200 protein-coding genes and 2 pseudogenes (1 of these 202 cut by a window edge) are annotated in these 230,686 nt (G+C 61.5%); 98 read left to right on the top strand and 104 right to left on the bottom strand.

Annotated features, from left to right (window positions below; translation table 11 throughout):
- Together QF015_RS03170 and QF015_RS03165 are read right to left on the bottom strand one after the other, a co-directional pair.
- A protein-coding gene (locus QF015_RS03170) for a LysR family transcriptional regulator (RefSeq protein ID WP_429386919.1) crosses the window boundary here: on the bottom strand, position 1 shows a 1-nt sliver of it. The gene continues 914 nt to the left of window position 1, outside the view; a 1-nt sliver of its 915-nt coding sequence is all that appears in the window; only part of the start codon is in view: it crosses the left edge, with 1 base visible at position 1; its stop codon lies beyond the left edge, outside the window.
- Positions 2 to 13: 12 nt separating this feature from the next.
- A complete protein-coding gene (locus QF015_RS03165; protein ID WP_429386917.1) occupies positions 14 to 919 on the bottom strand; it encodes a LysR family transcriptional regulator in 906 nt (301 codons plus the stop codon).
- A gap of 197 nt (positions 920 to 1,116) precedes the next feature.
- Here QF015_RS03165 and QF015_RS03160 point away from each other — a divergent pair, with 197 nt between their 5' ends.
- Genes QF015_RS03160 through QF015_RS03140 form a run of 5 tightly spaced genes read left to right on the top strand, consistent with a single transcriptional unit; the run spans position 1,117 to position 7,444 of the window.
- A complete protein-coding gene (locus QF015_RS03160) occupies positions 1,117 to 3,543 on the top strand; it encodes a CoA transferase (protein ID WP_429386915.1) in 2,427 nt (808 codons plus the stop codon).
- 26 nt (positions 3,544 to 3,569) lie between these two features.
- On the top strand, positions 3,570 to 4,424 hold the full coding sequence (locus QF015_RS03155) for a crotonase/enoyl-CoA hydratase family protein (RefSeq protein WP_429386913.1): 855 nt from the start codon (positions 3,570 to 3,572) through the stop codon (positions 4,422 to 4,424).
- A gap of 2 nt (positions 4,425 to 4,426) precedes the next feature.
- Positions 4,427 to 5,587, top strand: a complete 1,161-nt coding sequence (locus QF015_RS03150) for a thiolase family protein (RefSeq protein ID WP_429386911.1) — start codon at positions 4,427 to 4,429, stop codon at positions 5,585 to 5,587.
- Positions 5,588 to 5,600: 13 nt separating this feature from the next.
- Positions 5,601 to 5,996 carry a Zn-ribbon domain-containing OB-fold protein gene (locus QF015_RS03145; protein WP_429386909.1) on the top strand — a complete coding sequence of 132 codons (396 nt, stop codon included), beginning with the start codon at positions 5,601 to 5,603 and terminating at the stop codon, positions 5,994 to 5,996.
- Between the two features lie 35 nt (positions 5,997 to 6,031).
- On the top strand, positions 6,032 to 7,444 hold the full coding sequence (locus QF015_RS03140) for an MFS transporter (RefSeq protein ID WP_429386907.1): 1,413 nt from the start codon (positions 6,032 to 6,034) through the stop codon (positions 7,442 to 7,444).
- 69 nt (positions 7,445 to 7,513) lie between these two features.
- Here QF015_RS03140 and QF015_RS03135 read toward each other — a convergent pair whose 3' ends face one another.
- Positions 7,514 to 8,524 (bottom strand): Lrp/AsnC family transcriptional regulator, encoded by a 1,011-nt coding sequence (locus tag QF015_RS03135; RefSeq protein WP_429386905.1) that lies wholly within the window; start codon positions 8,522 to 8,524, stop codon positions 7,514 to 7,516.
- Positions 8,525 to 8,647: 123 nt separating this feature from the next.
- On the opposite strand from QF015_RS03135, the gene QF015_RS03130 reads away from it, so the two are divergent.
- From QF015_RS03130 to QF015_RS03120, 3 genes are all read left to right on the top strand, one after another.
- Positions 8,648 to 10,156 carry an MFS transporter gene (locus tag QF015_RS03130; protein ID WP_429386903.1) on the top strand — a complete coding sequence of 503 codons (1,509 nt, stop codon included), beginning with the start codon at positions 8,648 to 8,650 and terminating at the stop codon, positions 10,154 to 10,156.
- Complete coding sequence (locus tag QF015_RS03125) at positions 10,153 to 11,382, top strand: amidohydrolase (protein WP_429386901.1); 1,230 nt, start codon at positions 10,153 to 10,155, stop codon at positions 11,380 to 11,382. Before QF015_RS03130 ends, QF015_RS03125 begins: the two co-directional genes overlap by 4 nt.
- A gap of 99 nt (positions 11,383 to 11,481) precedes the next feature.
- Complete coding sequence (locus QF015_RS03120) at positions 11,482 to 11,682, top strand: serine dehydratase beta chain (protein WP_429386899.1); 201 nt, start codon at positions 11,482 to 11,484, stop codon at positions 11,680 to 11,682.
- Positions 11,683 to 11,836: 154 nt separating this feature from the next.
- Here the strand turns inward: QF015_RS03120 and QF015_RS03115 are convergent, their stop codons facing one another.
- From QF015_RS03115 to QF015_RS03090, 6 genes are read right to left on the bottom strand one after another with little or no spacing between them, the layout of a single operon-like run.
- Complete coding sequence (locus tag QF015_RS03115) at positions 11,837 to 12,511, bottom strand: SDR family NAD(P)-dependent oxidoreductase (RefSeq protein WP_429386897.1); 675 nt, start codon at positions 12,509 to 12,511, stop codon at positions 11,837 to 11,839.
- Entirely contained in the window at positions 12,508 to 13,545 is a 1,038-nt protein-coding gene (locus tag QF015_RS03110; protein ID WP_429386895.1) for a zinc-dependent alcohol dehydrogenase, read from the bottom strand. Before QF015_RS03110 ends, QF015_RS03115 begins: the two co-directional genes overlap by 4 nt.
- On the bottom strand, positions 13,545 to 14,402 hold the full coding sequence (locus QF015_RS03105; protein WP_429386894.1) for a fumarylacetoacetate hydrolase family protein: 858 nt from the start codon (positions 14,400 to 14,402) through the stop codon (positions 13,545 to 13,547). Before QF015_RS03105 ends, QF015_RS03110 begins: the two co-directional genes overlap by 1 nt.
- Positions 14,399 to 15,304 (bottom strand): SMP-30/gluconolactonase/LRE family protein, encoded by a 906-nt coding sequence (locus QF015_RS03100; protein ID WP_429387039.1) that lies wholly within the window; start codon positions 15,302 to 15,304, stop codon positions 14,399 to 14,401. Before QF015_RS03100 ends, QF015_RS03105 begins: the two co-directional genes overlap by 4 nt.
- A 5-nt stretch (positions 15,305 to 15,309) precedes the next feature.
- Positions 15,310 to 18,186, bottom strand: a complete 2,877-nt coding sequence (locus tag QF015_RS03095; RefSeq protein WP_429386892.1) for an FAD-binding and (Fe-S)-binding domain-containing protein — start codon at positions 18,184 to 18,186, stop codon at positions 15,310 to 15,312.
- Positions 18,173 to 19,906: an IlvD/Edd family dehydratase gene (locus QF015_RS03090; protein WP_429386890.1), complete on the bottom strand. Its 1,734-nt coding sequence runs from the start codon at positions 19,904 to 19,906 to the stop codon at positions 18,173 to 18,175. Before QF015_RS03090 ends, QF015_RS03095 begins: the two co-directional genes overlap by 14 nt.
- 31 nt (positions 19,907 to 19,937) lie before the next feature.
- On the opposite strand from QF015_RS03090, the gene QF015_RS03085 reads away from it, so the two are divergent.
- Positions 19,938 to 20,717, top strand: coding sequence for an IclR family transcriptional regulator (locus QF015_RS03085; protein ID WP_429386887.1), 780 nt, complete (start codon positions 19,938 to 19,940; stop codon positions 20,715 to 20,717).
- 132 nt (positions 20,718 to 20,849) lie between these two features.
- On the opposite strand, the gene QF015_RS03080 is transcribed toward QF015_RS03085, so the two are convergent.
- Positions 20,850 to 21,917: a LacI family DNA-binding transcriptional regulator gene (locus QF015_RS03080; RefSeq protein WP_429386885.1), complete on the bottom strand. Its 1,068-nt coding sequence runs from the start codon at positions 21,915 to 21,917 to the stop codon at positions 20,850 to 20,852.
- 308 nt (positions 21,918 to 22,225) lie between these two features.
- Between QF015_RS03080 and QF015_RS03075 the strand changes: the two genes are divergently transcribed.
- From QF015_RS03075 to QF015_RS03025, 11 genes are all read left to right on the top strand, one after another.
- On the top strand, positions 22,226 to 23,761 hold the full coding sequence (locus QF015_RS03075; protein WP_429386882.1) for an ABC transporter substrate-binding protein: 1,536 nt from the start codon (positions 22,226 to 22,228) through the stop codon (positions 23,759 to 23,761).
- A gap of 30 nt (positions 23,762 to 23,791) precedes the next feature.
- A complete protein-coding gene (locus tag QF015_RS03070) occupies positions 23,792 to 24,730 on the top strand; it encodes an ABC transporter permease (protein WP_429386879.1) in 939 nt (312 codons plus the stop codon).
- On the top strand, positions 24,727 to 26,487 hold the full coding sequence (locus QF015_RS03065; protein WP_429386876.1) for a dipeptide/oligopeptide/nickel ABC transporter permease/ATP-binding protein: 1,761 nt from the start codon (positions 24,727 to 24,729) through the stop codon (positions 26,485 to 26,487). The genes QF015_RS03070 and QF015_RS03065 overlap by 4 nt, the downstream gene beginning before the upstream one ends.
- Before the next feature lie 2 nt (positions 26,488 to 26,489).
- Positions 26,490 to 27,347, top strand: coding sequence for an ATP-binding cassette domain-containing protein (locus QF015_RS03060; protein ID WP_429386873.1), 858 nt, complete (start codon positions 26,490 to 26,492; stop codon positions 27,345 to 27,347).
- 171 nt (positions 27,348 to 27,518) lie between these two features.
- Positions 27,519 to 30,236 carry a family 78 glycoside hydrolase catalytic domain gene (locus QF015_RS03055; protein ID WP_429386870.1) on the top strand — a complete coding sequence of 906 codons (2,718 nt, stop codon included), beginning with the start codon at positions 27,519 to 27,521 and terminating at the stop codon, positions 30,234 to 30,236.
- A complete protein-coding gene (locus tag QF015_RS03050) occupies positions 30,233 to 31,744 on the top strand; it encodes a family 43 glycosylhydrolase (protein ID WP_429386867.1) in 1,512 nt (503 codons plus the stop codon). The genes QF015_RS03055 and QF015_RS03050 overlap by 4 nt, the downstream gene beginning before the upstream one ends.
- Positions 31,745 to 31,753: 9 nt before the next feature.
- Positions 31,754 to 33,514, top strand: a complete 1,761-nt coding sequence (locus tag QF015_RS03045) for a DUF5605 domain-containing protein (protein WP_429386864.1) — start codon at positions 31,754 to 31,756, stop codon at positions 33,512 to 33,514.
- 69 nt (positions 33,515 to 33,583) lie between these two features.
- Complete coding sequence (locus QF015_RS03040; protein WP_429386862.1) at positions 33,584 to 34,861, top strand: MFS transporter; 1,278 nt, start codon at positions 33,584 to 33,586, stop codon at positions 34,859 to 34,861.
- Positions 34,854 to 36,587, top strand: a complete 1,734-nt coding sequence (locus tag QF015_RS03035) for a DUF5060 domain-containing protein (RefSeq protein WP_429386860.1) — start codon at positions 34,854 to 34,856, stop codon at positions 36,585 to 36,587. The genes QF015_RS03040 and QF015_RS03035 overlap by 8 nt, the downstream gene beginning before the upstream one ends.
- Positions 36,584 to 38,332: a hypothetical protein gene (locus QF015_RS03030; RefSeq protein ID WP_429386859.1), complete on the top strand. Its 1,749-nt coding sequence runs from the start codon at positions 36,584 to 36,586 to the stop codon at positions 38,330 to 38,332. Before QF015_RS03035 ends, QF015_RS03030 begins: the two co-directional genes overlap by 4 nt.
- Positions 38,329 to 39,087: an SDR family NAD(P)-dependent oxidoreductase gene (locus QF015_RS03025; RefSeq protein WP_429386858.1), complete on the top strand. Its 759-nt coding sequence runs from the start codon at positions 38,329 to 38,331 to the stop codon at positions 39,085 to 39,087. Before QF015_RS03030 ends, QF015_RS03025 begins: the two co-directional genes overlap by 4 nt.
- 96 nt (positions 39,088 to 39,183) lie before the next feature.
- On the opposite strand, the gene QF015_RS03020 is transcribed toward QF015_RS03025, so the two are convergent.
- The 9 genes from QF015_RS03020 to QF015_RS02980 all read right to left on the bottom strand — a co-directional run bounded on the left by QF015_RS03020 (position 39,184) and on the right by QF015_RS02980 (position 51,112).
- The gene (locus tag QF015_RS03020; RefSeq protein WP_429386856.1) at positions 39,184 to 41,037 is read right to left on the bottom strand and encodes a PKD domain-containing protein; all 1,854 of its coding nucleotides are present in this window, start codon (positions 41,035 to 41,037) and stop codon (positions 39,184 to 39,186) included.
- Positions 41,038 to 41,211: 174 nt separating this feature from the next.
- A complete protein-coding gene (locus tag QF015_RS03015) occupies positions 41,212 to 42,255 on the bottom strand; it encodes a family 43 glycosylhydrolase (protein WP_429386855.1) in 1,044 nt (347 codons plus the stop codon).
- A 52-nt stretch (positions 42,256 to 42,307) separates the two neighbouring features.
- Positions 42,308 to 44,719, bottom strand: coding sequence for a glycoside hydrolase family 3 N-terminal domain-containing protein (locus tag QF015_RS03010; protein WP_429386852.1), 2,412 nt, complete (start codon positions 44,717 to 44,719; stop codon positions 42,308 to 42,310).
- Positions 44,720 to 44,969: 250 nt separating this feature from the next.
- Complete coding sequence (locus tag QF015_RS03005) at positions 44,970 to 45,830, bottom strand: phosphogluconate dehydrogenase C-terminal domain-containing protein (protein ID WP_429386850.1); 861 nt, start codon at positions 45,828 to 45,830, stop codon at positions 44,970 to 44,972.
- A gap of 1 nt (position 45,831) precedes the next feature.
- A complete protein-coding gene (locus QF015_RS03000) occupies positions 45,832 to 46,632 on the bottom strand; it encodes a sugar phosphate isomerase/epimerase family protein (protein WP_429386848.1) in 801 nt (266 codons plus the stop codon).
- Positions 46,629 to 47,453 carry a triose-phosphate isomerase family protein gene (locus QF015_RS02995; protein ID WP_429386847.1) on the bottom strand — a complete coding sequence of 275 codons (825 nt, stop codon included), beginning with the start codon at positions 47,451 to 47,453 and terminating at the stop codon, positions 46,629 to 46,631. Before QF015_RS02995 ends, QF015_RS03000 begins: the two co-directional genes overlap by 4 nt.
- Complete coding sequence (locus QF015_RS02990) at positions 47,437 to 47,907, bottom strand: ribose-5-phosphate isomerase (protein ID WP_014921555.1); 471 nt, start codon at positions 47,905 to 47,907, stop codon at positions 47,437 to 47,439. The genes QF015_RS02995 and QF015_RS02990 overlap by 17 nt, the downstream gene beginning before the upstream one ends.
- Positions 47,904 to 49,661 carry a dihydroxyacetone kinase family protein gene (locus QF015_RS02985; protein ID WP_429386845.1) on the bottom strand — a complete coding sequence of 586 codons (1,758 nt, stop codon included), beginning with the start codon at positions 49,659 to 49,661 and terminating at the stop codon, positions 47,904 to 47,906. The genes QF015_RS02990 and QF015_RS02985 overlap by 4 nt, the downstream gene beginning before the upstream one ends.
- 83 nt (positions 49,662 to 49,744) lie before the next feature.
- Positions 49,745 to 51,112 (bottom strand): MFS transporter, encoded by a 1,368-nt coding sequence (locus QF015_RS02980; RefSeq protein ID WP_429386843.1) that lies wholly within the window; start codon positions 51,110 to 51,112, stop codon positions 49,745 to 49,747.
- A gap of 211 nt (positions 51,113 to 51,323) precedes the next feature.
- On the opposite strand from QF015_RS02980, the gene QF015_RS02975 reads away from it, so the two are divergent.
- On the top strand, positions 51,324 to 52,067 hold the full coding sequence (locus tag QF015_RS02975; protein ID WP_429386840.1) for a FadR/GntR family transcriptional regulator: 744 nt from the start codon (positions 51,324 to 51,326) through the stop codon (positions 52,065 to 52,067).
- 278 nt (positions 52,068 to 52,345) lie between these two features.
- On the opposite strand, the gene QF015_RS02970 is transcribed toward QF015_RS02975, so the two are convergent.
- The 7 genes from QF015_RS02970 to QF015_RS02940 form a co-directional block, all read right to left on the bottom strand.
- Positions 52,346 to 53,119 carry a TatD family hydrolase gene (locus tag QF015_RS02970; protein ID WP_429386838.1) on the bottom strand — a complete coding sequence of 258 codons (774 nt, stop codon included), beginning with the start codon at positions 53,117 to 53,119 and terminating at the stop codon, positions 52,346 to 52,348.
- The gene (locus QF015_RS02965) at positions 53,116 to 54,417 is read right to left on the bottom strand and encodes a hypothetical protein (protein ID WP_429386835.1); all 1,302 of its coding nucleotides are present in this window, start codon (positions 54,415 to 54,417) and stop codon (positions 53,116 to 53,118) included. Before QF015_RS02965 ends, QF015_RS02970 begins: the two co-directional genes overlap by 4 nt.
- Positions 54,414 to 54,923, bottom strand: coding sequence for a hypothetical protein (locus tag QF015_RS02960; protein ID WP_429386832.1), 510 nt, complete (start codon positions 54,921 to 54,923; stop codon positions 54,414 to 54,416). Before QF015_RS02960 ends, QF015_RS02965 begins: the two co-directional genes overlap by 4 nt.
- A gap of 316 nt (positions 54,924 to 55,239) precedes the next feature.
- Positions 55,240 to 57,123 (bottom strand): KAP family P-loop NTPase fold protein, encoded by a 1,884-nt coding sequence (locus QF015_RS02955; RefSeq protein WP_429386829.1) that lies wholly within the window; start codon positions 57,121 to 57,123, stop codon positions 55,240 to 55,242.
- Between the two features lie 453 nt (positions 57,124 to 57,576).
- Positions 57,577 to 58,539 carry an HIRAN domain-containing protein gene (locus QF015_RS02950; RefSeq protein WP_429386826.1) on the bottom strand — a complete coding sequence of 321 codons (963 nt, stop codon included), beginning with the start codon at positions 58,537 to 58,539 and terminating at the stop codon, positions 57,577 to 57,579.
- A 684-nt stretch (positions 58,540 to 59,223) separates the two neighbouring features.
- Complete coding sequence (locus QF015_RS02945) at positions 59,224 to 60,180, bottom strand: hypothetical protein (protein WP_429386823.1); 957 nt, start codon at positions 60,178 to 60,180, stop codon at positions 59,224 to 59,226.
- A 52-nt stretch (positions 60,181 to 60,232) separates the two neighbouring features.
- Positions 60,233 to 61,003: a hypothetical protein gene (locus QF015_RS02940; protein ID WP_429386821.1), complete on the bottom strand. Its 771-nt coding sequence runs from the start codon at positions 61,001 to 61,003 to the stop codon at positions 60,233 to 60,235.
- A gap of 22 nt (positions 61,004 to 61,025) precedes the next feature.
- On the opposite strand from QF015_RS02940, the gene QF015_RS02935 reads away from it, so the two are divergent.
- From QF015_RS02935 to QF015_RS02925, 3 genes and pseudogenes are all read left to right on the top strand, one after another.
- The gene (locus tag QF015_RS02935; RefSeq protein WP_429386818.1) at positions 61,026 to 61,337 is read left to right on the top strand and encodes a PaeR7I family type II restriction endonuclease; all 312 of its coding nucleotides are present in this window, start codon (positions 61,026 to 61,028) and stop codon (positions 61,335 to 61,337) included.
- A 116-nt stretch (positions 61,338 to 61,453) separates the two neighbouring features.
- Positions 61,454 to 61,705 (top strand): annotated as a pseudogene (locus QF015_RS02930) (PaeR7I family type II restriction endonuclease); the annotation flags it as partial.
- Between the two features lie 196 nt (positions 61,706 to 61,901).
- Positions 61,902 to 62,042 (top strand): hypothetical protein, encoded by a 141-nt coding sequence (locus tag QF015_RS02925; RefSeq protein ID WP_429386815.1) that lies wholly within the window; start codon positions 61,902 to 61,904, stop codon positions 62,040 to 62,042.
- A gap of 54 nt (positions 62,043 to 62,096) precedes the next feature.
- Here the strand turns inward: QF015_RS02925 and QF015_RS02920 are convergent, their stop codons facing one another.
- The 8 genes from QF015_RS02920 to QF015_RS02885 form a co-directional block, all read right to left on the bottom strand.
- On the bottom strand, positions 62,097 to 62,735 hold the full coding sequence (locus QF015_RS02920) for a hypothetical protein (protein ID WP_429386812.1): 639 nt from the start codon (positions 62,733 to 62,735) through the stop codon (positions 62,097 to 62,099).
- 205 nt (positions 62,736 to 62,940) lie between these two features.
- Positions 62,941 to 63,678: a hypothetical protein gene (locus QF015_RS02915; RefSeq protein WP_429386809.1), complete on the bottom strand. Its 738-nt coding sequence runs from the start codon at positions 63,676 to 63,678 to the stop codon at positions 62,941 to 62,943.
- Positions 63,679 to 65,630: 1,952 nt separating this feature from the next.
- Positions 65,631 to 67,175, bottom strand: a complete 1,545-nt coding sequence (locus QF015_RS02910) for a PucR family transcriptional regulator (RefSeq protein WP_429386806.1) — start codon at positions 67,173 to 67,175, stop codon at positions 65,631 to 65,633.
- Positions 67,168 to 68,250 (bottom strand): DUF917 domain-containing protein, encoded by a 1,083-nt coding sequence (locus tag QF015_RS02905; RefSeq protein ID WP_429386803.1) that lies wholly within the window; start codon positions 68,248 to 68,250, stop codon positions 67,168 to 67,170. The genes QF015_RS02910 and QF015_RS02905 overlap by 8 nt, the downstream gene beginning before the upstream one ends.
- Positions 68,247 to 69,467, bottom strand: coding sequence for a hydantoinase/oxoprolinase N-terminal domain-containing protein (locus QF015_RS02900; protein WP_429386800.1), 1,221 nt, complete (start codon positions 69,465 to 69,467; stop codon positions 68,247 to 68,249). The genes QF015_RS02905 and QF015_RS02900 overlap by 4 nt, the downstream gene beginning before the upstream one ends.
- Before the next feature lie 663 nt (positions 69,468 to 70,130).
- Complete coding sequence (locus tag QF015_RS02895) at positions 70,131 to 71,129, bottom strand: zinc-dependent alcohol dehydrogenase family protein (RefSeq protein WP_429386790.1); 999 nt, start codon at positions 71,127 to 71,129, stop codon at positions 70,131 to 70,133.
- 366 nt (positions 71,130 to 71,495) lie between these two features.
- On the bottom strand, positions 71,496 to 72,320 hold the full coding sequence (locus tag QF015_RS02890; protein WP_429386777.1) for an aspartate/glutamate racemase family protein: 825 nt from the start codon (positions 72,318 to 72,320) through the stop codon (positions 71,496 to 71,498).
- Positions 72,317 to 73,669, bottom strand: a complete 1,353-nt coding sequence (locus QF015_RS02885) for an MFS transporter (protein ID WP_429386775.1) — start codon at positions 73,667 to 73,669, stop codon at positions 72,317 to 72,319. The genes QF015_RS02890 and QF015_RS02885 overlap by 4 nt, the downstream gene beginning before the upstream one ends.
- 580 nt (positions 73,670 to 74,249) lie before the next feature.
- Here QF015_RS02885 and QF015_RS02880 point away from each other — a divergent pair.
- The 5 genes from QF015_RS02880 to QF015_RS02860 all read left to right on the top strand — a co-directional run bounded on the left by QF015_RS02880 (position 74,250) and on the right by QF015_RS02860 (position 81,129).
- Positions 74,250 to 76,301 (top strand): hydantoinase/oxoprolinase family protein, encoded by a 2,052-nt coding sequence (locus tag QF015_RS02880; protein ID WP_429386772.1) that lies wholly within the window; start codon positions 74,250 to 74,252, stop codon positions 76,299 to 76,301.
- A 10-nt stretch (positions 76,302 to 76,311) separates the two neighbouring features.
- Positions 76,312 to 77,985 carry a hydantoinase B/oxoprolinase family protein gene (locus QF015_RS02875; RefSeq protein WP_429386769.1) on the top strand — a complete coding sequence of 558 codons (1,674 nt, stop codon included), beginning with the start codon at positions 76,312 to 76,314 and terminating at the stop codon, positions 77,983 to 77,985.
- A gap of 44 nt (positions 77,986 to 78,029) precedes the next feature.
- Positions 78,030 to 78,485: a GAF domain-containing protein gene (locus QF015_RS02870; RefSeq protein ID WP_429386766.1), complete on the top strand. Its 456-nt coding sequence runs from the start codon at positions 78,030 to 78,032 to the stop codon at positions 78,483 to 78,485.
- Between the two features lie 61 nt (positions 78,486 to 78,546).
- Positions 78,547 to 79,797 (top strand): amidohydrolase family protein, encoded by a 1,251-nt coding sequence (locus QF015_RS02865; protein WP_429386763.1) that lies wholly within the window; start codon positions 78,547 to 78,549, stop codon positions 79,795 to 79,797.
- Between the two features lie 288 nt (positions 79,798 to 80,085).
- Positions 80,086 to 81,129 (top strand): LLM class flavin-dependent oxidoreductase, encoded by a 1,044-nt coding sequence (locus QF015_RS02860; RefSeq protein WP_429386760.1) that lies wholly within the window; start codon positions 80,086 to 80,088, stop codon positions 81,127 to 81,129.
- Here QF015_RS02860 and QF015_RS02855 read toward each other — a convergent pair.
- Entirely contained in the window at positions 81,124 to 81,636 is a 513-nt protein-coding gene (locus tag QF015_RS02855) for a PadR family transcriptional regulator (RefSeq protein ID WP_429386757.1), read from the bottom strand. The two genes, QF015_RS02860 and QF015_RS02855, sit on opposite strands and share 6 nt — an antisense overlap.
- A gap of 108 nt (positions 81,637 to 81,744) precedes the next feature.
- On the opposite strand from QF015_RS02855, the gene QF015_RS02850 reads away from it, so the two are divergent.
- Genes QF015_RS02850 through QF015_RS02840 form a run of 3 tightly spaced genes read left to right on the top strand, consistent with a single transcriptional unit; the run spans position 81,745 to position 84,737 of the window.
- Positions 81,745 to 83,100 (top strand): MFS transporter, encoded by a 1,356-nt coding sequence (locus QF015_RS02850; protein ID WP_429386754.1) that lies wholly within the window; start codon positions 81,745 to 81,747, stop codon positions 83,098 to 83,100.
- The gene (locus QF015_RS02845) at positions 83,093 to 84,091 is read left to right on the top strand and encodes a zinc-binding alcohol dehydrogenase family protein (protein ID WP_429386751.1); all 999 of its coding nucleotides are present in this window, start codon (positions 83,093 to 83,095) and stop codon (positions 84,089 to 84,091) included. The genes QF015_RS02850 and QF015_RS02845 overlap by 8 nt, the downstream gene beginning before the upstream one ends.
- Positions 84,084 to 84,737 (top strand): hypothetical protein, encoded by a 654-nt coding sequence (locus tag QF015_RS02840; protein ID WP_429386749.1) that lies wholly within the window; start codon positions 84,084 to 84,086, stop codon positions 84,735 to 84,737. Before QF015_RS02845 ends, QF015_RS02840 begins: the two co-directional genes overlap by 8 nt.
- Here the strand turns inward: QF015_RS02840 and QF015_RS02835 are convergent.
- The 3 genes from QF015_RS02835 to QF015_RS02825 all read right to left on the bottom strand — a co-directional run bounded on the left by QF015_RS02835 (position 84,734) and on the right by QF015_RS02825 (position 87,045).
- The gene (locus tag QF015_RS02835) at positions 84,734 to 85,072 is read right to left on the bottom strand and encodes a hypothetical protein (protein WP_429386746.1); all 339 of its coding nucleotides are present in this window, start codon (positions 85,070 to 85,072) and stop codon (positions 84,734 to 84,736) included. The genes QF015_RS02840 and QF015_RS02835 overlap by 4 nt on opposite strands.
- 870 nt (positions 85,073 to 85,942) lie before the next feature.
- Positions 85,943 to 86,338: a hypothetical protein gene (locus tag QF015_RS02830; protein ID WP_310205543.1), complete on the bottom strand. Its 396-nt coding sequence runs from the start codon at positions 86,336 to 86,338 to the stop codon at positions 85,943 to 85,945.
- A 122-nt stretch (positions 86,339 to 86,460) separates the two neighbouring features.
- Positions 86,461 to 87,045, bottom strand: a complete 585-nt coding sequence (locus QF015_RS02825) for an alpha/beta hydrolase (RefSeq protein WP_429386741.1) — start codon at positions 87,043 to 87,045, stop codon at positions 86,461 to 86,463.
- Between the two features lie 113 nt (positions 87,046 to 87,158).
- Here QF015_RS02825 and QF015_RS02820 point away from each other — a divergent pair, with 113 nt between their 5' ends.
- Entirely contained in the window at positions 87,159 to 87,365 is a 207-nt protein-coding gene (locus QF015_RS02820; RefSeq protein ID WP_429386739.1) for a recombinase family protein, read from the top strand.
- 39 nt (positions 87,366 to 87,404) lie between these two features.
- Positions 87,405 to 87,758 carry a DUF3322 domain-containing protein gene (locus tag QF015_RS02815; RefSeq protein WP_429386736.1) on the top strand — a complete coding sequence of 118 codons (354 nt, stop codon included), beginning with the start codon at positions 87,405 to 87,407 and terminating at the stop codon, positions 87,756 to 87,758.
- Positions 87,759 to 87,918: 160 nt separating this feature from the next.
- On the opposite strand, the gene QF015_RS02810 is transcribed toward QF015_RS02815, so the two are convergent.
- The 3 genes from QF015_RS02810 to QF015_RS02800 are packed head-to-tail and all read right to left on the bottom strand — an operon-like array spanning position 87,919 to position 90,553.
- Positions 87,919 to 88,491: a flavin reductase family protein gene (locus QF015_RS02810; RefSeq protein WP_310205534.1), complete on the bottom strand. Its 573-nt coding sequence runs from the start codon at positions 88,489 to 88,491 to the stop codon at positions 87,919 to 87,921.
- A gap of 2 nt (positions 88,492 to 88,493) precedes the next feature.
- Positions 88,494 to 89,540, bottom strand: a complete 1,047-nt coding sequence (locus QF015_RS02805; RefSeq protein ID WP_310205531.1) for a methionine synthase — start codon at positions 89,538 to 89,540, stop codon at positions 88,494 to 88,496.
- A 20-nt stretch (positions 89,541 to 89,560) separates the two neighbouring features.
- Positions 89,561 to 90,553: a DUF1852 domain-containing protein gene (locus tag QF015_RS02800; protein WP_429386732.1), complete on the bottom strand. Its 993-nt coding sequence runs from the start codon at positions 90,551 to 90,553 to the stop codon at positions 89,561 to 89,563.
- Positions 90,554 to 90,673: 120 nt separating this feature from the next.
- On the opposite strand from QF015_RS02800, the gene QF015_RS02795 reads away from it, so the two are divergent.
- Both QF015_RS02795 and QF015_RS02790 read left to right on the top strand, forming a co-directional pair.
- Positions 90,674 to 91,615 (top strand): LysR family transcriptional regulator, encoded by a 942-nt coding sequence (locus QF015_RS02795; RefSeq protein ID WP_310205525.1) that lies wholly within the window; start codon positions 90,674 to 90,676, stop codon positions 91,613 to 91,615.
- Positions 91,616 to 92,478: 863 nt separating this feature from the next.
- The gene (locus tag QF015_RS02790) at positions 92,479 to 92,859 is read left to right on the top strand and encodes an STAS/SEC14 domain-containing protein (protein ID WP_429386729.1); all 381 of its coding nucleotides are present in this window, start codon (positions 92,479 to 92,481) and stop codon (positions 92,857 to 92,859) included.
- Between the two features lie 229 nt (positions 92,860 to 93,088).
- Here QF015_RS02790 and QF015_RS02785 read toward each other — a convergent pair whose 3' ends face one another.
- The 3 genes from QF015_RS02785 to QF015_RS02775 all read right to left on the bottom strand — a co-directional run bounded on the left by QF015_RS02785 (position 93,089) and on the right by QF015_RS02775 (position 94,614).
- Positions 93,089 to 93,514 (bottom strand): hypothetical protein, encoded by a 426-nt coding sequence (locus QF015_RS02785; protein ID WP_310205516.1) that lies wholly within the window; start codon positions 93,512 to 93,514, stop codon positions 93,089 to 93,091.
- A 32-nt stretch (positions 93,515 to 93,546) separates the two neighbouring features.
- The gene (locus QF015_RS02780; protein WP_429386726.1) at positions 93,547 to 93,903 is read right to left on the bottom strand and encodes a hypothetical protein; all 357 of its coding nucleotides are present in this window, start codon (positions 93,901 to 93,903) and stop codon (positions 93,547 to 93,549) included.
- A 126-nt stretch (positions 93,904 to 94,029) separates the two neighbouring features.
- Positions 94,030 to 94,614, bottom strand: coding sequence for a hypothetical protein (locus QF015_RS02775; RefSeq protein ID WP_429386723.1), 585 nt, complete (start codon positions 94,612 to 94,614; stop codon positions 94,030 to 94,032).
- A 328-nt stretch (positions 94,615 to 94,942) separates the two neighbouring features.
- Between QF015_RS02775 and QF015_RS02770 the strand changes: the two genes are divergently transcribed.
- Complete coding sequence (locus tag QF015_RS02770) at positions 94,943 to 95,218, top strand: hypothetical protein (protein ID WP_429386720.1); 276 nt, start codon at positions 94,943 to 94,945, stop codon at positions 95,216 to 95,218.
- Positions 95,219 to 95,486: 268 nt separating this feature from the next.
- Positions 95,487 to 96,392 carry an aldo/keto reductase gene (locus QF015_RS02765; RefSeq protein ID WP_429386717.1) on the top strand — a complete coding sequence of 302 codons (906 nt, stop codon included), beginning with the start codon at positions 95,487 to 95,489 and terminating at the stop codon, positions 96,390 to 96,392.
- A gap of 142 nt (positions 96,393 to 96,534) precedes the next feature.
- On the opposite strand, the gene QF015_RS02760 is transcribed toward QF015_RS02765, so the two are convergent.
- Positions 96,535 to 97,902 carry an MFS transporter gene (locus QF015_RS02760; RefSeq protein WP_310205499.1) on the bottom strand — a complete coding sequence of 456 codons (1,368 nt, stop codon included), beginning with the start codon at positions 97,900 to 97,902 and terminating at the stop codon, positions 96,535 to 96,537.
- Positions 97,903 to 98,020: 118 nt separating this feature from the next.
- Complete coding sequence (locus QF015_RS02755) at positions 98,021 to 99,583, bottom strand: helix-turn-helix domain-containing protein (RefSeq protein WP_429386714.1); 1,563 nt, start codon at positions 99,581 to 99,583, stop codon at positions 98,021 to 98,023.
- A 165-nt stretch (positions 99,584 to 99,748) separates the two neighbouring features.
- Here QF015_RS02755 and QF015_RS02750 point away from each other — a divergent pair, with 165 nt between their 5' ends.
- Positions 99,749 to 100,060: a pyrimidine/purine nucleoside phosphorylase gene (locus QF015_RS02750; protein WP_014921602.1), complete on the top strand. Its 312-nt coding sequence runs from the start codon at positions 99,749 to 99,751 to the stop codon at positions 100,058 to 100,060.
- A gap of 311 nt (positions 100,061 to 100,371) precedes the next feature.
- On the opposite strand, the gene QF015_RS02745 is transcribed toward QF015_RS02750, so the two are convergent.
- The 8 genes from QF015_RS02745 to QF015_RS02710 form a co-directional block, all read right to left on the bottom strand.
- A complete protein-coding gene (locus QF015_RS02745; RefSeq protein ID WP_310205490.1) occupies positions 100,372 to 101,358 on the bottom strand; it encodes a cyclase family protein in 987 nt (328 codons plus the stop codon).
- A complete protein-coding gene (locus QF015_RS02740; protein ID WP_310205487.1) occupies positions 101,355 to 101,597 on the bottom strand; it encodes a hypothetical protein in 243 nt (80 codons plus the stop codon). The genes QF015_RS02745 and QF015_RS02740 overlap by 4 nt, the downstream gene beginning before the upstream one ends.
- A 10-nt stretch (positions 101,598 to 101,607) precedes the next feature.
- Complete coding sequence (locus tag QF015_RS02735) at positions 101,608 to 102,945, bottom strand: TRAP transporter large permease subunit (RefSeq protein ID WP_429386712.1); 1,338 nt, start codon at positions 102,943 to 102,945, stop codon at positions 101,608 to 101,610.
- A 76-nt stretch (positions 102,946 to 103,021) separates the two neighbouring features.
- Positions 103,022 to 103,804, bottom strand: coding sequence for an NAD(P)-dependent oxidoreductase (locus QF015_RS02730; RefSeq protein WP_310205481.1), 783 nt, complete (start codon positions 103,802 to 103,804; stop codon positions 103,022 to 103,024).
- 15 nt (positions 103,805 to 103,819) lie between these two features.
- Complete coding sequence (locus tag QF015_RS02725) at positions 103,820 to 104,452, bottom strand: RraA family protein (protein ID WP_310205478.1); 633 nt, start codon at positions 104,450 to 104,452, stop codon at positions 103,820 to 103,822.
- A gap of 65 nt (positions 104,453 to 104,517) precedes the next feature.
- On the bottom strand, positions 104,518 to 105,519 hold the full coding sequence (locus tag QF015_RS02720; protein WP_310205476.1) for a tripartite tricarboxylate transporter substrate binding protein: 1,002 nt from the start codon (positions 105,517 to 105,519) through the stop codon (positions 104,518 to 104,520).
- Positions 105,520 to 105,559: 40 nt separating this feature from the next.
- Entirely contained in the window at positions 105,560 to 107,062 is a 1,503-nt protein-coding gene (locus QF015_RS02715; protein WP_310205474.1) for a tripartite tricarboxylate transporter permease, read from the bottom strand.
- Between the two features lie 2 nt (positions 107,063 to 107,064).
- Positions 107,065 to 107,565 carry a tripartite tricarboxylate transporter TctB family protein gene (locus QF015_RS02710; protein WP_310205471.1) on the bottom strand — a complete coding sequence of 167 codons (501 nt, stop codon included), beginning with the start codon at positions 107,563 to 107,565 and terminating at the stop codon, positions 107,065 to 107,067.
- 123 nt (positions 107,566 to 107,688) lie between these two features.
- Here QF015_RS02710 and QF015_RS02705 point away from each other — a divergent pair, with 123 nt between their 5' ends.
- The gene (locus QF015_RS02705; protein WP_429386709.1) at positions 107,689 to 108,489 is read left to right on the top strand and encodes an IclR family transcriptional regulator; all 801 of its coding nucleotides are present in this window, start codon (positions 107,689 to 107,691) and stop codon (positions 108,487 to 108,489) included.
- A 206-nt stretch (positions 108,490 to 108,695) separates the two neighbouring features.
- Here QF015_RS02705 and QF015_RS02700 read toward each other — a convergent pair whose 3' ends face one another.
- The 3 genes and pseudogenes from QF015_RS02700 to QF015_RS02690 all read right to left on the bottom strand — a co-directional run bounded on the left by QF015_RS02700 (position 108,696) and on the right by QF015_RS02690 (position 110,982).
- Positions 108,696 to 109,697, bottom strand: a complete 1,002-nt coding sequence (locus QF015_RS02700; RefSeq protein WP_429386708.1) for a TDT family transporter — start codon at positions 109,695 to 109,697, stop codon at positions 108,696 to 108,698.
- Positions 109,694 to 110,224, bottom strand: a pseudogene (locus tag QF015_RS02695) (PaaI family thioesterase); the annotation flags it as partial. The gene QF015_RS02700 and the pseudogene QF015_RS02695, both read right to left, overlap by 4 nt.
- A 41-nt stretch (positions 110,225 to 110,265) precedes the next feature.
- Positions 110,266 to 110,982, bottom strand: a complete 717-nt coding sequence (locus QF015_RS02690) for an SDR family oxidoreductase (protein ID WP_429386705.1) — start codon at positions 110,980 to 110,982, stop codon at positions 110,266 to 110,268.
- Positions 110,983 to 111,133: 151 nt separating this feature from the next.
- On the opposite strand from QF015_RS02690, the gene QF015_RS02685 reads away from it, so the two are divergent.
- From QF015_RS02685 to QF015_RS02650, 8 genes are all read left to right on the top strand, one after another.
- Entirely contained in the window at positions 111,134 to 111,610 is a 477-nt protein-coding gene (locus QF015_RS02685) for a winged helix-turn-helix transcriptional regulator (protein WP_310205457.1), read from the top strand.
- 413 nt (positions 111,611 to 112,023) lie between these two features.
- A complete protein-coding gene (locus tag QF015_RS02680; RefSeq protein ID WP_310205454.1) occupies positions 112,024 to 112,122 on the top strand; it encodes a potassium-transporting ATPase subunit F in 99 nt (32 codons plus the stop codon).
- A 6-nt stretch (positions 112,123 to 112,128) separates the two neighbouring features.
- Positions 112,129 to 113,796: a potassium-transporting ATPase subunit KdpA gene (kdpA, locus tag QF015_RS02675; protein WP_429386702.1), complete on the top strand. Its 1,668-nt coding sequence runs from the start codon at positions 112,129 to 112,131 to the stop codon at positions 113,794 to 113,796.
- Positions 113,793 to 115,919 carry a potassium-transporting ATPase subunit KdpB gene (gene kdpB / locus QF015_RS02670; RefSeq protein WP_429386700.1) on the top strand — a complete coding sequence of 709 codons (2,127 nt, stop codon included), beginning with the start codon at positions 113,793 to 113,795 and terminating at the stop codon, positions 115,917 to 115,919. The genes kdpA and kdpB overlap by 4 nt, the downstream gene beginning before the upstream one ends.
- A gap of 10 nt (positions 115,920 to 115,929) precedes the next feature.
- On the top strand, positions 115,930 to 116,535 hold the full coding sequence (kdpC, locus tag QF015_RS02665; protein ID WP_429386698.1) for a K(+)-transporting ATPase subunit C: 606 nt from the start codon (positions 115,930 to 115,932) through the stop codon (positions 116,533 to 116,535).
- Between the two features lie 46 nt (positions 116,536 to 116,581).
- A complete protein-coding gene (locus tag QF015_RS02660; RefSeq protein WP_429386696.1) occupies positions 116,582 to 119,227 on the top strand; it encodes a DUF4118 domain-containing protein in 2,646 nt (881 codons plus the stop codon).
- Positions 119,224 to 119,901 (top strand): response regulator, encoded by a 678-nt coding sequence (locus QF015_RS02655; protein ID WP_429386694.1) that lies wholly within the window; start codon positions 119,224 to 119,226, stop codon positions 119,899 to 119,901. Before QF015_RS02660 ends, QF015_RS02655 begins: the two co-directional genes overlap by 4 nt.
- 195 nt (positions 119,902 to 120,096) lie before the next feature.
- Positions 120,097 to 122,292, top strand: a complete 2,196-nt coding sequence (locus QF015_RS02650; protein ID WP_429386693.1) for a glycoside hydrolase family 3 C-terminal domain-containing protein — start codon at positions 120,097 to 120,099, stop codon at positions 122,290 to 122,292.
- A 17-nt stretch (positions 122,293 to 122,309) separates the two neighbouring features.
- Here QF015_RS02650 and QF015_RS02645 read toward each other — a convergent pair whose 3' ends face one another.
- The 7 genes from QF015_RS02645 to QF015_RS02615 form a co-directional block, all read right to left on the bottom strand.
- A complete protein-coding gene (locus QF015_RS02645; RefSeq protein ID WP_429386691.1) occupies positions 122,310 to 123,773 on the bottom strand; it encodes an MGDG synthase family glycosyltransferase in 1,464 nt (487 codons plus the stop codon).
- A gap of 54 nt (positions 123,774 to 123,827) precedes the next feature.
- Positions 123,828 to 124,250, bottom strand: coding sequence for a DUF1003 domain-containing protein (locus QF015_RS02640; protein WP_429386690.1), 423 nt, complete (start codon positions 124,248 to 124,250; stop codon positions 123,828 to 123,830).
- Positions 124,251 to 124,872: 622 nt separating this feature from the next.
- Positions 124,873 to 125,664, bottom strand: coding sequence for an SDR family NAD(P)-dependent oxidoreductase (locus QF015_RS02635; protein WP_310205428.1), 792 nt, complete (start codon positions 125,662 to 125,664; stop codon positions 124,873 to 124,875).
- Positions 125,665 to 125,806: 142 nt separating this feature from the next.
- Positions 125,807 to 126,619, bottom strand: a complete 813-nt coding sequence (locus QF015_RS02630; RefSeq protein WP_429387036.1) for a sugar phosphate isomerase/epimerase family protein — start codon at positions 126,617 to 126,619, stop codon at positions 125,807 to 125,809.
- A 176-nt stretch (positions 126,620 to 126,795) separates the two neighbouring features.
- Positions 126,796 to 128,214, bottom strand: coding sequence for an MFS transporter (locus QF015_RS02625; protein ID WP_310205425.1), 1,419 nt, complete (start codon positions 128,212 to 128,214; stop codon positions 126,796 to 126,798).
- A gap of 365 nt (positions 128,215 to 128,579) precedes the next feature.
- Positions 128,580 to 129,122, bottom strand: coding sequence for an AAA family ATPase (locus QF015_RS02620; RefSeq protein ID WP_310205422.1), 543 nt, complete (start codon positions 129,120 to 129,122; stop codon positions 128,580 to 128,582).
- Positions 129,119 to 129,769, bottom strand: coding sequence for a bifunctional 4-hydroxy-2-oxoglutarate aldolase/2-dehydro-3-deoxy-phosphogluconate aldolase (locus QF015_RS02615; protein ID WP_310205419.1), 651 nt, complete (start codon positions 129,767 to 129,769; stop codon positions 129,119 to 129,121). Before QF015_RS02615 ends, QF015_RS02620 begins: the two co-directional genes overlap by 4 nt.
- 224 nt (positions 129,770 to 129,993) lie before the next feature.
- Between QF015_RS02615 and QF015_RS02610 the strand changes: the two genes are divergently transcribed.
- The 9 genes from QF015_RS02610 (at position 129,994) to QF015_RS02570 (ending at position 138,232) form a co-directional block, all read left to right on the top strand.
- Positions 129,994 to 130,896: a Gfo/Idh/MocA family protein gene (locus tag QF015_RS02610; protein WP_310205416.1), complete on the top strand. Its 903-nt coding sequence runs from the start codon at positions 129,994 to 129,996 to the stop codon at positions 130,894 to 130,896.
- Entirely contained in the window at positions 130,889 to 131,884 is a 996-nt protein-coding gene (locus QF015_RS02605) for a LacI family DNA-binding transcriptional regulator (protein ID WP_310205413.1), read from the top strand. Before QF015_RS02610 ends, QF015_RS02605 begins: the two co-directional genes overlap by 8 nt.
- A complete protein-coding gene (locus QF015_RS02600) occupies positions 131,881 to 132,447 on the top strand; it encodes a VOC family protein (RefSeq protein WP_429386686.1) in 567 nt (188 codons plus the stop codon). The genes QF015_RS02605 and QF015_RS02600 overlap by 4 nt, the downstream gene beginning before the upstream one ends.
- A 3-nt stretch (positions 132,448 to 132,450) precedes the next feature.
- Complete coding sequence (locus QF015_RS02595) at positions 132,451 to 133,350, top strand: sugar phosphate isomerase/epimerase family protein (RefSeq protein WP_310205408.1); 900 nt, start codon at positions 132,451 to 132,453, stop codon at positions 133,348 to 133,350.
- Positions 133,350 to 134,342: a Gfo/Idh/MocA family protein gene (locus QF015_RS02590; protein ID WP_429386684.1), complete on the top strand. Its 993-nt coding sequence runs from the start codon at positions 133,350 to 133,352 to the stop codon at positions 134,340 to 134,342. Before QF015_RS02595 ends, QF015_RS02590 begins: the two co-directional genes overlap by 1 nt.
- A 185-nt stretch (positions 134,343 to 134,527) precedes the next feature.
- The gene (locus QF015_RS02585) at positions 134,528 to 135,760 is read left to right on the top strand and encodes a CynX/NimT family MFS transporter (RefSeq protein ID WP_429386682.1); all 1,233 of its coding nucleotides are present in this window, start codon (positions 134,528 to 134,530) and stop codon (positions 135,758 to 135,760) included.
- Between the two features lie 94 nt (positions 135,761 to 135,854).
- Complete coding sequence (locus QF015_RS02580; protein WP_429386680.1) at positions 135,855 to 136,844, top strand: Gfo/Idh/MocA family protein; 990 nt, start codon at positions 135,855 to 135,857, stop codon at positions 136,842 to 136,844.
- Between the two features lie 123 nt (positions 136,845 to 136,967).
- Positions 136,968 to 137,717 (top strand): SDR family NAD(P)-dependent oxidoreductase, encoded by a 750-nt coding sequence (locus tag QF015_RS02575; protein ID WP_310205396.1) that lies wholly within the window; start codon positions 136,968 to 136,970, stop codon positions 137,715 to 137,717.
- Between the two features lie 62 nt (positions 137,718 to 137,779).
- The gene (locus QF015_RS02570; protein WP_429386678.1) at positions 137,780 to 138,232 is read left to right on the top strand and encodes a VOC family protein; all 453 of its coding nucleotides are present in this window, start codon (positions 137,780 to 137,782) and stop codon (positions 138,230 to 138,232) included.
- Positions 138,233 to 138,398: 166 nt separating this feature from the next.
- Here the strand turns inward: QF015_RS02570 and QF015_RS02565 are convergent, their stop codons facing one another.
- From QF015_RS02565 to QF015_RS02550, 4 genes are all read right to left on the bottom strand, one after another.
- Positions 138,399 to 139,259 carry a carbohydrate ABC transporter permease gene (locus tag QF015_RS02565; protein WP_429386676.1) on the bottom strand — a complete coding sequence of 287 codons (861 nt, stop codon included), beginning with the start codon at positions 139,257 to 139,259 and terminating at the stop codon, positions 138,399 to 138,401.
- Positions 139,256 to 140,188, bottom strand: a complete 933-nt coding sequence (locus QF015_RS02560; RefSeq protein WP_429386674.1) for a carbohydrate ABC transporter permease — start codon at positions 140,186 to 140,188, stop codon at positions 139,256 to 139,258. Before QF015_RS02560 ends, QF015_RS02565 begins: the two co-directional genes overlap by 4 nt.
- Positions 140,189 to 140,246: 58 nt before the next feature.
- Positions 140,247 to 141,503: an ABC transporter substrate-binding protein gene (locus QF015_RS02555; RefSeq protein WP_429386673.1), complete on the bottom strand. Its 1,257-nt coding sequence runs from the start codon at positions 141,501 to 141,503 to the stop codon at positions 140,247 to 140,249.
- Between the two features lie 653 nt (positions 141,504 to 142,156).
- Positions 142,157 to 142,474 carry a hypothetical protein gene (locus QF015_RS02550; protein ID WP_429386671.1) on the bottom strand — a complete coding sequence of 106 codons (318 nt, stop codon included), beginning with the start codon at positions 142,472 to 142,474 and terminating at the stop codon, positions 142,157 to 142,159.
- 14 nt (positions 142,475 to 142,488) lie between these two features.
- On the opposite strand from QF015_RS02550, the gene QF015_RS02545 reads away from it, so the two are divergent.
- The gene (locus tag QF015_RS02545; protein ID WP_429386669.1) at positions 142,489 to 142,914 is read left to right on the top strand and encodes a hypothetical protein; all 426 of its coding nucleotides are present in this window, start codon (positions 142,489 to 142,491) and stop codon (positions 142,912 to 142,914) included.
- Positions 142,915 to 143,177: 263 nt separating this feature from the next.
- Here the strand turns inward: QF015_RS02545 and QF015_RS02540 are convergent, their stop codons facing one another.
- The 4 genes from QF015_RS02540 to QF015_RS02525 are packed head-to-tail and all read right to left on the bottom strand — an operon-like array spanning position 143,178 to position 147,894.
- Positions 143,178 to 144,221 (bottom strand): zinc-dependent alcohol dehydrogenase, encoded by a 1,044-nt coding sequence (locus tag QF015_RS02540; RefSeq protein WP_310205375.1) that lies wholly within the window; start codon positions 144,219 to 144,221, stop codon positions 143,178 to 143,180.
- Between the two features lie 56 nt (positions 144,222 to 144,277).
- On the bottom strand, positions 144,278 to 145,576 hold the full coding sequence (locus tag QF015_RS02535; protein WP_429386668.1) for a four-carbon acid sugar kinase family protein: 1,299 nt from the start codon (positions 145,574 to 145,576) through the stop codon (positions 144,278 to 144,280).
- 2 nt (positions 145,577 to 145,578) lie between these two features.
- Complete coding sequence (locus QF015_RS02530) at positions 145,579 to 146,844, bottom strand: RuBisCO large subunit C-terminal-like domain-containing protein (RefSeq protein WP_310205368.1); 1,266 nt, start codon at positions 146,842 to 146,844, stop codon at positions 145,579 to 145,581.
- A 39-nt stretch (positions 146,845 to 146,883) separates the two neighbouring features.
- Positions 146,884 to 147,894 (bottom strand): 2-keto-3-deoxygluconate permease, encoded by a 1,011-nt coding sequence (locus QF015_RS02525; RefSeq protein WP_310205365.1) that lies wholly within the window; start codon positions 147,892 to 147,894, stop codon positions 146,884 to 146,886.
- Between the two features lie 149 nt (positions 147,895 to 148,043).
- On the opposite strand from QF015_RS02525, the gene QF015_RS02520 reads away from it, so the two are divergent.
- Positions 148,044 to 148,904 (top strand): GntR family transcriptional regulator, encoded by an 861-nt coding sequence (locus tag QF015_RS02520; RefSeq protein ID WP_310205362.1) that lies wholly within the window; start codon positions 148,044 to 148,046, stop codon positions 148,902 to 148,904.
- Positions 148,905 to 148,944: 40 nt separating this feature from the next.
- On the opposite strand, the gene mtr is transcribed toward QF015_RS02520, so the two are convergent.
- The 4 genes from mtr to QF015_RS02500 all read right to left on the bottom strand — a co-directional run bounded on the left by mtr (position 148,945) and on the right by QF015_RS02500 (position 153,902).
- Positions 148,945 to 150,387, bottom strand: coding sequence for a mycothione reductase (gene mtr, locus QF015_RS02515; protein ID WP_429386665.1), 1,443 nt, complete (start codon positions 150,385 to 150,387; stop codon positions 148,945 to 148,947).
- A 75-nt stretch (positions 150,388 to 150,462) separates the two neighbouring features.
- Positions 150,463 to 151,833 carry an L-serine ammonia-lyase gene (locus tag QF015_RS02510; RefSeq protein WP_429386663.1) on the bottom strand — a complete coding sequence of 457 codons (1,371 nt, stop codon included), beginning with the start codon at positions 151,831 to 151,833 and terminating at the stop codon, positions 150,463 to 150,465.
- A gap of 110 nt (positions 151,834 to 151,943) precedes the next feature.
- Entirely contained in the window at positions 151,944 to 152,837 is an 894-nt protein-coding gene (locus QF015_RS02505; RefSeq protein ID WP_429386661.1) for a LysR family transcriptional regulator, read from the bottom strand.
- 45 nt (positions 152,838 to 152,882) lie between these two features.
- Positions 152,883 to 153,902: an Lrp/AsnC family transcriptional regulator gene (locus QF015_RS02500; protein WP_429386659.1), complete on the bottom strand. Its 1,020-nt coding sequence runs from the start codon at positions 153,900 to 153,902 to the stop codon at positions 152,883 to 152,885.
- An 84-nt stretch (positions 153,903 to 153,986) separates the two neighbouring features.
- Between QF015_RS02500 and QF015_RS02495 the strand changes: the two genes are divergently transcribed.
- The 5 genes from QF015_RS02495 to QF015_RS02475 all read left to right on the top strand — a co-directional run bounded on the left by QF015_RS02495 (position 153,987) and on the right by QF015_RS02475 (position 161,704).
- A complete protein-coding gene (locus QF015_RS02495; protein ID WP_429386657.1) occupies positions 153,987 to 155,447 on the top strand; it encodes an MFS transporter in 1,461 nt (486 codons plus the stop codon).
- Positions 155,448 to 155,473: 26 nt separating this feature from the next.
- Entirely contained in the window at positions 155,474 to 156,703 is a 1,230-nt protein-coding gene (locus tag QF015_RS02490; RefSeq protein ID WP_429386655.1) for an amidohydrolase, read from the top strand.
- A gap of 282 nt (positions 156,704 to 156,985) precedes the next feature.
- Positions 156,986 to 159,385 carry a phosphoenolpyruvate synthase gene (gene ppsA / locus QF015_RS02485; protein ID WP_429386652.1) on the top strand — a complete coding sequence of 800 codons (2,400 nt, stop codon included), beginning with the start codon at positions 156,986 to 156,988 and terminating at the stop codon, positions 159,383 to 159,385.
- Positions 159,386 to 160,228 carry a pyruvate, water dikinase regulatory protein gene (locus QF015_RS02480; RefSeq protein WP_310205337.1) on the top strand — a complete coding sequence of 281 codons (843 nt, stop codon included), beginning with the start codon at positions 159,386 to 159,388 and terminating at the stop codon, positions 160,226 to 160,228. It abuts the gene before it with no gap.
- Between the two features lie 87 nt (positions 160,229 to 160,315).
- Positions 160,316 to 161,704, top strand: a complete 1,389-nt coding sequence (locus QF015_RS02475) for an APC family permease (protein WP_429386649.1) — start codon at positions 160,316 to 160,318, stop codon at positions 161,702 to 161,704.
- On the opposite strand, the gene QF015_RS02470 is transcribed toward QF015_RS02475, so the two are convergent.
- A complete protein-coding gene (locus tag QF015_RS02470; RefSeq protein WP_429387034.1) occupies positions 161,690 to 161,902 on the bottom strand; it encodes a nitrilase-related carbon-nitrogen hydrolase in 213 nt (70 codons plus the stop codon). The two genes, QF015_RS02475 and QF015_RS02470, sit on opposite strands and share 15 nt — an antisense overlap.
- A 172-nt stretch (positions 161,903 to 162,074) precedes the next feature.
- Positions 162,075 to 163,061, bottom strand: coding sequence for a nitrilase family protein (locus QF015_RS02465; RefSeq protein ID WP_429386646.1), 987 nt, complete (start codon positions 163,059 to 163,061; stop codon positions 162,075 to 162,077).
- A 165-nt stretch (positions 163,062 to 163,226) separates the two neighbouring features.
- Here QF015_RS02465 and QF015_RS02460 point away from each other — a divergent pair, with 165 nt between their 5' ends.
- Positions 163,227 to 164,144: a LysR family transcriptional regulator gene (locus QF015_RS02460; RefSeq protein WP_429386644.1), complete on the top strand. Its 918-nt coding sequence runs from the start codon at positions 163,227 to 163,229 to the stop codon at positions 164,142 to 164,144.
- A 41-nt stretch (positions 164,145 to 164,185) separates the two neighbouring features.
- On the opposite strand, the gene eda is transcribed toward QF015_RS02460, so the two are convergent.
- The 5 genes from eda to QF015_RS02435 form a co-directional block, all read right to left on the bottom strand.
- Entirely contained in the window at positions 164,186 to 164,806 is a 621-nt protein-coding gene (gene eda / locus QF015_RS02455) for a bifunctional 4-hydroxy-2-oxoglutarate aldolase/2-dehydro-3-deoxy-phosphogluconate aldolase (RefSeq protein ID WP_429386642.1), read from the bottom strand.
- Positions 164,799 to 166,268: a mannitol dehydrogenase family protein gene (locus QF015_RS02450; RefSeq protein ID WP_429386640.1), complete on the bottom strand. Its 1,470-nt coding sequence runs from the start codon at positions 166,266 to 166,268 to the stop codon at positions 164,799 to 164,801. The genes eda and QF015_RS02450 overlap by 8 nt, the downstream gene beginning before the upstream one ends.
- Positions 166,256 to 167,182, bottom strand: a complete 927-nt coding sequence (locus tag QF015_RS02445; RefSeq protein ID WP_429387032.1) for a PfkB family carbohydrate kinase — start codon at positions 167,180 to 167,182, stop codon at positions 166,256 to 166,258. The genes QF015_RS02450 and QF015_RS02445 overlap by 13 nt, the downstream gene beginning before the upstream one ends.
- A gap of 62 nt (positions 167,183 to 167,244) precedes the next feature.
- Entirely contained in the window at positions 167,245 to 168,456 is a 1,212-nt protein-coding gene (manD, locus tag QF015_RS02440) for a D-mannonate dehydratase ManD (protein WP_429386638.1), read from the bottom strand.
- A 13-nt stretch (positions 168,457 to 168,469) separates the two neighbouring features.
- Entirely contained in the window at positions 168,470 to 169,852 is a 1,383-nt protein-coding gene (locus tag QF015_RS02435) for an MFS transporter (RefSeq protein WP_429386636.1), read from the bottom strand.
- A gap of 151 nt (positions 169,853 to 170,003) precedes the next feature.
- Here QF015_RS02435 and QF015_RS02430 point away from each other — a divergent pair, with 151 nt between their 5' ends.
- Entirely contained in the window at positions 170,004 to 170,735 is a 732-nt protein-coding gene (locus QF015_RS02430) for a GntR family transcriptional regulator (RefSeq protein WP_429386634.1), read from the top strand.
- A gap of 423 nt (positions 170,736 to 171,158) precedes the next feature.
- On the opposite strand, the gene QF015_RS02425 is transcribed toward QF015_RS02430, so the two are convergent.
- The 3 genes from QF015_RS02425 to QF015_RS02415 form a co-directional block, all read right to left on the bottom strand.
- The gene (locus QF015_RS02425; RefSeq protein ID WP_310205316.1) at positions 171,159 to 172,307 is read right to left on the bottom strand and encodes a glutathione-independent formaldehyde dehydrogenase; all 1,149 of its coding nucleotides are present in this window, start codon (positions 172,305 to 172,307) and stop codon (positions 171,159 to 171,161) included.
- 363 nt (positions 172,308 to 172,670) lie between these two features.
- Positions 172,671 to 173,705 carry a flagellar motor switch protein FliG gene (gene fliG / locus QF015_RS02420; protein WP_310205314.1) on the bottom strand — a complete coding sequence of 345 codons (1,035 nt, stop codon included), beginning with the start codon at positions 173,703 to 173,705 and terminating at the stop codon, positions 172,671 to 172,673.
- Between the two features lie 134 nt (positions 173,706 to 173,839).
- Positions 173,840 to 174,019 (bottom strand): hypothetical protein, encoded by a 180-nt coding sequence (locus QF015_RS02415; protein ID WP_429386629.1) that lies wholly within the window; start codon positions 174,017 to 174,019, stop codon positions 173,840 to 173,842.
- Between the two features lie 386 nt (positions 174,020 to 174,405).
- On the opposite strand from QF015_RS02415, the gene QF015_RS02410 reads away from it, so the two are divergent.
- Positions 174,406 to 174,540 carry a hypothetical protein gene (locus QF015_RS02410; RefSeq protein WP_429386627.1) on the top strand — a complete coding sequence of 45 codons (135 nt, stop codon included), beginning with the start codon at positions 174,406 to 174,408 and terminating at the stop codon, positions 174,538 to 174,540.
- A gap of 191 nt (positions 174,541 to 174,731) precedes the next feature.
- Positions 174,732 to 175,688, top strand: a complete 957-nt coding sequence (locus QF015_RS02405; protein WP_310205674.1) for an EAL domain-containing protein — start codon at positions 174,732 to 174,734, stop codon at positions 175,686 to 175,688.
- A gap of 31 nt (positions 175,689 to 175,719) precedes the next feature.
- On the opposite strand, the gene QF015_RS02400 is transcribed toward QF015_RS02405, so the two are convergent.
- The 5 genes from QF015_RS02400 to QF015_RS02380 form a co-directional block, all read right to left on the bottom strand.
- Positions 175,720 to 176,763: a helix-turn-helix domain-containing protein gene (locus QF015_RS02400; protein ID WP_429386625.1), complete on the bottom strand. Its 1,044-nt coding sequence runs from the start codon at positions 176,761 to 176,763 to the stop codon at positions 175,720 to 175,722.
- Between the two features lie 158 nt (positions 176,764 to 176,921).
- Entirely contained in the window at positions 176,922 to 178,031 is a 1,110-nt protein-coding gene (locus QF015_RS02395; RefSeq protein WP_310205302.1) for a hypothetical protein, read from the bottom strand.
- Between the two features lie 70 nt (positions 178,032 to 178,101).
- Positions 178,102 to 179,727: a PucR family transcriptional regulator gene (locus tag QF015_RS02390; protein ID WP_429386623.1), complete on the bottom strand. Its 1,626-nt coding sequence runs from the start codon at positions 179,725 to 179,727 to the stop codon at positions 178,102 to 178,104.
- A gap of 281 nt (positions 179,728 to 180,008) precedes the next feature.
- On the bottom strand, positions 180,009 to 181,745 hold the full coding sequence (locus tag QF015_RS02385) for an FAD-dependent oxidoreductase (RefSeq protein ID WP_429386621.1): 1,737 nt from the start codon (positions 181,743 to 181,745) through the stop codon (positions 180,009 to 180,011).
- A gap of 23 nt (positions 181,746 to 181,768) precedes the next feature.
- Positions 181,769 to 182,032, bottom strand: a complete 264-nt coding sequence (locus QF015_RS02380) for a UBP-type zinc finger domain-containing protein (RefSeq protein ID WP_310205294.1) — start codon at positions 182,030 to 182,032, stop codon at positions 181,769 to 181,771.
- 463 nt (positions 182,033 to 182,495) lie between these two features.
- Between QF015_RS02380 and dnaK the strand changes: the two genes are divergently transcribed.
- From dnaK to QF015_RS02340, 8 genes are all read left to right on the top strand, one after another.
- A complete protein-coding gene (gene dnaK, locus QF015_RS02375; protein WP_310205291.1) occupies positions 182,496 to 184,394 on the top strand; it encodes a molecular chaperone DnaK in 1,899 nt (632 codons plus the stop codon).
- Between the two features lie 8 nt (positions 184,395 to 184,402).
- Positions 184,403 to 184,945 carry a nucleotide exchange factor GrpE gene (locus QF015_RS02370; protein ID WP_310205290.1) on the top strand — a complete coding sequence of 181 codons (543 nt, stop codon included), beginning with the start codon at positions 184,403 to 184,405 and terminating at the stop codon, positions 184,943 to 184,945.
- Positions 184,938 to 185,879, top strand: a complete 942-nt coding sequence (locus QF015_RS02365) for a J domain-containing protein (RefSeq protein WP_310205287.1) — start codon at positions 184,938 to 184,940, stop codon at positions 185,877 to 185,879. The genes QF015_RS02370 and QF015_RS02365 overlap by 8 nt, the downstream gene beginning before the upstream one ends.
- The gene (locus tag QF015_RS02360) at positions 185,876 to 186,190 is read left to right on the top strand and encodes a chaperone modulator CbpM (RefSeq protein ID WP_429386618.1); all 315 of its coding nucleotides are present in this window, start codon (positions 185,876 to 185,878) and stop codon (positions 186,188 to 186,190) included. The genes QF015_RS02365 and QF015_RS02360 overlap by 4 nt, the downstream gene beginning before the upstream one ends.
- Entirely contained in the window at positions 186,187 to 188,823 is a 2,637-nt protein-coding gene (gene clpB / locus QF015_RS02355; RefSeq protein ID WP_429386616.1) for an ATP-dependent chaperone ClpB, read from the top strand. Before QF015_RS02360 ends, clpB begins: the two co-directional genes overlap by 4 nt.
- Positions 188,820 to 189,248, top strand: a complete 429-nt coding sequence (trxA, locus tag QF015_RS02350) for a thioredoxin (protein WP_429386614.1) — start codon at positions 188,820 to 188,822, stop codon at positions 189,246 to 189,248. The genes clpB and trxA overlap by 4 nt, the downstream gene beginning before the upstream one ends.
- A 336-nt stretch (positions 189,249 to 189,584) precedes the next feature.
- Complete coding sequence (locus QF015_RS02345) at positions 189,585 to 190,163, top strand: WxL domain-containing protein (protein WP_429386612.1); 579 nt, start codon at positions 189,585 to 189,587, stop codon at positions 190,161 to 190,163.
- Between the two features lie 148 nt (positions 190,164 to 190,311).
- A complete protein-coding gene (locus QF015_RS02340) occupies positions 190,312 to 191,298 on the top strand; it encodes a WxL protein peptidoglycan domain-containing protein (RefSeq protein WP_429386610.1) in 987 nt (328 codons plus the stop codon).
- Between the two features lie 185 nt (positions 191,299 to 191,483).
- On the opposite strand, the gene QF015_RS02335 is transcribed toward QF015_RS02340, so the two are convergent.
- Together QF015_RS02335 and QF015_RS02330 are read right to left on the bottom strand one after the other, a co-directional pair.
- Positions 191,484 to 192,512, bottom strand: coding sequence for a helix-turn-helix domain-containing protein (locus QF015_RS02335; RefSeq protein WP_429386608.1), 1,029 nt, complete (start codon positions 192,510 to 192,512; stop codon positions 191,484 to 191,486).
- 284 nt (positions 192,513 to 192,796) lie between these two features.
- On the bottom strand, positions 192,797 to 194,068 hold the full coding sequence (locus QF015_RS02330) for an ROK family protein (protein ID WP_429386606.1): 1,272 nt from the start codon (positions 194,066 to 194,068) through the stop codon (positions 192,797 to 192,799).
- Positions 194,069 to 194,317: 249 nt separating this feature from the next.
- Between QF015_RS02330 and QF015_RS02325 the strand changes: the two genes are divergently transcribed.
- From QF015_RS02325 to QF015_RS02290, 8 genes are all read left to right on the top strand, one after another.
- On the top strand, positions 194,318 to 195,454 hold the full coding sequence (locus tag QF015_RS02325) for a Gfo/Idh/MocA family protein (RefSeq protein ID WP_310205265.1): 1,137 nt from the start codon (positions 194,318 to 194,320) through the stop codon (positions 195,452 to 195,454).
- Positions 195,451 to 196,494 carry a Gfo/Idh/MocA family protein gene (locus QF015_RS02320; protein WP_310205262.1) on the top strand — a complete coding sequence of 348 codons (1,044 nt, stop codon included), beginning with the start codon at positions 195,451 to 195,453 and terminating at the stop codon, positions 196,492 to 196,494. Before QF015_RS02325 ends, QF015_RS02320 begins: the two co-directional genes overlap by 4 nt.
- A 43-nt stretch (positions 196,495 to 196,537) precedes the next feature.
- Positions 196,538 to 197,656: an ABC transporter permease gene (locus QF015_RS02315; protein WP_310205260.1), complete on the top strand. Its 1,119-nt coding sequence runs from the start codon at positions 196,538 to 196,540 to the stop codon at positions 197,654 to 197,656.
- A 73-nt stretch (positions 197,657 to 197,729) separates the two neighbouring features.
- Positions 197,730 to 198,719: a sugar ABC transporter substrate-binding protein gene (locus QF015_RS02310; protein WP_429386603.1), complete on the top strand. Its 990-nt coding sequence runs from the start codon at positions 197,730 to 197,732 to the stop codon at positions 198,717 to 198,719.
- Positions 198,720 to 198,794: 75 nt separating this feature from the next.
- Entirely contained in the window at positions 198,795 to 199,646 is an 852-nt protein-coding gene (locus QF015_RS02305; protein WP_310205254.1) for a sugar phosphate isomerase/epimerase family protein, read from the top strand.
- Entirely contained in the window at positions 199,639 to 200,493 is an 855-nt protein-coding gene (locus tag QF015_RS02300; RefSeq protein WP_429386600.1) for a sugar phosphate isomerase/epimerase family protein, read from the top strand. Before QF015_RS02305 ends, QF015_RS02300 begins: the two co-directional genes overlap by 8 nt.
- Positions 200,490 to 201,986, top strand: a complete 1,497-nt coding sequence (locus tag QF015_RS02295) for a sugar ABC transporter ATP-binding protein (RefSeq protein ID WP_429386599.1) — start codon at positions 200,490 to 200,492, stop codon at positions 201,984 to 201,986. The genes QF015_RS02300 and QF015_RS02295 overlap by 4 nt, the downstream gene beginning before the upstream one ends.
- A 26-nt stretch (positions 201,987 to 202,012) precedes the next feature.
- Entirely contained in the window at positions 202,013 to 203,053 is a 1,041-nt protein-coding gene (locus tag QF015_RS02290; protein ID WP_310205246.1) for a sugar phosphate isomerase/epimerase family protein, read from the top strand.
- A 117-nt stretch (positions 203,054 to 203,170) separates the two neighbouring features.
- Here the strand turns inward: QF015_RS02290 and QF015_RS02285 are convergent, their stop codons facing one another.
- Positions 203,171 to 203,833, bottom strand: a complete 663-nt coding sequence (locus QF015_RS02285) for a TMEM175 family protein (RefSeq protein WP_310205244.1) — start codon at positions 203,831 to 203,833, stop codon at positions 203,171 to 203,173.
- A gap of 57 nt (positions 203,834 to 203,890) precedes the next feature.
- A complete protein-coding gene (locus tag QF015_RS02280; protein ID WP_429386596.1) occupies positions 203,891 to 204,202 on the bottom strand; it encodes a putative quinol monooxygenase in 312 nt (103 codons plus the stop codon).
- Between the two features lie 331 nt (positions 204,203 to 204,533).
- Here QF015_RS02280 and QF015_RS02275 point away from each other — a divergent pair, with 331 nt between their 5' ends.
- Positions 204,534 to 205,568: an AAA family ATPase gene (locus QF015_RS02275; RefSeq protein WP_310205238.1), complete on the top strand. Its 1,035-nt coding sequence runs from the start codon at positions 204,534 to 204,536 to the stop codon at positions 205,566 to 205,568.
- Between the two features lie 95 nt (positions 205,569 to 205,663).
- On the opposite strand, the gene QF015_RS02270 is transcribed toward QF015_RS02275, so the two are convergent.
- Genes QF015_RS02270 through QF015_RS02260 form a run of 3 tightly spaced genes read right to left on the bottom strand, consistent with a single transcriptional unit; the run spans position 205,664 to position 207,705 of the window.
- The gene (locus tag QF015_RS02270) at positions 205,664 to 206,431 is read right to left on the bottom strand and encodes an SCO1664 family protein (protein ID WP_429386594.1); all 768 of its coding nucleotides are present in this window, start codon (positions 206,429 to 206,431) and stop codon (positions 205,664 to 205,666) included.
- A complete protein-coding gene (locus tag QF015_RS02265; protein WP_429386593.1) occupies positions 206,431 to 206,988 on the bottom strand; it encodes a DUF3090 domain-containing protein in 558 nt (185 codons plus the stop codon). The genes QF015_RS02270 and QF015_RS02265 overlap by 1 nt, the downstream gene beginning before the upstream one ends.
- A gap of 24 nt (positions 206,989 to 207,012) precedes the next feature.
- Positions 207,013 to 207,705 carry a histidine phosphatase family protein gene (locus QF015_RS02260; RefSeq protein ID WP_310205230.1) on the bottom strand — a complete coding sequence of 231 codons (693 nt, stop codon included), beginning with the start codon at positions 207,703 to 207,705 and terminating at the stop codon, positions 207,013 to 207,015.
- Between the two features lie 216 nt (positions 207,706 to 207,921).
- Here QF015_RS02260 and QF015_RS02255 point away from each other — a divergent pair, with 216 nt between their 5' ends.
- On the top strand, positions 207,922 to 210,144 hold the full coding sequence (locus QF015_RS02255) for a catalase (RefSeq protein WP_429386592.1): 2,223 nt from the start codon (positions 207,922 to 207,924) through the stop codon (positions 210,142 to 210,144).
- 144 nt (positions 210,145 to 210,288) lie between these two features.
- Here QF015_RS02255 and QF015_RS02250 read toward each other — a convergent pair whose 3' ends face one another.
- Positions 210,289 to 211,323 (bottom strand): DUF808 domain-containing protein, encoded by a 1,035-nt coding sequence (locus QF015_RS02250; RefSeq protein ID WP_429386590.1) that lies wholly within the window; start codon positions 211,321 to 211,323, stop codon positions 210,289 to 210,291.
- 145 nt (positions 211,324 to 211,468) lie between these two features.
- Between QF015_RS02250 and QF015_RS02245 the strand changes: the two genes are divergently transcribed.
- The 10 genes from QF015_RS02245 to QF015_RS02200 all read left to right on the top strand — a co-directional run bounded on the left by QF015_RS02245 (position 211,469) and on the right by QF015_RS02200 (position 222,981).
- On the top strand, positions 211,469 to 211,597 hold the full coding sequence (locus tag QF015_RS02245; RefSeq protein ID WP_310205221.1) for a hypothetical protein: 129 nt from the start codon (positions 211,469 to 211,471) through the stop codon (positions 211,595 to 211,597).
- A gap of 180 nt (positions 211,598 to 211,777) precedes the next feature.
- Positions 211,778 to 212,848, top strand: a complete 1,071-nt coding sequence (locus QF015_RS02240) for a LacI family DNA-binding transcriptional regulator (RefSeq protein WP_310205218.1) — start codon at positions 211,778 to 211,780, stop codon at positions 212,846 to 212,848.
- A gap of 80 nt (positions 212,849 to 212,928) precedes the next feature.
- Positions 212,929 to 214,602, top strand: a complete 1,674-nt coding sequence (locus QF015_RS02235; protein ID WP_310205217.1) for an ABC transporter substrate-binding protein — start codon at positions 212,929 to 212,931, stop codon at positions 214,600 to 214,602.
- Between the two features lie 289 nt (positions 214,603 to 214,891).
- Positions 214,892 to 215,869: an ABC transporter permease gene (locus tag QF015_RS02230; protein WP_429386587.1), complete on the top strand. Its 978-nt coding sequence runs from the start codon at positions 214,892 to 214,894 to the stop codon at positions 215,867 to 215,869.
- A gap of 11 nt (positions 215,870 to 215,880) precedes the next feature.
- Complete coding sequence (locus QF015_RS02225; RefSeq protein WP_429386585.1) at positions 215,881 to 216,816, top strand: ABC transporter permease; 936 nt, start codon at positions 215,881 to 215,883, stop codon at positions 216,814 to 216,816.
- Positions 216,813 to 217,775 carry an ABC transporter ATP-binding protein gene (locus tag QF015_RS02220; protein ID WP_429386583.1) on the top strand — a complete coding sequence of 321 codons (963 nt, stop codon included), beginning with the start codon at positions 216,813 to 216,815 and terminating at the stop codon, positions 217,773 to 217,775. The genes QF015_RS02225 and QF015_RS02220 overlap by 4 nt, the downstream gene beginning before the upstream one ends.
- Positions 217,772 to 218,866, top strand: coding sequence for an ABC transporter ATP-binding protein (locus QF015_RS02215; RefSeq protein ID WP_429386581.1), 1,095 nt, complete (start codon positions 217,772 to 217,774; stop codon positions 218,864 to 218,866). The genes QF015_RS02220 and QF015_RS02215 overlap by 4 nt, the downstream gene beginning before the upstream one ends.
- Positions 218,863 to 220,413 carry a glycoside hydrolase family 32 protein gene (locus QF015_RS02210; RefSeq protein ID WP_429386579.1) on the top strand — a complete coding sequence of 517 codons (1,551 nt, stop codon included), beginning with the start codon at positions 218,863 to 218,865 and terminating at the stop codon, positions 220,411 to 220,413. The genes QF015_RS02215 and QF015_RS02210 overlap by 4 nt, the downstream gene beginning before the upstream one ends.
- Positions 220,414 to 220,559: 146 nt before the next feature.
- Complete coding sequence (locus QF015_RS02205; protein ID WP_429386577.1) at positions 220,560 to 221,984, top strand: glycoside hydrolase family 32 protein; 1,425 nt, start codon at positions 220,560 to 220,562, stop codon at positions 221,982 to 221,984.
- Positions 221,985 to 222,009: 25 nt separating this feature from the next.
- Positions 222,010 to 222,981, top strand: coding sequence for a carbohydrate kinase family protein (locus QF015_RS02200; RefSeq protein WP_429386575.1), 972 nt, complete (start codon positions 222,010 to 222,012; stop codon positions 222,979 to 222,981).
- A 226-nt stretch (positions 222,982 to 223,207) separates the two neighbouring features.
- Here QF015_RS02200 and QF015_RS02195 read toward each other — a convergent pair whose 3' ends face one another.
- Both QF015_RS02195 and QF015_RS02190 read right to left on the bottom strand, forming a co-directional pair.
- Positions 223,208 to 224,656, bottom strand: a complete 1,449-nt coding sequence (locus QF015_RS02195) for an SLC13 family permease (RefSeq protein WP_310205197.1) — start codon at positions 224,654 to 224,656, stop codon at positions 223,208 to 223,210.
- 12 nt (positions 224,657 to 224,668) lie between these two features.
- Complete coding sequence (locus QF015_RS02190; protein WP_310205194.1) at positions 224,669 to 225,787, bottom strand: PrpF domain-containing protein; 1,119 nt, start codon at positions 225,785 to 225,787, stop codon at positions 224,669 to 224,671.
- A gap of 238 nt (positions 225,788 to 226,025) precedes the next feature.
- Between QF015_RS02190 and QF015_RS02185 the strand changes: the two genes are divergently transcribed.
- Positions 226,026 to 226,964, top strand: a complete 939-nt coding sequence (locus tag QF015_RS02185; protein WP_429386573.1) for a LysR substrate-binding domain-containing protein — start codon at positions 226,026 to 226,028, stop codon at positions 226,962 to 226,964.
- 57 nt (positions 226,965 to 227,021) lie between these two features.
- Here QF015_RS02185 and QF015_RS02180 read toward each other — a convergent pair whose 3' ends face one another.
- On the bottom strand, positions 227,022 to 227,801 hold the full coding sequence (locus QF015_RS02180) for a type 1 glutamine amidotransferase domain-containing protein (protein WP_310205188.1): 780 nt from the start codon (positions 227,799 to 227,801) through the stop codon (positions 227,022 to 227,024).
- Between the two features lie 125 nt (positions 227,802 to 227,926).
- Between QF015_RS02180 and QF015_RS02175 the strand changes: the two genes are divergently transcribed.
- Positions 227,927 to 228,352: a ChaB family protein gene (locus tag QF015_RS02175; RefSeq protein WP_310205185.1), complete on the top strand. Its 426-nt coding sequence runs from the start codon at positions 227,927 to 227,929 to the stop codon at positions 228,350 to 228,352.
- A gap of 50 nt (positions 228,353 to 228,402) precedes the next feature.
- On the opposite strand, the gene QF015_RS02170 is transcribed toward QF015_RS02175, so the two are convergent.
- Both QF015_RS02170 and QF015_RS02165 read right to left on the bottom strand, forming a co-directional pair.
- Positions 228,403 to 229,704, bottom strand: coding sequence for an ABC transporter permease (locus QF015_RS02170; protein WP_310205183.1), 1,302 nt, complete (start codon positions 229,702 to 229,704; stop codon positions 228,403 to 228,405).
- A gap of 2 nt (positions 229,705 to 229,706) precedes the next feature.
- Positions 229,707 to 230,639, bottom strand: coding sequence for an ABC transporter ATP-binding protein (locus QF015_RS02165; protein WP_429386571.1), 933 nt, complete (start codon positions 230,637 to 230,639; stop codon positions 229,707 to 229,709).
- Positions 230,640 to 230,686: the final 47 nt, after the last annotated feature.

Below are 230,686 nucleotides of genomic sequence, written 5' to 3'. Positions count from 1 at the left end.
TTCTGGTGTTCCCTCAGTCCAAAAAGGGGAGGTCATCCCCGGACGGGTGCAGGTTCTCCACGATGGACCTGATCGTGTCGCCGTGGACGCTGTCACGTGATCGCCAAGCGAGTCCGACCTCCATTTCCAGTTCGTCATCGGCCAACGGATACAGCTGCATCTGGTCGAGGTCCAGGAACCTTCCCGAAGGCAGGTCTTTGCCCGGGGTGACCAGCATGAGCTCGTCCGTGCGGCCCATGCGTGCCTGCAGTCCTATCAGCTCACGCAGGTCGATCTCGTGGATGGATTCCACGCCGGCGTTCAGGAGGGTATCCCTGAAGGCCTGCATGGGGGCCGGTTGCATGATGAGCGGGAAGGACAGGACGCTGCGCCCGCGGAGGTCTCCAAGACGCAGGGGGCGGTCCGTCGGTAAACCAGGTTCCCCTACGGCAGCGACCGCGTAGCGGTATCTGATCAGCGCGGAGGTCGATATGCCCGGTTCCTCCACGGGAAGATGCACGAGAGCCAGATCAAGGTCGCCGTGCTGCATGGCTCTCAGGAGCACTGACGAAAGATCGGACTGGAACTGGTCTACCACGGTGGCATACGTGTTGGCTGCTTCGGTCAGGCGCCGGGTCAGCATCGAAGATGTCCAGGGCGTTCCGCCCATCCTGAACGGAGCTGCCTCACCGCGGGCAAAACGCTCTGCCTCGTCTGCTTGGGCCAGGATCTCCACGGCCTTGGGCAGGAACTGGGCGCCAAAATCCGTGAGATGAAATTGATGATAGGAGCGCTCGAACAGATCCTGACCCAGCCGGCGTTCGAGTTCCTTGATTGTCCGGCTCAGTGGCGATGGGGTGACGTGCAAGGCATTTGCGGCAGCAGCGATGGTACCCCATCGCGAAACCGCAACGTACGCATTCAGTTGTGAGAGCTCCACCCGGTCACTGTAGTTCCTTCTCTCCCGCGAATCCATGTCCTGAGTGGACCGGTAGACGATGCACAAATGGTCCGGTGTTACCTGCGTCACATGATGACGGCACCGCTCGATAATTGCGCTGGGCCATTGGGAGCCGAAGCGGGAGAGTTCTTGGCAACAGAGGCGTTCGGATCCTCTGAAGCACAAGGGAGTGTCATATGAAGGACTTTGCCGCCTCAGCCAACAGGCCTCTAACCGGCATCCGGGTCATCGATGTTGTTGACGGACCACTGCAGACAGTGGGGCGGATTCTGTCCGACCTCGGCGCCGAGGTCATCCGGGTGGAGCCACCTGGGGGAGCGCAGGCGAGGCGGAGTGGCGTGATGTTTAAGGACGTGAGCCTCACCTTTGAGGTACGAAACGCGGGGAAGCAAAGCCTGGTCGTTGATACCGATACAGATGCCGGGCGCCAGGAATTTCTGGACCTCGCCCAGGGAGCCAGCGTAGTCATCCGTGACGGTTCCGTTCGTCAATGGGCGCAGAAGGGTCTGGATGCGGAAACTTTGAGGATTTCCAACCAACGCCTTGTTGTCATGGAACTCAGTGACTTCGGTTCCTTTGGCGACCGGGCGGCATGGACGGGAACCGCCGACGTCCATGCCGCACTAAGCACGGTCCTGTCCCGTTCGGGGTTGCCCGAGGTGGTGGAGCCGCTGCTGCCGCCGGAGTTCCTCATGTACGAATCGGCGGCTGTCCAGGCTGTGTGGGCCGTCATGCTTGAACTGGCCAACGTGCGGGCAACCGGAAACGGAGACATGGCAGATTTCTCGGTTCAAGAGGCGTTGATCCAAATCCTGGATCCTGTGTTCGGGATCGGAGGCAGCGCCCGCGTGGGTGTCCCTCTGAGGGATCTTCCACGGGGGCGGCCCGATGCCCGGCACCTGTATCCCATCTTCCGTGCCGCCAACGGATGGGTGCGCATCTGCGTCCTTTCCAAGCGGCAATGGCAGGGCATGTTCGAATGGCTCGACCGCCCGGCAGACTTCGCTGATCCGAAATTCGACAGCACGAATGCCCGCTTCGCCGCAGCACCGCAGCTGTACCCGCTGATTGGTCAGCTGTTCGAAACGCTGACCATGGAAGAGGCCGTGGAGCAAGGCCAAAAACTCGGTGTTCCCACAGCAGCCATGGCTGGTCCCCGCGAGGTACTCGCCGAAGACGCTTTCCGTGAAAACGGTTCTTTCCTGTCGACCTCCATAGCAGGACACCTCGCCGCCGTGCACTCCGGCTGGTACGAAATTGATGGCGTCCGGGTTCCCGCCCAAGGCCCCGGACCCCGGCTTGGCCAGGCAACCCCGTCATCGCTCATCACCGGACTGGTTCCACTGCCGGGTGCGCGACCAGGGAAGTTGCCTTTCGAGGGACTGCGCGTGCTGGACCTTGGCGTCATCGTAGTCGGATCTGAGCTGGGTCGGCTCTTCGCCGACTATGGTGCCGACGTCATCAAGGTGGAATCCTCCTCGTTCCCCGACGGATCCCGCCAATCACCCAACGGCGAGCCCATCACCGAAAGCGCCTCGTGGGGGATGCGGAACAAGCGCAGCCTTGGACTGAACCTCCGCAGCGATGAAGGAAAGCAAATCTTCGCCGAACTGGTCAAGGTTTCAGACGTCATCCTTACCAACTTTAAACCCGGAACCCTCGCATCGCTCGGGTTCGACATGGAAACACTGCGACGTCTCAATCCAAGGGTCATTCTTTCCGAATCAAGCGCCTTCGGGAACCACGGATCCTGGAGCCGGCGCCTGGGCTACGGGCCACTTGTCCGTGCAAGCGCAGGGCTCTCCTCACTTTGGTCCTATCCCGACGAGCAGGACGGCTTCAGCGACGCGATCACCATTTTCCCGGACCACGTGGTAGCCCGCCTGAACGCGGCGGCCATTGTTGCGCTGCTCGTACGCAGGGACCGCACGGGATTCGGCGGACAGGTCAGCACCGCTCAGGTAGACGCGATCTTCGGCGGGCTCGCCGACGCGCTGCTGGCTGAATCCTTGGCCCCCGGCAGTGGAGGCCTGCAGACGGCCGGGAACGACCGCCCCTTTGACGCCTTCCGAGGCGTATTCCCTGCCAAGGGTGATGATGAATGGATCGTCATCGATGCCGACACGGATGAGCGTTTCCGGGCCGCAGCTATCACCATCGGCCGTCCCGACCTTGCACGAGACCCGGCGTTTTCAACACCCGCCCGCAGATGGGCCCGACGGAACGAATTGCGCCACTTGCTGGCCCAATGGACCCAGTCGCGAAATCCCCACTCCGCCGCGGCCTTCCTGCAAGCGGCAGGAGTTCCAGCCGGCGCCATGCTCCGGGCAAAGGATCTGCAAACCGACCCGCACCTGCGCGGCAGGAGAGTCTTCGGCGAACTGATCCAACCCCAGCTCGATGAACCCCTCATCACCAACCTGGGCGAAACACGAAGCCAGGTCCTGCCCGACCCCCTCCTCACTTCCGCTCCGTTGATGGGCGAGCACACCCGCGAAGTCCTCATCGACACTCTCGACCTTGACGACGCGGAAGTCGACCGTCTCCTGGGCCAGGGAGCCCTGGAAGAAAACCCGGCCGCCCGAAGCCTCCCCGTTGCCTGACCCGTGCACAACAGAACGGAAAACCCATGACCACCCAGATCACTGAAACTTCCGCCACCATCAACCTCGCACCCGTACCGGTCACCGTTGGCGGCGAGAGCGCCGTCCTTGCCGAACGGCGCGGCCACGTACTGCTCATCACCCTGAACAGGCCAGAGGCAAGAAACGCTGTCAACAAACACCTCACCCAAGGGGTGGGCGACGCCCTGGACTACGCCGAGAACACCCCGGATGTTTGGTGCGTCATCATTACCGGGGCCGGGGACCGTGCCTTCTGCGCAGGTGCGGACCTCAAAGCCGCCGCGGCAGGTGAACTCTCATCCGACGACGAAACCGTCCGCGGGTGGGGCTTCGCCGGCTACGTCACGCACCACATCTCCAAGCCAACCATTGCAGCCGTCAACGGCTTCGCACTCGGAGGCGGGACGGAGATCACCCTCGCCAGCGACCTCGCCGTTGCCGCGGACACAGCAACATTTGGCCTGCCGGAAGTCAAACGTGGGATCTACGCCGGGGCCGGGGGAGCGTTCCGCCTTCCCCGGCAGATACCACACAAGGTAGCGATGGAAGCCATCCTCACCGGCAAACCCATCACAGCGCAGCGTGCCCTGGAACTCGGCCTGATCAACCGGGTCGTGGACGCACACAGTCTCCTCCCCGCCGCCTTCGCCTTGGCCGATGAGATTCTCGCCAACGCACCCTTGGCTGTCCAGGCCAGCAAACGAATAGCTCAGGGCATCACAGACGGGCAGGTGCCTGACGAAGCCGCCGACTGGGAACGCGGAGCCGACGAAGGCCTTCGATTGATGGCGACAGAAGACGCCCGCGAGGGCATGACAGCCTTTGCCCAAAAGCGTGCACCGCAGTGGCAGGGCCGCTGACCATGGGGCAGAAACGCACCGCCATCGCCGGACTGGGGCTCAGCGACATTGGAAAGGTTTACAGCTACTCCGCCACAGAGTTCGCCGCGATCGCCGTCCGAAATGCGGTAGCAGACGCCGGCATAAGCCTCGGAGACGTTGACGGGCTCATCATGTCCGGAGGGCTGAGCCAAGGTCTCGGGCTCAACCTCCAGGGCGCCTTGGGGGTGACAGACCTCAACCTGCTGACGCACATGCAGGGTTACGGCTCAACAGCGGCTCAAATGGTGCAGTACGCCTCCATGGCCGTTCAGTCAGGAATGGCAGAGACCATCGCCATCGTGTGGGCTGATGACCCACTCAAAGAAAACCGAGGTGGCAGCGCCGCCTATAAGTCAGCCTCTGAAGGCAGCACCGGGTGGCGCGGCCTGCTCGCCTCCTCCGGCATTTACAGCGCCAACACCTATTATGCTTTGGCAGCCCGCCGCCATATGCGTAAGTACGGCACGACCAGCGACCACCTCGGAGCCATCGCCGTCGCCCAAAGGAAATGGGCCATGATGAACCCCCTCGCACAACTACGAACTCCGCTGACGCTGGAGGACTACCACGCGTCGCGGTACATCTCCGAACCTTTCCACCTCTTCGACTGCTGCCTCGTCTCCAACGGCGGAATAGCTCTGGTGATCACCTCACTGGAGCGGGCACGCCTGCTCCCTCAACCTCCGGTGGAGGTGCTGGGATGGGCGCAGGCCCACCCGGGCCGCACGGGCGTGCGCAATGACGACTTCGGCCTCACCTCCGGCGCGGCGACAGCCGGCCCGGCTGCCCTCAAAATGGCGGACACGTCACTGGACGAGATTGACCTCGTGGAAGTGTACGACTGCTACAGCTACACGGCCCTAGTGACCCTCGAAGACTATGGTTTCTGCGACAAGGGCGAAGGCGGTCCCTTCCTGGCACAGCCCGGAGTCCTCGGCCCGGGCGGCTCACTTGCGGTCAATACCGGCGGCGGACAGCTTTCCTCCTACTACCTGTGGGGAATGACGCCGCTGTCCGAGGCCGTCATCCAGGCCCGCGGACAAGCAGGGGAGCGGCAGGTCAGCAGGCATGACCGGGTCCTTGTCTCCGGCAACGGCGGGACACTCGACCATCACGCAACCCTCGTGCTCGGCACGGTCTAGAAAGGAGACACGCATGGCCATCATGCCAGTGCGGCGGGACAACGAAACCGCGGCATTTTTTGACGGGACCAGCCGAGGTCAATTCCTGCTCATCAGGGATCTCACGACCGGAGAATTACTGGATCCGCGCCATGACACCTCCTCGGACCGTAGCCGGTACGAGCACGTGCCCGCATCGGGACGGGCCACGGTCGTGTCCTGGTCTGTTCCGCACTCGAGAACACCTGACGGGGAGACCCTCCGTACAGTCGTCGGGATCGTCCAGCTCCACGAAGGACCGTGGTGGTGGACGGAAATTCGCGGCTTCGACCCCGACGAGGACCTCGCCGGCGCAACCGTCCGCCTTGCCTTCGAGCGTTCCGGCCCGGGTCCGGGAGACGAAAGCATCCCAGTTTTCATCAAACAATAGCCAGCGGCCTGCTGGCCGCGAGAAAAGGGACAAAGATGTCTGAAGATATAAGCAATGCAGTGCGTGGGCTCACTGTTGAGCCGCTGCCGGCGGGGCGGGTCGGGCGTACCGTGGAAGAAGCAATTGATCGAATGCCCCGCGTGGGATTGAGCAGAGCCGCGTGGACAGCATTGATGCTGGCCTTCTTCTTCGCTAACTACGATATCGGCGTCTTCGCCGTATCGATCCCTTCGATGATGGCCGGAATCCACATCACCACAGCCGAACTGTCCTGGCCCGTGACCGCCAACCTGGCCGGTTATGCCATAGGCGCCTACGCCTTTGGGCACATCTCCGATAAGCGCGGCCGGCAGATCGGACTGTTCCTGACCATCGCCCTGCTGGGGGTGGGCGGGGCACTGACCGCTCTTTCCTGGGACGTCGCCTCGCTGTCCTTCTTCCGTTTGCTGACCGGCGGAGGGATGGGGGCCGTGCTGGCGCTGTGCTCGGCGTACATCGGCGAAATGGCACCCAAGAATCAGCGCGGCAAGTACCTGTCCTTTCTCTATGTCATCGGTGGAGTCCTGAACCTGGTCATCGGTTTCGCCTCCCTGTCCATCCTCATGGCGATGCCCTCCGAGGGATGGCGGGTCCTGATGGGAATCGGCGCTTTGGTACTGCTGATACTGCCGTTCGTCAACAAGCGGGACCTGATGGAGTCCCCGCGCTGGCTGATCTCTCAAGGCCGGGTAGAGGAAGCGACGGCCATAACACGAAAGATGGAGCGAAATGCGGGATTGGAACCGGAAAATGACCAGGCACTGCTTCACGTTGCGGAAACCCCTGACCTCAACGTTCCTCAACAAAGCCCCATCAGGGCCCTGCTCAAGCGCCCCCTGCTTGGACGTTTGCTTACAGTCCTGGGTTTTTGGTTTATCTTCTACATCGCCATGTATGGCTTCTCCAGTTATCTGCCCCTACTCCTGAAGGGCGTCGGAGTATCCACTTCTGATGCGCTGCTGGTGACCGTCCTGACCCGTGCCGCTCCACTGATCATCGGCTTCACGGTCGTCGCGCTCATCGAAAAGTGGGAACGGCGCACCATGATCATCATTGGAACGTTGGCCTTCGCCGTCGGTATCGCGGTCATGATCTCGGGATGGGGACAGCTCGCAGCCACCGTAGGTTCGCTGCTGGCCACCGCCGGCATCACCTTCATGGCCACACCTGCCTACACCTACACCGCAGAAGTCTTCCCCACCACTTCACGGGGAACAGCCGCATCAATTTGTGACGGAATCGGCCACCTTGGCGGCGCGGTCGCTCCCTTCATCGTTCTTCCCATCCTTATCCAGGCAGGAGCAATCCCAGCCGGCGTGGCCATGATCGGCATGCTCCTGCTAGCAACCCTTCTGATCCGGCTCGGGGTCCGCACGAAAGACCGCTCACTGCTGGAAATCAGTCAATAAGCAGCCAATCAATGAGCAGGGCCGGGACGCGGGTGTCCCGGCCCTGCTCTGTTCAGCGACAGAACCGACTCACGTGCCCGTAACGGGAAACGAGGTCGTCGGAACGTATCCCCACCTCCGGCCATCATTATCGAGCAGGTTCCCCACCTGTTTAGTACTGCGCATCACAACGGACCGGTCCACGATCCGCACATCCGGCAGCTGCTTCTCGATGGCGGCCTCCAATCGGGAGACATCATCCAGGGTCCGCATCCACACGGCCACGGCAATGTTGTAGCGGCCCACAACCGACATCACGGCACGGACTTCGTCCAGCCGTCCCAGCCTGGAGCCCATCTGCTCTGTTTGACCCGCCGGCGCCGACAAGAAGTACCACGCGGAGACAGGCCACCCCGAATGCGAACGGACGATATCCGTTCGGATCCGCAGCCGCCCGGAGGAAATCTGCGCAGCAATCGATTCGCGCACTCTGCGCGGGTTCAGCGAAAGCCGCTCCGAAATCTCCGATACACCTGCCCGACCATCGCGGGCCAACTCCAGTGCGATGGGCAGATCCACCGGGCTCGGCTTACGGGCCGTCGAAGTTACGGCATCGCTGCTCTTCAACGCTTGCACTTGGCTCGTGTCTAGAGCTCGCAGCCGCCACTGGCTGGCTTCGGCCAACAGGCGGGAGACCGGGTGCGAATGAACCCGCGAGACCAGTTCCAGGGTTTCCACACGATCCAGCAAATACCGGTACAGCGCTTGATCACTCGAAGCGCCCACGGTTACCACAAGATCCCGCCCGCCGGCTGTGACATCGATACTGACAGCTTCGGCATCCTGGCCCAGCACGCGCGTCAGGTCCTGGAGGCCGCCTGCTCTGGCTTCAATTTCGACAATGGCAGCGGCAGTGACTGCAGCTGTGTCGGGCGATGGGTATGCGGTCACCCATGCCAGTCCCTCTGCTTCAAGTCGTTCCCACCTGCGGGACAAAGTGACCGGATCAACTGAAAGGATCTTCCCCAACCTTGTCCACGGTACGCGCGGCTGGATCTGGAGGGCGTTAATCAGCTGTAAATCCAACTCGTCAAAGTCCATTTCCTGCATTCCTCATCAGAATTTAGTCACTTTCTTGAAAATATACATGCTCTGAGCGCAGATATTCCTACCCTTGAAGCAACACATGTGTTCCCCCTCACACTATTCATTTTGGAGCTATTCATGTCTCACTCTCCCAGCGCAACGGACAGCCCACCCCAGGGTGCCAAGTCGCTCACCATCGCCTCGGTGGTTGGGTTCATGGTCGTTCTGGAACTCAGCAGCGGCCTTCTCCAGGGCTGGTTCAACCCGCTGCTGGGCCAGATCGCCCAGCGTTTTGAGGTGTCTCCTGCTTCCCTGAACTGGATCAACCTCGTTTACCTTTTAGTCTCCGTCGTGTGCGTCCCCGTCATCGCCAAGCTCGGGGACCGGTTCGGACACAAGCGCGTACTTGTAGCGGCAGTTGCCGCTGTAGCGATTGGCTCCATTGTCGTGGCCATTGCCCCCAACTTCTTCGTCTTGCTTCTGGGTCGGGCGATCCAGGCACCCTTGGCATGCTTCCTCCCTCTTGAATTCGCCATTGTCCGTAGCCGCGGAGGAGAAAAAGCGGGCAAGGGAATAGGCCTACTCGTCGGCGCCCTCACCTTCGGCGCCACCCTCGGACTTCTCCTCTCCGGCGGCCTTGCGCAGGTCATGCCGCTTCAGGGGGTTCTGTGGGTGCCCGCCGTCTTGATGACGCTCTGCATTCCTATCGTCATCTTCCTGGTCCCGGAGACAACGGAACGTGTCTCCGGCTCCATCGACTGGCTTGGAGCCGCCTTGCTTTCCATCGGCCTGATCGTCCTCCTGGCAGGAATTAGCAATGCGAACACTTGGGGATGGGGTAGCTTGCTCACCCTTGGAACCCTTATCGGCGGCGTCGTCATCCTGGCCGTCTGGGTCGTTGTTGAACGGCGCGTCGCCAGCCCCCTTGTGGACCTGCACGCCATCGCGGCTACAAAGATCACCGTCCCGCTGGTGGCCGCTTTCCTCTTTGGCGCCCAGCTCTTCGGCTCCCAGACACCCATCGCGGTATTTGCGCTCAGTAACCCCGCGGAAGCAGGGTTCGGGCTTGGCCTGACACCTATGGGCTCCGGGCTGCTGTTCATGGCCGCCTCCGTGGCCATGTTCCTCGGCGCCAGCCTTGGCGACCGTATTGTTGGGTTCTTGGGCCACCGCAACACGATCATCCTGGGCAGCGCGTTGGCCGCCGCCGCTTACGGCATCCTTGCTTTTGTCCATGACACAACCACAGCTGTTGCCGTCGCCCTCTTCGTATCCGGATTCGGAAACGGTCTGGTCGCCTCCGTGCTTCCAACCATTGTGGTGCTTCGGGCACCGAGCGACTCCGTCGGCATCGCATCAGCGCTCTACAACACCTCGCGCACTGCGGCAGGAGCCGTAGCAGGAGCGGTCTTCACCCTTGTCATGAGCATGTTCCTCGTGACCGTCGGGTCAGGCTCGGCAACCCGTTCCGTCTCGGGCGAGCCGGCCTACGTCGCAGTCTGGCTGATCTCGGCGGCTCTCTGCGTGGCCATCCTCTTATTGGCTACCCGAATCGGCGCCGTCCATACGACCACACCTAAAGCGGCAGCTGACCCCACTACCAACGAACCCAATGCTGTAGACAACACCCTTAAGGAAGCAATATGAGCATCACCACAACCGCCGCCGTCGACGCGTCACCGCTGACAGGCCCTGCAGCGGCAGCCGTCGAGCGAATCGAAGCAGTCTCAGCCACCCTGGTGGAACTAAGCCACAAACTGCACGACGACCCGGAAATCGCCTTCGAAGAACACCGCGCCGCAGCCAACGTCGCAGAGGTCCTGCGCCAGGCCGGGTTCGATGTTACCGTCGGCGCCTATGGACTCGAAACGGCGGTAGAAGCTACCTTCGGAACTGGCGAGCTGCGCGTCGTCGTCTGCGCAGAGTACGACGCCCTGCCCGGTATCGGCCATGCATGTGGCCACAACATCATTGCAGCCGCAGGTGTCGGCGCCGCTCTCGGCTTGGCCGAAGTCGCAGACGAACTCGGGCTCACGGTCGTACTGCTCGGAACCCCGGCTGAGGAACACGGCGGGGGAAAAGCCCTCCAGCTCGAAGCGGGGGCGTGGGACGACGCCGCCCTGTCTGTCATGGTGCACCCCATGCCGGGCAAGGATATCTACTGCGACGGGTTCACCAGTCAGGCCGTTGACCGGATACGCGTCACCTATAAGGGCAAAGCAGCCCATGCTGCCGCGGCGCCCCACGCTGGAATCAATGCCGCAGATGCCGCCACTGTCGCCACAGTGGGCATCGGGCTCCTTCGCCAGCAGCTGGCCGAACAAGTGCGAATGGCAGCCATCGTGACCCATGGGGGCGCGGTCACCAACATCATCCCTGACCACACGACAGTGGAAGCAGAGGTCAGGGCATTCGATCTCGACACGCTCGAAGATGCCAAGCAGCGCATGCTTGCCTGTTTCGAAGCCGGCGCCATCGCAGCCGGCTGTACCTGGGACCACGAACAGATCCAGCCACGCTACGAAAACCTCATCCAGCACCAGGACCTTGCCCGGTTCTGGAACGACAACCTGCGCCGTCTCGGACGTGAACTGATTACCGTCGATAACCCCGGCGGTGGGTCCACGGACATGGGGAACGTGTCCCAGTATGTTCCCTCTGTACACCCGGGAATTGCTGTCCTGGGCGCTGTCAATCCTCCCCATACCGTGGGTTTCGCAGCTGAAGCCTCCTCAGAAGCAGGTGATCAAGCCGCCCTCGATGCAGCCAAGGCACTGTCCCTGACAGTTATCGACGCCGCAAGCAACCCACTCGTGCGCGCCGAGCTGCTCGCGCAGCAGGCACTTCGGCTGCCTTACAGTTCGAAAAAGTAGTCACTCAAGGCACCGGTCAGCACTCTGCTGACCGGTGCCTTATTCATGTAGGACTCCAAGTCCGACGTCACCCGGTGCACTGCAACGAAAGGCTAAAAAATGACGGCCAGCATCTTCGACCTGTTCAGCATAGGCGTCGGCCCATCAAGCTCCCATACCGAGGGACCGATGCGGGCAGCCGCAACCTTCACCCGACACCTCGACAAGGCACACGGCCTGACAGGAGTGGTTCGTGTCGACATCCCTCTATACGGCTCCCTCGCCGCTGCCGGACACGGACACGCGTCCTCCACCCCCTAACGGTGCTCCCGGGGAGGGCAGCGAGAGGCCCCTGTTTGAGCTGACCTATGTTGATGAGCGCCGACTCGGTCTTCAGCGTGGTGCTGGATTGCCGATTTCCTTCGGTCAGGTCCCTGTTCGCTGATCGGAAGATGCTGCGAAGGTGCGGGTTGAATTAGTATGTGGCGCGTCCACCGCTGATGTCGTAGACCGCACCCGTGGAGAAGCTCACCTTTTCGGATGAGAGCCAGGCGACAAGCTCGGCGACTTCCTCCGCCTTGCCAACGCGTTTCATGGGGATGAGGCTGGTGATGTGGGCCAGTACCTCTGGAGCAGTGTTGTCGTTCATGGGGGTTGAAATCACCGCGGGCGCGATGGCGTTGACAAGGACACCGGTGGTGGCGAGTTCTTTCCCGGATGACTTTGTGAGAGCAATGACCGCTGCTTTAGATGCCGAGTAGATCGACAGGTTGGGGTTTCCGTCCTTGCCGGCCATGCTGGCGAAATTGATCACTCGACCCCACCCGCGTTCGACCATTCCTGGCACGAACGCACGCATTGTGGCGACGACGCCGAGCACATTTACATCAAGAACTGCGCGCCAGTCGTTGGAGGTTGTCTTAACGAGTGGAATGCCAGGACCCACGATTCCCGCAGAATTGATGAGGATGTCTACAGGACCGATCGCCGCGGCTGCTTCAGTGAACGCATCCTCGTCCGTGATGTCCACAACGACGTCAACATCGCCGGCGATATCGAGAGTTATAACCCTGATTCCTTCGGCTCGCAGTCGTTCTGCAACTGCAGCGCCCAAACCTCTGGCGCCTCCAGTGACAAGTGCTGTTTTCATGGATTCTCCTGTGTGAGGCGGGGGTCTACGTGGACTTTGGGTCCGGGACCGGCGTTCGTGCCGCGCAGGCCTTCCAACCGGCTTGGAACTTCTTCGAGCGAGATCACTTCGCTAACTATTGCGTCAGGGTCGACCGCTCCACTTGCGAATCCGGAGATCGCTCCGGACAGGCCCGGGGATGCTGAAAGGATCCCGACTGCCGTGATGTCCTTGAGCGCGATTTCGCGGGTGTCAACTTGGCTGGGGCTGGAGGACAAGCCGATGTAGACGACACGCCCGGCCGGTTTCGCGAGGCGGACGGACAGCGCCGGCATGTCGTCTATGCTCGTCGCCTCGATGACAGCATCGAATTCGTCCGTACGGTTGTCCGCGAGCTCATCGAGACGCCACGTATGCTGCACCCCAAGTGAGCGCGCGAGGGACAACGATCCTTCGCGTACGCCGCCCACGTGGACCTCGATACCGTCCGCGAGTGCGAACTGCGCAGCCAGCAGCCCAATGGTGCCGGAGCCGAGGATAAGAAGCTTCTGACCAGGACGTAAATTTGCGGCACGCACAGCGCGGAGGGAGTTCCCTGCAGGTTCGACAAGAGTTGCGGAGGTGACACTGACATTCTCGGGGATTTCGTGGGCGAATTTGCTGGGCACGAGCATGCGTTCGGCAAGTGCCCCGTCCCAGCCGTCTCGGACTCCGACTTCGAACCGGTTAGGGCAGACGTGGTGGTTCCCTGACTTGCAGTATTGGCAGTCCCCGCAGCCGAGCATGGTGTCGCCAGTGACGCGTTTGCCGATCCAGTTTTTGTCTTCTGGTGAACCTGCGGCCGTCACCCGGCCGCTCCATTCATGTCCGAGCCGTAACGGAAAGTGCGTGAATCCTTGACCTATGTAGGTCATCTCCCCGGTGTAGAGCTCAACGTCCGTGCCGCAGATACCGACTCGTTCCACATCCACGAGGAGTTGCCCGGGTCCGACTACGGGGTCGGGAACGTCTTGCACTTGGGCCTGACGCGGCCCGGTGACTACAAGTGCACGCATCAGTTGCCAATCACTCGCTGCGTTTGGCTTCCCAGCCGAGAGATGCCGAGAGTCATTGTTTCGCCGCCGCGCAGGAAGATCTGGGGTGACATGCCCATGCCGACTCCGGGGGGAGTTCCGGTGTTAATTAGGTCTCCAGGCTCGAGCGTCAGGAATTGGCTGAGGTAATGGACGATGAAGGTCGGGCTGAAAATCATCGTGGAAGTGGAGCCGGTCTGCCGACGAACTCCGTCGATGTCGAGCCACATGTCAAGGTCCAGTACGTCGCCGATCTCGTCAGGTGTTACGAGGTACGGCCCTGCGGGGTTGAAAGTGGGGGAGGATTTGCCTTTTGACCATTGGCCGTTTCGTTCCAGCTGCCAGGCGCGCTCGCTCACGTCGTTGACGAGGACGTACCCGGCGATGGACACAGCGGCTTCTGCTTCGTCCGCAAGGTAGGAGGCCCGCTGTCCGATGACGATGCCGAGTTCGACCTCCCAGTCGGTCTTCTCCGAATTGCGGGGGATGAGCACGTCGTCATTCGGACCGGTGAGGGTGTTGGGTGACTTCGTGAAGAGGATGGGCTCCGTCGGTACGGCCTGTCCCGTCTCTGCTGCGTGGTCACTGTAATTCAAGCCAATGCAGAGAATCTGGTGGGGACGGGCGATGGGCGCACCCAGTCTGCGTGTTCCAAGCGGCTCAGCTCGCCCATCTGCATTCCGCGCAGAGATAATGTCGGGCAGGCTAGAGATCGAACCGGAAGCGAAAAACGCCTCATTGAAGTCGCTCACAACATCTGAGAGGTCAATGAAGGTGTCGTCATCAATCAGTGCACCAGGGGTTTCGGAGCCGGCGGCTCCAACTCTTACAAGTCTCATGTGTCTTCTTTTCTCCAATATGGGTTGGTTGTGCTGCCTGCCCACAGATGCGGGGACAGGCCTGAAACTCCGACGTCGGCAAGGAAAATGGCTCCTGCCTCGTCAGTGAAGGTGTCAAGCCCTTCCTGGGCGGTGGTGATAGCCAAGATGTTGAGGTTCGATCCGACGAAACCAGGGCATGATGCCTGGGCGGCGTTCACTTTTACGACCGCGAGGAGCTCACCTGTTGGTGCGTGGCGCTCCACACTCGCTCCGCCCCACTGCGCCACCCAGAGTGCACCTTCGGCATCAACGGTCAGTCCGTCCGGGTAGGCAGGCAGACTGTCAAGAACGGTGGTCCAGGATTCGTCCGGGTCGAGTGGCGTGGGACCGTAGGAGTGGCGTGAAACGGTGCCAGCGAGGGTGTCGACGTGGTAAATCGTCGAACCGTCGGGCGAAAATGCTACACCGTTGGATAGGCCGATGCCTTCGCGTAACGTCTCAATGCGACCGTCAGGCCAAATTCGCAGGAGTTGCTCTTCGTCGGTGCGATCTGTGAGGGAGAGGGTGCCAACGACGAAGGCTCCGTGAGGATCTACGGTGCCGTCATTGAATCTCACATCGGTTCGTTGACCGAGCAGATCGGGACCCCGTGAGACGTCTCCCGTGGGTGAAACTGTCGCCAGACCCCGAGCGGCGGCTACCACCAGTCCGCCGTCTTCAGCGAGTGCGACGGCGCCCGCTGTTTGGCCAAGGCTGACCTCTAGGATGTCGGTGATACGCCCGTTGTGCAGCGCCCCGGAAAGAACGCGGCCCTCCCAGACGTCGACCCACCGTACGAGACCGGCCCGGTCATCCCAAAGCACGCCTTCGGCAAGGTTGAATTCTGCGGCCGTGGCTGCCTTCCCCTTCAGGTGCATCATCTCGCTCACGATTTTCCTGCAGCTGATCGTGGAGCCGCAGCGCGATCAAGTACCTCAAGAACGTGAACGTACGATTGACCCGTGGCCCTGGTCATGCCTATTTCACAGGTGCGGTTGCACGAAACGTAGGCGTCGAATCCGCCTGAACCTATTTCGGCCGATTCTCGTTCAGTTGCGCTGGCTGTGAGCTCGGGATGCAGCATGCCGCGGTCACCGGCAAAGGCACAACATCCCCAGTCTTCCGGGACTGTCACCTCTGATGCCACGGCCGATGCCAGCTTCATGAGGTTCGGGTTGGACCCTGCCCGGGTACTTGAGCACGTGGGATGGAGCGCGACGCTCTGAACGGCGGTCCCGATGTCGAGACGGGGGAGTATGTTTTCGGCAGTGTAATCGACGGCATCGATGATGCGCAGTGCCTTGAACTCCGGGTGTTTGCTGACCGCCTTTTCAAGTGCAAGCACCAGTCCCTCAGAACATGAGGAGTTATCGCAGACGACGGGCAGCTGGCCGTGATTGGAGGCCTCCCACAACGCGTCAGCGGTTCGCTCAACCATGTGGTGGTAGCCGCCAAGGATTCCCTTTGACTTCCACGGTGTACCGCAGCACAAACTGCCAATCGCGTCCGGACGTACGAGGCCGATACCGGCCTTGGCGGCGAGGGATTCGAAGGCCACGGCGACACCCTCGCCGCCTTCGGCCGGGCCGAACATGGTCCCGACACAGGCTTGGAAGTAGACGGCGTCGACGTTGAGGTCCGACCCCGAACGGCGCCTGCTCCCGCCCTTTGGCAGGTCCTTGGACCACAGTGGGAGGGTGTCTGGTCCTACCAGTGATCTTGCCGCCACGTTCGGACCGGTGATCAGGGATGCCGGCACAGCGGCCGCGAGCGTGAGCGCTGCGGAAGCAGCTTGTGTGACGGGCTTCCAGGCCTTGCCCGCGGCTATCCAAGCCGCGGACTCAACCGCTCCAACCTTTTCGGACCTGAGACGTCGCACCAAGTCACCGGTGTTGATGAGCACGGGACAGGCCGTCTGGCACATGCCGTCGACGGCGCATGTGTCGACGACCTGGTACTCCTGCTCCCGGCGCAGTTCCCTGGCCAAGGATGAGTCACCGCGTAATTCTGCCTCCGCAATGGCGCGTTGAATGACGATTCGCTGGCGGGGTGTGGTTGTCAGGTCTTTGCTCGGGCAGACCGGCTCGCAGTAGCCGCATTCGACGCAACGGTCGACTTCGCCATCGACGGTGGGGGTGGATTTGAGGTCTTTGAGATGCAGGTTGGGGTCCGCAGTGAGCACGGAATCCGGGTTCAAGATGCCTGCCGGGTCGAACGCCTCCTTGATCTTCAGCATGATCGCGTAGAGCGTAGGGCCGTATTGACGTGCAACGTAGGGCGCCATGATGCGGCCGGTGCCGTGTTCGGCTTTGAGGGTGCCGCCGGCACCGAGCACCAGGTCGACCATGTCTTCGGTGAACGCTGCATACCGGGCGAGATTTGACTTGTCATCGAAGTTCTCGTTGATAAGGAAATGCACGTTGCCGTCTTTGGCGTGGCCGAAGATGACTGCGTCGTGATACCCGTGGACCTCGAACAGGCGGGTGAGACCTTCACAAGTCTCAGAGAGCGCTGCGACCGGAACCGCAATGTCCTCGAGGAGCGCGGTCGTGCCCGAGGGTCGGGAGCCGGCAATTGTTGCGTACAGGCCTTTCCGAATGCGCCAGAGGGAGGCCCGTGTGTTTCCGTCCTGGGACAACACAGGGGCAGCGGCGAGCGGCAGGCGGGCGAAAAGTGACTCAGCGTTGCGGGTGACCTCACGGAGCGCAGCGGACGTTTCCGCTTGGTACTCCACGAGCAGTGCACAATGGCTGACAGGCTCGAACGGGGGGAGAGCGGACCGGGACGCCGGATCTATGCGGGCTGCGCGGAGGGAAGCGGCGTCCATAAGCTCGATCGTTGCCGGGCCGGTGGAGATGAGCTCCACGAGTGTGTCCGTTGCTTGGCCCAGGGTGTCGAACACCAGCAACGTGGTAGCCGCGAACGGGAGAAGCGGCACGGTATTAAAGGTCGCCTCGGCAACAAAGCCCAGGGTTCCTTCACTGCCTATCATGAGGTGCGCGAGGATCTGCACGGCGGTGTGGTGGTCCACGAGGGAGTTGAGCCCGTAACCCATGGTGTTTTTCATGCTGAATTGCCGTGTAATCTCAAGGCCCAGCTCCGGATCAGCGAGAATCTCTTCCCGAAGAGCCATCAGGGCGTGCCAGAGCTCGGCATCATTGGTGCGAAGCCTGTCGTCTGCGTCTTCGGCGCTGGTGTCGACAACGGTGCCGCTCGGAAGGACAATGACCGCTGAGCGTAAGGTCTGATAGGTGTTCTGATGGATGCCGCAGGCCATACCACTGGAGTTGTTGGCGACGACACCGCCGATGGTGCAGGCGATTTCGCTGGCAGGGTCCGGCCCGAGTCTGCGGCCGTGGCGCAGGAGACGGGCATTGACCTGGCGAACTGTGGAGCCGGGGCCGGCCCGGACAATCAGACCGTCGTTTTCGACGGAAATGGAACGGAAGAACTTGCGTGTGTCGACAAGGATGCCGTTAGAGGACGCTTGGCCAGACAGGCTTGTGCCACCGGACCGGAACGTCAGAGTCTCACCCGCCGCTGTCGCATGGGCAAACAGTGCGGCGACTTCCTCCGCGTTTTTCGGGGTCACGACCGCGCGAGGAGTGAGCAGGTAGTGGGAAGCATCGACAGCTGCCAGCACCCGGTCGAACACACTAGTCGACACTGCATCCGGCCGGGGGAGAGCATCGCTGAGCCCGCCGGCAAGGCCCGGCTCCGCGGCAGTGAGCGCTGAGCGCGAGGCTAGGCTAGTGGCTTTCACGGCCCACGGCCTCCCCACTGGATCCTACAAGGAAGTCCAGGTCAGCGCCTTGGTCGGCCTGCATGACGTGGTCGACGTAAAGCTTGGCCCAGCCACGGGCCGGGGCGGCATACCCGGCCTCGCTGGCCGGGCTCTGAGAGCGGGCATGCAACTCCTCATCAGAGACATCCATCGTCAGAGTGCGGTTTTCGACGTCGAGAGTGATGATGTCGCCAGTGCGGACGAACGCCAGAGGCCCTCCGGCTGCTGCTTCAGGGGCCACATGCAAGATGACTGTGCCGTAGGCAGTACCACTCATCCGGGCGTCACTGATACGCACCATGTCCCGAACTCCCTGTTCCAGAAGTTTTTGGGGCAGGGGCATATTGCCTACCTCGGGGAACCCCGGATAACCACGCGGCCCACACCCCCTTAGCACCAGAACCGAGTCGGCACTGACCTCAAGGTCAGGATCGTCGATCCGTTCACGCATGTCCTCAATGCTGTCGAAGACAACGGCCGGGCCTGTGTGCTGTAGCAGGGCGGCCGTCGCGGCGGCGGGTTTGATGATGGCTCCGCGTGGCGCGAGGTTGCCGCGCAGCACCGCAATGCCCGCGTCCTCCATCAAGGGAGCCTCGCGCGGGAAAATAACGGTCTCATCGTAGACAGGCTGGTCATCGAGGTACTCCACGAGCGGGGTCCCCGTCACCGTGATGGGCTCCGGATGCAGGAGATCCTTCACCTGGGACAGGAGCGCCAAGACGCCGCCGGCGCGGTACAGATCATCCATGAGGAACGTCCCTGAGGGCTGCAGGTTCGCCATGACTGGCACCCCGGCGCCGGCCGCGTCAAAGTCTTCGAGGGTCAGATCGATTCCGAGACGACCGGCGATTGCCAGCAGGTGCACGACGGAGTTGGTCGATCCGCCCACGGCAGCAACCGCGATGATCGCGTTCAGAAAGGACTCTCTTGTCATGACATCGCTCGGGCGACGTCCCTTCGCTACCATGTCGACGATGAGCCTGCCGGTGTCATGGGACATGGAGAGTAGTCGGGCGTCCGGAGCCGGGATTCCAGCGAAACCGGGGATTGTCATCCCCAGGGCTTCAGCGACCACCGCCATCGTCGAGGCGGTCCCCATCGTGTTGCAGTGCCCCTTGCTGCGGATCATCGATTGCTCTGATTGGATGAACTGACCATCGGTAATCGTGCCGGCTCTGGCCTCTTCGCTGAGGCGCCAGACGTCGGTGCCGCAGCCCAGGGCTTTGCCGCGGAAGTGGCCCGTGATCATTGGTCCGCCTGGCACGACAACCGCAGGGATATTGACCGATGCCGCAGCCATTAACAGCGCCGGGATGGTTTTGTCGCAACCGCCCAGCAGCACCAACCCATCGATGGGGTTGGCCCGGAACATCTCCTCCATCGCCATCGCGGCCATATTCCGCCACAGCATGGCAGTGGGCTTGACCTGGGTCTCACCCAGGGAGACGACGGGAAGGTTAAGCGGAACGCCGCCTGCCGCCCACACCCCCTGCTTGACCGCGTCAGCGACTTCGTTTAGGTGCATGTTGCACGGAGTCAGGTCAGAGGCGGTATTGGCGATGGCGATCTGGGGCTTTACGGACTCCAAAGCGTCCTCTGGGAGACCTCGGCGCATCCACGCCCGATGAATATACGCATTCCGGTCCGAACCGTCGTACCAGTCGGCGCTCCGTAGATGATCCACAGTGACCTTTTCCATTAATTAGAATTTAGTAGTATTATATGGAATTATGTCACAGAATTCAGCCCAAGGCCACGGAGAACGCCTTGTGGGCTCCGACCGCGTTCTCGCCGTCCTGATCGAACTCGCAAAGCGCCCAAGGGGGGCGACGCTGGAGGAACTCGCAGCAGCCCTCGACAGCCCCAAGTCCACGGTGCACCGGGCCCTTGCCTCTCTTCGGAAGGCATCACTGGCAGAACTGACCGCACGTGGGGTCTACTCAGTGGGAGATGAGTTTTTCAGGCTTGCGTTCAGCAACCATGCCGCCCGTCCGGACACCGAGCGGCTTCAACCGTTTCTAACTTCACTGGCTGGTGAATACGGTGAGACCGTGCACTACGCGGTGCTCGATGGCAAGGACGTTGTGTACCGCGCCAAGGTTGACCCGGCCCATGGCTCGGTAAAGTTGACTTCGTACGTCGGCGGTCGTAATCCGGCCTACCGGACCGGCGTCGGGAAGCTGCTTCTGTCCTACATCGTGAATACTGAGTCGGAGCTCGCCGCGTGGCTGGACGGTGGTGAACTCGAAGCAAAGACGGAGTGGACACTCACGGACCCGGCCGCTCTCCTGGCCGAATTGCAGGCAACCCGCTCGCGCGGTTACGGCATTGACGACCAGGAGAACGAGCTCGGTATCAATTGCATCGCTGTCCCTGTCTTCGGCACCTCTTCGGTGATGCCCGCAGGAGCAATCAGTGTTAGTGCTCTGCGCTTCAGGTACCCGCTGGAACGCCTGGTCCAGTCAGCGCCGGCACTTGCCGCCCGCGTGAATTCGGCCCTCACCATCTAGGCTCCCGGCCTAGCTCCCAATAGCCAACGGAACCGGTAATGACCAAGGGCGCTCTTGTTGCGTTCCGGCTCCGTTGGGTGACGCGAAGCCGTCCATGCGCATGTGGGCCTCTCGAACTTCCTCTGGGTAGTTCTAACGATTGATGTGAAGGGCTACGGACTGCCTCGCGGGCGCGGCGCTGGTGTTTCTCGGTACCAGCTGCGGTGCGATCACGTAATGTGCTGGTTGGGTCCGGCCCTCGATGCGTTCGAGCAGCAGGCGGGTGCTGTTGGCTCCGGTGAGCTGGCCTGATTGGTCAACTGTCGTGAGCGAGATCCGGCCGATGGCTGACACATAGATGTTGTCATAGCCAGCAACGGAAAGGTCTTCAGGAACACGGAGTCCACGTTCTTCAGCGGCACGAAGGACGCCGAGTGCGGCGATGTCCGCTCCCGCAAAAATAGCGGTGGGTGGATCATCTCCGGAGAAAGTCTGGATCGCGGCGTCGTAGCCGCCGATTTCTGAATACGCAGTTTCCACAATTTCCGGGACGAGTCCGTGGCGCGTCATTGCTTGCTCATAGCCGTACCGGCGTGCCGTGTGCGAGAGGACGAAAGGCTCAAGCCCGCCGGATGGCATGCTGGTATGGACGATCCGATCATGGCCGAGCGAGACCAGGTAGTCAACCATCAGGCGGGCACCTTGGTACTCGTCGTCGACCACCGTGTCAAAGTTGGCGGCGGCACCATGTCGGGCGACAACCACTGTGGGGATCTTTCTGCCCAACTCTTCGAGCCACTCCGCTTCCATCCAGGGTGCGACGAGAATGAGGCCGTCGACCTGACGGTCCATCAGGGCCTCAATACTTCTCTTCTGACGGGCGGGCGATACTCCGCCTGTGATGAGGACCTCTTGGTAGGGCGTACCTTCAAGTGCATCGGTGACTCCCTGAACCACTTCGGGTTGGAATGGCGAACTCATCTCCACAATCATGACCCCGATTGTGTAAGACTTTCCACGCATTGCCCTGGCGCCTGCGTGCGGCCGGTACCCCAGTTTTTCGATGGCGGCTGTGACACGCTCCCGCATTTGCGGGCTAACGCCCGAGGCCCCCCTGATGACCTTTGACACCGCAGAGAACGACACGCCCGCTTCGCTGGCAACGTCCTGAAGAGTTGCCCGCTTTGGTTTGTCCGTAGCTGTGGTTCGGTTGGGTGTCACCGACGACCCCTTCTTTGTGATTTGATGGCCAGCTCAGTGTATCGCGATGGACAACGTTGCACCACTAGTATCAGAACTTTCGGTAGAAATGGACCTCAATAAATCTATACACCCGTCAAAAATGCCTACATCAAAAGGCTATCTGGCTGGCAGCGTGAGATGGGCAACAAAAATCTCTTGACGGCGCTGATGCTCTAGCCTAGTGTTCTTTTGGACAACGTTGCACGTTCCGGATTCGACGTCTTTGACTCGAAAATCGGCGGCCGTTGCTGGCAGCGTTCCTGCCCTCAACAACAAAGGAGTTATTCATGCGACGCACACGACGACGTGCCCTAGTCGCCCTTGCGGCCCCCTTGGCCGTTGGGCTTGCAGCCTTAACAGGCTGCACGAGCGGTGGCCAGACGGGCGACACGAGCGGAAGCTCATCGAGCAAAGAAATCCTGACCATCGGCATGACCGCTGACATTCAAGGCTGGGACCCGGGTGTTCAGCCCAGCTACCAGGGCTGGAGCGCCGACGCGGTATGGGATTCCCTGCTGCGATGCGACAAAAACGGTAAGCCGGAGGCATCTCTGGCCGACAAATGGGAGTTCAGCGCCGATCAGAAGACGGCTACCCTCCACCTGCGCGAGGGCGTAAAGTTCTCGGACGGCACCCCCGTGGATGCTGCTGCGGTGAAGACCAACGCTGAATACTATGCAACTGCCGGCGGAGCTTCCAGCCGTTGGGCAGGAATCACCGTCACGACCCCTGACACCCAGACCGTAGTCATCTCCTGGCCCGCGCCGAACCCGCTGCTTGCATTGCGCATGTGCGAGTCCAAGATCGCCACACCTGCATCCATCCAGGGCAAGAAGTTTGATGTGCCGGTCGGCTCCGGCCCTTACACTCTGGACGTCGCGAACACCACCCGCGGCTCGGTCTACACGTTCACTAAGAACGACTCGTTCTGGGACAGCAGCCGCTTTCCGTACAAGAAGCTTGTCCTGAAGGTTCTCGAAGACGAGACAGCAGCGGTCAACGCCCTGAAAACAGAGCAGATCGACGGCACGATCGTTTCCTCGGCCACCCTTGAGGAAGCCAAGGGTGCAGGCGAGAACATCCAGACTCTCAAGGGCAGCAGCACCACGCGCCTGCTGATCACCGACCACCTGGGCGAGAAGGTCCCAGCCCTGGGTAACCTCGATGTCCGCAGAGCCATGAACATGGTCTTTGACCGCAACGCGATGTCCGAGAAGCTGTACCAGGGCCACGCATCACCGGCGTATCAGATCTTCCGTGAAGGAAGCGATGCCTACATCCCGGACATGAAAGACCCATACCCCTTCAACGTCGACGAAGCCAAGAAGCTGATGGAAAAGGCCGGATACTCTGACGGATTCACCTTGCAGATTCCGACGATGACCGGCCAGAATCACGAAACGCTGATGCCGTACATCACCCAGCAGCTGGCCCAGATCAACATCAAGGTCGAGCAGGTTGCCCTGTCCGGACCGAACGCTATCTCCGAGCTTCTCAGCGGAAAGTTCCCGGTGCCGCTGTGGCAGCTGGGCAACTACGGCGAATCCTTGCAGGACATCAGTGACTACGTTCTCAAGGACGGCATTTGGAATGTCTCCCATCAGCCGGACGCCAAGGTTGACGCTTTGTGGGCCACGGTATTGTCAGGATCGGATACCGAGCGCAAGCAGGCACAGCAGGACCTGAACAAGTACGTCACCGAGCAGGCCTGGTTTGTTCCGATGGCCTACATGGACCGCTTCTACGCATCCAACCCCAAGGTTGATGTCCAGGAATCCAGCGACTTCTCCGGTCTGCACCCGCTCCTGCGCGACTTCAAGTAAACGAACACAAGAGACCCAGCGACCACAGTGATGTTATCTCTCCTCAAAAGCCTTCTCCGCTCCGCGGCCATACTCCTTCTTGTCAGCTTTGCAACGTTCTGTCTCATGTTTGGCAACGGAACGGGAATTGCCAGGGCCATCCTGGGCTACCAGGCGACAGAGGCTGATGTTCAACGCAAAGTGGTCGATCTGGGCCTCGATCGTCCATTGCTTGTGCAATTCGGCGACTGGCTGGTCAACGCGGTCACCGGCAACCTCGGCGAATCCTTCTTTACGGGACAAACCGTGACGTCGGCTCTTTCGACCAGGGTGCCGGTGACCCTGACCTTGGTCATCCTCACATTGATCTTTACTTTGATTCTCAGTGTCCTCCTCGGCGTGGCAGCGGCCGTCTACGGCGGTTGGCTCGACAAGGTGCTCCAGTTCATTTCAGTTCTGGGAGCCGCCGTTCCTCCTTTTATCATCGCCATCGCCTTGGTTTTCATCTTCGCCATATCCGTCCGGATGTTCCCGGCTACAGGGTATGTTTCCCCCGACCGGAGCTTCAGTGGCTGGATTCTCTCCGTCACCCTGCCGGTCATAGCATTGCTTATCGGCTCAGTGGCCAGCGCAGCCAGCCAGTTCCGCGGAGCTGTCCTGGACGCGCTCTCCAAGGACTTTGTCCGGACCCTGCGGGCCAGGGGGCTCAAGGAGTCGCACGTTATTTTCAGACATGTGCTCCGGAATGCAGGCGGCCCCGGCTTGACGGTTCTCAGCCTCCAAACCCTGGGGCTGCTCGGCGGTGCCATCTTCGTTGAACAAGTCATGGCACTTCCCGGGATGGGACAAATGGCAAACCAATCCGCCCAGCAAGGCGACGTACCCATGGTGATGGGAACTGTCGTGGTGACCATCATCATCGTGCTGTGTGTGAACTTCCTAGGCGACCTTGCCAATTCCGTCTTGAACCCGAAAGCGAGGACCCGATGAGCGCTGAAGCAAGCATGATTGAGACTGAAGCCGAGGTCCCTGCAGCCGGCCGTTCCGTATTGCGGCGCCTGTTGACAAACCCACAGGGCATGATCTGCATCGTGTTCCTGCTGTTGGTGATCCTGTTCGGGGTTCTTAGCCCTTGGCTGGCCCCCTTCCAGCCCAATGAGGCGGACCTGAACTCGGTGAACGCACAACCCTTCTCCGAAGGCCATCTCTTCGGCGCCGACCGTGCCGGTCGCGACATCCTCTCACAGCTGATGTGGGGTACAAATGGCACTCTCATTGGCTCGTTGCTGGTGTTGGTGATCGCGGTCCTGCTCGGTGTCACCACCGGACTCCTCTCCGGTTTCTACCGAGGCAGGTTCGAAGCCATCGCCGGTTTCGTCACCGACCTCATCATGTCTTTGCCGAGCATTGTTCTGCTGATTGCTCTGTTTGCTCTCACCGGACCGAACGTCATGGTCGCCATGGCAGTCTTCGGCGTGCTGGTCGCCCCAACCTATTACCGGCTTGTGCGCTCGGTCGTTCTGGGGGTGCGGACGGAGCTGTACATCGACGCAGCTAAAGTTGTGGGCCTTTCAGACCAGCGCATCATTGGCAGGCACGTGCTTTGGGCTGTCAGGGCCCCCGTGGTTATTCAGAGCTCCTTTGTCGCAGCATCGGGCATTGCCATCCAGGCTGGTGTGGAGTTTCTTGGCCTCGGGGATCCTGAACAACCGTCGTGGGGCGGAATACTCCAGAACGCGAACAGCAACATCTATAACAACCGGTTCGGAGTGCTCTGGCCGGCGCTCCTGATCAGCCTCACCATTCTTGCCCTCATCCTGTTGGGGAACGTCCTCCGTGATGTCCTGCAATCCTCGGCTCACAACAAGACATTGAAAAAATCGCGCCGACGCGCGATGCTCACCGAAGCCCAGAATGCTCGGACCGCGTCTACGCCGTCAGGATCCGATGACGCCCTGTTGTCCATCCGCGGTCTGAAAGTCGGCTATCCGGACGGCCCCGATCGTGTCCGCACGGTGGTGCACGGCGTCGACTTGGACGTCCGCCGCGGTGAAATCCACGGTCTTGTGGGTGAATCCGGATCCGGAAAATCCCAGATGGCGTTTTCAACGCTGGGCATCCTCCCTAAGGAAGCCCTCATCCTCGGTGGCAGCATCTACCTGGACGGCCAAGACCTGTTGGCGGACGACAAGGCACTCAAGAACGCCCGCGGCCGACGCATCGGCTACATCCCGCAGGAGCCCATGTCCAACCTGGATCCCTCATTTACCATCGGTGCGCAACTCGTCTACGGCCTCCGGGCCGTCAAGAAGATCAGTGAAAAAGAGGCCAAAGAACAACTGATCGCACTGCTGACACGCGTTGGCATCCGCAACCCCGAAGGTGTCATGCGCCTTTACCCACACGAAATATCCGGAGGTATGGCCCAAAGGGTCCTGATCTGCGGTGCCGTCGCCGGCGACCCGGACCTGATCGTCGCCGATGAACCAACCACCGCCCTGGACGTCACGGTGCAGGCTGAAGTACTTGAGCTGCTGCGTGAGCTCAGCACCGAACGCGGTCTGGCCATGATCCTCGTTACCCACAACCTGGGCGTCGTCGCAGATCTATGCGACACGGTGAGCGTCATGAAGAACGGCCGGATTGTGGAACGAAACGATGTCGAATCGCTGTTCAGCAGTCCCGAGCAGGATTATACGAAAACGCTGCTGGAATCCTCGCGCAGCGTAGAACTGATGGAGGCGTAACGGTGACTTCTCCCATACTCCAAGTCGAAAACCTCGTAGTGACCTATACCGGGCGGCACGGGCTTTCGAAGAAGGTCATAGACAACGTCAGCCTTGACCTGAAGGCTGGCGAAACCCTGAGCCTGGTGGGTGAATCCGGGTCTGGCAAGACGACCATCGGCCGGGCAATCCTTGGACTCGCACCCGTCACCGAAGGTTGCATTAAGTTCCGCGGTGAGACCATCAGCAACATCTCCCGCTCTCAGCGGCGGAAGGTGGCTCGAGGCATCCAGGTGGTCTTCCAAGACCCCTACTCGTCGCTAAACCCCTCCATGACGGTTGAAGACATTCTGGTGGAACCCATGGCCGCCGCTGGTGCGCCGGGAGGTCGTCAGCGCGTGAGGGAGCTGCTCGATTCGGTCGGCTTGCCCAGCGATTCGGGCAGCAGATACCCGAAAGAGTTTTCGGGCGGGCAACGCCAGCGCATCGCGATCGCCCGCGCGCTTGCTCTTGATCCGTCCGTCATCATCTGCGACGAGCCGACCAGCGCACTGGACGTTACCACTCAGGCCCGTGTCCTGACCCTGTTCAAGGAACTGCAGGAACAAACCGGCGTCGCGTACTTGTTCATCAGCCACGACCTGGGCGTTGTGAACTCCATCAGTGACCGCATCGCCGTGCTGTATCAAGGCTCAGTTGTTGAAATTGGGGAGGCTGATCAGGTAGCCCGTGCACCACGTCATGACTACACTCGCCGCCTTCAGATGGCAGCGCCCGTGGCAGATCCGAAAAAGCAACGTGAACGCAGAGCCGCCCGGCTGCAGCTCCTGGCCGCCGAAAAGGCCGCCGATGTACACCAAGGTGCCCCCGCCAAGCTCTGACCGTCCCGCTTAACCAGCTGCCCTCCCTGACCGGGCAGACAACTGTTACAACACCGTCTGGAGACATTCATGGCACATGTTGCCGCTCCCCAAGGCCTACGCTTTGATCAACGAACCGACTCTTCACCAGTTATTGGGCTGGGTAACCCAACGCCGAGGCTCTCATGGTTTGTGCCGGCCGCTGATGCCGGCTACACCCAATCTGCCTACGACATTGAGGTCACACGCGGTGAAGCAGTTAAGGTCTACCGGGTCGAAAGCAACGATCAGGTGCTGGTCCCGTGGCCCGCGCCTGAGCTGAGTTCCAGGGAGTCCGCCGCAGTACGGGTTCGTGTCACAGATGGTGCAGATTGGAGTGACTGGAGCGAAGCCTCAACTGTCGAAGCCGGCCTCCTCAATGCATCGGACTGGGTAGCCGATTTTGTTAGCCCTGCCGAGATAGGTGGAGCCGGCATGCCGGCTCCCATCCTCTCCGGGATCCTGGACCTGCCTGGAGACATCATCAAAGCCCGGCTCTACGCCACAGCGCACGGCATCTATGTCCCCACCATTAACGGCCAGCGCATCGACGACACCGTGCTGGCACCGGGCTGGACCTCGTACGAGAACCGTCTTCGCTACCAGACCTATGACGTCACGTCGTTGCTGCGGCAGGGTGCGAACCACCTGGAGATGCTGCTGGGTAACGGCTGGTACCGAGGGCGTCTGGGCTTCGAAAACAAGCGTGCCATCTACGGAGACCGCCTGGCCGTTTTGGCGCAACTTGAAGTCACCACGGTGGACGGTTCCGTCCACGTTCTCCTGTCCGATGATTCCTGGACCGCCCGCAACAGCCACATTGTTGCCGACGACCTCTACGACGGCCAGAGTACCGACCTTCGCAAGAAGGCCGGCATCACTGATTCTCCCTCCAGTGCTGTAGAAATCATTCCCGCGGATCATTCACTGCTAGTGGCCCCGGAAGGCCCAGCCATCCGTCCAACCGATGTACTCCCGGCGGCGTCTGTCTTTACTTCTCCTGCCGGGAAGACGCTGGTCGACTTTGGACAAAACCTCGTGGGCTGGGTCCGCCTTCGGACGCACGGTCTTCCGTCGGGCGCCGAAGTGGTTATTCAGCATGCCGAAGTCCTTGAAAACGATGAACTCTGCACCGAGCCTTTGCGGTCCGCGAAGGCTACTGACACTTTCGTCGTGGCCGGGGCCTGGGAGGAAACCCTGGAGCCGTCCTTGACACTGCACGGTTTCCGGTACGCCGAAGTCACTGGTGTTCCGGACCTGAAGGCCGAGGATATTGAGGCTGTCGTCATTGGTTCGGACCTGAAGCGTACTGGATGGTTTTCATCGTCGAATGAGCTGCTGAACCGGTTCCACGAGAACGTTAACTGGAGCATCCGCGGAAACTTTGTCGATGTGCCAACTGACTGCCCGCAGCGCGACGAAAGACTCGGATGGACCGGAGACATCCAGATCTTCGCCCCCACAGCTTCATTCCTCTACGACATTGGCGGGTTCCTTGGTTCCTGGCTCCGCGACGTGGCCGCCGAGCAGCTTCCCGACGGGTCTGTACCGCACGTGGTTCCGGACGTCATCCACTCGGAGTTCACCAACACCCCTACGGCTGCATGGGGTGATGCAGCTGTCCTTATCCCGTGGACGTTGTATCAAAGGACGGGAAACCGCCAGATCCTGGAACAGCAGTACCCAAGCGCGTGCAAGTACCTTGCCAAGGTGGCCTCACTGGCCGGCGACGACATGTTGTGGACTGGCGGGTTCCAGTACGGGGACTGGTTGGACCCCAGCGCCCCGCCGGAAGACGCTGCCAGGGCCAAAACGGACCCCGACGTCGTCGCTACCGCGCATTTGGCGCGTTCTGCCGAGGTTCTGGCCCATACCGCCGCCATACTCGGCCACGATGAGGACGCAGCTACGTACCACAAGCTCTCCGCAGAGGTGCGCGCCGCATTTGCCCGTTCCTATGTGACCCCCTCGGGTCGGATTCTTTCCGACACCCAAACAGCGTATGCAATGGCACTGGAGTGGGCGCTCCTGCCCAGCGAAGACCAGCGCCAGGAGGCGGGGCGACGGCTCGCTGATCTGGTTCGCGTCAGCGGTTTCCGGATCAGCACCGGTTTTGTTGGCACACCGCTCGTTTGCGATGCTCTGACTGCCGCCGGCGAAGTCGACGTCGCCTACCGTCTGCTCCTCCAAACCGGGTGCCCCTCTTGGCTCTACCCCGTCACCATGGGTGCCACCACGGTCTGGGAGCGATGGGACAGCCTGCGGCCGGACGGCAGTGTGAACCCTGGCGGTATGACCTCGTTCAACCATTACGCCTTAGGCGCCGTGGCGGACTGGCTGCACCGGACTGTCGCCGGCCTGGCGCCGGCGTCACCCGGGTACAGGACGATCACCGTCCAACCGCGGCCGACGGCGGCGCTCACCCATGCTGCTGCACGTCACCTGACACCTTACGGTGAAGCCTCGGTTCAGTGGCGGCGGGCGGGGGGACAGCTGACCCTCGACGTTACCGTCCCGGTTGGCGCCAGTGCCACCGTTCACGTCCCTGGCGCGAGGGAACCGGAAATGGTGTCGCACGGAACCCACACGTGGACCATTGCCGATCCCACTCCGAACACCGGGGAGAGTAATGCCCTGACGATCCGCGAACTCTTGGACCGCCAGCCTCTCACTTGGTCAGCAGTGGTGGACGCCGCCGTCGAAACCGGCATTGCACCCGAAGGTGAGGCGCAGACCGCGGACAAACTAGCCAGATATTTGGACCAGCCTGTCGGCAGTCTGGGATACGCCTTGGTTCCCGAACCATGGATAAACCGGAACGTTCCTCTGCGGGAGAAGGTTGCCCGAATACTGAAAGGCTCCCAAGAATGACAGCGACCTCAACGTACTTCACTGCGGACCGTGCGCTGCCGGCGAGCTCTGCCGTCCAGCCGATCCTTTCCGGTTTCTATCCTGACCCCACCATCTGCAGGGCAGGGGAGGACTATTACCTGTCCACCTCCAGCTTCGAGTACTTCCCGGGTGCACCCATCTTCCACAGCACTGATCTGGTGAATTGGACACAGATCGGCCACGTTTTGGACCGGCGGACCCAGTTCCGGCTGGGCAACCCCCTGCCGTCGACCGGGATTTATGGTTCCACGCTCCGCGAGCACGACGGGACCTTTTGGTTCATTACCACCAACGTCAGTGACTTCGGTGCTGGGCAAGTGCTGGTCCGGGCAAGCGATCCGGCCGGACCGTGGAGCGAGCCGGTGTTCATCGGGGACGCCATAGGCATCGACCCTGATCTGTGCTGGGACGACAGCGGCGACTGCTACCTGAGCTGGAAGGCCATGAACTTTTCCGAAGGTGAAACCGGGATCCTTCAGGCCCGCCTTGATACCAGCACCGGAATGCTTCGCGAAGCGCCGTATCCGATCTGGCAGGGCAGCGGAATGGGCGCGGTGGAGGCACCCCATCTGTACCGCATCGGGGAGTACTGGTACCTTCTGCTGGCGGAGGGCGGTACGGAACGCGGCCACTGCGTGACCGCTGCCCGCAGCACGCATCCATCGGGGCCGTTTGAACCCTGTCCCAGCAACCCGGTGTTCACCCACCGCAGTTCGATCCATCCCGTCCAGAACGTTGGGCACGCCGACCTTGTCCAGGCACCCGACGGCGGATGGGCGGCCGTGTATCTGGGAGTCCGCCCCAAGGGATCCACGCCTGGATTCCATGTTCTTGGCCGCGAGACTTTTCTTGCGGGCATCGACTGGGTGGACGGCTGGCCGGTCTTTGACGAGGACCGCTTTCGCGTCCCGATAGCAGACACCGCATTTGCGGACGACTTTTCCGCCCCTGATCTGAACTCTCGATGGGTGGTACCGGCGGGGGAGCCGGAGAACGTCGCCCAGCGCAACCCACAGGGTGGCTTGACGCTCCTACCAATGCCGGACGGTTCACCGGGAATGCTGTGCACCCGTGTGAAGGATTTAAGGTGGACAGCAACAGCGACCATCCAGGGACAGGGCAGCTTCCTGCTGCGCATGGACGACAGGTACTCTTACGGGATCACCGTTCGGAACGACGTCGTTCAGGCCTGGGCCCGTATCGGTGGGCTAACGGTCGACCTCGGTTCGTCCCCTGCTGAGGCAACCACCATCTTGCAGATTGAAAGCGTCTCCGCCGACTCTCCGACAGTCCCCTTGGGCCACGGCGGGCCGGATGACATTGTGCTCTCTGTCGTTCAGCGGACGGGAATAGTACAGCTGGGCCGCCTGGATGGGCGGCATCTGTCCACGGAGGTTGCCTCCGGTTTTACAGGGCGCATGTTGACCCTCGAAGGCGCCGAAGCCAGCGGGTCAATAGTGTCAGTCAATTACACCCCTCACATCTAGGAAATTCCATTGCCTTTCACGAAGAATGCTCTAGTCAGGGACATCCTGGCAGACCCTGCCGCTTCCCGGGTTCTGGAGCTGCACATTCCCGGGTTCGCCACGTGGAATGACTGGACCCTGGCGCCCCTGGCTACCCTGGACGAAGTATCACACTGGGCGCGTGGCGTTGGTGCGCAGGCGCCGGACCTTAATGCACTTTGGCGGGATATGGCTGCTGTCGAGTCGTCCCCCATTGTAGTTACGGCAGATGATGCCCCGAAGCCCGCCATTTGGGGAGACCCGGTAGTCAGCGGCGTGGTGCAGCCTTCTGCGCAAGGCCCAGCGATCCCTTCCCAACAGTGGGGCGTGGCCGAAGTTGTGTTGGCCGGCCCGTCAGCCGGGAATCCGTTCACGGAAATTGAACTCGAAGCGACATTCCAATCCGGCAGCGAAACGGTGCGCGTAGGCGGCTTTTACGACGGCGAAGGCACGTACCGTATTCGGTTTATGCCACCGCGGGCCGGAACCTGGCAGTTCGTGGTGAATTCGAATTCCGATGACCTCGACGGAGCCGCGGGCTCCGTCGAGGCCACAGCGCCCGCAAAGGGCAATCGTGGTCCTGTAGGTGTTCGTGACACCTTCCACTTCGCATATGCCGACGGAACTCCCTACCTGCCGTTCGGAACCACCGCCTACGCCTGGACCAACCAAAGCGCCGAACTGCAGGAACAGACGCTGCATACCCTGGCTGAAAGCCCCTTTACGAAGATCCGGATGTGCGTGTTCCCTAAGTCCTACTCCTACAACGCGAATGAGCCCGAAAGCTTCGCGTTTGAGCAGAACCCTGATGGCAGCTGGGATTTCAGCCGGTTCAACCCCGCCTTTTTCCGCAACCTCGAACAACGGATTGACGGGCTCCGAGAACTGGGGATCGAGGCGGACCTGATCCTGTTTCACCCCTACGACCGATGGGGTTTTTCCGCCATGCCGGAGTGGGCGGAAGACCTCTACTTGCGGTACATCGTCCGCAGGCTCGGTGCCGACCGCAATGTCTGGTGGTCCCTGGCCAACGAGTACGACTTCATGCAATCGAAGAACGAGCAGGATTGGGAGCGGTTCGCCGCCATCGTCGGAGAGGAAGACCACGTGGGGCACCTCATTTCTATCCATAACGGAGTTTCCTTCTACGACTATTCACAGCCTTGGGTGACCCACTGCAGCGTCCAGCGCACTGACAACTACTTGTCCGCCGAGAACACCGACGCGTGGCGCGAACGCTGGGGTAAACCCGTGATTGTCGATGAGGTTGGCTATGAAGGTGATGTCGCTGAAGGTTGGGGCAACCTTAGCTCCCAGGAAATGGTGCGTCGCTGCTGGGAGGGCGCAGTGCGGGGCGGCTACGTCTCTCACGGGGAGACGTACCTCGACGATGACGACGTCATTTGGTGGGCCAAGGGAGGCAGCCTCAGGGGTCAATCACCCGAGCGAATCGGGTTTCTCCGGCGGCTGGTGGCTGAGGCTCCCAGCGCGCGATGGGATCCGCTCCCGGGCGACTGGGATTCGCGCACCGGAGGCGACCAGGACCACCGGGTCATATACCTGGGGATCGGGCGGCCACGTTTCCGTTCGGTATTGGTTCCGCCCGGCGCTTCCTGGTACGTGGATGTGATCGATACGTGGAACATGACGATAACGACGCTGCCGGAACCGGTTGAGGGTCGGGTCATCGTGCAGTTGCCCGGCCGCGAATACATGGCTATCCGGGTCCGGCGCGTCACAACTACCAACTAACCCACAGGCCGAGACGGCCACTGATCCGCAGTCTTCGCGGCAGGAAACATCAATCTTGTGAGGAACAGGATGACTTCTTCCGTGAAACCGGACCGTTCAGGGCAACAAGCCGTTGGCGCATCTACCGAAAGTTTCCCTCTTTACGGACTTCTCGCGCTGTCAGCAGCAATCTTTATTTCGATGGCCACCGAGTTTCTGCCGGGCGGGCTGATCCCGCAGATCGCTGCTGACTTGGACCGCTCAGCCGGCGAAGTTGGCAACCTCATCACGGTTTTCGCTCTAACCGTCATCCTGACGGCAGCCCCTGTAGCCGTTCTCACCCGCCGGGTCCCGAGGAAGGCTTTGATCCTGATTGCCTTCGCCCTTATTGGGGTTGGCAACATCGCCACTGTCCTGGCGCCGTCGTTTGAATTACTGCTGGCGTCGCGCGTTCTGGGAGCCTTGGCACACGGGGCGTTCTGGTCCGTGGTCGCCGCCTACCCGGCCCATCTGGTTCGTCCCACTCAGCTTGCCAAGGCAACCGCACTCACGGCTGCAGGCGGATCAGTCGCAGGAGTTGTGGGAATACCTCTGGGAAACGCTTTGGGGCAGGCCTTCGGATGGCGCGTCTCATTCGGGGTGCTGGCAGCGCTTGTTGTGCTGACTGGATTGCTGATGGCCTGGAAGCTGCCATCTGTCGCCGTTCGAAGCAGCTTGAAACACTCCCCAAAGAAACCTCCTGGCGCGCGTAGGGATGCGTCGCTTCCGGCGATCCTGATCGTGTGCCTGCTCATCATCCTTGTGGTCGGCGCCCAAAACAGCTTTGGAACATTCAACGTCGTGTGGTTGCTGGATGTAGTCCACGTGGCACCTGCGGCCGTTCCAGTAATGCTCTTCCTCGGTGGCGTTGCCAGCGCCGTAGGAGTGGCCCTGACCGGGGTCCTCTACAACAAGTTCCCCATTCGGCTCTTCCTCGGTTCCCTCGCCGTCCTTGTGGGGCTTCTTGGCTCCCTGCCAGCCGTGTCTGGGTCCGAGCCAGCCGTGTGGGTGTTGTCGGGTTTGCTGGGGGCTGTATTCGGTGGCGTGCCGGTCATGCTGCAAACGCGCATGATGATCTCGGCATCCCCACGGATGCGCAACGTAGCCGCTGCTTTGCAAACAACTGCCATCAACGTCGGGATCGGCGGAGGAGCTTTCATGGGCGGCGTAGTGATTGACCGGATCTCATTGGACGTTCTGCCGTTCGGGGCCGCCATCTGCATGTTCGTAGCCCTTGCGGCTGCGGGCATCTGGGAGATTTACATTAGAAGGCGCCGAAATGACGGGCCACCAAAAGAGAAAGTAGTAAACCATGGCGTTTATGGGTGAACACACACAGGCCCGATTGATTCTTGACTATGAAGCGGGAAGGGCCGCTTTGTCCGAAGCGTTGCCGGAAGTGGTCCGCAATCCGGACCAGTTCGGCGGTGCATTGGACCTGCCCATTGGGGCTCTGGCGACTGTTTTCCGCGTGAAAGAAGCAGCGCAGCAGCGACTGTGGTCGCAACTGTCCGTCATCGAAGTCCCGGACCGGGTACAGGAGCCGGCGATCGAACCCAATCCCGAATATGAGGACGCCGAAGTTCCCCAAGCGTCCGCGACACTCATCGCACCGGAGACGGGACACGTCAATGAGACGGTGGAAATCGCTTTGGACGGGCCCTCGCACGGCAACCCGTTCACGGACGTTGAACTGCATGCGTACTTCTCCCTGAACGGCAAAGAAATCCGGGCAGGAGGCTTCTACGACGGCAACGGCCGGTACGTTATCCGATTCCTTCCCGAGACGGCAGGTCAATGGAAATTCAGGACGGAGTCAACCGCCCGGTCCCTTAGCGGGCACACCGGATCCATAGTTGTTGAAACCGGAGCCGCCCGGGGAGTTGTCCGCGTTGCCGAGACCTTCCACTTTTCCTACGCCGACGGCGGGGTGTACCGGCCGGTGGGCACCACCCTGTACGCCTGGACCCACCAAAGTCCTGAGCTGGAAAAGAAGACCCTGGACACGCTGTCCACCAGCCCCTTCACCAAAGTCCGGATGTGCGTCTTTCCCAAGGGGTTCATCTTCAATGACAACGATCCCGGTCTCTACCCCTTCGAACGCGAGGGCGAAACCTGGGACACGACCCGTTTTGACCCGGCATTCTTCCAGCACTTCGAAAACCGCATCCGAGACCTTGGCAAGCTGGGCATTGAAGCGGACGTCATCCTCTTCCACCCCTACGACCGTTGGGGTTTCCAGGATTTAGGAGCCGCAGCTGACGACAGGTACCTTCGCTATATAGTGCGCCGCCTGGCAGCCATTCCCAATGTTTGGTGGTCCCTGGCCAACGAATACGATTTTGTCACCACAAAAACACCCGAAGACTGGCAGCGTTTCGCGAATATCGTCACTGAGGAAGATCACGCCAACCACCTTCTGTCCATTCACAACGGCACTCGGATCTACGACTTCTCCGTGCAGTGGGCCACCCACTGCAGTCTGCAGAAGGTGGACTACTACAAGACGGCTGAGCTGGTGGAGGATCTGCGCGAAAAGTGGGGCAAGCCGGTCATCATGGATGAAATCGGCTATGAAGGCGATCTCGAATACGAATGGGGGAGTCTGTCGGCCCAGGAAGTTGTTCGACGTGTCTGGGAAACAAATCTGCGCGGCGGCTACTACACCCACGGGGAAACCTACTATCACCCCGACGATGAACTCTGGTGGGCAAAAGGCGGCGAATTGCTCGGCCAAAGCGCAGACAGGATCGCTTTCCTCGACAAGCTCGTCGCCGAGTCCCCGAGCGGACGCCTCGAGCCGCTGCGCCTTACCGCGCCCACTCCTGCTGGCGGCGTCGCAGGGGAGTACGAACTCCACTACAACGGCTACAGCCAGTACCGGTATCTCACAGTGGGAATCCCTGAAGGACGCGACGCCGTCATCGACATTATCGACACTTGGGCCATGACCATTGAGACGCTGCCTGGAACCTTCTCAGGCCGGGCTCGTGTTGAGCTGCCCGTCCGTCCCTACATTGCTGTTCGCGTTCGCGTGAACCAGGCACCGTCATGAACAGTTACCGTGAACGGCTCTTCGCAGCATCCGAAGTGCTTGAGGCAGGTGCTTGGCGGGCGGAATTACGCAACGATGAGATAGCTGACATCAGCTATCGGGGCGTTCCAGTGCTGCGGGGAATTCGCGCGGTAGTCCGGGACCAGGACTGGCAAACGCTGGCCCCGGTGGTCCGGGGCATTGAGCGGATTCCGGCCACGGAGGGCACTTCGTTGCTCCTGGATCTTGAATTTGACGGGTTCGGCTGCCGCTATTCCGGGACACTGGGAATCGCCTTTTCCGCCGATTCCCTCGAGGTGATTTTCGACGGCGAATCGCCCGCCGATTTCCAGAGCAACCGCATTGGGTTGGTTGTGCTTCACAGGCCCGATGACGCAGGAAGGGAAGTACTCATCGGGGGGAACGCCGGCGGCCAGACGCCGTCGAGGTTCCCGGTGGACATCAGTCCACACCAGCCTTTCCGGGAAATCGCCTCCATGAGCTGGCGGCGGGACGTGGTGGACTTCAACCTGTCATTTACCGGCGATGTTTTCGAAACGGAGGACCAACGCAACTGGACTGATGCGTCCTTCAAAACGTACAGCCGGCCGCTGGCTCTGCCATTCCCTATGGATATACCGGCAGGAAGCCGGCTGCACCAGAGCGTGAGGCTCACCGCATCGACTGGTGATAGTCCCACACCTGAAACAACCGGCGTTGAGGACCTGGTCATCACCCCAGAAGTCGCGTCCGTTGTCCCGGCGTTGTCCTTGCCCATTGTCTTCATTTCTGATGTGCAGTCAGAAAACAAGACTCTTGAAGGTGCCGAGTCATTGCTGGTTGAACTCGTCGCCGGAGCGCCAGGACTGGCGGAGCTTGCCAAGCATGCCAGCGAACTGGCTGAGTCCCTTCACCTGCCCTTGGATGTCCGCCTCAGCACCGAAACACCCGATGAAGTAGCGGCAATACTGAAGCTTGTTCCCACCCGGAACATTGCAAGGCTCGGTGTTTTCCATTCAACCCGCCACATAACGGAACCCGACCTGTGGGACGGCCTGAAATCCGCTGCGGACGATGCAGGTTTGACCGCCTCGCTCGTCGCAGGTGCCCGGTCTCATTTCACGGAGCTCAACCGCAACGCCCACATGGTGCCGGCTGATGCCGAGGCACTGGTCTATAGCATCACTCCCCAAATGCACGCCACGGAGATACCCCATCTGGTGGAAAGCCTTCCGATGCAACGGCTGACGGCTCGGAACGCCCTGCGAATCTCGGGAGGACGTCCGCTTCACGTGGGCCCGGTGACGCTCAAACCGCGGTTCAACGCCGTATCCACGACCACAGCCACGGACGAAACCCCGGATGAAGCCCCCACCGATTCGCTCCAGACAGATGAGTTCGCGGCGGCCTGGGTGCTGGGCAGTATCGCAGCCCTCAGCATTCCCGGAGTCCAAAGCCTCAGTTACTTTGAAGTGGCAGGGCCGCGGGGCATCAGTTCCCCGACGGGCCTGACACCTGCTGGGAGGATTCTGAATTCCATTGCCGCGCTACGTGGTCGCAGTATCTTCAAAACCAGGGGAAGTCGGCGTGGTTTGGTGCTTTACCCGGTCCAGTCGGAGGACGGAATTGAAATCTACGCGGCCAACCTGACGGCGGAACGTATGACAGAGACTGTCCAGCTGCCCGACGGTAATACAAAGAACCTGGTCCTCGAACCGTGGACAGCGACCCACCAGCACACTCCAGCGGAAAGAAGGTCCTCATGACCAGCAATCGACTCTTCGGGAAGACGGCACTTGTCACAGGGGCGGGGTCGGGCATCGGACTGGCGGTCGCCCAACGATTCGCAGCTGAAGGTGCGAAGGTGTTTTTCGCGGACATCAACGTTGAAGCGGCCACCAAGGCAGCGGCCGGTACCGGCACCGTCGGTGCAGTACCGGTACACATCGACGTCTCGGATGAAGCCAGTGTCTCTGAAGCGTTCAGCGTTGCAAACAGGGGCCAGGCCCTGGACATCGTCGTAGCCAACGCCGGAGTCCAACTGTTCGGGCAGGACGCAAAGGTGGGCGATTTGGACCTTGATGTCTGGGAGCGCACCGTCGCAGTCAACCAGCGCGGCGCCTTTCTGACACTGAAGCACGCTGTTCGCGCCATGGAGAGCCGGGGAGGATCAATCATTGTTACCGGAAGTCCGACGGCGGTTGTGGCTTGCGGTCAGACGTTCACGGCATACACCAGCTCCAAAGCCGGAGTTCATGGGCTGGCCCGCGTGGTCGCCGCGGACTACGCAGCCTCCGGCATACGGGTCAACATCGTGGTCCCCGGATACACCGAGACGCCGCTCGTACGAACCATCGCTGATGACCCCGAAAGTCGAGCCGGGTTGGTGAATGCCACCATGCTCGGAAGGGCCGGCCGCGCCGCTGACGTAGAAGGCATCATGGTCTACTTGGGCAGCGACGATTCAGCGTACGCAACCGGGGGCATCTTCACGGTCGACGGCGGGTTGACCGCCCTCTGATTCGTTCCCTTCATATTTGCGAGAAGGCCCCCGTCAATCCTTTGGCGGGGGCCTTCTGCTTTGTTCAGGCGTCTTTTTCGAGTCAGGGTGGGTTCTTTACCCACCCGGCGTCACGAGGACCTGGACGCGGTCGAGGTTTTGCGCCAAGGCAAACGTGGCTGACGGGTCTCCGGAACGCTCAGAGGTCACACGAAGCGCAACCAGGTACGTGCCGGGCTTATCGAACACCGCGCTGGTTTGCAACGTGACGACGTTCCCGATGCGGGTCAGCGGCGCGTCCTCATATATGCCGTCGCCGTCAAGATCCCATTCGGCTTTGACTACCTCACCAGCCCCTGGAGGCACCTGAGCCTTGGCCTTGAGCTTGACTGATTGACCGGGCTTTACAGTGGCCGATTCCTTACCCTGGACTGTCAGGTCAACCGTGGGCTGGATACCGCGCCGGGCCGCTGCGTTATCAGGCACCACAACCTGGGCATCCGAGATCTGGTATTTGGTGGATGCCGGCGGTTTTACCCCGTTTTCGGCCCATGCGGCGACATCACGGAGGGCTTGTTCGGCCATGCCGTACCAGTTGACCAAGTGCTTGGCTCGTTCCCCCGAGACGGGTGCGTCCTGGTGGTCTGCGTGGTCGTTATAGTAGATCCGGTAGCTATCAGACGCGGCGTCGCCGAGGCTGGCCTCGACGCGTTTCCTGTACCAGTCTGCGTGCAGAGGCAGGGCGTCGGTGTCGTAAAGATTGTCCACCACGATGACTTTTCCGTTGATTGATCCATCGAAGGCTGTGTTGCCCGAGACGAAGCCGTAGAAGCCGGGATCCTTCACGGGCCGCTGAGGATACAGAGGGGTGCCGTCAGCTTTGAGGAACTGCTGCAGTCCGACCCAGCCTTCGCTAGCGGGAGGGGTTTGGTAGCGGTAGTAGAAGCGGTTTGCGATGTTCCAGCGGTTGTCGACTGTGTCGCCCATCTTCGCGAGTTCAGTCCGGACCCGTTCTCCCAACGGGGAGGTCTCAGTGCCCAGGTACCCCGGGGCGTTCCAGAAGTCTTTGGCGTAGCTCGGGTCGAATGACAAAGGAGCGCTGGAGTCCAGGCCATTGGGATACTGACCGGAGCGTCCGAGGAGGTAGTCGGGGAACTGCCAGCCCTTCCATGGAACCCCAAGTGCGTGGACTTCTCTCAGCATGGCCTGCTCGGCGGTATCGAGGCCGGCATAGGGGTTTCCGCTGCCACCTGGGAGAAGTGCGTTGCGGATCTGCTCGGCTTTGTCGCCAAGAATCAGTTCAGCGGCTGAGCGGCCCAGGAAGTTGTAGCTGGTGGGTTGGGGGACTCCTTGGACCATCGGTACAAAACCCTGCCATACGCCGGTGCTGTTCTCGGTTGCGCCGATCGTCTGGTAGGAGCCGCCACTCGGGCCGTAGAGATATCCCGAAATCTTCCGGTTGCTTCCGTAGTATCTTGCCGCCAATGTTTCGGCGAACTTAGCGGCTGCGGCGGTGTGCCGGTACCCCAGTGCCACGGATTTGTTGCCCGCCTGAACTGCATATCCACCGCTGGAAAGCGCGAAGCCTATGGCGCGGTCGTCGGCTCGGGAGGTGTCCTCCTCGGGAGTGAAGGCCGTGGGATAGGTGTACTGGAAGAAGCGCCCTTCCCATTTGCCGAGGTCCTGTTTGGCGTGGAAGTAGACGTTGAATTGGATGTTGGTGCCCTCGAAATGCGCGCGGATCCGGTGGTGGGCGACGGGAGATGTTTCGTCCGTTTCGCTGTCGATAACGGGTTGAGCGAATTGAGGATCGATGCAGTCGGCATTGATCTGCATGGCACCGGCAATGGCAACGCACTCAGGCGCGGCTGCCAATGCCGGGACTGCGCTTCCGAGGCCGGATCCCAGCAGCAGCGATGCTGTCAGGATACAGATCCCGCCGTGACGGACAAGTGTGGAATTTATGGTCATGGTCCTCCTTCATTGGGGGCCCCAGGGCGCTGGCAGACGGTCTTTGTCTGCGGCGGGTGTGTGGGGAAAACGCACTCAGTGGAACGTTTCAGAGGAGACTACCGCTCTCCCGTCAATCGGTCAACCGGTTGACATGAGAGGTTCGATAGGGATATATCTGCGGCGCGCTGGCCTCTAGCGGGTGTTGCTTTCGGGACTCCAGGCGTCCTGCCATTCGATGACGGGACGGCCGTCTTCGAATCGAACTTCGAGCCAGACGTGGCGGGCCGACGATGTGTCGGGAGCTCCGGCCTGAACTATCGCATCAATCTCGGGGTCGGGTGTTCCGCCGGTGAATTGAGCTTCTGTTGCCGCCCACGAGCGCCGGATCATGTCGTCAGGCATGTCAGGAAGCCATCGATCGGCAAGTGCGATGTGACGTCCACTTTCGAGGGTGAGAACCGAGGATATTTGCGAGTGGAAAGAGGTGCCTGTGGCGTCGTTTCTGTGTGGGTCCCCCAGAACGGTCCAAGGTCCGTGGTAATCGTCGGCCACTGCTACTTCGGAGCGGTTGGGGAAGTACCAGCTGGTGCCCGAGGTGATGAGGTAATGACGGCCTTCATGGCGGAAATAGGCTGGCGCTTCGCGAACGAAAGGAGGATGCGGGCGTGGGAAATGGGAGCTGAAAGTACCCGTCACGTCCGTAAGATCCTCCGTCAGGTCTGCGCATATCAGTTCGGAGTGAACCCGCTCAAAGAAGTAGTAGCCTCGACCGGTGTCAGGATCTACCACCAGGTCAAAGTCGCCGGCACTCATCCCTAACGGTTCAAATCCTGGTCGCATTAGTTCGTAGGGTCCCTCGAATCGCTCAGCCTGGTAAACCCAGGAGCGCTGCTTGCCGTCAGCATGCATTACTTTCATCCAGCAAACGAATTTGCCCGTCGTTGGGTGACGCACGATGTGGGGCCGGTCCATCATGGCCCCGGGATGCAGTGGCGAATCAGGAACATCCGGCTCCGCTGGGATGATGGTGCCCATGTCCTGCCAGGTCAACAGATCGGAGGACCTGTAAGCCCTGACACCGCTGTGCCAACGTCCGGTGGCTGGCGTGGACTGGGATTTGTCCTCACCGTACCAGTAGTACAGTCCGTCCAGCGTGAGAATGGAGCCGCCATGTATATGGATTCGTTTGCCTTGTGCGTCGAACATGATCTCGCCGGGGCGGATGCTGTGGGTCACGGGAGTCTCGCCTTGTCTGTGAGGGCTGGGAAACGGCGCATGCGGGCTGGCGCTAGCGGGCGTAGAAGGATCGGCTTTTACCGTCGATAAGCGCATCCGAACTTATGTTTATCGAGGCCTTCAGCCGGATGTCAGCGGACGAGGCGCCGACGAGGATGTCCACATCACCCGCTTCGACTTTCCACTGCATCTCAGCGTCCAGGAAGGCCAGCTGGGACGTCTCAATGTGGAAGTCCACGCGGGTGTTCTGCCCCGGTTCCAGCGTCACCCGGCGGAAGCCGATGAGTTCCACTACAGGTCGGGAGACGGACGCGTATCTGTCACTCGCATAGAGTTGAACGACTTCGGTCCCGGCTCGCTCACCTGTGTTGGTGATGGCAAAGGAGACATTGAATCCTTCATCGGCCACGACCTGCTCTTTCGACACTGAAAGTCCCGTGTAGTCGAAGGTCGTGTAAGACAATCCGTGTCCAAAAAAGTACCGGGGAGTGTGCGGTGAGTCGACGTAATCGGGAAATCCAATGCTTTCTCCTTGGTGCCAGGAGGAGCCGTGTGGATGGTTGTAGTAGACCGGGACCTGGCCGGCGTTCCGGGCAATGCTGACTGGCAGTCGGCCACTGGGAGAATGGGCGCCAAGCAAGACGTCAATTATGGCTTCCGCGCCGCCCTCGGCGGGGCTCCATGCTTCCAGAAGCGCAGACAGGTATTGGTCCGCTGCGTCGCTGGACACCGGGCGGCCGTCCAGGTGAATCCCGATCATTGGTTTGCCCAACTGCGCCAACTTAACAATGAGCTGTTCCTGGCAAGCCGGAAGGTTGATATCCGTGGCGTCAATTCCTTCGCCCGTTGAAGCTATGGAGGCCGTGCCATGTTTGCCGCCGAGGGTCAGAAGTATGACGTCGGCTTCCGCGGCCAAGTCCAAGGCCTCCTCGTGCCTGGATTCGTCAGTACCTGCGATGGGGTACCCGTAGGCCCACTCCACCTCTGTCCTGGGCATCCGCTCAACGAGCACTTCAAGAAGACTGCGGACTCCAGGCTTTTGCTGCTGGAGCAACTCCTCGAATGCTGCGCCGTCCGAAGCTTCTATTGTTGTGCCCGGGATGGTGTTGGTCAGAGCCTGAACGGCGTCGCTGGACGCAGTCAGTCCGGCCATCGAGGCGTTGGCGGCCAGCTTTCCTTCCGCCATCGAATAGTGTGTGTAACCGCCAAAGAAGAACCTTGCGGTAGTGGCGTGGCAGCCGATGACTGCGAGTTTCCTGATCCCCGACCGCAGGGGAAGGGCTCCGTCGTTAGTGAGCAAGACCAGCGACTCGCGGGCTGATTGAATCGAAACTGCCGTGTCGGCAGGCAGCCTGAAAGAGGTGTCCCTCTCCGTCGGCTCGGGAGCAAACGGATTCTCGAAAAGTCCCATACGGAACTTTGCCTGAAGTACGTGCTCTACGGCGCGGTCCAGCAGCGCAATGTCAGCACGCCCCTCTGCAAACCACGCCCTGAGTTCCGGGCCGAATCCTTGGGGTACGTGGAGCTCAACGTCGAGGCCGGCGCGCAGGGCCGCCAGCCCTGCCTCGGCCGCGGACTGCGCGACGTGCTGCACGGAGTGAAGATTGCCTATCGCCCCATAGTCGGACACCACCAGCCCGTCGAAACCCATGTGATCCCTCAGCACTGTCTGCAGGAGCCGGACGGACGCCGTGACTGGTTCCCCACCCACTGAGTTGTACGAAGGCATCACGCCCCTCAGTCCAGCTTCTGAAATAGCGGCCTGGAAGGGCTTAGCGTAGATCTCCATGAGGGTGCGGTCCGGTACATTGCAGTGCGCGCCGTGGATCCCGCCCTCGGTGTGATGCGAACCGACAAAGTGCTTTGCGACTGCCTCGGTACGCCGGCCGTCGTGGTCTTGGCTCTGTAGTCCTTGTGTGTAAGCGACGCCGAGTGCGGAGGCAAGGGCGGGGTCTTCACCGTAGGTTTCGCCGTGCCGGCCCATGCGCGGGTCGCGTGAGATGTCCAGTACGGGTGCCAGGGTGTGGGTAATGCCCACAGCGCGTTCCTGTTTGCCTACGATTTCTCCGACCTTGCGTTCCAAGGCAGCGTTCCAGCCTGCAGCGCGTGCCAGGCCGGATGGAAAGCTTGTGGCGCCGGGCAGGTAGGCGCCACATAAGCCCTCCATATGAAAGATTGCGGGGATGCCATGCCGTGAATGCTTCAGCGCCTCTGCCTGTACCCGCCGCTGGAACGCGGTGACCTCATCCAGTGAAAGTGCTGAACGGGCCTCAAGGCACGAGACTTCACCTATTCCGAAGGGAAAACGCTCCGCAAAGTCGCCGGTCTTGGTGATGTCAGTCGGGAAGTAGCAGGAAACTTGAGCCAGCTTCTCGTCGAGACTCAGTTGCTGAAGTAGAAGGTCCGCACGCTGCGAGGGAGAAAGGTCGCTGTTCAGCCAGGATGTTGGGCTGGTTGCACTCATGGAAGTCCTCGATCCACCAGTCGTTGAAGTAGCTGGGGAACTTTGGGAGCCCAGCCGGACGGCGGGGCTTCCCCGCCGCGCCGGACGACAGGGCGCCGGACTTCTAAGTGAAACGCCGCGCTTGCGTGCAACGTTATACGCCATGCTATAGATTCAGTCAGCGGAAGGCAATGGAGGCCTTGCCGGCTTCTATATTGCCCGTCACGCCAAGGTGCGGGGCGTAAAGGCCACCGCACCTTCGCGTAAGGCTTTAGCGCTTGACGGCGTCCAGCTTGAGCATCTTGGCGATCACCCCGTCCAGCTCGGAATCGTCGAAGATCTTCTTCCAGTCGTCCTTGATGATGGTGTCCTTGCCGTACTGGATGGCGATTTCGCAGGCTTCGGAGAACGGGTTGGATCCGCGCAGGGCGTTGGTGAGGGCGATCTGGACGTGGCCGAACAGCATGGCCTTGGCTGCTTCCTCGGGGACGCCGGCGGTGTGGACCGTCTCGTGGAGTGCCTCGTTAAGGAGGGTGCCGATCATGCAGGCCACGGTTTCCACCAGGGTGGGCTCCAGGATGGCGAGCTGCTTGACCGTGACCCAGTGAACATCGATCACGGGTGCGTAAATGGTGCGGATGACGGCTTCGGCTACGTCGCGGGTCGCGGCGGGTGCGTCGTCGTCAATCGCGGAGACCACGTTCTGCGGGGCGCCCTGGCCGCCGAAGGTATCGGCCCATTCTTCCTTGGTGGTGCGCTCCAGGAACACGGACGGGTGGCACGGGTGGGCAACGGCCTGGACAACGTCGTCGCGCTTGGCCAGCAGGCCTGCGTAGGCGGCGGCGGGATCGAGGGTGAGGAGGATGGCGCCGGACTTCATCTGCGGGACCACGCCCTCGGAGACGATACCAAGTACGGTGTCCGGCACGGCAAGGATGACGACGTCGGCCGTGGGAACGGCCTCATCGGTGGCGGTGATCTCACGGCCTTCGGCGCGGACGCGTTCCTGGCCTGCGGGGGAGTTCTCGCTGTAGAAGACGTTGTGGGTGGACTTCTGGAGGTTGCGGGAAACGCGCATCCCCATTTTGCCACCGGCTCCGACAACGGCGACGGTCAAAGTTTCTGCTGTCATTTCACTTGCTCCTTAGGAAATCGAGGCTTTGTTGTGTCCACTGGTTTTCGAGGCGGATGGTCTCCGCTTCGGAGTCCTGCCACGGCAGCCAGTGTTCGACGATTTGGTTGATGTGTCTTTCTTTGGGCTGGATCTTTTCGACCATGTAGTCGTAGTCGAGAAGGCCTTCGCCGAGGGGTGCGCCCGAGTACGTGAACCCGACCCATCCCTGTTTGCGGCTGAACGCAAAGTCTTTGATGTGCATGTTCAGGACATAAGGCTCGACGGCGTCAATCACCTGCTGCGGCATCTCCAGCGCGGCCACGGTGTTGGCGGGGTCGCTGCAGATTCCGAGGTACGGGCTGTTGATGCGGCGGACCACGTCCAGGATCCGTTCCGTGGGGACTTGTTCGTAGGTTTCGACGGCGATCCTCACCCCAGCTGCCTCGAATTCCGGCAAGACCTCGGTGAAGATCGTGACGGCTTCCTCGTTGTCCGGCGTGTGGCCGGGGACGTTGAACATTGTCCGCAGCACGTCCGAGCCCAGCACCTGGGCGATGTGCAGGAACGTGCGCAGGTGTTCCGGGCGGATACCCTTCGTCCCCACTTCCAGGGAGATCCCCAGTTCGTCTGCTGTGCGGCGGACGGCGGCCAGGTCGTCGTCGTTCATGGTTTCCAGCGGCGCGTAGTCGCAGATCTGGAAGAGGTCCACGCCCAGATCCGCGGTTTTACGGAGGGCGTCATGGATGGTAAGCGGTTTGCTGACCTGGTCCGAGAGCTGCCAGAAGAACGCGTAGCTGCTGAGGCCGATTTTGCTGCTCATGCTCGCACCGCCTTCGCGGTGAGGCGTGCAGCGGTTTCGTCCAGAATGGTTTTCAGCGCTGCGGGGTCGTGCGCGAAGCGGCCCAGGAACAAGCCTGCGACGGCGGTGTCCAGTTCCGTGATGAGGCCCGGTCCGGCGCTGCCGCCGTAAATGACCCTGCTCTCTTCCTGGCCCGGCAACGTACGGAGGTGCTCGTCCAGGCCGTGGACCACGGCGCGGATGTATTCCGGGGTTGCCGGTTCCGGGGCGCCAATGGCCCATTGGGGCTCGTAGGCCACGATGGTCCGGGCTGTGGGACCGTGCGTTCCGGCAAGGTTGAGGGCGGCGTCAATGTCGGCTGTGCATTGGGCGATGGCTTCCTCGGGGGAGCCGACGTTCAGTTCGCCAACGCACAGCACCGGGGTCAGACCGTTGCGGTAGGCCGCGGCCGTCTTGAGTCCGATGATCCGGTGGTCTTCGCCGAAGATCCGGCGGCGCTCCGCGTGCCCCACCTCCACATACCGTCCACCGAGCTCGGCAACGGTTTTGCCGCCAACTTCGCCGGTGTACGCGCCTTCGTCTTCCCAGAAGATGTCCTGCGCTCCGGTTCCAACATTGGCAGAGCCCAGGATCCGTGCAGCTTCCGGCAGTACCGGGAGGGTGGGGAGCACGAACACTTCGATGTCGCCGCTCACCACTGCCGGGTGCTCGAGGGCGATGGTGGCGATGTCGCGGCAGTAGTCCACGGAACGCTGGTAGCCGAAGTACATCTTCAGGCTCACGCCGATCACCGCACGTGGTTGCCGGGATGCCGCGCCAGGGGTCTTAGCAGGAAGTGACACCCTCGTAGTCCTTAATCAGTGTGACCTTCTCGGCCGAGGCGGAGGTTTCGTCGAAGGTGTACGTGAGCCATTCCTTGGCCAGGCGGCGGGCGAGCTCCAGCCCCACCACGCGCTGGCCGAACGTGAGGACCTGGGCGTTGTTGCTCAGGACCGAGCGCTCCACGGAGAAGGAATCGTGGGCGGTGACGGCGCGGATGCCGGGAACCTTGTTCGCAGCGATCGCAACGCCCAATCCGGTGCCGCAGACCAGGAGTGCCCGGTCCGCCTTGCCGGCGGCGATCAGTTCAGCGGCGGCGATGGCAACAGAGGGGTACGGAGTGTGGCTCGAGGCGTCCACCCCGACGTCGGTCACTGATTCGACCAAGCCGCTCGCTTCCAGATCGGCTTTCAAGGCCTCCTTGTACTCGAATCCGGCATCGTCCGATCCAACGACCAGGCGCAGTTTGGTGCTCATGCTGTTTCCTTTACTGAGATCTTCCCGGCGGTGTTCCCGGCGAGGGTGTTGTGGATGGCCCTGACGATCAGGGCCATGGAGACGGCTCCGGCGTCGGGCGTTCCCAAGCTTTTTTCGGCGTGCGGGCGGGCGCGGCCCATGAGGGGCAGCAGGCTCGCGGTCGCTTCGGCTGATTGTTCGGCGATGTTGGCAGCGGCGCCCCATGCTTCCCTGAGCGTTGCGCCGACCTGAACAGCGGCCGTGAGGGCTTCGCTGAATGGGGCCAGCACGTCCACCAGGGTTTTGTCGCCTACCTTGGCCTTGCCGAAGTCCATGATGGAACGCTTCGCTTCGGCCACGCCTGCGGCTACGGCTGCCGCGTTCGGGCGTTCACTGTCACCCACGGATTGTCCGACGGCGCGCAGGGCCATGCCCCACAGCGCTCCTGAGGTGCCACCGGCTTTGTCCGCCCAGGCATCGGCGGCCAGGTTCAGGGCGGTCCCGGCACCTGCACCGCGTTCGACGGCGTCTGCCGCAGCAGCGACGGCGGCGTGGATTCCGCGTTCCATGCCGATCCCGTGGTCACCGTCGCCGGCGATCGCGTCGATCCGGCCGAGTTCTTCCACGTTGGCGTCCACCGCGGCTTTGGCGGCGTTGAGGGCCGCAAGGATCGTGGGGGCTGCCGTTTTGGATTCTTCGCTGGCGTCCGGGATCACGGACTGCTGTTCGGCGCCCATGGTGAGTTGCCCGGCGTCGAGCGCTTCGGCGCTGACCGCACCGCGGCGGAAAGCCGGGGCATCGGCGGGGGCCAGCCAGAGTTCTTCCAGCTCGGAGTCCAGCCAGAACAGCGTCAGGGAGGTGCCTGCCATGTCGAAGCTGGTCACGAGCTCGCCCACTTGCGGGTCCACGGCCTCGATGCCTGCCTCAGCCAGGAGTTGGGCCACGCGGCGGTAGACCACAAAGAGTTCCTCGTACTTGACGCTGCCCAAGCCGTTGAGGATCGGGACCACCCGTGCGCCGTGGGTGGAGAGTCCGTCAGGGATCTCGGCGAGGAGGTCCTTGACCAGCAGCTCGGCGAGTTCATCCGCTGTCGGAATATCTGTCTCGCCAATGCCGGGTTCGCCGTGGATGCCCATGCCAACGGCCATGCGCCCCTGGGGAACTGAGAAGAGTGGATGGTCCGCGCCCGGTAGGGTGCAGCCGGTGAACGCGACGCCGAAGGATCGCGTACGCTCGTTGGCGCGTTCGGCGATTTCCATCACGGTATCCATGGGGTAGCCGGCCTCGGCGGCAGCAGCGACAACTTTGAAGACGGTCAGGTCACCGGCAATCCCGCGGCGCTTGTGTTTCTCGGCCAGGGGAGCGGAGGAGATGTCGTCCGTGACGGCGATGCTTCTGCAGTCGATGCCCTCGGCACGGAGCTTGTCCTGGGCCTGGGTGAAGTGCAGGACATCGCCAGCGTAGTTGCCGTAACCCAGAAGCACGCCGCCGCCGTTGTCCGCAGCTTTGGCCACGTTGTAGACCTGCTGTGCAGAGGGGGAAGCGAACAGGTTGCCCATCGCTGCGCCGTGCGCCAGGCCCTGACCCACCAGGCCGGCGAAGGCGGGGTAGTGGCCGGAGCCGCCGCCAATCACCAAGGCGACCGAGTCCGGCGTCGAACGCGTGCTGCGGGCAACACCACCCGAGACGCGCCGGACCCACCGGCTGTGCGATGCGACGAAGCCTTCGATCATTTCGTCAGCGAAGGCTGAGGGCTCGTTGTAGAGGCGGGTCATGGGGTATCTCCTGGGCTGTACTGAAAGTGTGAGGTGGTGGTTGTGCCCTCCCCGCTGGAAGGGCACAACCTGCTGGTGGTGTTCTACGGTTCCGCGTGCTGCCCGGCCCCTTGTGGGTCCAGGGCCTCGGCCGGGGTGCCTGTGGCGGCCTTGCCCTGCTTGCTGAGGGTCACCATGAGGATGGAGGAGAGCAACATGAAGCCGCCGACGACGAACATGGGGACCGTGTATCCGCCTGTCAGATCCTTGAGCCAGCCGGTGATGTAGCCGGCGCTGAAGCCTGCCAGATTGCCCACCGTGTTGATCAACGCGATGCCGGCCGCTGCTGCCGCACCCGTGAGGAACTGGGTGGGGACGGTCCAGAAGTTCGGCAGGGCCGCGAAGATGGACATGGCCGTGATGGTGATGACTGCGATGGTTGCGGCGGGGGATCCGGCGAACAGCGCCAGCGGGATGCTGATGCCGCCGATGAGGGCCGGAAGGGCGATGTGCCAGGTCTTCACGCCGCGCTTGGTTGCGTCCTTGGACCAGAAGTACAGGGCGAATGCTGCCGGGAGGTACGGAATGGCCGTGATGAGTCCCTTCTGGAACACATCGAACTTGGTGCCGTAGAGGCCTTCGAATCCGGCGATGATGGTTGGCAGGAAGAAGCCAAGGGCGTAGAGGCCGTAGATGAAGCCGAAGTAGATCATGGAGAGCATCCATACCCGGCCGTTACCGAAAACCGTGCGAACGCTGACGTGCTTGTTGCTGGCGGCTGTTTCCTTCTTTTCCTTTTCCAAGGCGCCGGTCAGCCAGGTCTTTTCCTTGGTGGTGAGCCACTTGGCTTTGGCAGGGGAATCCGCCAGGTAGAACCAGGCGACGATGCCCACGATGATCGCGGGGATTGCGACGCCGAAGAACATGAAACGCCAGCCTTCAAGGCCGAAGAACACGCCGTGCTGCTGGATCAAAGCTCCGGCGAGGGGAGCGCCGATCACTGTGGTGAGTGGCTGTGCCAAGTAGAAGAGGGCCAGGATCTTGCTGCGGTGCTTGGACGGCACCCACAGGCTCAGGAAGAGGATGGCTCCGGGGAAGAAGCCCGCTTCTGCCACACCCAGAATGAAACGGAGGATGTAGAGCTGCTCAACGTTACCTACCCAGGTGAAGAGCAAAGACACGATGCCCCAGCTGACCATGATGCGTGCCAGCCAGCGGCGGGCGCCGAACTTGTGGAGCGCCAGGTTGCTGGGGATCTCCAACAGGATGTAGCCGATAAAGAAGACGCCGGAGGCGAAGCCGAACTGCGCTGCGGACAGGGCGAGGTCGGTGTTCATGCCGTTGGGGCCGGCGAACGAGATGGCCGTGCGGTCCAGATAGTTGATGAAGAACATCAGGGCGACGAACGGCACCAGCCGGATTGCCACCTTCTTAATTGCGGATTTTTCGACCACCGATTGTGTGGTGTCCACATTGACTCCTAGATGTTGGTGTCCCTGCGGATCCTGCACTGGATGCGCCGGGCTGACTCGTGACCTTGCCGGCGGGGATCCGGCGATGGCGAAGCTTGTGATTTAAACCATAGGGCGTTGACCTCAAATTGGTCAACCGGTTGACGTATTTGTTTTCTTCTGGAACGAACCGCGTCAGCTGGATTGGTCATCCGGTTGCTACGCTGAGTTCATGTCAGCGAACACCGCCGCGGCAGCGGCCCACATGACGGCGGCACTAGCCCCCATGGAACAAGGCTCCGTTGTGTCCGAAGTAGCGGAAAGACTCCTCGCCTACTTCACCAGTGGCGACATCGCGCCTGGCACCCGCCTGCCGGCGGAACGAAATTTGGCCGCCTCGTTGGGGGTTGGGCGTTCGGCTATTCGAGAGGCTCTCGCTGCCTTGGAGATCCTTGGAATTGTCGTCGTGCGGCCCGGTTCCGGGACCTACCTGCGCGACGGCGTCTCCGAGCTATTGCCGCGAACGCTCAGCTGGGGACTGATGCTGGGCGAGCCCAGGACCCGCGAACTGGTTGAATTGCGCAGCGGCCTTGAAGTTCAGGCCGTCGAGCTGGCCGCACTCAGGGTAACCGACGAAGCCCTGGAGCGAATGCGGGCCGACTTGGACGCTATGGAGAAGAACCTCGATGATTTGGCTGCCTTCGTTGAGGCAGATGCCGCCTTCCATCGTGAGATTGCGGCTGCTTCAGGCAACTTGGTCCTGGAGGAACTCCTGCAGAGCATCCGCTCGCTGCTGCGGATCTGGGTGGACCGTGCCCTCACCGACGAAGGCCACGCCGAGGCTGCGCTCCGCGAACACACTGCCATTTTTGACGCGCTGAAGGCACGTGACGCAGCTGCCGTCTCCGACACCATGCGATCCCACATGGCTACGGCATCAAGACGTCTGCTCGCGGGGTTCGACGCAGCACAATAGGGGGCCTCGTTCCGCCGGGGACCAGCATTCCTCGGCGCGCGTCGCCGCCTGGAGAGACTGTCGAGCCGGATGTGATGGTCATGTCATAGGCGCCGTTATCGGCACTATCCGGCTATGGACGATTGGCCTGGAGACTGAGCTATGTGGCGTGCGCGGCATTTCATTTCACGTAGGTGAAAGGGCATGTCTCCCGGCTAACCGGACCACGACTCTCGCCTGGGGCAGCTAGGACTCGCGATAGTGTCGCAAGGCAGGTTTATCAGTATGAGGGGTGCAGGCTACTTTCGTACGGCGGTCAGCATTCGTTGAATAGGGTGCGGGAGCAGCGCATTCACGCCAACCTCATCAACAAGGTTGGAGAAGTTGACCCAAGTTTGGCGGCGGATTTCTACAGTTGTTGTTCCATGCAATTTGGCGAGTGATTCTTCGACATCCGCTATGGCACCTGGCTGCCTAGGGGCGGGGGAGTTGCGATCTCCCGACGGATGATCGGTCTCAATGAGGAGACGATCCAGAGGAATCATCGCCAGATCGCTAGCCGCCTTCATGTTTGCCGCGTTGACGGAAAATCGGCAACCGAGGTCCAGCGCTCGCTGCGTCTGCGCTTCAGTGCCGCGCCACCAGTGCAGCACCGCGCCCTTCACTTGTACTGCCTCCAGGGCTTCAAGTGTCCCTGCTGTAGCGCCTGAGCTGTGGATGGAGAGGATGCGGGGCGTCTTCCGTAGCTCTGCAAGGATCGACCGGAAGACCTCGCGCTGTTGAGTCATCGGCACTTTGGATCGACCATCAAGTCCAACTTCGCTGACGAACGCGCTTGAGAAGATGAGTTCGGCGAAAATATCTCGGTCAAAGCCGTTTTGCGCTTCGGCGAGACTGGGGTGGCATCCCACGCCCCAGATAGTGACTTGATCGTCCCGTCCCCTGACGCTCTTGTATTCGTCGAGGGTCCTGGTGGCGGCAAAAACTACGGCACCTAGTCGCTCCATGTCGGCGGCGCTCGTCTTTGGGTCAACATGCGCATGAAAATCAAGCGGCGGGAGTTGTCTGGTCATCCGAGCAAGCTCCGAAGTTCCTCGATGCCTCGCTCGCAAAGCGTGAGTGCATCCTTGGCGGCATAGTCCTGGGGGAGTGACATCGTCATCACGTCGCGTGGATGGATGCCGCGACGGGCAAAGTCCCGCATAGGTTCTACGATCGATTTCTGCTTTACGAAGGCGCTGAAGCGGCCACTAGCATCGTCCACGAGGTAGCTCGTTTTATCCGGCACTCCTGAGGCATTGAACGACGACTTTCTTATAAGGCACCCGAAACACACCCCGCAAGAGGCGCCTGCTGGCGCACCGCTATAGCGAGCATCCGTATGTGAACACGAGTTCGTCGCGGACAGGTACGCCGATGCCGCGTCGGTGCCCACTGCAGCCGTCACCCGCTGAAACATCTCACCTTTGGTGAGGCCTTCGAAGGGGTTCTCTATCTCTCCGTGGCCACCGACACTTCGCATCAGGTCGCTCAGTTCTCGAAGGAATCGTGGGTGGGTGGTGTGCGTAGACAAGCTTCCACGGCGATCAGCGCCAAGAGGCGGGTTTAGCGAAGCGAAGCCGTTTTCAGGTATCCACAGCTTCGATTTGGCTCGCTCAGCGACGGCCAGTCCAAGGGCCAAGAACAGTAACGAGCGTGAGCGACTCGAGGGTTCATCTTTGAACCGTGTCCCATCCAGTCGCTTCGAGCCACGGTGGAGTCTGAATTGGCGGTGCACCTGCTGCACTCCCGGCGCGAGCCTTGCGATAGCAGACACGATGTTCTGCTGGATAGGCGAGAGTGCCGTCGAACTGAACTGGGAGACTAGCGCATGAGATTTCCCTGCACCTAGTTCTATTGCTGACAGCAACGCGCCCGCCGCAGAATCGGCGCCACCGCTCAATAAGACCGTACGGTCGAACTGTTGTTCCTCAAGGGGCAGCACTCCCACTTCAGGGGCGGCAGCTTGTGTGAATTGAAAATCCCAGTGGTCTCCCGAGAGGAAGCCAACGAGTTGACTGAGCTGTTGTGTGTGCGCGGTCCATATGGCGGGATCATTCACTTCGATGCTGATGTCGAAGTTGCGTGCGTTCCAGCTCGATCCGCGACCCTCACGGAGCACTGATCGGTCGGCACTGAAAACAGCCAGCGCTATCCGCACGAGATCGACGTTCAGTGGGTTAACCGCACCGAGTCCGCCCAGATGAGGATCAACGGCGCCCACAAAGGTCGATCGTCCGTCACGGGTCCATAAGAACGTTTCGTCATAGCTGCCGCTTTGCAGAGCTGCGTTAGCGGCTGCGTCAGCGATGGTCAGGAGTATCCGTGTCATGACTGCACCCCGAAGATCGTTCCGATGTCCCGGATTCCAGTCTCAATGGCTCGTGCCATCTCTTGCTCCGTGGCCCCGGTGGGGGTGAGAGATGCCTGCGCCGCATACTCGGCGGCGACATCCCGGATCTGTCGCTCGACACCGATGCGCTTTTCGTAGCTAACATCCTTGCTATAGATGGTGGATGAAACTTCCGTCAACGCAGTCTCGGCAATGGTTGTCTCGATCGACTTCCGTACAACTTCTTCAGGCGTTGGCGGTTGATCCACTGGCTGCTCAAGGATCCATGTCACGACATCGGCTACGATGCAACGCTCCTCAGCATCAGCTATGGTGCTATCTGCGGGAGCTCCGAAGGCAGCTTCAATGATCTTGATGCCAATCGCGACGGGGTCACCGAGTGCTTGCAGGTCGTCGTAGTTGAGCCCGGCCTCTCGGAGAGCCTCCCGATTGCCGCCGGAGTACGCCAGGGCGAGGCGACCAGCGCGTCCGGCAGCTCTCGACACTCGTCCAACAGAGCGTGTTGCACCGCCGGAGGATCGACCTCCGCCTCCTCCAAGGCCACCGCCACCGCCGGAACCAGGACCGTCACCACCGCCGCTTCCACGTGACCGCAGCAGGATACGCAGTGCTGGTCCCAGGTCTATCTGAGGCCCCTGAGCAGGAGTACCGGAAGGCGAAGCTTCGCCAGGATTGCCGGGTTCAGGGCTGCCGGGTTCGGCGCCATCTGGTGCTCCAGGTAGCCCAGGCCCATCGAGCCAGTCGGCGATGTTGTCGCGCAGGTCATTAGCGTCTTTGCCGCCGCTTCCCCCAAATGAGCCGCTAGTTCCCATTGATTTTGCTCCATCCTCCCTCAACAACTCTGATTGCCGCCTGCAGCTGCTCGTCTTCAGTTGATGTCTTCCAGATGTCGAGTAAAGGTTGGAATGATGCAGCTTCGAGTGGCCGCAGCTTAACGATGGTTGCAGGCTCTACGTCGACAGCAGGCAATCCCTTGAGTGCAGCAATGACGTTCGGCAGGGTGACAGGGTGTTCGTGTGATATACGAAGGAGACTCTCTACGGTGAATTTCTGAATGCTGGGCTGATCACGGGTGCGCCGGCCGAGGTGGCTCACTAATGTCTGAGCATCGAGCTCGGGAAGAGCCTTGAGGGTTGCATCGGTAACGCCTGCGCGATCTAACTTGAGGCCGGATGCCAGTGCAGCGGCAAGGTCACGAAGACGTTCCGGCAGGCCAGCATCAATGACTTCGATCTTTGCGAACGATGCCGCCAAGTACAGGTAGCCGGATATTGCCGTTGCGTCCAGGGTAGGGGGGAGCTTTGCCCAGCGACGGAGAGTGTCTGTGAAAGCATTCTCTCGCGTTGCAGCAGGTGTCTTCTCCTCGGGCTTTGCGGTTGATGAGCGCGTGCCCTTGACGGATGTTTCCTCGGTCGCCTTGCTACTTTTAGTGTCCATTGGCTCTGCGGTGCCGTTGGCAGCGAGTTCAAGGGATTCAAGCTTGTCGCGCAACTGATTAGAAGCCAGCCAACCGAGGACGGTACGGAAGTCATCAACAAGAATTCGCTCCAGCACCATGAGCTTGGCTACTTCGTCCGCTTTCAGCGTGAACCCTCGGCGGCTTGAGATAGCTCGACGGACATTCAGGTCATTTAGGAAGCGCTTGATGCGCCGCGGGTTCCCATGGAACTTTTCATAAAGAATTGGTGTCAGGCGGGCTGCTGTGACCAGGAGTTCGCCCAGTGCACCGCTTTCCTGTACCTCAATATCATCAAGACTGCCGCCGTCAATTCGGAGATCATCACACTGAGCAACGAGATGTTCGTAGGTGGCCTCACCTACTTCACTGTCAATCTTGGCTAGCAAGAGAAAGAGATAGGCCTCTGTGTCGAAACGACTCAGAGCTGGCAAGGGAATCGTGGTCTGGACGATTTTGTGTAGATAAAGCTTCGCTGGGTCTTCGTCTTCTGGGCCACCAGGGCGGGTGCCAAACTTTTGTTGAATGGCCTCGGCGACACGGTCCTCGTCTGCCGCGATAACGAAGGACATTCCCTTGGCAGATAGGAAGAGTCGGATGGCCTCAAGCGTGTCAACGACGGTGTCAGGTAAGCACCGATCAAGGTCGTCGACAAGCACGACCACACGAGACAAGTGTTGGAGGGCTGGGTCGCCCAGGAGCCCTTCAAAGTCCTTTCGAAAGGCGGCCATACCCTTTTCGGTTTCGAGACTCTCGGGATCATCACTGACGAGGTCGAAGACGTCATCCACATTTGGGAGCTGCATTGTGATGGCGGTACGGGCAGCCATCTTGACGGCCTTCGACCAATTGACCTTTTTTACGAGCTTCTTGAAGGCCTCTAGCCCCGCCTTGCCAATTGGGTCCTCGGTGTTGAACTCTTCATTCAGTGCTGCGAGCACCTCGGCTATCAGGCTCTCCTTCGGCCCAACTGACGGGTCGTAACCCCAAGGCTGCGTCGGGATCACCAAGACCTTGCCGTCAGCAGTTGCAGAACGATCTTCGATTTCGGACTTAACCAGCTCAAGGACGCTGGTCTTGCCGCTACCCCATGCCCCTGAGAGCCCAACGGCAACAGGATCCAGTTCGTCGTCGAAGATGGCGTCCGCAACAGTTTCAGCTACAGCACGGAAAGCTAGTAGATCCTGGAGGGCGGGCTCATCCGACAGAAGTGGATATGAATTGGCCACTGAAAGGAACCTCCAGAACTAATTAATACCGATGACTCAGGTTGAAGTATCAACTTAGCAGTGGCTATTGAGAAATCCTGTCAGCGAAGCCAGCGTGTGCTAACCATCCTCGGAGCCGATGGATGGGTCGCCAGCCACCCGGTAGGGGATGACGGCAGGGGCGAAACGCCCGCAGGAGAAACAGCGTCGCTCCAGGTGGTTACATCAACTGGCATGCCGATAACCACCGTGCCGTCAGTTCACCCCTGATGGGGAAGGAAGTGTACTCCAGGACGGGCCCTGCTAAAGGGGCAAGCCGCCTACTGAGCCTGTTGCCAGGCAAGTCGAACGTGAGCGCAGATCTGCGGGTCGAGATGATCAGCCGTCCATTACTGCGGAACTGAGAGTCGTCGGCTCTCTCCGCGATGGGATTCGCAGTCCCTTACGGTCCCTGAGGTTCATTGGGCAGTTCAACTAGTAGTCATTCCCTTCGCTGTCGTCCCATAGATGCAACGTTTCGAAGTCGATGCTAACTTCAGGAATGTCGGGTATTTCGTACACCAGGTCAAAAGCGACTGGAGGCTTTTCAACGTCGAAGGCAAAGTCCGCTTCTGGCAGGCCGTTTGCCTGAGTGCCTAAGTGGCGGGGGATGAGTACGCTGAATCCGTTTGGTTGGTGGCGTGTGCAAATTCTGATGACGACCGCAAGCTTCAATGCCTGGTTCTCTGATGCCAACAGCTGTTCTCTGTACCGGCCGCTGGAGACCGCGGAAAGCCTGCCGAGGGTGACACCCCCGTGTTGGATCCCAATCCTGCGTGCGTGACTTGGCCGCTCGGAAGGAAGTAGTACGAGCCGAGCAAGGGCATAGTCACCGACGAATGTGGCTGTGAATTCTCGGAGCGCATCCAGTTCGGGCCCTTGAGCTGTCGCCCAATAACTCTCCGCCTCGTAGTCCAGGAGTCCAGCCCCCTCGGCAGTTAGCTCCTTGGTTCCAGGAATGTTCCAAACGGGCACAGGCTCTGGGGTGCAAATGTCTTCTACGTAAAGGTGCACGTCGACCCACTTTTTTGGCTCCGGATGGTCCTCGTTAGCGGGGAGCCAGCGTACATATAGTTGTCCTTCGATGAGCGGGACTAAGCCTTGGGCGATATACAGAGTCAGAATCGGAGCATACTTCGCGGCTATGTCAGCGGGTAGATATCCGATATGACGATTCTTCAGACTTACGGCAACGGCATTGGGGTCATACGGATTCGCGGGCTCGGGAATCACGGCGAACTCGGTTAGCAGGTGACCGTCCAACTCGATCGCTCCTACGTCCAATTGTTCGGCCAAGTAGTCGTAGTGCAACCACGCGCCTGGGCAGCTTGCCTCGTAGTTGCCCCTAATGTGAATCGGCTTACCACTAGCAGTCAGCCGGTTCCTAACCTCTCGCATCCTTCTCCTCTTACTCGTGCACGATCCTAGTTGACAGGTCGCTGATCCTCGGGGTGCAAGCAGCGAGCCGCAGAGTTATCTCGCATCCCCTGGCAACAATAGGGTCGCTAAGCAGGCCGGGGGTCCCCGGGATTTTTCGGGAAGCTACCGCTTGTCATACCGGACTACGGCGGCGAGAACGAGGTCGTGTGAGGACCTATGACACGACAAGCAAGGTTCGCGATCCGGCGCAGGGGCTCCTCGCTGCCCAGCTGAAGGTCGCTCGACTAGCAGCTTGGCCGTGAGACGTCCCTGACCGTAATAGTCCTCGGCTGAAGGTTCTTTCGCGTGGTTTGCTTACTTCACGTCGAATTGCAGTTGAACAACCGACTGGCATCTCTACCTTCAGTCTTTCAAAGGGGGTAGAGCAGTCATGCCGTCGCCTGGGTCGAGCCGATATGAATGCTTTAGCCAAATCCACGTTCGATGATTCTTAGCGGGGCCCAACTTTGCAGCGAATCAGTGCTTCACGTTTGTTTCTTGCGAGGGGCTGCGCCCTAGGCCCAGTCCTTGGCCCACCATAGGAATTCGGCAGCATGCTGCTGTAGATCATCCGTCCGTTTGAATGACCCGAGGGAGACGCTCTGTCGTTTGTCTCGGCTCAACTATGCCAGCGACAACGATCTGAGGATTGATCCATAGGCTCTAACTGGTGATGGCCGGAGGAATGTCGACTTTGGGCTTCTTACCTTCCAGAGCGTCCAGCCTCTCGATGACATGGGACGAGATAGTTCCGATTTCCAATGCGGTCACCACGACGCTCGTCGAGTCGAGAACCTTTAGCCAGCCCTTCCGGAGCAAGACGACCGATGCAACCAGTCCAACCACTGCTGCTACAGATCCGAGCACGACATCCCCTCCCAAGCCTAGAATGAACAGCTCGACAGATAGAACGGCGATCGGGAGCGCGATGCTGAGGCGGAACTCCGCCTCAGACCGGTCACGGTCGTAAGAGTCGAACAGATCCTTGTTCTTCTCTTGAAGTTTGGTCGCTAGAACGGGGATGTCTTCGTCCATCTCCTGGCTGAGTCGAGGGGACAACGTCCGAAGAGCTTCTTTGCGGATCTGCCTGTCCGTCTCTGTTCTATCGCCTGCCTCTGTCTGCACGCGCTCGTTGTAATCCTCCTCGTCCATTACAGGAAGGTTGTATTCCTTGAGAAGGGGATACCAAGGAACATTCCTTGCTTCTACGCGGCTGAAAGCCTCCCAGAGAATCTTCAGAAGTGTAGATCCAGATTCATGCGCTAGAGAACGGCGATAAGACACATTCTCTCGGTGTGGCAGGCACTTCCACACGCGCTTCTGATTTTCATTCAGCTGACGTTCCAAGGTAAAGCCGTAACGCATGACAAGCCGCGTGGCTAGCTTTACGTCGATAGATACCAGGATGCCGACGACATACGCCACAAAGCTTAGGACGGCCAGGATAGTTGCTGTGGACGTATAATCGGTGAGCCAGTTGATCATGCCCATGCCGCCGGCCGACTCGTCTTTGCTGGGGATAGGCATCCCGAAGCCGATCCATACAACGACCAGCCATAGGTAGCCGGTAATCAGTGGCGTTTTGAAGTCTCTGAAGCCAGGCAAGATCTGCGCGAGCAATGGTTCCCCCGATTGTGAAGTGGTGTGCGTCAACAAGTGAAGTGAGGATTAGTCAGGCATCCTCGGGTTCATCCTCACGTTCTTGTACCAGCTCGTTGTCCTCTTCTTCTGGAAGGATGACCTTCGTGATGTCGTCGGAGCCCAACATCCCGCTATCTATCTGTTCCGCGACGGCAGTGATGCTTGCGACGGTTTCGTCATAGGTTCCGTAGGTGTGCAGTACACTCATGCCGCACATCACCATGAGGCTCAGGAGCCAGACGAAGACCTTCTTTTGGTAGTTATCCAACTTGGACAGTTCTGGGTCGTTTTCGAGCGCTTGAGGTAGGAGAGGCTGCGCCAGATAGAGCAGATCCGCGTAGCGATCAAGGTCTTCTTCTTTAAAGTTCTTTAGATCGATCTTCGGCGGACTAACCGCTGCGTTGTCTTTCGGCCGCGGTATGGTGGTTGGTTCGTGCTCAACGGGAGGCGCGGCGCTCTTGGTCAGCTCGTCAACATCTATGCCATCAACAAACTTCTGAGCTACGTCATCCCCGAGCTTGAACTTCGTGATGTCGCGGAAAGTCAGGAGAGGCATCTTGGGGACATCGATGACCGGCATCATCTTGGCAAACGACCTCATGGCGTTGAAGGCCGAGTGATCTATCGCTGGCAGCACAGCCGCTGCCATCTGCTTTTGAAGGGCAGTGATGGCCTCGCTTTGCCGGATGGCTTCCATAACAGGAGCCATGGTCTGATTGATCATCCTCTGGAGGTTCCTGTACGCCTCCTGGTTTTTCCAAAACTGGCGGGAGAAGTCGTCGTCATAGAAACCTGCGGTCATCCTAAGAGCTTATCGGCTGGCAGTGACTAAAATCGGCGTCCACCTCCACCCCCAAGGTGAGCACTTCTTTTGGGAGACGCGAGAACGTGCAGAGGCCGCTTGTCAAGACAGTGACCGAGGTGGTCGCGCTGATGCGACAGCCGGAAAGGACCTTGATGGGTTCGTTCAAATCTTTGCCTACGTGATCAAAAAACTGAAGATTGAATGCCTTGTAGCGGGCACTGAAACGCGCTATTTCACGCTCCCTGGCTACCTGCGTCCCGTAAAGTACTGTGACCTTGTCTTGACCCGTGGCGGCGAGCTCTTGGTTCTTCTCGAGTTCAAGTGCCACTGATCCTTCCTTTGCAACACCTTCAACAACCGCACCAAAGTAGCAATGGAGTCTTCCATTGAAATCCGAACGGCCGTGGAGAAAGGCGTCTACGGGCGACAGGAACAGTTCTTCTTGGGTGGTGCATCCTGGTTGAAGATGCACCTGTGTCGCGTACGCCGATCCGGACGTCGCGTCCGCATGGCCACCCCGATGGTGAGTTTGAAGGTGCAAGTCATTTGGACTGCTACGAGATCTTCTGCCGGCGACTTGAACAGGAAAGCTGCTACTCGGCAGCAGCAGTTATCGCCAACTCGAAAGAAGAAGGCGCGGCTTGGGGCGCCTTCCACAACCTGTCAGAAAATACGAGTTTTGAGCGTTCATATACGTGAGTTCATCGCGTTTGTGGTGAATCCTAGGGCGACGTGCACTGACATTCGCTCGTTTCGGTTCCAACTGGACCCCAAATGGAGCTGCAACTTAATTGCTCCACCCAACAAGAAACCTACCTACCCTACGGAAGAGACGGAGCTGGTTCACGATGAAGTGGACCGGCAACGGTAGGCCATCGCAGAGCGTCGGACGGGCATGCATACACGCTCGGCTGTGTTGGTGACCGCTGCTGCCATTCTGGCAAGCGTACAGACGACGAGTTGGGTGTCGGGCTGGCAGGTCATAAGTATCGACCTCTTCGTCCTTGCCGCCGACCTCATGCTCGAAAGCTGCTGACGAGCCTAAGTAGCCGCAGCTTTAAAAGAAAGCGCCCATAGTAGGCGCTCTTTCTTATTTGGGTTCCGGTTCTTTTGGTGTCCCGCCGTCCTTGGCATCGTGCTTGACCGGATGCCGCGTTATCAGCTCTGCGGCTGCTTCCAAAAATGCTTTCTTCTGCGCCTCATCTCTATCGACATCCTCGCGGGGGACGACTTGTCCCGGTGTCCGGTCAATCTTCTCCAGACCTGCTGCTGAACGCAGGCTATTGATGAAGTCCATCCTCCTAGTTGCTTCGGCGTTCAGAAGCGCGGTTCGCTTCGCAGAATCAGCTGTAGGCATGGCCAGAAGTAGCAGTGCGGCAAAGTAGTCTTCGCCCGGCTTGAGGGTGGACTTTACGGATACAAGTTCATAGGCGGCCCAAACCTCCTTGAGATGTAGGACATGCTCCATGCAAAGATCCAGGTACTCGTTGGCGGGCTTTGCGCGGGTCTTGGTCTCCTGCCCTTTAACAAGGGTTTCTAGGTCGTTGCCGACCTTCAAGAGAGCTTCGGCTGCTTCGCGTGTGTCTGAAAGCTGCTTGGTTCCCTTGTCATTCTCAGCTTTACGACGATCACTTGCTTGCGTGGAGAAGAAGGCAACCAGAGCACCGATGATTACGAAGAGGCCAGCCAGTAGAGGCACGCCCCACCAAGGAGCGCCTGTATCGGGCATGTTGATGATGATAGGTGGTGTAGTCGGAGGCACAAGTGATCCTCTCATGGAGCGCCACTCTTGTTTGTTTCCTGCCTAGGATTCCGGTATCCAATGAGTCGGGGAAAGTTCGAGTGTTAGCGGCTATCCATACACGCCGGGTCTAGTGGCCTCGGGGCCGTGCAGGGCCACGGAAAGTCTCAGGTAAGCGGCGCGGCCGGCGAGTCTACGCCTCGTCGTCGATGGCGACGAAGGCTTCCAAAAACCGGGCGAGCTCAATAGAATGACCGCGTCCGAATCCGTCTACGAACACTGTGAATGGAAAAGTAGAGTCGCGCTTCATCCCACCTTCTAGCCAGCACTGGTCTGCTCGCGAGAAGATACGGCAGGTCTCCATCTGACACTCGTGTGCCGGCCCCCGGTTGATGCAGAAGTCCGGATCGTTGGGGTAGACGTGAAAGTTGTGGCCCCGCGAACACGGTCGGACCTCGAACCTCAGGGCTATTTGGTCATCAGCGAGCTCTGCCACCACTGCACTGCGGACTTCCTCAGTATCTCCGCTCATATAGACGTGGCGGGCTGGATCAAGCTCGACGTCCTGGGCGGCGACGATCATTCGGCTCAAGACCTGCGCGTGTCCGTTCGACTCGTAGCCGAGCCAGGCTTCCCGAAAGCGCGCCTGATGCTCATCCGTTGGAGGGCGGTTGCCCCGTCCCTTGTTGCAGGATTCATGCGCCGGGGCGTAATTCAGTAAATGGTCGGGCCCATCAGCCGAAGCCGGACGCATATGGTCGAGGTTGATTGTGCCGATTAGGACAGTTGTGGCACCTGCCGATTTGATCAACTGCTCGATCGAGCTCTCGCTCGTGCCGCGCGGCGCCCCAAGGAAGCTACCGCAGATCACGCAGCGTGCATCGAAAATTTCGATAAGCACCAACTTCGCAAGGGCATTGTTGCTCCTCACCTTCGTGGCGTCATGGCCAAAGTTTCGCTCCCTGTGGCTCCGTAGTCCTGCTATGGATGTATCGCTTCGTCTTGCTCTTAGCACTGACTGTAGGCATTTCACGTGAGCTACACTGCCCGCCATATGTACCGGCACGCCGCAGTTAGCCTGGTTTCTGCAGGTGACTGCGGGCGCTACTGCTGTGTCTGACATGCCACAACTATCTCAGAAGTACAGATCCGCAGTTGCGCGTCTGACAATTCCATCGGTTTGCTGAATCTGGGACTGTCGAGAGGGCGAGTCGCGTAGCTATCCACGATAAGGAAGCCCGATCCACCGATGGCTGACGTGCCGTACGATCAGCTGACCAGCCCGATAGCTCCGAATGGGTGGAACGCAACACGGTTCCAAGCTCGCATAGTTGGGGCCGGCCAGAGCCCTAAGTGCCTATTCGTGACCAAACCCTAGCCACGGCGGCGCAACTTTATCAGGTCCGCAAAGCCGGACCATTACCGGGCGGGCGCCCGTGTTCGTCCAAGCGGCACGCTCGTGCATTGCGACCCCACCGTAGCCGGGAATTGCCAAGACCATGACCGCTACGTACGTGTTAGGGCTCGACCGAGAACGTCGCGGTTCATAAAGGGGCGCACAAATGGTTGTTTGAGTCGATGGGCGACGTCATAGTGGCGCCGCCATAATGTTTTGCTCTGCTGCACCGGCCTTCCGGGCATTGCACGGCACGTCACTTGCAGGCGGGGTCAACCACAACATGGGGCGGACTAATCCATCCGTACTCCCACTACCGCAAGCGCCAAGAAGAACCGCACTCCCTGAGTGGGGGAGCGTGGTTGGCGTTGTGGGCTTGCGTAGAAGGCGAATTCGGGGTGTGAACAATGTCAACACTTTGAGCCTCGGACTAGGTCGTACATCGGTCGGACTGAGCCGGATTGCTTATGTTTTCTGGAGTTCCCAGTGTTCCCAGGGGCTGGAATGCAGTTCGAGTCCCACCTCGGGCACGGCATACCCCCTCGTCAGAGGGGGTTTTTGCTTTAACGTGTGTACATTCCATGGTCAGGTCCCTCTGACACTGGCCGCGGAGTGTGCCTGGCGCCGCAGGTCGCCTGTTTGGTTGTGGGGGAGCGGGTTCAAGGTCGTGGCTGGTGAGCCCTCCGCTGGCTCTGTACTGGGGGTTATGCGTTCCTCTCTTGGTACATCCGGTGGGTCGTGGTTGTCCTACACCTCTTCATGGGTAGGGGGACTGAGCGCGACACGACTCCGAGATACTGCGTCGAGTTCACTCTGCTTCCGCACGTTACTGGCGTCACGATGCCGGGCTGGCCGCTGTATTGTCACGCTAAAGAGGGTGTGGACATTGTCCACACTTAAATCTCCTTTATTGAGACTGATCACAGCTATTCCCTGCGCCTCGTTCGGCCTACATCTACTCATCCCATGTAAGTGGCGCGAGCGACATGACGCGGATCCGGATGCGCTCCGCGTGCTAAGGCACTCCGGGGTGAGAGTTCAGTGGCAACGGTCGGCAGATTGCTTTCAATTTGGTCTTCGCCCTGTCATCGAGGTGTACGCCCCATCAAGCGGGACGCGGGGCCGACGCAGATGAACGCTCCCCAGCGGTTCCTCCAGAACGTGGCGGCTCACGCGATTGTCGGCCGAGCATGTCAAAGCCGACCAGGGTGCCGAAAATCACCCACAAGTCGTGCCGTCGTGGTGAGTTGTGATACGCACTGCGCGTCCCCTTGGGCATCGTGCCTGGTTTGCTGGCACCGGGGCACCCACCGGGGCTACGTTCAGGTGACGGCGTCGCCGTCGCGCTTTATGACCAGCGCTTTCTGAAGTTGGGTGGCCGGCGGCGAGGATATGGCCCCGCGGAGGAGGCGGTAGTTCGAATACGCGGATTTGCTGAAGACACGGGAAGTGAATGACAGAAGTCCTCGGCGGAATCAATAAGGGAATCAGACGGGGAACTCCGGGGGGCCTTTCTGGTTTCCAAGGGGGTCTTCGGAAGTCGTTGTGTCTGGCATAGATCGTCGCAGCACTTTGACGATGAGGTGGACGGACAGCAGCTCGGAGGGGATATCCAGCGGAACACCGAGTTCCCGTGCCCGGTTAAGTCGGGCCTGCAGTGTGTTCCGGTGCAGGCTGAGGGACTTCGCTGCGAGGCTAACTGAACCGCGGTGATCGAGGAAGGCGGCCACCGCGGTAATGATCACGTCGCGGTCAGGGGAGGTCATCAGTCGCGGTAGTGATAGTTCTGCCACGAGCCCGACGGCGTCCATATCGACGAAGGTTGTGGCGGCGACCACCCCGAGGCCATCGAAGCCTAGAACCGTGCCGGGCCCCATTGACCAAGCGGATTGTGCAGCCAGCCGCGCCTCACGCACGATCAACGCCAGCGCCGGGGCATCCTCCTGCCATCGGGATAGCCCCGCCACCAGGCCAAGCTCGGCAAGAGCTGGCCTAAGACGAGTCCTGATTCGGGTTTCGAGCTGGGTCGAAGCGTCCTGATCCTCGGCGGACACGAGGATCAGCCAACCATCTTGAACCTCAGCCAAGGGGCTACGTACTGTGACCTTGCGCCAGAGCAGGCGCAACACGGACGTCAGCTCGGGCCGGTGGACTGGCGCCTGCCCGCTGCGGAGCCAAACGGCCACGTATGGCTCCCCTTCGCGCCAGCCCAACTGGGTCAGCAGATGTCGATATTTTTCCTCGAAGTCTGCGCCCGACGTGGCAGGGTCCTGATCCAACCCGGCGATCGCCGCTGTGGGAACGGCCCGGGCAGTGCCAAGTAGTTCCTCCATCAGCCAGGCAGCCTTCACCGCGGGCGTGACCACCTCGAGGATTGAGCGCACCAGCCGCAGGTTGTGGGCGCTATTGGGCACGCGGGCCGTGAGGGTACCGCGGACGGCGCTATTGGCTCCGCCGACTTCCACAGTGATGACTTCGTCGGTTTCCCGCGGAGGCATTCCGGCTGAGGCCAGAACTATGCCGTCGTATTCCAGGAAAACTCCGACCCCGTCCAGTTCCCTGGAAATGGTCTTGAGGACATCAACGAGTGTGGCGTCTTTTGCGACGGTCCGGGCGACCCTGGCCAGTTCCGCATCGACTACCGACAGGGCAGCGCCGATCTCGGCCGCCAGTGCCAAGGCAAGCGCTGCAGGCTCCCCGTCAGTTGCCAGAAGCGTGATGCCCAACCGCTCCGCCAGTCCGACCGCCGCGCTTGCGTAGACGCTTCCGGCCACGACGACCGCGCTTGCCCGCCGCTCCCACGCATGGCGCAGCGCCGCGGATACCAACCAGCCCCCTGATCCCATCTCTGTGGAGAGGACCACCACGGTGTTGGGCCGCACCTGCCGGATTGCCTCAAGCTGGGAGACCAGAACAACACTTTCTATCAGCCCGCTGGATGGAGTGAGATAAAGCGGGGTGGCGTCACGGAGAGAACCGTGCGCCAATAGCGCGGCGACATCGAGCCGGGTTTCATTTTTTGATCTACGCATGTCGCCGCCTTGGGTGCACGATTGGGATGCCGAAGGCCTTGGGCTCGGTGAGATCAAGCCCCGCATCCGAATACCACTGCGCCGCTGCCGTGATCTTCATGATGTCGAGGACGTCGCCCACCTGGACGTCGTCGAGGTTGACCACCGTGCCCTGCTCGGAATTGAGTAGCGTCACCATGTCCGGGACGGCTGCCGTTACCGCGCCATCCACGAGGACCAGCAGAATCTCATTCTGGATTTCAAGACGGACGATGCGTCCGGTGGTTTCGTCTTCGAGCGTTACGCTGGATGGCTGCGCCGGCAGGCCGAGGTCAGTGGGTCGGGAGAGGCTTTCGATGTGGCTCACGCGGGCCCTGGCGATCCGCGTGGTGCCGAGGAGATCGGCGAGCAACGACAACTTTGTCTCAACCGAGCTGCTCGCGTCCAGGATTTGCCCGATCCGGATCATGCGGCTGATAGAGCCGTGAACGCCATGCTCCTTCAGCTGTTGTGCGGAACACGGATACATGACGGTGGCTGCCCAGCCGCCCAGTTCGGTCACCAGTGCACGCACCAGCGTCTCGGCCCGCTGCGGGCTTTCGACCTCAACCACCGCACGTTCACCGGTTACCCCCATGAGCGCGATAGGGCCGATCGCCACGTTTCCAATGTTCAGTGTTGTCTGGCTGATCAAGGGAAAAACGCGGCCCATAGGGTCGGAATCGATGACGGGCAGCGAGGATTGCAGCCCAACCATGAGGGGGACGATTCCGTTGATGTTGGCGGCAGCGAGCGAATAGATCGCCTTCACCCTCCGGCCGAGACGGGCCTCGATGGCACTAATACAACCGAGGAACTCATCGCCTACGGGAGGCATGTCGGCGATGAAAAGGCCCTGGGTTACCATTCCGACCGCCACCACCAGGTCGTCGGGAGCTAGTTCGTCGACGGTGACGAGTTCCACTGACCGGTCCTCCATCGCCCGCTGGATCATCTCCGCGTAGACGTAGATAGCGGTCGGGTCGATGGTACAAGCCAGGAAGTGGGCACCTGTTCTGAGGTTCCGGACGTCTTCGGTAGTGAGTACGGTGCTCATGAGTTGGTTCCCCGCGCGTCTGCGGGCAGCATGTGTTCGTCGTCGGCGGACGTTTCTCCTGCCGCCTGGACCCGGATCCGAACGATTCCAGGGTTCCCGTAGGGCATGGCAAAGACGTTCGACTCTATGATGCGGGTCTGCCCGGGGCTGCCGCCCAATTGGACCGCCGCTGAGTGGGCGTCCTCTTCGGCGAGGTTCTGCACGCGTTGGAGGTCAACCCGGCCGCTGACGGTCTCGAGCCTGTCGATCCACGCCGTCAGCGGGGCCACGGCGGAGCCTACCATTGCGGCGTCCTGCGCCGCCGGCAGAGTAGGCACCAGCCCGAAGGGCATCGGACTTTCCTGCCACTCGCGGAGGTCGGCAATCACTGAAGGGATACCGGCGCGAATCGGATGGTGGACGGTGTACGGCTCCAGAATGGCGGCGTTGCTGGCGAGACTTGCGTCAAATCCTTGGCGAATGAGGCTTCTGGCGACAGGCAGGCCTCCACGGGTGTGGCCCACGGAGACCCCGGCATCCATACAGAGAACGACTTCCCCTTCGGGGATTCCCGCCAACGTGGCCGCACCGAGGATTGCCATCGCGGGCTCGGCGCGCAACCCGTGCACAGGCGTCAAGGCCAGCCGTGACAGAGGCGCCCGGCCGCCGTCGTTCTTTGCAAACGATAAGAGGGTGTCCGGGAGCTGGCGCCGGCCTGCCTCCTCAAGCATGGCAGCCAGCTCTTCCCCCGTCTCCATCAGGGCGCTGTTAAGAATGGCTGTGTAGTCGCGGTCGCGGAAAACGCTGGAGTAGAAGTCAGTGGAAATACTGATGCGCATGTCTCTGTCGTTGCTGAGGATGGCATCGGCTATGCGCGTTTCGTGGTCCTTCGACGCTGTCGAACCGACGGAAGTAATCGCCACGTTCCGGAAGCCACCGGCAAGGATGCCGGGGAGACCTGCCAGGAACGCCTCCAGATCCAACCGAGCCAAAGGCCGTCCCCGCAGGTCGTGACCCCCGCGGACATGTACGGTCCGGGTCACTGCTGGCTTAACCAGGGCTGGCAGCACCGTCACGTGAAAGTCGTCTGCGGGGGGACGGGGGGAAATACGGATGGCGAGAACGTCGCCTAGTTTCCGCTCCACCAGGACCGGCCCGACGTCGGCAGTGATCTCCGTGATGCCTGACCCGAACTCCCGACGGACCCCGGACAGGGACGACTCCAATGCATCCGACAAGCTGCCCGCGTGCACCTCGCGAGTGGCGGAAACTACAGTCCGTCCGTCCACTACAACGGTCCGGCAGCTGGTTCCTTGAAGCCGCAGTCCCACTCTCATTGTTCAGTCCCTGCCCGACGTTTACCAACAGTGAGAACCTGCCGATTGCTGGATATCTCTTATGAATATAGAGTGCACCACTGCGGTGTGTCGCCTATATCTAGGGCCTTCAAATAGACATTCGCGATATCCCACAGCGGGGATCCCGGATTGAGCCTGTGCGGCCCAGCTCCGATGCACTGCTTGCGGAAGGCCACGTCATCGACAAGTGGGAACGCTCGTTGCGAGCGGACAGCCCTTTCTTCGATGGAAAGGCCAAGCGCGGGTCTCCGGCCGACCCTTTGAAGGACCCCGGTCCCAGCCTGGCTGGCGTGTCCTCGCGGCTATGAATGTCTGATGTGAGCGACCGACCAGTAGAGCTTTCATAGCAACCTAACCACTGCCGCGGCGCCTGATACGTCTATGGTTTCTGCTGGCGCCTAAAACTGCCCCATCGATCAACGGGCACGAGCACGGCTCGCGTCTCCACCCACCAGCAGTCCGTGACGGCGGTTCCTGCTTGAACCCGACCCAGGTCCGTGCCCGCCGGAATGTTCAACGGACACGGACCCAGGCGCGGCAGTGCTAGTTTATTTCGACGACAATCTTCCCTGACTGTTCGTTCGACTCCATGTAACGGTAGGCATCAAGCACTTGGTCGAAAGGAAAGACCCTGTCGACTCTGGGCCGCAGGGCGCCGGAGCTAATCCGCTCAAGGATGAAGTCGACACCCCGTCGCCGCTCATCGGCCCGTCCGACGTGGTTGAACATTGAGTATGGATGGAAAACGGATTGAGTTCTACACATTGCAGCCATAGGGATGATGGGCTGCAAATCGCTCAGCGTTCCGTAGCCAAAAATGACGGCATGAGGTGCGAGGTGGTCGACGTAGGTGCTGAGGGACTCTCCTCCTACAGGATCGAAAGCGACTCGAACGCCTTTGCCATCGCTGGTGCGGTCGATGACCTCGCCGAGGTCGTCCACCCCCAAAAGGGCTACTTCGTTTGCGCCGGTCTCAAGGAGGAGCGATCGCTTCTTCTCTGACCGCGTCGTGGCGACCACCTTCGCACCAAGTGCGCGTGCGATCTCGATGGCGCCAAGCCCGGCCGAACTGGCGGCGGCAGTGACGAGCACTGTGTCTTCGCATCCGAGATTGGCTGCTTCCGCGAAGGCGAAGTAAGACGTGAGATATTGCATCCAAACGGAGCAGGCCGGGGCATCTGAAAGTTCCGGTGGAGCAAGGGTTAGATAGTCTGCCGGTAGGACGGCCGTAGTTCCCTGCACGCCGTCGGTTGCGGTGAAGAAGGGAATGCTCGTGACGCGGTCGCCGATGTTGAAAGCTGTGACTTTCTCGCCGATCTCGGTGACGATACCCACTGCCTCGGACCCAATGCGCGAGGGGAACGCAGGGATGGTGTAGTGCTCTCCGTGGATGAACATTAGATCTGCCCTGTTGAGTGCGAATGCCGCGACGTTGATGCGGACATCGTTTTCCCCGAGCTGACGTGGAGAAGAAGCTTCAACGGCCAGCACTTCAGGGCCACCCAATTTGCGGAAGACAACCGCGGATTCCTGACTGCTCATCGCTGGACCAGCGAGAGGTTGGTCCTGAGAGGGGACAGCAGCCTGACGGGGACATGGTAATCATGGGTCATCATGGGGTTGATACCGAGGGTGTGTGTTGACATCGCCTTACCTCCGTGTATGCGTGGTGCTAAATGCCACGTTTGATTTTTTGATTTGTTAGCTGGCGCTAATGACGCCGGGGTTATGGGAAGGATGCGGTTACTCGTCCCCGCAGGGCTGGTGACCCGCAAAGGTTTTCCCGCCTGCCTCGATCACGGGAGGTCGAGGCAAGCGAGGGTATCGGGGTCCCCTCCGGTTAAAGTTGCCGTAGGGGAGGGGATCTGTGTTCCGCAGACAATCGGCGTGACGAGCGGCGCGGTGTATTTACGAGGACACCGTGGTCATTGACACTATGTGCTTAGGCTCAAGAGCCGGGAAGAACTGCTGGCGTTCTTGGGCCGTAGGCCCGTCGTAGCCAAGGCGTTTGCTGTGTGTCCAACCGAACCGACGCACTGAGTCAACGAGCTGCTCGGCGTGTTTGAGCGGGGCCACGGTCGCGTCGATCACGGGTACGCCAATTTCCTCTTGAACCGTTCGGAAGAACCCGAATTCGGCTGTGCAGCCGAGGATGACGACGTCTGCGCCGTCCTGCTCCACGGCCTTGCGTGCTTCGGTCATGATCCGCTTTTCCGTGAGCGCCGGATCCTCCTGGAAGTCGTCTACGCCCATCTCGAGCACGCGCCATGACGCAAGACGCTCTGATGCGCCGCAACGATGGACGTTCTCGGCCATCTCGGGAATCCACTTTTTCCGTCCGACAAGGATGGAGAATCGCTCGCCCAGACTTCCGGCGATGCTCAGCGCCGAGTGCGCCGGGCCTACAACTACCATGCGATCGGTGATCTCGCGTGCCGCCCGCAGCGCCGGATCGTAAAAGCAACCGATGACGGCGGCGTCATAGCCTGCTTCTTCCGCCCACCGGACCGTTCGCAACAACTGTGGAAGCATAAGTGCCTCAAAAGCGTTGTATTCAACGTGGGAAGGCCCCTCTCCGTCAAGGGAAACGACATCAACTTCGGTGCCGGGACGGACTATCTGGCGGAAAGAATCCGCCATCGCCCGGTTGTACACATCTGTGTAGAGCGGGTTGATCCACAGGATTCGGGCGTTCTCCGAGTGCTCGTAAAGATTGTCGGTGGGGGTGATCATTCCAATTCACTTCCTTCGGTTTCGGGCAAAAACAGGGCAAGGATGACCGTGACAAACAAGAACATGTTGATAAACAAAATCGTCGAGGTGACTCCGGCGGCGGAGGCTAGAAGGAACCCGACAAGACTCGGTGCGACCGTATTTGCGACGCGCTGACCGAAGATCCCGAACCCGTAACCGGAGCCACGAAGGATCGAGGGATAAAGCTCGCCCATCCACGTATCCCAGACGCCCCAGGCTCCCAGAGCGAAGAAGGCCAGGGAGAACATTCCGATATACATCTCGGTCTCGGTTGAGGCTGTCGCGAAGAAGAAGCCACCGCCGGCCGCGGCGAGGACGTAGATTGTGAATATCCATTTGCGGCCAAACCGTCCGGTTAGGTAGGAGGCCGTCATGTAGCCGGGGATCATGAGGACCGCGCTCAGGGCAATGAAGGAAAAGCTGGATGAGGCGCTCAGTCCTCGCCCTTCAAGCAATGTCGGCATCCACGATTGAAGTCCCCAGTAGCCCCAGGAGAAGGTGAAATTGATGAGGACCTGGATGACCGTGATCCGGCCCATCCTCCCCTTGAAGAGGCCCCAGATGGACTGCTTCTCGCCCTCCGACACGGTGAAAATGGTGCCACGGGAGATGGCGCGTGCTCCCAGCCGGTCGAGGACATCGTGCGCTTCTTCGTTCCGCCCGCGCCTCGCGAGCCAGTATGGGGATTCCGGAACTACCTTGTACAGAACGATGCCCCACAGGCTGGCAAGTGCGCTAACAGCAATGACCCAGCGCCAGCCGTGCCCGCCGATCAGAGCAGCAGTGCCGAGGGCGGCCAGGATACCAATCGGCCACCCTGCGGCAAGATAGACCGTGGCCTTTCCGCGGACCTTAACCGGGAGCAATTCTTCAAAATAGGGGAAAGTCACAGTGAAGACGCCGGAGAACAACAGCCCGGAGAGGAAACGAGCCACCGAGAGGGTCTCAAAGTTCGGTGCGAGGCAACTCAGGAGCGTGAAGACGCCATAGCCGGCGAAACTCCATGCACACGTTGCTTTCCTCCCAATCCGGTCAGAGATGGGGCCCCAAACGAGAGATCCGGGGATCATGCCCAGGAAGAGCGCCGAGATGGCAATTCCTACCTGTGTCATGCCGACCTGCAGGCTACTGGCCAGATCACCAGCAACGTAAGTGAGCATGAGCATTTCCCAGGCTTCGATTGCGAAGGCGAAGAAGAGTACCGCGCAGATTTTAAAGTGGATGGACCCGAAAGGCATGTCGCGGAACGCGTGCCCGACGGCCATGGAGCGAGGCGGGCTCGCCGTCCCGGGCGCTTGCCCTGAAATGATTGGGTCGATACTGGACATGTCTTGACCTCCGATATTTTTGGACAGGATAAGAAGTTCACGCAGCTTTTCTGTGCACGGAGAACAGCCCGGATATCAAGGAATTCACCTCGGAGCAGCTCACCCAAGCCTCCACTCGGAGGGGCTTGTCCCAGCCGCCGGCGAGTGATTGCCCTCACACTACAAACCAAGCCAGCTCAGACAGTGTTCACTTTGCACTTTATTGATTCGCTCTTTTGGGCGTAAAGCACTGATCGTCCAGCCGCGCACCCTCTGCGTAGGTCAGAACTTTCGTGTTCTTTGGGGATATTGCGCGGACGCTACCCGCAGATGTTGCCAGGCCCTTCGGACCAGGGCCCAGCGTCCGGTGTGAGATCACCAAGGGCGCCAACCACGGTTCGTTCCCGACACGTGTGCTTGCCGGAGCAGAATGGCACCGAGGCGCTGACCTTGACCGTTCTGGCATCTGAACCCACCGTTATGCACTCTGCCCGTCCAGCTGCGGCCGAATCATGCAGAATGCCCACCATGTTGATCGACCCCAAATGTAGCGTGATCTCCCACACACAGAGTTCCATTCCAAGACCATGAGGAGATACACATGCCGAACTACAGGGTGTCGATGGATATCGGCGGAACCTTTACTGACATTGTGGCGTACGACCAGGCCGCCGGAACCTACGCGGCCACGAAGGCGTCCACCACACCGGGGAACCTGAGCGCCGGAGTCATCGCAGGCCTCGAATCGATAGTTGATGATCTGGCGGACATCGATTTCCTGGTCCATGGAACCACCCAGGGGCTGAATGCGTTCTTGGAACGGCGTGGGGTTCCCGTGCTACTGCTGGCGACGGCCGGTATCGAAGATACCTATCACATCGCCCGTGGGCCCCGTCTTGAGCTCTACAATGCTCAGTACCGCAAGCCTGCCCCGCTGATCGAGCGCAAGGACGTGATCGGCGTCGGTGGCAGACTGGACAGCCAAGGACAGGAACTCGTGGCCCTGGACGAACAAGCAGTCCGCCAAGCGGCGCGCCGGGCAGTGGAGGAGGGCTACGGCGCCGTCGCCGTTGCGTTCCTGTTTAGCTACAAGAACCCCTCGCACGAACTCAGGGCCCGGGAAATCCTGCTCGAGGAACTCGGGGAAGAGTTCACGGTCTCCCTTTCGCACGAAGCAGCCAAGGAATGGCGCGAATACGAGCGCACGTCCTCCGCCGTCGTCGAGGCCTACACGGGGCCAGTCGTACGCAACTACCTCCTGGACTTGGAAGAGAAACTCGGTGACCGGGGAGTGGAAGCGCCCCTGCACATTATGCAGTCCTCCGGGGGCGTGCTTACCGCCGAGTCTGCCCGTAAGCGCCCGCTCCAAACACTTCTTTCCGGCCCGGTCGGCGGTGCCATGGGCGATGTCGAACTGGCCGGTGTCTCAGGAAACCGCAACCTCATCGGTGTAGACATGGGCGGCACATCCTTTGACGTTTCCTTGGTTGTCGACGGCAAGCCGGACGTCTCCACTGAGGCCCACCTTGAAGGTCTGCCGATGCTCATGAGCGTCGTCAACATCCACACCGTCGGCGCTGGCGGCGGTTCCGTCGCGTGGCTCGAAGCCGGTGGCCTCAGGGTCGGGCCGCGTTCGGCAGGAGCCACCCCCGGACCGGCTTGCTACGGCCGCGGCGGGACGGAACCCACTGTTACTGATGCCAACCTGGTGCTCGGCCGTGTCGACCCCGACTGGTTCGCCGGCGGACAGGTCGCCTTGGACCGTGAGGCCGCGATCACAGCCCTGAAAACTGTCGGTGATCAGCTCGGTCTGGATCCCGTCGCCATGGCCGAAGGCATCTGCGACGTCGCCAATTCCCAAATGGCCCAGGCGATCCGGACCATCACCATTTCCCGCGGCATCGAACCACGCGACTTCGCCCTCGTGGCCTTTGGCGGTGCAGGACCCATGCACGCCGTGTTCCTGGCCAAGGAGCTCGGGATTCCGGAAACGGTCGTTCCCCGCTTCCCCGGCGCTTTCTCCGCCTGGGGCATGCTGCAGACGAACATCCGCAAGGACTTTTCCGAACCGTACTTCTACCTCGACGATGACATCGACGTGGCAGATATGGCCGGCATCCTGCGTTCCATGGAAGTCGAAGGCCTGTCGTCGCTGATCTCGGAAGGCGTCCCGGAAGAGAGCCGCGCCACTACGGCGTCCGTGGACGTCCGCTACCAGTCGCAAGAGTTCTCCCTGAACGTTCCGCTGACGTCCGCTGACGAACCCGAGTCTCCTGACTTTGTCGCCAACCTCGCTGTCCGTTTCTCCGCGATGTACCACGAGCGCTACGGCCACTCCAATCTCGGCGCCCCGATCGAAATCGTCACGCTGCGCACGCAGGCCGTCGGCGACCTGGGACGGCTGGAAGCTCCGAGTTACGTAACCGCGCAGGGCCCGCAGTTCAAGCACGAAATCCGCCGGGTGGTCTTTGACCACGTCGAGCACGACACCACCGTAGTCCGACGTGACGACCTCGGCGCCGGCCACACATTCGAAGGACCCGCCATCATCGTGGAGCAGACCGCCACCACCGTTGTGCCCCCAGGGTTCAACGTCAAGGTAGACGAGTTCGGCTCCCTGGTCATCCGCTCTGAAGACGTCGAAGGAAACTGAGGTACCAAAAATGACAATTACAGCAGTCAAAACCCTGGACCCCGTCACCGTGGAAATCATCCGCAACGCGCTCACCAGCGCCGCGGATGACATGAACGCCACCCTGATCCGCTCCGCCTACTCACCTATCCTCTACGAGGGCGGGGACTGCGTCGTGGCCCTTCTGGACACCGAGCACCGCGTGCTCGGACAGTCCGCCGGTCTGCCGCTGTTCCTAGGCAACCTGGAAACCTGTTCCATTGCCGTGGAGGAGATGTACGGGCGCACGGTCTGGCAGGAAGGGGATATCTGGATTCTGAACGACTCATACTTGGGCGGCACCCACCTGAACGATGTGACCATTTTTGCTCCGATTTTCGACGAAGGCACTGTGGTCGGATTCGCGGCCACCCGTGCTCACTGGATGGACATGGGATCCAAGGACGTCGGCGGTTCGATGGACTCGACGGACATTTTTCAAGAGGGCTTCAGGATGGGGCCGGTCAAGCTTGTCGAGGCCGGAGTCGAGACTTCCGTTGTGGAACTGATCCGGACCAACGTGCGCTTCCCCTACCAGACCATTGGAGACATGCACGCGATGATCGCCGCCCTCCGGATGGGGACCACGCGAATGAAGGAGCTCGTGGGTCGCTACGGGATGGAGCAGCTCGACGCCGCCCGGGATGAGATATTCCGCCAAACGGAGGAAATCGAGCGTGCGACCGTACGCAACATCCCGGACGGGGTCTACGAAGCCGAGGGCTTCCTGGACAACGATGGCATCAATCTGGACACTCCCATTGCGATCAAGCTGCGGATCACCGTAGCCGGCGACACGGTTGACTTCGACGTCACCGGCTCAGCTGACCAGACCATGGGTCCGGTCAACTGCGGCGCCGCCCAGGCCGTCTCGGCACTGCGCGTGGGCTACAAGCTCCTCGTCAGCCCGGAGTCCAACTCCAACGGCGGATCCTTCCGGCCTATGACCACGCAGGTGCGGTCCGGCTCAGTGCTCGGTGCCGTGACGCCGGCCCCGTGCCAGTGGTACTTTTCGCACCTGGGGCTGCTGATCGACCTCGTCTCGAAGGCAATGGCTCCGGCCATGCCCGAACGTGTCGCCAGCGCCAGCCACGGTGACTCAATGATCATCACCGCGGCCGGTTTCGACACTCGATTCGGCCGGAACTTCGTCACCATGGAAGCAACTCTGGGAGGCTGGGGTGCCTGGCAGGGCACGGATGGTGAATCAGCCATGATCAATAACGTCAACGGCTCCCTCAAGGACCTGCCCATAGAGATGCTGGAGACCCGCTACCCGTTCCGGATCAACGAATACTCAATCCGCCCCAACTCCGGCGGTCCCGGGCAGTACCGGGGCGGTAACGGCGTGGTGCGCGAGTACGAATTCCTGGCCGACTGCGTGGTGGGGCTCTGGTTCGAACGGTCAAAGACCCCCGCTTGGGGGCTGTTCGGCGGATCAGACGCCCAGGGCCCCGAAGTTGTAATCAACCCCGGCCGCAGTGATGAGGTCCGCACCCTTAAGGCGAACGCCCACAAGGTTAAGGCCGGTGACGTCGTCCGCCTCGCGGTGGGCGGCGGCGGCGGCTTCGGAGAGGTCTCCAAACGCTCCCGCGAGGACATAACCTACGACATCGTCAACGGTTTCATCACCGAGGATTTCGCCAAGACGCATTACGGCTACTAAGCAACGCCAGCAGATGGCTTCCCATCAAGAACAGAAAGGACTCCATGAGTTCCCAATTTGATTCCTTCGAGGACGTTTACGCCAACGCCCAGGAAGCAGTCGGTGTCACGCTCTTTACTGCGTCCGTCATTGCCGATGATGGCACCAGTATGGCCCGCGTCTACACCACCCATCCCGATGTCTATCCTGTGGGCGGAAAGAAGACTCTCGCCGGGGATACGAACCCGGTGTGGCTGGAGCAGGTGCTCGATGGACAGCGGCCGTTCCTAGGGGCGGATACGGAAGCGGTCCGTGCATTCTTCTTTGATTCGGCGACCATCGAATCTTTGGGCTGCGGGGCCATCGTCAACGTTCCGGTCGTAAGCAACGGCCGGACTATCGGATCCATGAACTTCCTCGGTCCTGAGGGCAGCTACGACCAGCGTTCGGTGGACGCAGCCGTGGATGTCGCACGACGCTCGGTCCATCTGCTCGAAAAAGCCCTAACCGCAGCCAACTAGGTCCTCTGCGGGCGGGCACCAATGGGTGCCCGCCCGCAGGGGCAAAACGAAGGAACCGCACGTGACCACTTCGGGAATACTGACCATACGGAACGCCCTAATCTTTGACGGTGAATCGCCTGACCTGATCGAGGGCTCCATCAGCATCCGGGATGGCCGGATCATCGCCACGGGGCGGGAGGTAGGAGAGGCCGGTGTCGTCCTTGACGCTGGCGGCCGAACCGTGATTCCAGGACTTATCGATGCGCATTTTCATGCTTACGCGCTCAGCCTGACATCCGCCAGGAACGAAACGGGGCCACTGAGCTATTCCGCACTTGCCGGGGCACGGCGCCTCGCGGCAGCGCTGCTCCGCGGCTTCACTGCCGTTCGTGACGTCGCCGGTGGGGACGTCGGCCTTGCCAACGCCATCGAGGAGGGGCTGTACCCCGGTCCGCGCTACTTCTTCACCGGCCCGGCGCTAAGCCAGACCGGCGGCCACGGCGATATCCGGGTCACGAACGATGGAGGATGCTTCCATGGCGGGCACATGTGCGAAGTGGTGGACGGCGTCGACGACCTGCTGCGGGCCGTGCGTCACCGGTTCCGCACCGGTGCCTCCGCCATCAAGCTAATGACCTCCGGCGGGGTGGTTTCACCGGTCGATCCGATTCGGGTTCCGCAGTACAGCGCGGCGGAAATCCGCGTCGTAACGGAGGAGGCTTCTCGCCGGGGCAGCTATGCCACGGCTCACGCATATTCGCCAGAGGCCATTCGCCATTCAATACTTAACGGTGTTCGCTGCATCGAACACGGCAACCTGCTCGATGCAGAAACCGCCCAGCTAATGGCTGACAATGACGTCTATCTAGTCCCCACTTTGGTGACCTACGAAGCCATGGAACGGCGTGGCAGGGAAGTCGGCCTCACCGAAGTGGGAGCGGCCAAGAATCGAGAAGTGCTAGAGGCAGGGAGGAAAGCCGTAGCCCTGGCCCGAGATGCTGGGGTTCGGATTGGGTTTGGAACAGACCTCATGGGTGAACTGGAGGATGAGCAACTGGCCGGACTCCGCCTGCAGTGTGAAGTGCTTGGCGTTTACGGCGCCCTTCGGTCGGCAACATCAACCAATGCCGCACTGCTCCGGCGCGGTGACCTTGGACGCATAACCCGAGGGTCCTGCGCGGACTTGGTGGTGCTGGACGGGAATCCTTTCGATGAACCCTCGATCCTCTGGGACGAAAGCAAGACGCGTACTGTCATCAAGGACGGGCAGGTCATCACCGCTGCTGCCCTCCAGGGCCTGGAGCTGCACGATAATGCGACTGTTGCTTAGAAACACGGGCGACAAACTGACTTGCACATACGCGGGGACCGAGAGGAACCCCCGGGAATTGGTTGATGCCTTTTAGGTGTGGACAATGTCCACACGTCCACACCGGACTGGCTCGTACACCCATCGGATTCCCCCGGATTCCGCATGATTCCGCCACTTCCCAGTGTTTCCAAAGCCTGGAATCCCTTTCGAGTAGTCCCACCCCGGGCACAGGAAGACCCCCTCTACGGAGGGGGTTTTTGCTTTTGGCCGGAGGAATACAACGAAGTAGTTGAATGTTCAATCAATATGGACTTTGGCATCTTTACTTTCGGTGAGCTATCCCGTGATCAGACAACCGGCGCGGCGTTATCGCCACAACAGCGGCTAGCGGAGATCATCGAGTTGGCGAAGCTTGCCGACCAGGCCGGCATCAGTTTCCTGGGTCTCGGTGAGCACCATCGTCACGACTTTGCGCTGTCCGCGCCGGAGATCGTGCTGGCCGCCATTGCCCGGGAAACCACCAACTTGCGGTTGAGCACCGCCGTTACCGTGCTTTCCACCCAAGATCCCGTGCGGCTATTTGAACAGTTCGCCACGCTGGATCTGGTGTCTGGCGGACGTGCCGAAATCATTGCCGGACGTGGTGCCTTCCTCGAGTCCTACCCCCTTTTTGGCTACGACACTGCCGATTACGACGAACTCTTCGACGAGAAACTGCGGATGCTGCTGGAACTACGGGACAACTCAACCCTGAGCTGGAAAGGGGTGCACACCCAGACCATTTCCGGCATGGACGTCGCACCCCGTCCACTACAGGGGAAGCTGCCGCTCTGGGTGGGAGTGGGCGGGACGCCTGCTAGCTTTGCCCGCGCTGGAAGGCTCGGGTTGCCGCTCTTCATCGCCTTGCTATCCGGCCCGCAAAGGTTCCGGCGACTCGTGGAGCTGTACCGCCACACCGCCGCCGAAGCGGGGCACGATGCAGCTGCGCTGCCGGTTGGCGCCGGTGGGCACTTCTACGTGGCCCCAACATCGCAAAAGGCGCGAGATACGTTCTATCCCTATTACCGGGCGTACTTCGAGCAAAACATGCCTCGGCCTGTGGATTTCTTCCCTCGGTCCACCTTTGAGGATTGGTCCGATCCCGGCGGCGGGTTGCTGGTTGGAAGTCCGCAGCAGGTGGTGGAGAAGATCCTTGCCATCCATGAGGTGCTGGGCAACAGCCGCTATATGGCGCAGATTGGGCTCGGTGGCCTCCCGTTTGCCGAGACTGCGCGCTCCATTGAGATCCTTGCCACTGAAATCATGCCTGCGGTCAGGCAGGAACTCGGGGTTTCGTCGCCTGCCTCATGAGGCCAGGATTTCTTTTATCCACCCAATCTCGGCGCGGCTTGCTGCCCGCCCGATGGTGATCATGCCTTTGCGGTAAGTATCCGTAATCTCCGCCTTGCGCAGTGGGCGCCCATCCTCGTAGAAGAAACCGGCGGGCGCTTCGAGGAACTCCAGTCGCCGTCGGAGCACTTGATGCTGCTCCGCGACGTCGGGGAGTTCCGATAGGAAGGCCAGAATCACCATGAACCTCCCGAGATCCGTGACGTCGCTTCCAGAAGCGTTTCGAAGCCGCGACTGAAGGTCCTTACGGCCTTCGCCGGTCAGTTCCAAAGTGTGGCGTTGTGCCGCTTTCCCCTTCTCCACGTGGCGTTCCACCAGCCCGGCTTTGGTGAGCCGGGTGATGGCGGGGTAGAGGCTGCCGTCGCTGATGTCCCGGGCGAAGCCGTACAGCTCGTGCATCTTCTTACGTAGTTCGTAGCCGTGGAGCGGCCCCTTGGTGAGGAATCCCAGGATCATTAGCTCAAGCACAAACGTCATACTACCTGAAGGAATACATCGAAACGAGGTATCGTTGGAATGAGTTGGTACCTCGATTCGAGGTAAAGCCCATCCCTGTTCCCTGCGAAGGACTTCCCCATGCCGTCATCACCAGCAAGTGCCACATCGCCGCCGGGCCTTAGCCGCGGGCGGCTCACCATTGCCGTCTTCTCAACTGTGGTGGAATGGTACGACTTCACGCTGTTCCTGTATCTGAGCGCCGTCCTGTCCCGGGTGTTCTTCGGTGATAGCGCTACAGGCGTCCTCATGACCCTTGGAACGTTTGCGGTTTCCTACCTGCTGCGGCCGGTTGGCGGCCTGGTATTTGGTTACGTGGGGGACCGTTGGGGTCGGCGACCCGTGCTGTTGGCGTCCATGGCGTTGATGCTGTTGGCAACCATCGGCACGGCTTTCCTGCCCACCCATGCCCAGGTTGGCGACGCTGCTGCCGTATGGCTCCTGGTGCTCCGCTGTGTGATGGCCTTCTCCGTGGGCGGCGAATACACGGGCGTCATGACCTACCTCTTGGAGAGCAGTCATCCTAAGAGACGGGGGTTGGTGACATCCCTCGCCGCTGCTGCCAGCGAAATTGGGGCGCTGCTGGCCGCTGGTGTCGCTGCCATCAGCATCGCAGCCCTTCCCTCGCCACAGATGGAGGAGTGGGGATGGCGGGTCCCCTTCATGGTGGGCGGTGTACTCGCCGCAGTGATTCTGGCTCTGAGGACCCGCCTGCCGGAGACGCCGCTCTTCGTTAGGAGCAGTGCACAGAAAGACAAGGAATCGATGCCTGTGGTCATCAGGCGCCAGTGGCGGGCCATCGTTCGCACCTTCGTCATTTCTGGTCTCGTTTCGGCTGCCTACTATGTCGGCATTATCTACCTGCCCACATATTTGGTTTCGCTCCAAGGCTGGACTGAATCGTCCGCACTTGCGCTGGCGACTCTCGCGGCCGCCGTCGTGGTTGTTGCCTCGCCTGCGGCCGGTTGGCTGTCAGACCGCTTCGGGCGGCGCCGGATGTTGCTCATCCTGGCGATGGGGGCAGTGGTTCTTCCGGTGCCGATGTTCGCCGCGGCCGGCCAATCCGCGGCGCCGCTGGCCATTGCGGCAGTGGTGGTTCTGGCGTGCCTGGCCGGGAGCCTCAGTGCTGTAGGTGCATCCGCCATCCCGGAGCAGTTCGATGTCCGCGGCCGACTCACAGCACTCGCGATCGGCGGAACCATCGCAACCACCATCTTCGGTGGCATCGCACCCTACGCCGTCCAAGCGCTCAGCGAAACCACCGGGTGGCCGCTGATCCCCGGCGTCTTGATTGCCGTCGTCGCCCTTGCCGCGATCCCGGCGATCCGCCGCGGACCGGAAACCGCAGTTGGGCACCAAACACTTTCGACGGCGGACATGCCGCCCGCCGTGACCGATCACGACACCGAACCACAAGGAGCAAGCAACCATGCCTGAGTTGATGCGTGCAATCGTCCTCGACGGTCCCGGAGCGCCCGATGTCCTCAAGATCCGGGACGTTCCGCGACCAGTCGCTACGCCGGGCTGGGTCCTGCTCAAGGTCCATGCCTTCGGCCTCAACCGCTCGGAGTTCCATTTCCGCAGAGGACTGGGCTCGTTCGGATCCTTCCCGCGCATCCCAGGGATCGAGGCCACCGGAGTGGTGGTGGAAGCCCCCGGTGGCGAGTTCGACGCCGGCACTCAGGCGGCCGCCCTGATGGGCGGCATGGGTAGGACGTTCGACGGCGGTTACGCCGAGTACGTCCTGGTGCCCGCAGCTAACGTGATTCCGTTCAAGAGCAGCCTCGACTGGGCAACGCTCGGCGCGGTGCCGGAAATGCTGCAAACCGCCAACGGATCCCTGGCGATTGGAGTGAACGCGACCCCAGGAAGCAGCCTGCTTATCCGCGGTGGTACCTCATCAATCGGCTTGGCGTTGGCAGTGCTGGCCAAGCGACAGGGTATGACCGTGGTCTCGACCACCAGGAGTCCGGCCAAGACCCAGACCCTCCTCGACGCCGGTGTTGACCATGTGGTGGTTGATTCAGGTTCCGTCGCCGAGGACGTGCGGGCGATTTTCCCGGAAGGTGTCGGCGGTGCCGTGGAGTTGGTGGGCACGCCCACACTGAAGGACACACTGAGGGCGACAGCGATCCACGGAACCGTCTGCTTCACCGGAATGCTCTCCGACGAATGGACTGTCAAGGACTTCTATCCCATCGACTTCATTCCCAACGGTGTCCGCCTCACGGCATATTCCGGCGAGGCAAGCGACCTGCCGGCAGCTGTCCTGCAGGACTTCCTCGAGGCGGTCGAAGCCGGACACGTCGCGGTCCCCATCGGCAAGACCTATGCGTTCGATCAGATTGTCCAAGCCCACCAGGACATGGAAGACGGCACGGTGACCGGGAAACTCGTGGTCACCGTGGACGGAAACATCAATGGCTGAGTCAAGCGGTGTGACGCTGCCATTGGATGAGCTTCCCGCCGGTGCCTCACTGAAATCTGTTACCTCACAGCCCAGCGAGATTGCGGGTCGGACGGCAATCCGAGTCGAGCTAACCAACGAAGCCTCCGGGGGTGTTCCAGGAGTCGACTACATTGATCAACCCACCTTTGTCCTGCTTCCTGTGGCGTTCGAGAACGGCGTCATCGAAGTGGATGTACTGGGCCGTTTGCTTCCCGGGGCCCCCGATTATGCGCGGGCCTTTGCCGGCATTGCGTATCGCATTACCGCGAATGCCGACCGCTTTGAGGCTGTCTATGTTCGGCCGCTCAACGGCGCGAAGCTCAACCCGCCAGGTCCCCGGGTGAATCGGGGGCTGCAGTATTTCGCCTACCCCGGGTGGGACTTTGAACGACTCCGCAAGGAATACCCGGACGGTCGCTATGAAGCCGGGGCGGGCATTGGCCCGGACGAATGGATCCGCCTGAGGCTCGAAGTGCAGGATCGGCGTCTCAGTGTCAGCGTCAACGGCGTGCCGGTGCTTTCCGTGAACGAGACCAAGGCAACGCCGGTTCGCGGGAGGGTGGGACTGTGGGTCGATATTGGAACCGAAGCGTTCTTCTCCAAGCTGACTGTCACAGCGCTCTAGGCGACGGCATCTTCCGGCAATCCGTTGCGGTAACGGAGTGTGCTTCGCTTAAAGACTTCCGCGAACATCGATGACCGGGCGGAGACGACACCCTCGCGGCCGTGGAGTTCGTTCACCAGGATGCGCAGGTCATCCATCGTGGCCGCTGCTACCTGGGCGTGAAGCTGGTCGCCGGATGCAGCGGCCCACCTCGTTACGGAAAGACCGGCCAGATACTCGCCCAGTTTCTGCGTTTCCCCTCCAGCGCAGCTGATGGTCAGAAGCGATTCAAGGGGGAACCCGAACAGGTTCAGATCCAGGACAGCCCTGATGAACAGGGCACCGGAACCGGTCATGGTGTCAAGGCGCCGTGTCCAGCATGCTTCTGAGCGGCTTTTGGAGATTACTGGCCGCTGTACCTATTGCAGCAGCGAGGTCAGATCACTCAGCTTGATTCCGGGGATTCGAAACGCAAATTCTATCTACGGAACCCTAGTGCTGCCTGGGGGTGGGCCCAGGAACTCAAGGATCTTGCGGAAGCCTTCGCGGGACATGCAAGGCCCTGGCCGATAGGAACAAAAGACTTTACCGGGTTGCCCTGAAGTGGGTGCTGAGCTCCATGACACAACAGATTCTGCTGATTCAGTACCCGCTGTGGAGAGCGCACGCCTGCCAGCATCATCACCCAACCAACTAGTCGCTTCTCGGCTTGTGAGATCTGTCATTGACCGTCGCGGCCTGACAATCGCCTTTTGATGGATTACTTACTGCCTTGCGGGTCCTGAACACAGCGGCTGCTGCCACCGATTACAGTGCCGAGGCCACCGGTGTATTGGAACTTCTTGACCTTTGCCTAAGGATCTCTCGTTCGGCGAGGCACACAGTCCCATGGTCCGCGCACCAGCGAACGATTTGCCGTTTCCGGTCCCCTGGAAGTTGCAGTAGCTACCGGCCGGTACGTCCTCGTTCACCCAGTCGCCTGGTGACAAGGCCTGAACCTCATCGAGGAGTCCGAAGAACTCCGTTCTGGCTGCTTCCGGGGTCGTGGTGACGCCCTTCCCGTCATCGGGAAGCATGCTGCTCGCTGCGGTTTGAGAGGGTGATGGGGCTGTAACAGCACTCCTACCCGAAGACCCAGCGGCGCATCCGGACACAAGCAGCAGCAAGACGGTACCCGTAGAAAGTACGCGCCAGTACCGGCGGCGGTGCAGGGTCGTCATCGTTTCCTACCGGAATTTGCCTTCCGGGTCGGGAACGCAACGGGTATTTCCGCCGAGGGAGATGCCATATTTGCCGGTGACGAATCCCATGACGAACTTGTCGGGGCCGAACACGTCCGTGCTTCTGATGAAGTTTGGGCCACCATCGGTCTCTTGCTTGACGGTGAACCCGGTGGCTTCGAAAAGTGTCTTGACCTTGTCGTGAAGAATGTCCATTTCTTCCCGGCTCACCGGGTCCCGATGGAGATCAATTGAGAATTGCGTGCCGTCAGACCAGTCCGGGAGCCGGCAAACATCGCCTTTGATGTCAGGGGGGATCACAACACCCCAGTCTCCTGGGGCTAGAGCTTGGATTTGGGTGAAGAGGTCGAGGTATTCCTTGCGGGCTTGTTCTGGGTCCATGGTTTGCTCCGCGGTGCTGGTAGATGGGTTGGTGCTTGGCGTTGTCCCGCACCCTGCAAGGGTGAGAAGAAGGATCGCAGCGGCGGGAAGGACGCGCCGGCATGGGGCAGGGGTTTTGGTTGTCATCGTTTCGCATTCGTGAGTTGGTCGACCAGGCCCAGGGCGATCCTGGCCTGGTTTTTACTTGACTCGGTTCTCCTGTCGAAGTACCCGTAGATGCCGTCCGTGCCACCGGTTTGTCCGTCGTGGGTTTTCGTGGGGTGCTCGATGGCACCATCAGATCCTGTGGTGCCGTCCGTGCCAAAGGTGACAGCGCCGAATCCGGAGTCGTCGGTACTCTTACGCTGCCATCCGAGCCCCTGACCGACTTCAGCTACGTGGTCCCAGTCATAGGTCCCCCGGTAAACAGTACCGCCAGGGTTCAGGTGGAGATCGTTCACGGAGGTCACGTTGTCAGGGGCTCCAACGTCACCGACGAGAACGAGGTTATCGACAGGGAGCTCTTTTTTTGCTGCTTCCATGGCCCCGAGGGATCCCATGGAGTGTCCAACGGCGGTTGTCATGGCAGTGTTGTCGAGGTTCTGATGAACGGCGTTGAACCCTGTCACGTCGTTGCGAAGTGCGGGACCCACGACTTTTGCCTGGTCGTTGCTGAACACACCCAGACCCTGGGCCGGTTCAACAGGCATCCCCTGCGGACTTGGCATGCGCCGAATGGTGCTATGAAACACCGCTAGTTGCCGCCGAAAGTCACTACCCTCGGCCTCGGCGGTGTCACCAGGCCCTGTGAAAGCATCCTTTGATAAGACCCGGAGAAGTGATGGCACGCCTGGGATACGCCCGCGTCAGCCTGGCTGGCCGAAACACCGATTTGCAGATCCGGGAACTGGAAGCAGCTGGGTGCGAGCGAATCCATAAAGACCAGGGGATCAGCGGGACGCGGTTAAGTCGGCCGGAGTTGGACCGGGTGCGAAAAGGCTGGAAGGGATTGTCATTTTCAGAAGCGGACAGCACTGGAGGTCAGTAGTCATCTTCACTGCGAATTTGTGCCCAATAGAGGATCGGCTTGCGGGTCCTGGCCCGGCTCGAACGGGCGGCCTCCCTCTCCATACGACGCGCCGTTGCCAACGAGGCAGCGTTTCCGCATGCCTTCGCGCTGGGACGGCCAGCAGACCTTCGGGCCGAATACGGGGAAGTCGATTTCGGGCTGCTCCTGTCTGTCGCTGACTGGTACAGGCGGGACCCGGCACGCGCCAACCTTGGTGTGACCCCGCGCCAGGTCCCGATCCCGGGCGTCCATGCGAAGTGGCTGCAGTCCCACCGCCGCGGCGTTCAAGCGCTCACCGGGACAGACGACCTCGCCCTGCTGCCAGGCCACCCACCCCGGATCCACTTCACGTATCTCGACCCGGCCACCTAGCCGCCGGCGGGCGCGTCCACGACTCGGCGACGGCCGGCGCAGCTTCGCACCGGCCTACCTGCCCGAGGTCGTGGTCATCCCGGAGAAGGACGACGGCGGGAGTTATCCTCCCGCCGTCGTGAGCCGTTCGGCTCGCCGCCTCGCATTGTTGGCGCGGCGCTCAGCCGTCAAGCTTGGAATGCTCGCCCAGGCGGTGCCATGAACGGTTGTGGTAGACCAGGGCGTCGCCGGGTTGGCCCGCTGGGACGTCACGCATCACGCGCGACTCCAGGGCGTGAACGGCGATGATTGTGGAGGTCCCCACCTCCATGCGATTGATGACGGCGCAGCGCACCCAGGCGCGGACATCGTCATACACCGCTTCGCCGGTTGCAAGGGCCGACCAGCGGTGTGTCTGGTCAAAGCGGTCGGCACCGGGGGTCGCTCCAAACTTCGCCAAGTCGACGTCGTGCGCGTCCAACAGGTGCACCACGACGGTTTCGGCGCGCGAAAGCACTTCGGACGCAGAGGACAGTGCCGAGACCGAGAAAATCAGCAACGGAGGTTCCGCACTCACCGACACGACCGACGATACCGTCAGTGCCACCGGTCCTTCGCCGGCATCCGCCGTGATGACGGCGACACCTCCCGGGTGGCCACGGAACAGTGCTTTGAATTCATCGGCGGAGAGAGAGGACGGGAAGCTTTGCCTCGGAACCTCGAGCCAAGTGTCTGGGGGATAGGCGTGGAACATCGTTATGACACCCTGGGGGCGGAGCGGGCGAGTTCCTCGCGGATGATGTTCGTCCCTGCGCTGAGAGCACTCAGCTTGGCCAGTGCGACGTCCCGGGGGAACGGTGCCATGCCGCAGTTGGAGCTGGCGATGAGCTTGTCCGCATCGACGAACTGCAGGGCCTTGCGCAGGGTGTTGGCGACGTCCTCCGGGGTTTCGATGGTCTCGCTTGCGACATCAATTGCCCCGAGCATGACTTTCTTGCCGCGGAGGAGCTCGATGAGGTCCATGGGCACGTGGGAGTTCTGGGATTCCAGCGAGATGATGTCGATGCTGGAGCTCTGCAGCAGCGGGAACGTTTCCTCGTACTGCCGCCACTGTGAGCCGAGCGTCGCCTTCCAGTCATTATTCGCCTTGATCCCGTAGCCGTAGCAGATATGCACGGCGGTCTCCGCGCGCAGCCCTTCCGCCGCTCTCTCAAGCGCAGCCACGCCCCAGTCCTTGACCTCATCGAGGAAGACGTTGAACGCGGGCTCGTCGAACTGGATGATGTCCACGCCGGCCGCTTCCAGTTCTTTCGCCTCCTCGTTCAGGATCGCAGCGAACTCCCAGGCCAGCTTCTCGCGGCTCTTGTAGTGGTCATCGTAGAGCGTGTCCACCATGGTCATTGGACCGGGAAGAGTCCATTTGATCGGCCTGTCGGTGGTTGCGCGGAGGAACTTAGCGTCTTCGACGAATACCGGCCGCTCGCGGCGCACCGGTCCGACGACGGTCGGCACGCTCGCGTCGTAGCGATCGCGGATGCGCACGGTTTTGCGCTGTTCAAAGTCGACCCCGCTGAGATGCTCGATGAAGGTCGTGACGAAGTGCTGGCGGGTTTGCTCGCCGTCGCTGACGATGTCGATGCCGCGTCGGCTCTGCTCGTGGATTGCGATACGCAGCGCATCCTGCTTGCCCTCGAGCAGCGCATCTCCCTCCAGCTTCCACGGGGACCAAAGAGTCTCCGGCTGTGCGAGCCACGATGGTTTCGGCAGGCTTCCGACAACGGTGGTGGGCAAAAGTGTGTTCATGATTGGCGATTCTCCGTGGGTCAGTTGACGAGAGCGGGGTATTTGGCGGTCCACTGGTCCAATAGATCCTTGTGGGGCGTGATGAAGTGTTCCTCCGTGTACTTCGCCTGAGTGATCGCGAGCTGACTGCGCTCCACGCGGTCGTAGGCGATCTGGGTCCGCGAGTAATCCTGCTCTCCCAGGCTCGGTTGGTAGACGTGGGCGGCGGCGGAGTTCGCGTTGTAAATCTCCGGGCGGTAGATCTTCTGGAACGTCTCCATGGTGCTGATCGTGCCGATGAGCTGAAGGTTGGAGTAGTCGTTGAGCAGGTCGCCGCGGAAATAGAAGGCGAGCGGCGCAACGCTGCCGCGTGGCATGAAGTAGCGAACCTGCAGCCCCATCTTTGCGAAATAAGCGTCCGTCAGCGAGAACTCGTCCTGCTGGTACTCGACGCCCAGGACCGGGTGGCGGTTCTCCGTTCGCCTGTACGTCTTGCTCGTGGAGACGCTGATGCACACCACTGGCGGCTGCGGGAAGCGTTCCTGGCATGCCGGGGAATCGAGGAATTGTTGGAACAGTTTGCCGTGAAGGTCGCCGAAGTTCTCGGGAACGGTGGGCTTGCCGGACTCCGCTGCTGCCGCTGGCAGTACGACGCTGAAGTCGAAGTCACGGACGTAGGAGGAGAAGTTGTTCCCCACGATCCCTTGGTGGCGGACCCCGTTCAGCTGGTCGACGATCTGGATGTCGAGAACCTCGAACAGCGGGAACTGCTGATCCGTACCTTCCGCAGTGAACTCTATCTGCACAGAGACGATCTCAAGCTCGAGCGCGTAACGGTCCCGGTCCGGGTTGTCCCAGCTTGCGAGATCGTTGAAGCGGCGCCGAATCATGGTCAAGGCGTTGCGGAGGTTCTCCTGGCGGTGCTCGCCCCGTGCCAAGTTGGCGAAATTCGTCGTGATCCGAGACCCTTCCGACGGGGAGTAGGCCTCGTCGAAGGGTGTGGTGGTGATACTGAAGGTGAAGTCGTCTGCCATGTGCTGCCAATCCGTTGATGGGCCGGAGACGGCCTTTCCGAAGGTGATGTATCCATGGTGCAGCCAACCGAGGGGTATCAAGTAACTAGTGGTTACTATGCATTCATATAGAATTTCCCTATGGCCCAGATTTCGAGCGGATTGACCCTGCAACAGCTCCGTTACTTCATTGAAGTCGCAGCTGAGGGGTCGATCTCCGCGGCCGCCGATCTTCTCTACGTAGCGCAACCGACAATGTCGGCAGCGATGAAGGACCTTGAGGCCCGGGTTGGCCGTGCGCTCCTGCTTCGCTCCGCCCGCGGAGTCACCCTCACCGCCGACGGGGTAGAGTTCCTGGGCTACGCGAGGCAGGTCGTCGAGCAGTTCGCTCTCCTCGAGCAGCGATACCTTGGTAGGCCACCGCGGCGACGTCTGCTCGGGGTGTCAACGCAGCATTACTCGTTCGCGGTGGACGCCTTCGTTCGGATGGTCAAGGCCTCTGATGTGGCCGAATACGAGTTCTCGCTGCGTGAGTCCCGTACCTGGGACATCATCGAGGATGTCCGGACGCTCCGCAGCGAGATAGGCATCCTCTACCGGAACGATTTCAACCGGAAGGTCATCGACAAGCTGCTCCGGGAATCCGGGCTCGCGTTCACTCCGCTTTTCCTCGCCGATCCGCACATTTTCATTTCACGGAAGAACCCGCTCGCTTCAAAAGCGCGTGCGACTCTCGATGATCTCGCCGGCTTGCCGCGCCTAACCTTCGATCAAGGTGCGAACAACTCGTTCTACTTCGCCGAGGAGATTCTCTCCACTTTGTCCAGTAAGCAGGAGATCCGGGTCTCTGACCGTGCGACGATCTTCAACCTCATGATCGGGCTCCACGGCTACACCATCTCGACGGGCATCATCAGCGGGCAGCTTGACCCGGAGATCGTCGCCATCCCGCTCGATGTTGACGAACGCATCGAGATCGGCTGGATCGGCCACGTCGCGATTCCCCTCACCGACCAGGCGCAGCGCTATCTCGGGGAATTGCGGGCCGTGGTCGCTGAGTTCGGCGTAGCGCTACTCGACTGACTGCCGTTGAGCGGGCGGGTCTCCACCCTTCGGTGACGGACATGTTTGTTGCAGCCGAGGGGGGTGCTGGTGTCGTACCTGCCCGCCGTCGTCGTTGGCATGGCCGGGGCGGAGGCCGGCGAGGAAACCGGCCTGTTCCAGGTGGTGACGCTCCAGCCCTGGGACATCACGCCGGGCTTGTAAGGCCGCGGTGCCGTCCTGGCTAAGATGCGGATCCCCCCATGTTTTTTGCCAACGGCCGAAGGTATCCGCTTTTGATGGACATGGCGGCCACCATCTTCCTAAGCCGCGGATCGGTCAGGAAGCGGCGGGAACCGCAAGAGACCCAGAGGGGCACCAGTGGGCTTCTCATAATTCACCGTGGACCCCTCTTAGTGGGCCACGGATTAGTGGACGACGGAATTGCTCGGGATGGAGTCGCTCAAAACGCGGCTTCGTGGGGCTGACCCCCACACAGCGATCACCACCATAGCTGCGTCGGTGGAGAGGTGTGGTCCGGGGTGTCCGCTGTCGAGGACGCACACAGCTTCGAATCCTGTTTCGCTGGTTGTTGCAGGGCATTCTGCCGAGGCAAAGCCCAATACGTCCACCGGGAGATCGTCTCCTACCCGGAGTTCGCGCCTGGTGTTCTCTTATTCGCAAAAGAGTTTCCCGGCCTCGCGTCAGGGTTCGCGTCCTCACCGCACGGTATCCCCGGGAGGGCAAAATCCCCGGGAGGGCAATGCAACAGCGCATGGACGGTTGTTCCCGCCCCGTTCGTGAGCACTGTCTGCGAGGCAACTTCGCCAATGAATCGTCGTTTGTGCTGCGGAACTCCGAAGAGGCAATTAGTCTTAGCTCCATAGGATGCCGGGGGGAGCAAGATGAAACCAATCACTGTCGAGGGCGGCAAGGGCACGGTGGAACTCAAAGCCGAAGGAGTTCTCCACCTCGTTTGGAAGCCGGGGACAGTTCTGGCCGCAGATGACGTACATGCCGCGATCGCCAAGATCAACGAGGTTGCCGGCGATGACGAGTACCCCATGCTGATCGACATAACCAACACCCAGGCGGTGACCCGTCAGGCTAAGTCCGCTTTCAGCATCAAGTGCGCCGCCTCGCGAATTGCCCTGCTTGGCACAAACCCTGTCAGTCGTGTCATAGCCAACTTCGCTATGGCACGGCGGTCAATGCCCTGCCCTACTCGGTTTTTTAAATCCAGAGACGAGGCGTTGGCCTGGCTTCTGGGTGCCTCGTCTCCCTGATCTGGGCCTTCGGAACGGTGTCAAAGACGAGTACAAGCCAGAGGGCCCCATTCCTTGTGTTGCGACGTTGGTTGGAAACTGTCCGGCTTTGAGCTGTGCGGCGCGCTCCTCATGGCCCCACGTGGGCACCACCCATACACCGCTGTAGTGGGGGCTACCGGAGAGGGAGGCGAGCGGCGTCGGCATCATGTTCCGCGATGCATCCCGGTGTCCTTAAGGAACGCTGGAATTACTGATCTGCTGGTATGTCAGCCCGGCCGGTCGAGCTCGGCTTCGGTGAACCCCGCAGCTTGCGTAGCTGCGCAGCCTCGTACTCCTGGCGGGACAGTCTCGCTGTGTAAAAAGTGATGCCACCTCCCAGAGCAGTCAGGAACAGGGCGCCCCACATTGGTTGCTGGCCCTGTCCCAGCGGAGCCAGCAACAGCACCACTGAAAAGACAGTGAGTACCGCGGCAACCACCGCGAGAATACCCATGCCCCACCACGTGCTGACCTGCACCTGACCACCACCGGGCGTGAAGCCGATTTCATCCGCCGGGTAGCTGTGAAGGTCGCCCGTGACCGTGTTGCGGAGTACGCGCTTTTCCCCGGCTGCCACCGCCGCCTTGTGCTCGGCATACACGACATCATTGTGCCGCTCGCGGTCTGAATACATAGTCAGTTCCTTAGGAGTCAGATGGTCCGGGGTCACCACGTGCTGGTGTTCGAGACGATCAGGCCTATCAGTGCCACCAAGGGCAGTGCCGCCAGGAGTGGTCCGGCGATCAGGATCCAGGTGGTGCCCGGATACCGGCGGAAGCCTCTGCCCCGCAGCTTACTTGCCCACATAACAGCGTAGATAATACTGGCCAGGACGTACGGGATGGTCAGCAAGAGTGCTCCCAAGCCCAGCCACACGATCGCCTGTAGACCGCTTCGTCCTCCTGCGCTGTACATGTCGGCGGATCCGGACGTTGACGTACCAACCAGAAGCACCAATAAAAGCACCAGGAGTCCGGCGCCGATCAGCAGGACTTTCCGGAATGTCCTGGCCCATGCCGGCAACAGCGGAAGGTGGTCCTGTCCGGGCCGCGGGGGGAAATAGCTAGGAGGGTACGGGTTCTGAGGTTCCAATGTGCTCTTTCTGAGTAGCGATTAATGGGTGGCTGGACGGGTGAACGTGCACGATAATCACTTGTACGTCCTTGGACCCGTCATAGCGGAGGTCATAAGAAACCCGGAGGCCTGTTGCCGTACCCGCCGCCAAAGAAAGATCCCCTCGTCCTCCGGTCGGCTGGACATGGATTCGATCCATCTCTCGGCTGACTCGCTGGGAATTCCGTAGCGATCCACGCCGTCGCGGATCAGCGCAGCGAAGTCCTCGAACGACTCAGCTCTGAGGAAGAAAGTGACCTCCCCGAAGTCCGGGCCTTCGTTCATGCCGTTGAGCCGGAGACGATCTGTCGTTGCGCTGATCACACCCGTCGGCGCTTCAATAATGAGCTCCATCATGCCCTCCTTTATGAGGACATCCGGGGCTTGGCCGGTTCCTTCTTCGAGGCCGACACTCTCTTTGCTCAGCTTGCCCGGCGTCATGTCCAAGCGTGCTGTCTTTGATTCCCGGATGTGCTCAATCCCCGCTGCATCCAGACGAGAGAACGTCTTGTCGGATGACGAGGGCATTGGTGACGCTGTTGAAGTAGGAGTGGGGAAATCCGAAGCGCAGCCAGTCAGCACCAGCAACGTGAGCAAGAAAGTCACGGTCAAGGCCTTCATGCCGATCCCCCAGGAGTATGTGCGGTCAGGATAGTAAACCACCTGGTGGGGCCGCCAACGAACTTCTTCCCGGGTCAGTTGCCCTTGCAACGGGGATCCGGGTATTCCACTCATGGTGAACGGGTGACACGGTGAAGCATGATTCTCCACACGTTATTTTGAGTAGCTCACAATAAAGCGTAAAGTTGTATGTAGGCCAGAGTAGCCCTCGAGTACCGCACCGGTGACCATCCCCGGGCCGGCAGGGCAGCGACACAGCCAGCAAAGCCCTTCCGTTTGAGCGGTACTAAACCTGAAACGGCCCTGATCCTGAACCCACGGAGACCCCATGACTTTGCTTGCCGAACGCCCCGCAACGACCGAATCTGCCCCCGAGACCGCAAAACCTGGCTCTGCAGCTGGAGCCGCCTTGCGCGGCGGCAGCTACGTAACCCTCACCGTAGGCAGCGCCCGGGCAGGTGCTGAAGGCACCTACATCACCGTCCCTGGCAGCCGAAAAATCCCTTCTGCCACCCATGGCAGCTATGTCACGGCAGCCGGCGCTCCGGCTGGTGCCGGCCGACGCGTCGAAGGCAGTTACGTAACGCTTTCGAAGGCTGACTAAAGCCACGGGCGTCTGTGGTGGAAGCACCATACGGCGCAGAAGGAGGCCGACGACGACACTGGGTGCCGTCGTCGGCCTCCTTTAAACCCGCCTACCGGAGATCAGCTTCACCGGCGCCGCTGTTCAGGCGGAGACCACCGATGTCAGCCATCTGATTGCCGACCTTCTGGGCGGGAGCAGCCGGCATCTGAGCCGGCTCTGGGAGCCCTTGGTATCTTTCGTGTCCTCCGGCAGCGGGGTAGATTGAACAAACACGGCGCGTGCCGCCATGGTCCGGACGAGAATCATCGGACGCGGTGCGGCCGAAAGCGGGAACGGGCTTTATCTGACGGGAGTTACGTTGCGCGAGGTATCTCTTCCTTCCGGTGAGACTGTCCCGGTGCTCGGGATCGGAACGTGGGGCATGGGCGAGCAGCCCGGCAACGCCCTCCGGGAGACTGCGGCGATCCATACGGCCCTGGACTTGGGAATGTCCGTGGTGGATACCGCTGAGATGTATGGCAACGGCGCGGCCGAGGAACTCGTCGGAAGGGCGCTGGCCGCCCGGCGGAACGAAGCGTTCCTGATCACCAAAGTCCTGCCCCATCACGCCACAATGCGCGGAACCATCGATGCTTGCGAAGGTAGTCTGCGCCGCCTTGGCACGGACACCATCGACCTCTATTTGTTGCATTGGCGGGGTGCCGTTCCCTTGGCCGAAACGCTCGAAGCCTTCGAGCACCTGCAGGACGTCGGGAAGATCCGGCACTGGGGCGTGAGCAACTTCGATGTAGCGGATATGGAAGAACTTAGGCGCTCGCCCGGCGGCCGGAAGGCTGCGACCGACCAAGTGCTGTACAACATGACCCGTCGGGGCATCGAGTTCGATCTATTGCCCGACTGCGTCGATAAGGGCATCCCGGTAATGGCGTACTCACCGCTGGAGCAGGGGCGGATGCTGAATGATCCTGCGCTGGTGCGCATCGCAACCGAACACGGCGTCGGTCCCGCGCAGATCGCTCTCGCTTGGGTGCTCAGGCAGCCCCTTGTCCTGGTCATTCCCAAAGCTTCAAGCCCACAACATGTCCAGGAATGCCGGCGGGCCCTCGACATTCGGCTTACGCCCCACGACCTTGCTGAACTGGATCGCGTCTACCCTCCTCCCACCCACAAACGCGTGCTTGAGATGATCTAGCCGGCCCCCGCGGAGCCGGGCAGCTGGTGGCCACATGGTTGGTACCGGCTGGGGTGCGGCGATGGCCGGACAGCGCTCCCCAAGGAGGTGCTGTCCGGCCATCGCACTGTGTCGCGAGAGAGCGCTTCGAGGCGTGACGGAGTTAGACGGGAGAGCTGGATGGCCTGCGCACTTCAGCTTGTTCGTCGGCGAGGGGGCTTCGTGCCGTCTCCGCGCTCATCAACAAGCCCACCAAGGAGAGTACGCCGATGCCCATCAGGAAGAACGCCGGCGAGCTGGGGTTTCCGGTGGTGGCGATCAGCCAGGTGCCTATGAGCGGCGCGACGCCTCCGAAGAGCATGGCGCCGACGTTGAAGGGCAATGCGAAGCCAAGGTAGCGGGACCGGGTGCCGAACAGTTCGGTGAAGAAGGACGGGAAGACCGCGTCGTTCATGGCGAAGAACATGAGCGAGACGATGAGGACTGCGGAGGCGAGGACTACGCCTCCGAAGGAAAGCAAGGTCATGATCGGATAGCTCAAAACGATGAAAGCGATGCTCGAGATCATCAGGGTACGCTTTCGACCGATCCGGTCGGACAGCCGCGCGGCAAGGGGAATGAAGATGATGTGCGCGACGAGGCCGATTGTGACAACCAGTGTTGCGGTCGCCTCACTCATCCCCGCCTCTTCGATGAGGAACGACGGCGTGTAGCTGAGCAGGAGGTAATAGGCACCGGCGTTCAGTGACATGACGAGCAGTGCCTTGACCATGGACGGGAGGCTCTTGCGCGTCTCGGACCAGCGGCTGGCTGCCGGGCGCTGGTCAATCGTGAGCTCTCGTTGCTTCTTTTCGAGTTCCAGCGCTCGGCGGAACTGCGGGGTGTCTTCAAGGCGCAGTCGGAGCCAGAGGCCAACGATTCCGAGCGGGCCTGCGACCAGGAACGGAATTCTCCAGCCCCATTCCTGCATGAATTCAGGGGAGGTGCCGGCGTAGAGGACCGTGGCCATGAGCGAGGCTGCCAGGAAGCCCGCGGCTGCTGCGATGGGTACAACACTGGTGAGCAGGCCGCGCTTGGCTGCGGGAGCGTACTCGGCGACGAAAGTCCCTGCTCCGGCGTATTCGCCGGAGGCTGAGAAGCTCTGCGTGACGCGAAGCAGGAGGAGCAGGACCGGTGCTGCGACGCCGATGGTCGCGTAGTTCGGTATGAATCCGATCAGGAAGGTTGCTCCGGACATGAGGATGATGGTGGTGGCCAGGATGCTCTTGCGGCCGATTTTGTCGCCGAGGCTTCCCCAGACCAATGCGCCGAGTGGACGGACAAGGAACGACAACGCGAAGACCGCGAAGGTGCTCATCAGGGCAACGGCGCGGTCTTCCGGGGGAAAGAACACCATGGCGATGGTGGTTGCAAGATAGCTGTAGCTGGCGTAATCGAAGTACTCCAGCAGAGTGCCGAGCCCGCTGGCTATGACGACTCGGCGGAGCACGGTCCGGGGGACGGAATCGGTGGTGGCAACGGTTGTGGGCATGATGGCGTTCCTCATGTGAGTACCGGATCCCTGCGGTGGGGTCCGCAGGATGTGACGACCATCATGGCAGCGAAGCAGCCACTCGGATATGGCCCCAGCGGTGAACCTCGAGTGTTCGTTATGGACCTTTGGGTGATGTTTCTCCATCGCGGAATCCTCGTGCTTTGAAGGCCAGCCAGAGTTCGGTTTGGGCATCGATGCCGTCCAGGTCGTGCCCCGTGATTTGGACGATCCGTTGCATCCGGTTCCGTACAGTGTGGCGGTGGACTCCCATTCGTTCGGCTGTCGCCTCGATGGATCGGCGCTCGAGAAGCCAGGTGTGCAGTGTTCGGAGGAGGGCTTCGCCTCCTCGTGAGTTCTCGATGGGGGCCAAGGCAGCGCTGGAGAAGGCTTCCAGGTAGTCGGATGGGGCGGCATTGATCAGGAACTCGTGCGAGGCTCCGTCGACATACTCGATGGGCGTGCCGGCCCGTCGGCTTGTCTCAAGGGCCAGGGTTGCCTGCCTGATGCTGCGGGCGGAGTGCTCGGGCGCGCCGCGGGTGCCGATCCCCGTCGGGACGTCAAGACCGTAGTCGGCCAGGGCTTGGCGGGGGTCAACGGTCGCCAGGCACTCGACGATACGGTGGCGGTGCCGGATAAAGGGGGCGGCGAGGACCACCGCGAGGTCGTCGATGAGCACTTCGGCGTGTGTCTCGTTGCGGGCTTCGATGGCCACGCCCCGCAGTGGACCTCCCTCGATGCCGAGGCTCCTAAGGAACGTCCGTGCACTGCCGGGTTCCGTGAGCGTCAAAAGTCGGGCAAACCGCTCGGCGCGTTTCCGGCGTGCTGACTCGTCGAGGAACCAGAGGCGTTCGAATTCCAAGGCCAGCAGCGAACGCAGGGCTGGGGCGGCGAGCTCAGCGGTTTCCTGGCCGGTGGGGATGCGGACACAGTATCCGCGGACGGTGTCGTTTCCGGCAAAGGGATAAATTTCGACCCTCTCTCCGGTTTCCGCGGATGCCATGTCGGGCGCTGCCTCCAAGGTGGTGGCGGACAGGTTGAAATGCTCTCCGAGGCGGGGTGCTTCGTGGCTGGCGAGGCGTTTGCCCAGCGGAGTGAGCAGGCTTGATGGGAAGGCGGAGCTTCGGGCCATGACACGCCCGAGCCGGTCGAACACAGCGACGGGTTCCTGGGTTCGTTGCTGCCAGCCGTCAAGCAAGTCCCCGAAAGATCCTCCGCGTGCCACGATTGCAGTGATCTCCATCTGCAGTTCGAGGGGCCGTCTGTACGCGTCCCTTTGTGACTCTGAATGCAGGCCTGTGACCGTATGTGCGATCCGGCCCATCTCGGCGTAGTCGGCGGTCAGCACCGGCAGATCATTTGCGCCGGCCAGTCGAAGCAATTCCGCCGGAAGTGTCTCGAATGCGGCCCCGCTGCCGAGGCCGATAATGACTCCTGCGGCGCCGGCGGCCTTGGCCCCCTCAAGGAGAACCTTCCACTCCGTCCAGTCTTCTCCAAGGTGCCGTCCACTGGTGAACACCAGTTCCCCGCCGTGCAGTTCCGGAATCGGCCCCCACCGCTCGATTGCGAATGGAATGCCAACTGCTCTTTCGACGCCGGTGCCTCCGTGCACCAGCCTCAGCCCAAGATCCTTGGCCTTAGCCAGCTTGGTGACCGTGAACGTCCCCTTATCAAGTTCCATAGCCCCATGCTAATAACGAAGGGTGTGGCCAAACTGTACGTTCTGGCCACTATCTACTCTTCAGAGTGTACGAGCGGGCGATGGGCTTGTCAGGATGGTCTCGCTAGTCTGATTCGCAGCAGGCCGCGACCAGCTGCCGAAGAACCCCCGCGAATGGAGAAAACCATGATTGGCCAGAATGAATACTTTGAGGGACAAGTGCGCAGCCTTGAGTTCAAGAACGAACAAGGCAACTTCACTGTCGGAGTAATGGAGCCCGGTGAGTGGAAGTTCGAAGCGCCCGTCAAGGAGTGGATGCATCTCGTCCGGGGAACCTGGGACGTGCAGCAACCCGCAGGGCAGGGGGAGTGGACAACCTACAAGGAAGGCGAACGATTCGAGGTTCCAGGCGGCACCGACTTCACGGTCCGCGTAAAAGACACCGTTGCCTACCTCTGCCCCTACACCGGCGAGTTCCTCGGCCATTTGGACATGTAGCATCCTCAGTTGACCTCAACACAAGGAGCCTGGCGCCAAGCCGGGCTCCTTGTGTTGTGCCTGTCCGGGCCTTCACTTCTCATGGGTTCCTCGATCTACATCTGCACAGTGCGGGTGAGCCGCCCAGCGACACGACGCCGATTCCCAGTTGACTGCATAAGAGCCACGCCAGCATGAGAGTTCGGGCGGCAGCATCGGACCGGTGCCTTCACAATGGTCCGAGTCGTCGACGCAACGCTACAAATGGCCAAGGGATCGGACGAAAGCAACCCACCCCACCACGGCCAGCCGCGGAGAATCACCCTAACGGTTCAAACCAGCGCCGTGGCGTTCGCGGGGGAGCCGGTAGCTCCCACGATGTTAAGGGGCTTGATGCTGACCATGGCATCCCAGTTCCCCGTTGAACGCATGTGTCGACTGAGCGGACCCAGCTTCCACAGTTCGCCGAGAGGCATGCCAAGTTTGGCGAGGAGTTGCTGGTGCATCATCCCATGATCGTTCGGTGCAGTGTTTTTGAAGGGACTGTCGGGAACGGCAGGAAGGCATTCGAAGGCGAAGTTGTCGGCAGCCACCAGGGCAAGCTGGTTGTCCCAAGCCCACGCCACGAATTCCCGGGACTGAACGATGCCGGTGGCGCGACGGCTTTCCCGCATTTCCTGCTTGTCGTGTTGCGACAAGGCGAGGAACCATTCGCACCAACCCGTGTGGAGCATGAGGATATCGCCTGTCCTGAGGGTGACGGACTGCTCAAGCAACGCTGATTGGATCAAATCCAGGGGGAGGGGCTCTCCGGCGGCATGGTCGATCGGCTCTTTCCGGGCGGAACGGTATCCGTCAAGATCCACCAGTACTCCACGGCCCACGATGGGTTCTTCGGCCCATCCCTGGATCCCCAGCTCGGGTGTCCCTTCACTGACGAGGGCATCCGGGGTGCCGTTATAGAAGCCGACGTCGTCTGCCCTGCGGTGCCGTAGCCCGTCGATCTGGGTGGAGCCCTGGAGGTAATAGCCATCAAGGTAGTCGTCCCGGTGGGCAGGATGCGATGAATAGATCGTGTGGCGAGGGGCGGTGCGTTTCAGTGACATCCCTGGGTCGAAGGCGTCAGCCGGGTAGTCAAGCCCGAAGACCGTTCCACCTCTGATGGAGTCCCGGGCCTCCAGGACGGCTCCGGGCCCAATGAACGACGGCGTTCCGCGTGTTTCGTCGGGGAACAGTCCCCACGAGGTACCGGCCAGTTGACCTTCCCGTCGGAGTAGCTCGGCGAACGTTGGGTACGTTCCGTTGGATGTGTTGGTCACCGTGACCGGGCCTCCTGCGGATGGTCCTGTTGTTGATGGCGTTTGTAGCTGAGGAGGAAACCCGCGATCGCACAAATGGAGGCCGCGATGCACATTGGATCCTTCAAGGATTCATTGAGGAACGTCAGCCACTCGCCTTGGCCCAGCACGAGGGAGACGCTTTGTCCTGCCACGAACACCACCCCGCCCAGGAGCAGGGCGGCGAGTGTGAGGACGAAGAGGGTTTGGATGAGTTTCACGGAAGCTTCCTTAGATGGGCAGGATGCCGAGGATGATCAGGACTCCGATGCCCAACAACGGCAGTGCGTAGTGGGTCAGCAGCCGGGCGAATGTCGTGATGGGGTTGACGTCGGCGATGCCGCAGGCCACATAGAGTGGCGCGCCTCCGGGCGGTACCGCGGCTTCACACGATGAAAAGACCAGGACGGCGACGGCGGCAGTAGTCGCCGGGACTCCTGCAGCTGCCAGCGTGGCCACGCCGACGGTCCCGACGGCGGCCATGGTCGCCGTCGCGGACAGGGGTGCGGCCACGGCGATCACGATCAAGCCAATGAGGATGGCGAGCAGCCACAGCGGCAGGTTCATCTGATGGAGCAACGTGGTCATCTGCTGCGGCAAACCTGTAGCGGCGAGGGCATTGGCACCGGCAAAAGCAAACACCACGGTGATACCGACGACGCCGAACCGGGGGGCGGAGCTCTCCAGGAGCTTCCACCAATCCCGTCCTGCACGCGGCAAACGTTTCCAGCCGAGCAATGCCCCGGTGATGATGAGAACCACGGGGATCCAGACAATGACGCTGACTGACTTGGTGATGTCCCCGCCAACCCAGCCGGACAACACGGTGGCGATGGCACCGGAAGTGATGATCAGCGGAATCGCGACCACGAGGAAGAGCAGGAGGGTGGCCCATCCTTGGTTGAAAGCCGTTGTGACTGTCAGTCTGTGTGCCGCGTCCAGCGGAGCCATCCCACTCTTGCGGATCAGCAGCCACGTGACAATCAACCGGTGCAGGAAGCACCACAGCCCACCGAACAACAACGGCAGCACGAGATCGTTGACGTTCAGCAGGGGTCCCACGGTGGCGGACCCCACCAGGACGAACATGGAGGCGCTGAAGGGAAACGTAATGCCCATCCCGGCGTTTCCGGCCACCAGCGTGGCGGCTGAGGGCTTGTCCAGCTTGGACTTTTCCATCCAGGGAATTGTCACGGACCCGACGGTGGCCGCGATGGCTGCCTGATTGTGCACCACTCCTCCCAGCCCGGCGGATGCCACGGTGGAGACCCACGCGGGACCACCTTTGACCCCGCCGATCAGGGAGTTCAACAGATCAATGAGCCGGTCCAGTACGCCGGACCTGTCCAGAAGGTAGCCCATGAAAACGAAGGCCATGGTGGCGTATACGATCTCATCGGACATGGCCGAGTAGAGCGATGTCCAGCCGACCTGCAAAGCGGCAGCTCCGGTAAAGGGAAGCACCACCAGGAAGCCGATGATCATGGCTTCGCCGACGCTGCGCTTGATGAGGGTTGTCCACAGCAGGATGACGGCCAAGTAGGCGCCGAGGGCCCAAATGCCGATCATGATGCTGCTCCTGGTGAAAGTAGTGCTGGTGAGTGGTTCACCGGTGGTCCTGTCCTGATTCTTCCCGATGCCTGCCTCAGCGCAAGGCTGATGCAGGCTCTGATGCCATGCGTGTGAGGGCAGCCGCTGATGCTGTAGTCATCTCCGCGGGCACCTCCAGGTCCGACGACAGGTAGCGGGCTGTGTCCTGCATTTCCTTGGAGCGGCGTTGGGCATGTTTTGCAGTGCCGGTGAGGAACCGGTCTATCACCGCTTGCCCGTCACCCGCCAACTGCAGGGCGATCTGGCCTCGGATCCACTCTTCGAGACCGGCAGCTCTTCCTGCGGTGACAGCTTCAACCACCACGGAGGCAAGGCCTTTCATCAGGACGCTGCGAAGCAGCTTGTGGGACATGGCGGCCCCAGGTCCGCCGTCGGCGATTTCGACGTCGGCACCCAGTGGACTGAGCAGGTCCGCCACCGCGGCGGAGCCGGGTCCGCTGACCATCAGCGGTGTCTTGGCACCCTGGGTGGGGACGGGTCCAAGGATCGCTACGTCGGCGAAGAGTGCCTTGCTGGGGAACTGTCCAAGTTCCTGCATGACGTGGGGTGAGGATGATGTGAAGTCTGCGTAGCAGCTGCCGGTGGGCAGCACAGGCAAGCACTCCTGGGCCACGGCCCGGGCGGCCGCAGCGCCTGTGAGTACGAGGACGATGTCGGCATTGGCGCACGCTTCCGCTGCCGTGGCCGCCCGGATTACACCCGCGGGAGTGCTGGGAGCGACGGGGTCGAATCCGGTGACCTGGTGCCCGGCTGCAACGAGGGCGGCGGCATAGGTGGCTCCGGCCTCACCGAGGCCGATGACGGTGCAAGCTGTCATGTTCGTCTGTCTTTCTTACTTGGCACGGTCCGCGATGATGGCGGCCCTGCGGTGTGCTTCGTCGGCGAACACGGCCTCGGCGGCCTCGGCCACATTTGCTGCCTGTTCACGGGGGATGATGACGACGCCGTCGGAGTCGCCGATGATGATGTCGCCTGGCATGACGGGGACTCCGCCGAAGGAAATGGGTGTGCCCAAACGGGATGGGCCGTTCTTGTAGGGACCCGCGGGTGTGGTGGCCCGGGCGAAGACCGGCATCCCAATTTCACCGAGGGTTTCGGCGTCCCGGGCGGCGCCGTCCAGCGCGAAGCCGGCAATGCCGAGATTGATGGCCCGTTCCCCGATGAGTTCTCCCAGCAGGGCCCGGGACTCGTCTCCGCCGCCAGCGACAACGATGACGTCGCCCGGATGGGCAAGCTGCAATGCGCGGTGAATGCCTTGGTTGTCGCCCGGGCGGGTCCAGACCGTGAAGGCCGGACCGGCAATGCGGGCGCCAGGCCAAATAGCCTGGATCGCCGAGTCGGCAACCCCCAGGCGGTCCATGGCATCGCCGATGTTCGCAGCCGGCAGCTTGGCAAGCCGTTCAAGCACGTCCCGCCCGGGGCGGGGGAAACCGGCGTCGATGTCTTCAAGGACTGGAGTTGTCATGATGAGGTTCTTCCGTGTGTGGTGGTGGGATGGGAAGGTGGCTTGGTTCAATCGGTCGTCTGAACTCAGTCGGTTTTCTGAACCAGCGGGAGGACCTTTTTGAAGTCTTCTTCCTGACTCGCCCAAAATTCCTGGTAGTCCTTGCCGGACAGGTAGCTGGTCTGGAGTCCGAGGTCTTCCATCTTCTTGACCACGGCCGGATCTTCGATTGCCTTTTGGAAGGCAGCCTCCAGTTTGGTAGCTACGGCGTCCGGCAATCCTGCCGGTGCTGAGTAGCCGCGAACGGTGCCGGCTTCGACGTCGTATCCGGATTCCTTGAACGTAGGGACGTCCGGGAGCGAAGGTGCGCGCTCAGCCGTCATGACGCCCAACACCCGTGCCTTCCCCTGCTTGGAAAGCTCGGTGACGTCGCTGACATTGGCCACCAGGATGTCCACGTGCTTGCCGAGGAACGCAGTGGTTGCCTGCGAAGCGCCTTCAGAGAAGTGCACTGGCGCAAACTCCGCGCCGGTGGTTTCCTGCAGTTGCGCCAGGGCGAAGTGCTCGCCGGTCTGCAAACCGGTGGTGCTGGCCGTCATGGATTTGGGGTCGGCCTTGGCGGCGTCCAGGAGTTCCTTCAGCGTCTTGTAAGGACTGTCCGGCTGGACGGCGATCACCGTGGGATCGATAACCTGCCGCCCCAAGGGCTGGAAACTGTCGCGGGTGTATTTTGCCCCGCGTGCCGGGTCCAGTGGTGAGACAACCACGGACGGGGAACCTGTGGCGCCGATGGTGTACCCGTCGGGCTTGGCGCTTGTCAGTTGTGTGTAGCCGATCTGTCCGCCAGCCCCTGGCTTGTTGACGACCTCGACGTTGGTGCCGAGTTCCTTCTCCAGGATCGGCTGGACCAGTCGGGCAGCGGTGTCCACCGCCCCGCCGGAAGAGAAAGCGACGATCAGTTCGATCGACTTTCCCTTCTTGGGGAAGTCGTCCCCTGCGTTGTTGGTGGCGCCGGCGTTGGCGCCGCAGCCGGTGAGCCCGATGAGGGCGGCAGCAGCGAAAGCTGCGGTGATGCGTGTGCGGGTCATGGTTCTTCTCCTTTGAAGGGGGATTACAAATGGGTGGTGTCTAGGTTTCCGGGTCTTCGTTGAGTGCTTTGGGCTTACGGAGCTTCAGGAGCGGACTCAGGATGATCAGGACGCCGATGCCGATCAGGACCACCGGGATGGGACGGTTGACGAAGATGCCGAAGTCTCCTTGGGAGATTTCCAGGGACTCCCGAAGGGAGCGTTCCATCAGCGGTCCCAGCACCAGCGTCAGCACCATGGGCGCCAGCGGGATATCGAGATGCCGCAACGCCAGGCCCAGAAGGCCGAAGCCGATCATGACGAACACATCGAAGACGTTGAAGTTGATGGTGTAGGCGCCGATCACCATGAACAGGAGGATCAAGGCGGTCAGGATGGAGGCCGGCACCCGCAGGATTGACGTCCACAGGCCCACCAACGGAACGTTCAGCAGGAGCAGCAGCAGGTTGCCGATGAACAGGCTTGCAATGATTGCCCAGGCAATTTCCGAGTGCTCGGTGAAGAGGGTCGGCCCCGGAGTAAGACCTTGTTGAAGGAAGGCGCCCATCAGGACAGCGATGGTTGGCGACGCCGGGATACCCAAGGTGAACAGAGGGATCAGCGCGGCGTTGGCGTGGGCGTTGTTGGCGGTCTCCGGTCCGGCGACACCTTCGATGGCACCCTTGCCCAGCTCGTTGCGGTGCTTGGAGAACTTCTTCTCGGCGCCGTAGGCCAAGAGAGAGGATACCGACCCGGTCATGCCGGGGATGAGGCCAAGCCCGAATCCGATGCCCGTTCCGCGAGCCATGGATGGTGCACTGCGGCGCCATTCCGTGCCGGTGGGAAGCAGGGAGCGCATGCCCGGTGCGTGCACAGCGGTGGCCTGGGAATCCTTGCGGTAGGAGAGGATTTCGGAGAGGCCGAATACGCCTACAATCACGGCGACGAAGCTCACGCCGTCCAGCAGGTTGTCCGAGCCGAACGTGAAGCGGGGAGCGCCGGCCACGGGATCGATACCCACCATGGAGATCAGCAGGCCCAAGGCACCGGAAATGATGGCCTTGACCATGGATTTGCCGGCCAAAGCGACAAGGAGGGAGATTCCAACCACCATCAGAGCGAAGAACTCCGGCGGACCGACCAGGAGTCCCAGCTCGCCGAGCGGCTTGGCGGCCGCAACCAAGCCAAGTGTTGCGATTGTTCCGCCCACAAAGGATCCGACGGCGGCGATGGTCAGGGCCGCTCCAGCCTTGCCGATCTTGGTCATGGCGTAACCGTCAATGGTGGTGATCGCCGAGGCAGCCTCGCCGGGAGTGTTCAGCAGGACACTGGTGATGGTTCCGCCGTACGCCGTGCCGTAGAAGATGGCGCAGAGCATGATGATCGCCCCGGTCGCGTCGAGGTTCATGGTGAGGGGGATGAGGAGGGCGACGCCTGCTACCGGGCCGATGCCGGGAAGCACGCCAATGATGGTACCGAGGAGGCAGCCCAGGAAAGCGAAGATGAGGTTTTGCCAGGTCAGCGCTGATGCGAAGCCGTTGGCCAGTTCGTTGAGGGTATCCACAGTTAGAGTCCCATCGAGTTCAGGACAGAAATGCCGGCGGTGGGAAGGGCCACGTTCAGGCCGTAGTTGAAGGCGTAGAACGCGCCGAAGCTGCCTGCCACGGCGACGATCAGCGATGACACCCAGCCGCGGCGGCCGCGGATTTTCAGGTGGTACATCAGGAAGATGAACATGCTCAGCTGGAAGCCGATCAGGTCCATGACCGCGGCCAACAGCGCAAGGCTGACGACGACGGCGATGACGAGGCCCCGGTCAACGCCGGTTGATGTTTCGCTCGGTTGGCGCAATTCCTGAACGAGCCAGATCGCGGACATTGCAACCAGCAACCCGCCCATCGCAAAGGGGAACATCCCCGGGCCTGGTCCGAGTGACGTCCACAGGCCCAGGCCGATCGAGCTGACCAGCACGTAGACACCGACCACTACGAACGCTCCGATCCCCGCCAAGACGGTGGGTGCAACGTTGGCACGTTGGGGCTCGGTCATAACTGACTCCGTTGTCATGGGACTTCTTTCTTACGTTCCTTGATACTGCATTTCATAGAATGAAAGAGTATTGCGTCTGAAGAAATAGTGACAGGAGCCACACTTGATGTCAAGCGCAAGGAACTTACATAGAATGGAACAATGACCGTGAGCTCAACGCACTCCGCAAGTTCCGCCGAGGATGGCCCCAAGGCAGCAAATATGCGGTCGCTCTCGCGTGCCCTGGAGGTATTTGCCGAGCTGCAGCGGGCGGAGCGGCCCCAACGGTTGAGCGATCTCGCCAGGACCTGTGGCATGAGCCTGCCTACGACGCTGAGGATCCTGCGCGTCCTCCAGGATTTTGGCATGGTCAGCCAGACGGACAAGACCTACCGTGTCGGCCCGGCGGTTCTTCCCGCGGCCCGGAGCTTTCTCGAAAATGACCCCTTGGTGGTAGCGGCGCGTCCCATACTCCAGCAAGTCGCCACCCAAACGGCCCGCACTGCGTCCCTTTACACGCGTCTTGGTTTTGAGCGCATCCTGGTAGCCAGGGTGGACGGCGACTCACCACTCCGGTATGACCTCCCCCTGGGCAAAAGGCTGCCTCTTACTGTGGGCGCCGCTGGAAAGATCCTTCTGGCGTCGGCTACCGCGGAGGAGCTGCAACAGGTTGCCGTGGCGGCCTCCACCTCGGGCCACGAAGGGGCTGGATTTACTGCCGACGAGTTGCGGGCACGCCTGCCCCTCCCGGGCGAGGATTTCGCCTATTCTGCTGACGAGCGCGCTACGGGCGTCCTCTCCGTCGCGGTGGCTGTCCCCAACAGGACCGGCCGTCCCAGTGAATCGATTGCCCTGACAAGTCCGGTCGAGACGGCCACTGAAGCAGAGCTGAAAGCAAGCGTCCCGGAACTCCGACGCGCCGCCGGACGTCTTTCAGAGCTCCTGATGGGCTCCGTCTACTAAGCCGCACCAGGGCAGGACGTTCGTGCGTTACCTTCCCGGGGCATGGTTCCGGCGGTGTCGCCGCCATCTCCGATGAATCGGTGTCAAACGATGCTTGCTGGGGGATACGAACAAGTCCAGAGATGACACGGGCGATGGATGACGGGGCGGAATCGTGCGGGCGGCAGAACCTTGCTCCCGCCCCTGTTTTCCCCTTGTAACTTGTTTTACCTGGGGCGCGCCAGTGTCCTGGCCGCGGTACGGGCGGCTATGGCGAGGGTGAAGGCTGTTGCGAGCCCCAGTATCGCCCAGGAGTAAATTTCCCGGCCAGGGACGCCGGTGGTTGCCAGCCAGCGAATGGCATAGTTGGTGGTCGCGCCCACCGGGAACGTAAACACCCAGAACGCTGGGGAGAAGGGAAGCTTGCGATATTGGGGGAGGAGCATGACCTGCATGAGTGCCATCATCACCAGCACGCCCGTGAGTCCCAGTTGCACGGTCCCCAAGGGTCCCGGGTGAGACACCATCCAGGCGATGTTGGCCGTTGCAGGCGCAGCCAGGTAGGCGGACAGTCCGGTCTTGGCTGCTGGTGGCAACGCGCCTCCGGTCATGAGCCTGAGGGTGACCACGGCGCCCACGACAAGCCAGAAGAATACGCCGACGCCAAATGCGCCCATGGCGGCGTCATGGTTGTGAAGGCTTGTAAAACCGATGCTGGCGACGAAGGACCCGGCCACCACGGGCAACAGGTAGCCGGGATGGATGGATTGCATCGATACCCCGGCTATGACCCAGTGGGCGAGAAGTTGTGCGGCAACGATGGCCAGGGCGGCGATGGACGCCACACAGAGCCAGGTCCCCAAGAGCGGCACATAGGAGCTGTAATGGGAGGAAAGCAGGATCCCTACGAGCGGAATGAAGGATGCGAACGGCCCGGCCACTTCGTGCTGAAGGTCAGAACGGAATGTACCCCTGCTCCGAAGGCCTTGGAACACATAGAGGGCGGTCAGGAGCAGCCACAGGGCGGCGGCTGCTCCGTAGAGAGTTTCCTCCGGCCATAGTGGGAAGTCCAAGGTGCTCCTTGCGGCGGACCAGGCGCCGCCGAGGCCTGCGAGCCCCAACGGAACGCCGAACCGGCTCAACTCATGCATCCCTGGTTCGGCGTTCAGGCGCTCCACAGGTCCGTGGTCGGCAGGTGCGAGGGCAACGGAGAAGGCGGTGTGTGTCATGGTGTGAGCGGCTCCGGTTGGTGGGGAAATACGAGGAGTGTGCTCGTAGCGGTGGCGAGGAGTTCGCCGTCGGTGGTGCAGAGGCGGCCTTCGGTGAAGATCAGCCGCGAACCAGCTTTCACCACTGACCCCTCTGCGCGAAGGGTGCCCGTCCGGAGCGTGATGGGCCGGAGGTACTTGACCGCCAGGTCGATGGAGGTGTAACCGAGGCCCGCTGCCAAAGTAGTGTGTGCTGCGCAGCCGAGTGCCGTGTCAAGGAGCGTGCAGGCCAGGCCGCCGTGCACCATTCCAAGCGGGTTGTAGTGGGCTTCGCCCGGCCGGCACTCGAATTCGACGTACCCGTGTTTGGCTTCGACGAGATCGAACTTCATCAGGGACGCGATCGGCGGTGGCGGTATGCTTCCGTCGCTGAGGCCGGCAAAGTAGTCCAGACCCGACAGTCGTGGCAGCTGTTCGAGTGCGATTGCCGGGTCGATCCAACTGAAGGTCTCCGAGCGCTCCGCAGAGGTGTTTGGTGGCAAGGTGCTTTCTCCCTGGTTTTCTTGGGACGTTTCGAAACCCGTCTGGGTTAGGACGGGGCGTTGGCCGCCAGGGCAGGGTAAAGATCCGGGATGGAGCCGGAGAGGCCAAACTTCACGCCTGCGGTGATGTCATCCACGATGACCTCGTAGTCTCCCTGCTCCAGCCCATCGAATGCCTTCCGTACGACCTCCTCGGCGGCGGTTTTCGGGGCACTCACACCTTCAGCCATGGCCGTGTCAATGTAGGCGACGTGCACGCCGGTGACGTGCGTGCCTTGGGGAGCCAGTTCGATCCGGAAGGCGTTGGTCGCTGACCACAGTGCGGCCTTGGAGGCGCTGTAGGCGCCGGTGAGCGCGATCCAGCTGAGCACCGAGTGGATGTTGAGGACCGCCGATGTGGGGCTGAGGGCGAGCACCGGCGCGAAGGCTTTGGTCAGGGCGACGGGCCCGAAGAAATTGGTCTCCATCACCTTTCGGATTTCCTTGTCCGGCAGCGAAAGGAGTGTGTCCGTTTCCAGAGCAATGCCGGCGTTGTTGACGAGGACCGTCATGTCCGGAGCCTGTTCCAGGACGGCCCGGATCGAGGCAGGGTCAGTGACATCGAGAGCGAGCGGGACGATGCGGGAGTCGTGCCACTCCTGGGGGCGCCGGGCTGTCGCGTAAACCTTGGCCGCGCCCCTGGCGAGGGCCTGTTCCACGAACTCGCGGCCCAGCCCTCCATTCGCACCGGTGACAAGAACGACGGCGCCAGTCAGCTGTGGCATGAATTCTCCTGATCTCAGACAGGGCGGTGACGTGGTTGTCGCTGCCCTCAAAGTCAGGTTAGCGGAGTAGGTTGGATTTTCCAACTAACTTGTATACTTGTTTCAGTGCTGAAAGCACTGAGACCTCCCAAGCACTGAAAGCAGGTAAGCGATGGAATTAACCGATAGGGCCGATGCTGGGCCCAGGGCGTGTTTCATTGCGGCAGGGCTCGAGGTGCTGGGCGAACGGTGGGCGCTGTTGGCGCTCCGGGAGATGTCCTTGGGTGTTCATCGTTTCGACCAGATAGCCCGTAATACAGGCGCTTCCCGCGATATTCTGACAAGCCGGCTGCGGACGCTGGAAAGCCAAGGCGTTATTGAGCGCGTCCAATACTCAGAGCGCCCACCACGCCATGAGTACCACCTCACGGCGTCCGGGGCGGAAGTTGCTCCCATTCTCATCTCGCTCGCGGCGTGGAGCAGCACCTGGATGCGTGACGAGACGCCCCGTGCCTCCTACCGGCATAGTTGCGGGGCCGACCTGAAGCCGGTGCTGTCCTGTGCCGAATGCGGGGAAGAATTCGGGGTGGGCAGTTTGATGCTGGGACCGCTGGTATCAACGTCAAGCGCCATTCCGGTCGAGGAATGACCCAGCGTGTGTTCACGTTGGGCCTCTTTGTGGCCGTACCCCGGCTGATGCCGACGGGCTCCGGCCTGCACTATCGAGGCACGGAAACGCGCTTATCCCCACAAGGCGACAGCAATGAACCCGACGCTGATGAGTGTGGTGTGAAGGGCATCCAAAGGGGTGGCCCAGGGGCAACGGCGTTAAGGATTCGTCAAGAACCACCCTGCCGGCATTAAGGAACCGTAAGGATCGTCCTTTCGGCCCTTTTCACGGGATTGACTGAAGTCAGCCCCGCGAACGGGGCGCTGATGAAAGGACGTTCCAGTGGCCGACGTGGCTGTTGTGGTGATTCTTGTGGCGTGCATGGGAATCGTGATGTGGGTTGCCCACCTCTTGGGCAAAATGGTCGACGGCGATGGTCCGGTGAGCGGGCAATGACGTTGGATGCGGTCATGTGGGTCGGGCTGCTCCTGGCAGGCCTCGCCACGATGGGCTACCTGTTGGCAGTGTTGCTTCACCCGGAAAAGTGGTGATGGCCGGTGGTTTTCAGCACAGCTTCCTTCATCACCCAACTAGCCGTTTTGGTACTGGTGCTCGTGCTCTTGCACAAGCCTTTGGGCGTGCACTTGGAGCGGGTTTTCTCGGGTACCACATCGTCGGGACCGGAGAGGTTGTTCTACCGCTTGGTGGGTGTCGATGCCGGAACTGATCAGAGCTGGACTGTGTATCTGCGCAGCGTTCTGGTGTTCTCGGCGGTCTCCGTCCTGATGATCTTCCTGCTGCAGCGTCTGCAAGGTGTTCTTCCCGGAAGCAATGACCTTCCTGGCGTGGATCCCTGGGTTGCCATGAACACGGCCATCTCGTTCGTCACGAACACCAACTGGCAAACATACGTGCCGGAGGCCACTGTGGGCATTTTCGTCCAGATGTGCCTGCTGGCCGTCCAGAACTTCCTTTCGGCCGCTGTTGGGATAGTGGTAGTGGTCGCCTTGGTCCGCGGCATCGTGCGGACAACAACCGACCGACTGGGCAACTTCTGGGTTGACCTCGCCCGGGCCTCCTTCCGGGTCCTACTTCCCTTGGCGACCGTGGGGGCTGTCGCATTGGTGATTGGCGGCGTCGTCCAGAACTTCTGGCCCACGGAGGTCACCAATATGGCTGCTGGAGTCACGCAGGTGATTCCGGGTGGACCGGTCGCTTCCCAGGAGGCAATCAAGGTACTGGGGACCAACGGTGGCGGCTACTTCAACGCGAACTCAGCGCATCCCCTCGAAAACCCGGGCATTTTCACCAGCATGTTCCAGGTCTTCCTCATCCTGCTGATCCCTTCGGCACTGCCGTACATGTATGGACGGATGGTGGGGGATCAGCGCCAGGGCTACACCGTTGCCGGTGTCATGGCCACCCTTTGGGTGACATCCACGGCGTTGATGGGCTGGGCGGTTGCCTCGGGCCAAGGAACCGCGACGGCGGCTGCAGGCGGTCTGGGAGAAGGTTTCGAACAGCGTCTGGGACCTGCTGCCAGCTCGATTTTCGCGGCCTCCACCACCCTGACATCCACCGGCGCGGTCAACGTCGCGCATGATTCATTGGCTCCGCTGGCCGGCGGCATCGCCATGCTGAACATGATGCTCGGTGAGGTGGCCCCCGGAGGAACCGGATCCGGGCTTTACGGAATGCTGGTCCTGGCCATCATCGCCGTCTTCATTGCCGGCCTCATGGTGGGGCGCACGCCTGAATTCCTGGGCAAGAAGATCGGCCCCCGGGAGATGAAGCTCGCAGCCCTCTACATCCTGGTCACGCCCACACTGGTGCTCGCGCTCGCAGGGATCACAGTCCTCTTGCCGGATGTCATGGCCAATGCGCCGGCCTCCGGCCCGCACCAGTTCAGCGAGGTGCTTTACGCCTTTACCTCGGGGGCGAATAACAACGGGTCAGCCTTCGGCGGCATTACCAGTTCCGGTCCTTACCTGTCCGTCATGCTGGGGATCGCCATGGTGCTGGGGCGCTTCCTGCCCATCGCTTTGGTGCTGGCGCTGGCAGGTTCCCTGGCCAGGCAACGCAAGATTCCGGCGTCGTCCGGTACCGTGCCCACCCACGGCTGGCTCTTCGGCTCGCTGCTCCTCAGCGTGACCGTGATCATGACCGCACTTAGCTACTTCCCGGCCCTCGCACTGGGCCCCCTCGCAGAAGGACTTATCGCATGACGTCGTCCACGACGCGTACTGCCGCGCAAACCTACGCCGACGGCAACCCCCTCGGAACCCCCGGAGAACACAAGCACCACACCAAAGCCCCGGCCAAGATGAACGGAGCTACCATCCGTGCAGCCTTGCCGGTGGCTGTGAAGAAGCTCTCCCCGCGGCAAATGGTCCACTCACCGGTCATGTTCGTGGTGCTGGTCGGCGCTGCCATCTGCACCCTGATCTGTGTGCTCAAACCGGATGTTTTCGGCATCACAGTGACAGTTTGGCTATGGCTCACTGTGCTGTTCGGCACGCTGTCAGAGGCCATCGCCGAAGGCCGCGGCAAGGCCCAGGCCGATAGCCTCAGGGCCAGTCGGCGAGGTGTCACTGCCAGGCTTCGCTTGGAGGACGGGAGTACCAAGGAGGTTCCCGGAACAGACCTGAGGTTGAACGATGTCGTCATCTGTGAGGCCGGCGACGTCATTCCCTCCGATGGGGAGATCATCGAAGGCCTGGCCAGCGTTGACGAGTCCACCATCACGGGCGAATCAGCGCCGGTGATCCGTGAATCCGGCGGTGACCGTTCATCCGTCACCGGGGGCACCAAGGTTCTCTCGGACCGCATCCTGGTCCGCATTACGGCAGAACCGGGAGCTACGTTCATTGACCGGATGATCAAACTCGTTGAGGGCGCTGTCAGGCAAAAGACGCCCAACGAAATCGCCCTGCACGTTTTGTTGGTGTCGTTGACCATCGTCTTCCTGGTGGTCACCATGACGTTGGCCCCCTTTGCATCCTTGGCCGGGGCCACGCCGTCGCCCATCGTGCTGGTTGCCCTGCTGGTCTGCCTGATACCCACCACCATCGGCGCGTTGGTTCCGGCTATCGGTATCGCGGGCATGGACCGGCTGGTCCAGCACAACGTCCTGGCAACTTCCGGGCGCGCGGTGGAAACGGCAGGCGACATCACCACGTTGCTGCTGGATAAGACCGGCACCATCACCTACGGAAACCGGCGTGCCGTTAACTTCTTCCCGGCCAACGACGTGGAGCGCACCGAACTCATCGAGGCCGCGCGCCTGTCCAGTTTGGCCGACGAAACCCCTGAAGGGCGCTCCATCGTGGACCTCGCCAGCGACAAGGGAGTGAACGGTCCCGGCCTGGAGCAGATCCGCAAAACCTCGAAGGAAATCGTCATTGTTGAGTTCACCGCCAGCACACGGATGAGCGGGTTGGACATGGACGGGCGGCGGATCCGAAAAGGCGCCGCCTCCGCCGTCGAACGCTTTGTTGCTGAAGAAGGCGGGCGCATGCCCGCCGAGGTCCAGCGGCGGGTGCAGGAGATTTCGGCGGAGGGCGGCACTCCGCTGCTGGTCGCCGAAACGACGGACGACGGCGGAACCCGGGTCCTGGGAACGGTGCACCTGGCCGATGTGGTCAAGCCGGGCATGCACGCCAGGTTCGCAGAGCTCCGAAGAATGGGCATCAAGACGGTGATGATCACCGGCGACAACCCCGTCACTGCCAAAGCGATTGCGGCGGAGGCCGGTGTCGACGATTTCGTCGCTGAAGCCACACCGGAGGACAAATTGGGGGTGATCCGCCGGGAGCAGGGCGAAGGACGCCTGGTTGCGATGACCGGTGACGGCACCAACGACGCACCGGCACTGGCCGCCGCCGACGTCGGAGTGGCGATGAACTCCGGGACACCTGCTGCCAAGGAAGCGGCGAACATGGTGGATCTGGATTCGGATCCCACCAAGCTGATCAACATTGTGGGCATCGGCAAACAACTGCTCATCACCCGCGGTGCGTTGACCACCTTCTCGGTAGCGAACGACGTAGCAAAGTACTTCGCCATTGTCCCGGCACTGTTCACCGCTGCGTTCCCGGGCCTCGGACTGCTGAACATCATGGGTTTGGCCACGCCGGCCTCGGCCATCCTGTCAGCGGTGATCTTCAACGCCCTCATCATCGTTGTGCTGGTACCGCTGGCTTTGCGCGGTGTGAAGTACCGTGCGGTCTCGGCGAACCAGGCGCTCGGCAGGAACCTGCTCCTCTACGGACTCGGCGGCCTCGTGGCGCCGTTCATCGGCATCAAACTCATTGACCTCATCATTTCCCTCATCCCCGGCATCGGCTAGGAAACCCATCATGAACATGCTGTCCGGCTATCTCCGTCAAGCAGGCACCGCCCTTCGGTTCCTGCTGCTCGCCACCCTCATCCTGGGGCTTGCCTATCCGTTGGCAGTCTTCGGCGTGGGACAGGCAGTTGCCCCGTTCCAAGCAAACGGCTCCATCCTGAAGGACGACGCTGGCAATCCCGCGGCGTCAGCGCTGATCGCGCAGGTCTCCGCGGACGATGCAGGGACACAGGACCCGGCCTGGTTCCATGCACGGCCTTCGGCGGTCGGCTGGGACCCGACGTCGTCGTCGGCGAGCAACTTGGGTCCCAACGATACGAAATTGCGCGACACCGTCACCTCCAACCGCGCTGCCGTTGCGGAGTTGGAAGGCGTCAGTAAGTCCGATGTGCCCGCTGATGCCGTGACGGCCAGCGGTTCGGGACTGGACCCGGAGATCTCTGTTGACTACGCCACACTCCAAATCCGACGGGTTGCAAAAGCGCAGGGGCTCTCTCCCGAAGCCGTTCAGGGTCTCGTGGACAAATACACGAGCACTGGACTGGAAGCATTTTTGAGCCAGCCATCGGTGAACGTCACCGGGCTGAACCTGGCCCTTGCGGAGGCCGCACGGTGACGTTCACCGTCGGCGGGAAGGCCCTTCCGGGTGGAAGAATGAGGCTATGGCACGGGCGACACTGAGAATCTTCCTGGGCGCTGCCCCGGGTGTCGGCAAAACCTACGCCATGCTCGAAGAAGCACACCGGCTGGTGGGCCGCGGCGAGGACGTGGTGGTGGCTTTTGCCATGGATCACGGCCGCAGCGATACGCGGGCACTGACCCAGGGGCTGGAATCCATACCCGCGCGGACAGTTCAGTACCGGGGCACGGCCTTTGAGGAAATGGATCTCGACGCCGTTCTGGCACGGCGGCCGCACACCGCCGTCGTGGATGAGTACGCACACACCAACATCCCCGGCAGCCGCAATGGAAAACGCTGGCAGGACATCGAGGAACTCCTCGAGGCAGGCATCAACGTGCTGTCCACCGTGAACGTGCAACATCTGGCGTCGCTGGGGGATGTCGTGCTGGCCATTACGGAAGTCCGCCAGGCAGAGACCGTTCCAGACGACGTCGTGCGGCGGGCTGACCAGATCCACTTGGTGGATATCTCTCCGGAGTTGCTGCGACAACGGTTGGGAGACGGGAAAATATACGCCGCCGACAAAGTAGATGCAGCGTTATCAAACTACTTCCGGCTGGGAAACCTGACGGCATTGCGGGAGCTTGCCCTCCTCTGGCTCGCAGACCGCGTGGACGAGGGCCTGGCGAAGTACAGGGAAGAGAACCACATCGAGGCCAGCTGGCCGACGCGGGAGCGGATCGTCATCGGCCTGACCGGCGGTCCCGAAGGCGAAGTCCTGATCCGGCGTGCCGCCAGAATACTCAAACGGGTCAACGGCGGCGACCTCCTGGCCGTCCACGTCCGCGCCGCCGATGGCATTTCCGGTGAATCACCACAGCACCTCGAATCGCAGCGGCACTTGGTCCGGGACCTCGGCGGAAGCTATCACACGGTGGCGGGGGAGGACCCGGCCCAAGCGCTTCTGGACTTTGCCCGCAGCGTCAACGCAACACAAATCGTGGTGGGCGTGTCCCGGCACCGCTCCTTGGCGGGACGGCTCATCGGTGCCGGCGTTGGTAACAAGGTTGTTCGGGAATCAGGAGACATCGACGTCCATATGGTCTCCCATCCTCTGGGCGGTCAGGGTGTGGACCGTCCCCGCCGTGGTGAGCTGGGCAGGGTCCGGGTGGTGGTTGGCTTCGGCCTTGCCGTTGTCCTGCCCGTGCTCCTGCAGCTCGTCCTGGCGGCGAGCCCTTCCCACAACATCGCGACGGCGGTCCTCGTCCAGCTCACTGGTTCTGTCGCCGTTGCCCTGGTCGGCGGACTCTGGCCAGCGCTCCTGGGCGCAGTGTGGAGCAGTCTTCTGGTCAACTACTTCTCCACGCCGCCCGTTGGGAACCTGACCATCAGCGATCCCCAGAACCTGCTGGCCCTCCTGGTCTTCGTCGGCGTCTCAGCTGCCGTGGCCGCCGTCGTGGACATCTCCGCCAGGCGATCCAAAGAGGCCACGCGCGCCCGTGCGGAAGCTGCGACCATGGCTGATTTGACGCGCGGAGCGACAGATGCGGAGGACACGGTCAATGGGCTGCTGGCGCAAGCCCTGGACGTCTTCCAAATGCACGGCGCCGCACTGCTCACCACAGACAATGGAGGGGACCCCGACCAGGACTGGCGCCTGGCGGCTAAAGCCGGTGACATAGCTGCTGTGTCTGCCGAGGGCAACGATCGGCCTTCCGGTGGCGAGACCACGGAGCAGATCGACAACCGGACCCGGCTGATTCTTTACGGCAGGACACTGCCCGCGAGCGACCGGCGCCTGCTGGGAGCTTTCGGCTCGCATCTCGCTGCCCAGCTCGAGCGACGCCAGCTTGCCGCCAGCCGGCGTGAGGTCATGAGACTGGCCGAAAGCAACATCATGCGAACTTCCATCCTCCGCGCCGTTTCGCACGATCTCCGAACGCCCTTGGCCGGGATCAAACTGGCCGTCGGTGGACTCAAGCAACACGATGTCCACTACACCCCTGACGAGGAGCAGGACCTGCTGACGACGATTGATGAGTGTTCGGATCGGCTCGATGTCCTGGTCGGAAACCTCCTGGACATGTCCAGGATCACCTCCGACTCCGTCAACGCCCTGATCAAACCTGTCCGCTGGCACGAAGTCATTCCGGCCGCTCTGCGCGGAGTACCGTCCGGCACTGTTCGTGTGGACCTGCCGGCAAATCTCCCGGCCATCGACGCCGATGCGGGCATGCTGGAACGTGTCATAGCCAACATCGCCGAGAACGCCGTCAAGTATGCGCCCGGCTCGGACATCGTGATCGTTGCTTCAGGGGGAGGGCTGAGCACCACCTCGCTGGACGGCCGGCCATCCGGGGAGCTCCGGATCATCGACCATGGCCAAGGTGTTCCCGCGGACGGCGTCGTGCGCATGTTTCAGCCCTTCCAACGCCTGGACGATGTACCGGCGAGCACAGGCGTCGGTTTGGGACTGGCAGTGGCCAAGGGATTCGCCGAAGCCATGGGCGGTACCCTGACCGCAGAGGCGACGCCAGGTGGTGGCCTGACCATGGTCATCCGGATGCCGCTCTCCACGGGGGCGCCGCTGGAACGGGAGGCCCCACAGGCGCCCATGGAAGCACAATCACTGCTGTTGCACTCCACTCACCGATCACCCCTGGGCCACCGCAGGGGTGGCCAATGAACAACGTCCTGGTGGTTGACGACGATCCTCACATCCTCAAAGGACTGCAGATCACCCTGAAGGCCCACGGCTATGGAGTAACGACGGCCGAAAACGGTGAAGCCGCCGTGCTGTCAGCCGCGCAGCACCCGGTTGCCGTCGTGATCCTTGACCTCGGATTGCCCGACATCGACGGCACTGACGTCATCACCAGGATCAGGGAATGGAGCGACGTCCCGATCCTGGTGCTGTCCGCCCGGCACGGGTCTACCGACAAAGTTGAAGCACTCGACGCAGGAGCCGATGATTACATCACCAAGCCGTTTGGTCTGGATGAACTCCTTGCGCGCCTCCGCGCGATTCTCCGGCGGACGGTCGAGCCTTCCGACGAGCCCCCGGTAGTCGCTACGTCCTCGTTCGTGCTCGATCTGGCAGGCAGAAAGGCCAGCCGCCAGGAGGAAGACGTTCGATTGACGCCTACCGAATGGAGCATTCTGGACGTCCTGGTCCGGAACCCCGGGAAACTTATCACCCAGCAGCAGCTCCTTACCGAGGTGTGGGGACCTGCCTACGCCAAAGAAGCAAACTACCTCCGGGTTTACATGGCGCAGCTTCGGCGCAAACTCGAACCCGAGCCGGGGAATCCGCGACACTTCATGACCGAACCCGGGATGGGTTATCGGTTCCAGCCGTGAACCGGAAGAAATCCCTGCGGCATGACGGGCCGGACCTGCTCAACCATGGCGGGTCCATGGCCGATGCTCGACTCTTCTGGTCAGCTGCCTCTACGTGCAGGGTGCAGACTCTAGTACATGAAGATATCTCCGGAACGACGGGCAGCGCGTGCGGGACGAAGCGCGGCGCCAAGGCAAGAGCCGGCTTCTACGGAGATGACAGCGCCAGGCGAAGCCTTCGACGAGGCAGTGCAAGCAGTCCGGACGGGTGGACTCACCGCGGATGAAGCGGCGGACCAGCTGATCGACCGGATGACGGACGGGGAGATCCTCGGTCTGCTCGACGGCGACTCGCCAAGGGTGCTGCTCCCCTTCATCCCGGCACTGCTGGGCAGACGCCCGTTCGTGGCGGGGGCGGTCCCGCGGCTCGGCATACCAGGGATCCGGTTCAGTGACGGTGGCCGCGGCGTAGTGATCGGCGCCTCCACGGCTTTCCCCGTGACGATTGCGAGGGCAGCGACGTGGGATCCATCGCTGGAGGAACGTGTCGGTGTCGCTATTGGCCTGGAAACCAGGGCCCGGGGTGCGAACTACTCGGCCTCGGTCTGCGTCAATCTGCTTCGCCACCCCGGGTGGGGCCGGGCGCAGGAGTGCTACGGCGAGGACCCGGTGCTCACCGGCCACATGGGATCGGCCATAACCCGGGGCGTTCGCCTGCACGTGATGGCGTGTGTAAAGCACTTTGCGCTCAACTCGATGGAAAACGAGCGCTTCGAGGTCGACGTGGCAGTGGACGAACACGCCCTGCATGAGGTCTACCTGCCGCACTTCAAGGCGGTTGTGGATGCGGGCGCGGACTCCGTCATGAGTTCGTACAACCGGGTGCGAGGTGAGTACATGGACCTCAACCGCGCGCTGCTCACGGATGTACTGAGACAGGAGTGGGACTTTTCAGGCTTCGTAACGAGCGACTGGGTCTTCGGCACCCACGACGCGGTGGTCAGCCTGGAGGCAGGAATGGACGTGGAGATGCCGCTGCGGCTGCTGCGAGCCCGCGAACTGCCGGCCGCGCTGGGTAACGGCGAGCTGGCCCGCGCGACGGTGCTGCAGTCCGCACGCCGCATCCTGCGCACATGCGTGCTCCATGCCGCGACCCGGGAACCATCGGCCCCAACGGCCGCCGTCATCGCTTCCCAGACCCACCGGGCCTTAGCCCGACGGGTCGCCGAGGAGTCGATCGTCCTGCTGAAGAACGCATCCGTCGGGGAGGCGCCGCTCCTGCCGTTGGCACCCACCACGCGTCATCTCGCGGTGATCGGACGGCTCGCGGCCAGCGCGAACCTCGGCGATCATGGCTCGTCACGGGTCCGGCCTCCGTCCACCGTCTCGCCCCTGCAGGGCCTGCGTGAGGCGCTTCCCGGGGTGTTGATCACGACCACGACCGGTCGGAACGAGCAGCGCGCGGCGGCGATGGCCGCCGCGGCGGAGACGGCGATCGTCGTCGTCGGCCTGGATCAGCATGACGAGGGCGAGTCAGTTGTCACCGGCGGTGTGGACGTGGGCGTGCTCGGCCGGACCTTTGGCTCAGGTCCCCTTCGTCGGGTTCTCATAGGACTCGCGCACTTGGCCTCCCGCTTTGTCCGAGGCGGCGATCGGAGCTCACTTAACCTGCGTCCCTCTGACGAACGGCTCATTCACACAGTCGTCGCCGCGAACCCCCGGACCGTCGTCGTGCTTGTTGGCGGCAGCGCAATCCTCACCGAGAACTGGCGTGACCGCGTGCCGGCGCTCCTTATCGCGTGGTACGGCGGTATGGAGGGCGGCCGCGGGCTCGCGAGCGTGCTGACCGGCAGCGAGGAGCCCGGCGGACGCCTGCCCTTTGTGCTGCCAACGGACGCCGCGCACCTGCCCTTCTTCGACTCCGCGGCCAAGTCCGTTGTCTATGACGACCAGTGGGGCCAGCGCCTTCTCGACGGCGAGGGGCATAGGCCCGCTTTCCCGTTCGGTTTCGGCCTGGGCTACACGACCATTGCACACCGGCTGCTCGACCACTCGTTGGACACCGCAGGTGGCCATGCGGACGTGCTCGTAATAAACAACGGCGACCGCAAGGGTTCCACCGTCATCCAGATCTACGCCGCGGATGTGTCCAGGCGCAACCCGGTGGCCCAGCTCCTGGGCTTCAAGAAGGTGAGCCTGCTGCCCGGTGCGGAGATGACAGCCCGGGTCGTTCTGGATGCCGGCCCCACCCTGCAGCGCGATCCAACCACACGGCGCTGGTCTGCCCGGCCGGGGGAGTGGGCACTGCTCGCAAGCCAACACAGCCCGGACGGTTGGGAGAACGCCGTCCCCTTGCGACCCGCAGACGGGCAGTACACCGACGACGACACATCAGACGATCATCGGGCCTGACCCGGACCGGGGTTCCGCTACCTGGGAAGATCGCGGAATGGTGTCCTCGGCCCTTCACTACGGACGGGCAGTGCGTCGTCGCCCCGAAGCATGGCGCGGAGCAGTCGACGTTCCTCCCACCGGAGAACCAGGGATGCCCGGCCCGGCCGCAGCACCAAGTCTCCGTCCGTTGTCGCATAGCGCTTCTCGAGATCCACCAACTCTTCCTCTTGCAGCAAGGCAACTGTGCTGCCCGAAGCCCGGTCGACCAAACGGACCAAGGAGGAAGGTCCCGTGAGATCCGTCGCGACGAAGCGCTGCTCGCTGGCAGCAAGAATGGTCCTTTGCGCCGCCCGCGACACCACCAGCGGACGGGACGGTGCGCCCAGCAGCTCGCTGAGTACGTCAGCTGCGGCGTCAGGACGGCCTGTTCTCCGCGCCGCCGCCTGCATCAGCTGTAAACGGCCGGGCTCACGCAGAACTTCATCGATCTTCCAGCCGATCGTTGCTGCTGCGTTGCAACGGACGGCTGCGCCCTGCTCCATGAGGTAGTCGCCGTTGCGGACCTCCTGCCCCGGGATAGGGTTCACAAGAACCATCGGGAGGCCGGCAGCCATGCACTCCGACGCCGAGAGCCCACCCGGCTTGCCCACGAACAGGTCCGCCTGCTGCAGCAGTTGCGGCATTTCGGTCGTGAAGCCGAGTACGCGGTAGCGGTCACCGGCGGAGGCCACCAGCGCCTCGATGCGCTGCCGCAGCGCATCGTTGTGTCCGCACACGATAGTTGCTGTGAACGCCGATCGCATATGCAGTGTTTGCCGCACCACCGAGACTGCGTAGTCGCCACCGGTCGCGCCCGCTGAGATGAGCAGCATAGGTGGCTTAGTGGTATCGCGTACCGGCGGTGGATTGGGCTGTGTGGTGATCGGGATCCCCGTTGCAGCGACACGGTCGGGAGGAAGTCCCAGCGCCATGAGCTCCATCCTTCCCTCCTCCCTGGCCACGAAGATCTTGTGGAACGCGCCCGACAGGGACAGGCCTTGGAAGTCGTAGTCGGTGGTCACCACAGCGGTCTTTGCATCAACCACGCCGCGAAGGATCAATGAAGCCAACAGCTGGGCGGGGAGGAAATGCGTGCAGATAACAGCGGTAGGCCGAAAACGCTTGATGGCACTAACGACCGGGCTGGCGTTCACCCGGGTCCAAGGGTCAATGGGGCCACGTCGCCGGAACGGCGGGTTGCTGATGTCGTAGCCCCACTCGACCAGCCAGGGCAGGTCCTCCACCAGGACGAAGTAGCCCTTGCCCAGCATTGCGCGGTAAAGCACACTGCTCACCTGCAACACGTCCAGCACCTGCACCTCGGCGATGTCACCACGTGCGGCGCACGCTTGTTGTACCGCCGCCGCAGCGCTGTTATGCCCTGATCCCACGCCTGCGGACAGGATCAATACGCGCTGTCCGCTGGCTGTGGCTGAAGATCGTGCCGACGTTGTGCGCATGAGGAGAGGCTAGCAGGCTGCCATCCCATGCTTTCGGCGTTGTTGCGCTGCGGTTCAGGAACGATGTGTCCTTGCGGAGTCCTTGATGTCCTTGAGTTCCTGCAGGATGGCCAGCTGCTCGCGGTTAATGGTGATCAGGAGGCCGATCTCTTCTTTTGCTTTCAGGTTGGTGTCGTAATCGTGCTGTGCCATGACCGCGGCGATGGCATCCTGACGTTTGGCGGCGATGAGGAGGATGGCGCCTTGGAGTCCCGCCAGCATTGAAAGCAAGAGGTTCAGGAGAATGTAGGGGTAGGGGTCCCAGGCGTGAGTTACCAGCGCCCACGTGTTGATGCCCGCCCAAATCATCATGAAGCCGATGAAGCTTCCCACGAACGGCCAGCTTCCCATTCCGTTCCGCATGATGTCCGCGGCGCGCTGGCCCTTGGTGAGCGAAGCTTTGTGTTGGTCGTGCCAGGTCTTTCCGTGGTCGGTCATGCCCTACCCTAAGCCCGGTCCGGGTACCGGGCATCGACGACGGGGTGATCCAACCCCACCGTGGCACTGCGGATGATTCGGATCCCAGTGATTGTTCCATTCCCGGAAGGGCTCCGTCTGCACCCGTATCGGCAGACAGTGGCCGTCGAGAGGTTGATTCTATTGATGATCGGGGCGCTGGACGGCGGTGCATCCCTGGCCAGCCAAGTACGTAAAAGCACTCCATGCCGGGGCAATCAACTGGCAGCCACGCTGATGCTGGGCGGCGAACGACGGCTGACGCTTCGGCCCTGCCCGAAATACGGCCGGGCCTCCACAAGACAGGCATGCCAGTTCCTGCCGGGCCAATTTCTGTTCCGGTGGAAGAAGAGCCGCAAACTCCGCAGCGGTCCATTCCGTGCCATCCAAAACATTCTTTGCCATGTACACGGTGCCTCCTCCTGTACTGGTATCCGGGATTGAAGATCGGGTGCTTTGACTGCACCACATCGGCGGCGGCGGGTGGAGCCCCGCCGCCGCACGTGTGCTGTTCCCACATGTCGAACCTGGCTTGCGCGCCGGCTCAGCCGGGGGTGGGCTCGGCCGTGGCGGGGCTTGCCATGTGTTCCTGTATGACCGGGCTTCAGGCTTTGGAACTCGGCCGTCCCGGAATATGGCTCAGAATGGACTTGGAGAAGCCGCCATCGACACAGATGTCCTGCCCGGTGACATAGCCCGCAAGGGGGCTTACGAGGAATTCAATGACGTTCGCAATGTCCATGGGATCTCCAATCCGCGCCAACGGGATGATGTTTTCCCTTGCCTTCTTGATGTGGGGGTCCTCGTACATTTTTTCGGTCATCCGGGTATGAGTCATGCCCGGGGAGACGACGTTGACTCGAATTCCTTCAGGTGCCCATTCCAGCGCGAGTGTTTGGGCAAGCATAGTCAACGCAGCTTTGCTGGGGCTGTAGGCACCTGATCCAGCATGGGGTATCTGACCTGACATCGACGAGGTAAAACAGGCGGAACCGCGGCTCTGCTGCAAGTGCGGGTGGCTGGCCTTGGCAAGGAGCCACGCGCCGCGAAGATTTACGGAGAACATGTCGTCCCAGTCTTCCAAGGAGACATCGCAGATCGGGCCAGGATTGGCAATGCCCGCATTCGCGATCAGTGTGTCGAGCCCCCCGAACTCAGCCACCGCGGCGTCTACCAATTTGCCCGGCACTGCTGGGTCACCGAGGTCTCCCGCCAAGGAAATAGCGGTGCCGCCCATAGACTCGATTGAACGAACGACGTGGTCTTGGTTGCCGTTGTTCTCGTGGCCAGCAACTGCTACCCTCGGGTGCTCGCCCCGGGCGAGGGCCGCCTCTGCGATTCTCAGACAGGCGGCTGCTCCTATGCCGCTGCTTCCACCGCTAACCAACGCTCTCATTGCGTTCACTCCTTCAATAATGGTCACATCGGAAAAGTCCCGGACCGCAACGTCCATTGGCGTTGCGGAGAAATGGGCAGTATGACCTTTTGATATTTCTCTTGCAGTTACTGGCTGAAGTGCCGTGATCCCGGTTTCAGGGTCAGTTTGTGAGTTCCCACCCGTGATCCCTGAGGGCCTGCATCGCCGTCTTGAATTCCTGCACGGGGTTCTCCTCACGAATGATCTCAAGAACGACGTTGCTCACTCCGCACGTTTCCCTGACGGCCTGGCCCAGACCGTGCCAGTCGATCACTCCCGTCCCGATCGGATCGTGACCCCAGGTGTCCGTGCCTGTATCGGAGATATGCACCAAGCCAATGGATTTGTGATGCGAGAGCAGGCTTTCGACGGGGTCCTCACCTATATAGGCTGCGTTGGCGACGTCATACACGATCTTGACCGAGTCGTCGTTGATCGTGCCGACGACGCCTGCCAGATCCTCGATGGTAGGTGTGAAGCAATAGGGGGTGTTCTCGAAGAGGAGACGCGTGCCGGCCTGCTTGGCCAGCGGAATCAGGCTGTCAAGACTCTCGTACATCCACCCGTAGGTTTTCTCAAGAGAGGGGGAGATCATAGGGCGGCGTGTCCCGGGGGATATGACCACCTCAGAGACTCCCCAACCTTCGGCGAGCTCAATCACTGACGTGATGTGCTCAATGCTCTTTCGCCGCATATTTGCTGCAGGGCTGGCGAGATTGATGTCGTATCCGCCGGCGTTCAGAGACTTGATGGAGGCGCCGTACTCATTGAGCCGGGCGTAGATCGCGGAACGCTCGGCCTTGGAGATTTCATCGGGCCAACAGTGGGGAGAACTCACTGGAACCTCAAAGGTCCTGTATCCGTTTCCGGCCAGTTCCGCAATCGCGTCTATGGCCGTGGATGACCATAGGTAGGAAAACGTGTTGATGATCATGTTGTTCACGCGGAGGGTTCCTCTCAATTAAGTGTCAAGGTAGACAGCGTTCATCAGCAATTGTGAGTTTCGGTGTCCGCTGGGAGATTCGTTCCCACTGGCCTGGCGGCTCGATGGTTCTCAAGGTTCCGTAGAAGCTTTGAGCATTCTCGGGTCGCCTTCAGGGGATAGCGTGGTTAGCGGGTAATCTTCGCCTCGTTGCCAGCCTGCGGGGCGCTTGCCGCCAGGTGTTTGCCTTCGAGTACCTCCGGGTCAGCGAGTGCCACGGTGGAGCGGTCGCCGCGGTTGCCGGTCTCCGGAAGCGTGAAGTAGACGACGAGGCAGAGGGCGACGACGACGATCATGTAGACAGCTACAAGCATTGGCTGCCCGGCGCCAACGAATGCGGCAGCGATCAGCGGGGCGGTGCCACCAAAGACGGCAATCACGATTTGATGCGCGAATCCGATGCCCGATACCCGGACCGATGCCGGGAAAAGTTCGGCCTGGATGGTCGGATAGACCGACTGCCAGATACCCAGAACAACCCACCCGGAGGCCGATACCAGGACGTATACCCAGAAGCCAGGCTGGTTGAGGAGCAGGAGCAAGGGGTAGAAGAGAACGATCATCCCGATGGCGCCGATGATGGGGAAGATCTTGCGTCGGCCGAGCCGATCGGAGAGCGCACCGCAGGCCGGCACGATGACCACGAGGAGTGCCAGCCCAATAACGCTTCCGGCCAGTGTGGAGGACAGATCCCGGCCGGAAGTCAGCTTGGCGTAGGTGGGGAGGAAGGTGGCCCAGGTGTAGTAGGCCACAGCCGGGGCAGAGAGCGCTGCTGCTTGCAGCAAGGCCTTCGGGTGTTCGCGAAGCAGGTCCATCAGGCGGGCTGCAGCGGACTTCTGATCCACGAGTGCTTCTGCCTCGAACTCGGGGGTTTCTTCTGCCCGGGCCCTCAGGATGAGGCCGACGATGCCGAGGAAGCCACCCACAACGAAGGGGATGCGCCACCCCCACGCGGCGAGATCGGCGGTAGAGAAGGATGAGGTCACCAGTGCTGCTGCACCGGTAGCCGCGAGTGTCGCGAGGCCGCTCGCCATGTTGGTGAAAGAGCCGAACAGGCCCCGCCGGTTCGCTGGAGCGTGTTCCACCATGAAGGCGATGGCGCTTTGGCCCTCGCTGCCGGCCGAAATGCCCTGGATGATGCGTGCAACCAGGAAGAGGACGGGCGCCGCGTAGCCGATGCTCGCGAATGATGGTGTGAGGCCGATGATAAGCGAGCCGAGCGCCATCCCGGAGACGGACAGTGTCAGGATGAGCCGTCGTCCAAAACGGTCGGCCAGCGGGGAGACGATAATGCCGCTGAGTGGACGTACAACAAACCCGACTGCATACGTCAGTAGTGCTGCGATGAGTGAGGCAAACGGGGAATCGCTGGGAAATATCTGTGACGAGAATACGGCTGCCAGCAATCCGTAGATGTACCAGTCGTACCATTCCACGAAGTGTCCGATGGTGCCGGCGACCATGTTTAGGGTGCGGCGAGGGTGCTTCGTCGCTTCGGGAAGTTCCGAAGCGGCCAGTCCGCTGTCGGCTTCTTTTGAGGTCTTCATTGAACTCTCCATATTTCACGATTGTTGCAGAGGGGATGTGAGAAGTCCCGGACACTTCGGTGTGCGGGTCAGCCCGGCCAATATGTCGGCTGATGGGACCACCGACTGTCTGGACGACGATCGGTTGGAACGCTTCGGGCTGCGCCTGACTTCACTTTGTCGGAGCTATTTCAGCCTCCCAGACTCTCAATGAGATCGGTTGCTGAGATCGGTTGCAAGCAACGATACGGATCACATGTGATCCTTGTCAACGTCTGCATGCAGTTGCGCGGCGGATTTTCAACTTCGGCTGTGGGCGTGAGGGCGGCGGGGCGCCAGTGGTACTGACATCCATAAAGCGCCGGTTGCAGCGAGGCTGGGTTTCTTTACGGCGCGTGAAGGGGTGCCGCGTTGTCGAAGTCCTGGTATTCCACTCCGGACCAGGTGCATTCCAAGCGGCCATAGAGGGACCAGTAATCATCCCAGTGGGCAAGTTTCCACTGATCCCGTTCCAGGCCGCGGTGGATAAGCCGCGAGCGCAGAATGTCTTTAGGTACCCGTACCCGGACGACCGTGATGGCGGACGGTGGCCATTGGAAGCTATCTGCCGCGCGAGACAAGTAGTCCGGCTCCCCGAAATAGGCCCCGAAAGGGGCGTCGAGAACTACGGACCGGCCGAGGCGCAGGTTTACCCCTGCCACATCCATGAGGGTTTCGTACTCAAGGGGAAGCAGGTTGTTGCGGTAGTAGTCATTGGACTCCCTGTCTGTGGGATCGTGCCCGGTGGCGGTCAGTGCGAATTCGACAAACCGGCCACTGACCCGGTCCTTATCCAGGTATGCCGCGTGGTGCTTCTCTGCCGTTTGCTGGGCAATTGTCGTTTTTCCTGAGCCCGCCGGCCCAATGACAATGAAGACCTGGGGAGTCATGATCGGCGGGCCTCTGATACCGCGGCGAGGAACGCCCGGGCTGCTTCGCTGACGCGGTTAAAGTCACCGTCCGGCTGCCACGCCTTGGTCACGTAACTGCCCACGCCGACCCCTGCGACGCCGGCGGCAAACCACTCGCCCACGTTGTCCAGAGTCACGCCGCCTGCCGGCATGATGGGCAGGTGCGCCAGTGGAGCCAGCACTGCTTTGGCGTAGGCAACTCCGCCGGCCTCTGTGGGGAAGAGTTTGAGGATGTCGGCGCCTGCTTCGGCGGTCTCGACTAGCTCGGTTGGTGTGTAAGCCCCGCTGATTGTCGGCACTTGGTACCGGTTCGCTGTTCTGATCATCGCGGGGTTCAGTTGCGGGCTGACCAGGAACTCAGCGCCCGCGCGAATGCACTCGTAGGCGGAATGCTCATCAAGCACTGTGCCCGCTCCGATCGCCACGCCGCTGGGTGAGTGCTTTGCGGCCAGCCGGCGGATCACATCAACTGCCCCTGGAATCGACAGGGTAATCTCAAGGGCCCGGAAGCCTCCTTCGATGGCAGCTTCGGCGACCTGCTCGGCAAGTTCAGCGTTGTCCAAACGCACGATGAGGACGGCTCCTGATTCGTGGATGGTCTGCAGCGTGCGAAGTTTCTTGTTCATACTGGCCTCTCTCTGGCCGGGTGGTGGAACCTTCACGCCTGGCCCGGCTGAATTGATGTTTCGTTGACAAACTCTCCCACCATCCATAGTGTTATTGCAACCGATCTCAGCAACCGATCTCATACAAGGGGGTATTGCGGTTGACTCATGTACGAACAATTGTCCTGGGCGCTTCCCACTGGCATGTTCCACTCTGTGCGCAAGCTATCGCTGAAGAACACGAAGTGATTGGAGTGGGCGACGAGGATGTATCCCGTATCCAGGTGAAGGAACTGGCCGCTCGATGGGGGGCGCAGGCTGAAGCTGATTGGCACAAGCTGATTGATCTACCCGACATCGGCCTGGCATATGTCTTTGGTCCCCACGACGGTATGGCAGAAAAATGCATGGCGTTGATAGCGCGTGGCATTCCGTTCGTCGTGGAAAAGCCCTTGGGCACCTCCCTTGACGAGCTTTCCACAGTCCGCCGGGCCGCCGAATCAGCCGGCGTGCCAGCCACTGTTCCCCTGGTTCAGCGCGGTGGACCCACAGAGAAATGGCTTGCCAAGGCAGGCCGCCCCACCTACCAGCGAGCTTCATTTATTGCTGGCCCACCATCACGGTATCTGGACAATGCCAATCCTTGGATGATCGATCCGGTCAAAGCCGGGGGAGGCTGCCTGGCGAACCTCGGTCCACATTTTGTTGATCTGTTTCTCCGGGGTTGTGACGAGCAGGCAGCGCAGGTGGATTCCCGTCTCTCTTCAACGCTCCACCGCCAGGCCGTTGAGGATCATGCCAGTGTCATCATCACGACGCCGGAGGGCCGGGAAGCCATAGTGGAAGTTGGCTACGCATTTCCGGGGTCCCCGTTGAAGCGGTACTGCAGCTTTACTTCAGCCGGTGAGGCCGGGTTCGCCTCTGTCAATTCCGACGGCACAGCTACCTTCACCGCGTCGGACGGAACGACGGAGACCGGCGAAATCAACGTGGACAGCGACCCGCTCTACGATCCCTTTGTACGGAACGTCGCCCGGACGCTGGAAGATGGATTCCGGGGCCTGCCCACGCTGGCCCAGCTCGAAGATGTCATGCGCCCCATCTGGCAGGCGTACGACGACCAGCACGGAGGAAACGAACATGCCTGACTTGAGTATCGACGTCGTTGCGAAAGCTGCCGGTGTCCACCGGTCAACGGTCTCCCGGGCGTTCTCACGCCCTGAGGCAGTGAAGAGTGAAACACGCGAGCACATTCTCCGTGTTGCCGAAGGACTGGGCTACACCATGAGTCCTCTGGCGCAGGCACTCCGTCGCAAGACCAGCAACATCATCCCTCTGATTGTCCCTGACATTACGAACCCGTTCTTTGCAGAACTTGCCAAGACGATGACGCAGGCAGCTGACGAGCGCGGCTACCAACTCATGCTGTGCGTCACCAATGGTGACCCGGCCAAGTCAGATGGATATTTCACCGCCATGCAGGCGATGTATGCCCCGTTCGGGATTGTGGCACCCTCCACGAAGGTGGATAGCGAGGCGCTGAAGCGTTTTGCCTTTGGCCATAAAGTGGTGGTGATTGATCGCGTGGAAGGTGACGATTCCGTTCCTACAGTCACGGTCGACAGCCGCAAAGGAATCATGCTGGCGCTGGATCATCTGCATTCCTTGGGCCACACGTCAATCGGCTATGTCTCCGGTATCGCCGGGACACATACGGCCCAGGACCGCATGGACGCCTATCTGGAACTCACCGCAGAAAACGGCAGCAAGCCGGTTGTACTGGACAGCGGCTCCGATCTGGATGCGGGTACGCGCGGAGCAGAGCATTTCCTGGAAATGGACAATCCGCCCACAGCGATCATTGCGGCCAATGACATGGTGGCCTTTGCGGTGATCTCGGCGCTCGGCCGAAGTGGCCTGCGGGTACCGGACGATGTGTCGGTCATCGGGTTCGATGGGCTTGCGCTCGGTGCACGCTTCAATCCTCCCCTGACAACAGTGCGGCAGCCGATCGCTGACATGGGACATATCGCGATCGAACTTGCGGAGAAGCAGAATGGTGACGGTTCGGTGGACCATATTGTGCTGGAACCCGAGCTCCTGGTCCGTGGCTCCACCTCGGAGCTCCGAAAATGAGCGGGGGAGGAGACCCGACGTTCCGTCGCCTGCCGGGGATTCAACATACGGACCACGTCGGCCTGACCGTTCCAAACCTTGAAGAAGGCATCCGGTTCTTCGTCGAGGTCCTCGGAGCCGAAGAGCTATACCGTTCCGAACGCGGGCCCGACGAAGAGTTCATGCCCACAAACTTCGACGTCCCATCAGATGCAAAGCTGACGCTCGCCATGCTGCGCCTGCCACCGAACCTCAACATCGAGCTTTTCGAGTGGAACAGTGCTGAACGGCGGGAGTCGCCGCCGAGACATTGCGACGCCGGGGGGCACCACCTGTGCTTTGTCGTGGACGACGTCGATGAAGCAATCACAGTGCTACAGCAAACACCCGGGGTGCGCGTACTCGGGGAACGCAAGGAAGTCGCTGGTGACAGCCCCCGAGTAGCCGGCAACCGCTGGACCTACTTCGTTACCCCTTGGGGACTGTTGATGGAAATCGTGGACCGATCCCGCGTCGCCGAACCGCCCCTGCTGGTCGGTCCCGCTGACTGGACGGCAGCTCCAAACACTTTAGAAAGGACATGAACAATGCGGCTAGCGGGTCACACACTAGGTACCCCGAACCACACGGTTCCCCAAGCACTTAGTCTCTTTCGGGCTGCAGGGCTCGATGCCGCCGAGGTCATCTACCAGGATGACTATAAGTCCGGGTTGCCCCTGGGGGACCGGCGCTCGGCAATGGAGGCGCTCAAAGCGGCCGAAGGCGAAGGCGTTCCCATCGTCGGCCTGACGCCCTACACCACCGCGATCAACTCACTGGACGATACCGAATGGCACAAAGCCGTCGACGAATTTCGTGGGGCGATTGATACCGCCCAACTGCTCGGCGCTGACCGGGTCCGCGTCTACGCAGGTTCGTGGCACCCTGGCGACACCGATCACTCAGCGCGGTGGGCTCAGCTGCGTAAGGCGCTTGAGACCCTTGCCCCCGAGGCCCAGCAGGCCGGCGTCCGCCTTTGCGTGGAGAACCACTTTGGCACCATGACCCAAACGGCAGCGGATACAGCCGCCCTGGTCCGGGAAATCGCCCAGCCGTCCGTGCGAGTGCTCTATGACCAGGCGAACCTGACCTTTACACACGACGAAAACTACGAAGAAGCCTTCGCTGTTCAAGGTGACCTGATCGGTCACGTCCATGTGAAAGACCTTGTCTTCACAGATCCCGATGCGGCTTTTCGTGCCACGGAAACGGCCAGGGTCAACGCCTCAGAGCGCGCGGTCCGTTCCCGCGTAGTCGGAAGCGGCGTTATTCCATGGACCCAAATCCTCGCCGCGCTGCTTCAGCACGGTTACGACGACGTACTGAGCATCGAGCTCGAATATCGCTGGCACCCGCAGGACCTTCCCGCGCCCGAGGATGGTTTCCGGGAGTCCGTCGCCGTCCTGCGCTCAATGCTCTCTGATCCGGCCAAAGTAAGGAACGCCTGATGAACACCAACCGCCTCCGTGTCGGAGTTATCGGCGCCGGCAACATCGCCACGATTGCCCAGCTGCCCACTTTGGTCCAACGAGATGACGTTGAACTGGCTGCCCTGGTTTCCCGGCGTGAGGATCCAAGCAGCCTGGTCCGGCGCTGGGGCTTCAACGCTGCGTACAAAACGGTGGAGGACATGCTGGCCGGACAAGAGCTGGATGCAGTATTCGTCCTGACCCCCCGCTCCGAGCATGCCCACGCCGTCGAGCTTTGCCTGAAGCGTGACGTGGACGTGTTCTGCGAGAAGCCGCTTGCCCCAGGGACAGAGGAGGCAGAACACCTGGCAGACCTCGCCGACGAGCGGGGGAGGATCCTGATGGTTGACTTCAACCGCAGGTATGCACCCGTCTACACAGCCGGCCGGGAAGCCTTTGGCGAAAAAGGTGCCACCTTCTGCGTCGCCCAGAAGAACCGCCCGGGGTCCGAATACCGTGCGACATTCGAGAATGCCATTCACATGGTCGATCTCCTTCGCTGGTACTGCGGAGGCGAACCTGAACACGTGGCTGCCCACGCCGCGGGTGAAGATCCCTGGGAAGAAGATGGACTCGCAGCGACCATCCGCTTCAGCACCGGTAACACCGGCGTTTTGATGGCGGCCCGCACAGCGGGAGCATGGAACGAGAAATTGGACGCTTACGGTGACGGAAAGACCGTCGAAGTCCGGGCACCTGAAACGATCTCCACCACCATCAACGGCGTCACCACGTCCAGGGAACTGAGTGCCGAAGCGTACGGCTGGGCGACGGCGACTGACACCCTCGGATTCTCAGCGGCCGTTCACCATTTCCTTGACCGTGTGGTCGACAGGGCCCAGCCGCTAACTTCCGGCCGCGAAGCTGTACGCACCCAGTGCCTGTTGGACCAGATCCTGGCCGCAGCCGGTCTGCCCACAAAGGAACAAACAGGGCGCGAATGGGCGAGCCACGCAGTCAACGCAAGTTGAACTGCCCACCTCAAACAAGGTGCACAGGTTTCTTCTGTGCCACTTATAACCAGTGGCCCGAGTAAATTCTCGGATATGGGGGTGGCAACATAGCTCTGTTTCGCCTGCGTCATGGTGCCCGACAAGCAAAGGGAGCGAAGAAGCGGTCGTTTCGGGGGCGTATCGCCCCGCTCGTCGGAATCCTGTTGGTTGCCCTCAGCTCGAGAGAAGCTGTTTCGGCGGTGTCTCCGCTCCTTGGCCAAATAAGCATGGACCTTCCCTTCGATGCGGTGGCGACAGGGATCCTGGGAATGCTGCCGACCGCCAGCTTCGCAATGATGGGCTTCTTCGCGATGCCGCTCCAACGGCGTATTCGGCTGGAGCACCTGCTACTCGTTGCAATGCTGCTGACAACACTTGGTCAGGCAGGCCGCGCAGTGGGATGGAATGTCCTGGCATTCTTGATCTTTACTTGCATTGCGATGCTCGGTATTGGCCTGGTCAACGTTGTGGCTCCGCCTCTGTTGATGAAGTACTTTCCCGACCGAATCGGGTTTCTCGCAGCGCTTCACATCACTCTCCTGGGAGTCAGCACCGCGGTCGCCGCCCAATGTGCCATCCCCTTGGGAAGCCTGTTTGGCTGGCGGTTCTCCACCGGGATCTGGGCTGTCCTCAGTGCGCTTGCTGCGATTCCGTGGCTGATACTTCTTGCAGCCAAACGGGCCGCTGCCAGCTCCCGGTCCGGACCCTCCAACGATGGTCCGCCAGTCTTCAGGAACATTGTCAAGCCATGGAAGTCATCAATCGGCTGGGGCACTGCTTTGGTTTTCGCTGGTTGCTCCAGCAACACCTTTGCGGCGCTCACTTGGCTTCCGGTTGTTCTCGTCGACAGAGGCATGAGTCAGGAAAGTGCTGGATCGATGCTGGCCCTCTATTCAATCCTTGCTCTGCCGGTCGCTCTGATCGTGCCCATGGTTGTTGTAAGAATGCCCAGACCGCTACCTGTGGCCGTCGTGTTTGTTGTCGCCTTTGCCATAGGTTACGGAGGCATCATCTTCGCACCTCCAGCCTCGGCAGCGGTGTGGGTCGTCGTCGCCGGACTGGGCCAGGGTGCCTATTCCTTTGCGTTCACCATGATTAACAAGAGAACCCGAACGCAAGCAGGCTCGGGGAGCCTCTCCGCGTTTGCTCAGGGGACCGGCTACGCCCTGGCAAGCATTGGTCCTTTCCTTTTTGCACTCCTGCACAGTCCAGGCGGTAGCTGGTTGCTCTCATTCAGCATGCTCGGTGCTTGGCTCGCAGTGCTTGTGGCGGGGGCCATCATGGTCAACAAGCCACGCATGTTTGAAGACCACTCGCCGAGTCCAAAGGAACATCAAGGATCCACGAAGCAACGCCGGCATCACGTTGCAGAACGGAAGTGCGACACCAATGTTTGATGCGGCCGATTTCATCGTTAGCTGATTGAACTCAAAGGAGAGATTTCATGAGTACCCCTTTCACCCTCGGCCCGGCCTTCCCAGGTTCCGCATCATGACGACGGCGGAACGGGGCCCTCGCGTCGCTGTTGTCGGAGCGGCCGGCTGGGCCGGATCCCGGCACGCCCGGGCATTCTCCGAGGTCGGAGCAAATGTCACGCATCTGGTTGATAAGGACGAACGTGTGCTCGGGCTGGCCCAGGAGCTGGGTGCGGACCGGGTATCGAGCGCCGGGGAGTTGCGCTCTGATCTGCTGGACCTGGTGGTCGTGGCATTGCCTGCAACTGTGCAACCCACCGTCTGTGCGGATCTGCTGAACAGGGGTTTCCGGGTGCTGACGGAAAAGCCTGTGGCGGCGGATGCACAGGGGGCTGCGATCATGGCCGCCGCTTCGGGAGTGAACGAACGGCTCATGGTGGGATACACGCTCCACCAGCATCCAGGGGTTCCGTTCGTATCCACGTGGGTCCGAGACAACAAAGTGATCGCCGTTACTGTTCGTTCGGTTGCCCACAAGCAGTCCGTCGACTCATGGCGTGCGGATCCGAAGGAGGGCGGCGTCGCGGTAGTGAACGGTATTCACGCCATCGAGCTGGTTTCGTCATGGTTCAAGGGTGCTCCGAAAGTCCTGGCTACCAGCGCCAGCAACATCCTGTACGGCTCTCCGGTGCCGGAACACGTCGTTTCAACGCTCGAATTCCCCTCTGGAGTGGTGTTTACCTTGCAGAGCTACTGGTCTCCCTGGCAGGAACCCCAAGGGCTCAACCAAGGGAATTGGAGCCTCACCATCGATATTCTGGCCACTGACGGCCGGATGTTGTGGTCCAACGATTCCCTTCACGTGTGGGACCGCGACGGCGGACACCACGAAGAAATCTTCCCGCCCTCTGATCTCTTCCTCCGCCAGGCAGAAGCGGCCTTAGGGTTCTGCGCAGGTGAAACGCCGCCCGTTTCCTTCGCCCAAGCTCTCCGCGCCACGGACATCGCCGATGCGGTCCGGACAGCGGCGGGCTCCGGTGCCCGGGAGGTGCCAGCCCCTAAATAGGCATCATCGAAACCAGCAAGCGTACCGAGCAAGATCGAGTAAGGAAATGACCATGAAGCAAGCACCTCATGCCCCGACGACAGGGGCCCTGCAGTCAAGCTGCGCCCAGAGCGGACAGAACCGATGAGCCTCAAAGACCAGGTGGTTTTGGTAACCGGATCAAGCGGAGGAATCGGCGACGCTGCAGTCAGCGCATTTATAGCCTCCGGGGCCATTGTCATTGGTGCCGACCGTTCCCCGAAGGAGGACCAGTCGCTGGAAGCGTTCTATCCCCTCGACATCACTTCGGAAGAACAATGCTCCACCGTCATCACGGACATCCAAGTCAAATACGGCCGTCTGGATGTTCTCGTCCATGCAGCCGGAGTCCTCGGCCCCACCCCCGACATCATGGAAACAACCACCGAAGAGTTCGACTCCATCCTGAGGATCAATGCCACTGCGACCTTCACCATGGTCCGGCAGACCGCAAAGTCGATGCTTGAGACGGGCACCTCGGGTGCCATCGTGGTCCTGTCCTCAGTTGCGGCAAAAGAAGCGCGCCTCAACTATCTGCCCTATAACGCAAGCAAACTCGCGGTCCTTCATATCATGTGGTCTTTCGCCGAACTGCTCGGACCCAACGGCATCTCGGTCAATGCCATTGCGCCAGGACCAGTGAACACGCCCATGTGGGCGCAGTTCGCCCGGGATTCCGGACCCGATGCAGCTGCAAACCGGGCGAAGCGGGCAGCGCAGCTGCCTATGCGCCGCTTTGCCGAGCCCGATGAAGTGGCCCGGGCCATCCTGTTCCTCTCTGATCCCGATAATCGCTACATCACGGGGGTGTCCCTGGACGTGGCCGGTGGCGCACATCTGGGGATAGGAACCTAGGAATTCGGCTATTCATTCTTCGGCACTCAGAGACGAATCCCGTACTACGAAGGAGGCCCCCAATGCGGCACCATCACACCGCCCTGCACGTATCGGATATGGAGCGCAGCGAACGTTTTTATGTGGATGGACTCGGACTGGAGCGACTGGATGCGTGGACATCCGGAGCCTACATCGGCAAGCTTTATGGCCGTGCCGACGTCAAAGTCACGGCCATGCTCCTGGCTACCAGCGACGGATCGTTCCGCTTGGAACTCGCCCACGCCGAGCCGCTGTTGACCGCTGTCGATCCATCCCAGGCGCAGCCGGGAACAGCTCACCTTGCCTTTACCGACATTGATGTGCGGGAGGTGTACGCCAGGATGATGGCGCTCGGTTACGGCGCGATATCCGAACCTGTTGCCCCGACGTCGGGCCCCATTGCAGGCGGGTGGCTGGTTTACCTCCTCGATCCCGATGGAAATCGCGTGGAGTTGATCCAGCCGCCGGATTGGCGTCCAGGCATAAACTCCTAAGTCGCAGCGCCTCAGGGCATGGTGCGAACGCAATCTCCTTGCCACTGGATGGTGAATCTACCCAGGTGGTGCCCATTAAGGAAGGCCCCGTGACCGCTCAGCGGTCACGGGGCCTTCCTTTTGCAGTATGGAGTGCGGCTGGTCTGCCCGGTCAGTTATCCCTTAGCTAACCCTTGACTCCGCCTGAGGTCATACCGGCAACAAACCAGCGTTGAAAAGCGAGGAAGATTGACAGAACCGGGATGAAGGCAACGACGATGAATGCGCCGAAGAGACCCCAGAAGCTCCCGAATCCAGTGGTAATGTATCGCACTATGCCGTTCTGGACGGTCTTCATGTCTTCGGTGGTGGCGAGGACGGTGCCCACGAGGAAGTCATTCCAAACGAACACAAAGATGAAGATGGCTACAGCAGCGATACCGGGCCGGATGAGCGGCAGGATAATGCGCCACAAAATCTGCATGCGGGAGCAGCCATCAATGGCCGCTGCTTCCTCGATTTCGACGGGAATGTTCTCGATGAAATTTCGCAGAAACAGGATGGTTTGTCCGCAGATTATTGCCGTGTAGACGATGATCAGCATCGGGTAGGTGTTGATCAAAGCAGTCTTGACAAACATTGAATACAGCGCAATGAAGACCACAATCGCCGGCACCATGGACAGGACCAGGATCCCGGTCATCAGCGTTTCCATGCGGCGGCTGCGGTATCGTGTGGCGACATAGGCCGCAGGGATGCAAATGGCCAGGGCGAGGACGATGGAGCCGCCCGCATAGATGAGGGAGTTCGCGAAGAAGCGGATGTTGGTCGATGTCAGGAGACCAACATAACCCTCGGAAGAGAAGGGCGCCGGTATCCACCGTGGCGGGAACTCCAAGGTGCTCGAGGCCGTCTTCAGCGATGTGGATACAATCCATGCGACCGGCGGAAGCACCACCGCGGCGGAGAGCAGGATGTAGGCCCAGGCAGGGACTGCGCGAATGAAGTTGCCCAGGCGTCGCTGGCGACGCGGGGTTGTGATGCTCACAGGCTTTCCTTCCGTCGGAAGCGAATGGCGACGAGAGTCAGGACAATGTTGACGGCAAAAAGTAAGATTGCCGTTGCTGATGCCCCGGAGAGATCAAACTTGTCGAACATTTGGTTGTAGACACGCATGGACAACGTCTCCGTGGACCCGATGGGCCCTCCTCGTGTGGTGACGAGGATGATGGTGACCATCTGTACATAGAGCATGAGGAGAACTACCACCACGGACACGATGGTGTTGCGTAAGTAGGGGAGCGTAATGTTGATGAATCCGTGCCAGACACCGCCGCCGTCCACTTTGAGGCTTTCGCGTAGCTCTTCAGGAATAGTTTGAAGGGCACCCAGGAAGAGAAGCATGGCTTGCGGATAGGACCACCAGGCTGTCATCAGGGTTACTGCCACCAACGCGCTGGTAGGCGATGAGAACACGTCAGTGGGGCCGAATCCGAGGGATTTGGTGATGGCGGAAGCTGGACCGTAATTGGGGTTAAGAAACCAAAGCCAGATAGTTCCAGCAGTAGCCTGTGACATCAGCCAGGGCAGGAGGAAGAGGCTCCGGACGGAACGCTTGAACCTGTGAAGATTGTTGAGCACGATTGCGGAAAGAAGTCCTGCCGGCAGAGCGATGACCAAGGCGCCGAGCGAGAAAACCAAGGTAGTTCCGATGCGGCTCGGCAGGTCAGAGTCTGAGAACAGCCGGACAAAGGAATTCAGTCCGGAGAACTTGCCTATCTGGTAATAAGTCGTTTCGTGCAGGGCCGTCCAGACTGTGTAGATGAGCGGCCCCACGAAAACAAAGAGGAAAACGGCACTGACGGGGAGGACATACAGCCACACCATCCGATCCTTGCGGACCCGGCGAATGGTTTCGATGCTTGACGGTGCGGTGCTGGTCCTGTGGGGGCTGCGTGTCGGGCTTTCTGTTGACATTTTCAATGTTCCTTCCCAAGGGAGCCTGAACTTCCCAGGCTCCCCTGATATGGGGCGGCTACTTCTTGTTAGCCGCATCCTGCGCGGAACGGATGAAGTCCTCACCCGATGAACCATTGAGAGTCAATTTCTGTCCTGCTTGGGATAAACCAGTCGCGAGGGCGGTCCAGGTATTGGAATACGTGCGAGGCTCGCTATTGGTCTTGACATAGGCCGCGATGTCGTTGACTGTCTTTGCCTCAGGAGTGGAGAAGAACGGTTGCTGGTAGGTGGCTGCCCGGGTGGGGACCTCTCCACCCGTTGCCATCAGGGCACCGGCTTCCGGCCCGGTCATGTACTCGATAAACTTCCAGGCGGCCTCGGAGTTCTTGCTGCCATTGCCTATCCCCAAGGTCCACCCAATGGTGGTTCCTGTCGTATCGCCAGTACTCGCCTTGGGCAATGCTGTCCACTTAAGGTCCTTGTTCTGCGAGCCGAAGGACACCGCTCGTTCCGTGCCCAAAACTGCCATGGCGACGGTGCCACTCGCCATTCCGTCAGCTACGGTGCCGTACGTGTCTGAAACGACGTTGCTGCCCAAAGCCTTGACGTCCCGCAGCTTGGCAAGGAAGTTACCGAACTCGTTGCCCTTCGCCGTGGCGAAATCCGCTTGTCCATCTTTGTTCCAGATCTCTTGGTCAACCTGCGTCATGAAGCAGTTGAAGAACGTGCTGATGATCGCCGAGTTGTCCGTGTCCGAGAATCCAGTCCCGAAGCCGGTAAATCCCGCAGCTGCAGCTTTCTGAGCGACGTCGACAACCTGGTCATACGTGGTGGGAACGCTCGCGCCAATCTCGGTGAGGATCTTTTGGTTGTAGTACAGCGCGCAGGTTCGGTATTCATATGGCACGGCCACCGGCTTGCCGTCGGCGCCAGCAAGGGTGTCGGTCGGGCGCAGCCAGTCGGTCACCTTGGAAGCAGCCTCAGGCAGCGGTGCGTAGACCCCGGCGGATGCCATCTGCGGAACGACGGGAGTGAACATCTTGAAGACGTCAGGAGCCTGGCCTGCTGCCGCGGCTTGCGGCAGTCTGTTCAACATGTCGCCAAGCGAAACAACGGAGAGGTTGATCTTGATGTCCGGGTTTGCCGCCTCAAACTTGGCAATGTTTTCCTTGAGGGCCTTCGAGCGCGGATTATTCTGGCTGGGATCGAGGAAGTCCCAGTAATTGAGCGTTACGGGCCCTTTCGGTTCCGAAGCTGAGGGGGAGCAGCCACTGAGTGTGAGGCCGGCTATGACGGCCGTGACGAGCGCCAAGCCCCATCGCTTTTTGATCATGAAATTCTCCTGAGAACTGGGTTGCTGATGCGGGAGCATGCCGTGCTCAATTCCCGCCTGCTAAACGCTGACCACCGAGAGTGGGGAGGGGCTTTTTGACCATCGAGTCTCTCCTTTGAGATCGGTTGCATTTACGGAATTAGCAGTGAGATCGGTTGCTGAGATCGGTTGCAACAAATTTAGGGCCGAAGCAAGTCGCTGTCAAGGGAGGATTTGGTATCGATTTTGGACGTCAAACATTCCGGGTTGACACGCAGTCCCCGGCAACGCGGGCTGTTAAAGACATGGAAGTCCCGTCCCTTGCTCCGCGCATCGTTAAGCTAGGGCACCTTGGGTGTTCCCGGCCTCGGTTCCAAGACCCCGTACCCTTCGCCCACGGACGCTTCCGTCATCGCGCCGCCGGCGGGATACGCGCCGCTCGTGGCGCAGTCCATCGCGCGGCACGGCTCCCGTGCACTTTCCTCGAAGAAGTACGACGACCTCAGTCTCCAGGTATGGAGCCGCAGAGCACAGCAACAGCCTCACCAAGCTCGGAAAAAAGTTCCATAAGGCTCTCGTCGAACTCATCGCCGCGAACGAAAAAGTAGGCTACGGAAACCTCAGCGCACGCGGGATCCGCGAGCGTCAAACAGCGGGGAAGCATCGCGGTCTGGTCATCGGGCAAGGAGCGGGCCACGGACAGCGCCCTGAACTTTGTGGAGGGAATGAAAGAGGGGAACCCGAAGATCAGCAAACCCGTCGGCGACGTGGTGGTTGACCCCAAAACACTGTACTTCCACAAGACGGATGCCGCTTATCTGGAATTCGAAGATTCCGATCCCAGGCTGGATGTCGTTGCCCATGAACTCGATGACCTCCCGCAGACCAGGGAGGTATCTCGTCGGATGCAGGAGAGACTCTATGCTCCCGAATTCGTGGAGCGGCTTGAAAACGGAGAATTCACCCTCACCGATCGAGGCAAGGGTGAACACAGGTCAAGGATGCTGTGGACGCTGCCGATGTGCTCTACAACTCGTACATCATCACCTCCGGAATCAGTGACGAAGTCAGAACGGATTGGGGGCGGTTCGTCAATGCCGGGGATGCGGAATGGTTCGCGTACCTGAACGATGGAACGGACTTCTACGAGAAAGGCCCAAGCTTCCAAGAGGAAGATGTCACGTTCCGCATGGCAGAGGTCCTGCGCGACGACCTCATGCACACCCTGACCAAAAGCGCTTCCCGAAAACCAGTGGGGCCAAATTCCGATTCGCACACGCAGAAGAAATTACTCCCTTCGCAGCGATGTTTGGCTTGCCGGGAAGTGGGAAGCAGCAGGCCGAAGGCGAGCTCTTCACCTACGCCGGGAACCCAGGCGGGGAGCGGATGTTTCACCAATGGCGGCCAACATCCAGTGGGACACCTCCGCTGACGCATCAGGTCAGACCCTGACACGCATCCTTGACAACGAGCGCGGGATTCCCCTGGCGGAACCCTGCAAACCGAGCGCGGGCTAAGGGGCGTTCTACACCACTGATGAGCTCGTTCGCTGCCTGCCGAAGATCAATCCGAGCGTATCCTAGGCAGCGGTACTCCCCAGGGCGGGGCACGGGGGCCGGTTCGTCAAGGTAGATCAATGTCCGTTCCCCTACCCAGGAAGCAACGCCGTGGCATTCTCCACAGCGGCACCCGACGTCAGCCGAGGCTCGGGATGAGCAGAACTTTGCAGGCATCCCCTGTGAGGAGTTCCACGGCTTCGTCGATTTGGCTGAGTTTCATGCGGTGCGTGATGAGCCAATCGAGGTCCAGTTTTCCGGAGTCCAGCAGCAGCAGGCTTTGTTCCCAGGTCTCCCAGAGCCGGCGGCCAAAGATGCCGCGCAGAGTGATGCCCTTCTTGTTGATGTAGGCGGCGATATCGACTTCTGCCGGGCGGCTGGGGTGTCCGACGGTGATGACGGTGGCTTCGCGGCGCACGGCTTCGAAGAGGGTCGCCAGTGTGCCGGGTGCTCCGGAGCATTCGAAGGCGACGTCGAATCCGCCGCGTCGGCCTGTCAGTTCGCGGCAGCGTTCGATGATGCCGTCGTTGGGGTGCAGTGCGGTTGCGCCCAGCTTTTCTGCTTGGGCGCGGCGGTAGGGGTTGGGATCGACGGCTATGACGTGCGAGGCACCCATGAGCAGTGCCAGGTTGACGACGACGAGACCGACCGGTCCCGCTCCGCTGACGAGCACCGCCCGCCCTGCCACGGAGTAGTTGGCGCGTTGGATGGCGTGGACTGCAACCCCGGCAGCTTCGAGAAGGGCGCCGGATTCCAGAGACAGGCCGGTGGGGAGTTTGACGCAGATGTCCTGCGGCACGGCCGCGTATTCGGCGAAGACGCCGTCGATGTGCATGCCCAGAATGCCTGTGCGTTCACAGGTGTGGGCGTCTCCTGTGCGGCAAGGAAAACACTGGCCGCAGGTCAGATGGCTTTCGAGGGCAACTTGGTCGCCGGCTTTGAGGCCGGTGACGCCGGGGCCAACTTCGACGACGGTGCCCGCGCCTTCGTGGCCGAGGACGACCGGAAGATTGAGGTTGAATGCTTGGGCTGAGGGGGTCCATTCGTAGAGTTCACGGTCGGTGCCGCAGAGGGAGGCTGCGCCGACTTCGATGACGACGGAGCCTTCTGCTGCCTTGGGGTCGCCCGCGTCGGTGACGTATGAGACGCCTCGTTCTGCTGCGTTTTTGACTACTGCCCGCATGGGGGCCGCCTTTCGTGGGTTTTGGTGATGCGCGGAGGGATTGAGTTCGAGGTGAGTCAGTGGGGGAGCTGACCGGCGAATTTTCGCAGGACATCGATGGGGCCTACCTGCCCGCCTTTGAGCAGGAGCCTGCATCCGCCGACTGCAGAGTCGTCATCGGCTTGCAGGATGGGGCCCGCTGTGACGAACTGGTCGGAGACACGTAGTTGGCGCACGCCCATGGCGATGAGTGCGTGGCTGGAGGTGTCGCCGCCGCACACGGCGATGTCGTGGGTGAGTCCGGCTGCGGCCATCCGGGCTGCGATGCCCCCGATCAGTGCGCCGACGTAACCAGGGTCGGCCGGTGTGGCGGCGCCAAACCGGGGGTCTCCGGGACCCCTGGTGGTGTGGACGACGACGTTGTGGCCGTTCCCCAGGGCGTTTGCGACGTGCCTGTCCAGCTCGGCCAGGGCCCCGGCGTCGTGACCCTGGAGTAGCCCGGCGGATACCGGCGCGTCCTCCCATCCGTGCGCGACGGCGTCGGTGATCTGTTTCGCCGTGGTGCTGGAGGCTGAGGCGCTGATCGCCAGCACGGGTCCTGATGGCCGCTGCGGTCCGGGGGCGCGGGGAGCCTGGTCCGAAACAGACCGGGCCAGGGCTGCCATGATTCCACCGGAGCCCACAACAATGGAGGGCCCGTGGCCGTGCCCCTCCCGGGTGAGGGCCTCAGCAACGGTATCCATGTGCTGTTCGTCCACGGCATCAACTACGAAGGCTTGCGCATCGGGGTCCCTGCGGCGGTCTGCCCAGGCGTCCTTGAACGTGCCGTCGTCATAGGCGGGCAGGTGGATGGCAGCCGGTTCCGGAGCACTGCCAAGTTGTTCGGCGAGCACTTGGCGCAGGTCGGCTTCGGCCATGGGGGTGGAGGGGTGCCGGGACATGACGGGGTGGCGGTCCAGTCGGTAGATCTTGCCTGCGTAGCTCGCGTAGTGGTTGCTGAAGGCGGTGAAGCGGCCGAACCCGGGCTGTGCCGGCACCACGGGAATTGGACCGTGGAGGGGGAACTGCTGATGCAGCAACTGAATTCCGCGGCCAATGCTGCCCACGGCAGGGGAGCTGTCGAAGGTCGAACAGACCTTGTAGAGCAGCACTTCCAGATTCAGTTGTGCGATGCCGGCAAGGTCGCGGGCCACCAGGGTATCGAACGCTTCCCCCGCCAGGGACCGGGCTGGCCCTGCGATCCCGACGACGTCAGCATCGGTGGGCAGCGGGGAATCGCCAATGATCAAGACAGCGTCCAGTCCGTAGCGATGGGACTGGGCCAGGACATCTGCGGCTCCTGTGAGGTCGTCCGCAACGAAACCGAAAGCGGGCATTTTTATGCACCTTTCCCGAAGGTTTGGACTGCGTGCAGCAGGGCATCATCCCCGGTGCGGGAGCGATCGCGTGCGGCTTCCTGCAAGGGGACGCCGGCCACGGCAGCTTCCCATGCCTGGCGGAGGCTGCGCACCCCGGCCCCGGGACCGTCCGGATGGCCCGCGACGCCGCCACCGGCGAGCATCATCAAGTCCGTAGAGCCCACAGACTCGAAGGTGGGCCCCGGGGTGGTGACGTTTTGGCCCGAAGACAGGACGGGCAGCGGTGCAGTGGTCTGTCCCAGTGGTTCGAGCAGGCTGCGGATGTTCGCAGCGACTTCTTCGTCCAGTTCGTAAAACTTACTGCCGAGTCCGCTGGCATGCAGGTGGTCTGCGCCGGCGAGGCGTGCCAACTGCTGCCAGACCCGGTAATCCATCCCCAGGCCCTTGGACCGCATCGAGGCGGCGAGTCCGGCGCGGTGGCCATGGATGGGAACCTCGGCGAAGCTGCGCAGCAGGGCCAAGGCGGGAAGGCCCATGACCGGGATGTTCAGCATGACGCAGCGGCCGCCGGCGGCGACGACGAGGTCGTGCCGCTTCTTCAGGCCGGCGAGGTCTCCGGTGATGTTGAAGGCATACATGGTGGAGTGGCCCGTGACCTGCTCTGCGGCACGGATTTCTTCTGTGGCGACAGCAACACGGCGTTCCAAGGGCAGGTACGCGGGATCGGTCATCAATTCGTCGTCTTTGATCAGGTCGATGGAGGCCCTGGCCAAGTCCCGCACGATGAGCCGGAATTCATCTTCCGAAAGCCCGACGTTGGGTTTGACGATGGTTCCCACCATGACGCCTTGGACGTCACTGATGAGTTTGCGCGTCCCCGCGATACCGAAGGCCGGGCCAGGGTGGGCTACAACAAAATCCTCGGGGAGGGTTATGTCCTGCAGCCTGCAAGCGTAGAGATCGCCAAGTTCGAAGAGGTTTCCGGCGATGGCGGTCTGCAGGGTGGCCAGGTCCGTACCAATATTCTCCATGGGGAAATCGACGGTGACGAGGGCAGCGCGGACCTTTTCCGGGGCGGCCCGTGACGGCAGTGAGGGCCGGCAGAAGCCGAGTTCCTGGACCTCTGAGATGCGGGCGGCGTGCCGTTCACGGATGCGGGCCGACTCGCCGGGTACCGGCATGAAGGTGCCGCTGGATTGCTCACCCGCCATGATGGCCGCGGCTTTTGCAGGGTCGATTTCCGACTCCAGGTAGTAGGTGCATCGCACCGAGCGCGGATCGCGCATGGTTTCTCCGTCCATGAAGGGGGATGTACAAGGAATGGTTCAGACCGCTGCCGGGACCGGATCGGCGGGCTGCAGGCCTCCGGCCCGCTTCAAAGCCCAGGAGGCGACGATCGGGGCCAACAGTGCTGTCACCAGAACGGCCGTAGCAGCCTGGGCTGACGCGGAAGCGACGAAGGGTTCAAACCTTGGGTCTGCGACGGCGACTACCGCAGGTACGGCGACGGCGTTGCCCGCCGTTGTGCCGGCTGCAAACCCGATGCCGCTCTTGGATCCGCGTTTGAGGATGAACCGGTAGCCGAGGTAGGTGAGGCCTCCAGTGAAGACGACGACGATCAGTCCGAGGAAGATTCCGGCGAAACCTCCGGTGAGCACTGTTTTCAGGTTGATGCCCGTTCCCACAGCGAAGGACATGAAGGGGATCACGATGTTCGGTACATGGTCCAGGGCCTTCGTCCACTCACGATCGACGGCGCCGATGAAGAGGCCGATGATGAACGGAATCAGTGCCGCGGCGAATGCCAGTACAGGGATATCGCCCAGCCCGGATGCGCCCAGGAAGATCAGGGCCAGGAATGGCCCGTCATCAAAGGCGCTCGCCACGTAAGCACCGGTGTCCCGCTCGTCGCCGTACTGGCCGGCGAAGGCCAGCCACAAGGCGCCGTTGCTGTTACCAAAGATTGCCAACATGGCCAGGATGGATACACCAGCGATGCCGTCGATGCCGACCACCAGGCCCAGGATCACCGCAACGGTGGCTGGGATCAAGGTCTTGCAGACCAAGACAACCGTGGTGGTGGACGCGGCGGCCTTTCCGCTGTGGCTTCCGGTGATCTGGGCTCCGGTTGCCAGAATGAGCACCGCGATCAGCGTCAAGGCACCGTCCTTGAAGAGCGCGGTGGTGAAACCGCCGATTTTCAGGGCTTCGGGCGCAAAGGTGTTCATCAGTACGCCCAGCATGAGTGGGATCAGCATCATGCCGGCGGGCACCTTCTGGAGGAAGGCAAACATCGGTATACGGGAACGCCCGGACCTCAAATGCATCTGTGTCATTACTCGACCTTTCTACGCCATTGTATGTTCCAGTCGACGGAGCAAGTCCGTACAATTAGTACGTACATTACATGTGCGCTGGATCACCCGTCAAGGATGAGGCGGAGGAAGGGCGGGCTATGATGTGCTCGAACGCCAAAGGAGTCAGTGTGAGTGTGCAACCCACCGGGGGAGAGCCCCGGGAACGGACCAACGGCTTGAACCGGGAGGAAGGTCCGCCCCTCCATGCGCAGATACGGGACATCCTGCACCGGCAGATCCTGGACCGGCCCCTGCTGCCCGGTTCTCCACTTCCCACTGAGGAGGAACTTCAAAAGCAGTTCGGCGTCTCCCGCAGCGTTGTGCGCCAGGCGTTGTCCGGACTTTCCGACCTTGGACTGATTCGACGTCAACGCGGCCGTGGCTCCGTGGTGGCCGCCGCGCCGATCCTTCGTCGGCATCTGCAACAAGCCGGCGGGCTTGACGAACAGGCGGCCGCGCACGGTCAACGCCTGCGAACCCACGTCATCTCCGTGGAACACGCCGCCCCGCCCCAGCCGGCGGTGGAGGCACTGAACACCACCAACACGTGGAAAATCGAGCGCATCCGCTACCTGGAAGAAGTCCCGGTAGCGTTCATGCGCACCTGGGTTCCCCGCGACCTCTTTCCGCACTTCACCAAGGAGTTGCTGGAAAACGCGTCACTTCTTGGCCTCATGCGGGAGCACGGCTACCATCCGGCAGGCGGACCACGGCAGGTTCAGGCGGTGGCGGCGGACGCCGACCTTGCGCAAAAACTCGAATCCAAATCCCGCGAACCCCTGCTCCTGCTGCAGGGGGTAACCAGTGACGCGCTCGGTCATGGCCTCGAATGGTTCAACGTGTGGCACAGCCCCAACACGGTCTTCGACGTCGACGCTCAGGTAACCTCACAGCCAGGGCTTATGTCCCAGGAACACATCCGCCGCCTCAGGAACCTGACCCGGCAACTTGAATCCGAACTGTCGGAACTTGAACGGGGTGCCCGCTAAGGGAAGCGCGGGCAGGGTCCCTTGGGACCGCCCAAAGGTGCTACGCCCGCTCTGCCGTGTCTGGCTTTGCTGGGCCATTGAAGGTGAGGCCGAGCAGGGCGTTTTCGGTGACTTCGGGCAGTGCGGGGTGGATCCAGTATTGCTTGTCGGCGAATTCGCGGAGGTCCAGGTCAAAGGCGAGTACGGTGATCATCTGTTGGATCAGGGTTGATGCCTGGTGGCCCATGTAGTGGGCGCCGAGGAGTTTTCCCGTGTCCTGGTCAGCGATGAGCTTGCAGATACCGGTGCTGTCTTCCAACGCCCAGCCGTAGGCAACGTCTCCATAGTCCTGGACTTTGACGGTCACGTTGTGGCCGTGGTCGCGGGCTTGGGCTTCGGTCATGCCAACAGTGGCGATCTGGGGGTGGGTGAACGTGGCGGCGGGGACGTGGTCATGCGGTATCTTCTTGAGGTTCTCCGGATTCAACAGATTATGCCGAACGCAGCGCATCTCTGCATTGGCGACGTGTTTGAGCATGTAGGGCGAAGAGACGTCGCCGAGAGCCCAGACACCCGCGGCGGTGGTCGACCGGCCGAATTCGTCCAGCTTGATGCGTCCGTCGTCCGTCATCCCGATCCCGGCAGACGGCAGGTCCAGAAGGTCCCCGTTGGGGGTGCGTCCGGTGGCTACCAGCAGTACCTCCCCGGTGGCGGAGGATCCGTCGTCGAGCCTGACTGTTATGCCTTGGGCCGTCTGCCCGGCGCCGTGGGGCGTTCGGCCAAACCGGACGTCGAAGCGCTTGGCGGCCAGGGTATTGAAGCGGTCGTGGAGGTCTTGGTCAAGGTTCCGCAGGAGCGTCGAGCGGGGGACGATCGTGACGTCGGTGCCGAGGGCGTCGAAGACGTGGGCGAATTCCATGGCAATGTAGCCTCCGCCGATGATCACCATGGACCGGGGCAGCTCCGGCAACCGCATGATGTCTTCGTTGGTGTGGTACTTCACGCCTGAGGACGCAATGGCCTCCGGGATCACGGGGCGGGAGCCCGCGGCAATGACGATCTGGTCCCCGGAGATCGTCATTTGCCGGGCACCTTGGCCGGTGCGCACCGTTCGTTCGCCGACGAAGACGGCGTGTTGGTCGTAAACATCAGTGTTCGGGGTGCGGGGACCGCGGCGGTACTCCTCGCCGGCAGCCGCGATCGGATCAATCCGGTCCTCGAAGATGCGGTTGACGATGCCCGGCCAGTCCACGGACGTGATCTGTGCTTGAAGGCCCAGCCGCCCGGATTCGGTGATATCGAGCGCGGTGTCGGCGGTGTGAACGTACATTTTCGAGGGGATGCAACCGACGTTCAGGCAGGTACCCCCGAACAGCCCGTCCTCGATGATCGCTATCGACCGGTCGTCGAACTCAGGCCCGGGAATCGAGTTCCCTGACCCCGAACCGATGATGATGAGGTCGTAGTGGCGATCTACGGCGATGCTGCCGGCGGGGGTGCGCATGGGTGGTCCTTACTGTGGGTTCTTCCTACCCTAGTGAATCCGACAGGAACCCTCCGCCTGCCGCCCCGTCGAAGGTCAGCAGGCGATGACGTTCACGGCGAGGCCGCCGCGGGATGTCTCTTTGTATTTGCTTTTCATGTCGGCGCCGGTTTCCCGCATGGTCTTGATGGCGGTGTCGAGGGAGACATGGTGGATGCCGTCTCCGTGGAGGCTGATGCGTGCGGCATTGATGGCTTTGTTGCTGGCCATGGCGTTGCGTTCGATGCAGGGGATCTGCACCAGGCCGCCGACGGGGTCGCAGGTCAATCCGAGGTTGTGTTCGATGCCGATTTCGGCTGCGTTCTCGACTTGTTGCGGGGTGCCGCCGAGGACTTCGCAGAGGGCGCCGGCGGCCATGGAGCACGCCGAGCCAACCTCACCCTGGCAGCCCACTTCCGCCCCTGAGATGGACGCATTGGTCTTGAACAGGACGCCGATTGCTGCTGCTGTGAGCAGGAAGCGGACCACTGCTTCCTCCGATGCTTCGGGGATGAACTTCATGTAGTAGTGCAGGACTGCCGGAATAATGCCGGCGGCTCCGTTGGTGGGTGCGGTCACGACGCGGCCGCCGGTGGCATTCTCTTCATTCACCGCCAGTGCGTACAGGTTGACCCAGTCGACGGCACGCAGGGGATCGTTGCTGTCGTCCCTTGTTTGCAGGTCGGCGAAGAGGCGGGGAGCACGACGACGGACCATCAGGTTCCCGGGTAGGTGCTCTTCCGTACGGCCACAGCCGCGCGAGACACATTCCTTCATGGTTTCCCAGATGCGCAGCAGTTGCTCGCGGGTTTCCTTCTCGGTGCGCCAGGCGCCTTCATTGGCCAGCATGATGTCGCTGATGGGCAGGTTCGCGCGCTCACAGTGGGCCAGGAGTTCCTGTGCGTTGGAGAAGGGGTAACGAAGCTGGATGTGGTCCTGCGGCGACGCCCCAAGCGCATCTTCGTCCACGACGAATCCGCCACCCACTGAATAGTAGACGCGTTCACCCAGCACGTTTCCGTGGTCGTCGAAGGCTTGGAACCGCATCCCGTTGGGGTGTGCCGGAAGGGACTGACGCATGTGGAGAACGATGTCCTTGGTTCTGTTGAAGGCGATCATCCGGTGCCCTCCGAGGAGAATCTTCCTGGCTTCGGTCGCCTCGGCGACTCTGCTGTCGGCAGTCAGGGTGTCCACAGCTTCCGGAAGTTCTCCCATGAACCCCAGGATGACGGCCTTGTCCGAGCCATGTCCCCGTCCTGTAGCCCCCAGCGAACCGTAGAGTCCGGCGTGAAGGCGGGCAACGGCGTCGAACTTTCCTGCTTTTTCGAGGTCCTGGATGAAGGAACGGGCCGCGCGCATCGGGCCAACTGTGTGGGACGACGACGGGCCGATACCGATCGAGAACAGGTCAAGGGCGCTCAAGACCATGGCTAACCTCCGGGGTAGTGCGGGTGGGGTCTTTCCTTCCAGTTTTGGGGCGAAAGTCCGTGGCGTCCATCGGGAAGTTATGAAGTGTCTGTGAAGGAAGCCTTAACGTTTCACGCCTTGGGCCGGGCCTTTGCAGCTTTACGGAGCTCGTCGAGGGCTGCGGCGACAGCAGGTGATTTGCCGCTGGCGGCACGGTGCAGGACGATGATGTTGCGCCCGCAGCTGGGCTCCACGCGGCGGACCAGGAGGTCTTCCGTTTCCCGCCCGAGATTCAGCTCGCTCATGAGCGCGACGCCGAGGCCACCCCGCACCAGCCCCAGAGTGGCCATGAGGTTCCGGCAGTTGGCAACGACCCGCGGCTCAAACCCGGCCCCCTTGCACGTTTGACGAACAAATTGTTCGAAAACGCTTCCCTCCTGATCCAAAATCCAGTGGTCGTTGGCATAGTCACTGAGATTGACCGTTTCTGCCGCCTGCCGGTTCTTGGGCAGGCAAAGGATGATCTCGTCCCGTCCAAGGGCCGTTTTGACCAGTCCCTCATCCGGGATGTCATGAAGGTCGTCGACAACCGCCACGTCAATGCGACCGGCCCTCAGTTGGGCGATGCTCTCAAAAGGTTCAAGATCGGAGACCATCACGTCCAGCCGAGGATAGGCAGAATGCAGCGACATTACTGCGGTGGGCAGCACCGTGCTGCAGAAACTTGGAAAGGCGCTGATGGCCAGGCGTCCGCGAACATCGGTCTGAAGCCTTTTCAGGCTTGTCTCAGCTGCCTCCACTTCCACGGCAATGCGGTCAAAGTGTGCCACCAGCGTGGTCCCGGCCTCGGTGAGGCGCACTTTGCGCCCCGCCCGGACCAGCAGGGACACCCCGGCTTCTTTTTCCAGCACGGCCAGCTGCTGGCTCACGGCTGAGGTGGTCATGTGAAGCTTGGCCGCGGCAGCCGTCATGGTCCCCTCAAGGTTGAGGGTTTTGAGGACATGCAGCCTGCGAATATCGAGCACACTACCTCCAGGTCTTTTAGACTTACTTAACCTGAAGCAGGCGGGCTATCCAAGTGATTGCGGGTGGATGAACCCCCGTTTGGCTGCTCCGTCGTCGTCGATAAGGCGGCCCAAATGCTTGCTCATTCGGAACACCACGCTGCGGTCCACGATGCGAGCGCTCGGAACCGCCGCTTCCAGGGCCGCTTCAAAGCGCATCACGTCGGTCATTTCGCGCAACCAAACGGCCACCACGAGGTTGTATTGGCTGGCGACTGCAAGCGCTGTCCGGGCTTCGGGGATTTGTGCCATGAGTTGGCGCATCTGCTGTATTTGCCGTGCGGGGGTGCGGACGAAGTACCAGGCGTACACTGGCCAACCCGTGACGTTGCGGGCGACGTCGGTCCGGATGCGAAGAGTCCCCTCTGCCCGCAGCCGGGCGAGCCCATCGGCAACGCGTTGTTCGCTGAGGTGATGCTCCGCAGCGATCCGGCTGATGGGACGCCTGCCGTCCTCGGCAAGGCAGTGACGAAGCGCTGTTTCGACATCGGGATGCACCGCCCGGGGGGCCCGTGCCCGCGGCGGCCGGGGGCGCGGAATTCTTGTGGCCTCGTGTGGGGACAAAGCCCGCAGCCGCCAGTCGGATGCTTCCATGAGCAGTTCGGTCACCAGATGGGTTTGGGTGTGTCGTACGCCCTCAAGCCCACCGATCCTGTTGGTCACGACATCCCAAATGGCGAGCGGGCTATCGGCGAGCATTGTGGCGATCAGGTCCCGTCCCCCCGAGGTGTGGTCGAGGGTCAGCACAGCCGGGATCCGGGCGATGCGCTCTGCAACCTCGCCGGTATGCTGCGGCATACAGGTGATGTCGACCAACGCTGACGCCCCGCCCGGGAAAATCCCCGTGACCCATGCAAGACCCCGTCCTCGGAGGGATTCCCAGCGGCGGGCCAGCGTGACAGCATCGACGCCAATGACGGGTGCAAGCTCGCTCCAAGGAGCGCGGCCTTCAATCTGCAGAGCATGGATGATGCGTTCCTCAAGGGGATCGAGCACGGATTCCTTCATAAAGAAGATGGTAGTCATGGATAGCTTCAAATTCATCTACCGGAAACATGACCCTCTCATGATGATGTGATCCCGTTCACTTCTCTTCACCTTGGAGCGCACATGCGTATTACTGCGCAAAAATCAACAACCGCTGCCGGTGCGGTCGGTTTCCTCGTGGTCATGGAGCTTGGCAGCGGCATCCTTCAGGGATGGCTGACTCCATTGTTCTCATCCATCGGTGAACACCATGGAGTCTCCGCCGCCGCGCTGAACTGGATCAGCGCGGCCTACCTGCTGGCAACCGTCCTCGTAGTGCCGCTGTTATCCAAGCTGGGCGACATCCACGGCCACAAGCGGATCCTCATGGTCTCGACGGCGATCGTCGCAGCCGCGTCCGGACTGGTCGCTTTCGCACCCAACTACGAACTCTTCCTCCTGGGCAGGGCCATCCAGGCCCCGCTGGCCGTCTTCCTGCCGCTGGAATTTGCCATCGTCCATCAACGGGACCCGGAGCGTTCCGGTCGAAGCATCGCCCGGCTCGTGGCAGCACTGACTTTGGGCGCGACCCTTGGTGGCCTGTTGGCAGGCTTCGTCCTGGACGCCACTGACAGCCTTTCCCTCACGTTGCTGTTGCCCGCTCTCTTCATGGCCCTGTGCATCCCAGGCATCGCCTTGTTTGTGAAGGAGACACCGCTGCGCAGTGCAGGCAAAGTCGATTACCTTGGCGCAGTCCTGCTGGGCGGCGGACTTGCAGCCTTGCTCGGCAGCGCCTCCAACCTCACTGCCTGGCCGCCCCTGGCAACTACCGGTGTGATGCTTCTGGGTGCGGTACTGCTTGCTGCCTGGGTGGTCTCGGCAAGGCGCCTTGAGCACCCGCTGGTAAACCTCACCATGCTCCTGCGCGGAGGTATCGGGCTGCCGATCATCGTCGCCTTCCTTTATGGCGCACAACTCTTCGGCGCCCAGGCCCCGATCTCCGTATACCTCCGCTCCGACCCGGCCGCCCTTGGCTTTGGGTTCGGTGCCGCTGCCTCGGCCGCAGGGACCATGCTCAGCATCATGGCGCTGGCATCCTTCCTGGGGGCATCCCTTGGCGACCGCGTTTCCCGTGGAATCGGTGGCCCGGGCAGCGTTGCGCTCGGCGGGGGACTGTGCGCTGTTGCGTACGCCGGCATGATCCTGGCACCCGGCACGCTGGTGACCTTCGTAGTATGGCTTGTGATTGCAGGCCTTGGCTCCGGTCTCGTCAGCAGCACGCTGCCCACCCTCGTGGTCCAGCGGGCAGCGGCCGACTCCGTCGGCATTGCTTCAGGCCTTTACAACACCGCCCGCACCGCAGCCGGAGGCGTCGCCGGAGCGCTCTTTGCACTCCTCATGTCCGCCCTCACCACTCCCGCCGCCGAAGGAACACGGGCCGCTACCGAAGTCTCGTTCCACGCTGTGTGGTGGATCTGCGCAGGCTTGTCCCTCCTGTTCGCCGTCGCGGTGCTGTTCATCCGTCCAGGCAAGGCAGCCACACAACAGGACCCGAGGGCACCCCTTGCGGCTGCATCGCCGGACGCCCTGGAACCCATCAACTGAACCCTCAACACGAGTTAGGAACCCTCATGACACTTTCACTCGCCATCACCTCGGAAGACACTTTGCGCAATGCCGTGCGCGGGGCCGTATCCGCCGTCGAAACCACCATCCTGGAACTCAGCCACACAATCCACGAGCTGGCAGAGATCTCCTGGGAAGAGCACGAATCCGCAGCGGCAGTGGCGGCCGTTCTCCGTGACGGCGGGTTCGACGTGACCGAAAGCGCTTACGGCGTCCCAACCGCAATCGAAGCCGTCTACGGCAGCGGAGAGCTGACAGTGGTCATTTGCGCAGAATACGACGCCCTCCCCGAAGTGGGCCATGCTTGTGGCCACAACATGATCGCTGCCGCCGGCGTCGGCGCGGCGCTGGCCCTCAAGCCGGTGGCGGATGCTGCCGGGCTGCGTGTGAAACTGCTCGGCACCCCCGCGGAAGAGCACGGCGGCGGCAAGATCTCGTTGCTCAAGGCCGGAGCATGGGAAGACGCTGCCTTCTCCCTCATGGTTCACGGAATGACCGGCGTCGAACGGAGCGCCAGCGCCTTCGGAATGGCCGCCGTCGAGCGCTTCGAAGTGCAGTTCAAGGGCAGTGAAGCGCACGCCGCTGCCGCCCCGGACAAGGCCATTAACGCCGGCGCAGCTGCGAGCCTCGCGCTCATGAACATGGCGGTCCTGCGTCAGCACCTCCCGGAAAACGCCAATATCAATGCTTTCATTTCGCACGGAGGCGGCGCTACCAACGTCATCGCGGGAGATGCCACCGTGCAGGTAGAAGTCCGTGCCGGCGATGTGGAGGTGTGGCGGGACCTCAAACGGCGGGTGCTTGCGTGCTTCGAGGGTGCAGCGATTGCGACAGGATGCGCGTGGACGCACCGGCAGACCGAACACCCTTACGCGCCGCTAAGTACGCACGGCGGCCTCGGCAGGGTCTGGGATGCGAACATGGAATTGATCGGTCGCCAGGTGGAGCCAACCCCAGTGTTCGGTGGTGGCTCATCAGATATGGGAAATGTCTCCCAAGTGATCCCGTCCGTGCACGGCATGGTGGTGGTCCGCAACAGCGCAGCAGTACCACACCACCCTGACTTCACCGCGGACGCGGCCTCTCCTGAGGCCGATGCAGCAGTCCTTGACGGAGCAACAGTCCTGGCCCTGACGGTCCTCGACGCGGCACTTGATCCGTCCCTTCGGGCCGAGCTGTTGGAAGCCCAGGCCTCCCGCGAACCCGGGGCCACCATGGTGAGCCTCCAGGCCTGACAAATTTTCGGGGTCCGGCTGCACCCCACCCCGCTGACCGTCTTCACCTCGGTATCTGGGAGGAGCCGGCTGGAAGCCCCGGAGACGGACGTCTTCGGGGCTTTGGGCCGACAGGACGGCCCCCGGGACCTGGTGTCAAGTCATGTCTGAGTGACCTTCAGTTACTGCCCATAAATGTTGAACGGGTCACATTTGTTTGCTTCCAGTGCGTGCTGCCGTGATCCTTGCATGACCTAGTTTTTTTAGCGCTTGTCAGAGCGTGCCCAATGGAGGACACAATTTATGACTAACGTTCTTTGGTTTTCTGAGCTTGGCCTGTCCGACCTTGACCAGGTTGGCGGCAAGAATGCATCGCTTGGGGAAATGGTCCGGAATCTCGCCACTGCCGGCGTGAAAGTTCCGGGCGGATTCGCGACGACGGCGGACGCTTACCGGCGGTTTCTGGCGGAGTCCGGGTTGGATTCCCGGATCGAAGGCATCCTGGAAGGCTTGGACAGCGCAGATGTCACTGCTTTGGCCAAGGTCGGCCAGGAAATTCGGACCTTGATTCGGGAAACACCGTTCCCGGCCGGATTCGAAGAGGATATCCGGAGCGCCTATGAGCGCCTGACCCAGGAGCATGGTGGCGACGTGTCGTGGGCGGTACGTTCCAGTGCCACGGCCGAGGACCTTCCGGATGCCTCATTCGCCGGGCAGCAGGAGACGTTCCTGAACATCCGCGGCATCGGGAACATCCTGCTCGCCATCAAGGATGTCTTCGCTTCCCTGTATAACGACCGAGCCATTGCTTACCGGGTGCATCACGGTTTCACGCACTCTGAAGTGGCGCTTTCGGCGGGTGTTCAGCGGATGGTGCGCTCCGACGTCGGTGCTTCCGGGGTGATGTTCACCATGGACACCGAAACCGGCTTCACGGACGCTGTCTTCATCACGTCCTCGTATGGGCTGGGGGAGGCCGTGGTCCAGGGTGCTGTGAACCCTGATGAGTTCTACGTCTACAAGCCGGCCCTGGCAGCCGGGCGACCGGCAGTGCTCAAGCGCGGTCTGGGGGAGAAGGCCGTGCAAATGGTCTACACGGATTCGGACGAAGTGGGCCGGACCGTTGATTTCGTTCCGGTGGCACAGGATCTGCGGAGCCGTTTCAGCCTGACCGATGCCGAAGTCGAGGAACTCGCCCGGCACGCAGTAGCAATCGAGGCACATTATGGCCGTCCGATGGATATTGAGTGGGGCAAGGACGGCGTAGATGGTGAGCTGTACATTCTTCAAGCCCGTCCGGAAACCGTAGAGTCCCGTAAAGCCGCGGGCACCACATCCAGGTACACGCTCACGGAGCGTTCCACGGTATTGGTGGAGGGCCGTGCGATCGGTCAGCGGATCGGCGCAGGGCAGGTTCGGGTCCTGTCCTCGATCGACCAAATGGCGTCGTTCCAAGAGGGCGACGTGCTGGTGGCGAACATGACGGATCCGGACTGGGAACCCATCATGAAGAAGGCCGCGGCCATCGTCACGGACCGTGGCGGGCGGACGTGCCATGCCGCGATCATTGCCCGGGAACTGGGGATTCCCGCAGTCGTGGGGACCGGATATGCCTCCCAGATCCTTAAAGACGGCACCCCGGTCACGGTGAGTTGCGCAGAGGGCGAAGCCGGGCTCGTCTATGACGGATTGCTGGAGTACTCGCTGCACGAGACCAGCGTGGAGACCATGCCGGAGGCCCCGGTGAAGATCATGATGAACGTGGGAACCCCGGAACAGGCGTTCAGTTTTTCCAGGCTCCCCCATCACGGCGTGGGTTTGGCCCGCCTGGAGTTCATCATCAACCGTCAGATCGGCGTCCATCCCAACGCCTTGTTGGCGGTGGCAGGCGAGATCGAGCGCCCGGCCGCCTTGGATGACTACACGGTCCGGCAAATCCAGGAAAGGACCGCCGCTTACGACGGTCCCCGTGATTACTACGTCCGCCGCCTGGCCGAAGGCATCGCCACCATCGCGGCGGCCTTCGCGCCCGAACCGGTCATCATCCGGCTCTCGGACTTCAAGTCCAACGAGTACGCCAACCTCCTTGGTGGTCCGGCATTTGAGCCGGAGGAGGAGAACCCCATGATCGGGTACCGGGGCGCATCCCGGTACCTGTCGGCTTCCTTCCGGCAGGCATTCGAGCTCGAATGCGAAGCCTTGAAGTACGTCCGCAACGACATGGGTTTGACGAACATCAAGCTGATGGTCCCGTTCGTACGGACCTTGGACGAGGCCCGCGGCGTCACCGAACTCCTCGCCGCCAATGGCCTGCGCCGCGGAGAAAACGGCTTCGAAGTCGTGATGATGTGCGAACTGCCGGCCAACGCCCTCCTCGCCGATGAGTTCCTGGAGTACTTCGACGGCTTCTCCATCGGATCCAACGATCTGACCCAGCTCACCCTGGGGCTGGACCGTGATTCCGCCCTGGTAGCCGAAGGCTTTGATGAACGGAACCCGGCAGTGACCAAACTGCTGGAGATGGCGATTGCGGCGTGCCGTGCCAAGGGCAGGTATGTCGGAATCTGCGGACAGGGTCCCAGCGACCACCCGGATTTTGCCGAGTGGCTGCTCGCACAGGGCATCAGCTCGATTTCGCTGAACCCCGATGCCGTGACCGAGACCTGGCTTCGTCTGGCCCGTACCACCAGCACCACGGTCTAAATGGCTCACCATCAAACCGTGGGGGCGGGCTCTCCGCCCGCCCCCACGGTGTTCTTCCTTTCCGACAGCACCGGGATCACCGCTGAGACGCTCGGCAACACGCTGTTAACCCAGTTCCCGGGCCAGCGGCTGGAACGTCGCACCATCCCGTTCATCACCACGGTCGAGCAAGCGCGCGAGGTAGTGGCATTGATCGACAAGGCGGCGGACAGTGGAACCCTGCCCATCATCTTCTCGACGGCCGTGGGGCAGGATATCCGTGCCGTCCTTTCCCGGAGCCGCGGGCAATTCTTTGACCTGTTCGGAACCCACATCGGCCAACTCGAACAAACCCTTGGTGCGCAGGCCAATGGCAAGCCGGGCCAGGCCCACGGCGTGGGCGACGCTGTCCGCTACCAGTCCCGGATGGCCGCCGTCGAATACGCGATAGAGCACGACGACGGCCAGTCGCTTCGGGCGCTCGAACGCGCCGAACTGATACTCATCGCCCCGTCGCGGTGCGGAAAGACTCCCACCACTATGTACCTGGCCCTGCAGCACGGCATCCTCGCCGCCAACTTCCCCCTGGTGGAGGAAGATTTTGACAGCATGACCCTGCCAAAGCCATTGTTGCCGTTTGCGAGCAAATGTTTCGGCCTGACCTCCCAGCCTGTCCGGCTCAGCCAGATCAGGCAGGAACGCCGACCGGGTAGTAACTACGCATCACTGAACCAATGCACTTTTGAGCTGCGCAACGCCGAAGACATGTACCGGGCCAACAACATTCCCTACGTGAACTCGGCCTCGATGTCCGTGGAAGAAATATCTGCCACAGTCCTCCAACGCATGCAGTTGCACCACTGAACGATTCCGGCGGCAGGGGGGCGGCTGCGTGATGGCACCTACGGCCTTGGTTAGTAAGGGTCCTTACTTCCCGTAAGCTCTGGTGTCATGCCCAACCTCGCTTCCCAGCAGAGCTCAAAGCTCAAGCAATCCATTACCGGCCCGCTTCTCTTCCTCTTCATCCTTGGTGACGTGTTGGGCGCCGGCATCTACGCTTTGGTAGGAAAAGTTGCAGGAGAGGTAGGAGGGGCCGTTTGGATCCCGCTGGCCTTGGCGTTGTTCCTGGCCATGCTCACTGCTGCATCGTATGCCGAGTTGGTCACAAAGTACCCGAAGGCTGGAGGCGCTGCGGTCTTTGCTGAGCGGGCTTTCAAGGTGCCGTTGATTTCGTTCCTGGTGGGATTTTGCATGCTGGCCGCAGGAGTCACCAGCGCGGCGGGTTTGAGCTTGGCTTTTGCGGGCGATTACCTCAAGCCGTTCCTGGACGTCCCGGCCACACCAACGGCGTTGGTCTTTCTCTTGTTGATCGCGTTGCTTAACGCCCGCGGGGTCAAGGAATCCGTCAGGGCCAATGTAGTGATGACCGTGATCGAAGTGTCCGGTCTGGTGTTGGTCATCGTGGTGGTGGGTTTGATGTTCGGCCGTGGTGGAGGGGATGCGTCCCGCGTTCTTGAGTTCAATCCGGCTGTTTCCCCCGGCGCGGGAATCCTCGCAGCGTCCTTGCTCGCGTACTACTCCTTCGTCGGGTTTGAGACGTCCGCCAACGTGGCCGAAGAGGTCCTGGACGTCCAGCGTGTGTACCCCAAGGCACTCTTCGGTGCTTTGCTGACCGCCGGTGGCATCTACGTGCTGATTGGCTTGGCTTCATCCATTGCCCTGTCTGCTGATGACCTGAGCAGTTCGTCGGGTCCTCTGCTGCAGGTTGTCCAGGCCACCGGCTTTGGAATCCCGGACTGGCTCTTCGGCCTCATTGCCCTCGTCGCCGTAGCAAACGGAGCCCTGCTGACGATGATCATGGCCAGTCGCCTGGCCTACGGAATGGCGGAACAATCGCTGCTTCCACCGGTGATGGGCAGGGTTCTTCCTGGCAGGCGCACGCCGTGGGTCGCGATTGCGGTCACTACGCTGGCGGCGATGGCCCTGACCGCCACCGGCGACCTCAGCTCACTGGCTGAAACAGTTGTCCTGCTGCTCTTGTTCGTCTTCATCAGCACCGACGTCGCCGTGCTGGTGCTGCGCAAAGACGAAGTCCAACACAAACACTTCCGCGTGCCCGTCATCCTCCCGTGCCTTGCACTGGCGTCCTGCGTCCTTCTCCTGTTCCAGCAGGGCCCGGACATCTGGTTGCGTGCAGCTGTCTTGCTCGGAATCGGACTGGGATTGTTCTTGCTGACACGCTGGAGCCATACCCGCGGACAACGCGGACGGACATCGGATCAGGAACCCTTGACCCGGGCAGGGCGGGCTCGTGGGGAAACAGGTTCACCGATGCTGTGATGGTTTTCCGGCCGCCGGTGCTGGGCGACGTTGAAGGGTGTTGTAGCCCAAGCAGACGGGTTCGGCGCCGCCAAGGGCCAGTACCCGGTATGTTTCTGCCCAGCGTCGGTCGTTGCAAATGGCCAGCCCGACCTTCGTGTCGGCCCAGGACTGGACACCGAATCCGAGGTTCCCGACCTCAAAACATCTCTTCTCCAGGTTTTGGAACCAGCTGTCCAGTTGGCCGGCGTCTTCGACCCGCCAGTGAGGGAAAAAGGGAGTCAGGGCAGCTTCCGGGAAGACGACAAGCCGCGCTCGGCTGAGTGCTGCCTCCTCCAGGGGTTTGATGGGGCGTGCCAGGGCACGGATGGCCCGGACGATGAGGGCACCCCTAGCGCATCTTGACAGGGTCCAGGGAGAAACGTGCGGCCCGGGCGTCGAACTCCTGTCCGTCCCGTTGGGTCAGCGCGTCGTACAGCTCCGGCCGGCGTCCCCGAATCCATCGCCTGCCGGTGGACAGGGCAATAAGACCAAGGTCAAGGTCGGCCGTGACGATCGCTTCGTCCGCTTCCCACGTCTCGGCAATGATTGACCCGTAGGGGTCGATGATCATTGCGTTGCCGGTGCGGATCTCGTCATCGTCGCGGCCAACTCCATTGCTGAAGAGGACAAAGAGTCCGTTGTCGTGGGCGCGGGCCGGCAGCCATCGCAGGAGCCATTCGCGGCCGTTGGGTCCGCGGAAAGCTGCTTGGATGGCTGCGGGGTCTGTATCGCGGTTATCCCACAGCGCGGCCGGGATGGGCTTCATTCCGCGTGGGCTCGGGGAATTCGTGCCGCCGGTTTGGTGGGGAGCCAAGAGCACTGACGCGCCCAGGAGTGCAGTCGCGCGAACGTTCTCTACAAGGTTGTTGTCCCAGCAGATCAGGATTCCGATGCTGATGCCCCAAGGGGTGTCGAAGACCGTGTACTGCGAGCCGCTTTCAATGGCCTCGTGTTCGAAAGCATGGAGTTTCCGGTGGGTATGTACGCTCCCGTCAGGGAGGCACACCGTGTAGGAGTTGTAGAGCCGGCCGTCGGCGCTGCACTCGAGATATCCAACGCCGATGCCTATCGCCAGTTTGCGGGCGAGCTGGCGGACGGTGGTAATACTCGTTCCGTTTTCGGGCTCCGCAAGTTCTTTCAAGCGTTCGGGTGTCTGTTTCCGAAGATGCCAGTAGCCGATCAGGCACATCTCCGGGAACACCACCAGTTGTGTGTGGTCGTCGGCTGCCTGGGTGGCAAGCCGCAGGATGGTCTCAAGGTTGAGATCAGGGCGGTCGGGTACAGCTTCGAACTGGACAACTGAGGCGCGAAGAGTGGGCTCGGAATCGGTGTGCATTTGTTCTCCTGGTAGGTGGCAACTCCCATGCTCGTGGCCCATAACCATTCTGTCCAATGAAATATAGATCCTTTTCGATGCCTGCTAGGAATGCAACGTTGAATCGAAGCTATCCACTGCGATCGTATTAACGAATGGATAGTGTGCATTCGATATCGTTGTGGAATGGAAATTCGTCTCTTGCGTTCATTCATCGCGGTCGCCGAAACCAGGAACTTTGGGAGTGCTTCCAAGGTGCTGTCGACGACCCAGTCCGCCCTCACCAAGCAGATCCAGCTGTTGGAGCGGCAGACCAAGAGCACATTGTTCACCCGGGGGCGGCACGGGGCTGCGCTCACCTCGGCAGGGCAGGCGTTGCTGATCGATGCGGTCGACCTGGTGCGCAGGGCAGACGCCCTGGCGCAGCGTATGGACCGAGTAGCCGCAGGTGCCGAAGGCGTACTCAACGTGGGGTTCGGAATGTCGTCGATTGACGTGGCCCCGCGCGCTGTCGCCCTCTTCAGGGCCAGCCACCCCGGGATCGACATCAGGCTTGAGGACATGTCCTCGTCCGCGCAGTTCGACGCCATCCGTGACGGTGCGTTAAGTCTCGGATTTGTTCGTCTTCCGGCCCCACCGGGCATTGCCACACAGGTGATTCGCCGTGATCAGCTGGCGATCGCGGTCCCAACGGGTGAGTTGCCGCCCGAACCTGATCGCAAAGGCCTCCGGGACTGGCTCCAGGACCGTCCGCTGGTTCGCCTCGTTCCGGCACGCGGACCCGGGTTGGCTGCCCAAACTACCGGACTGTTCTCCGATCTTGGAAGCACCCCGAGGGTCCTGTATGAGACCTCCGACCTCTTGACCGTGCTGGCCCTTGTAGCGGCGGGGGCGGGCTCCTCCATCGTTCCTGCGAGTGCTGCCGTGATCGCCCCCGCCGGTGTGCAATTCATTCCGATAGACCTCACCTCGGCGATCTGGAGTATAGGGACCGCGTGGGCCCTCGATAGCCAGGACCCCCTGATTCCCCTTTTCCTTCAGTCCGTCCAAACCCACAGCGACGGGAACACGCAGGCTGCTTCCACCTCAGACCCGCAGGACTGACGCGGTTTTGCCGACTCCGGGTTTTTGGACCCGTGGCGGTTTCAGAGTCCTGCAGCCTCCCGTGCCAGCGCCGTGATCACCGTCCAGTCCTGCCCTTCCACGGCAGGCTTGGGCGTTAGCCAGCTACCTCCCACACATGAAACGTTGGGCAACGCAAGGTATTCAGGCGCTGATGCCATGGTCACGCCACCGGTCGGGCAGAACTGCGCGTGGGGGATAGGTGCTCCCATTGCAGCCAGGTAAGACGGCCCTCCGGCCGGACCCGCCGGGAAGAACTTCATGGCGTTCAGCCCGCTCTCGAGGATCGCCATCACCTCGCCAACGGTGGCGACCCCCGGGAGGATCGGGAGCTCCAATGACAACAAATGCTGCAGCAGCGCAGGTGTTACTCCCGGGCTCACGATGAACCGGGCACCTGCGGCCACCGCTTGGTCGGCTTGTTGTGGGGTGAGGACGGTGCCTGCGCCTACTACGATGTCGGGGACTTCCTCGGCGATCAGCCGCAGGGATTCCAGCGCAGATGTGGTTCGGAGCGTCAGTTCGATGATTCCTATGCCGCCGTCGACCAAGGCCCGGGCGAGCGGAACTGCATGCTTCGGTGTGTCGATGGTGACGACAGGGATAACGGGTGAGACTGCCAGGATGGTGGAGGCGTCAGCCATGGAGGATCTCGTTTCCCAGGCCATGTGGCCCGTTGTGATCAATAACGGCGTACCAGTGCATGAGCAGCTGAACGAAACCAGCGTTGGAGGCCAGGCCTTCGTCAAAAACGCTTCGGCGGGCCAGGAGGGCCGGCACCACGGCGGACGCATCGTGCCCGGCAGGCAGCAGGACCTGAAGCTCGGAAGCCATCGGATCGTCCAGCGCGTCCGGAGGTGTCGTGGCGACGTGATGCATCCACGCCGCGACGGCAAGCGCCGCCCACCGGGGTTCGCGACCGGCGTCGAGGTTGTCTCGAACGGTGCTGAGTAGTCTCAGACCAATTTTCTGTGACCCGTCGCTGCCCACTTTTGCGGTGGTGTGGCCCAGCGCGGGATTCGAAAACCGTTCAAGGACTTGTTTGCAGTAGGTTTCGGCGTCCAACTCGGAGGGCAGGTCGATGGTCGGCAGGACGTCGTCGAACATCAGCCTTTCGCACGCGGTGCGAAAGGAGACGTCGGCTACGGCATCGGCAATCGTTGCCTTGCCGGCTGCCAGTCCCAAGTACGCCAGCATCGAATGGCTCGCGTTGAGCAACCGGAGTTTGGCTGCTTCCCACGCCGCGACGTCGGTACTGAACAGAGCACCTGAGTCTTCCCAGCGTGGCCTACGGCCGGCGAAGTTGTCCTCGATGACCCACTGCATGAAGGGCTCGGCGACCACGGCCCCCTCGTCGCGGAGTCCGAGTTGACGTTCGACGTCGGCAAGGTCGCCCGAGGTGGTGGCGGGGACCATGCGGTCCACCATGGTGTTCGGGAACGTGACGTTGGCATCGATCCAGGCCAGGAGCGGTGATGCTTCCTCGTGGGGCAAAGCGGAGGCGAACGCGCGGACGAGTTTGCCTGTCAGCTCGCCGTTTCCTGGGAGGTTGTCGCAGGAAACGACCGTAAGTGGTCCGGAATCCTGGCGGGCACGTTGCTGGATCCCGCGGGTGATCTGACCAAGGGCGGTCAGCGGAGGATTGCCCGCGAGGTCCGCCTGGACTTGCTCGTCCGCGACGTTAAGGGAGCCGGTGCGGGGATCGATCCTGTAACCCTTTTCGGTGATCGTGAGCGTCACGACCGAAGTAGTGCGGGCCGCGATCCGCTGGACAACGGTTTCGGGGTTGTCCCGCCCGGAAACGGCTTCGACGATGCTCGACATCACGTGGAGCGGCGCGGAATTCCCTCCCCGCTCGGTGACGGTATAGAGCCCGTCCTGTGGAACGAGTTGCCGGACTACGGCGTCGGAGCGTTGCGTGACGCCGACAATTCCCCAGCCGAAGTCACCGGAGGCCAGCATCGCGTTCTCCGTGAAGACAGCGGTATGGGCGCGGGCGAAGGCGCCCAATCCGAGATGCACGATACCCGGCTGGATGGACTCCCTGGGCAGCGGGGCTGCCACGCCGCCTGTGGCTGCCAGCGTTGTATTGCTTAGGCGCTCCATGAAAGGTTCCCTTCAGTGACGCCGGCAGCGTGCGCCTGTGTCTGTTCAAAAGTGGGGATGAACCCGGTGCCGCCCTTTCCACCGACCACAAGGGAGGCGGCAGCGGCACCGTAGCGGGCGGCTTGCGGAAGGCTGTCGCCGAGGACAATCCGGGCCGCGGTGGTTCCAACGAAGGCGTCGCCCGCGCCGGTCTGATCCACTACGAAGGGGGCGGGTATGGCGTTGATCCAGGCCGATATGCCGTCGCCTTCCATTTGTATGCCGTCTGCGCCGCAGGTGACTGCGACGTTCTCCGCACCCATCGCGCGGAGCCTGTCAGCGGCTTCCGCTGCGGAGGAAGCACTGAGAAGTGTTGACGTTTCGCCCGGGAAGGACGGTGTAACCAGGAATGATTGTGGTGCCATTTCGGCAAGCAGGTTGCAGGCTTCTCCAGGTGAGGTCAATCTTGGCCGGAAGTTCGGGTCGAAGACGAAGCGTTTGGTGAGGGACGCCGCGCGGAGAACGGCGGCCTTTGAGGACTTTGAGATTGCGCAGGCGATGCCTCCGGCCAGCACGGCTCCTGCTGAGGAGAACACTGAGGTGTCCACATCCTCCGGCGACAAGGTGGATCCGACGCTTCCTGAGCGGGCGTAGGAGAACTCGCGCTGGCCCAGCGGGTCGGAGTGCACCAGATATACGCCCTGCTGGCCCGGTCGGAACGTCAGAAGGTCTGTCGCTATGCCGAGTTCGGCGATCCTGGCGGCGATCGCCTGACCGAGGTCGTCGTCGGACAGTACTGCGAGCAGGCCTGTCCGGGCGCCGGCAGCCGCGGCCGCTGCAGCTACGTTGAGTGCGTCGCCCGAGATGCCCAGTTGGGCCGGTACCGCGTGTCCGAAGGGGACATCGGTGGCTACCTCGAGCAGGATCTCGCCCATGACGACGATATCGAAGGGCTCGTTGGTGGTGTCTTGTGTTGTGCTGTTCATGATGTGCTCAGTCACCAGTCGTGGATGGAACCGTCAAGCCGGCGGTTGATGGGCAGGTACTTGGGATCGAACGGGTAAGCTGCCGCGGCTTCTTCGTTGAATTCGACGCCGATGCCGGGGGCATCACCGGGGTGCATGTAGCCGTCGCTAAAGGTGTAGGAGGTCGTGAAAACCTCGTTGGCTGGTTCGCGGTGGCCCATGTACTCCTGAATGCCGAAGTTCGGAATGCTCATGTCCACGTGCAGGGCAGCGGCGAAGGAAGCGGGGGAGAGGTCGCCTGCGCCGTGGGAACCTGAACGGACACCGTAGAGATCGGCCAGGGCGAAGATTCTCCTCACATGGGTGATGCCGCCGGCGTGGGAGACCGAGGTCCGGATGTAATCGATCAGACGTTCGGTGATGAGTTGCTGGCAATCCCAGATCGAATTGAAGACCTCTCCAACTGCGATGGGGGTTGTGGTGTGCTGGCGGATCAAGCGGAACGCAGACTGGTCCTCGGCCGGAGTCGGATCTTCGATCCAGAATGGCCGGTACTGCTCCATCGAAGCCCCCAGCCGTCCGGCTTCGATGGGCGTGAGTCGGTGGTGGACGTCGTGCAGGACATGCACGCCGTATCCGAACTGTCCGCGGACATGTGCCATCATTTTCGGAGCGAAGTCCAAATAGGCAGTGGTCTCCCACGCGTCTTCCTGCGGGACGTTGCCGCTGGCAGGCTCGTACAGCTTCCCGTCTACTGGCGCTATTCCGTAGGTCTTGTCCAGGCCTGGGACTGCGGCTTGCGCCCTGATGGCCTTGTATCCCAGGTCCAGATGATGCTGGAAGTCCGCGCTGAGATCATCCAGGGTAGAACCGCTGGCGTGTCCGTAAACCATGACACCTTCACGTGCTGCCCCGCCCAGGAGTTCGTAGACCGGCATGCCGGCCGTTTTGCCCTTGATATCCCACAGCGCGACGTCGATGGCCGCGATCGCGGTCATCGTCACCGGCCCGCGGCGCCAGTAGGCGCCCTTGTAGAAGTATTGCCAGGTGTCCTCGATCCGGCGGGCGTCGCGTCCGATCAGCAGGGGGCAGAGATGTTCGGACAGATAGGACGCGACGGCGAGTTCCCGGCCGTTGAGGGTGGCGTCACCGATGCCGGTAATGCCGTCTTCGGTTTCAATTACGAGTGTCACGTAGTTTCGTCCGGGGGACGAGACAACTACCCGTGCATCGGTGATCTTCACTGATTTCTTCCTTTTACTTCACGGAGTTCGTGCTGTGGTTGGGAGTGTGGTTACTGGAGTCTTGGCCCGTTTCCGTCCACTCGGCGTATTCCTTGCCGCCGAGTTGGCTGGGCGCCGTTTCAGGCAGAAGCGCAAGGCAGATGATGCTGACCAGGATCAGGGCTGAAACGTAGATGGCGACGCCGGTAATGGATCCGCCTCCGGCTACCAGCAGGGCAGTAGCGATGACCGTGAACGGTCCGCTGGCGATCATCGCGCCGAACTGCCAGACGATGGACACTCCGGTGTAGCGTCCGCGCACCGGGAAGAGCTCCGGGTAGAAGGATGCCTGCGGGGCGTACGTTCCTGCGTGTCCGAGGGCAAGGCCCGCGATGAGGATGGCCACGATGGGGACTGTGTCTCCGCTTTCGATAGCGGCAAAGGCGGGCCAGATCAGCACCAGGTTGAGGATGGCGGCTCCCAGGAAGACCTTCTTGCGCCCGATCTTGTCCGTTAGCCATCCCCAGGTCGGGATCATGATGAGCTCGGCGATGATCGCGATGATGATGGCTTCCAGGACGAACCCGGAATCGTTTCCGACATTCTTGGAGTACGCCACGAGGAAGACTGTGTAGAAAGGGAAGACTGCGGCTTCGACGAACTTGGAACCCATGCCAAGGAAGACTTCGCGGCGGTTCTTCCGGAAGACCAGCTTGACGGGCGCCTGCTGGGCTTTCGCGTTCTCCTTCACGGCCTTGAACGTCTCGGATTCGTCCACCCGGAGGCGGATGTAAAGGCCGATGGCCACGACAAGGATGCTCAAGAGGAACGGGATACGCCAGCCCCAGGTGAGGAACTGTTCCTCCGAAAGCTGCGTGGTCAGGAAAGCGAAGAGGGCGGACGGCACGAGGTAGGCGGCAGGCGAGCCCATCTGGACCAGACTGGCGTAAAACCCCCGCTGTTTCGGCGGCGCGGCCTCGGCGGTCAGCAGGACGGCACCGCCCTGCTCGCCACCGACGCCGAATCCTTGAAGAAGGCGGACGAAGACGAGGATGACCGCGGCCCAAAGTCCGATGGTCTCGTAGGTGGGCATGAGACCGATGGCGAAGGTTCCCAGCCCCGTGATGAGCAGGGTCCAGATCAGTGCTTTCTTCCGACCGATCCGGTCACCGATATGGCCCCAGACAATACCGCCGAGCGGGCGGGCAAAGAAGCCTACGGCGTAGGTGGAGAATGCGGCGAGAGTTCCCAGAAGCGGATCGATGTCGGGAAAGAAGATCTTGTTGAAGACCAGCGCCGATGCTGTTCCGTAGATGAAGAAGTCATAGTACTCGGCCATGGTGCCGATGAAGGACGCACCCGCGGTCTTGCGGGCCTTCTTCGCATCATGGGCCAGAGGCGCAATGTTTGCGCTCATCAATTGCTCCTTTGCAGGCGATGAATTCATGGAGTCTTGGTGGGGGATTCCGGTGGCTGGATAGGCCATATACAGGGGTCCAACCTCACAGTGATAACTACCATACAAGCACTACCATTCTAGTTTGTCAACGATGGTTTAGACTTGGAGGGTGGCTACCAAGAAACCTGGGCTTGAGCCGGCTCCCCGGCTGTCAGTCCGTGACCGGACTCTGGATGTATTGCGTCGGCGCATCATTTCCTTGGAACTGCCTCCTGGCGCGCCCCTCTCGGAAAACGAGCTCGCGCAGGAGCTTGGAGTAAGCCGCACCCCGGTCCGGGAGAGCCTGATTCTCCTGCGGGAAGAAGGCCTGATTCAGGTCTTTCCGCAGATCGGTTCGTTCGTCTCCTTGGTCGACCTGGAGCGCGTAGCCCAGGCCCAGTTCATCCGGGAAGCCATCGAGTGTGCCTCACTGGCCGACGTCGTGGCAGGCCCGGACGGAGTCTCCGGACTCCGTGAGATCCTTCAAGCGCAGTGGGACGCCGAGGCTGAAGGGGACATTGATCGGTTCTTCCGCCTGGACGAAGACTTCCACCGCGAACTGCTGCAGCTTGCGGGGCACGGGGCCGCGTGGAACGCCGTCAATTCCGCCAAGGCACATCTGGACAGGGCCCGCCGGCTAAGCCTCATCGATTCCGGACATGTTGCCACACTGATCGGGCAACACACCGCAGTGGTTGATGGCCTCGCCAAGGACGACCACGCCGCAGCGGACTCTTCCCTGCGTCTCCACCTCCGCGGAGTGTTCAAGGACATCGAACGCATCCAGGGCGCGACACCGGAACTCTTCTCCGATGGATCCGCACCGCGTGCATCGCGCCGCAGTGTGGCACGCCTCTCCTGAACCAAGCCGCAGTTTCACCCCGGACTCACCCCTGGTGCGAAAAATCCAGGCGCGACTCCAGCCCGCGCCGGACGCGGCGGGTTTCCCGGCGTCGAGGTCGCGTTTCATCCCATCGCCGACTTCCTGGAGCTTGTCGGCGAGCAGCGCAGCGCTTGGAGTCAAGGGGCGGGCCGGATGGAGCAGCAAACCTCCTTGCTGGGCGAGTCATCCAGGTGCAGGTCGAGGATCTTCACGTTGGGTTCGGCCGGCCTGGATGTGCTGCCAGACAGGCCGGCCCTTCGCCTTCCCTGAGGGGCGCCTCCCATTCCGTGCGAGCAGGTGCCGACGGATCAAGGCGGTAGCCGAGTCACGCAATACTGCGCGCTGCGCGTTGGGTTGCCCTCGAATGCAGCCCGGACCGTCAGCTGGAAAGAGCGGGTTTTCTTAGGCTTTGCCGGGGTGGAGTACTACTTTGGTCCAGCCGTCTTCGCGGTTGTCGAAGTTTTTGTATCCCTCGGGTGCCTGGTCCAGCGGCAGTTCGTGGCTGACGATGAAGGATGGGTTGGCCTTGCCACCGGCGACGAGGTCACGCAGTGCCCTGTTGTATTTTTTGACCGGGCATTGGCCGGAGCCCATGGTTTGTCCCTTGAACCAGTAGTTTCCGTAGTCGAAGGCCACTTTTCCTTCCTTGGCGAGCTCGTCCGGGGCTCCAGGGTCCTGGGGTATGAACACTCCGACGACGCCCAGGCCGCCGACGAATCGTACGGAGTCCACCAACCGGTTCAGGGTCAAATTTGCTTGTTCGTTTCCGTCAGGATCATGGGCTTGATAGCCGACGCATTCACAGCCGCGGTCAGCACCGAACCCCATGGTTTGGTCCTTGACGAATTCCACGGGGTCCACGGCGGAGTCATCCACGGGGATAGCTCCGATTTGCCCGGCCAGCTTGAGGCGGTCGCTATGGCGATCCACTACCATCACTTTTCCGGCGCCCTTGATGATGGCGGAGTAGGCGGCCATGAGTCCCACCGGCCCTGCACCATAAATCACGACTGAGTCCCCGGGGTAAACCCCTGCCAGCTCGGTTGCATGCCACCCGGTGGGGAAAATGTCAGCGAGCATGACGTAGTCGAGCTCTTTCTCCTCGGCGTCCTCGCCCAGGCGCAAGCAGTTGAAGTCGCCGTAGGGCACGCGCAGGTATTCCGCCTGTCCGCCCTGGTATGGGCCCATGTCAGCGAAACCGTACGCCGCACCGGCCAGCTTGGGTTCGGGCTGCATGGTCAGGCAGTAGTTGGTGAAGCCCCGCTCACAGTTTTTGCAATATCCGCAGGCGACGTTGAACGGCAGCACGACTCGTTCGCCCACCTTTACTTTGCTGACTGCCGGTCCCACTTCGACCACTTCGCCGAGGTTCTCGTGCCCGAAGGTACGCCCGGTCTCGAAGCTGGTCCGGCCCTCATACATGTGCAGATCCGAACCGCAGATATTGGCTGAGGTGATCCGCACCAGTACGTCGGCAGGGTGCTCGATTTTCGCGTCGGGTACGTCCTGGACGCTGACGTTGTTCGGTCCTTGATACGTTACTGCCTTCACTTTTCCGCTCTTTCTGCATGCACCCCCGAAAGGTGGCCACGTAACCGGATTTGGGACGCCGGAAGCCAGTGCGCGCACCGGAAGGGGGGGGCACAGTCAACGCCCGGGTACGGGCAATTCAGCTATGGGGAGCTTGTGGATGATGAGTCGGCCTGCAAGCCCCTCGCGGGGGTGGGCGGCCATGAGTTTTCAGACGGCAGGCTGTCCGGCTAACCCCAGGCCGGCCGCTCTGTGCACGAACGAGAAACAACTCGAGCCTTAATACTAAGCACACTGATTAAGGGTGTCGAGGGCTTGCCCAAAATAGATGCGGACGGGGTCGTTCGAACGTGTCTCATGGGCCAGGGTGCTGGGCGAAGCGGATCAGTCGACGAGGTCGTCGTCATCGGCGCGCCTAATGACCATGCTTCCGGCGGCAGTTTCTTCGCGGAGCGAACGAATGATGTGGGCCTGCGCCTCTTCCACTTGTGATGCCCGAACCGGCCCGGCGTTGGCCATTTCAAATGCCAGGATTTCCTTGTTTCTGTCAGAGATATTGCTGCGGACCGTTTCGATCACCACGCCTGATGCACCTTTGAGCGCGATACCCAGTATCCCGGGACTGACGCCTCGGAGGAGCCGCTGGATGTCGCGCCGTTCGAGCCTGACTATGTCCTTGAATGTCAGCATCTGTGCACGTACGTCGCCAGCGAGTTCAGCGTCAAGGACATCCAATCCTTCCAAAACCGTGCGCTCCGTTGCGCTATCGGCCCGGGTGATGATGTCCACGAGCGGTTGGATGCCACCGACGTTTTCCGTGGGCCTGCTATGTGAAGCGGCCGACCCTGCACGATGCTTCAGCACGTCGGCGACTATGGTGACTACCTCCGGTGCCACTGGACCCGTGGTCGCGATGCAGCGGGCTACCTCGCTGGCCTGCGCGCTATCGATCCCGGCCAGAACCGCCGATGCCTTGCTGGGCCGTAGGTGCGTGAGGACCATGGCCATCGTTTGCGGGAGCTCTCCGTCAATCAGCGCCAGAATCTGTTCCGAGGGCATGGCCTCCAGGAAATCGAAGGACTTTCCGGCCATCGACGAGGCAACCCTGTCCATCAATCCAGCGGCTTTGTCGGCGCCAAAGGATGCCTCCAAAAGACCCGCCGCGAAGCTTCGGCCGCCGCGGGCGGTGCGTCGGCCTCTGGCTACATAATCATGGAACTCGCTGATGACGGAATCCGCCACCGAGGATGAGACCCTGCGAAGCCGCACGATCTCGGCTGCGATCTCCTGTGCCTCTGACTCAGAAAACTGAGCCATAAGGGAGGCTGCGCTGCTGGGCGGGATCTGCATGAGAACCACGGCAACTTTCTGAGTGCCACTCAGGCCCGGGCCGTCTGCAGTACGTTCTTCAATGGGCACGCAAGACTCCTGTCAACGAGCGATAGGGCGCCAAGGCAGACCCGCGCAAAGAGCACTAACAATGTGCCCCCACAGAAGGATCATGCCAAGCCCCACGAGACGCGTCGATTCCGGCCGGGAGCGGGTCGGTGAATTCACTTCCATATGGCACGGACAATCATGGTCGCGTCGATTGCGACATGCCGTCCCGTATGCCCCGCATCCAGGGCGCACATTTCCTCGCGTCCGTGCTGATCAGACCAGGCGGGGCACCCGACGGCACTAAAAGCCAACAGTTCCAGCGGGAGGTTCTGGCCCACTCGAAGTTCACTCATGATGTCCTTTGCTCGGTTCGGGAATCCTCGGTGGGCCCCACGCCCGGCCGGGCGAGGGGAGTGGTTCTGCGCCCCGGAGGTGGCCGGAGGTCATCAGCGTATAGCCCGCCAAAGCGCAAAAAGTCCTTCTCTGCCAAGGCCAACAATCTCCCGATTCGATGGGACGTGCCGATGAAATCCACGTTCCGGGCGGCCTGTTGTCAGGAATGGTCCAGAACGGCGACCGGTCTGTACGGTCCAGCACGCAGAGTATCCTGCACGAATTGAGAGGTCTGGGATCAAAGGATGCACACATTGGACTGACTGTCGCCCGACTCCCGGCGGCATCAACCGTAGGATTTGAAAACGATCGGGCAGGTGCCGCCGCCACAGGGAAAGGAGGGCCCATGATCACCGACAGCACCATCCTGACGTCTCCACGCGTGGCCTGCCAGCCCCGCTTGGTCCTGCGCCTGGTTGGCACGGAGAGGCTGGTTGGGAAGCCCTTCGTTCCGGTCCGTCATCTCGGGCTCCAGCGGTGAAAGGCTTCATCCAGGGTCGAAAAAGTCTGACGAGTCGATGGTTGCTACCCATACTGTTCGTCCAGTTGGTATCGGCGTTGTCAGTAGTCCTGCCGCTCCTTTTTGGTCTTGATCCGTGGGGCGGCCTGGAGGCGCCTACCGGAGTGAGCACCCTTATCCCGCTTGTACTCCTCCCGGTTGCTGTTCACGGCATGGGGCAACTCCTAAGGCAGCGGCACGGAGATCCAGCTGCAGCGTCACGTACCTCCGGACGCATGGGCCCGACCCGATGCCCGACCTGTGCTCGGCTGTGGACCACAGACCATACGAACCAGGACATCACCGCCCGCCTTGATTGGCTGCTTGCGACGCGGACATTGATCACAGCGTTCCAGCCGATCCGTGATTTGGGAACCGGCGGGATTGTCGGCGCCGAAGCACTCACACGCTTCACAGACTCTCCCTACATCCCTCCAGATCAATGGTTCGCGGACGCGGAGTCAATCGGGCGCGGCCTTGAACTCGAATTCCTTGCGCTGGAAACGGCACTGGAAGCTGCAGCGCGTCTTCCTGCCCACGTATACGTCGCCGTCAATCTTTCGCCGTCGGCATGCCTTGACCTGAGGCTTAGCGACATTGTGAGGAATTCAGCTCCAGGACCCGGGCGTATCGTCGTAGAGCTAACCGAGCGGTCTCCTGTAGCTGACTATGCCCGTCTCGCGGCAGCACTCGCCCCACTGAGAAGTGCTGGGCTACGCCTGGCCATTGATGACGTCGGAGCCGGGTTCTCTTCCATGCGTCACATCCTGAGGCTCGGTCCGGAAATCATCAAACTTGACCGGACGATCGTGGAAGGAATTGATGGCAACGCCAGCCAGAAGGCGCTATGCACAGCGATGCTCAGCTTCGCTTCACACATCGGGGCAGGGCTGGTCGCCGAGGGAATCGAAACCCGTTCGGAATTGGCCACGTTGGCTGAGCTGGGAGTCACGACAGGCCAAGGCTACCTCTTGGGACGACCATCCGTGCTTCCGGCGGAATGGTCCCGTGCGTGGCGGAGGGACCCGTCGCCAAAAAGTGGAACTGACGATCGTCACTGGTCCAAGGCCAATTCTGCGGAGCAGGGCTACCCGTCCCCGACCTCGATGACAGAAAACACGGTTCCGTGACTCGCCGCCGGGCGGGCTTCGGTCGGGACGTTCACAACTCCGTGAGTCGTCTTAGCCCGGCGGTTCGAACCTGCAGGAGTTCCGGGTTCTCCTGGGCATCCCTCAGCGAGAGGCCAATGAGTTCACTAAAAGCCCGCCGCATGGCTGAGAGGCTTGTGAATCCGCTGGCGCCCGCAATGTCCGTCAGGGATCGTCTCCAGGTGTTGGCCTCGGCGAGGAGATCAATGGCTTCCAAGGTACGCAGTGCACGGATAAGTCCGCTGACCTGAAGCCTTTCATCGTCGAAAAGGTAGTAGAGGGCCCGGCGTGAAAGAAACGAGTAAGCCACGACCTCGTCAACAGTGAGCGCAGGATTTCTAAAGTTCCTGCGTATGAATTTCCTGACCGATGCGATGCGTGCCAGCTTGAGATCATCAGGATCGGCCGGGGCGTCCAGTAAGGAGCTGACCAGGGCCATCATCATGGACCGGACGACCGGTTGAAGATGCTGGATCTCCTGCGCAATGACCGTCCGCTGCCAGCCGGACAAGGCAGGAAGAATCAGCCCACGCAAGATGGGATTTTCCCTGATGTCAGCCAGCCCTTTCAGCCGTTTCATTGCTTTTTCGTCCAATGCCAGCAGGTCCCGATCGAAATGGACCCGCACGGCGCTGAATCCAGCTGCTGCGTGGAAGTTGCCTGGCAGCGAAAGATCAAAGAACCTGACTGTTCCAGGAGAAACGGACTCCGAGCGGCCCGAGAAGCTGAACTTGTCACATGCAGTCCTGAAGTATATGAGCCAGTCGCTGGGTCTCGTCTCTCCGTTCCAGAAGCAATTGGCGGGTTCGTTCGTGACGTCGACAAGGCTGAAGCCGGGGCCGTCGAGGCTCAGTGCGGTTGGACTGAAGCCTGGTCGCACCAGTTTGTCGGCTTTTTCCAACCGAACCGGGGCATCGATAGCACTGCCGTACCAGCTCCGCCAGTGTTCGAACTTTTCCTCGGGAGTGAGCCCGAGCGGTACCGCGTAGCGTCTTATCTGGTCATGCTGTGACACGTCCGGACTGCCAGCCGGGTTGTCGCGAATTGTGGTTTCCATGGGCATGGGACTTTCTGGCTGGAACTGGATTCAATGTGCCGCGTCCCTGCGACAGAGAGTCATCGTGTTGTTGGGGTGGTTGACCGACGTTAAATACTACCCGCGGCCGATCGGCAGACGGACCGCTGGTGGAGTTGGACGGCTCCGGCGTGACGGGATCATTCGCCATCCTCGCCCGACTGGCGACGATGGCGTTCCCGTTGACCGTAAGCGGCCCGAAGAATGTCATCCTTTGACTCGAACCCCGAGCCCAACGCACCACCCATAAGCGCCGCAGAGGTTGTCATCCACGCGATTTCGGCAAAGTCCCAAACAGTTACCGGATGTTGCAGGGTCACTGCAAGCAGGGCGGTGTCGATGGTGAATGCTGCGGCCAGCAGCACTGCGACGAACAGCAGGAGGTAGCTGATCACGACGCCAATCGCCAGAGACCACACGGTAGAGATGTTGTACAAGGATGCCTTGTACCGTTCAAGGGAATCGTCGCGTTTGGATCCTTCCCATAAATCGTGCTGGGCGATGATCCAGAACACCATTGAACTGATGGAAAGTGCCATCAATAAGGTCAGCCTCATAGCCCCGAGGAGGTCCGCGAGCTGCCAGATGGTATTCGTGACAAGCGCGAAGGCACCAGTGGCGATCGCGGCGGCCATTGCGCTTCTGAGCCCGAAGACGAGCCGCCAAGGGCGGTTCGCCCGCAACATGCCCGCCAGCAACCGACCCCGGCCGAGGCGGGTTGCTGAAACGTAGCGGAACCCGATGGGCCCCTGGCCGGGAACAGTGACCTCAATATGCCTGGATGTGTGGAATGAGGGCGGCCCGAATTCCACGGCCTCACCCTCGGGATCAAAAGGGCGCTGCATCGCCCAGCTAAGATCGACGACGGCGGTGCGGACCCGGCGGTCGATGTTGACGGCACCGAGTGCGGGCAAGGAAACAAGGGAAATTTGCTCTCCAAGCGCAACTTCCGCGACCACGGTCCGGCCCTCCAGACGAATCGGAAGGTCGGTCAGGCAGACCATGACATCCCATGCCCGTCGGTCTCGGTGCCTACCCAAGGACGCCAGCATGGGCGCCAACCCATTGCCGGCCGTGAAATCCTGGTACTCGATGACCACGGACCAAGTGTGACGCTCATCGGCTAGGTTGAGCAGGGCGCCTACTTCGCGCCCATTGCGCTCGGCAAACTCGGCGGTCACCTCCGGTTCGGCGAGCACGCCCAGCACACGTGCGATTTTGGGGTTCTCATCACCCGAAAGATCCGGCACGTCTTGCCTCCCTTGGATCAGTGTCTGTACCAGTCAACTGCGTGTCACCGTCCCGCGGGCCAGGATATGGCTAGGGGACGCGAGATGGGGCGCCGTGCGGACGCAGGCGCCATGCTCGCGTCGCGACATGCAGGTTCAGGCGGGTCTCGGGATCGGTGAGGTCGAATCCAGTGACCTGCCGGATGGAATTCAACCGATAGCGCAGAGTGCTTCGGTGGATGGCCAGACTTTCGGCCGTCCTGTCATAGTTGCCGCCGTGGTCCAGATACTGGGCCAGGGTTTGAAGGAGGTCCGACCCTCGGCTGTCGTCGGTGCGTTGAAGCGCGCCGAGCCATTCGTCAACGTACTCGCTGAGATGCTGCCCGCTGCCGGCTGTGTCAAGGATGCGGTAGATCCCCAGTTGATCAAAGCTGGTGACTCCATAGCGCTCGATTGAACCGTTCCGAATGTGCAGTGCGTGCAAGGCCTCAGAGAAGGAGCGCGGAATCTGGGCGATATCCAGGCTTGGACCTCCGATGCCCACGGATCCTGTGGTACTGCCCAGGGATTTGGCGATGAGGGAAAAGACCTCGGCACCCACGGGGTTTCCGCGTACCACTGCAATGGCCATGTCGGAGCGCCGGGAAACGAGCGAGGGTAGTTGCAGCTCCAAAAAGGCCCGGCGCAAAGCGACCACGACTGTATCGTCATTTCCCGGCGGTTGCCACTCGGCTACGATCACGTGGTGCGGGCCACTGATGTCATATCCCAGTGCCGCGGTACGAACACCGGCGGTCGCGCCATCCATCCCCGACACGAGTTCGTCCACCAGGTCGCGCCCCAGCCTTAGTTCGAGCCGGGCCAAACCTCTGCGATGCAGCAGCTCCACTTCCAGGAGCCGCGCTGCGTGCTTAAGGGCGAAGACGTTGGCTGCTGTGACCGGCTTGTCAGTTTCCATCATGCAGATAGCTCCCAGCACCTCGCTGTGCGAAACGGCAAGGGCAACGAGTCTTCGCGGTTCACGGACTGGGGAGCCGGAGGCAAGCCAGAGTTGCGCAGTGCGCGTCCTGGCCTTGGCGCCAAGTTTGTTGTACGGCCGCGTCAACCCGGTCCCAGCCTCCGCGCTGATCTTCCCGAACGCGTCCTCAACACATATGGGCCGCCCCGTCAGCCGTGAAAGGACCTCCGCCAGGAGTGCCTCCCTGGTGTCACTTTCCCCAAGGTCGCGGGTCGCACCTTGGTCCAAGGCATCCCGGATGCTGTCGTGTTCTTCCAGCTCAAGGAGTCGCGACGAAAGGGACAGGAGATGCTGGTGCAGGGCATCTTGGCCGCGTGCCTGGCCCGTTGCGTCATCCCGGGGTTCGCCTCGGGAAACCGTTGCATGAGTTGTTGCGGTTGTCCCCGCAACTGTTCGTAGCTGTGTCAGTTGCGGGACCTCTGGAGCAGCGGGGGCGGACAACACCAAGCATCCGTTCAGTTCGCCCTCGCATTCCGTGAACAGCGCGTAACGCCACTCTGGCCATTCGCATGGTAAAACGGCGTCCTTGCCGTGGAGGCGCCGGATGTCGTGATCCTGCGGCAGCGTCGCGCGTGAGGCTATGGGGTACAACTGGCCATTCACCGCGACGTAACGGTCCTTGACCTCACAGAACGACAACTCCGATACCGCCTGTGCGGCAGTGTTGAGGAATTCTTCTGCCGCACGTCGATCGATCATTGTGATCCTCGTGTCTGTCCGGAACCCGTGTCTGTCCGGAGGGAGGTTTGGCGTGGACACCTTCCTGGACAGACGGGAATAACCGGCTCTTTGCGGTGGGGTATCAAAACCCGGGGAGAGCCCGGGATGCGGTGCGTCCTTTCTTGCCTGCCCGGCCCGTGTTGCTGCTCGATGCCGCACGGGCTCGATCGGCATTCCACCACCAAACTACGCCCGTATGCCGCCGTTGTTAAGCTGTTGTCGTTGGTGTGCGGATTGGCGTCTTCGCTGGTGTCTCACTGTCAATTATTCCGTGGCGCTCCGGACGGTCCGTAGTGGAGGAGGCGCAAGTGCTCGTGGACCATTGCGACTGCTGTTGAGCCTTCCCCGGCAGCAGCTGTTACACGCTTAACTGATCCATGTCGAACATCCCCGACCGCAAACATCCCGGGGAGGCTGGTTTCAAGGGGCAGCCGTCTGCGCCCAAGATGGCTGAACTCCGGAGGAAACTCCTGGAGATCGGACCCCGTCAGTACGAAGCCCTGGTCATCCAGCGCCAACGTACCCTGCAGCCATTCTGTGTGTGGCGTGGCGCCGATGAAAATGAAGAGGTAGCGGGAGTCAAAAGTGCGCTGTTCACCTGAGGCTCGCAGATCGACGACGACCTGTTCCAGCGCGCCTGAACCGGCTACACCCACGATGGTGGCTTCCAGCAATACCCTGATGGCGGGTTGCTCTTCGATCCGTTCTGCGAGGTATCTCGACATGTCCGCGCGGAGGTGTGCCCCACGCACCACCAGTCGTACTGCTGCACCGGCGCCCGCCAGGAAAAGAGCGGCTTGCCCGGCGGAGTTCCCGCCGCCGACGACCGTCACCGGTTGCGCTCCGCAGAGCCTGGCTTCATGAACTGTGGCGGCGTAGAAGACACTGTTTCCCTCCATCTCCTCCAACCCAGGGATCGGCAGCCTGCGGTATCGGACTCCGGTTGCCAGCAGGGCCGCCCGCGAGACGGCCGGGCCGCTGCCGGTAAACTCGGCGCAGAACTCACCGTCCCTCAACCTGATGGAGCGTGCACCACAGGCGACGTTGATCTGGACCCCAAACTTGCGGGCCTGAAGGATCGCCCTTTCTGTGAGTTCTCCGCCGGAGATGCCGGCAGGGAAGCCGAGAAAATTCTCGATCCGCGGCGACGTACCTGCCTGCCCACCCAACCCCACGCCTTCTTTAAGGACGACGGATAATCCGTCCGATGCTGCATAGACCGCGGCAGCCAGACCGGCCGGGCCAGCCCCGATCACCATGAGATCGTAGGGGGCCGAATGTTCTTTGACAGCTCGCAAGCCCATGGCCAGGGCCAAGTCTGCATTGGACGGATTCCTGAGGACTTGCGAAGCATTCAGTACCACTGCGGGCAGGTCACCGGCCAGGACACCGGCCATGTCCAGGATGGCCCCCGCTTGGCCGTCATTCTCCAGATCAACCAGCCGGTGCGGCAGGCGATTGGAGGCCGAGAACTCCAGGATGCGAAGAGTGTCGCTACTGAAGCGGGAGCCAAAGATCCGGATCCCTACGCCGGCACCTATCAGCAGGATCCGGCGCTGAAGATATGCGCGCAGGATGGTCTCGCCCACCGCGGCGTCAGTCAGAACCACGCGGCGCAAATCATCCCCGCTGATCTGGAGCACCTCAGAAGCTTCGGAGGTCACACTGCTGACAAAGGCCGGTTGCCCCTCGACCAGGCCCAGTTCCCCGAGGAAGCGCCCCGGACCGTGGACCTCGAGAATTTTGGTACCCGGGCCCAGCTCCGCTGGTCGTCTGCCATGGACGTCCGGCAGCCCCTCTACCACCATGACGGTTCCCCGCAGTATGACGAAGAAGTCACCGCCGAGTTCGCCCTCCTGCGTGAGGATTTCTCCTGCGGTTGTTGCCCTTATGTTTCCGACACGGTCCAGTAATTCGATCTGGGCTTGGCTCAACCGCGGATAGGCGCCGGAGACATCCGGGGTTTCAACGGGCGCAGGGTCTGAAAATGGCTGCATGAGCTGTGTGCACCATCGTTTTCTTAGACGAACGCCTCATGGGGATAGCACCAACGCCAGTTTTCGCCGGGCTCCAAGGAAAGAACGATCGGATGCAACTCGGTGGCGTGAGCTCGGGCGTGCCGCATCGGTGAGGAATCACAACACCCGACATGGCCGCAGGACAGACACAACCTCAAGTGAACCCAGGGAGTACCCAGTGCCAGACATTCCTCGCAGCCTTGCGGTGTGCGAACCCGAACGGGGCGAATCTGGGCCAGGTGCGGGTCAGGAATTCGTGTAGTCATGTCGGCTCCTATGATGGTTCGTCCATGGAGCCGACCCGGCCGTGACAGCCAACAATGATTTTACGTTGGCACTGACCAATGATGGTGTGGATACCATTCGGCCCGGCGAGCGAGGTGCACCAGATAAAGCCCAGTAGTAGACCTGGCTTGGTTGCCTGTCAAGTGGTCCACGTGCTGATGGCTCTCGTCGTGCTCCGCCACGAAATCGTTGGCCCCCTGCTTTCGACTTTACGTCCGTGGACTTTCCCCCTGACAGGTCAAGGCGCTGGAGCATATCTGACCTCATAGGGTCATGCGCAGCTCCCCGCCAAGGGGCAGACTCAACCTCATAAGACTGCATGACACTGCCACAGAAACCCTTTGAGCTTTTGGCTCAGCGGCATAGGCGTGTGTCATACGGTGCAGCAACCTCGGGCGGACGTCGTCGCAGGGCCGGTCGCGTCCTCTAGGACCGGAGTGGGTTATGGGCAAGGCAGTAGGCATTGATCTCGGAACAACCAACTCGGTGATAGCCGTCTGGGAAGGCGGGGAGGCCCGCGTCATTCCCAATGCGGAAGGAGCCCGGACGACTCCATCGGTTGTGGCTTACACCGACAGCGGGGAACGGCTTGTGGGGCAACTGGCCCGCAGGCAGGCGATCCTCAATCCTAAGGGAACCATCACGTCTGCCAAGCGATTCATTGGCCGGCACAGTGACGAAATAACGGATGAGGCCAAGGCAGTGAGTTTCGATGTCGTGGCGGACGACAACGGTGTGGCGCGTTTCCAAGTGCAGGGCAAGAAGGTCGCACCTGAGGAAGTGAGTGCGCTCGTTCTTCGTAAGCTGGTGGACGATGCTGCGAAGCAGTTGGGTGAGAAGGTAACGGAAGCAGTGATTACAGTTCCTGCGTACTTCAACGATGCGCAGCGCACCGCGACCAAGGACGCCGGCAAAATTGCCGGACTGGAAGTCCTACGGATCATCAACGAACCCACAGCAGCGGCATTGGCCTACGGCATTGACAAGCGTCAGCATGAGACGGTTTTGGTCTTTGACCTGGGCGGAGGAACCTTTGACGTGAGCCTGCTGGATGTCGGCGACGGCGTTGTGGAGGTCCGTTCCACGGCGGGAGACACGCACCTTGGCGGCGACGATTTCGACCGCCGCCTTGTCGATTACTTGGCCGACGATTTCCAGAAGCAGGAGGGCATCGACCTCCGGGCGGATGCGCAGGCGCTGCAACGTCTGTTCGAGGCGGCCGAGAAAGCAAAGGTCGAGCTAAGTTCGGTGACCCAGACTCAGGTCAACCTCCCCTTCGTCACTGCGGACGCCACCGGCCCAAAGCATCTGACCACCACCGTTCGGCGCTCGGTATTTGAAGACATCACTCATGACCTGGTGGAACGCACCATGGATCCGGTCAAACAGGCAATGACGGATGCCAAGGTGACCGCCAATGACATCGATGAAGTGATTTTGGTTGGCGGCTCCACCCGCATTCCGGCGGTACAAAACGTCGTCCGACGCCTGACCGGTGGAAAAGATCCGAACATGAGCGTGAATCCGGACGAAGTGGTGGCCATAGGTGCGGCGATTCAGGCCGGAGTGCTTAAAGGCGAGGTCTCGGACGTCTTGCTCCTGGACGTTGTGCCGCTGTCTTTGGGAGTCGAGACCCGTGGCGGCGTGATGACCAAGATCATCGAGCGCAACACAACCATCCCCGCAAGGCGCAGCGAAGTGTTCTCGACCGCTGACGATAACCAACCCGCAGTGGACGTCGTGGTGCTGCAGGGAGAGCGGGAACTGGCAGCCGATAATCGGGTCCTGGGCCGGTTCCAGTTGACTGATATCCGGCCCGCACCCCGCGGCGAACCGCAGGTGGAGGTCACGTTCGACGTCGACGCAAACGGAATTCTCAACGTCACCGCCCGCGACAAGGACACGGGCAAGGAACAAGGCATCACGATCAGCGAAGGCTCCAACCTGGACGCCAAGGAAGTCGAGAGAATGATTGCCGAAGCCGAGTCCCACAGAAGCGAGGATGTGCAGAATCGGGAGCGCATTGACACTCTCAATGAACTTGATGCGGTGGCTTACCGTGTTGAACGGGCCGTCAACGAACTGGGCGATGCAGTCCCGGTACACGATAAGGCCCGGGCAGAGCTCCTGGTTGGTCAGGCGCGGGACGCCGTCAGCAACCAAGCGGACGTTGGCGCCGCGAGGGAACTGATTTCCGAGCTTCAGCAGCTGCAGTCGGCGTTGAGTGCCTCGGCAGCATCGGTGGCCACTGCAGGGGACGGCCCGGGTCCTGCATCTCAGCCTGGGTTCTCCGACAATGTGGATGATGATGACATTGTCGATGCAGAATTCGATCGTGGCTAGGTACGGCCATGAGCGACCAAGCAGGGCCGGATGGGCTTGCCGATCCGGGAAGTGATGGGGCACGGGTGGCTGCTCCCGGAGAAGGGACAGCCGCGGCTGCAGGGCCGGCAGAAGCGCTGGCCAAAATGGAGGATCTTTGGCGCCGCGCCCTGGCTGACGCAGACAATATCCGAAAACGCGCCACTCGGGAGGCTTCGCAGGTAAAGGCCCAGGAGCGTGCAGCGGTTTCCCTGCAGTGGCTGCCTGTCTTGGACAATCTTGAACTTGCTCTTGTTCATGCCTCCTCTGCCGGGGACCAGCTCGTCGATGGCCTGGCCGCTATCCGTTCTCAGGCCATCGACATCCTGGCCCGCCTGGGGTACCCGCGGATCGAGGAAGAAAAAGTCCCCTTTGACCCTCGTGTTCACGAGGTGGTCAGCGTATCGGAGACGGACGAAGTTCCTCCCGGGACTGTGCTGACCGTCCTGCGCCCCGGCTACGGCGGGACGGATACCATTCTCCGTCCGGCCGCCGTCGTTGTGAGCCGGGCGGTGACCGCTGACCGTGGCTAAGGATCACTACTCAGTTCTCGGTGTCCCGCGCACGGCGAAGCCGGATGCAATCCAGCGGGCTTACCGCAAACTGGCAAGAAAATACCACCCGGACGTCAACCGGGAGCCGGATGCTGCTGACAGATTTAAGGAGATCGGCGAGGCATACGATACCTTGTCGGATCCCGAAACCAGGGCGCGCTATGACCGGTTCGGCGCGGATTACCGCCAGTATGCCGGCCGCGGTCCTGATCCAGACGGCGGTGGCACGGGGTGGGGTTCCCGTGGTCCGGGTACGGGGCCGCGCCCGGCACGCGGCGCTTACGGCGGCGCTCATGGCGATATGGGAGGCGACGTTGATTGGGAGGACCTGCTGGGCGGCTGGTTCCGGCAGCAGGCAGCGGGACCGTCCCAAGGGCCCGACCACGAAGCCGAGCTTCGGCTCACCCTCGAAGAATCGATCCGCGGCGGACGGCGTACCATCCGCCTGGCCCAGCCGGGCGGGGAAGTCCGGAATTACGACGTCGACGTGCCCGCCGGTGTGCTGGACGGCCAGCGCATCCGCCTCGCGGGGGAGGGCGCCGCGGGCCGGGAGGGGGGCCCTGCGGGGGATCTATTCCTGACAGTACGCATTCAGCCGGATCCTCGATACCGGCTCGAGGGCCGGGACATTCACTTCGACCTTCCCGTTACACCGTCAGAAGCCGCTCTTGGGGCCAAGATCAAGGTCAACGCGCCGGCTGGCCCTGTCACTATCACCGTACCCGGGGGCTCTTCCAGCGGACGCAGACTTCGGCTCCGGGGGCAGGGCATGCCCGACACGAAGGGCCACGCAGGGAACCTCTACGCGGAGATCCACGTCATGGTGCCGCCGCAGCTGAGCCGTGAGGTGCGCAAGCTATACGAAGATCTTGCCGCCGTGTCCGACTTTAACCCGAGGGAGGGGCTGCTATGAGCCGACAATATCCGCTTGCTTATCCTTGGCGCCTGAATCTCGAGGCGGTGGCCCAGAGCAGCGGCGCCCATCCCGACGTCGTTATGCGGTTCGTAGATCTGGACCTGATCCGGCCGCTGGGCGATGCGCCGGGCGGACCGTGGTTCAGCCCCCGGGCCCCGGAACTCATAGCACGCGTTATGAGGCTCCACTCAGAGCTGTCGCTGAACTACGCAGCAATCCCGCTGGTCCTGGATCTGCTGGTGCAGGTCGACTCGCTTGAACGACGACTGGTTGAAATCACGCAGGCGGAAGGGACAGCTTCACGATGAATATGGAGAGTTTGACTCAAAAGTCGCAGGAGGCGTTGGCTGAGGCGCAGCAAATAGCCCAACGCAACGGACACACTGAGACCGACGGCGAACACCTGCTGCTGGGCCTGCTGGAGCAGGAGAATGGCCTTGTCCCGCGACTGCTCGTGGGCATGCAGGTGGAAGTGGATGAGCTGAAGGGCGCCGTCGAAGCCGAGCTGAGGCGCAAGCCGAAAGTTACGGGCCCGGGAGCAGCGCCGGGCCAGGTGTATGTGAGCCGCAGGCTGTCCGCGCTCCTGGACGCCGCCGAACGTGAAGCTAAACGGCTCAAAGACGAGTACGTCTCGGTGGAGCACCTGCTGGTCGCACTGGCGGAGGAAGGCCGGTCCACTCCAGCTGGCCGGGTATTGGCGGAGCACGGCATCACCCGCGAGGCGTTCCTGTCGGTCCTGACCCAGGTCAGGGGAAACCAGCGGGTTACGTCGGCAACGCCGGAACAAACCTATGAGGCTCTGGAGAAGTACGGTCGCGATCTTGTGGCGGACGCACGTACCGGAAAGCTGGATCCGGTCATCGGCCGCGACGCGGAAATCCGGCGGGTTGTCCAGATACTGTCACGCAAGACCAAAAACAACCCGGTGCTTATCGGCGAGCCTGGAGTCGGCAAAACCGCCATTGTGGAGGGACTGGCCCAGCGGATCGTCCGGCAGGATGTGCCCGAAGGCCTAAAGAACAAGACCATTTTCTCCCTGGACTTGAGTGCCCTCGTGGCCGGTGCAAAGTACCGCGGCGAATTCGAAGAGCGGTTGAAGGCAGTGTTGGCCGAGGTGCTGGCGGCAGAAGGCAGGATCCTGCTCTTCGTGGACGAACTGCACACCGTCGTCGGAGCTGGCGCTTCTGAGGGGTCGATGGACGCCGGCAACATGCTGAAGCCCATGCTGGCGCGCGGGGAACTGCACATGATCGGCGCCACTACGCTCGACGAATACCGCAAGCACATCGAGTCTGACGCTGCCTTGGAGCGCCGTTTCCAGCCGGTCACGGTTGACGAGCCCGTCGTCGAGGACGCCATATCCATCCTTCGAGGTTTGCGGGAGCGGCTTGAGGTATTCCACGGCGTACGGATCCAGGACAGTGCCCTGGTGGCTGCGGCTACACTGTCTCATCGATACATCACGGACCGGTTCCTTCCAGACAAGGCCATCGACCTCGTGGATGAAGCGTGCGCGCGGCTCAGGACAGAAATTGATTCGATGCCGGCGGAACTGGATGAGCTCACCCGAAAGGTCACGAGGCTCGAAATCGAAGAGGCGGCACTCGCCAAGGAGACCGACCCGGCCAGCAAGGCCCGGCTCGAGGAGCTGAGGCGTGAATTGGCTGACCTGCGCGCCGAGGCTGATGCGAAGAGGGCCCAGTGGGAAGCCGAGCGCCAGGCGATCCACAAGCTGCAGGCAACACGCAGCGAACTGGAGCGCGCGCGGATGGAGGCCGAGGAAGCCGAGCGTAATTACGACCTCAATCGGGCGGCAGAGCTCCGCTACGGCCGACTTGCCGACCTCGAACGGCGGCTGGCGGCCGAGGAAGAACGGCTGACGGCGAAACAGGGTGAAAAGCGCTTGCTCCGCGAGGTGGTGACTGAGGACGAGATCGCCGACATTGTCGCGGCCTGGACCGGGATACCAGTGGCCCGGCTGAAGCAGGGCGAACGTGAAAAAGTTCTCCATTTGGATGAGATCCTGCGTGCCCGCGTCGTGGGACAGGAAGAAGCGATTACGGCCGTGTCCGACGCCATCATCCGCGCACGGTCCGGTATCCGGGATCCCCGCCGGCCCATCGGCTCCTTCATTTTCCTCGGCCCCACCGGCGTCGGGAAGACGGAGCTTGCCAAGGCTCTGGCTGCATCGCTATTCGACAGCGAGAGTGCAATGGTCCGGCTGGATATGAGCGAGTACCAGGAGCGCCACACGGTGAGTCGTCTGCTGGGGGCGCCGCCCGGCTACATCGGCTACGACGAAGGAGGACAGCTTACGGAAGCGGTACGCCGTCGACCATATTCGGTGGTGCTTTTCGACGAGGTGGAAAAGGCCCACCCGGATATTTTCAACGCCCTGCTGCAGGTCCTCGACGACGGACGGATAACCGACTCGCAGGGCCGGACGGTCGATTTCCGCAACACCGTCATCATCATGACCTCCAATATCGGCTCCCAGTATCTTTTGGAAGGTTCGGCCGAAGGCGGGACGATCACTGAGGCGGCGCGCGGAATGGTGTTGGGTGAGCTCCGGGCGCATTTCCGCCCCGAGTTCCTTAATCGGGTCGACGACACGGTCTTGTTCGCGCCGTTGGGGCTGCCACAAATCGAACGAATCGTTGACCTGCTGTTCGAGCAGCTGCGGCGGCGGCTGGCCGAGCAGCAGATAGAGCTGCGTCTGAGTGAGGAGGCACGCCTCCTGATTGCCGAACGTGGCTTCGACCCGGTCTACGGAGCCCGGCCCTTGCGCCGCTATATTTCCCATGTTGTGGAAACACAGGTGGGTCGGGCCCTGCTGCGCGGCAGCATCGCGGAGGGCGGCGTGATCACGGTGACCGTATCCGGAAGCGAACTCGTGGTTGAATACAGCTCGATGGAGTTTGAGGAGGCCGCAACCACATGAACAAGGCCATCATCAAATGTCCCCATTGCGGCAAGTCAAACCGGGTTCCGGCCGCGGCCGACGGCCGGCCACGCTGTGGGAACTGCCGCCGTGAGCTTCCCTGGGTGGTTGCAGCGGGCGACGACGACTTCAGCGCGATCGCCGAACAGGCCGGAGTTCCGGTATTGGTGGACTTTTGGGCGGTGTGGTGCGGACCGTGCAGGATGGTGAGCCCCGTGCTGGACACGTTGGCACACGAACGCGCTGGGCAGATCAAACTTGTGAAGGTCGATGTGGACCACTCGCCACAGCTCTCCGCCAGGTTCGCGATACAGGCCGTGCCGACGTTGATGGTCATCGTTGAGGGCAAGATCGTCGCGAGGCAGGCCGGCGCGGCTCCTGCTCCTGTGTTGAGGTCCTGGTTGGAGGAGGCACTCGCGAAATAGCCCGGGAAAAGCTTTCGACGGCGGGCAGGGGTGTCCGCCGTCGTGCTTTTCCGGGCTGCCCGCGTCCAGCCGTAAATGACTGAAAAGAATCCCAGCGTCTGACTTACCCACAGAGAAGAATTATCAATTTTGAAGCCTTCTCATCTGGTATCCAGACGCCCACTGACCGCTTTGCACGAAGCGATGCTTTTACGGTAAATGTCTGCATGAATTGAAGTCTCCAGAACTGTTTTGCGACATCAGGATTCGTAAACTAAATTCACGCTGATCATCGGGTTCCCCGCACCGGCGGGACGCGTGTTTTCACTCTTGCCACCCCAAACACAGGAAACAACCATGCGCAGAATTACCAAACTCTCGGCCATCTTCGCCACGGGCGCTGTCGCTCTGACCGTCGGACTGACCCCCGCCTCGGCTGACGACGTTGACTCCACGATCTCCGGCGGCACGCTGACCGCCACCACCTACGGAGCCACCCTGACAGGGGTCACCCTGGACGGGTCGAACTCCCAGACCTCCACGGGCAATGCCTCCTCGGAGTGGACTATCACCGATGCCCGCGGCACGGGCTCGGCGTGGGCTCTTTCGGTGAGCGCATCCATCCCGACAAGCGCCGCAGGAGCCGATGAATCCACCCCACGCACTATCCCGGTTGGCGGCCTGACGATTACACCCGGCACCATCACGGCGGGCGCCGGTTCGGACTCAGCAGGGACCATCGCAGCTCCGGCACTGGCCCTGTCAACGTCCTCCCAGGCTCTGGTCTCCACTGTGGGCCAGAACATGGGAACATACACACTGACGCCAGCGTTCAGCCTCGCGATTCCGGCCAACGCCTACCGCTCCAATTACGCTGTTGGTTCCAGCGGTGCCTTGAACCCCTACACCTCCACCATCACTTACACCATGGGCTAAACCGCGCGGCCTGTCCGTTTCGCCTTTGCACGGCAAACGGGCGGGCCGGCCAGCGGGCAACATCCGCTGCTGGCAGAACAGCCCTTTACCTTCCGCATCACTGCAGCACAATTCCCGCTTATCCGGGTGCTTTTAGGACTGAGAAAACGTGAAAACACTGTCCCCACGCCGGCCCGCGCGAGTGATCATTGCCCTGGCGTTGCTGGTCCTGGATATTCTCCTCATGGCCGACCCGGTTTCCGCGGTCGATAACGGGACCTTGGGCATCCGCCCGGAGAAAGAATCGGACTTCTTCCACCTGTCCCTCTATCCCGGGGCCAAGACGGAGGCCACTGCGGTTGTCTCCAACCACACGTCCTCGCCTGTGACCCTGCTGACCTACCCCGTGGACGGGGAAAACACAGTGCAGGGAACTTTCGCGATGGCCGCGCAGTCCGCCCCCCGCGAAGGTGTCGGCGCATGGGTCGAGCTTGATATGGAACGCGTCACCGTCCCGGCCAACACGGACCTGAAAGTTCCCTTTCGCCTTACCGTTCCCCAAGGCACACCTCCCGGAGACTATGCAGGAGGGCTCATCATCCAAAGCCCTACCGTCCAGGGCGAGATCACGGCAGTGAGTGGCGATACCGCCGTTCGGCTGGACACGATCCAACGCCAAGGCGTGCGTATTTACCTCAACGTTGCCGGCACCGCTGCTAAATCGTTGGCCCACGGCGGTCTGAGCTGGCAACGAAACGGGGAGAACCTCGACTTCATACTGCCGGTACGCAACACCGGTAACACCATCCTCAATCCATCCGCTTATATGAACCTCTCGGGTTGGCCCGCCACAGCGACGAGGTTGGAATTCGACACACCCGATGGCCTCCTTCCAGGAGCGAGCATTGACCTGCACGCCACGCTTGCGGGGGCACCCATGATCCAGAGTGGTGCGGCCGAGGCAACGGTGACCTCAGAGGCCGGCACCGCTCAGGCGGGCTTGCGCGTTTTCTACGCACCGTGGCCACTCCTTGTCATTGGCCTGGTCTGCTTTGCTGCCGCCTTCTACGGGGCGTGGAGGACTTTCCGTTTCATTCGCCGCGCCCGCATTGCGCTTTCCCAGCTAAAGTCCATGGGGAACGCGGCACCTCATTAACGCGCCGGCGCCCCTACCCGAGTGGTCCCGTCTGCGCCCCTGGGCAAGGAAACGGCAAACCGCCCTCCGCTGCAGTAACCTCCTCCTGGCCCCAAAGAAGTGTGACCCCGCTGATCCAGGCGGCGGAACTGCTGCGGCTGGGCCAGGTTCGAACAGCGCGTTGTTGGCGTCAATCGATGGCCTGATCAAGTTGCAGAATTGAGTCTCTGCCGCAGTTGTTGCAGTGCCATATGAACGACGGGCTCGGATTTATGGATCTCTCTGATATTCATCCCGCTAAACTCTTTGATTGCCCGGCGCATGCTTTGTACGTTGGTAAATCCGCAGCGTGTCGCAATTTCTGAGTAAGTGATTCTTTGGGCATCGGCTTGAAGCAGGAGCTCAAGTGCTTTCCGCGTTCGCAGGGCGCGAATTCGCTCACCCAGATGGAGTTCTTCAGTCTCAAAAAAGTAGAACAAGGAGCGACGGGAGAGATTGAACTTACCGGCGACCATTGCCACGTCCAGATTTGGGTTGTCGTAGCTGGTCTCAAGGTACTTCTTTACCGCCCGGCTTAGTGCCGGTTTCTGTGTCTCATCGTCGATCGGTGATTCGAGAAGGGACCCCACCAAGGTTGCCATGACGGATCGGAGGATCTCGCCGGTTGTTGATGCCTCACTGTCGATGCCCGGTCTCTTCCAACTCATCAAGGCGGGGATCACGAAGGTGCCCACAATTGGGTGGCTTGCAAGGTCAGGCAGGCGAAGAAGGGAGCGCAGTCCGCCTTCGCTGACATTCAGACTGATGCGGTCTATGTTGAGCTGCTGTGCGTGAAACCCTTCGGGCGCATCGAAACTGCCGCCCAGCGACGTATCGATGAATCTCACCGAGCCCGTCGGAATCGGCTCGGGTATGCCGTTGAGATCCAGGGTCAGGCCTGGAGCCTTACGGAAGTATGCCAGACGCAGATCCGTGGAGTCCGGATTCGGCGCCCAAAAGCCCAGCGCGGGGGTGTTGTGCATCTCTATGAGGCTGAAGCCCGGTCCGGCAAGATTAATGGCTGAGGGACTGGCGGACGCAGGACTCTCACCTTCTGACCTTTCCAGCCGCATCGGTGTTTCCACGGCGTTGCCGTACCACACCCGCCAATGCTCAAACCTTTGTTCGGGAGTGAGCCCTTCCGGCACTGCATATCGTCGCACACGGGCGCGGTTCCCGTCATCAGATTGAGGCATGTCATCCTCCTTCACCAGCTGAGCATCGAGGCAGTCGTGCGAGCTGGCACGGCGCCCTAAGGAAGCGGTTAAGGTGACTTGTCAGACCGACCGAAAATGGGGTCCGCTGGTAGGTCAATTTTACCTCTGGACGCACCTTCGGCTTGCTCGATGATGTACTTATCTTGGTGCTGGCCGGACGTGGCAGCGCATGTCCTACAGAGGGTGCGTACTCGGAGAAAGGGCCCCGTGCCGGCCCGTCCAAACCTGCGCGCCTGTCCAGCCGAAGACGCGGTGGGCGTTCGTCACGCAGGTGCGTCCTGCCAGTGTTGAGCCGTCGTCTCAAGGAGTAGCCGTGGTGCCGGGGGAGTGGGCTCCTCTTCCTGCCGATTGACATGTTCGTGTCCGCCGGAGAGCAGTTTGGCTGCCAGTTGATTTACCCGGTGGGGGGAGAGGACATGCTCGACGGCCAAGATGCTGGCCCCAACCACTCCGGCTTCCGGCCCGGTTGCGGATTGGGTGATGTTCAGGTGCTGGGTCGCCAATGGCGTTGAGCGTGCGTAGACCGTTTCGCGTATTCCTGCCATGAGGTGTTCTCCGGATTGGGCAAGCGAGCCGCCTACAACAATCAGGGAGGGGTTGATGAAGCTCACGCACATGTTGAGCATTTCTCCGATGTCGCGGCCTGCCTGGCGGACCGCTTGGATAGCCGCCGGATTCCCGGAACGAACGAGCGAAACCACGTCGCTTCCAGTGATCGATTCCAGTCCGCTCTTGCGGAGCTGAGCGGCGATGGCCGGCGCGCCCGCTATGGCTTCCAGACAGGCACTCTTGCCACACCGACAGAAAACTCCTGCCCCCCGGGAAACAGCAATATGGCCGACGTCTCCAGCGACACCTGCCGCGCCGCGCTGTAATTCTCCACCGCTAACCACTCCCGATCCGATGCCAGTTGCGACCTTGAGAAAGATCATGTTCTCCTCGTTTGGCCATCGGGTCGCCCTCTCACCAAGTGCCATAAGGTTGACATCGTTATCGACGAGGACGGGCACACCCAAGGTTCGCTGAACGTAGGCGGGAACATCGAATCCGTCCCAGCCTGGCATGATCGGGGGGCTCGTCGGCTTACCTGTGGAGTGCTCAACGGGGCCGGGTAGTCCAATGCCGACTGCGATGACATCCTCAGTCGGGCGCCCCAGCACTTTCAAGTGTTCCTTCATCATTGCCAAAAGCCAGTCCAGGACCGCTTCGGGTCCGCGTGAAATCTCCAGCCGCTCAGTGGTTTCCACGAGTACCGTTCCTGACAGGTCCGTCAGTGCCACGGTGGCGTGTGTCGCGCCAACGTCTGCGGCCGCGACCAACTTTGCGCCCGGGTTGAAGGCCAGCCGCGCCGACGGGCGGCCACCAGTGGAAGGTGCCCCGGATACGGGAACCACCAGTTCCAATTTCAGGAGCGGCTCAAGGCGGGAACTGATGGCAGCTCTGCCCAACCCTGTTGTACCAGCCAAGTCTGCTCTGGTTCGTGGGTGTCCGTCTCGCAGGATTTGCAGAAGTTCGCCGGGTCCGCCGTTGTCCATGACACTCCAATTCGGGGCTCAAAAGAGGTTGTTGGTGAGCCTGAATTCTTGACACATCCGGCTCACAGGACCCTGAGGGCCTCATCTCCACTCAGTGTCGAGCTGCCCACTCGTTCCCGTCCACTCGATGAAGTGCTTAGCATCAAAAAGTGCAACTTGGGCGTGCATACGACCGCCATCAGCGTCAAAAGGTGCAGACTTTTGCTGAACCACTGACCGAAGTCACGTGCTGCGTGTCACTGTTTCGGCATGGAAAACCACAGAACCACGACAGCCCCCTCCCGGCTACGGGCCGGGTTTGTCGGCGCCGGGTTCATGGCGGAGGTGCACAGCCGAGCCGCCCGCGCTGCAGGGGCGGAAATCGCTGGCATAGTGTCCTCGAGCCGGGCCAGCGCCGACCGGGCCAAAGACCGTCTCGGTGTGCAGCAGGCTTACGCCTCCGTCCAGGACCTTATTGAGGACGACGCCATCGACGTCATCCACATCTGCACGCCCAACGATACTCATTACTTACTGGCTGAGACCGCGCTGAAAGCAGGCAAACATGTGGTCTGCGAGAAGCCTCTGGCCACCAATGTCCAGGACGCAACCGAACTCGTAGGGCTGGCCGCCAGGGCCCGGACTGTTGCGACCGTTCCCTTCGTCTACCGCTTCCATCCGATGATCCGGGAAGCCCGGGAACGCATTGCATCAGGGCAAACGGGACGGATCTCTACCATCCAGGGCTCCTACCTTCAGGATTGGCTTCTCTCTCAGGACGACGATAACTGGCGGGTGGACGCCGTTCGGGGTGGGCCCTCCCGGGCGTTCGCCGATATCGGCTCCCACCTCTGCGACCTTGTGGAATTTGTCAGCGGTGAACGGATAACGAAAGTCGGCGCCCTGAGCCGGACCCTCTTCTCGGGCCGGGCGAAGAACAAGGACATCCAGACTGAGGACCTCGTTGCCGCTGTTTTCACCACTGAATCCGGCACCGTGGGAAATCTCCTGGTCAGTCAAGTCGCACCTGGACGAAAGAACCGGCTCATGATCGAGATCGCGGGTTCAGAGGGCACCCTCCAGTTCGACCAGGAAGCCCCGGAAACGTTGTGGCTGGGTAAACGGACGGGCTCCCAATTGCTTGTCCGTGACCCGGGGGCGCTTAGCCCGCAAGCCGCGCGGCTCAGTGTTCTCCCGGCCGGCCATCCGCAGGGTTATCAGGATGCGTTCAATGCGTTTGTCGCCGACACCTATGCCGCCATCGGCGGTGACGTCCGCGACGGCCTGCCAACGTTCCAGGACGGCCTCAGGGCGGCCGTACTGACTGAAAGCATCATCAAATCCAGCAAGGACGGCGAGTGGGTCGACGTCCCGAATACAAAAGAACTAGAAGGAGCACTTCAATGAAGATCATCCAAGTGGGTCTCGGCGCCTGGGGCGCCTCATGGCTGGACGTGATTCACAACAGCAAAAGTTGGGAACTGGCAGGAGTTGTCGACGTCAACCCCGATGCCGCGGGGGCCGCAGGCGAACAGTACGGAATCCCCGCCTACGCCACCATCGAAGATGCGCTGAACCATAAGGACACTTTCGACGCCGCGTTGGTTATCGTTCCACCCGAGTACCACGCAGCCGTGGCCATCCCGGCACTGGAAGCAGGCGTACACACACTCATTGAGAAGCCACTTGCCCACAGCCTTGAAGACGGTATCCGGATTATCGCAGCGGCAGAGAAATCCGGTAAACACGCCATGGTGTCACAGAACTACCGTTTCAAGCGCGCCGCGCGCACTGTTCAGCGCCTCATCCGTGACGGCATCATCGGTGACCTTGAGCACGTATTCATCGATTACAAGAAGAACCCTCCGTTCGAGGGATTCCGCCTTGAAATGGACGAACCCCTCATCGTCGACGCCATGATCCATCACCTTGATCAGCTCCGTGGCATCGTCGGGCTGGAACCCGTCTCAGTCCGTGCACGGTCTTGGAACACTGGCACCTCCAGATTCAAGGGCAACGCCTCCGCGGTGGTGCAGTTCGACTGCGACAACGGTGCCCGCGTCGTTTATACGGGTTCATGGAGCTCATACGGGCCGCAGACCAGCTGGGACGGCGACTGGGAAATCCAAGGCAGCAAGGGCGCCATTACCTGGAAGAACAACGAAGTTACCATCAACTTCGCTTCGCTGTTCGACACCGTGTTCCTCGCAGGCGCAGTGGAACGCTCCGGGGTCATGCACGTTGAGCTGGACCCCCTCCCGGTCGAGGAACGCCTGGGCACTCTCGCAGCATTCCGCGAGGCCATCGAATCAGGGCAGACGGCAGAGACGGACGTCTCCGACAACATCCAGAGCCTGCAACTGGTCATGGCCACGGCTGACTCCGCCCGGCAAGACGGCGCGCCTATTCCCCTCAAAACCAACGCCGAACTCTTCGGCAGCCACTAGCACTTCCGACCGAGGAAGTATCGAATTGACTGGAGATACAATCATGCAGCCAAAAACAGCCACCGGCTTGTCCGGTCAGGTTTCCGGGAAGGCTGGCCCCGGAGAATCCCAAGTGGAGTCCCGTTCACGGCTTTCCGGCGTCGGCGACTTCATCGGTGCGCAGGGCCTGCTCGTCGTCGTCCTGCTCTTCGGTGTACTGCTGACGTTCCTCAGCCCGGTATTCCTGACCACAGTCAACCTGGTGAACCTGCTCTACCAGTGCACGATCCTCGGTGTGTTCGCCATCGGCATGACCTTCGTGATCCTTACCGGCGGCATCGACGTCTCTGTAGGATCGACGGCTGCCCTGTCGTCCGTGCTGTCCATGGGCGTGATCGTCAACATGAATATGCCGCCGGCAATAGGGCTCCTGACCGGACTTGTGGTTGGCGCCGGAGTCGGAGCCATCAATGGGCTGATGGTGACGAAGCTGGGCATATCACCGCTGATCGCAACCCTGGCAACACTTTCCGCCGGGTCGGGGATCGCCTTCGCGTACTCCGACGGCGGCAATATCACCCCTGTACCGAAGGTGCTCACCGATGTGGTCAGCGCTAAAATCGCAGGAATTCCCTTGCTCATACCCGCTGTTCTGGTGCTGGCCTTCCTGGCCTACCTGGCCCTCACCCGCACCACCTACGGACGCTCCATCTACGCCGTCGGCGGCAACAAGGAAGCAGCCCTGCTTGCAGGTATCCGCGTCGACCGTGTCACGATGAACGCCTACATCATCGCCGGTCTCTCGGCGGGAATGGCAGGGCTCCTGCTCACCGGGCGTCTGGCCTCCGGAAGCCCGCGTGCCGGCGATGGGATTGAACTCACCGTCATCGCCGCCGTCGTCATCGGCGGAACCAGCCTCTTCGGCGGCCAAGGAAACATCAAGGGCACGCTGCTCGGCGTGCTGCTGATTGCGATGGTGTCCAACGCCGTGAACCTGCTGGGCATCCCCTCGTCCTACGACCGCATTGTCCAAGGCGTCGTCATTTTCGCGGCGGCTGCACTGGACGTGTACCGCTACAAGTACGTCCAAAAGAACCTCTCACGGAAACGCAAGATCGGACCGCCGCCGTCGAAAGACGCGGAGGGTGCCGTCGCGCCCCACACTTCCGGAGCGCCCGCCTAATACCTTCCGGCTAGTCCCACCGGGCCCGTGCATCCCAGCACCCAGTGGAATCATCAACAGAAAGAGTAAGTCAATGAAGACCTCACCCAAACTGGCGGTCCTGGCGGCAGTCTCCGCCGCAACCATCGCCCTGTCTGGCTGCGGCGCACCAAGCGCCGCGCAGGAAGCACACGACGGGACGAAGACAAAGAAGATCGCCGTCTTGCTTTACAGCCAGAGTTTCGAATTCATGGTTGCCCTCGGGCAGGGCGTCAAGGATAGGGCAAAGGAACTCGGCGTAGAGGTCACAGTCCTTGATGCCAAAGGCGACTCCAGCACTCAAATCAGCCAGATCCAAGACCAGCTCGCCCAAGGTGTTGACGGCATTGTCCTGAGCCCCAACAACTCCGCTGAACTGGTTCCCGGAGTCCAGATGATTCACGATGCCGGCAAGACCGTCACCACAGTGGACTCGGTAATTCCGGGCGAGATCGCCGACGCTGCCGTGGCCTTCGACAACGAGAAGGCAGGCAAGCTCGGCGCCGAAGCCTTGGCCAAGCTGATGGGAGACAAGGGAACTGTTCTTGAATACCAGGGAGCCAAGGGCGCTTACCACGCGATTCTGCGTGGCAAAGGCTTCAGCGACGGCATAAAGCAGTTCCCCGGCATCAAGGTCATCGGTCGTGATGCGCAGTGGACTGCAGACAACGCGCTGTCCCTGACGGTCGACAACTTCACCGCCGACTCGAGTATCAATGGCCTCTTTAGCCACAACGACGAAATGGTGCGGGGAATCGTCTCCGGCCTCTCCCAGATCAATAAGGACGCTCCGGTCGGAGCCGCAAACCACATCCCGCTCGTCGGAGTGGACGGCACACCTCTGGCCCTGGACCGGATCCGCAAGGGTGTCCAGGACGCCACGATGGACCAAAACCCGTTCGAGATGGGAGCACTGGCCCTGCAGGCGCAAGTTGATCTGCTTGACGGCAAGCAGGTGCCGAAGATGCAGCTGACCGACACCCAGCTCATCACCAAAGAGAATGTCGATGATCCTAAGCTCTGGGGCAACATCTTCAAGGACTAGAGCCCCCGGGCTACCGACGGCCGGGCCCGGACCCGAGCCCGGCCACACCAAACCACTTTCAATTCAAGGAGAAACGTGTCCCGCTTCAAGTATTCCTACAACGCCATCGTCTACTACCAGGAAGACATCGCCAAAGGTATCGACCGCGTCGCCCGTTATGGCTACGACGCCATCGAACTGGTCGGAGAACCGGCAACTCACAACGTCGACGAGATCAACAAGCTGACCAGCGACGCCGGTATCGGCGTTAGCTCGATCTGCAGCATCTGGTTTGGAGAGGAACGCGACCTGATCAACCCCAGCGCCGCCAACCGGCAAAAGGCGTTGGACTACGGCAAGTCGGTAGCCGACTTCGCCGCCGCCGTGGGAGCTCCGACCATCATCGTAGGGCCATCCCCGGTGGGCAAAACCGAAGCCCTGGCCAGCGATGAACAGGAATGGGAATGGGCTGTCGAGAACGTCCGTACACTGGGCGAATACGCTGCCAGCGTCGGCATCAACATTACCCTCGAACCGTGGAACCGCTACGAGACGCACTTCCTGAACCGGCTGGACCGCGCCGTTGAACTCCTGGACGCAACCGGTCTGGCAAACGGCGGCGTGCACGGTGACCTCTTCCACATGAACATCGAAGAAGACAGCATCCATGGAGCCTTCGCCCGTGCCGGCAGCAAGGTCAACCACGTTCACCTCGCTGACTCCAACCGGGCAGCCCCAGGCGTGGGACACATCGATTTCCGGCCGACACTGCAGACGCTGAAGGACATCAACTTTGACGGCTACCTGACCTTCGAACTCCTGCCCGCCGCATCGAACCCCTTCGCCATGATGGCGCGTGGGGGCCACCTGGAGTTCCTGGACCCGTACACCGAAAAGGCCATCAACGAAATGAAGAAGCTGGAACAGGAGCTGTGGCCCAATGAGTAAGTACGAATTCGGAGTCAGCACCTTCATCCTGGTCTCACCGTTCACCGACCAGGACGTTGATCAGTTCGACGTCGCCAAGGAGATGGGTTACGACCTGATTGAGGTCTGCATTGAAGACCCGGCCGTAGTCAGTGCGGAAGCACTGAAGAAGGCCTCGGAAAGGACTGGACTGCCGGTGTCCATCTGCGGTGCGTTCGGGCCGGACCGGGACGTCTCGCACGAAGACCCACAGAAGCGGCGGCAGGGAATTGACTATCTGAAACTCTGCGTTGACATCGCCCAAGCCGTGGGATCCCCCCACGTTGCAGGCCCGATGTACTCCGCAACCGGCAAAGCCCGGCTGCTTCCCCCGGAGGAACGCCGACAGCAGCGCCAGTGGGCGGCTGACAGCCTGCGTGAAGTGGCCGACTACGCTTCCGAACGTGGCGTCACCCTGGCCATAGAACCGCTAAATCGGTTCGAAACGGACCTTGTCAATACCGTCGAGCAGGGACTGGAACTTTGCGGGCTGATAGGCCGCGACAACGTAGGCCTGATGCTTGACACGTTCCACATGAACATCGAAGAGAAGAACATCGGTGCGGCCATCACCTCCGCCGGTGACAAGGTCTTCCACTTCCAAGTCTCAGAAAACGACCGTGGAACGCCTGGCAGCGGACATGTCCCGTGGTCCGAGACCTTTGACGCGCTGAAAACGATCGATTACCAAGGTTCCATTGTGGTCGAATCCTTCCTCCCGACCGTCGAGGAAATCGCCAAGGCCGTTTCGCTCTGGCGGCCGGTGGCACCGTCCATGGACGCGCTTGCCAGGGATGGACTGACCTTCCTGAGGAGGGAACTGCCGTGACCGGGACGCCCGGACGCGCTTCAGCAATCGTTGAAGCACGTAATCTCGTAAAACTGTTTCCGGGCGTCGTGGCCCTCTCCGGCATGAACTTTGAGCTTCATGCCGGAGAGGTGCACTGCGTCTGTGGTGAAAACGGAGCCGGAAAATCGACGCTGATCAAGACACTCAGCGGGTTCTACACTCCCGACGAAGGTGGCGTGTACGTGGACGGTGAATTGATGCCGTCCAGCACGGCGTCCTCCAAGGCCGCCGGGATCGCCACGATCTACCAGGAACACAACCTGGTCCCCGACCTTTCCGTAGCCGAAAATGTTCTTTTGGGAAACTGGGGTGGGCACAATGGCATCCTCTCCCGCCGGGAGATCCGCAAGCGGGCACGGAATGCTCTTGACCAGGTTGCACCCCATCTCAACCTCGACACCCCCGCAATGGCGCTCTCAACTGTGGACGGCCAGATGGTAGAAATTGCGCGCGCGATAGCCCAGGACGCAAGGGTGATCATCATGGATGAGCCAACCACCGCCTTGACCGAGCAAGACGTTGAAAAGCTGTACAAGCTCGTCAACCAGCTACGGGACAAGGGCCTTGCGATCATGTACGTTTCGCACAAACTGGAGGAAGTCTTCACCTTGGCCGACCGGATAACTGTCATCAGGGAAGGCAAGACCGTGGCCTCATCCGTCCCTGCGGATCAACTTGATCCTCGTTCCGTTGTGCAGCTGATGGTGGGCAGGGACGTGGAGCTTTACGAGCACATTCCCCGCGAACGCGGTGAACTTGTTCTCGAGGCGCGGGGTCTAAGCCTTGCCGGAGCCTTTGAGGACGTGAACATCCAACTGCATGCGGGGGAGATCGTTGGTCTGGCAGGACTTGTCGGCGCAGGCCGTACCGAGGTCGCCCGGTGCATCTACGGGGCAGATAAAGCCGACGGTGGAGCAGTGGAAATCAACGGCCGAAAACTTCGACTCCATGGCGCCTCTGCCGGCATCGCAGCCGGTATTGCCCTCGTGCCGGAGGAGCGAAAGCTGCAGGCCATCATCCCGATGCTCTCCATCCGCGAAAACACTACCCTGACGATGCTGAAAAAGATCAGCAAATGGGGCGTGATGCGGAGGGGCTACGAGCAGAAGATGGTCGGCGACTATATCAAGGAACTGGATGTCAGGACCCCGTCCGCGGAAACGCCCATACAGTCACTGTCCGGCGGTAACCAGCAAAAGGTCATTATCGCACGCTGCCTGGCCAGCAATCCCAAGGTCCTCATCCTGGATGAGCCAACTAAAGGCATCGATATCGGTGCGAAGGCCGAGATCCACCGCTTGATCGAACAGCTGGCCCGCAGAGGCGTAGCCGTACTCGTGATCTCCAGCGAACTCCCCGAGCTGCTCGAACTCTCCGACAGGGTCATGGTCATGCGGGCCGGCCGGGTAGTGGCGGAACTGGACAAGGCGCAAGCAACCAAAGAAAACGTCATTGCTTACGCCGCGGCGTAAGCAATCCGACCAGAAGGGATACAAGCATGCCCGATCAACAGACACGCCCGTACACCCTGTTCACCGGCCAGTGGGCCGACCTCCCCTTCGAGGAAGTCGCCCGCCTTGCCTCGGGCTGGGGCTACGACGGCCTGGAAATCGCCGTCTCCGGAGACCACCTGGACGCCTGGCGCTGGGACGAACCCGGCTACGTCGAGTCCAAACTCGCAGTGTTGGAAAAGTACAACCTCAAGGTCTGGGCCATCTCCAACCACCTCAAGGGCCAGGCCGTCTGTGATGACCCCATCGACTTCCGCCACGAAGCGATCGTCGGGTCCAAGGTGTGGGGCGACGGTGACCCCGAAGGCGTCCGCCAACGCGCCGCCGAAGAAATGAAACACACCGCCCGCCTCGCCAAAGCGCTCGGCGTGGACACCGTCGTCGGGTTCACCGGCTCCTCCATCTGGCAGTACGTGGCCATGTTCCCGCCCGTCCCCGAAAAAGTCATCGACGCCGGCTACCAGGACTTCGCCGACCGCTGGAACCCCATCCTGGACGTCTTCGACGAATGCGGTGTCCGTTTCGCCCACGAAGTCCACCCGAGTGAAATCGCCTACGACTACTGGACCACCGTCCGGACCCTCGAAGCGATCGGCCACCGGGAAGCGTTCGGCCTGAACTGGGACCCTTCCCACTTCATGTGGCAGGGCATCGACCCGGTCTCCTTCATCTGGGACTTCAAAGACCGGATTTACCACGTGGACTGCAAGGACACCAAGCTCCGCCCGACTGGCCGGAACACCGTCATGGGCTCGCACCTGCCCTGGGGCGACCCCCGCCGAGGTTGGGACTTCGTCTCCGCCGGACGCGGCGACGTTCCCTGGGAATCATCCTTCCGCGCCCTGACCGCCATCGGCTACAACGGACCCATCAGCATCGAATGGGAAGACGCCGGCATGGACCGCCTCCACGGCGCCCCCGAAGCCCTCGCCGCGCTCAAGAAGTTCGACTTCCCCGCCTCCCAAACCAGCTTCGACGCCGCCTTCAGCAGCAAGGACCAGGACAAAACCGACGCGAACCGCGGGTAGGCCGGATCGGTAGTGGCAGGGGCTTGGACCTCCGCTCCCCGATAGCTGGGGAGCGGAGGTCCACTTCGTTGACCCGGTCCGTCGTTTGCTTGCGCCGGACGTTGCGTGCTTGATTTATCAGCGGCCTTTGGCTGGTCTGTCGCGCCATAGCCCTCGGAGGAAGCCCGGTCTGTGATCGAATCCGTGGCTGGTGAGCCCGTAGAACACGGGCAGGATCACGAAAATCACCGATGAAACCAGCGGATGGATGAGGACACCCGCCGCTCCGGCCGCGAGGTACAGCACCACTCCGGCAAGGGCACGGGGTCGTTCGCGGGCGAAGAAGGAATCCTCCACCTCCTCCTCGGTGAGCTCGGGATGACGCGCCAAGTGTGAGAAGAAGACCAACCATGACAGGCATAGCAGTGCCCCGATGATCGCGTACAGTGCGACCGCGACCCGTTCGTCGGCCAGATCGCCCGTCTTGGCAGTATCGATGATCACAGCCGTCGGCCAGGGCAAAAGGGCGATCGTCGCGAGAATTCCCAGGTTCGCCCACTGCAGGCTGACGTCCATCTCCCGGATACGGGAGAATGCGGCTTTGTGGTTGAGCCAGATCACGGCCAGGTAGAGGTATGAGGCTGCATACGCCAGGTATGTCGGCCATTGACCCAACAAGCCGGCCAGCAGCCCTCCGGGCTCGGTCTCTGGCGGCGTGAGCTCCAATATCAGGAGTGTGATAACGATCGCGATGACGGCGTCGCTGAATGCCTCGGCGCGGCTGGTGTCCGAACGTGTCACCCTCTGCTCCTGGGCCTGTGCATGGGCCGATGGCCCTTATGGAGGTGTGCTGGCCCTCTAATCGCTCTCGCCGGGCAGCTTGTATGCGAGCACATCGACGTTCTGTATGTTTGGTTCTTCGCTGAACAGGTCTGCTCCCTGGGCGGCAAGTGCTTGCCCGACACCGCCTGACAAGTGGGTTCGGCGGGCGTCGTCATCGGGGAATACGTCGAAGACTCCGAAAGTCGATTCGTCGAACTGGAGGGCGAACCAGGCGCGCGTACCTTGCTCCTGTTCGACGACCGAGCGCGCGTCACGGAGGAAGTCCGCGACGTCCTTCTCCTTGTCGGGCTTGGCCTTGAGGATCACCGACAGTGCAACGTTAATCATGACTTCCCACCCGGCCCGATCTGGCGGATTCCATAATGCACGACAGTTTTCATAGCGTCTCCTTAGAACGGTGCTGCAGCGAGAATGGTGCGGACCGGGACGGCCTCGTGGCACCCTCCTCAACATCCCCAGGGAGCGGTGCGACGCTCTGCCCAGTGTCCCAGTCATCGCTGGTCACCACAAGACACTGTTCCTTATCGCTGCCGGTTTCTGGCTGCTGGGCATCGCTATGCGCCGCTTCTGCTTGAGTTTCGTCCACCGATGAAGAGAAGCGTGATCCTGGCGCCAGTCAGGCTCACCGCCGTCGGGAATCGGGTACTACAGTGGATGTATGGCTGCCAGCCGCAATCCGCTCGATGACCTGCGTGAAACCATTGGCCATCTGGCCAATCAGCTCAAGCTGCCCGGCTCGGAGCGCGTCGACGACCTGGTAGGTGATCTCATCGGTGCCAGGCCCGGTCCGGCCCGGCCTCTGGTTGAGGTCCAGTCTGAGCTCGACGCCCTGGTGGGACTGGAGACCGTGAAGGAGCAGGTGCGGGGCCTCGTCGCTTTGCTCCAAGTCCAGGCCCGCCGCAAGGCGCATGGCCTGCCGGAGGTGGCCACGTCCCAGCATCTGGTGTTCCTTGGAAACCCGGGAACGGGCAAGACGACGGTGGCGCGACTCCTGGCCGAGATGTACCGGGCAGTCGGCCTGCTACAGAAAGGCCACCTGGTCGAGGTCGACCGTTCGGGGCTGGTGGGGCAGTACGTGGGTGCGACCGCTATCAAAACGGACCGGGTGATCCGGCGTGCACTGGACGGTGTCCTGTTTATCGACGAGGCGTACGCATTGGCTCCGGAGGATGGCCGGACGGACTTTGGGCCCGAGGCGATCGAGATACTGCTCAAGCGGATGGAAGACCACCGCCACCGCTTGGTTGTGATCGTGGCGGGGTACCCGCGGTTGATGGAGTCTTTCTTGCTCTCGAACCCGGGGTTGCGCTCCCGGTTTGCCCGTGAGATCACGTTCCCGGACTATTCCGTGGACGAACTCGAGACAATCTTCCACCAGATGTTGGCCCAGCACGAGTACACGTTGGAGCCTGGTGCTGATCATATGTTGCGTCGCATCCTTAGCGGGCTGCACGCGGGTGAGGAGTCAGGCAACGCCCGCTTCGCCCGCACGCTTTTTGAGCAAGCGCTCAACCGGCAGGCGCTGCGGCTGTCGCTCGACCAGGACCTAAGTCTTGACGCACTCGATCGTGAGGCTGTCATGACGCTCACCGCGGACGACCTCGTCGAAGCCGCGCTGGCCTTGGGTGAAGAGCCAGAGCCGGAACCGACGCCGGAACCGGAACAGTCGCGTTGGTGGCGCTGGCTCCTCTGACCGGATGACCCGGCACGGTCCAGAAGCATTGGTCACACTGCTGCCGAAGGGTGTCCCTGGTGCGACAGTTTTCCGTGGAATGGAGGCTATGTCCTCTAGAACAGCGGCCAGGGCAGCGCTGGCATGTCTCCGCTCGGGCCGGGGAACCGACGTGCCAGGCGCAACTGGGCACAGCGTCGGGCGATCGATGCGATTTCTCCGGTGCTGAGTAGGTTCGCCAGGTCCTGGCCCAGCCCACCGTGCAGCTCTTCGGAGACTCTATCGATGCCTTCGAGTTCCTCGGCGGTAAGCGGTTCTCCCAGCCATCCCCACAGCACTGTTCGCAGCTTGTGATCACTGTGAAAGGTCAGCCCATGGTCCACCCCGTGCCGGTGTCCACCCGTCATGGCAAGGATGTGGTCGCCTTTGCGGTCGGCATTGTTGACGACGACGTCGAAGACCGCCATGCGTCTGAGAGCAGGGGTATCTTCGTGGATGAGGGCCACCATCCGTCCGTCCTCATCTTGCCCTTCCAGAACCTGCTTCCATCCCGTCGTGGGAACCTGGTCTGTCGCGACCAGGTTCACGGCGCTGTGGACGGGGTCTTGTTCCTGCCAGAGCTGGACCATTCCTTCGCCCAAGGGACCATCGCGCAGCCAGGTCCGTGGCACGATGTCCCAGCCGAAGACCTCCGAAACCAGGTAGGAGGCCACCTCCCGGCCGGCCAGGGTGCCGTGGGGAAAATCCCACAGCGGACTTTCGCCTGCTACCGGCTTGTAGACAACTTCCAGGTCGCCGATGGTTCCGAGGAATGTGGCGTTTGAAGCCGATGTGATGCGGCCGGTGAGCGTCAGCTCGGAGGTCTCGAGGTCGGGCGCCGACATCAGACTTCGGGGACGGTGCAGGTGTGCCCTTCGGCGTCCATGGGGTAACCGCAGAGCGGGCACGTCGGCCGGCCGGCACCCACGACCTCACGGGTGCGCTTGGCGAATGCGCGGGCGGTGCCTACCGGCATCCTGACCAGCAACATTTCAGGCACGTTGGGTTCGTCGTCATCAAAGGATTCGTCGTCTTCGGCATCGGCATCGTCATCGGTGATGGGATACGCCTCGATGACAACCTGGGCCGTGGTGGGATCCCACCCCAGGCTCATGGCACCGGTGCGGAACTGCTCGTGAACGGCTTCAAGGGGGTCGTTGTCTACAAGCTCAAGGGGAGTGCCCGTGGGAACGCTGAAAGGATTGCCGTCGACGGTGATGAGTTGATCGAGAATTTCGTCGATTTTATCGGCGAGCACAGCCGACTGCTGCTTCTCCAAGGCAATACTCACGATCTGCTTCCCGGCGCGCACTTGCAGGTAGAACGTGCGGGCTCCGGGAATTCCAAGGGTGCCAACAACAACCCGATCAGGCCAGGCAAACTCGTGAACACGTGTAGGCATGTCAGTATTTTAGGCACATAAGGTTCACGGCGCCTGTTGTCCGGCACCGCCGCCTACCGGCGCGTCACCGGAGGCGATGCCGTTCGACAGCCATGTCAGCCCGCCCGCGTCGGTGTTGGTCGCGTAGACGGTCGGCCGTTGGGCGCCGTAGCGCACTATGGATACCGAGGCAGGGCCTACGGTAATACGCTGAAACATATCAAGGTGCATGCCGAGCGCGTCCGCGAGGATTGACTTGATGATGTCACCGTGGCTCACAGCCACCCAAACCGCCCCCGGGCCGTGTTCGGCTTCGAATGCGGCGTCGTGTCGTCGAATCGCTCCCACCGCTCGAGCCTGCATGGCGGCCATGGATTCACCGCCGGGGAAGACGACGGCGGACGGTTGCGTTTGCACCACCGGCCACAATTCTTCTGTTGCGAGATCACTGAGTGTGCGGCCCTGCCAGTGGCCGTAATCGCACTCGGTGAGGTCGTGATCGACCGGCGCGTAGGGCGTGATGCCCTGACGATCGAGGATTAGCTGGGCGGTCTGCCGGCAACGCTCAAGAGGACTGGACACCACCCCGACCAACGGCACGGGGGCGAGCCTGTCTGCCGTCACAGCCGACTGTTCGAGGCCGGTCTGGTCAAGGCTGACGCCAGCGGCCCGTCCGGCCAGCAGGCCAGTGGCATTGGCTGTGGTACGGCCGTGCCGCACGAGGATAACTGTCGCCATCCACCCAGCCTAACCACCAGCACGGGTGTCTTTGGCGCAGCGGCGCGTTCCAGGGGTCCCGGCAGTGCATTAGCCGGCATAGCCTGCACCCACCGAGCCTCGACGTGAGGCGGCACGTTGCACGTCTTGAGCAAGATCCATAAGGTACTAAGGAAGCTTACCTTTTTGGTGGAGTGGAGTATCCGGTTAGCCAATCAACATCGAGGAGAACGCGTAGTGCCAGTTGAGGACAACATCAGGATTCCAGGAGTTCCTTCGATCGAGCGCCCGGCGGTTGAAGAGCCAACGACGCCACGGGAGCCGTTGCCGCCGAAGCCCGATCAGCAGGGCCCGGAGGCGGTTTCGCCCACCGGTAGCCCGACTGGGGCACCCGCGAACTCGCGGACCCAGTCCGGCCAGTACCTGACCACCGCACAAGGTCTGAGGCTTGGCGATACAGACCACTCGTTGAAAGCGGGAGCGCGGGGTCCCATCCTGTTGCAGGATCACCACTTGCGGGAGAAGATCACGCATTTTGATCACGAGCGGATTCCCGAGCGGGTTGTGCACGCCAGAGGAGCCGGGGCCCATGGGACGTTCCGTTCTTACGGCACGGCGTCAAAAATAACCAAAGCGGGTTTCCTTGCCCCGGATGTGGAGACCCCCGTGTTTGTCAGGTTTTCCACTGTTTTGGGATCGAGGGGTTCCGCCGATACGGTCCGAGACACGCGTGGCTTCTCCACAAAGTTCTACACGGATGAGGGCACCTACGATCTGGTAGGCAACAACATCCCTGTCTTCTTCATTCAGGATGGCATCAAATTTCCGGACATCATCCATGCAGGAAAACCGCATCCTAACAGGGAAATCCCGCAGGCCCAAAGTGCCCACGACACGTTTTGGGATTTTGTTTCGTTGCATACAGAGGCACAGGCCCACACCATGTGGAACATGTCGGACCGCGGAATTCCGCGCTCCTACCGAACCATGGAAGGGTTCGGTGTCCACACCTTCCGGCTGGTAGACGCCGCTGGTGCGACCACTCTGGTGAAATTCCACTGGAAGCCGAAGCTGGGTGTCCACTCCTTGGTGTGGGAAGAAGCCCAGATCATCAATGGCATGGATCCAGATTTCCACCGCCGTGACCTGGCTGATGCGATCGAATCCGGCGCCTTCCCGCAGTGGGAGCTCGGAATCCAGACTTTCCCGGACACCGAAGACCAAATGTTCCAAGGCATCGACCTCCTGGATCCCACCAAGTTTGTCCCGGAGGAACTGGCACCAGTGCAGCCGATCGGGTTGATGACGCTGAACGCCAATCCGACCAACTACTTTGCCGAGACCGAGCAGGTTGCCTTCCATCCGGGACACCTGGTCCCGGGAATCGACGTCACCAACGATCCACTGCTGCAGGTGCGCCTTTTCTCCTACCTTGACACGCAGATTTCGCGGCTGGGCGGGCCGAACTTCGCGCAGATTCCCATCAATCGTCCGCACGCCCCGGTCAATGACATGCTCCGTGACGGGATGCACCAGACGGCGGTACATGGGGGAGTGGCTCCTTACCATCCCAATTCCCTTGACGGTGGTTGCCCGTTTATGGCCGGGCAGGACGTGGGAGCGTTTGTGGACGTCCCTGAGGAAGTCGCCGCGGCAATCAAGGAGCGGCGCAATCCGACGTCCTTCGATGACCACTTCAGCCAAGCCCGGCTCTTCTTCCGCAGCCTGGCGCCGGTGGAGCAGGATCATGTGATCCAGGCCTATACCTTCGAGCTTGGCAAGTGCTACGAAGCGGCCATCCGCGAACGCCAGCTCATGGCTTTGGCCAACATTGACGCTGGGCTTTGCGCTGCCGTAGCCAAGGGTCTGGGGATGCCCGTTCCCGGGGCAACCGTTCAGGTGCCGGAGGTTGAGCCCAGTCCCGCTGTATCGCAGCTTGGCGGCAAATGGCCTGTTGCTGGTCGCGTTGTCGGCATTATTGCCGACAGTGAAAGTGACCTCGCACTGGTGGCTTCGGCCCGCGAGGCAGTGGATGCGGCAGGGATGGTCCCTCTGGTCATTGCACCGTCCGGCGGTGTGCTGGATGCAGGGAATGGCAACACAGTTACCGTTCAAAGGAGCTACCTGACGGCGCGCTCCACGGAATTCGATGCACTTGTTGTTGCAGGCGCAGGCACACCTGCTCCGGATTCCATGCCGGGCCGGGATGCCAAGGCCGGCGAACCGGGAGTGGCCCTTGACCCGCGGGTGATTCTGATGGTGTCTGAGGCTTTCCGGCATGGCAAAGCCATTGGAGCCTGGGGTCCCGGTACGCCGGTCCTGGACGGGGCAGGTATTGATCAGGGTGCGCCCGGTGTCATCGTCGGCGACGGGCCTGAGGCGGTAATTCCGGTGGTCGGGGATCTGCTGTCGGCGCACCGTGCGTGGGACCGTTTCCCGGCAGCGGGGGCAGGTTCGTAGCCTTTTCGGTTGAACGCCAGGAAGTACGACGGCGGCGGGCGGGCACGTGGGCCAGCCCGCCGCCGTCGTGGTTCCGTCAGTGAAGAGGGGTCGGGAGAGTGGAAAGATCCTCAGGGACGATGCCGCCGTGAACCATGGACTGGATCAGGGTTCCTGCCGGGACGCCTGATGGCCATCACCCTTTGCCGGCCGGTGGCCGGACACTGCTGCGCGGAGATCGCCCTCTTCGTGCCCCTCCTTCTTCTTGCCCAACGGCAGAACTTTGAGCAGTGGATGCACGATGACCATGATGACCAGGCCCCAGATGGCGCCGAGGACGGCCGAGCATAGGGTGTTCACGAGCCAAGCGAGGAAACCGCCCACCACCGGGATCCCGGCGAAGGGTGTCTCAAGTACATGAACCAGGTCGTAAGGGCCGTGCCAGCCGAGGTCGTACGCACCCTGCAACATAATGTGGCCACCGACCCACAGCATGGCGATCGTCCCGATCAGGGTGATCGCAGCAAGTACAGCAGGCATCCCCTTGACGAGCATCCGGCCAAACCGTTGGGAGCCCGCAGAGTCCTTCGTGGTCAGGTGCAGGCCGATGTCGTCCATCTTGACGATGAGTCCGACCGCGCCGTAGACGATGACCGTGATCGCGAACGCTACGACGACCAGGATGACAGCCCGGACCCACAGGGACTCGTTGGCTACCTCGTTCATGGCGATAACCATGATCTCGCAGGACAGGATGAAGTCGGTGGTGATGGCGCCCTTGGTCACCTTGGCCTCCGCCTCAGGTCCGCGCTGAACCGCCGGCGCCGTCTCGGCAGCCGCATGGCCGCGGAGCTTGTGCCAGACCTTTTCGGCGCCCTCGTAGCAGAGGTAGGTGCCGCCGAGCATGAGGATGAACGGAATGACAGCTGGAATGAAGGCGCTGACGAGCAGGAGTGCCGGCAGGATGATCAGCAGCTTATTCCGCAGCGATCCCCAGAAAATACGCTTGATCATCGGTAGCTCGCGGGACGGATCTGCCCCGGACACGTATTGCGGGGTGACAGCGGCGTCGTCGATGACCACGCCAGCGGCTTTGGCCCCGGCCTTGGCGGCTCCTGCGGCGATGTCGTCAACGGAGGCAGCTGCTATGCGGGCAAGGGCGGCGACGTCATCCAACAACGCGACAAGTCCACCGCTCACAGGAGGGCCCCGTCCTGCTCGAGGGCGTGAAACTGAGAAGGCATATCTGGTTCGGTGAGCGTGATTGGCATGCTCGGATTATACGGTGGCGGGCGGAGCCTCTGATGTGCTGAGCGTCCTCGCACAGAGCCCTTATGCTTGCCTCATGTCTACTGACGAAGAAAAGGACCCTCCCGTACCTGCTGACGTTGAGGGCAAGATTCCGAGAAAAGTCCACGACGCCCCGGACGCAGAAGCACCAAAAGCTGCTACCGGCGAGCCGTCCGACAACTAGCCGGAAACCGGCTGGGTTCCACGCTCCAACAGCTCTGTTGACAGGCCGAAGTAACGCGCGTAACCTAAGTCACATATTCAGTTAGTAACGCGCGTTATCAACAGCGTTCTTTCCAGAACAGCCAGACAATGACGGACTGGCACCGCACTCGCAAGCAGATAAGAACACCCGGAGCATTCGATGGCGAAAAGCACCACCCCTGGCAACCCCGCCGCCGTAAAGCAGCGGGGAGTCACCATGAAGGACGTCGCGAAACACGCGGGCGTTTCCCGGACTGCTGTCTCGTTTGTGCTGAGCAACCGGGAGAATGCGAGCATCTCCGAGGAAACCCGAACCCGGATCAATGAGGCCGTGCAGGAATTGGGTTACCGCCCAAATGCCGGTGCCCGGGCGCTGGCATCACAGCGAAGTGACTGGTACGGAATCGTGACAGAGATCGTCACGGCACCGTTCGCCGTCGACATCATTAAAGGTGCCCAGGACCAAGCCTGGCTTGACCGGCGGTTCCTGCTCATCGCGCCCTCCGACCAGGCCGATGCCGTAGGACCCAACCAGGGCTTGGAAGACGCCGCAACGGAAAAACTGCTGGAACAACGAGTGGAAGGACTCCTTTACGCGGCCACTTTTCACCGGGGCGTCCACGTCCCGGCCAGTGCCAATGAAGTACCCACAGTCTTGATCAACTGCTTTGACGCGGACGGAAAGCTTCCTTCGATCGTCCCTGACGAGCGTGCGGGAGGCCGGGTCGCAGTAGAGCGGTTGCTGCAAGCCGGCCACACCCGGATAGGAGTCATCAACCTGGACCCGGCCATTCCTGCTGCAGTCGGGCGACTGGAAGGTGCACGCGAAGCACTGGCCGTCGCCGGACTGGAGTTGGACCCCGAATTAGTGGTGTCCGGCTACGCAACCGCCGATGGCGGGTACGAAGCCGCTTGCCGGATCCTGGATCGCTATCCACAGGAAGGCAGGCCAACTGCACTGTTCTGCCTCAACGACCGCATGGCGATGGGCGCTTATGACGCCATCAAAGAACGGGGCCTGACCATCCCCGGGGACGTCGCCGTGATCGGCTTCGACAACCAGGAACTCATTGCGGCCTACCTGAGGCCAAAACTGACCACGGTTGCGTTGCCGTTCGAAAAAATGGGCGCCCTTGGCGTTCAAACGCTAACCGCCCTAACAGCAGGACAGCCGATCATTGCCGACCAGCAATTGGTCGACTGTCCGCTGCTAGAACGCTCTTCGGTCTGACCGCGAAATCAACGTCGAAGAGCAAACCCCTTACCCACCCCTTCACCTTGGACGATGAAGATAGGAAAGAGATAACCATCATGACACAACCCCGATACTTCCGGGCTGCCCGGATGACGGCCGCAGGCCTGGCAGTGGGCGCGATGCTGCTCACCGGCTGCACAGCAAATGTCGCCAAGACAAGCACTTCCGACGCCGGAGCCAACGCTGCCGCCTTCCTCACCATTCCACGTGAAGACATGGGCACGTTCGTGCAGAACTTTAACCCGTTCGCACCCACTGTGAACCCCATGGTCCAGCAGTCCATCTATGAATCGCTCCTCATCTTCAACCCGGCCAAGGGAGACACTGTGCCGTGGCTGGCAACGGAATGGAAGGCATCCGAGGACGGCAGATCCATCACTTTCACCTTGCGGGACGGAGTGAAATGGTCCGACGGCCAGCCGTTCGTGGCCGATGACGTCGCCTACAGTTTCGAACTGCAAAAGAGGATCAAAGGTGGCTTCGAGTACCTGGACACCGTCACTGCAGAGGGCGGCAAAGTAACGTTCAACTTCAACAAGCCGTGGTCGCCTGCCCTGTACGACGTCGGTCAGCTCAGCATTCTGCCAAAGCACATCTGGTCCGCTGTGCCGGATCCGGAAAAAGACGCCAACGCCAAGCCTGTGGGCACCGGACCATACACCGAGGTTGACAGCTTCCAAGCCCAGTCCTTCGTGCTGAAGAAGAACCCCAACTACTGGCAACCGGACAAACAAAAGATCGCGGGCATCAAGATGCTCGCCTTCGCGGGTAATGACGGCGCCAACCTCGCTGCCGCGAACGGCGACGTGGACTGGGCTCCGCAATACATCCCGAACATCGAAAAGACCTTCGTCTCAAAGGACAAGGAGCACCGTCAGTACTGGTTCCCGGCCACGGGTGCCATGATCAACTGGCAGCTCAACACCACCAAGGCCCCCTTCAACGATGTCGATGTCCGCAAAGCCCTGAGTATGGCCGTAGACCGCGAACAGGTCACCAAGATCGGCATGAGCGGCTACGCCAAACCCGCCGACTGCACCGGACTCTCCGGCAATTACGAGACCTGGAAAAATGCTGAGGTCAAGGACAACTGCACGTGGACCAACCACGATGTCCGGAAGGCCAACGAACTCCTGGACAAGGCGGGTTACCCCAAGGGCGCTGACGGGAAGCGCACGCTCAAGGACGGCAAGCCTTTCGAATTCAAGATTTCCGTGGGTGCGACGTCTTCCGACTGGCTGTCGGTGGCCAACGTCATTGCCCAAAACCTGGCCGAGGTGGGAGTAACCGCCAAAGTGGAGTCCCCGGACTGGGCTGCTGTGGTTGCCGGCTACGAGACCGGTGACTTCGACTCAGGAATCGTCTGGAGCGCCAATGACCCCAGCCCGTACAAGTACTTCAATACGTCGATGGGCACGGCCGCTGTGAAGCCGGTAGGCACCAAGACCTTCGACAACTACCACCGCTACGGCGACCCGAAGGCGGATGCGCTCCTGGCTGACTTCGCCGCGGAGGCGGACGAGTCCAAGCAAAAGGACATCGCCAACAAGCTGCAGGAAGAGTACAACGACGTCGCACCTTTGGTGCCGCTGTTCTCCGGCCCTGAATGGGGTGCCTTCAACGACACCCGCTTCACCGGCTGGCCCACCGAGGACAACCCTTACGCAACCCTTTCCGTGAAGTCACCGACCACCGTCCTGGTGCTGACCACGTTGGAACCGCGCAAGTAGTCCCCACCGCCGCCCTAACCTCGCTGCGCTTCGGCCAGGGAACCCGAGCGGCGTGGGCCCACCCACCGCCGCCCTAACCTCGCTGCGCTTCGGCCAGGGAACCCGAGCGGCGTGGGCCCACCCACCGCCGCCCTAAACTCGCTGCGCTTCGGCCAGGGAACCCGAGCGGCGTGGGCCCACCCACCGCCGCCGCGGCCTCACTTCGCACGCCCGGCAGTTCCTTTGCCGACCGGCCGGCGCTGCCGGGCGTGCCCCCACACTTTCCGTAATTCCCGAATGGAGGGAAACCGTGCGCTTCATCCTGCGCCGCCTGGGTTTCTACCTGATCGCCTTCTGGGCATCCATCACCCTGAATTTCCTGCTCCCGCGTTTCATGCCCGGTGACCCCGTCTCCCGCATGTTCGCCCGCTCCCAGGACCGAATGCAGCCCGAACAGATCGAGGCCCTGCGCAAGCTGCTGGGTGTTGATGATCGGCCACTGTGGGAGCAGTACATCGACTACATGCACAACATCTTCACCGGGCAGATGGGTGTCTCCATATCCCGTTTCCCCACACCGGTCACCGAAGTCATTTCGTCCCAAATCGGCTGGACTCTCCTGCTGGGCGGAACCGCGCTGGTGATCGCCGCCGTCGTGGGCAACCTGCTGGGCATCCTGGCCGCATGGCGGCGCGGCGGAGCGATCGATTCCGCACTCCCGCCGGTGCTGGTGTTCATTGGCTCGTTCCCGTATTTCTGGCTTGCCATGGGCGCCCTGTACCTGTTCGGCGTGGTGTTGGGTTGGTTCCCGATCCGCCATGCGTTCACCGACGGCTTGGAGCCCGCGTTCACTTGGGAGTTCATCGGCGACGTCGGTGCCCACCTCGTGCTGCCGGCGCTGACGATCGTCCTGGTTTCCATCGGCGGTTGGATGCTGGGCATGCGCAACACCATGATCGCCACGAACTCCGAGGACTACATCACCATGGCCGAAGCCAAAGGACTTCGACCGGGCCGCATCATGCTCCGCTACGCAGCGCGTAATGCCATGCTGCCGTCTGTGACGAGCTTCGGCATGGGCCTGGGGTTCGTAGTGGGCGGGGCGTTGCTCACTGAAGTGGTGTTCGCCTATCCCGGAGTCGGCTACCAACTCCTCAACGCCGTCCAAGGCCTGGACTACCCGCTCATGCAGGGCCTGTTCCTGACCATCACCGCTGCCGTGCTGCTGGCCAATTTCCTGGTGGACATCCTCTACGTCCGCCTCGACCCGCGCGTGCGCAGCAACTAGAGGGACTGATCATGACAACCGCACTTCTGAAGGAACCAACTCAAACTCCGGTACGCAAGCCGAACCGCAGCTATGTCCACGGCCTGCTCAGCAACAAGAAAGCCCTGACGGGCATGACCGTGATGATCGTCTTCGTCGCACTGGCGCTGCTGGCACCGGTCCTGTTTCCCGGGGACCCGTCACGGATCACGGCCATGGCCTCACTGGAACCATCATCCGAGCACTGGCTGGGCACTACTGCCAAAGGACAGGACGTGCTCGCGCTGACCGTCCACGGTTCACGAAGCTCTCTGTTCGTGGGGCTGACCGTGGGCTTGGCGTCCACCTTCATCGGCATCCTCGTAGGCCTCGCCTCGGCATACTTCGGCAAGTTCATTGACGAAGCACTCTCCCTGGTCACCAACGTCTTTCTGCTCCTGCCGGGCCTGCCGCTGCTGGTCATCCTGGCCGCTTTCCTTCCACCAGGTCTGGGCACAGTGATCCTGGTTCTTGTGGTCACTGGGTGGGCCGGCTCAGCCCGCGTCCTGCGCTCACAAGCGCTATCCATCCGCTCCAAGGACTTTGTGGCTGCGGCCGTGGTGTCCGGCGAACGCGCCGGCCGGATCATGTTCCGCGAAATCCTGCCCAATATGGCCTCGATCGTCATGGGCACCCTGCTGGCCTGCGTGATTTATGGGATCGGTGCCCAAGCGGGTCTGGAGTTCCTGGGACTGGGCGATGTCAGCACGGTCTCCTGGGGCAACAACCTCTTCTGGGCCGGCAATGAAGGCGCGCTGCTGACCGGCAGTTGGTGGGTCTTCGTACCTTCAGGCGTATGTATCGCGCTGGTCGCGTTCGCCCTTGCCCTGATCAACTACGCCGTGGACGAAGTCACTAATCCGCGGCTGCGAAAGATCAAGACGCCCAAAACAACACCCACGAAAGCCGAAACGAGCGCCGCCAAATGACCATCTCCCAAGTTTCCTTCGGCTCCCACGAACCTGTCCTGGACGTCAAGGACCTCACGGTCAAGTACGTCGGCGACACCCGCTCCACCACCGCCGTCGATCGTGTTTCCTTCAGCATCGGCACCGGTGAGGTGTTCGGCCTCGCGGGGGAGTCCGGCTGTGGCAAGTCCACCATCGCAAACTCGATCATGAGGCTCCTGAAGGATCCCGCAAAGATCGCCGGTGGCAGCATTTCCTTCGGCGGCAAGGACGTCCTCGCCATGAGCCCGGAAGAACTGCGGCGCTTCCGCTGGCAGGACGTGGCCATGGTGTTCCAGTCGGCCATGAACTCCCTCAATCCGGTGCTGACCATCGGCGAGCAGATCGTGGACATCTTCACCACCCACGCCGGTTACTCCCGCAAGGAATCGCTGCGCCGAGCCGGTGAACTGCTGGAGCTCGTGAGGATCGACCCCGCTCGACTCAAGTCCTATCCGCACCAGCTCTCCGGCGGAATGCGTCAACGTGCCGTCATTGCCATGGCCGTGGCGCTCAAGCCGTCACTGTTGATCCTCGACGAACCCACCACCGCACTGGACGTGGTGGTGCAGCAGGAGATCATGGCTCAAATCAAGGACCTCCAGCGCGAACTCGGCTTCTCCGTCCTCTTCATCACGCACGATATGTCCCTCATGGTGGAACTCTCCCACCGCATGGCCGTGATGTACGGCGGCCGGATCGTAGAGACCGCAAAAGCCCAGGACGTCTACGCCCACCCCCGCCACCCCTACACCCAGGCGCTCATGGGAGCGTTTCCGCCACTCACTGGGCCCCGCGTACCGCTGACAGGCCTGCCCGACGGCGTGAAGTTCCGCAACATCCCGGACCTCACCGAGGCTGCACCCGGCCACTTTGTGGCACCTTTCGGTGCCGACGCTTCGGTTACCCAATCCGCCAATCTGGAAGGAGCCGCACGATGAGCCACTCACTCCTGACGTCGGAGTCCGGAACCGTCACCGGCCACCCTGTCCTGGAAATCCGGGGCCTGGGGAAGTCGTTCCCCGTCGGCGGGCTGTTCTCCCGCGGATCGGTCCGTGCCCTGCATGGTGTTGACCTGACCATTGGCCGGGGTGAAATCGTAGCCCTCGTGGGGGAGTCCGGTTCCGGCAAAAGCACCTTGGCCCGCTGCGTTGCCCGGCTCGAAAAGCCGGGCTCCGGCGAGATTCTCCTTGACGGCGTCGACGTCCTCACCCGCGACCGCTTCCAAGCGTCCCGTGGGTTCCGGTCCCAGCTGCAGATGGTGTTCCAGGATCCCTTCGGGTCATTGAACCCGGCCCATAGGATCGAGCACTTCCTGCGGCGTTCGTTGGCGATCCATGGCAAAAGTGGACGTTCCGAGGAAGAGACCCAGCGGCGGCTCGCCGAACTGCTGACCACTGTTGGCCTGGACGCTGACATGCTGAACTCGTATCCGCACGAGCTGTCCGGCGGCCAGCGCCAACGCGTTGCGATAGCACGTGCGCTCGCGGTTGAGCCGCAGGTCATTTTGGCCGACGAGCCTACCTCCATGCTGGACGTTTCCGTCCGGATCGGCGTGCTGAACCTGATGCGTAAACTCCGTGACGAGCAAGGCATTTCCATGCTCTACATCACCCATGACCTCGCATCTGCCCGGTACCTGGCGGACCGGACGGCAGTCATGTTCGCAGGTGAACTCGTTGAAGAAGGCGAGTCCCTGGACCTGCTGTCCAACCCCGCGCATCCCTACACACAACTGCTGGTGTCGGCGGTGCCGGACCCCGCCCGCGCAGGCTCGTACGATCCCGTCCGTCGGGCCGAACTGCGGCAAGCGGTCATGGCCTCGACGCACTGCGCGTTCGACGGCGACCCGAACCAGGCCTGCTCGGCTGAAGAACCCGTCCGCCATCAGGTGGGGGAACCCGTAAACCGCCACTGGGTGCGCTGCCACCTGTACCGCCCATGGGCCGCCGCCGGTGGCCATGCCTTGGCAAGTGAACCGCTCCGACCCGGCCACCCGGCGTCGACCGCTCAAGAAGAGGCTTCCGCATGACTGAATTGACCCATCCGCTCGCTACCGTGCCGCAGGATGAATTGGTGGCCCGCGCCGAGGCAGATCCACTGAGGCCGCGCTTCCACTTTGTCTCACCGGCCGGTTGGCTCAACGATCCCAATGGCGTTAGCCAGTGGGACGGTACCTACCACCTCTTCTATCAGTACAACCCGGAGGGTGCCTTCCACCACCGCATCCAGTGGGGTCATGCCACCAGCACCGACCTGGTCACCTGGGCAGACCAACCCGTCGCCTTGTCACCCACCGCGGGACCGGACGCCGAGGGCTGCTGGTCCGGGGTGTTGGTGAACGACGGCGGCAGGCCCACCTTGGTGTACTCGGGCCGCTCGGACGGCAGGGAAGTGCCTTGCCTCGCAGTGGGCTCCCCGGACTTGTTGACCTGGACCAAGGATCCCGGGAATCCTGTGATCGCAGCCCCGCCCGCCGGGGTAGACATCACGGCCTACCGCGATCACTGCGTATGGCGCGAAGGGTCCACGTGGCGGCAATTGGTGGGTTCAGGTATTCGACACCGTGGCGGCACGGCCTTCCTGTACGAGTCTTCAGATCTGCGCTCCTGGGACTACATCGGACCGCTTGTCATAGGCGATGCCTCCCAAGGCGATCCTGGAGACACTGACTGGACCGGGACCATGTGGGAATGCGTCGACCTGTTCCGGGCGGGGCAGGGCTCGCTGGGGTCTGCCCCTGCTGATGACTCCACGGACGTTCTGGTCTTTTCCGCGTGGGACGACGGAGAAACCCGCCACCCGCTCTACTGGACCGGCCGCTACGCCGGCGATACCTTCGAGCCCGGGGCGTTGCACCGGCTCGATTACGGAGGACGGTTCTTCTACGCCCCGCAGTCTTTCCTGGATGAGTCCGGCCGGCGTGTCATGTTCGGCTGGATGCAGGAAGGCCGCAGTGATGCAGCAATGGTGGAAGCCGGATGGTCAGGCGTCATGAGCCTGCCGCGGGTCACCTCCTTGGCGAAGGATGGAACCTTGGACTTCGCACCGGTCCCTGAGATCGAGACGCTGCGCAGGAACCATGTCAGCGCGCCGGCCAAGGTGTTGGTGGGGGGTGGACCTTCCGTGGATACGGGTGTCTCCGGCAAGCAGTTGGATCTTGAGCTGGACGTGCACCTGGCGCCCGGTACCGAGCTCCGCCTGGGAGTGCTCGGATCCGTGGATGGTGTTGAGGAGACGGTGATCGTGCTGGGCCGGGCCGCCGATGGAACCCCGGCCGGGGTTCTCCGTTTGGACCGTACCCGCAGCAGCCTCGACCCTGCGCTCGATGTGGAGGACAAGGCCGGACCCCTTCCGATGATCGACGGCCGGGTCCACCTGCGCGTCCTGGTGGACCGGTCCGCCGTCGAAATTTTCGCCAACGGAAAGCCGCTGACGGCCCGCGTCTACCCGACCCTGGACGGCGGGCGCGTGACACTGGCGGCCACCGAAGGTTCGGTGCGCATTCTTTCCTTCGACGCATGGACGATGGCCGGGATCTTTGACAGTACCCGCAGCCTCTTGCCGGAACGGAAGTGAAACCGATGGAGAAATCATCAGCGGTTTCCCGCCGCGGTCTGCTGACCGGCGCCGGAGCGGTTGCGTTGACCGGATCAATCGCCTTGTCTGGTCCCGCGGGGCCAGCGTCCGCCGGTAACGGCCGCCCGTCGAAAGGAACATCCCGGATGCGCCCGGTCTATCACTTCAGCGTGCCTGATAACTGGAAGAACGATCCCCAACGACCCATCTACCTGGATGGCGAGTACCACTATTACTACCTGTACAACGCTGACTACCTCACAGGCGGCGGTGGAACATCCTGGCGCCGTGCCACCACCACCGATCATGTCGAGTTCAGGGACCGCGGGGTCGCCATACCAAAGTTCAGCAACGGCAACGGTGACTGCTGGTCCGGCTGTTTGGTGGTTGATGAGCGAAATACTGCCGGTTACGGAGTGGGAGCCGTCATAGCCCTGGTCACCCAAGCACCGGAAGGGCGGCAAGCCCAGTACCTTTGGTACTCGATGGACCGAGGCCGTTCCTTCAAGCCCGGCGGCCAGGCGCCGGTGCTGGCCAACCCGGGCGTACCCGATTTCCGCGATCCCAAGGTGGTCTGGGACGCCGACCGTGAACGGTGGTTCATGGCCAACGCCGAGGGACAAAAGCTCGGCTTCTACGCCTCGCCGGATCTTCGGTCATGGACGCGTGTGGGGGAGTTTCACCGCAACGATATGGGTTTGCTTGAATGCCCGGACATTTTCCAAATGACTGCCGACGACGGCACCTCGCATTGGGTGCTCGGCACCAGTGCCAACGGAAAAGGACGCGGTTTGCCCGCGACGTACGCCTACTGGACTGGAGCCTTCGACGGCAGTTCCTTCACCCCCGACCGTCCCGAGCCGGAGTGGCTGGACTATGGCTTCGACTTCTACGGCGCAGTGACCTACCCGCATCACGACGCGTCAGGGGCGGAGGACCCAGCCCTTCGCCGGGCGATTGGATGGGCAAACTTCTGGGACTATCCCCACAACACCCCCACTCCGGCCACGGACGGCTACAACGGCGACGACATGATCGTCCGTGATATCCGCCTGAAGCGGGGAAGCGCGGGCTACTACCTCGCCTCCGCTCCAACGGCTGCGCTGGAGAACCACGTGAAGCGCACACATCAACTGGGTGATGTGGCCGTGGCCGGTTTTCACGACCTGAAGATCCGCTCGAACGCCTACGATCTGTCCTGCGAGATGGTGTGGGATCCTGCCGTGCCGCCGGCCAATCTTGGACTGGAAGTATGCCGTGCGCCTGGTGGTGGGAGGCATGTGGCCACAGGCGCGTTCCTGCGTGGCCCGTTTACCTACGTTAACCGCCGCCCCACGATCAACCCCACAGCGGGTGAAACCCAGACTGCGATCGATCCCGCCACCGGGCGCCTCACGATCCGCCTACTGGTCGATCGCACCAGCGTCGAGATGTTTGTCGGCGACGGGCGTGTGGTCCACTCACACAGGGTTTTTCCGCTTGAAGGCGACGACGGCATCCGACTCTACGCCCATGAAGGAACGGCCACGTTCCGGGACCTGACCATCCGCGAACTCAAAGCGACGCGTTAGACCGCCCCCACAACGAGAGAAACCCATGGACTACCAAGAAACAGCCACACGTGACACCCCTTGGGCGCTTGATGTCACAGTCGTCGGTGAAGCACTCATCGACGTCGTCACGACCCCCAACCACAGGTCGGAGCACCCAGGAGGCTCGCCGGCCAACGTCGCCTACGGACTTGCACGGCTCGGGGTGCCTACAGGCCTGCTCACGGCCCTGGGCCCGGACATTCGGGGAAAGACCATCGAGAGCCACCTCAGCAGTGCCGGAGTGGTGCTTTTGCCTGGATCGCGATCCCTCAAGCAGACGGCCTCGGCAACAGCAACCCTTACACCCGACGGCTCCGCCCACTACGACTTCGATATCACCTGGGACCTGGACCCCTGCACCCCTGCTGCTTTCCCCAAAATACTGCACACCGGTTCCATCGCCACGTTCCTTGAACCAGGTGCCGGTGTGGTGAAGTCCTTGCTGGAACAAACCCACGGGCACTGCTTGATGACCTATGACCCCAACATCAGGCCCGCCCTCCTCGGGAGCCACCAGGAAGCCAAAGCCCTCTTCGAGGACTTCGTGGCGCTCACCGACGTCGTTAAACTCAGCGACGAGGATGCCCAGTGGCTCTACCCTGGCAAAAGCACCGGCGAAACAGCTGCGCACATCCTGGGACTCGGTGCCAGGATGTGCGTCATCACGAAGGGCGCACAAGGTTCCCAGTTCACCACGCCCGCCGTCGATATCAGCATCCCTGCCGTGAGGACCACAGTCGCCGACACCATTGGAGCCGGAGACTCCTTCATGTCAGCGTTGATCTTCGGATTACTCAACCGGTCAACCGGAGTATTTACCCCGGCCGTAGTGGAGCAGCTGGGGCGCCTTGCCACGGCGGCAGCAGCCATCACTGTGCACCGCCCCGGAGCACATCCGCCCACCCTTGAGGAGTTGAACGCGATGGACGCCCGGCTGCTGTCCAAGCCCAGGCGGAGTGTATCCGGCGAGGGCTAATGGATGGGAAGCGCTGGAGCAGCGTCCGGTTTGTGAGGGCGTTCGACGGCGGTACCAGGCCCCTTGCCGTCTTCGGAACAACGGCAGGACCACCTCGAGGTGGCCCTGCCGTTGGCGCGTATGGAGCCGGTCCTGCGCCCGTCGTTCGGGCTTCCTGTTGCGATGGTCTGCAGGTGCGGTTCCTTACGCGTGCCGACCCTTTTCGTCGGCGGTCTATCGGTGTCCGTTACATGATGCCGGTGGGTACCAGGAGTGCCCACGCCAGCGCTGGTGCCACGAGGACGACGCCGCCGGCGTACATCATGAGTTGCTTGTAGACGCGCTGGCGATCGTCGTCGCGGGCGTTGGCGACAACGAGGGCGCCATCGGTGGAGAAGGGCGAAACATCAACGACGGTCGCGGCGATGGCCAGGGCGGCGACCGTTCCTGACGCGCTGAGCGAGCTTGTGGCAAGGAGCGGGCCGGCCAGCGGAATGAACGCGGTGAGGAGAGCCGTGGAGGAAGCGAAGGCCGAGCCGACGCCGATGACGTAGCAGAGCACCAAGGCGATGAGCAGGGGAGCGCCGAGCGCGAGGGCTTGTTCGGCGAGGGTATCGATGACGCCCACATGCTGGAGCAATGACACGTAGGTGATCATGCCCGCCACGAGCAGGACCGTTGACCAGGAGACTCCCCCGATGAAGGTCCGGTGTTCCTTGATGTTGACCAGCGCCAGCAGGAGCCCGGCGGAGAGGGCCACAAAGCCGATCGGCATGTGGAAGCCCAGGGCGCAGACGAGCATTGCCGCAATGAGTCCAAGCGTCAGAATTTGCTGGCCGTGGGGCCGGGCGCTGCGCGTGGTGTCCAGGTCGGCGTGCTGGCCTGTGGCGCCGTCGCGCAATTTTCCCAGAAGGGCGAAAAGCACCACGGTCAGTACTGACAGGATGAGGTTCAAGGCGAAGCTTGCAGCGAAGAGTGAGCCCTGGGAGATGGGAAAACCGTTCTTCACAGCGATGTCGTGTACCAGTACACCTGCTACCGACAGCGGTGAGAAGCCGCCGGCGTGAGCTCCGTTAATAATGAAGGCGCCCATGAGGACTGGATGGATGCGTGACTCGTAGGCCAGCCCCAAAGCGGCGGGGGCCAGCAGGGCCACCGCGGCGGGGGAGAAGGTCCCCAGAGCTGTCAGCGACGCCGCAAGGAGGAAGAACACCCACGGGAGCATCATGGTCTTGCCACGGACCAGCCGAACACAGATCTGAACGATGATGTCGATGGTCCCGTTGCGCTGGGCCATGCTGAAGAAGTACGTGACGCCGATGATGGTGATGACGATGTTCGCGGGGAACTCGGCCAGGATTTCCTTGTCCGTCATGCCCAGCATGAAATAGCCGACGATGAACGATGCCACGAGTCCCATGACCCCGATGTTCAACGGCCATTTGGTGGCCACGACGAACATCACCACGAGGATGACCAAGGGGATGATCTGGGTGGCTGTCATGGTCGGCTCCGATTCCTGGGTGGCCGCCGGGTTGAAAATGGCGCCTCCAAACAGGATGGCGGCCAGGCCCAGGATCACGGAAGCGGCAACCGTTATCAGAAGGATACGGCGACGGCGGTTGGGACTGCCGGGACTCTGCTCCCGGACTTCGCTCTCTGACTCGGGAACTGGTGGGGAAATAGTCTTAGCCATGGTGGTGTCTCCTCATCGAGTGGCTGTTGCTAGTGAGGCTTCGACGGCGTTGCCGAGAGTCTCAGGGAGATGGATGATGCTGCTGGCGATGGTGCGGGCCGTTCTGTCCACGCCGATGACAAGGGAATCGTCTCGTTGCTCGGTCCAGGTTTCGATCACGCCTGCCGGCGTGCGAAGTTTCAACGTGTCGTGAGGAACGGTGCCTGTGATCTCGCTCAGCACCGTGCCCCGGGTGCGGGCAGCAAGCGTCAAAGCGATGCTTCCCGTGATGGCCAGGGCGGGGTGTGGCTTGCCCATTGAGAGCATCATGACGTTGACGTCGCCTTCCGGGTCCGTCCCGTCCGGAGGACCGACGATGGCGAGCTTGGGAACGGCCCGGGCGGCCTCGTCAGGTGTTGCTGCCATGCCCATACTGACTGCAGCCTGTCGGCGAACGAGGTCCAAAGTGTCCAAGTGCAACTCCACACCGGCTACCCAAGTGTCATAGCGGCTGACATCCAGCCCCAATTCCTCGGCCGGGACAATGACCACTGGCGCTCCAGCGTCGACCATCGATACCGTCCAGCGCCTTCCGCCGGCCACTATTGTGTCGGTCGCCGATCCTGTGGGGAGCAGTTTTCCGGTGGTCTTGCCGGCAGGATCCCGGAAGCCAAGCCCCACCCTGTACCCGGGAAATGCGACGCCGGGCATCTCTGCATCCGGAACGATTGGCAGGGCACCGTCCGGGGTGGAAACCCGTTGGATGATGATCTGGCCTGTGTTGGTGTTGCGGGTGACGATGCGGGTGGAATCACCCTCCGGCAGGACCCACCCTTTTTCAAGGGCGTAAAGTCCGACAACGGCGGAGCAATTCCCACAGTTGCTTCCCCAGTCAACGGCAGCTTCTTCAATACCTACCTGGGCAAAGGTGAACTCCACGTCCACGGACGGGTCCGAGGGCCGGTTCAGGATCATCGCTTTGCTGGTAGTCGACGTTGCCCCGCCAACTCCGTCGATCTGCCGGGAGTCCGGGCTTCCGAAGAGTCGTGGAAGCAGTTCGTCGACATCCGTGCCGGCGTTGTCCAGGTGGTGACTTTCAAAGACCCAGCATTTGCTGGTACCTCCACGCATCCATTCAGCTTCGATCTTCATTCCGGTTCCTGATTCTCGTGGTGTTCAACTGACGTTGTTGCCTGTAACGAGGATGATCCGGATCACAAGTGAAGACAATGTTGGATATATGATGGGGGCTGTAGCATTGCTTAAAACAGCTCAGCAAGGCGCATAGGATGCCATGGTCTTGCCTCAACAAGAGACAAAATCTTCCCGGGCAGCCCCGTTGTCACCGGGTAATGCAGTGCATGAACCAATTCATCAGGAGTGTGAAGACTTGCTTAACGATGAGAATCAGGATTTATTCGATATCCGGCGTCTTGCGCTGCTGGTGGAGGTCGTCGAGCAGGGATCCATCACGGCCGCTGCGGACACCATGATGTACACGCCGTCAGCCGTTTCGCAGCAGTTGCGCAAGCTCGAACAAGAGGTAGGCCAGCCCCTGCTCAACAGGCGCTCCCGCGGCGTCGTCCCAACCGAGGCCGGCCAGATGCTGGCGGGGCATGCCCGTAAGATCGTCGGGCAGGTGCGGGCGGCCAGGTCAGATCTCGATCAGATCGCGGGCTTACGGCGCGGCTCACTGACCATCGGGACATTTCCGACCTTGGCAGGCTCGTTTCTTCCGCTGGTCATCCGGGCCTTCAAGAAGCGGTATCCCGCGATTGGCCTCTCGGTTCGCAGCGCCCGCTTCGATGAGTTGGTTTCGGACCTTGAATCGGGAGTCACAGGACTATGCCTGCTGTGGGACTATCCTTGGAGCCGGTTCAGCAACGACTCCATCCGCATCACTGAGGTCTTCCAGGAAAGCACGGTGATCCTGGTGGCCAAGGGGCACCCTTTGGCCGACCGTGATGAGGTGGACATGGGTGAACTCCGCAAGGAGTCGTGGATAGTGCGGGCTGAAGCCCACCCGGTGGTGGAAGTGCTTCAACGCTCAGCCCATGACGCGGGGTTTGAGCCCACCATCGGTTTCCTGGCCAACGATTACCAGGAAGCCCAGGCCATGGTCAGTGTAGGAATGGGTGTAGCGATGGTGCCCAAAACCGCTGTGGCCTTGCAGCATCCGGACGTCCGGGTCCTCAGCCTCGGACCGGATGCACCCCTGCGCCGTGTCCTGTTGGCCCAACGCCAGGACAAGGTCTACGCCCCCGCAGAAGTGGCGTTTCACTCGACGCTCGTGGAAGTCGCCAATGAACGCGGCAGCGACTACCTCTGATGGCCCGGAAAAAGTGGAACGCCCCCCAAAAGTGGGGGGCGTCCGTGTGAACCCGGGTCAGTGGTCGGCGTCGGCTTCTGCCTGTTTCCGGGCCGCTTTCCCGGCATCTTTCTCCGCCCGCAGAGCCTCTGCATCGTGCTGCTCCTCGGCTTTTTCCTGGTGGATGACCGCGGCGAAGAGCTTCTCCATTTCCTTGGCCACCCCGGCAGCCGAAGCAGGGTTCTGCCCCGTCACCAAGCGGTCGTCCACCACGACCTTCTCTTCGAAGACATCCGCGAAGACATGGTGTGCTCCCTGTTCCTCAAGCCGGTCGGCCAGGAAGAACGGGATGACCTTATCTTTCCCTACGGCCACCTCTTCGTCGTTGGTAAACGCGGCCACGTCCCGGCCCTCCACCAGCCGGAATCCATTCTCCAATTCCACATTCACGAGGCCGGCTGGCCCGTGGCACACCGCGCCTACCAGGCCCCCGGCGTCGTACACGCTGGCTACGAGATTCTGCAGTCCCTCACTGTCCGGGAAGTCCCACATGGTGCCGTGGCCCCCTACGAGGTAGACGGCGTCGTACTGCCCTGGATCGACAACGTCGACGCGTGCAGTGTTGTAGAGGCCGGCACGGGTCGTCTCGTCCTCCGTGAAGGCAATCTGGAGGGGATCATTCGGGTCGACCTCGTCACGCGGAGGCTGGCCGCCCTTAATGGACGCAAAGTCGACGAAATGGCCTGAATCCTTGAAGACCTTCCAAGGGTGTGCAGCTTCGGCCACGTTGTAGCCGGTCTTCTCTCCGGTATCGCCGATCTCGGAAACGCTGGTCAGAACCATGAGGATTTTCTTCATGAAGTGCTCCTTTCGTCCACACCCCACCCTACGCCCGTCGCATTCCGGCTATGGGGCCTGCTCCTTGAGGGAGGAGCAATGTTGTCACATGCTGGAGATGTCCCCACGTCAGGAGAGTGAGTGCCATGCCCAAGACCGGCAAGAACGACCATGCCCGAAAAGACGAGTTGCCGTCCACCCTTCAGCGCTCGGACCAGAAGGCCCGGGACACGTTCGCCAAGACCTACGATTCGGCGATGGAGACCTACGACGGCGACGAGAGCCGGGCCGCCCGTACCGCTTTCGCGTCATTGAAGCACAGCTATGAGAAGGTGGGTGACCATTGGGAACCCAAGGAGGAACGCGGACCTTCTGATGAGCATGCTGAAGAGAGTTTCACTTCGGATAAGCCCACGGCTGGGGGAGTCGATGCGAACGCGTCAAAGGGACATCTCTACGACCTGGCCCGGGAGTTGGATATCAAGGGGCGCTCGACCATGGACAAGGCCCAGCTGGTCAAGGCCCTGCAGAAGGCCAATGACGCCGCGACCCGGAAAGCGCGGGAAGGATAAGTCCCCTATGGATGGGTGTGAAGGGCGGTAGTGGTCCCCGCCCGGCGGAACTATTTTCCGGTGAGCTCGGCTGGACGGCGCCGCAGGGTTTTGGTGATGGAGAGCTTGCTCGAGTACTGGATGGAGCCGTAGCGGAATAGGTGCACCGCCAGGCGCAGGATCAGGACCCCGAGGACGAACAGCATGGCGATGATGAAGAACGCTTCGCCGGTCCCAAGGGTCCCGAAGCCGTTACGAAGCATGGCAGTAACTGGAGCTGAGAGCGGGAAATACGTGAACACCTGCACTATGGGCGCAGTGGGGTCTGACAGGATCAGGCTGATCGCATAGAACGGGACGAAGATCAGCGCCATAAGGGGGCCAAAGATGATGCCCGCTTCTTTCGCCGTGGGCATGACCGCCCCGATGGCCACCAGCACCGCGGTGAACAAAGTGAAGCCGCTTAGCAGCAACAGGGCGCCGATGATGAGCGGCCCCGGTTCGAAGGTCAGCGAGGACAGGTCAAAGTCGGGAAGGGAAAGCCTGTCCCGGAAGAACACATATCCGAGGATGACCGGAGCCAGGAAGACCGAAATCTGGACAAGGCCAATGAGGAACAAGGAGATAATTTTTCCGACGATCAGCGTGGTTGGATTCAGGGTAGTCAGAATCATCTCGGTGACCCGGTTCTCCTTCTCCTCAAGGGTGCTGTTCAGCATCTGGTTGGAGAGCAGAAGGATGACGACGTAGAAGAGCAGCAGGAACATCAACGGGGGAATGGCCGAGCCGAAGCCGCCCGAGATTGTCCCGTCCCGGAACGTCTGGGTCTGGACCTTGACCTCACCACCTGCGGCCGCCGTGAGTTCGGGGGAGTTAATGGTGTTTTGCGCAGCAACGGCAAGTAACTGTTTCGCTACGGCCTCGTAGGTGTTGTTGGCGAACACGCCCCTGTCGGCCCCGTAGACCTGGATGGTGTCGGTGGCGGGATGTGACGGGTAGGCGAAGTACGCATCGGACGTCCCGGCCTTCACGTCGGACAGTGCAGAGTCCGGGTCCGTTACCTTCTTGCCGCCCATGGCGGTGGCCGCAGACTCCTGGATGATCCCGGAGGCGTCGGTGTACGTGAAATTCAGGGAGGCGTTCTTCTGTGCTTGGGCGGTGGCGGATGTGGACGAGTTGCTGGCGAAGATCAGCACAAAGATGATGGCCATGACCACGGGGATGGCAAGGGTGGCGATCCAGAATCGTGGCTTCTTGACGGTGCGGCCGAACTCGAACCCGACCACCGTGCCAAGGTTATGGCGACTCAGCACGGAACGCTTGGCCGGTGCAGGAGCGGACGCAGGGGGCGCGGACGTGGTGGATGTGGTCATGATCAGGCCTCCGCCAGCTCGTGCTGGTCGCCGTAGACGTTGATAAAGATCTCCTCAAGGGAAACGCGCTCGGTGGTGAAGCTGCGGACTGCCGCACCGGCACCGATGAGTTCGCGCAAAACGGCGCTCTCCGTGGCGCCGCTTCGCGGTGCCAGGTCGGCGGTCCCGGGACCCCGGGCCGCAACGTCGAACAGGTCGGACGCCGGCAACCCGCCGTCGTAGGTCACCCGATAGACCGTGCCGCCGAACTGATCCTGTACCTCGGAAACGGTGCCGTAGGCACGGGCGGTCCCGTCTTTAAGGAGGATCACCCGATCACAAAGACGTTCTACTTCTTCCATCTGGTGCGTGACCATGATGACGGTAGCGCCAGCGAGTTTCTGTTCTTCGATGATGTCCATCAGGAGCCGCCGGTTCACCGGGTCGAAACCCTTGGTTGGTTCGTCCAGGATGAGCAGCTCAGGGTTGTTCATGATGGTCACGCCCAGCTGGATCTTCTGCTGCTGGCCCCCGGAGAGCTTGTCCACGTTCAGGGTGGCTTTGTCCGTCAGTTGTACGCGTTCCAGATACTCCATGGACCAGGACCGGGCAGCGGCTTTGGATAGTCCTTTGAGCCGGCCGAAGTAGACCATGACGTCCAGAACGCGCTCCTTCTTGTAGAGGCCGCGTTCTTCCGGCAGGTAACCCAACCGCGCCCCGTCACGGGGCTCGAAGGGTTTGCCATCGATGTGAAGAGTCCCGGCGGTCGGCTGATAGATGCCCAGCAGTGCCCTCAGCGTTGTGGTTTTGCCTGAACCGTTGCTTCCCAGGAATCCGAAGGTCTCTCCGGCGCGGACATCAAACGAGAGATCTTTGATGACCGTCGATTCGCCGAAGTCCATCCTGAAGTCTTTGATGTGAACAAGCGGCTCGATGGCCGCACCCCCTGCAGTCATACTGTTCACTCTATAGAGATATCTGGAAAAAGCGCGTCACGATTCAA

This window comes from Paenarthrobacter sp. TE4293 (genome assembly GCF_050435325.1).
GTDB classification, from domain to species: Bacteria; Actinomycetota; Actinomycetes; order Actinomycetales; family Micrococcaceae; genus Arthrobacter; species Arthrobacter nitroguajacolicus_C.
Note: the sequence above shows the minus strand (reverse complement) of the source record. Positions and strands in the feature narration are given on the sequence as shown.

Bases quoted from the DNA above. Each gene is read 5' to 3' on its own strand.
- QF015_RS03160 (WP_429386915.1), top strand. From the start codon at position 1,117: ATGAAGGACTTTGCCGCCTCAGCCAACAGGCCTCTAACCGGCATCCGG.
- QF015_RS03155 (WP_429386913.1), top strand. From the start codon at position 3,570: ATGACCACCCAGATCACTGAAACTTCCGCCACCATCAACCTCGCACCC.
- QF015_RS03150 (WP_429386911.1), top strand. From the start codon at position 4,427: ATGGGGCAGAAACGCACCGCCATCGCCGGACTGGGGCTCAGCGACATT.
- QF015_RS03145 (WP_429386909.1), top strand. From the start codon at position 5,601: ATGGCCATCATGCCAGTGCGGCGGGACAACGAAACCGCGGCATTTTTT.
- QF015_RS03140 (WP_429386907.1), top strand. From the start codon at position 6,032: ATGTCTGAAGATATAAGCAATGCAGTGCGTGGGCTCACTGTTGAGCCG.
- QF015_RS03135 (WP_429386905.1), bottom strand. From the start codon at position 8,524: ATGGACTTTGACGAGTTGGATTTACAGCTGATTAACGCCCTCCAGATC.
- QF015_RS03130 (WP_429386903.1), top strand. From the start codon at position 8,648: ATGTCTCACTCTCCCAGCGCAACGGACAGCCCACCCCAGGGTGCCAAG.
- QF015_RS03125 (WP_429386901.1), top strand. From the start codon at position 10,153: ATGAGCATCACCACAACCGCCGCCGTCGACGCGTCACCGCTGACAGGC.
- QF015_RS03120 (WP_429386899.1), top strand. From the start codon at position 11,482: ATGACGGCCAGCATCTTCGACCTGTTCAGCATAGGCGTCGGCCCATCA.
- QF015_RS03115 (WP_429386897.1), bottom strand. From the start codon at position 12,511: ATGAAAACAGCACTTGTCACTGGAGGCGCCAGAGGTTTGGGCGCTGCA.
- QF015_RS03110 (WP_429386895.1), bottom strand. From the start codon at position 13,545: ATGCGTGCACTTGTAGTCACCGGGCCGCGTCAGGCCCAAGTGCAAGAC.
- QF015_RS03105 (WP_429386894.1), bottom strand. From the start codon at position 14,402: ATGAGACTTGTAAGAGTTGGAGCCGCCGGCTCCGAAACCCCTGGTGCA.
- QF015_RS03100 (WP_429387039.1), bottom strand. From the start codon at position 15,304: ATGATGCACCTGAAGGGGAAGGCAGCCACGGCCGCAGAATTCAACCTT.
- QF015_RS03090 (WP_429386890.1), bottom strand. From the start codon at position 19,906: ATGGAAAAGGTCACTGTGGATCATCTACGGAGCGCCGACTGGTACGAC.
- QF015_RS03085 (WP_429386887.1), top strand. From the start codon at position 19,938: ATGTCACAGAATTCAGCCCAAGGCCACGGAGAACGCCTTGTGGGCTCC.
- QF015_RS03075 (WP_429386882.1), top strand. From the start codon at position 22,226: ATGCGACGCACACGACGACGTGCCCTAGTCGCCCTTGCGGCCCCCTTG.
- QF015_RS03070 (WP_429386879.1), top strand. From the start codon at position 23,792: ATGTTATCTCTCCTCAAAAGCCTTCTCCGCTCCGCGGCCATACTCCTT.
- QF015_RS03065 (WP_429386876.1), top strand. From the start codon at position 24,727: ATGAGCGCTGAAGCAAGCATGATTGAGACTGAAGCCGAGGTCCCTGCA.
- QF015_RS03050 (WP_429386867.1), top strand. From the start codon at position 30,233: ATGACAGCGACCTCAACGTACTTCACTGCGGACCGTGCGCTGCCGGCG.
- QF015_RS03040 (WP_429386862.1), top strand. From the start codon at position 33,584: ATGACTTCTTCCGTGAAACCGGACCGTTCAGGGCAACAAGCCGTTGGC.
- QF015_RS03035 (WP_429386860.1), top strand. From the start codon at position 34,854: ATGGGTGAACACACACAGGCCCGATTGATTCTTGACTATGAAGCGGGA.
- QF015_RS03030 (WP_429386859.1), top strand. From the start codon at position 36,584: ATGAACAGTTACCGTGAACGGCTCTTCGCAGCATCCGAAGTGCTTGAG.
- QF015_RS03025 (WP_429386858.1), top strand. From the start codon at position 38,329: ATGACCAGCAATCGACTCTTCGGGAAGACGGCACTTGTCACAGGGGCG.
- QF015_RS03020 (WP_429386856.1), bottom strand. From the start codon at position 41,037: ATGACCATAAATTCCACACTTGTCCGTCACGGCGGGATCTGTATCCTG.
- QF015_RS03010 (WP_429386852.1), bottom strand. From the start codon at position 44,719: ATGAGTGCAACCAGCCCAACATCCTGGCTGAACAGCGACCTTTCTCCC.
- QF015_RS03005 (WP_429386850.1), bottom strand. From the start codon at position 45,830: ATGACAGCAGAAACTTTGACCGTCGCCGTTGTCGGAGCCGGTGGCAAA.
- QF015_RS03000 (WP_429386848.1), bottom strand. From the start codon at position 46,632: ATGAGCAGCAAAATCGGCCTCAGCAGCTACGCGTTCTTCTGGCAGCTC.
- QF015_RS02990 (WP_014921555.1), bottom strand. From the start codon at position 47,907: ATGAGCACCAAACTGCGCCTGGTCGTTGGATCGGACGATGCCGGATTC.
- QF015_RS02985 (WP_429386845.1), bottom strand. From the start codon at position 49,661: ATGACCCGCCTCTACAACGAGCCCTCAGCCTTCGCTGACGAAATGATC.
- QF015_RS02975 (WP_429386840.1), top strand. From the start codon at position 51,324: ATGTCAGCGAACACCGCCGCGGCAGCGGCCCACATGACGGCGGCACTA.
- QF015_RS02970 (WP_429386838.1), bottom strand. From the start codon at position 53,119: ATGACCAGACAACTCCCGCCGCTTGATTTTCATGCGCATGTTGACCCA.
- QF015_RS02965 (WP_429386835.1), bottom strand. From the start codon at position 54,417: ATGACACGGATACTCCTGACCATCGCTGACGCAGCCGCTAACGCAGCT.
- QF015_RS02950 (WP_429386826.1), bottom strand. From the start codon at position 58,539: ATGCGAGAGGTTAGGAACCGGCTGACTGCTAGTGGTAAGCCGATTCAC.
- QF015_RS02940 (WP_429386821.1), bottom strand. From the start codon at position 61,003: ATGACCGCAGGTTTCTATGACGACGACTTCTCCCGCCAGTTTTGGAAA.
- QF015_RS02925 (WP_429386815.1), top strand. From the start codon at position 61,902: ATGCATACACGCTCGGCTGTGTTGGTGACCGCTGCTGCCATTCTGGCA.
- QF015_RS02920 (WP_429386812.1), bottom strand. From the start codon at position 62,735: ATGCCCGATACAGGCGCTCCTTGGTGGGGCGTGCCTCTACTGGCTGGC.
- QF015_RS02910 (WP_429386806.1), bottom strand. From the start codon at position 67,175: ATGCGTAGATCAAAAAATGAAACCCGGCTCGATGTCGCCGCGCTATTG.
- QF015_RS02905 (WP_429386803.1), bottom strand. From the start codon at position 68,250: ATGAGCACCGTACTCACTACCGAAGACGTCCGGAACCTCAGAACAGGT.
- QF015_RS02895 (WP_429386790.1), bottom strand. From the start codon at position 71,129: ATGAGCAGTCAGGAATCCGCGGTTGTCTTCCGCAAATTGGGTGGCCCT.
- QF015_RS02890 (WP_429386777.1), bottom strand. From the start codon at position 72,320: ATGATCACCCCCACCGACAATCTTTACGAGCACTCGGAGAACGCCCGA.
- QF015_RS02885 (WP_429386775.1), bottom strand. From the start codon at position 73,669: ATGTCCAGTATCGACCCAATCATTTCAGGGCAAGCGCCCGGGACGGCG.
- QF015_RS02880 (WP_429386772.1), top strand. From the start codon at position 74,250: ATGCCGAACTACAGGGTGTCGATGGATATCGGCGGAACCTTTACTGAC.
- QF015_RS02875 (WP_429386769.1), top strand. From the start codon at position 76,312: ATGACAATTACAGCAGTCAAAACCCTGGACCCCGTCACCGTGGAAATC.
- QF015_RS02870 (WP_429386766.1), top strand. From the start codon at position 78,030: ATGAGTTCCCAATTTGATTCCTTCGAGGACGTTTACGCCAACGCCCAG.
- QF015_RS02860 (WP_429386760.1), top strand. From the start codon at position 80,086: ATGGACTTTGGCATCTTTACTTTCGGTGAGCTATCCCGTGATCAGACA.
- QF015_RS02850 (WP_429386754.1), top strand. From the start codon at position 81,745: ATGCCGTCATCACCAGCAAGTGCCACATCGCCGCCGGGCCTTAGCCGC.
- QF015_RS02845 (WP_429386751.1), top strand. From the start codon at position 83,093: ATGCCTGAGTTGATGCGTGCAATCGTCCTCGACGGTCCCGGAGCGCCC.
- QF015_RS02840 (WP_429386749.1), top strand. From the start codon at position 84,084: ATGGCTGAGTCAAGCGGTGTGACGCTGCCATTGGATGAGCTTCCCGCC.
- QF015_RS02835 (WP_429386746.1), bottom strand. From the start codon at position 85,072: ATGACCGGTTCCGGTGCCCTGTTCATCAGGGCTGTCCTGGATCTGAAC.
- QF015_RS02830 (WP_310205543.1), bottom strand. From the start codon at position 86,338: ATGGACCCAGAACAAGCCCGCAAGGAATACCTCGACCTCTTCACCCAA.
- QF015_RS02825 (WP_429386741.1), bottom strand. From the start codon at position 87,045: ATGCCAAGTCCGCAGGGGATGCCTGTTGAACCGGCCCAGGGTCTGGGT.
- QF015_RS02820 (WP_429386739.1), top strand. From the start codon at position 87,159: ATGGCACGCCTGGGATACGCCCGCGTCAGCCTGGCTGGCCGAAACACC.
- QF015_RS02810 (WP_310205534.1), bottom strand. From the start codon at position 88,491: ATGTTCCACGCCTATCCCCCAGACACTTGGCTCGAGGTTCCGAGGCAA.
- QF015_RS02805 (WP_310205531.1), bottom strand. From the start codon at position 89,540: ATGAACACACTTTTGCCCACCACCGTTGTCGGAAGCCTGCCGAAACCA.
- QF015_RS02800 (WP_429386732.1), bottom strand. From the start codon at position 90,553: ATGGCAGACGACTTCACCTTCAGTATCACCACCACACCCTTCGACGAG.
- QF015_RS02795 (WP_310205525.1), top strand. From the start codon at position 90,674: ATGGCCCAGATTTCGAGCGGATTGACCCTGCAACAGCTCCGTTACTTC.
- QF015_RS02790 (WP_429386729.1), top strand. From the start codon at position 92,479: ATGAAACCAATCACTGTCGAGGGCGGCAAGGGCACGGTGGAACTCAAA.
- QF015_RS02785 (WP_310205516.1), bottom strand. From the start codon at position 93,514: ATGTATTCAGACCGCGAGCGGCACAATGATGTCGTGTATGCCGAGCAC.
- QF015_RS02775 (WP_429386723.1), bottom strand. From the start codon at position 94,614: ATGAAGGCCTTGACCGTGACTTTCTTGCTCACGTTGCTGGTGCTGACT.
- QF015_RS02770 (WP_429386720.1), top strand. From the start codon at position 94,943: ATGACTTTGCTTGCCGAACGCCCCGCAACGACCGAATCTGCCCCCGAG.
- QF015_RS02765 (WP_429386717.1), top strand. From the start codon at position 95,487: ATGGTCCGGACGAGAATCATCGGACGCGGTGCGGCCGAAAGCGGGAAC.
- QF015_RS02760 (WP_310205499.1), bottom strand. From the start codon at position 97,902: ATGCCCACAACCGTTGCCACCACCGATTCCGTCCCCCGGACCGTGCTC.
- QF015_RS02755 (WP_429386714.1), bottom strand. From the start codon at position 99,583: ATGGAACTTGATAAGGGGACGTTCACGGTCACCAAGCTGGCTAAGGCC.
- QF015_RS02750 (WP_014921602.1), top strand. From the start codon at position 99,749: ATGATTGGCCAGAATGAATACTTTGAGGGACAAGTGCGCAGCCTTGAG.
- QF015_RS02735 (WP_429386712.1), bottom strand. From the start codon at position 102,945: ATGATCGGCATTTGGGCCCTCGGCGCCTACTTGGCCGTCATCCTGCTG.
- QF015_RS02730 (WP_310205481.1), bottom strand. From the start codon at position 103,804: ATGACAGCTTGCACCGTCATCGGCCTCGGTGAGGCCGGAGCCACCTAT.
- QF015_RS02725 (WP_310205478.1), bottom strand. From the start codon at position 104,452: ATGACAACTCCAGTCCTTGAAGACATCGACGCCGGTTTCCCCCGCCCC.
- QF015_RS02720 (WP_310205476.1), bottom strand. From the start codon at position 105,519: ATGACCCGCACACGCATCACCGCAGCTTTCGCTGCTGCCGCCCTCATC.
- QF015_RS02710 (WP_310205471.1), bottom strand. From the start codon at position 107,565: ATGACAACGGAGTCAGTTATGACCGAGCCCCAACGTGCCAACGTTGCA.
- QF015_RS02705 (WP_429386709.1), top strand. From the start codon at position 107,689: ATGACCGTGAGCTCAACGCACTCCGCAAGTTCCGCCGAGGATGGCCCC.
- QF015_RS02700 (WP_429386708.1), bottom strand. From the start codon at position 109,697: ATGACACACACCGCCTTCTCCGTTGCCCTCGCACCTGCCGACCACGGA.
- QF015_RS02690 (WP_429386705.1), bottom strand. From the start codon at position 110,982: ATGCCACAGCTGACTGGCGCCGTCGTTCTTGTCACCGGTGCGAATGGA.
- QF015_RS02685 (WP_310205457.1), top strand. From the start codon at position 111,134: ATGGAATTAACCGATAGGGCCGATGCTGGGCCCAGGGCGTGTTTCATT.
- QF015_RS02680 (WP_310205454.1), top strand. From the start codon at position 112,024: ATGACGTTGGATGCGGTCATGTGGGTCGGGCTGCTCCTGGCAGGCCTC.
- kdpB (WP_429386700.1), top strand. From the start codon at position 113,793: ATGACGTCGTCCACGACGCGTACTGCCGCGCAAACCTACGCCGACGGC.
- kdpC (WP_429386698.1), top strand. From the start codon at position 115,930: ATGAACATGCTGTCCGGCTATCTCCGTCAAGCAGGCACCGCCCTTCGG.
- QF015_RS02660 (WP_429386696.1), top strand. From the start codon at position 116,582: ATGGCACGGGCGACACTGAGAATCTTCCTGGGCGCTGCCCCGGGTGTC.
- QF015_RS02655 (WP_429386694.1), top strand. From the start codon at position 119,224: ATGAACAACGTCCTGGTGGTTGACGACGATCCTCACATCCTCAAAGGA.
- QF015_RS02650 (WP_429386693.1), top strand. From the start codon at position 120,097: ATGACAGCGCCAGGCGAAGCCTTCGACGAGGCAGTGCAAGCAGTCCGG.
- QF015_RS02645 (WP_429386691.1), bottom strand. From the start codon at position 123,773: ATGCGCACAACGTCGGCACGATCTTCAGCCACAGCCAGCGGACAGCGC.
- QF015_RS02640 (WP_429386690.1), bottom strand. From the start codon at position 124,250: ATGACCGACCACGGAAAGACCTGGCACGACCAACACAAAGCTTCGCTC.
- QF015_RS02635 (WP_310205428.1), bottom strand. From the start codon at position 125,664: ATGAGAGCGTTGGTTAGCGGTGGAAGCAGCGGCATAGGAGCAGCCGCC.
- QF015_RS02630 (WP_429387036.1), bottom strand. From the start codon at position 126,619: ATGATCATCAACACGTTTTCCTACCTATGGTCATCCACGGCCATAGAC.
- QF015_RS02625 (WP_310205425.1), bottom strand. From the start codon at position 128,214: ATGAAGACCTCAAAAGAAGCCGACAGCGGACTGGCCGCTTCGGAACTT.
- QF015_RS02620 (WP_310205422.1), bottom strand. From the start codon at position 129,122: ATGACTCCCCAGGTCTTCATTGTCATTGGGCCGGCGGGCTCAGGAAAA.
- QF015_RS02615 (WP_310205419.1), bottom strand. From the start codon at position 129,769: ATGAACAAGAAACTTCGCACGCTGCAGACCATCCACGAATCAGGAGCC.
- QF015_RS02605 (WP_310205413.1), top strand. From the start codon at position 130,889: ATGCCTGACTTGAGTATCGACGTCGTTGCGAAAGCTGCCGGTGTCCAC.
- QF015_RS02600 (WP_429386686.1), top strand. From the start codon at position 131,881: ATGAGCGGGGGAGGAGACCCGACGTTCCGTCGCCTGCCGGGGATTCAA.
- QF015_RS02595 (WP_310205408.1), top strand. From the start codon at position 132,451: ATGCGGCTAGCGGGTCACACACTAGGTACCCCGAACCACACGGTTCCC.
- QF015_RS02590 (WP_429386684.1), top strand. From the start codon at position 133,350: ATGAACACCAACCGCCTCCGTGTCGGAGTTATCGGCGCCGGCAACATC.
- QF015_RS02580 (WP_429386680.1), top strand. From the start codon at position 135,855: ATGACGACGGCGGAACGGGGCCCTCGCGTCGCTGTTGTCGGAGCGGCC.
- QF015_RS02575 (WP_310205396.1), top strand. From the start codon at position 136,968: ATGAGCCTCAAAGACCAGGTGGTTTTGGTAACCGGATCAAGCGGAGGA.
- QF015_RS02570 (WP_429386678.1), top strand. From the start codon at position 137,780: ATGCGGCACCATCACACCGCCCTGCACGTATCGGATATGGAGCGCAGC.
- QF015_RS02560 (WP_429386674.1), bottom strand. From the start codon at position 140,188: ATGTCAACAGAAAGCCCGACACGCAGCCCCCACAGGACCAGCACCGCA.
- QF015_RS02555 (WP_429386673.1), bottom strand. From the start codon at position 141,503: ATGATCAAAAAGCGATGGGGCTTGGCGCTCGTCACGGCCGTCATAGCC.
- QF015_RS02540 (WP_310205375.1), bottom strand. From the start codon at position 144,221: ATGCGGGCAGTAGTCAAAAACGCAGCAGAACGAGGCGTCTCATACGTC.
- QF015_RS02535 (WP_429386668.1), bottom strand. From the start codon at position 145,576: ATGCCCGCTTTCGGTTTCGTTGCGGACGACCTCACAGGAGCCGCAGAT.
- QF015_RS02530 (WP_310205368.1), bottom strand. From the start codon at position 146,844: ATGCGCGATCCGCGCTCGGTGCGATGCACCTACTACCTGGAGTCGGAA.
- QF015_RS02525 (WP_310205365.1), bottom strand. From the start codon at position 147,894: ATGACACAGATGCATTTGAGGTCCGGGCGTTCCCGTATACCGATGTTT.
- mtr (WP_429386665.1), bottom strand. From the start codon at position 150,387: ATGCGCACCCCCGCCGGCAGCATCGCCGTAGATCGCCACTACGACCTC.
- QF015_RS02510 (WP_429386663.1), bottom strand. From the start codon at position 151,833: ATGGTCTTGAGCGCCCTTGACCTGTTCTCGATCGGTATCGGCCCGTCG.
- QF015_RS02500 (WP_429386659.1), bottom strand. From the start codon at position 153,902: ATGACTACCATCTTCTTTATGAAGGAATCCGTGCTCGATCCCCTTGAG.
- QF015_RS02495 (WP_429386657.1), top strand. From the start codon at position 153,987: ATGCGTATTACTGCGCAAAAATCAACAACCGCTGCCGGTGCGGTCGGT.
- QF015_RS02490 (WP_429386655.1), top strand. From the start codon at position 155,474: ATGACACTTTCACTCGCCATCACCTCGGAAGACACTTTGCGCAATGCC.
- ppsA (WP_429386652.1), top strand. From the start codon at position 156,986: ATGACTAACGTTCTTTGGTTTTCTGAGCTTGGCCTGTCCGACCTTGAC.
- QF015_RS02480 (WP_310205337.1), top strand. From the start codon at position 159,386: ATGGCTCACCATCAAACCGTGGGGGCGGGCTCTCCGCCCGCCCCCACG.
- QF015_RS02475 (WP_429386649.1), top strand. From the start codon at position 160,316: ATGCCCAACCTCGCTTCCCAGCAGAGCTCAAAGCTCAAGCAATCCATT.
- QF015_RS02465 (WP_429386646.1), bottom strand. From the start codon at position 163,061: ATGCACACCGATTCCGAGCCCACTCTTCGCGCCTCAGTTGTCCAGTTC.
- QF015_RS02460 (WP_429386644.1), top strand. From the start codon at position 163,227: ATGGAAATTCGTCTCTTGCGTTCATTCATCGCGGTCGCCGAAACCAGG.
- eda (WP_429386642.1), bottom strand. From the start codon at position 164,806: ATGGCTGACGCCTCCACCATCCTGGCAGTCTCACCCGTTATCCCTGTC.
- QF015_RS02450 (WP_429386640.1), bottom strand. From the start codon at position 166,268: ATGGAGCGCCTAAGCAATACAACGCTGGCAGCCACAGGCGGCGTGGCA.
- QF015_RS02445 (WP_429387032.1), bottom strand. From the start codon at position 167,182: ATGGGCGAGATCCTGCTCGAGGTAGCCACCGATGTCCCCTTCGGACAC.
- QF015_RS02435 (WP_429386636.1), bottom strand. From the start codon at position 169,852: ATGAGCGCAAACATTGCGCCTCTGGCCCATGATGCGAAGAAGGCCCGC.
- QF015_RS02415 (WP_429386629.1), bottom strand. From the start codon at position 174,019: ATGAGTGAACTTCGAGTGGGCCAGAACCTCCCGCTGGAACTGTTGGCT.
- QF015_RS02410 (WP_429386627.1), top strand. From the start codon at position 174,406: ATGATCACCGACAGCACCATCCTGACGTCTCCACGCGTGGCCTGCCAG.
- QF015_RS02405 (WP_310205674.1), top strand. From the start codon at position 174,732: ATGGGGCAACTCCTAAGGCAGCGGCACGGAGATCCAGCTGCAGCGTCA.
- QF015_RS02400 (WP_429386625.1), bottom strand. From the start codon at position 176,763: ATGGAAACCACAATTCGCGACAACCCGGCTGGCAGTCCGGACGTGTCA.
- QF015_RS02390 (WP_429386623.1), bottom strand. From the start codon at position 179,727: ATGATCGATCGACGTGCGGCAGAAGAATTCCTCAACACTGCCGCACAG.
- QF015_RS02385 (WP_429386621.1), bottom strand. From the start codon at position 181,745: ATGCAGCCATTTTCAGACCCTGCGCCCGTTGAAACCCCGGATGTCTCC.
- QF015_RS02380 (WP_310205294.1), bottom strand. From the start codon at position 182,032: ATGACTACACGAATTCCTGACCCGCACCTGGCCCAGATTCGCCCCGTT.
- dnaK (WP_310205291.1), top strand. From the start codon at position 182,496: ATGGGCAAGGCAGTAGGCATTGATCTCGGAACAACCAACTCGGTGATA.
- QF015_RS02370 (WP_310205290.1), top strand. From the start codon at position 184,403: ATGAGCGACCAAGCAGGGCCGGATGGGCTTGCCGATCCGGGAAGTGAT.
- QF015_RS02360 (WP_429386618.1), top strand. From the start codon at position 185,876: ATGAGCCGACAATATCCGCTTGCTTATCCTTGGCGCCTGAATCTCGAG.
- clpB (WP_429386616.1), top strand. From the start codon at position 186,187: ATGAATATGGAGAGTTTGACTCAAAAGTCGCAGGAGGCGTTGGCTGAG.
- trxA (WP_429386614.1), top strand. From the start codon at position 188,820: ATGAACAAGGCCATCATCAAATGTCCCCATTGCGGCAAGTCAAACCGG.
- QF015_RS02345 (WP_429386612.1), top strand. From the start codon at position 189,585: ATGCGCAGAATTACCAAACTCTCGGCCATCTTCGCCACGGGCGCTGTC.
- QF015_RS02335 (WP_429386608.1), bottom strand. From the start codon at position 192,512: ATGCCTCAATCTGATGACGGGAACCGCGCCCGTGTGCGACGATATGCA.
- QF015_RS02330 (WP_429386606.1), bottom strand. From the start codon at position 194,068: ATGGACAACGGCGGACCCGGCGAACTTCTGCAAATCCTGCGAGACGGA.
- QF015_RS02325 (WP_310205265.1), top strand. From the start codon at position 194,318: ATGGAAAACCACAGAACCACGACAGCCCCCTCCCGGCTACGGGCCGGG.
- QF015_RS02320 (WP_310205262.1), top strand. From the start codon at position 195,451: ATGAAGATCATCCAAGTGGGTCTCGGCGCCTGGGGCGCCTCATGGCTG.
- QF015_RS02315 (WP_310205260.1), top strand. From the start codon at position 196,538: ATGCAGCCAAAAACAGCCACCGGCTTGTCCGGTCAGGTTTCCGGGAAG.
- QF015_RS02310 (WP_429386603.1), top strand. From the start codon at position 197,730: ATGAAGACCTCACCCAAACTGGCGGTCCTGGCGGCAGTCTCCGCCGCA.
- QF015_RS02300 (WP_429386600.1), top strand. From the start codon at position 199,639: ATGAGTAAGTACGAATTCGGAGTCAGCACCTTCATCCTGGTCTCACCG.
- QF015_RS02290 (WP_310205246.1), top strand. From the start codon at position 202,013: ATGCCCGATCAACAGACACGCCCGTACACCCTGTTCACCGGCCAGTGG.
- QF015_RS02280 (WP_429386596.1), bottom strand. From the start codon at position 204,202: ATGATTAACGTTGCACTGTCGGTGATCCTCAAGGCCAAGCCCGACAAG.
- QF015_RS02275 (WP_310205238.1), top strand. From the start codon at position 204,534: ATGGCTGCCAGCCGCAATCCGCTCGATGACCTGCGTGAAACCATTGGC.
- QF015_RS02270 (WP_429386594.1), bottom strand. From the start codon at position 206,431: ATGTCGGCGCCCGACCTCGAGACCTCCGAGCTGACGCTCACCGGCCGC.
- QF015_RS02265 (WP_429386593.1), bottom strand. From the start codon at position 206,988: ATGCCTACACGTGTTCACGAGTTTGCCTGGCCTGATCGGGTTGTTGTT.
- QF015_RS02260 (WP_310205230.1), bottom strand. From the start codon at position 207,705: ATGGCGACAGTTATCCTCGTGCGGCACGGCCGTACCACAGCCAATGCC.
- QF015_RS02245 (WP_310205221.1), top strand. From the start codon at position 211,469: ATGTCTACTGACGAAGAAAAGGACCCTCCCGTACCTGCTGACGTTGAG.
- QF015_RS02240 (WP_310205218.1), top strand. From the start codon at position 211,778: ATGGCGAAAAGCACCACCCCTGGCAACCCCGCCGCCGTAAAGCAGCGG.
- QF015_RS02235 (WP_310205217.1), top strand. From the start codon at position 212,929: ATGACACAACCCCGATACTTCCGGGCTGCCCGGATGACGGCCGCAGGC.
- QF015_RS02225 (WP_429386585.1), top strand. From the start codon at position 215,881: ATGACAACCGCACTTCTGAAGGAACCAACTCAAACTCCGGTACGCAAG.
- QF015_RS02220 (WP_429386583.1), top strand. From the start codon at position 216,813: ATGACCATCTCCCAAGTTTCCTTCGGCTCCCACGAACCTGTCCTGGAC.
- QF015_RS02215 (WP_429386581.1), top strand. From the start codon at position 217,772: ATGAGCCACTCACTCCTGACGTCGGAGTCCGGAACCGTCACCGGCCAC.
- QF015_RS02210 (WP_429386579.1), top strand. From the start codon at position 218,863: ATGACTGAATTGACCCATCCGCTCGCTACCGTGCCGCAGGATGAATTG.
- QF015_RS02205 (WP_429386577.1), top strand. From the start codon at position 220,560: ATGCGCCCGGTCTATCACTTCAGCGTGCCTGATAACTGGAAGAACGAT.
- QF015_RS02200 (WP_429386575.1), top strand. From the start codon at position 222,010: ATGGACTACCAAGAAACAGCCACACGTGACACCCCTTGGGCGCTTGAT.
- QF015_RS02195 (WP_310205197.1), bottom strand. From the start codon at position 224,656: ATGGCTAAGACTATTTCCCCACCAGTTCCCGAGTCAGAGAGCGAAGTC.
- QF015_RS02190 (WP_310205194.1), bottom strand. From the start codon at position 225,787: ATGAAGATCGAAGCTGAATGGATGCGTGGAGGTACCAGCAAATGCTGG.
- QF015_RS02180 (WP_310205188.1), bottom strand. From the start codon at position 227,801: ATGAAGAAAATCCTCATGGTTCTGACCAGCGTTTCCGAGATCGGCGAT.
- QF015_RS02175 (WP_310205185.1), top strand. From the start codon at position 227,927: ATGCCCAAGACCGGCAAGAACGACCATGCCCGAAAAGACGAGTTGCCG.
- QF015_RS02170 (WP_310205183.1), bottom strand. From the start codon at position 229,704: ATGACCACATCCACCACGTCCGCGCCCCCTGCGTCCGCTCCTGCACCG.
- QF015_RS02165 (WP_429386571.1), bottom strand. From the start codon at position 230,639: ATGACTGCAGGGGGTGCGGCCATCGAGCCGCTTGTTCACATCAAAGAC.